The sequence below is a fragment of the Paraburkholderia sp. RL18-101-BIB-B genome, from assembly GCF_046026985.1.
Taxonomy (GTDB): domain Bacteria; phylum Pseudomonadota; class Gammaproteobacteria; order Burkholderiales; family Burkholderiaceae; genus Paraburkholderia.
This window is the reverse complement of record NZ_JARESV010000001.1, coordinates 400,653-631,338: the sequence shown is the minus strand read 5'-3', so window position 1 is coordinate 631,338 and position 230,686 is coordinate 400,653. Positions and strand designations below refer to the sequence as shown.

The window sequence follows — 230,686 nt, the reverse complement described above, 5'->3', positions numbered from 1 at the left end:
ATCGAAGAGCCGGACAGCGAGGCGTTCGAGCACACCATTCCGTTCGCGACGGAATACGAAGCGATGCTGGCGGCGAGTGCCACGAGCTACGACTTTCCAGACTTCGACGAAAACACCCGCGCCACCACGTTCTATACGACTGGCACGACCGGCCTGCCCAAGGGCGTGTATTTCTCGCATCGTCAACTGGTGCTGCACACCATCACGCTGATGGCAGCGCTCGCAAGCCCGGTGTCGGGGCAGCGCTTTCATCGCGGCGACGTCTATATGCCGCTGACGCCGATGTTCCATGTGCACGCATGGGGCATGCCGTACATCGCGACGGTGTTGGGCGTGAAGCAGGTCTATCCGGGCCGTTATGTGCCCGAGCGACTGGTAAAGCTGTTGCGCGACGAGGGCGTCACGTTCTCGCATTGCGTGAGCACGATCCTCCACATGGTGCTGAACTGCCCGGAGTCGAAGTCCGCGGATTTCAGCAAATGGAAGATCGTGATCGGCGGAAGCGCGCTGCCGCACGGCATCGCCCATGCCGCATTGGAGCGTGGCATTGACGTGTTCACCGGCTATGGCATGTCCGAGACTGGTCCCGTCCTGAGTCTCGCGCAGCTTCCGCCGGGGTATGAGCAACTCGACACCGAAGAGCAGGTGCGCCTGCGCTGCAAAACTGGCCTGGCAGTTCCGCTCGTCGATCTGCGGATCGTCGACGAATCGATGCAGGACGTCGTTCACGACGGCAAGGCCTATGGCGAGATCGTCGTGCGCGCCCCGTGGCTGACCCAGGGATACTTCGGCAACGCGGAAGCGTCGGAACAGCTCTGGGCAGGCGGCTACCTGCACACGCAGGACATCGCGAACATCGACACGACCGGCAATCTGCAGATCACCGACCGCATCAAGGACGTGATCAAGTCCGGCGGCGAGTGGGTCTCGTCGCTCGAAATCGAAAGCCTGATCTCGCTGCATCCGGCTGTCTCGGAAGTCGCCGTAATCGGCATCAAGGACGAGAAGTGGGGCGAAAGGCCCGTGGCGCTGGTGGTGCTCAAGGCGGGCGCCACGCTCACCGAGGACGACATCAAGCAGCACGTTCTCAAGTTCACCCACACCGGGAAGATCTCGAAGTACGCGGTGCCGCAGGTCGTCAAATTCATCGACTCGCTGGAGAAGACGAGCGTCGGCAAGATGAACAAGAAGTGGCTGCGCGCGCAGTTCGCCTAACCGGTCACGAGGAGCAGGCACGATGAGCATCAACGAATATCGCATCGCGACGATCGACGAATTCGTCGGCCGCGAGCTGGGCGTGTCGGACTGGGTCACGGTCGATCAGGCACGCATCGACGCGTTCGCGCAATGCACGGGCGACCAGCAGTGGATCCACGTGGACGTGGAGCGCGCGAAACGCGAAAGCCCGTTCGGCGGCACGATCGCACACGGCTATCTGACGCTCTCGCTGCTTGCCGCACTGGCCATCGAGATCGGGCTCATTCCCGAGGACGCGTCGGCCGGCCTCAACTACGGGCTGGACAAGGTGCGCTTCATGACGCCGGTGAAGGCCGGCGCGCGGGTGCGCAACCGCGTGACCCTCGTGTTCGTGGAGATGAAGGGCGGCGGCCGGATCATCGTGAAGACGATGAACGAGCTGCAGATCGAGGGCGAGGACAAGCCGGCGCTGATCGCCGAGTCACTGGCGATGCTGGTGGCATGACCTCTACTACTGTTGACAAAGTAAAGCGTCGTTCGAGGAGCATCAAGATGGCGGAGACAACTGACAACGCGTCGCGAAACGATCAGACGGACGATCTCGCGGCATCGGCCGCCGAAGGCATGCTCGGTCCCAACCCGTTCGTCGGGCTGCGCCCGAGCGACATTCTGGCGACCGCGCAGCAGATCGGCGCGCAGGCGCTGCGGCAGCCCGCGCTGGTTCTCGAGCAGGAAGCGGCGCTCGTGCGTGAACTGATCGCCGTGCTGTACGGTGGCGTCCGCAACGGAGCGGACGCGTCGCCGCAGCGCGACAAGCGTTTTGCCGACCCCGCCTGGCGCGACAACTCGCTCTATCGCGTCACGCTGGAGAGCTACCTGGCATGGCGCAACGCGCTCTCCGGATTTATCGAGCGCTCCGCGCTGGACCCGAAATCGAAGGAGCGCGCGCAGTTCGTGATGTCGCTGTTCACCGAGGCGCTGTCGCCGACGAACACGCTGTTCGGCAATCCTGAGGCGTTGAAAAAGATCGTCGATTCGGGCGGCGCGAGCCTCATTGGCGGCGTGAAGAACCTCATGACCGACTTGCTGCAGAACCAGGGCATGCCCGCGCAGGTCGACAAGACCGCGTTCGAGGTGGGCAAGAATCTCGGCACGACGCCGGGAGCGGTGGTGTTTCGCAACGAGGTGCTCGAACTGATCCAGTATGCGCCGGCGACCGCGCAGGTCTACAGCCGCCCGCAATTGATCGTGCCGCCGCAGATCAACAAGTTTTATGTGTTCGATCTGTCCGAGGGCAAGAGCATCGTGGACTACCTCGTCAAGAGCGAGTTTCAGGTGTTCATGGTGAGCTGGCGCAATCCGACCGCGGCGCAGAGCCACTGGGATCTCGACACGTACGTCGGCGCGCTACTCGAAGCGATCGCGGCGGTGCGCGACATCACCGGCAGCGATGACGTCAATCTGCACGGCGCGTGTTCCGGTGCCATGACGATCTCCGCGCTGCTCGGTCACCTCGCGGCCCGCGGCGAAACGGCCGTCAACGCCGCGACGCTGATGGTGGCCGTGCTGGACAACAAGGCGGACTCGCAGCTCGGCCTCTTCGCCACGCCCGAAGCCATTGCGGCGGCGAAACAGAACAGTCTGTCGAAGGGTGTGCTCGCCGGCGAAGAGATGGGGCGCGTGTTCGCATGGATGCGGCCCAACGATCTGGTGTGGAACTACTGGGTGAACAACTATCTGCTGGGCAAGACGCCGCCCGCGTTCGACATTCTCTACTGGAACAACGACGCGACCCGGTTGCCGGCGCGCATGCATGGCCAGTTGCTCGACATCTTCGTGGGCAACCTGTTCAGCAAGCCGCGCGCGCTGTCGGTGCTGGGCACGCCGATCGACCTGTCCGGCGTCACCTGCGACAAGTACGTGGTGGCGGGCATGACGGATCACATCACGCCGTGGAAAGGCGTGTACAACACGGCGCGCACGTTCGGCGGCGACACGCGGTTCGTGCTGAGTTCGAGCGGGCACATCCAGAGCCTGATCAACCCGCCCGGCAATCCGAAGGCGAAGTTCTTCGTCAATTCCGGCTTGCCGGCGAATGCCGACGCATGGCTGGCCGGCGCGCAGGCGCAGAAAGATTCGTGGTGGGGCAATTGGACGGACTGGCTGCGCGAGCGGTCCGGCGAACGGCGCGCGGCGCCGGCCGCGCCCGGCAACGAGCGGCACCCGGGAGGCGTCAAGGCGCCGGGCACCTATGTGATGGAAGCATGACGCACACCCTTTTGGCCGGGTGATGGCCAGCCTTTTCCCGATGCAAATTTTTTTGGAGAGACGATCATGGATTCAACCAACGCCAACAGCATTTTCACCGAGTACACGAAGCTCATCAGTCAGTTCAAGCTGCCGGGTATCGACGCCGGCGCGATCCTCGAATCGCGCCGCAAGGACATCGAGGCGCTCGCCGAGGCCAACACCACCGCACTCGCGGGCGTCCAGTCGCTGGCCAGCAAGCAGGCGGACATTCTGCGAACGACGCTCACCGAACTGCAGTCGTTGGTCGGTCGCCTTAGCGCGTTGGGCGGCCAGCCCGCGAACGCCGGCGAAGTGGTTCAGCAGGCATTGCACAAGGCGCTGACCGAAATGCAGGAACTAGCCGACACGGCGTATCGCGCGCAGTCGGACAGCGTTGCGGTGGTCACGAAGCGCGTCGCGGAACACGTCGAGGAATTGAAGACGCTGCTGCAGCCGAAGAAGTAAGGCGAGCTCGCGATGCGGCGCGCCCAATCCCCGATGTCACGCTCCACCAGAGGGTCCTCCGGATGATAGATATGGAACCCACCCCCGCGTCTGTCGGCGGCATGCAAATCCAGATGGTCGATCTCAACGGCCAGTTGTTGCGTGTCGCGACGCGACAGGGCAGCGACGCGTCGCCGCCGCTGCTCATTTTCAACGGCATCGGCGCCAACCTCGAACTGGTGGAACCGTTCGTTGCCGCGCTCGAGGACGTGAGCGTGATCATCTTCGACGTCCCCGGCGTGGGCGGCTCGCCCGCGCCCGTCGTGCCGTATCGTTTCTCGACACTGTCCGTGCTGAGCGAGCGGCTGCTATCGCGGCTCGGCTACGACGGACCCGTCGACGTGCTTGGCGTGTCGTGGGGCGGCGCGCTCGCGCAACAGTTCGCGCGTCTCTATCCGGCGCGTTGCCGCCGGCTGATTCTCGCGGCGACCTCGCCGGGCGTCATCATGGTGCCGGCGAAACTGTCTGTGCTGTCGAAGCTGATCGGACCGCGCCGCTATACCGACCCGGCCTATCTTCAGGAGGTGGGCGCGGAAATCTATGGTGGTGCGTACCGGCGGAATCCGTCGTTGCTGCGCGATCACGCGCGGCACATTCAGGCGCCCCGCGGGCGCGGTTACCTCTACCAGCTGCTGGCCGCTTCGGGCTGGAGCAGCCTGCCCTGGCTCGGCGCGTTGCGTCAGACGACGCTCGTGATGCACGGCAACGACGATCCCATCGTCCCGCTCACCAACGCGAAGATTCTCGCCGCCCGCATCCCCCACGCGACGCTCTATGTATTCGACGACGGCCACCTGTTCCTCATCACACGCGCCAGGGAGGTCGCTCCCGTAGTGCGCCGGTTTCTGCGGCAGGAGGCGGGTTGAGTGCCGTCGCGAATGGCGACGAAGGTGCGCGGCGTGCCGCGGCCGACGCGCCGGAGTACCTGAAAACGCAGCGCCTGAAGCGGATGCGGCTAACCGCGACGTGGTTGCTCGCGGTGCTGATCGCGCTGCTGCTCATGTCCCTGGTTTGGCAGAGTGAGTATCCGTGGCTGGCATGGTTGCGAGCGTTTGCGGAAGCGGGCACGGTCGGCGCGATCGCGGACTGGTATGCGGTCGTCGCGCTGTTCCGGCGGCCGTTCGGTCTGCCGGTCCCGCATACGGCGATCATTCCGCAGAACCAGCAGCGGATCGCCGAGAGTCTCGGCAACTTCGTCGAAGAGAATTTCCTGACGCCCGAGCTCATCATCGGCAAACTGAGCGGCCATAACGCCGCGCAGGCGCTGGCGCAGTGGCTTGCCGTCCCGGCCAACAGCCGGGCAATCGCCGAAGTCGTCGCGGATTCGCTGCCGGGATTGCTGAACGGGATAGACGAAGCGGACGTCGAACGCTTCTTCGGGCGTATGGTGATACCGCAATTGCGTGCGCTCGATGTCTCACGTGCGGCCGGCAGCGTGCTGAAAGTGCTGATGGACGGGGGCCGCCATCAGCCGCTGCTGGACCACGGGCTGCTGGCGCTGGAGAAGTGGCTGACGGCCAACGTGGACATGATCAAGGCCAGATTCAGCGCGGCCTCGAGATACACGCCCGTGCCGCTCGATACGTACATCGTCAGGAAATTCGTCGAAGGCATCATCGCGCTGCTTCATGACGTGGCGGCGAATCCCGATCATGAGCTTCGCCATCAGTTCGACGACGCGGTGCAGGACCTGATTGTCCAGTTGCAGACCTCGGCGGTGCATCGCCGCGTCGGCAAATCATTGATGCGCGACTGCATTCGCTACTTCAGAAACGAGGACTCGTATCGCGTGCTGCTCGACTACGTGTGCACACGCGTGAGCGCCGATCTCGCGCACGAACATTCGGCGCTGCGCGGCGCGCTGGCGGGCATGCTGGTGTCGCTCGCGAGAGGTGTGGGCAGCGAGCCCGCGATTCAGCACAAGTTGAACACGTGGTGGCTCGCGCTGGCCCACGAACTGGTCGTGCGCTATCGGCGCGAGCTGTCGGCGCTGATCACCGACGTCGTAAAAAGCTGGAACGCGGACGAAGTGAGCGGGAAGATCGAAGCGGAAATTGGCCGCGATCTGCAATACATCCGGATCAACGGCACGTTCGTGGGCGGCACGGTCGGTGTGCTGCTCCATGCGGCCGCACTCGTGATCACGCGGTGACACGCATGAGCGAGTGGCTCGTCGAAAATGCGTGAACCGCCTGTTAGGCTTGCTTCACGAGTCCCAGCGCCTGCGCGCGCGCAACGGCTTGCGCGCGCTTGTCGACCGAGAGCTTCACGAAGATGCTCTTCACATGGGACTTGACGGTTTCCGGCGCGATGCCGAGGGTGCGCGCGATTTCCTTGTTCGACTGCCCGTCGGCGATCAGGTCGACGATGTTGCGTTCACGTGCGCTGAGCGCTTCCCGTTCGGTGTCCCGCGCGGATTTGCTGCCGGGCTGGTACAGCGCCCGCCAGCCGTCGAGCAGGCGATCCACATAGCACAGCAGTGCCTTCGTCTGCGCGGTCGCGCGCGTGTCGTCGCGAACGGCCTGCAGCAGCGCGCCGACTTCCGGAAACAAGTCGATGATCGACTGGTAGATGCCCGCGGCCGCAGCCTCCTTCAGGAGATCGCGAAAGATCTCGACGGCGCGGTCGCGTTCGTCGGCACCCAGGCAGATCAGGGCGAGCACGCTTCGCAGGCGCAGCGCGAGATAGGTCTCGTGCCGTGCGTCGACGACCTCCAACGCGGCCCTGACGATTTCAATGCCGTCTTGTGTCCGCTTCTGCGCCATCGCGAGATAGGCCGCCGCGAGCGAGCGGTAGGTTCCGATCTCCGGCGAGACGGCAGGCGAACCAGCGGGGCCGGGAGCGGCGAGATGCTCCAGTTGCGCGACACATCCCGCGGCTTCCGCAATGCGTCCTTCCAGCAGATAGAGCCGCGTGCGCTCGACGAGGCCGCCCGCGATCAGCCGGTTCCAGTGGCGCGCGTGACCGAGCGCCTCGCCCTGATTGAGCAGCGCATAGGCCTGCACGGTATTGGAACGCGCGGCCGCGATCCGGATGAGCAACCGGAAGGCGATCAACGTGCTGTCGAGCAGGACCGCCAGTTCGATCACCGGCATGAGATCGACGAGCAACGCTTCGGCCTCGTCGAGCCGGCCCTGCTCATAGCGGATCTGCGCGATCATCGGTGCGCATAGCGCGGCGGAGACGGATTGCGGACCGGAATGACGCTCGGCCAACTGCATCGCCTCGGTGAAATACCGCTCGGCCAGATCGAAGTGCATCTGCTGCATCTCCGCATGACCGAGCAGGCACAGCCGGTAGGTCGAAGCGAAGACATTGCGCTGGTCCTCTTCGATCGAATAGGGGATCCACGGCGTTGCGTAGAGCGCTTCGAGATTGCCCGCCTTCCAGTGCGCGAAACGCACGACGTTGGAGGCGACATTGGTGCTCCAGATATCGGTCGACGGCCGGTCGAGGCACGGCTGCGCAATCGCGAGCGCCGCTTGCGGATTGTCCTGCAGCGCCACCACGACCGAACGGATCACCCGGCATTCCCAGCGGATGCTGTCGGGGTCGGCGCTCGCGTGCGCATCGCGCTCGATTGCATCCAGCATTGCAAGCGCATCGTTCGGACGTATCGCGAGCGCCATGCCCCAGGCGATCGCCAGCGTGACCTCGACCTGCCCGCGCATCAGGTGCGCGGGAAAATGCCGTTGCCAGCCGAGCAGTGTCAGCAAGTCGCCTTTCTTGACGAGCGCCATCGCGCAGTTGCCGATCAGGGCGATCGCATCGTCCGTGTCGCCTGCGGCTATTGCGTGCCTGACAGCGTCTGTCCAGTTTTCCTGCGACGCGTACCACCGGCACGCGCGGCGATGCAGATCCGCCAGTTCGTCGCCTGACTGCGTGCCGAGGCGCTGGCGCAGATACTCGCGCAGCAGAGGGTGATAGCGGAACCAGTGCCCTTCGAGATCCATCGGCTCCAGCAGCAACTGGCGCGCGGCGATAGCTTCCAGCATGCTCTGGCTGGCCTTGACACCGGTTACCGCCTGGCAGAGCGGGGCCGTCAACCGTTCGAGTATCGCCGTGCGCAGCATGAAGGAAACCATCTCGTCGGGCAAGCGCGTGAGCATGTCTTCGAGGTAGGCGGCGAACGGTCGTGAAGCGCCGGACGGCGCACTCGACTCCCAACCCGGCCTGGGTTCTTCCCGGGACAGCACCGACGCTGAAATGCGCAACGCCGCCGCCCAGCCCTCCGTGGTCGCGTGCAGCGATTTCACGCCGGACGTGCCCAGCCTGCCAGGGCATTCGCGTTCGACAAAGTAGCGCGTCTCGTCGAAATTGAAACGCAGTGTCGAGGCGTCGATTTCCAGCAGTTCGTTTTGCGCTCGGAGTCTCGCGAGCGGCAGGGCGGAGTCGGCACGGGTGCAAACGATCACATGCACGTGCGACGGTGCGTTCGCAATGAAGAACGACATGGCGTCGTGAATCGCCGGGAGACTGATCAGATGGTAATCGTCGAGGAACAGGCATACCTCGTCCTCGACTTCCACGAGGTCGTTGATCAGCGTCGAGACGATGGCGTGCGCGGGAACCAGCGAACTGCCGGCCGCGAGGCCGATCGCCGACGCGCCGACGTTGTTGCAGGCATGCCGCAACGAGCGGGCGAGATGGTGGAGGAAGCGCGCGGGTTCGTCGTCTTCGTCATCGAGCGATAGCCACGCTACGCGCGCGCCGCTGGCGCGCAGCCGGTTGAGCCAGGTGATCGCGAGCGAGGTCTTGCCGAAGCCGGCGGGCGCCTTGATCACGGTGAGCCGTCTGTTCTCTGCCTGAGCCGCCAGATCGAACAGGCGCGGACGATCGATCAACCCCGGCGACAGGCGCGGCGGCAGAACCTTCGTAGCGAGCAGGAGGGGCAGCGTCTCGGAGTGCATGGGTTCCTTGGTCATACGTACGAACTGCTCCGGGTATTTGGGTTCTCCCTGGTGAGCTCCCCTGTCCATGCGATCGCGCTCCCCTGTACGGGGGATATTGCGCAGCGCTTCGCGAGTGCACCATGGTTTCCATGGAGGACATCGAAGTGCAACCGGGATCATCCTGCGGCGCGCCGATCGGCTATCGCGTGACAGGGTCGCCGAGCACGCCCGGGACCGGTGCGTCGCCGAGGAAATGATACGCCCAACCACCTCCAGGGAGGAGACATGTCAACCGCATCGAACCACGTTGCAACGCACAAACGTGGTCCGTCTCCGTCCCATGCGCATGAACGCAATCTGGGCAGCTTACCGAATACCACGCACGCGTAGTCGAGATCGAATCGACGGACCGTGCCTCCATGCACCTGAATCGACCGGCTCCTGGCCGGCCGGGCGGAGCGTTTTTGTCAAACGGAGTAGCCAATGAAAGTACTTGTTCCCGTCAAGCGCGTCGTCGACGCCAATGTGAGGGTTCGTGTGAAGGCCGACGGTAGTGCCGTCGACATCGCCAACGTGAAGCTGTCGATGAACCCGTTCGACGAGATTGCCGTGGAGGAGGCCGTGCGGCTCAAAGAAGCCGGTGCAGCCACGGAGGTGGTCGTGGTCTCTTGCGGCGTGCAGGCGTGCCAGGAAACGTTGCGCACTGCGATGGCGATCGGCGCCGACCGCGCCATCCTGGTCGAGACCGAGGCGGAACTGCAGCCGCTCGCCGTAGCCAAGCTGCTGAAGGCGCTGGTCGACAAGGAGCAGCCGCAACTGGTGATGCTCGGCAAACAGGCCATCGACGACGACGCCAACCAGGTCGGCCAGATGCTCGCTGCGCTGCTCGGCTTGCCGCAGGCCACGTTCGCATCGAAGGTGGTCGTGGAAGCCGGGAAGGCGACGGTGACGCGCGAGATCGACGGCGGGCTGGAAACGATCGAGGTCGATCTGCCTGCTGTGATCACCGCCGATCTCCGGCTCAACACGCCGCGTTACGCAACGCTGCCCAACATCATGAAGGCGAAGAAAAAGCCTCTCGATGTCGTGACGCCCGATGCCCTCGGTGTCGACGTCACGCCGAGGCTGACGACGCTCAAGCTGGCCGAGCCCGCGAAACGCGAGGCGGGCATCCGCGTCACCGACGCCGCCGAATTGGTGGAAAAGCTGAAGAACGTTGCGCGTGTGATCTAGAGAAAAGAGGAGACAAACATGTCCGTACTCGTTGTTGCAGAACACGACAATCAAACGCTCAAGGCAGCGACCCTGAGCGCCATCACCGCTGCCGCCCGCCTCGGCGACGAAATTCATGTGCTCGTGGCGGGATTTCAATGCGGGAGAGTCGCGGAGCAGGCGGCCAGCATCGCAGGCGTGGCCCGCGTGCGCGTGGCCGACGCCGCGCAATATGAGCACGCGTTGGCTGAGAACCTGGCCGCGCTCATTGTCGGACTGGCTCCGGGCTACAGCCACCTGTTCGCGCCCGCCACCACTTCGGCGAAGAACGTGATGCCGCGCGTCGCAGCGCTGCTCGACGTCGCGCAGGTCTCGGAGATCGTGGCGGTGGAGTCGGCGGATACGTTCGTGCGTCCCATCTACGCGGGGAACGTGCTGGCTACGGTGCGAAGCGCGGATCGCATCAAGGTCCTGACGGTTCGGACCACGGCCTTCGCCGCGGCGCCGGCCGAAGGGGGCGCCGCGGTGATCGATTCGGTCGCGCCGGCTGCGGAGGTTTCGGCTTCCCGCTTCGTAAGCCAGCAACTGACCCGCTCCGAACGTCCTGAACTCACCGCCGCGCAGCGCGTCATCTCGGGCGGCAGAGGCATGGGTTCCAGCGAGAGCTTCGCGCTCCTCGACGAGATCGCCGACCGGCTCGGCGCGGCGGTCGGCGCATCCCGTGCCGCGGTGGATGCCGGTTTCGTGCCCAATGACTATCAGGTGGGACAGACCGGCAAGGTCATCGCTCCGCAGCTTTATATCGCGGTGGGCATATCGGGCGCGATCCAGCATCTGGCCGGCATGAAGGACTCGAAGGTGATCGTGGCGATCAACAAGGACGAAGAAGCACCCATCTTCCAGATTGCGGACTACGGCCTCGTCGGCGACCTCTTCAAGGTGCTGCCAGAGTTGTCGCGTGAACTGGACAAGCAGCAAAAGAACTGATTCCAGGAGTAAATGATGACCACCTATATTGCGCCGTTGCGCGACATGCATTTCGTAATGAACGAGTTGGCCGGCCTCGACGCTTTATCGTCGCTACCGGCCCTTGAGGACGCGACGCCGGAACTCGCCGGCGCAGTGCTCGAGGAGGCCGCAAAGTTCGCCACCGAAGTGCTTGCCCCGCTCAACAAGACCGGTGACGAGCAGGGTGCGCGCCTGACGCGCGATGGCGTCGTCGCGGCAGACGGATTCGGGGCGGCCTACCACCAATTCGTCGAGGGAGGCTGGAACGGGCTCAGTGGCGATCCTGATTACGGCGGTCAAGGTCTGCCCGAACTGCTGCATGCGGCGACCGTGGAGATGTGGAACTCCGCCAACATGTCCTTCGCCCTGTGCCCGCTGTTGACGGCGGGTGCCACGGAGGCATTGCGACTGCACGGCTCACAGGAACTCAAGGCCCGCTACTTGCCAAACCTGATTGGCGGCGAGTGGACCGGCACGATGAATCTGACCGAGTCGCAAGCCGGTTCGGACCTTGCGGCCGTTCGTACGAAAGCGGTGCCTGAGGGAGATCACTATCGCCTGCACGGCCAGAAGATTTTCATCACGTGGGGCGATCATGACATGACCGGCAATGTCATCCATCTCGTGCTGGCGCGCACGCCCGATGCGCCCGAAGGCGTGCGCGGCATTTCGCTTTTCCTGGTGCCCAAGTTTCTCGTGAACGCCGACGGCTCGCTGGGACAACGCAACGATGTGCACTGCGTGTCCCTCGAACATAAGCTCGGCATTCACGCGAGTCCGACCTGCGTGATGAGTTTCGGCGATCAGAATGGCGCGATCGGCTATCTGGTCGGGCAGGAAAACAAGGGCCTCGCGCATATGTTCACGATGATGAACGAGGCCCGCCAGAAGGTCGGCATTCAAGGGCTCGCGATGGCCGAGCGCGCGTATCAACAGGCGCGGGAATACGCGAAAGAGCGCATTCAGGGCAAGCCGGCCGCGAGCAAGTCGAGCACTGCGGTGGCGATCATTCAACATCCGGACGTGCGGCGCATGTTGCTGACGATGAAAGCTCAGGTGGAAGCGATGCGAGGCTTCGCCTATGTGATGGCGGCCAATGCGGATTACGCGCACCGGCACCCGGACGCCGGCGAACGCAACCGCTATCAGACCCGGGTCGATCTGCTGATCCCGGTCCTGAAGGGTTGGTGCACTGAACTGGGTCAGGAGATCGCGTCGCTTGGCGTACAGGTGCACGGCGGGATGGGGTACATCGAAGAGACCGGCGCATGCCAGCACCTGCGCGACGCCCGCATTTCAACCATCTACGAGGGTACGACGGGCATCCAGGCAGCCGACCTTGCAGGCCGCAAGCTCGCCGCGGACCAAGGGGCGGCAATGGCTGAGCTGATTGCGGAGATGCGCGAGCTCGCGCTTGAACTGGAGCGCAGCACGGATACGCGGCTTTTCCCGGTCGGCGCCGCGGTGGCCACCGGCGTGCAGGCGTTGGAGGACGCGACCGGGTGGATGCTTCGAGCCCTGGCGAAAGCCGTTGACGAAGCGTTGGCCAGTTCATTCGACTATCTGATGCTCACCGGCTATGTGTGCGGTGGATGGCAGATGGCGCGCGCCGCGCTGGCCGCGTCGAGAAAATGCGCTGCGGGCGAAGATCCGGCGTTCCACGAAGCGAAGATCGCGACGGTACGGTTTTACGCGGACAAGATACTGCCCAAAGCGAATTCGCATCTGGAGATGATCCGCTCAGGCGCATCCAGCGCGTCGGATATCGCCATCGAACAATTCTGATCCCGATTTTCAAACGAGTTTAAGAAGTCATAAGACGATATTAATTCGTCATGCAAAATATAAAATCGAGGAAAAGGTGAAGAAAGTCAGGTATCTGCCCTTATTGACAGGGGTAATGTGCGCCGGCGCACTGGCCCAAAGTGCGGGTAGTTTCATCGCGACTGGCGGCGGCACATGGATTGACTATGGCATGTCGTCGGCAACGCCATTGCAAAGCACTTCGGCGGCAGGCACCTTCACCTCATCGGGGACGACTGGCCAGATACACAATACCTGGACGGTCGAGACGGCGTTCACGTATTTCATCACGGACAACATCGCGATCGATCTGGCGACCGGCGTGCCGCCGAAGCTCAAACTCTACGCGCAGGGTACGGTGACGCCGTTCGGTCCCGGTGGTCCCTCCCTCGGACTGGGCAATCTGCAACCGCTCGCGACAACCAGAGCGTGGCCGCCGGTTCTTTTCCTCAAGTACTACTTTGGCGCGGCGCAGGCGAAGGTGCGTCCTTTCCTCGGTGTGGGTGTCAACTACACTTGGTACACGGCGGTCCAGCTCAATCCGACATTCAATGGTGCGTTGCACACGGTCGCCGGGCCTGGGGGGACGTTAAGGCATCGCTCAGTCCGTCATGGAATCCGGCATTCAATGCGGGTGTCTCCTATAACTTAAGCAAGAACTGGTACGCCACCGCATCGGTGACGTATATGCCGCTCAAGACGAATGCGACGATCACTGCTGTCGCGGCCAACGGGCAAACCGTGCTGACCAACAGGACGCGCATTACGGCGAATCCGTGGATCGGTTTCGTGGGGATCGGCTACCGGTTCTAGCCGAATTGTTCAGTGATGCCCTTCGGTACGAGGGCGTATAACCAGGAGGGAAGCATGCTAGTCACTCGATACCTGTCGAACGACCTGTTCGCAGGCAAAACCGTTTTCGTCACCGGTGGCAGCAGCGGCATCAATCTCGGCGTGGCGAAGAACTTCGCCGCCTTGGGCGCCCAGGTGGCCATCTGCGGCCGCACTCAGGAAAAGCTGGATACGGCTGCGACGGAACTGCGCGCACTCGGCGCCACGGTTTGCCCTATCGTTGCCGACGTGCGTGATTTCGCCGCGCTGGAAGCGGCCTTCGCGAGGAGCAGGGCGGAATTGGGTCTCATGGACGTGCTGGTCTGCGGCGCGGCCGGCAATTTCCTGGCCCCGGCGGAGAAGCTCTCCGCCAACGGCTTCAAGACTGTCATCGATATTGATCTGCTTGGAGCCTTCAACGCCTCACGGGCGGCCTTCGAGCAGTTGAAGGAGACACAGGGCGCCATCATCTACATTTCCGCAGGCATGGCGTACATGCCGCACGCCTTCCAGGTGCATGTGGGTGCCGCCAAGGCGGGCATCGATATGTTGATGAGAAACCTGGCGCTGGAGTGGGGGCGCTATGGTATTCGCACGAACAGCATCGTCCCCGGACCCATCGAGGGGACCGAAGGCATGAAGCGGCTGTTGAGCGCGGAGCGATACGAAGAGTTCGTGAACGCCATTCCGCTGCGGCGCATGGGCACGGTGGATGACATCGGCCAGAGCGCGGTTTTTCTCGCTTCGCCGCTCGCTTCCTATATTTCGGGCTGCGTGATGGTTTGCGATGGCGGCCAGAACCTGGCCGGTTCGGCGCTGTTCAACATAGGCGCGGAACAGATGCTGCGCACGCAAGCGAGATGAAATGAGGCTGGACTTCGAAAACCCCGGCGGATGATGACGCCTTTCTGGAGGTCGATCTTCCCGGACCTGCCTGGACGCGTGCCTGCCGACCTGGTAGCATGAGGTGCCGTTCGCCGTCACTGGCATGCATTGCGATCAGCCGACGTGATTTTCATCTTGATGTGTTAAAACCGGCATTGCCAAGGGGAGAGGCATCCGACGGATCTGCTGGCGTAAACACGAAGCAACAGATGTCGCTGGATCTTGAAGATGTGTGGTGACGTTAGCGTGCAGCGTCTGCCGAATCAGGGAGTGGTCTTATGCGGAAGCGGAAGTTCGCAGGAAAGATGACTGGGGAATCGAGTCTGCCGGAATTGCTGAACCGGCTTGAACTGGCATTGGCCGGAATGCCCGATCGCACGTCTGTCTGCAAAGCCCTGTCGGATCTCAACAAACGACTCGGCTCGGTCGGCGAGCAAGCTCCCGCGCGAAGCAGTCGATCCACGGCTGCGCGACGTCGGCGGCAAACGGCAGTTGAATCTTTACCGCTGTTTTCTTGAAGCCGGCACTGTTAGGCAAGTAACGACAACGCATCAGCGAGCGAGAGCACCGTCGTGCGCGAATCGAACGCCGTTGAAAAAAGATGATTGTGCACGACCTGATCCGGGTCGTAGCAGCAATCCTTGACCGTGAATAAGCGGAAGTCCGCATCGCTCGCGTACGCAACCGACGACAGCACGACACCGGTCGACGCTATGCCCACCATGAGCAGCGTATCGATCCCCTGCGCGGAAAGCCGCGCCTGCAGGTCGGTACCAAAGAACACGCTTGCGCGATGCGCGATGATGAGCGGTTCAGTGGCTTGCTGGCCGAGTTCCGGCGCGATCTCGTCGTCGATGAAAAGACCCAGTTGCTTGATTCCCTGTCCGTTTTTGTTCAACGGACTGACTTCCGGATAGCCTGGACTAAAGTGGATGTTGGCGAAATAGACGCTGACACTTTTGGCCCGCGCGGCGTCACACAGTTTGCGTGTATTGGCGAGCAGCGTGGGTGCGACCGATGGAAATAGCCCCAGGATGTCGGTCTGGTAATGCATGACCACTAGAGCGGTTTGCGCTGGAACGATCGCTGGAATCTGCATGTTCAAGCTTTGCGCCGCGGCGGCGCTTCCCATGTCCCGTTGATGAACTCCCGGATCGTCGGGTCCAGATTGAATGCGTGGCGACATAAGGGCTACGCGATAAAGAAAGATGCTCGACTCTACCACGAGCACCTTGAAGCGAAGTTTCGAGAAACGAAGCGTGGTGGCGTTGGCCGATTCAGCCAATGGCGAATCGTTCGAGCGTCTGGTTGCGCCTTATCCATCCTGGCTTGGCTGAGAAAGTTTTCCGACCAGCTGTCCAGTGTCGAGGAGCGGTTGGCTCCTTGCAGTGGTGTATACGGCGTTGTCTGGAAAACGCAGCGTGCAAAAATGTTCAACCGTCATGCCGTATATAACGTGATCAGAAAGATCGCGAATCGATAGCCAAGAACGATCAGGCCGGCCGCCAGCGTCATCGTCGCCGCCTTGACGAGGCGCGTTATACCGTGAGAACCGAAGACGGGTTTCAACGCGAAAAACAAATAGCCGCCGCAGAGTCCAAGATTGATGATCGAAAGAATGTTGTCGACATTGGGTGAATCGAGCCCGAGACCACCCAGACGTACCTCAATGGCCGCGATGGCTAGCGCGAGCGAGAACAGCAACAACAAGAACGTGTAGAGATGGAGTGAGAAATAAACGAACGCAACAAACGGCTTGCGTGCCCGCAGAGAGGTCATCCACAACAACAAAGTGAACGGAACGACCATGAGAATGATCAGTGACTTGGCATTGAGCACTGCCGCACGGTCGAAAGTGGTCGTGTACTGGCGCAGGCTCGTTCCCAGTTTTGCGACGCGTTCCGCCACCAACGACTGCGCGAGCGAACTCCAGTCCTGGTGATGGAGGTGCGACTCCAGAGTCGAGCCGAAGATCTGGGTATCGGTAAGCGACTGCATCGCAAAGAAGAAGGCGTTCGCGATGAGAAACAGCTGGAACGGGGGCACATAAGGCATCCGCTTTCCATTCAGATGCGCGACGGTCAACTCGCCTGGGTGGCGTAGCAGGACCCACATCGTGCTAATCAGGCGCCCATCGATGCTTGTCGCCGCGTGCAGGACCTTTGCGCCGATCGCGCGCAGCGTGAGGTCGGGCGGCCGAAGTGGACTCTCGCCGCACTGCGGACAGAAAGGCGTGGTGACGTGATTGGCACACGTCGGACATGTCCAGGGTTCGATCGAAGACATGACTTTCTCCCTTGGACCGCCCCCACATACTGATACAGCCGGTTGCGAGCGCGGCGGCCTATCATCTGCGCAAAGCTGCGCACCTCACCAGAGTTTGCGCCTTTCGAGACCCGGATCACACTCATGCGCGTCAGTGCCCGGCCCAGAAGCGGGCATCAAGGCGCTAACGCCCGAATAAAGCCGACCCGTGAAACGGGTTCGGCTTGAATGATTTGTCAGGCTGCAATTCGTGCCGCGGGAGAGTGTGCAAGATTGCATGTTCTTGCTGCAGTGAGTGTCAATTGACTTCTTCGAACCTTCCTGTGCGCACCTCGCCGTCGCGCACGTAGCGGGTAATCAGCACGCCGCCAGGCGTGCTGGCCGAGTGCGCCAGAGTGAAGGCAGACGCTAGTGCGTTGTCGCCGAACAAGCGCTTGCCGCGCCCAAGTATGATGGGATAAATCACAAGCCAAAGCTCGTCCACCAAGCCGGCTACGAGCAGTTGGCGCACCATGTCGCTGCTGCCAAACGTCAATAGATTGGCACCGTCCTGAAGTTTAAGCGCGCGTATCGCGTCGGCAAGGTCGCCCTCCAGCGCATGACTGTTCTGCCAGTCAAGGGTGCCGGATCGATGTGTGGCTACGTGCTTAGGTACGCGGTTGAACGGATCAGCGATGGTGCGGCTGCTTGAATCGGCCGGTACACGCGGCCAATACGCCGCGAATATGTCGTAGGTGCAACGCCCCAACAGCAACTCGAACGGCTGCGAGAGCAGGTCTTGCAAGTTTTGGCCGATGGCTTCGTCAGCATAAGGAACGATCCAGCCACCAAGGCGGAAATCGCCGCTGGGGTCTTCTCCAGGCCCGCCAGGGGCTTGAATTACACCATCCAGACTGATGAAAGCGGAAACAGTGAGCTTGCGCATAATGTCCTCGAAGTCGACGGACCCGGTCGGTCCGTAGATACGACGAACGAATCGCATGTGGATCGACAACCAGCCCAGCAGTCAACACGCGCTGGCCGCGCCAAGCCTAACGCTGAATTGAGCCGTGCCGCGAAGCGGCGTCGGCTTGAATCAATGTTAACCCTCACCTGAGCGGACCTCCTATGCAACCTCCGCTTGGTTCGTCCAGAGTCAACCGTCGAGATCGTCGCTTGAGTGCACGGACTTTGTGTTGGGTGACCGCACACAGACGCTCGAAAAACGTTGTCTATAGCCAGACGTCGTCGCTGCTAGATCCAGCTGCAAACGCCCGAGTGGTCGAGGTCAACATTGTTTGTTTTCAGGCAGTTAGGGACGCTCGGAAGATGAGCGAATCAGGCTTGGCACAACCCATGCATTTATAGCGGTGGGCACAACGACGGACAGTTTGGTGCTACCGCCACGGCATCAGCATGGATAGCGCAGATTCCGAGAACCTGTTGTTCGTTTGAGCCACTTTGTTAGCGCGCGGCAAAGTCCGACACGTCGACCCATCCACGTTGACCATAGCGCGCCGCTATGGACCTGATCCGGGTGCGTTCGACGGTTCAACAAGCTCATTGGAGTCGTCATGAAAGCGAGACCTATCGCCGCTCTGTTAGTCGCAAGCTCCGCATTGCTGGTTGCACCCGCCTTCGCGGGCGGTGACGATCAGACTTCCTCCTATCGAAGCGATGTCGGTGCGTCAGTATCGCACCGCAGTCAAACCGCTCACACGAAGGCGACGGCAGAAGGCCACGGCAGCGTGGTTGACGGGAGCCACGGTGGCGTCGGCGGTGCCGAATCGGGCAAGTCGCAATCCGGTCGGCGTGCCCCGGGGGATAGCATCAACCCGATGTATCGCGGTGGTTGATCAGCTTGTTCGCGGAGCGCCAGTTCGCTGGTACTCCGCGACTGAACCGTTGCTTCGACGCCGATCGGCGCTTCGTCCTGACCATTGTTGCCCGCCCAATTGAATGGCCGGCCAGGGAGGTCTCCAGGCCGGCCACAATCTACCGACGACACGATACAGGACCGCTGTACGTTCCAAAGATTCGCATCGCCCAAGTGCCGTGATCCACTAGCGGCACAGCACAGCCGTTCGCCTAAAAGCGCTCGCGATCGAACTCCGGCAGCGCACGCGTTCCTTCAATAGCGACCGAGTGCAGCAGGTCAGGCGCCAGATCGAGCAAACGCAGGATCGTCGGCGCAACCTGCGTGGTCAGCACACGCTCGTCGTTCGTCCGTCCAGCGTGATGGCCGTGAGGCACGTAGATCACGAGACCGAGATGGCTGTCGTCGGGAGCGTTGCCGCCGTGCTCTTCGTCCTTGGCCGTACTCGATGTATAGATGACCCCCGGGTTCGGCTGGACGACGATGTCAGGTGTGCGTCCGCGTGCCGGATCGCCGAACCGGCCTGCCAGTTGCGGGCCATACAGAATGTACGCCTGCGGGCCGTCCGCACAAATGCCGGGTGCGTTGCAGCTCAGGTTGTCTTTCAAGGTCTTCACGACAGCAGGCAGTTGGCTTTGATCGCGCAACCAGATCAGACCGACGTCATCGGTCTGCACGAAACCCGTACCCACGAGCCCTGTTCCGTCATTGAGGTTGCCGCTCTTCGTACTGTTCTGCCCGAAGTTGCCGTTCGGGTCCAGATAGTTGTTTGCTTCAAGCAGTTTCGAGAGCGTATCGCCGTTCTTCACGAGCTTCGAATGGTCGCTCGGGGACTGCCCGTGCTTCGCCGTGACGATGATTACCGTCGACGAATAGAGGTTGCGCTGCTTCAGTTCGGATACGATGCGACCCAATGCGTTGTCCAGATAAGCAATCGCGTTGGTGACCTGCGGACCCGGCGTGAAACTCGCATCCAGATAGCCGCCGCCAGTCGCGACCGTTGCCTTCTGGGCGACGCTCAAAGTCTGGAAGTTGGTTCCAAACACCGTGGGTACGTCGGCGCTGGATTGGCCTGTCGAATCCTTGCCGTCAATTTCATTGATCAGCGACTGCACGTGGAAATTGTCGAACTGTTCCGTGTGCGTGTAGACGTCGGTGTAGTTCGTGTTGGTGGCCGGATCAATCGAATTGATCTCGGTGCGCGAAAGATCGTCGACGCCTTTGCCAGACGGTCCATTGAGCCAGTCGTAGCCCCAAGCATGTTTGTCTGCCCAGGCAGTGCGAGCGCCCTTCACGTTGTGTTTGACCACTTCGAAGATCGTGTTGGTCTTCACATAATTGTGCGGATAGACGGGCGTACAGACACCATTGAGCAAAGCATGCGGGATGGCCTGCGGATTGAACGCGCCACCGCCGTCGAGGTGCGTCAGTGCGCCGCCGTTCTCGCCGTCGATGCCAGTAGTCTCGTCGAATACGACATTCCAGCCTTGCTTGCCTGTACAACTGGTATCGGACGGCGCATAGAGCGTGCGGTCATAGGATACGTCGTAGAACAGGCCCGCGGATTTGGGCGAGCCACCGGTGATGAGCGCCGCGAGGCCCGGGAACGAATCCGAAAGGCCAGGCGTGTGCGCGTTGGTGTAGGTCGTCCCCGACTTGGCCAGCAACGCAAGATTCGGACATGCATTCGATCCGACGCAGCGTGCGACGTCCTGCTCATGCAAACCATCGAAGCTAATCAGCAGCACATGCTTCACCGATTCATGCTCACGATCGTGTTCATCGGCCGCCGTTGCGCCTGCCGAGTACAGTCCGGCAAGCAAGACAACTCCCACGCCAACGGCGATTTGCGTACGCTTTCCAATCCTGATCGTCTTCATTTCCCGTCCTTTTAGGTTGCCACGAAATATTTGGTAATGCGGGAAAGAATGTGCAGTGGAATTGAGTCGTCCGGATGAATCGACGCTTTCGATTTCATAACTCATGAGCGACTTGTGCGATGGGAAAAAGAAACCGCGCCATAAGCGTCTTCCTTAAGGTTTCCTTAAGGAATGGATGATCTAGTGAAATGTTGAGCTGCGATGAAAGACGGCCACCACCGGCGCACCAGACCCGTAACCCACCGGATCGTGGAGCGTTGGTGGGAGCGCCTATTCACTCGTGTTGAAACCGAGCCTGCGGCAATCGTCATCCAATCCGGCCCGCTAGACAATGATCCACATCGTAGAACTAGCGGGTCGAGAACACCGAGATACCGCCGTTAGGAAATCCTGCCGCGCCGGGCTGGAATGGCACATACACTTGCCCGCGCATGCTGTCGACGGCGACAGAATGCGCCCCCGTGCCCACCGGAATCTTGAAGAGCAACTGCCGTGACGCGCCATCGATCACGCCCATCTGCGGGCTAAAACCTGACGCTGCAGCGGTACCGTTCGTGACGTAGTGCCGGGCCGGCAGGAAATAGCGGTTGGAAGCCGGATCGTAATTGACCTGGTCCACCCCGCCAAATGGCAAGCTGGCTTGAATTGCGCCACTCGCACGATCGAGGATCAGCGTGATGAGCGGGTCGCCAGCCGGCGGATCGCAGCCAATGAGCACGTCGTTATTCGGGCCAAGCACGATTCCCGCCGGTGCGCATTTCCCTAGTGGGAACGACTTGCTGACAGAGGGGCTGCCCGTCACTGCGGAAATGGCGGTGATGACATCGAGCTCGCCGTCGGGATTGGCAGAAGTCCCGTCATTGTTGATCAAAAAGCTCTTCGAGACGGGATCATAGGTGCACGCTTCGAGCCCCGACGAACCGTTGAAAGGAAGCTTTACCACCGCCTTTTGTGTCAGCGTGGAAATGAATGTGACGAACGGCGGCGAGTCTCCGGGGCTCGCGTACATCACGAGATGATCGTCAGGATCGTAGCAACCCTCATCGACGCGCGATCCGGAATTGCTGATGGCGATTGTGTTGACGGTCTTTTGCGCAGCCGTATCGATCACCTTGACTGAGTCGACGTCGCCGACATAGATCGTGTTCGTGCCGGTGATCCCGACAATTCCGTCGGGACCGGACTCATTGGTTGTGGCGCCGGCACCGATGAATGGCCCAGGGATCTGTGCGATCAACGTGTTCGATTGGGTGTCCACGACATCGACTGCTTTGTTATTGCGGTCGGTAAGAAAGTACTTGCCGGCCTCGACGTAGCCGATATCGAAACTGAATGGTGGGCTCGAAGCATTGGGCACGGCGATGTTCGTCAGTAGCTTTGGCGGTGTCGGTGCGCTGACATTGTCTCCACCTCCGCAGCCGGCCACTGCAGCCGCAGCGAGCAACATCAAGGCTATCAGGCGATTTTGCATCAATTCGTCTCCTTTCCGTTTATTGGCTTGACCGTCAGTCCAGGGATCGGCCCGAGTACTAAAATTTCTCCCGCTCCCGAGTGACGACGAGCAACGAACCATTTCTTAAGGAATCTTAAGAAATGGCTATCTGAAGAAATAGCCGCGACTGGCTGTCCGGCTCACACAATGGCGGCGCGACGGAAAATCGGAAAGTAAAACTTATTTATGGTCTACATTACGTGGACGCTATACCTGTAATGAATCTGAAGCTTCCATAGAGGTGGTGGTGACATGCCGGCCGCCGACTTGTGCCGAATGCATGAGACGGTGAGCGGCCAGTCCCTGCCGTTCGATCGCCGCACTGCCGGACCGCACGTCACTTATTGACGCAAGACGACAGCGCTCGCATCCGATCCGCTTGACCCACGACTCCGCAGTAAAATAACTTCGTCTGGAGCGCGTGGAGTACAAAGCGTTATGAAAAACCGTACACGGTTCGTCACCGCAATATCGGCCGTGCTCGTCACCATCGCGTTGCTCCTTATCCCATTGCCGCAGCGGATCGGGCTCGACACGCACATCGTGACGGTTGCGTCGATTCAACGCCCTCCCACAGTCGTATTCGACTATGTCACGACCCCGGCTCACTGGCCCGCCTGGCATCCGTCATCGCTCGCGGTCAGTGGTTCGGTTGATCATCCACTCGATCTGGGCGAGCAGGTGACGGAGGAATTCCGCGTAGCCGGCAGGCGCGGCCGCGTTGTGTGGACAGTCGCTGCACGGGAGCCTCCGGGCAGGTGGACGATAGAAGGAACGATTGATGGCAGACCGGCTGGTACAGTCACTTACTCGCTGACGTCGACTACGAGCGGAACACGCTTCGAACGTGAATTCACTTATCGCGCGCCGTCGATATGGTTCGCGATATTCAACTGGTCTGTGCTGCGCGCGCGGATTCAATCGGAATCCGATACGGCGGTTTCGCGACTGAAGAGCCTTCTGGAAGCAGCACCGCAGCAATAGCCACCTCGCTCATTCCAGCGCAATCGGCCGAGTAATCCTCAAGTTCCGCTTCCGCCATCGCCGGCTTGCTCGGCCTTAGTCGCAGCACTTGATCTGCGCAGCGTCTCCACGACCAGTTCGCGAAGCCAGCGGTTGCCCTCGTCGTTGTCGAAAGTGGCATGCCAATGCACGGAGGACTCGATGACTGGAAATTCCACCGGCAGCGGATAGATCGAGAACTGACCCGTTTCATTGAAAACGCGTGCGACGCCGCGCGGCAACGTAACCATCCAGTCAGTGCGCTGAAGGATCTGCGGAATGACTGTGAAATGCGGCACGCGCAGCGCAATGTGCCGATGCAGGCCACGCGCCCGCAACGCTTCGTCGATCTCCAGGTGGCTACTGTCACTCGACGCGACGGCCACGTGTGCCAACTCCAGAAACTTCTGCCGCGACAATTGACGCGCAGGCAACCCGGGCCGCTTGCGAGTCATGCACGCATACTGCTCGTGAAACAGAAGAGCCGACTTCGTCACCGGTTTGAGCGCAGATAGATTGCCAATCGCAAAGTCCAGTTGCCCCAGGCGCAGCTTCTCTTCGATATCCGCAAACGACACTTGCTCAGCCGCTATCCGCACCAGCGGCGCCACGCGTTGCAACTTCTCGCAGATGGGTGGCAGAAATACCTGTTCCCCGATATCGGACATCGACAGACGAAATTCCCGCGTGCTTGTGGCGGGATCGAAACGTTCGCCGTGACGCAACGTCTCGCGTATCGATGCAATCGCGCGGCTGAGCGGCGCGGCCAATTGTTCGGCCCTCGGCGTCGGCAGCATGCCCTCCGGTGTTCGTGCGAACAGGGGATCGTCGAACAATGCACGCAAGCGCCCAAGGGCATAACTGACCGCCGGCTGGGACAGCCCGAGTTGCTGCCCGGCACGCGTGAGGCTGCGTTCCTCGAGGATCACCTGGAACACGCGCAGCAGGTTCAGGTCGACCTTATTGAAATCAGTCATATTTATGGGCCACCCATAATTGATTAATTTGACGGATATACTACCCGAACCTAGACTCGGCCTCATACATAGGAGAGGCACGAGCACATGGGACTTATCGAAACCATCGTCGAACCGCGTACCAGTCCGGACCAGGGGCGTGCTGCACATCGCACATTGCCGGCGCTGCTGGCGGCTCGCGCTGCTCGCAACGGCACTGCGCCGCTGTTCTCGGACCGTGCGACCACGTGGACGGCTTCCGACGCTCTTGCAATCGCTGCACGCCGCGCAGGCGCACTCGCCGCGCAAGGAGTCGCACGCGGCGACCGCGTCGCGCTGCTGTGCGGGAACCGCGTCGAATTCATGGAGATCGTGCTCGGCTGTGGCTGGCTCGGCGCGGTGGTCGTGCCGATCAATACCGCATCGCGCGGGCTGCAACTGGAACATATTCTGCGCAACTGCGGCGCGCGGCTGCTCGTGGCGGAAGCGCATCTGGTCGATGTCGTTCACGCACTCGACGCCCAGGATCTGCCGCTGGAAACGATCTGGCTCATTGGTGAGCCCGCAGCGGATGCGCTGAAGCCTGCGTACATTACGACTGCGATGCCGCCGGCAGACGAGCCGGTCACACCAGCCGCACTCACCGATGGCGATCCGTTCGCGGTGCTTTACACATCCGGGACTTCGGGCTTGTCGAAAGGAGTGATCTGCCCACACGCGCAGTTCTATTGGTGGGGCCACTACACCGCGCGTGACCTTGGCGTCGCGGCGGGCGACGTGCTCTACACATGCCTGCCGCTGTTTCATACGAATGCGCTCAACAGCTTTTTCCAGGCGTTGATTCACGATGCCGAACTCGTCGCCGACCGGCGTTTTTCGGCGAGCGGGTTTTTCGACGCGTTGGTCGAAACGCGCGCCACCGTGACCTACGTGCTCGGCGCGATGGTGCCGATCCTGCTCAGCCGGCCGGTCACGGCGAGCGAGCGCGAGCATCGGGTGCGCGTGGCGCTGGCGCCGGGCGTACCGGGCCATTTCCAGCAGGAATTCACGGCGCGCTGCGGCATTGCGCTGGTCGACGGCTACGGCTCGACGGAGACCAACTGTGTGATCAGCGGCGCGATCGACGCGCAACGTCCCGGCCACATGGGCAAGCTCGTGGCAGGTTTCGATGCCCGTGTCGTCGACGAACACGACCAGCCGGTTCCGGATGGCGAAGCGGGCGAACTGATCCTGCGTGCCGACACGCCGTTCGCATTCGCGAGCGGCTATCTGGGGATGCCGGAGAAGACGGTAGAGGCCTGGCGCAACCTCTGGTTTCATACGGGCGATCGCGTGGTGCGCGACGCCGATGGTTATTACCGCTTCGTCGACCGCCTGAAGGACACGATCCGCCGTCGCGGCGAGAACATTTCCTCTTTTGAAGTCGAACAAGTGCTGCTGAGTCACCGGTCAGTCGAGACGGCGGCCGTCTTCGCCGTGAAGTCCGCACTCGCTGAAGATGAAGTGATGGCCACCCTCGTGCTGCGCGACGGCGAGACGCTCGAACCGCTCGACCTGATTCGCTACTGCGAACCGCGCCTGCCGTATTTCGCCGTGCCACGTTATCTCGACTTCGCGCGAGACCTGCCGAAGACGGAGAACGGCAAGATCCAGAAGTTCAAATTGCGCGAGACCGGTGTCACCGCGACGACCTGGGATCTCGACGCCTCGGGATACCGGCTCAAGCGCTGACGATATCAAATCACCCCGTCGGTCTATGGACGCGCGCGGCGCGAGCATGGCACGGCACGGCAGAAACATCCGCAACATTGAGTGCGTCGACAGATGCACAGTTGGAGGCATAGATGGCAAGCACGCGAACGTTTTCTGCCGCAAGCACCCACGACGATGACGCGGCCGCCGCGCAAGCCGGTTCAGTCGACAAAAAGTCGCTGCGGCGCATTGTCTTCGCATCGGTCGTGGGCAATGCGCTCGAGTGGTATGACTTTTTTCTCTACAGCACGGCGGCGGCACTCGTGTTCGGCGCACTGTTTTTCCCGAAGGGCACGGATCCGCTCGTCGGCACTCTTGCCGCGTTCGCGGGCTTCGCCGTCGGCTTCGCGGCGCGGCCGTTCGGCGGCGTGCTGTTCGGCCATATCGGCGATCGCTACGGCCGCAAGGGCGCACTGGTGTGGACGCTGTCGATCATGGGTGCGGCGACTTTCCTGATCGGCTTCCTGCCGACCTACGCGCAAGTCGGCCTGTGGGCGCCGGCGTTGCTGCTGGTTCTACGCCTGCTGCAAGGCATCGCCGCCGGCGGCGAATGGGGCGGAGGCGTGCTGATGATCAGCGAGTCGGCGCCGCCCGAGAAGCGTGGCTATTACGCGGCATGGAGTCAGATCGGCGTGGGCGGCGGCTTCGTGCTGTCGGCGGCGGTGTTCTTTCTCGTGCAGATGCTGCCAAAGGACGCATTCATGATCTGGGGATGGCGCATTCCGTTCCTGTTGTCGATCGTCATTTTCGGTGTCGGCGTCTACGTTCGCTCGAAGCTGCCGGAGAGCGCCGAGTTTGCGAAGGCCGAAGCGGCCGGCAAGAAAGCGCGCATGCCGGTGCTCGAAGTGATCCGCAAACACCCGAAGGAGATCCTGATGGCGATGGGCCTGCGCGTCGCGGAGAACGGCGGCTCGTACATCGTGCTCGCCTTTTCGCTGGTGTACGGCAAGTTCATCGGTGTGCCGAATCAGATCATGCTGGCCGGTGTGATCGTGTCGATGACCCTGGAACTCGGCACGATGCTGCTGTGGGGGCAGTTGTCCGATCGCATCGGCCGCAAGCCCGTGTACATGATCGGCGCGGCGGGTTTCGTCGTGATCGCTTTTCCGTTCTTCTGGCTGATCGGAACCAAGGTGCCGGCGCTGATCTGGCTCGCGTTTCTGCTGGGTAACGCGGTTTGCCACGGCGCGATGATCGGCACGCAGCCGAGCCTGATGGGCGAACTGTTCAGTACCGAAGTGCGTTATTCGGGCATGGCCTTGGGGCATGAAATCGCGTCGGTGTTCGCGGGCGGTCTGTCGCCGCTGATTGCGACCGCGCTGCTCGCGCATTATCACGCAGCCTGGCCGGTGGCGTTGTTGCTGATCGCAATGGGCATGATCACGGTGATCTCGCTGCTGTTCACGCACGAGACCGTGGCCCGGCGCGTGCGTTGACGCTCGATCTGAGGATTCCTGATATGCAAGCCCACTCATTCGATAACGTCGTGCTGACGGCCGGCGTGGAAGTGCCGTACCAGCGACAGGCGAGCGCTGCGTCAACGGGAGATCTGCTCGCGCAGGCATTCGGCGCGGCCCTCGTTCAGTCGGGTTTCTCGCCGAAGGACATAGACGGGCTCGGTGTAGCGTCGTTCACGCTCGCACCCGATCACGCGATCGACCTTGCGTGGCGACTCGGCCTGAGCCCGCGCTGGTGCATGGACGATTGTCACGGCGGCGCGAGCGCCATCAACCTGCTGCAGCATGCAATACGCGCGATTCAGCACGGCGACGCGAATGTCATTGCCCTCGTATCCGGAGACCGCTTCGAGCCGGCTGACTTCAAACAACTGGTCGAGCATTACAACCTGACGACACGCACCTGGCTGCGTCCGCTGGAGAACGGTGGCCCGAACAGCCTGTTCGCCATGCTCACGCAGCGTCACGCGAAGCGATACGGTCTGACGCGCCGCGATTATGGTGCGCTCTGTGTCGCGCAACGCGCATGGGCCGCGTTGAACCCGCATGCCGTCTACCGCACGCCGTTGACGATCGACGACTATCTCGAAGCGCCGATCGTCGCTGAACCGCTGGGACGCTTCGACTGCGTGCCCGTGGTGTGCGGCGCGAACGCGGTGATCGTCGCTCGCGCCGACCTCGTGCGCAACGCGATGAACGTGCGCGTGCGCGCGCTGCAATGCTGCTACAACCTGGACCACCAGGCGGGCGATGGTTTGCAGACTTCGTTGGCGGCGATCGCCAGTGATTTGTGGCGGCAGGCCGGCGCGACGCCGGAGGATATGGACATGGTGTCCGTCTACGACGACTACCCCGTTATGACGCTGGTGCAGCTCGCCGACCTTGGCTTCGCCCGTGACGGCGACCTGCGCGAGTTGATCTCTCGTATCGGCTCGCGCGCGCTCGCCGTCAACACATCGGGTGGGCAACTATCCGCGGGACAGGCCGGCGCCGCCGGCGGCATGCATGGCCTCGTCGAGGCGATCACGCAATTGCGCGGCGCGGCGGGCGAGCGGCAGGTGGCCGACGCGCACCTGGCGGTCGTGAGCGGGTACGGCATGGTCGAATATCGCTACGGGATGTGCGCGAATGCTGTCGTACTCGAAAGCGACCGGCGAGGTGCGCAATGACACTCAAGGTATTTCAATGCACCCAGTGCGGGATGACGCTATTCCCGGCTCGGTATTTTTGCCCCGCATGTGGCGGCGGCCAGTGGCGTGAATGTGCGGTGGAACACGGCAGCGTTGCCGAATCGACGGTCGTGCGGCATCGCGTCGGCGCGCAGGGCGGTGGCAATGTGCATCTCGCAAGCGTGACAACGAGCGCCGGGCCCATTGTCATCGCGCGGCTCGAGGCTGGCATGCAGCCCGGCGATTCGGTGAGTCTCGACGTGGACGATACCGGTCGTATTGTCGGCCGCGCGGTTTGAGGCCGCGCGGCGTCGAGTGCGGATGCACGTGAAAAGCAAAGTAAAACGTTCGGAGGTCGTGATGCAGGTTGAAGGCTGTGTAGCGTTTGTGAGCGGAGCTAATCGCGGGGTCGGTGCGTGTTTCGTGAAGATGCTGTTGGAGCAGGGTGCTCGAAAGGTGTACGCGGGCGCACGCGACATTAGCGTGCTGGACGACGGTGACCTGCGTGTCGTGCCGGTCGCACTCGACATTACGAATGCGCAGCAGGTGGCGCACGCTGCCGCCCTGGCGAGCGATGTCAACCTCCTCGTGAACAATGCCGGCATCAACCGTCTGGAGGCTGCGCTTGTCGCAACCGATCTGAACGCGGCGCGCGCCGAGATGGAGGTCAACTACTTCGGCACGCTGAACATGATTCGCGCGTTCGCGCCGTCGCTGCGACTGAGTGGCGGAGCGATCGTCAATATGTCGTCGATTCTCGCGCGCGTCGCGTTGCCGGCCATGGCGTCGCTCTGCGCGTCGAAGGCGGCTGCGCTTCGGATGACCGAAGCCGTGCGCGCCGAGCTTGCCCCGCATGGGGTGCGCGTGCTGTCGATTCTCCCGGGCGCGGTCGACACCGACATGAGCCGCGATTTTCCCCCGCCGAAGATTCCAGTTGCCGAGGTCGTCGATGCGGCTTTTGCGGCGCTGAGGGACGGCAACGACGAGGTCTATGTCGGCGCCATGGCCCAACAGATCGCCGCCGGCCTGGCGACGGACCGGCTGGCGGTGCAGTTGAGCCTCGCACGCGGCGCATGAAAGAACGGTAGGTGATGCACCAACACTTTCAGAAGGAAAGGAACGGATCATGAGCGGTGAGTTCATCCAGATCAATGCAGGCAATGGACAGACGTTTTCTGCATACATGGCAAAACCCAGGCAAGGCTCGGGGCCCGGCCTGATTCTGTTGCAGGAGATTTTCGGCATCAACGGATACATGAAGGCAATGGCCGATCGCTTCGCGGAGGAAGGCTACGTGGTGCTGGTGCCGGATCTGTTCTGGCGCATGCAACCGCGCGTCGAGCTTGGGTACGGCGAAGCGGACTTTGCTGCCGCGCTCGACTACAACGCGCGACTCGACCTTGGACTCGCGGTCGAAGACATCGCCTCGACCCTCACGGCGCTGCGCGCGTTGCCGCAACAGGCAGGCAAGGTTGGTGCGCTTGGATACTGCCTCGGCGGGAAATTGGCGATGCTTGCCGCTGCGCGGACGGAGATCGATTGCGCGGTGAGTTATTACGGTGTGGGCCTCGACGCGTTTCTGGATGAGGTGCCCTCGATCCGATGCCCGATGGTGTTCCATTTTGCCGGCCGGGATGCGCTGTGCCCGCCCGCGATGCGCGAGAAGATCCAGGCGGCATTCAGCGAGAATCCGCAGATTGAGCAGTACGTGTACCAGGATTGCGATCACGCATTCGCGACCCCGGAGCGCGAGCACTTCGACAAACCGGCCGCCATGATGGCGTATTCGCGCTCGCTTGCGATGCTGCGCAAAGTGTTGGGGCCGATCTACGACCTGAATGCGCTGTGGGATTTGCACTGCCACTATGAATTCGCCACACGCGACGTCAACGCGATCATGCCCACCATGGTCGCCGAGCCGTACGTCAACCACGTGCCGACCCTGACAGGTGGAGTCGGGCATGACGAGCTCAAGCGTTTTTATAAATACCACTTTGTTGACGCGAATCCCGACGACACGCGGCTCATTCCGCTGTCCCGCACCATCGGGTCGGACCGGATCGTCGACGAGTTCGTGTTCTGCGCAACCCACGATCGTGAGATCGACTGGCTGCTGCCGGGGCTGGCGCCTACCGGAAGGTACATCGAGATTCCGATGCTGGCTGTCGTGTGCTTTCGGGGCGACAAGCTGTACAACGAGCATATCTATTGGGATCAGGCCTCGGTGCTCGTGCAGATCGGTGTGCTTGATCCGACGGGGTTGCCCATTGCCGGGATTGAAACCGCCAGGAAGATGGTTGATGAAAACTTGCCAGGCAACACGCTGATGCGCAATTGGGCGTCCAGCGAGGGCAAGCCGATCTGACTCACGATCATGTGCTGCCTGCTCCGGGTGAAAGCAGGCAGCAATAGTTGGAAGGCTGAGCAATTCATCTTTCTACGCGCTTTCTATTTACTTCGGTATGCAAACAAAAACGCAAGATAACTAACCAAGGAAAAATCGTGAAGAAGCTGCTCGTTGCTTTTCCCGCAATGCTATTCATCAGTCTCGGGGCATATGCCCAGAGCAGCGTGACGATCTACGGCATCATAGACGACGGGCTGACCTGGTCGAGCAATCAGGGCGGCAAGAGCGCCTGGCAGATGCAGGGCAGCATCTCGCAAGGCAATCGGTGGGGGCTCAGAGGCGTGGAAGACCTGGGAGGGGGCACGACGGCAATCTTCAGGCTCGAGAGCGGCTTTAACGTCAACACCGGCGCGTTGAGTCAAGGCGGCCGGCTGTTCGGCCGGCTGGCCTATGTGGGTCTGTCCGACAACCGCTACGGCACGCTGACGCTCGGGCGGCAGGGCGAAGAAGTGGGCGACTATATCGGCCCGCTGTCCGCCAACGGCATCTTGCCAGGCGGCATTCTGTTTCCGCATCCTGGCGATCTAGACAACAACGGTGTCGATTTTCACCTGCAAAACGCCGTCAAGTACGTGTCGCCGACCATTGCCGGTTTCACGGGCGTGGCCACCTATAGCTTCGGCGGTGTCGCGGGCGATTTTGCACGTTTCGGCGCAAAATCTTTCGCGCTTCAGTACGCAAATGGAAATCTGCAGTTGGTGGGCGCCTACACATCGATCGACCATCCGGCCACCGCCGTATCGGAAGGGGTGTGGACGGCCACCAACACGGTCGACGGCAACTATGGTCTTGCTGCCGGCAGCTACAAAGTGTTTGGCCTCGGCGCCGCCTACGCGTTCGGTGCGGCAAAGATCAGCGCCGACTGGACTCACACACAGTTCGGCGACCTCGACCCTAGCCTGGGCGCGAAAATCAACGGACATGTGACCTTCAATATCGGCGAGGTCGTGGCCAGTTACATGATCACGCCGGCGCTGCAGCTTGGCGTGGCGTACAGCTATACCGAAGGCAACGTCTCCGCAACCGGGCAGGAACCGCACTATCACGAGGTGGATGCGAGTGCGGACTATTTCCTGTCGAAGAGCACCGACGTGTACGGATCGGCAACGTATATGCGCGCCGGAGGCGGCGCGGTCGCCGATCTTGCGCCCGTTTTGCAAGCGTCGAGTTCGGCGAATCAGATCGCGCTGCGGGTGGGGATTCGCAAGAAGTTCTAGTTATCGCGGGGGCTTTGGATCGTTTTCCACGGACCGCGCGAGCGCGAATAACCACCACAAAATGATGCAAGCGTAAATTTGCACTCGTATACTGGCGCCTATATCAGTCAAGGAAACAGTATGCGGCGAGTGATCGTACGGCGGTCGTCGGTCCACGGGAAGGGTGTGTTCGCGATGCGGCCGCTCGCGGCGGGTGAGTGCGTGCTTGAATACCGGGGCGAATTGACGAGCTGGCGGGAAGCCGTGCGCCGGCACCGGCGCGAAGGTGTCGCCGGGCACACGTTTCTGTTTGGCCTGTCGGACGGGCGCGTGATCGACGGAAGCCGTGGTGGCAATAGTGCGCGATGGCTGAACCATGCATGTGCGCCGAACTGCGAGACCATCGAAGATGCTGGCCGCATCTTCATTCACACGATCCGGCCGATTGAAGCGGGTGAAGAACTGTTTATCGAGTACCTGCTGACGACCGACGATCCCTCGGACGAGGACGTTCGAGCCCAATACACTTGCCGGTGTGCCGCAGTGGGGTGTCGTCAGTCGATGCTGGCGGCTGTCGCGTGATTCAGCCGGTCCGCCTCGACTCATAACCGGAGAACGTCGTCGAATTCGGCAACGCGTACATCGTCCATACTGCGACGCCCGATTGAAGGACCTAAACGGGCCGCCTTCCAATCCGCAAGACTGGCACAATCGGGAGGATATTCGATCCGCTTGGGAATCCTCATGCCAGACGCTATGACGTCGTCGCCGCCTTCACCCCGCATCGGCCCGCTCTTTGCCCTATTTCCCTTCCTGCGCCCCTATGCCGGCCGCTGGGCGCTCGCGTTCCTCGCGCTGGTGACCTCGGCAGGCGCCACACTGGTGTTGCCGGTGGCGTTCAAATACCTGATCGATCGTGGCTTCGCCGCGGGCGACCGGGGGCACATCGATCGCTATTTCCTCGCGCTATTGATCGTTTCGCTGGTACTGGCCGGTGCCACGGCGCTGCGCTTCTACCTCGTGTCATGGCTGGGCGAGCGGGTCACGGCCGACTTGCGGCGTGCGGTCTACGATCACGTGCTGCAGATGAGCCCGCAGTTCTTCGAGACCACGCAAACCGGCGAGGTGCTGTCACGGCTCACCGCCGACACCACCTTGATCCAGACGGTGGTGGGCACCAGCCTGTCGCTGGGATTGCGCAACTTCTTCCTGTTGACCGGCGGCGTGGCCATGCTCGCGGTGACGAGCCCGGTGCTGTCCGGCTACATCATCGCGACGCTGGTCGTGGTGGTCGCGCCTATCGTGATCTTCGGCCGGCGCGTGCGGCGGCTCTCGCGCGCGAGCCAGGACAAGATCGCGAACACTAGCGCGCTGGCGGGCGAGGTGCTCAATGCCATGCCGACCGTGCAGTCGTACACGCAGGAACCCTTTGAAACACGCCGGTTTGCCGGCGCGGTGGAGGCGGCCTTCGAGACCGCGCTCACGCGCATTCGCGCGCGCGCCTGGTTGACCGCCGTGGTGATCGTGCTGGTGTTCACCGCCATCGTATTCGTGCTGTGGCTCGGAGCGCAGGCAGTGCTGGCCGGGCGGATGACAGCGGGCCAATTGTCCCAGTTCATCCTCTACGCGGTGTTCACGGCGGGCGCCGTGGGCGCGGTCGCCGAGGTGTGGGGCGATCTGCAGCGCGCTGCCGGCGCCACCGAACGTTTGCTGCAATTGCTGGCGGCGCGCTCGCCGGTGGTGGAGGCCGAGACGACGGTCACGCTGCCTGCGCGAGGCGAGGGCATCCGCTTCGACGAGGTCAGCTTCTCGTATCCGTCGCGCCCGGGCATCGCGGCGCTTTCCGCGGTCTCGCTCGATGTCCGTCCGGGCGAACATGTCGCACTGGTCGGCCCGTCCGGCGCGGGCAAGACCACGTTGTTCCAGTTGCTGCTGCGCTTTTACGATCCACAAGCCGGCCGCATTCTGATCAACGGCGTCCCGAACCGTGACGTGCCGCTCGTTGAACTGCGCAAGGAAATCGGCGTGGTGCTGCAGGAATCGGTGATCTTTTCCGGGAGCGTACTCGACAATATCCGCTATGGCGCGCCGGAAGCCACGCTCGCGCAGGTCCAGCGGGCTGCCGATATGGCCGCTGCGGCCGGCTTTATCGAAGAACTACCGCAGGGCTACGACACCTTTCTCGGCGAGCGCGGCGTGCGCCTGTCCGGCGGACAGCGCCAGCGCATTGCGATTGCTCGCGCGATCCTGAAGAATCCGCCCATCCTGCTGCTGGACGAAGCGACCAGTGCACTCGATGCCGCCAGCGAACGGCTGGTGCAAAAGGCGCTGGACAATGCCGCGCAGAATCGCACCACACTCGTCATTGCGCACCGCCTCGCGACCGTCCAGCAGGCCGATCGCATTGTCGTGCTTGAACAGGGGCGTATCGTCGCGCAGGGTCGTCACGCGGAGCTCCTGCTGAGCTCGCCGCTCTATGCTCAGCTTGCTGCGTTGCAGTTCGGCGAGCAGTTGGGGCAAACGGCGCAGCGCGGCGCCGTGAGCGATCCTATTGGTTCGACGTAAGGTCGACGCAAGCTCGGCAAAGGGCACAAAACCGACCGCACGGGCGGCCAGGATCAACGACTACGGCTAATGATCGAACGCGCGCCGTCCGTGACAGCGTCCGTGCAATGACAGCACGCGACTCACAGCTTGCGGCCCGCTTTCTTTTTCTGGTCGTACAGCAAAGCGCCGGTTTCAACCGGAATGAACGGGGCCTGAAAATGATCGATCAGAAAATCGATGAATGCCCGGGCGCGTGCCGTCTGGTTTCGCTGGCTGGGATAGTAGACAAACAGATCGGCCGACGGCAGTACCGTATTGGGTAAAACCAGTTTTAGCCGGCCGCTTTGAACGTACTTCGCCAGATCCCATTCGGAACGAATCAATATCCCATGTCCGTCGAGCGCCCACCGCAGCACGATATCGCCATCGTTGCTCGAAAGCGCGCCTTTGACCTTCAACGCTTCGGTGTGGTCCCCCTGCATATACCGCCACACGCCATAAGCATCATCGTTCTGGCGATGAATGATGCAACGGTGCCGAACCAGATCCTCTATGCGCTCCGGTGTCCCAAATCGTTCGAGGTATTTCGGGGAGGCGCAAAGAAACCGGCGATTGCTCATGATGCGCCGGGCGCTAAGCCGGCTGTCAGGAAGCGTTCCAAAACGGATCGCCATGTCGAACGCTTCCTCGACCAGATCGATGGGCCGGTCCGTCACTTCAAACTGGATCTCCACGTTGGGAAAGCGCTTCGCGAATTCGGACACGAGCGGCGCGATGGCCGTGCGCCCGAAACCGAGCGTCGCATTGACGCGTAACAGTCCATGGGGATCGGATCGCGCCCCCGATATCTCGTCCTCCATCTGCCGGACTTGCCCGACGATCTGTGTTGCGTAGCGCAGGTAGGTCTCGCCCTCCGGCGTCAGGCTGACACTGCGCGTTGTCCTGTTGACCAACCGCGCGCCCAGTTTTTGTTCCATCAGCCCAAGGCGTTTGGTCGCGGCCGGCGGCGTGAGATCGAGCGCGCGCGCCGCCCCCGACAAGCTTTTGAGTTTGGCGAGGAGGATGAAAAACTCGAAGTCGGATGCCGAGTCAGTTGTCACTTTGGCTGTTCACCTAAAGTAAAAAATGAAATGAATCTAAGCGAATTCTAACGCCTCATTTCGCGGATAACCTAGTTTCCATTGCAGCCAGACGCATGCGATACGTGCCCAAAACTCAGGAGACACCGTCATGAGAATCGTTGAAATCCGCGAAAAGACCGTTCCGATCAGTTCCCCGATCCGCAATGCCTACATTGACTTCAGCAAGATGACGCTGAGTCTCGTCGCCGTGGTGACGGACGTCATCCGCGACGGCAAGCCGGTGGTGGGTTACGGCTTCAATTCGAACGGCCGCTACGGCCAGGGCAAGCTGATGCGCGAGCGCTTCATTCCGCGCGTTCTCGAAGCCGACCCCGCCACGCTCGTCAACGACGCCGGCGACAACCTCGATCCGCACAAGATCTGGGCGACCATGTTCATGAACGAAAAGCCGGGCGGCCACGGCGAGCGGTCGGTCGCGATCGGCACCATCGACATGGCGATCTGGGATGCGGTGGCGAAGATCGAAGGCAAGCCGCTGTTCCAGTTGCTGGCCGACCGCTACGGTAATGGTCAGCCCGATCGCAAGATTTTCGTGTACGCGGCCGGTGGCTACTACTACCCAGGCCAGGACCACGGGAAGCTGAAAGACGAAATGCGCAGCTATATCGACCGCGGCTATACGGTCGTGAAGAAGAAGATCGGCGGCGCTTCGCTCGACGAAGATCTGCGCCGCATCGACTCGATTCTGAGCGTACTGGGCGACGGACAAAAACTCGCTGTCGACGCCAACGGCCGCTTCGACCTCGACACGGCGATCCAGTACGCGAAGGCACTCTCGCAATACGACCTGTTCTGGTACGAAGAGCCGGGCGACCCGCTCGATTACGAATTGCAGGCCACGCTACGCAACTACTACGACAAGCCGATGGCGACCGGCGAAGACCTGTTCTCGATGCAGGATGCCCGCAACCTGATCCGTTACGGCGGCATGCGCCCGGATCGCGACTGGTTGCAATTCGACTGCGCGCTGAGCTACGGCCTCGTCGAGTATCTGCGCACGCTGGACATGCTGCGCCAGCACGGCTGGTCACCGAGCCGCTGCATTCCGCACGGCGGCCATCAGATGTCGTTGAACATCGCGGCCGGACTTGGCCTCGGCGGCAACGAATCCTATCCGGACCTGTTCCAGCCTTACGGCGGCTTCCCCGACGGCGTGAAGGTGGAAAAAGGCTTCATCACGATGCCTGATCTGCCGGGCATCGGCTTCGAAGGAAAAGCCGATCTCTTCGTCGAGATGCAAAAGCTGTCCGCATAAGCCGTAGTCCGACAAAACGCGCCGACAACAAGCGTCGGCGTAGCGTTGATAAAAATAGACAAAGAACGCTGGCGAAATCGGTTCGTACTCTCCCCAACGGTAAATCCCGCTGCCGGGAGTACGAATCTGACTTTCATTAGAAGATGCCACGCATAGGAGACAGTCATGCGGGTTTCAAAGATCGGAAAATCTCTTTCCAAGCTCTACGTACAGGTTCTGATTGGCATTATTGCCGGTGTCCTCGTCGGGCATTTCTACCCTGACCTCGGTTCTCAACTCAAACCGCTCGGAGACCTGTTCATCAAACTGATCCGGATGCTGCTCGCTCCGATCATTTTTGCATCCGTTGTGGTCGGCATTGCCCGCATGACAGACCTTCATGAGGCCGGCCGCGTCGGCGTCAAGGCGGTCGTCTACTTCGAAATTGCATCGACGATCGCGCTCGCTGTCGGACTTGTTATCGTGAACGTCATCAAGCCGGGCAGCGGTATGAACATCGACCCCGCGCATATCGACAGTTCAGCGATCTCCACCTATACGCACGCAGCGCAACAGCACGGGATGCTCGACTTCTTCATGAGCATCGTTCCGAACAGCATTGTCGGAGCGTTCGCGAATGGGGATATCCTGCCGATCATCTTCTTCTCGCTTCTGTTTGCCATCGCGCTCGCCAGGCTGGGGCCTCGCACCGCGCCGTTCGTCGATATGCTCGACATGTTCCTCCAGGGCATGTTCGGCGTCGTGCGAATCGTCATGTATGTCGCGCCCATCGGTGCCTTTGGCGGCATGGCATTCACCATCGCGAAGTACGGAATCGGCACGCTGGCGTCGTTCGGCCAACTGATGCTGTGCCTCTACCTGACCTCGATTTTCTTCGTCGTCGTGGTGCTGGGTCTGGTGATGCGGATGAGCGGGCTGTCGCTGTGGAAGTATCTCCGCTACATCAAGGACGAAATCTTCATTACCCTCGGCACCGCTTCGACTGAAGCAGTACTCCCGCAGATGCTCATCAAGATGGAGAAGCTGGGGTGCTCACGGCCCGTGGTCGGGATGGTGTTGCCCACCGGCTATACCTTCAATGCCGATGGGACGGCGATCTACCTGACCATGGCCTCGATGTTCGTCGCGCAAGCGATGAATATCCACCTGACGATCTGGGACCAGTTGCTGCTGCTCGGCGTGCTGTTGCTGACATCCAAGGGGTCTGCGGGTGTGGCCGGAGCCGGATTCGTCGCGCTGGCTGCCACGCTGGCCTCGATGCACAAAATCCCCGTGTCTGGACTGGTGCTGCTGCTAGGTGTCGATCGCTTCCTCAACGAGGCTCGTGCGGTCACGAATCTGATCGGCAACGGGGTGGCGACCATTGTGGTAGCTCGATGGGAAGGGGCGCTGGATATGAACAAGGCCCGCGCGATGCTCGACCGTACCGACACGAGCATCGATGTGTTGGAGTCCGCCGACAGCGTGGCGCCGCCAGATCGGACGCCTTCGAAAGACGCCATGATCCGGTCTCACATCCACTGAGCCATTCAGTCAACGCGCCGACAGGTTCAAGCGGGCTCGTGCAGGATCGACGGATCGAATGGCGCCATCCTGCGCAGCGCGAGACGAAAGTCGCGCGCGATCGACGAGAGCGCGGCATCGCGCCTTCGAATCAGACCGATGGTTCGCGCGACCGTCGGATCAACCAGAGGCCGGATCGCGATGCGCGCGTGCGCGTCGCGCGGCGCCGCGCAACGCGGAATGATGGAGATGCCGAGTCCCGCTTCGACGAGCCCCAATGAAGTGGTCAGATGCTCGATCTCGATCAGCCGGTCGGGGCGCCAGTCGATATCCCTGAGCGCGGCGTCGAGCATGCGCCGGTTGCCGCTCGATGTGCCGGAAACGATCAGCGGCCACGGCCGCAACTCAGGCCACGTCACGTGCTCGCTCGCGGCGAGCGGATGATCCGCGGGACAGGCCAGCACGTACGGATCCACAAGCAGTTCGTCGATTTCAAGCTCCGGCGATTCGTTCACCAGAAACGCAATGCCGAATTCCGCCTCGCCGTTCGCGACACGCTGCACGACCGTCGCGAGGTTGGCCTCGATGAGCCTGAGCCGTACTTCAGGACGCCGCTTGTGATAAGTGCTGACGATTTTCGGCAGCATGAATTTGGCTACGGTCGGAATGCACGCGATGGTCAACTGACCGGTACGGATACGCGTCGCTTCGCTCACGAGTTCGAGTGATGCATCAAGCTCACGCAACACGCCCTGCGCGCGCGGCAACAGCAATTCGCCGGAACTGGTGAGCGCGACGGTACGTGTAGTGCGTTCGAACAGCATGGCGTCGAGCGCTTCCTCGAGCCGTTTGATGCGCCGCGTCAAAGCGGACGCGGACAGGTTCAGTTCGATCGCCGCGTCGTTGAACGACGCGTGCGACGCGACCGCGACGAAAGCCCGCAATGCGTCGAGATCGACTCCCGGAAAACGGTTCATCTGCACCCCGCTGACTCTTGCATGTGACGCAATAATAATCACGTCGCGTGCAATTCACAAACGCGTCCGGGCTGCGGATACTGAAGGCACGACATTTTCGTGCAACCCAATCCGCGCGATTGCCACCCAGAACGGAAACGATGAATCAACACAACGACGTAGGCGCAAACCCTTATACCGGCGGCGTGGCCGCATTCGTCGCGGGCTTGCGCTATGAGGCGATACCGGACGAGGTGCGCGCGCGCATCAAACTGCTGATTCTCGATTCGCTCGGCTGCGCCCTTTTCGGCGCCGGGTTGCCGTGGAGCCGCATTCTTGCGGATACCTTGCAGCGCGTCGATAGCACGCCGGGTTGCCGCGTGTGGGGCATGCCGTTGCGTTTGTCCGCGCCGCACGCGGCGCTCGTCAACGGCACCTTGATCCAGAGTTTCGAACTCGACGACGTGCATCGCGTCGGCGTGCTCCATGTCGGGGCGGTGACCTTGCCGACCGTGCTCGCCGTCGCCGAACTGCTGTCCGTCGGCGCGCCGATGTCAGGCCGCGATTTCCTGCGTGCCTGCGTGGCGGGCTATGAGGTCGGCCCACGCGTGGGCATGTGCATGGGACCGGAGCACATCGCGCAAGGCTGGCATTCGGGCGCGACGGTCGGCGTATTCTCGGCCGCGGCGGGTGCGGCAGCCGCGTTGCGGCTCGATGTGGAACAGACGGTGCACGCGCTCGGCATCGGCGGCACGCAGGCGGCGGGGCTGATGGCCGCGCAGTTCGGCGCGATGGTCAAGCGCATGCATGCAGGCCGGGCCGCGCAAAGCGGCCTGTACGGCGCGATGCTCGCGCAAAACGGTTTCACGGGTATCGTCGACGTGTTTGAAAACCCGTACGGCGGCTTTTGCAGCACGTTCTCGCGTTCGTCGGACCGCTTCGATCTCACGCAGCTCGTGGATGGCCTCGGCGAGCGCTTCGAGACCATGCGCATCGCACTGAAGTTCTACTCCTGCGTGGGCAGCAATCACACCACCCTCGACGCGATCCGCGCGATGCAGGCGCGTCATCCATTCGGTCCGGACGATATCGAGCAGATCGTCGTGCACGGTTCGCGTGTGACGGTCGATCACGTGGGCTGGAAATACGTGCCGCAGGGGCTGACCTCCGCGCAGCTCAACCTGCCGTATTGCGTCGCGACACTGCTGCTCGAAGGCGACGTCTTCGTCGACCAGTTCAGCGAGGACAAGGTCGCGGACCCGCAGCGCATGGCACTGGCCGATCGCGTGCAGGTGGTCGAGGATCCGTCGATTACCGCGCGCGGTTCCATGCTGCGGCATATGGTGCGCGTCGAGGTGCTGTTGCGCGACGGCACGCGGCTCGAAGAAACGGTCGAGGCGCAGCGCGGCAGCGAACACGCGTTTGCGAGCGAAGCGGATATCGTCGGCAAGATGAGAAAGCTCGCCGCGCATCGGATCGACGCACGGCAGATCGCGCGCATCGTCGACTGGGTGATGCACGCCGAAGATCAGCCGGACGCCAGAGAACTCGCGCGGCTTCTCGCGAGCGCCCCCTGAGGAGCCATCGTGGCCGCGACTGCGCACACACTCCCGTTGTCCGCCACGCCCGCCGCGCGGCGCGAACGGTTGCGCTCGATTATCGGCGGCAGTGCCGGCAACGTTATCGAATGGTACGACTTTCTGGCGTACTCGATTTTCTCGATCTATTTCAGCAAGGCTTTTTTCCCGGGCGGCAATCAGACCGCGCAACTCCTGAATGCGGCGGCTGTCGCGGCGATCGGTTATGTCGTGCGGCCGCTCGGCAGCTGGGCCATCGGCGCGCTCGCCGACCGACGCGGGCGGCGCGTGGCGTTGAGCGTATCGGTGGCGATGATGAGCGTCGGCTCGCTGATTATCGCGTTGACGCCGACGTATGCGTCGATCGGCGTGGCCGCGCCCGCCGTGCTGGTCTGCGCCCGTCTGCTGCAAGGCTTCAGCATGGGCGGGGAAGCGGGCACGAGCGCGACGTATCTGAGCGAAATGGCGCCGACGGGCCGGCGCGGCTTCTTTGTCGGCTTCGTCCAGGTGACGGTGGTGATGGGGCAACTGGTGGCGCTCGCGCTGATGCTCGTGCTGCAACGGTTCGTGTTGACGCCCACGCAACTCGAACAGTGGGGATGGCGGATTCCGTTTGCGATCGGCGGCGCGCTGGCCGTCTTCGCTCTGTATCTGCGGCGCGGCATTGCGGAGACCGACGCATTCGAGCGTGAAGGCGGTGCCGGCCTGCGGAAGCAGACGGAGCGGGGCAGTCTGCTGGTGCTGCTGATCCAGCATCGGCGTCAGACGCTGTGGACGATCGGCATCAGCATCGGCGGCACCGTTGCGTTCTACACGTTCACGATCTATCTGCAGAAGTTCATGGTCAACACGACGGGCTTCAGCCGCGACACGGCGACGCTGATCGCAACCGTGGCGCTCGTCATTTACATGGGTTTTCAGCCGCTTTTCGGCCTGTTGTCCGATCTGATCGGACGGCGTCCGGTCATGATGATCTTCGGTGTCGGCGGCACGTTCCTGACGGTGCCTCTGATGCATGCTTTGGGCGCGACTCATAGCGCGCTCACCGCTTTTGCATTGAACCTTGCTGCGCTCGGCATTCTCAGCGGCTTCTCGTCGATTCATTGGCTCGTCAAGTCGGAGCTTTTTCCCGCGAGGGTTCGCGCGCTCGGCGTTGGCCTGCCGTTCGCGATCGTGTCGTCGGTGATGGGCGGCACCACCGAATATCTCGCGTTGCGCTTCAAGCACGCGGGCCACGAATCATGGTTCTTCTATTACGTCAGCGCGTGCGCGGCGGTGTCGCTGCTCACGTACGTGCTGATGCCCGAGACGCGCCACCGGTCGGTGATCGACGAAGAAGCGCGCCAGTAATGTGGTCACTGAGGTGGTCACCTCAGTGGCCACCAAGCTGATCACCAAGATCAATGGAGACGCTTTCATGCAGCCGGCTTCATCCGCTGGACGCACCGCTGCGCAGTTGTTGTCGGAGTACGCGCTCAGCGTGCGCTTCGAGCACTTGCCCGCCGACATCGTGCGGCTTGCCAAAGACTGCCTGATCGACGCGATCGGCGCGGCGTTGTACGGACAGGAGGTGGAAGCCGGCAAGGCCGCGCTGCGCTATGTCAGCCATGCGGCCGCGGGTCCGTGTGCGATTCCTGGCACGAGCCGGCGCGTCGCGCCGGAGGCGGCGGCGTTTGCGGGCGGCGTGCTGGTCCACGCGGCGGAACTCGATAGCTTGCGGCAGCCTGGCGCCGGCGTTCATCCCGGCGCGACGCTGGTGCCGGTTGCGCTTGCCGCCGCGCAGGTTTATGGCGCATCGGGACGCGAAGTGCTGGCGGCGCTCGTCGCCGGTATCGAGGTGCTATTCCGGATCGGCACGGCGACGAAACACTCGGCCGAAGCACGCGGCTTTCATGCGCCGGGTTTGACGGGACCGTTCGGCGCCGCGATCGTAGCGGGCAAGCTGGCCGGCGTCGATGCGGATACATTGAGTCGCGCGTTGGGCATTGCGGGGTCGTTGAGCGGCGGATTGCTCGAATTCGCTAAGTCCGGCGATGGTGGTCTCGTCAAACGCATCCACCTGGGGCGCGCGGCGCAATCGGGCATCGTCGCCGTGCAACTGGCTCAAGCGGGGTTCGACGGGCCGTCGACGGTGCTCGAAGGGCGCTACGGTTTTCTGGAGGCGTATTGCGAGGCCTCGGACGCGGCGCGTCTGACCGCTGGTTTAGGCGCGCACTATGAAACGCCGACGCTGTGCCTGAAGCGCTACGCGTGTCACATCGTGGCGCACACACCGGTCTACGCCGCGCAGCAACTGCGCGCCGCGTACGATATCGACGCGCGCCGCATCATCGCGATCCGGATCGAGGGCGCGCCGCGTCTTGCCGCGAATCACGATATCAAGCTGCCCGCCAATCAGGTGCTCGCTCAATACAGCGTGCCGGTGTGCGTGGCGGCGGCGCTGCTGCACGATGCCGACGATCCGTCGACCTTCGGCGACCACCTGTTGCAAGACGAAGCCATCCGCGAACTCGCGCAGCGCGTGACGCTCGTCGCGACCGACGCCACCGGCCTCGCCACCGTCACACGCATCACGCTCGATAACGGCACGACCTACGAATTGGCGCAGACGGACTTCCCGGGCTGTCCGTCGACGCCGTTCACACCGGCCCAATTGCGCGCCAAGTTCATGCGGATGACGAAGCGGCTGGGCGCAGCGGCGCACGCGTTGTTCGAGCAGTTGGACCGGGTGGAAGACGAAGCGGATCTGCACTGGCTCGACGCGATGTCTGCTTCATCGACCGATCCATTGCACAGATCGCCGCCAGATCTTTCGCTTGTACAAGGAGACCGCTGATGAGCATCGCGAAGACGCTGGGCGAACGCATCGCCGCGTTCACTTCCGCCGACGTGCCCGACGAAGCGTTGCGCTGGGCGCGCATCGGCATCATCGATACGATCGGCGTGACGCTGGCGGGTTCGGCGGAACCCTGCGCGCGGATTGCGCGGACCGTGGCGGCGCCTTCCAACGGAGCCGCGCTCGTGGTCGGCACGCGCGAGCGGATGAAGCCCAGCGACGCAGCGCTCGTCAACGGCACGGCCGCGCATGCGCTCGACTTCGACGATTGCAGCAATACACTCGGCGGTCATCCATCCGCGCCGATCCTGCCGGCGCTCTTCGCGCTCGCCGAAGAGGGGCACGCGAGCGGGCGACGCCTCGTCACCGCTTACGTGGCGGGTTTTGAAGCGCAGGCGCGCATTGCGCATGCCGTCAATTTTCATCACTACGACAAAGGCTGGCATCCAACGGCGACGCTCGGCGTATTCGGCGCGTGTGCTGCGTCGGCGCATCTGCTCGAACTGGATGCGGCGCACACGGCGACCGCGTTGTCGATTGCCGCGTCGTTCGCTTCCGGCATCAAGGCCAATTTCGGCACCATGACGAAGCCGTTGCACGTCGGTCATGCGTCGCGCAATGGATTGATCGCGACGCTTCTGGCGCGCGAGGGTTTCAGCGCTGGCGACGAAACCTTCGAACATCAACAGGGCTTTTTCAACGTCTACAACGGTGTGGGCCATTACGACGCCGAAGCGGCGCTGACGCATTGGGCCGATCCACTCGACATCGTCGAACCCGGCATTGCGATCAAGCAGTACCCATGCTGCGGCAGCACGCACCCGGCGATCGACGCGATGTTGATGCTCGTCGGCGAATACGGACTGAAGCCGGACGATGTCGAATCGGTTGTGTCGTGGACACATCCGCGCCGCCTTCAGCATACGAACCGCCCGCAACCGGCCAGTGCGCTCGACGCAAAATTCAGCGTGCAGTACTGTGTGGCGCGCGCGCTGGCGCAGGGGCGCGTGGTGTTGTCCGATTTCGAAGGCGACGCGTACGCCGACCCCGCGATTCGCGCGCTCATGTCGAAGATCGTCGCTGAGCCGGATCCTTTGGCGGACCAGCAAGCGGATCATTTCGGGGCAGAAGTTGTCGTTCAGTTAAGCGATGGGCGGCGTGTGTCGAAACGCGTCGCGCGCGCGGCGGGCCGCACGTCGGCCAATCCGTTGCCGGATGCACGGATCGAAGCCAAGTTTCTCGACTGCGCGAATCACGTATTGACGCCCGATGCGAGCCGCGACGCGTTGGGCATGTTGTGGCGCATCGACGGTATTGAAGACATCAGCACGGTGACTGGTTTATTCGAAGCAGGTTTGCGGCACTGACGCAGTTGTCGGGCCGCGTTGGATAGTTCATACGAACGAGCAGGATAATCGCGCGGCTACGACCGCCGGACAACTTTGCATGGGACCGGAGTAAGTGCTAAAGCACTAACTCCGGTCGACAAAGGAGACAGGCATGAACGACTCACTCGTCGCCGCGCGCGTCGACCGTTTGCCGAACTCGCGGATGCATCGCGAATGGATGTTCCTGTTCGCGATTCCGCTCTTTTTCGATAGCTGCGATATCAACACGTTCGCGTCGGCGGCGCCCGCGCTGATCCGGCATTGGCATATCGCGATCAATGAAATCGCACTGATCACGTCCGCGAGTTTCATCGGCATGTTCTTCGGCGCGACGCTCGGCGGTTTGCTGTCCGACCGGCTCGGGCGCAAACGCTCGCTGATGCTGTTCGTGCTGATTTCGTCGCTCGGTTCGCTGGCAACGGCGGTCGTACCGAGCGTCCCGTATCTGTTCGCCGCGCGGGTCGTCACCGGGTTCGGCATTTCCGCGGGCATGGTGACGGTGATGACCTATATCGCCGAACTCTTTCCGGCGCGCTCGCGCGGCACCTGGCAATCGTGGGCCATGGTCATCAACCTGTGCGCGATTCCGCTGACCAACTTCGTCGCGCGGTTGCTCGTGCCGTTCGGTCCAGACGGCTGGCGCTGGGTCTTCGTGTGGGGCGCGCTTGGCATTGCGTTTCCGCTGATCGCAAAGCGGCTTCCCGAGTCGCCACGCTGGAGCGCGCGAGCCGGACGCTTCGACGAGGCCGAAGCCGCGCTCTCGGCGATGGAGGCAAGGAGCATCGCCGAAGGTAACGTGCTGAGCTCGCCCGAGGTCGTCGTGCGGCCGCCCGAAGCGCGCGAGCCATGGATGACGATGTTTAACAGCGTCTACCGGCGGCGCACGCTCACGCTCTGCGCGATCTGGCTGCTGCAGACGATCGGCTTCTACGGCTTTGAAGCATGGGTGCCGACCTTGCTGGTGCATCACGGCATCACGATTGCACGCAGCCTCACGTATTTCACGCTGATCAACGTGGGCGCGCCGCTTGGCGCATTGCTCGCGGTCTATCCCGCCGACCGTTTCGAACGCAAGCATCTGATCGCGCTCGTTGCGCTCCTGATCGCGGGATTCGGCCTGCTATACGGGCTGAGCTTCACGCCGGTACTGATCGTGACGTTCGGATTCGCGGTCGGCATGCTGACGCAGACCTTCGCGACGCTACTCTATTCGTACACGCCCGAGCAGTTTCCGACCGGCGTGCGCAATAGCGCAACGGGTCTCACGTATGGCGCGGGCCGGATCGCGAATGTCGCGAATGCCTTCGTGATCGCGGCGATCTACACGAACTACGGCTATGTGACCGTGTTCATGTATATCGCGGGCGCATGGTTCCTGACTGCGTTGATCACGCTTGTCTTCGGCCCGCGGACCACCGGCCGCAGCCTCGAAACACTGAACCCGGTCGTGGACGAAGTGGACGCGGCGTCGCTGACGCCGCTCGCTGAATACCCACGGCGCTAGATCACACTGGAACTGGAGAGCCAACTGATGACCCTCGACGAACTCAACGATATCGATGTGCTAGTAATCGGCGCGGGAAACGCCGCGGCCAATGCGGCGCTCGCCGCGCGCGAAGGCGGCGCGAAGCGCATCGCGCTGCTCGAAAGCGCACCGGAGGAAGCGCGCGGCGGCAACTCAGCATTCACTGGCGGCGCGTTCCGCTTCGTCTACGATTCCGTCGACGACCTGTTGAAGCTCGCGCCGGATATCGCGGAACTGGACCTGCCGAATATCGATTTCGGCACCTACACGCGCGAGCAGTACTTCGACGATATCGGCCGGCTAACCGAGTTCCGCGCCGACCCGGATCTGACCGACGTACTGATCGGCAACAGCTACGACGCCGCGCTGTGGCTCAAGCGGCATGGCGTGCGATTCCAGCCGGCGCTGGGGCGGCAGGCATTTCGTGTCGAAGGCAAATTCCGTTTCTGGGGCGGTCTCGCCTGCCACATTCTGGGGGGCGGCACGCATCTGGTCGAAACGCTGCATCATGCGCTGAAGGACGCGGGAATCGGCGTGCTCTATCGCACTCAGGCAATGGGCCTGCTGCATGGCGACGGGCGCATCGAAGGCGTGCGCGCCATGCATGAGGGGCGGCAGGTCGACATCCGCGCGAAAGCGGTGGTGCTCGCATGCGGCGGTTTCGAGTCGAGCGCGGAGATGCGTGCGCGCTATCTCGGGCCGAACTGGGACCTGGCAAAAGTGCGTGGCACACGCTACAACACCGGCTGGGGCCACAAGATGGCGATGGAAATCGGCGCGGCGGTAACGGGGCATTGGTCCGGCGCGCATGCGGTGCAATGGGACATGAATGCACCCGAGTACGGCGATCTGACGATTGGCGATCGCTTCCAGAAACACAACTACCCGTTCGGGATTCTGGTGAACGCGAAGGGCGAGCGTTTTCTCGACGAGGGGCTCGACTTTCACAGTTTCACCTACGCGAAATATGGGCATGAAGTCTTGCGCCAGCCGGGCCTTTTCGCGTGGCAGATCTTCGATCAGAAAGTCGTCAAGCTGCTGCGCGACGAGTACAGGATTGCGCGCATCACGAAAGAGACGGCGAACACGCTCGAAGAACTGGCGCCGAAACTCACGGGCGTCGATCCAGAAGGTTTTCTGCGTACCGTGCGCGCGTATAACGAGGCGCCGCGGCCCGATGTGTCGTTCAATCCGAACATCCACGACGGCCTGCGCACGAGTGGACTCGGCATCGACAAAACCAACTGGGCCAATCGGCTCGACACGCCGCCTTTTGAAGCCTATGGCGTGACCACGGGCGTGACTTTTACGTTCGGTGGACTGAAGGTGTCGACGGAGGCCGAGGTGCTCGACACGTCGGGTACGCCGATTCGAGGGTTGTTCGCGGCGGGCGAGATTGTCGGCGGTCTTTACTATCACAACTACGGCAGCGGCACGGGGCTCGTCGCCGGCGTGGTGTTCGGGCGGCGCGCCGGGGCAGGCGCGGCGCGGCTGGTTGCACGCTGATTCGGACGCTAACGGGAACGCTCGGGGACTCATTACGATGCTGCTTATCGATAACGACTGTGTCGCGCGCGTGCTGACGATGCGCGATTGCATCGACGTGCAGGAACGCGCGTTTGCCGGATTGCCGGGTGGCGCGTCGATTGGGCGTCCACGTATCGACACCTATGTGCCGACGCAGCGCGACGACAGCTATTACCGTTTCGGCTCGGTGGATGGCGCGACCGACGGCATTCTGGCGGTGCGTCTGAAATCGGACGTGATGGTGTGGCCGCGTGACGCCGACGGCCGCGCGGGCAGCGAGCAGAAGTACTGCGTCGAGCCGGGCACGTATTGCGGGCTGGTGATGCTGTTCAGTACCGAGAACGGCAAGCCGCTCGCGATGCTCAACGACGGCCACCTGCAACACATGCGCGTGGGCGGCGCGGCAGGACTCGGCACGCGGCTGCTTGCGCGTGAGGACGCGCATACCATCGGCATGATCGGCTCGGGCGGCATGGCCGAAACGTTTCTCGAGGCGCTGGTGGCGGTACGCGAGATTCGGCGCGTGCGCGTTTTCAGCCGTCGCGAGGCGAACCGTTTGCGATTTGCGCGGGACATGGCGGCGAAACTCGGGATCGAAGTAGAAGTTGTCGGCTCGGCCGAAGAGGCGGTGCGCGGCGCCGACATCGTCGCCACCTGCACCGACAGCATGACGCCCGTCATCGACGCCAACTGGTTGGAACCGGGCATGCACGTGGTGGCGCTCACACCGCGTGAATTCGACACCAGGGTCGCAAACCGCTTCGACGTGTGCATCGCGCAAGGCCGTGAACGCTTGCCGATGGAGGAGAGTGAACGCTTCAGCCAGCGCGTGTCGGGCAGCCCGAATGCGTTTATCGGCGGAAGCGGCGAGGAGCGGGCGCGTTTGCCCGTGTCACGCGGGGAAAGAGTGGATACGACCGGCTGGCCGGTTTACACCGACGTGATAACCGGCCGCGCGCCGGGCCGCACGGATGCCCGGCAGATCACCTTCTATTACACGGTGGGCAACTGGGGCGTGCAGTTTGCGGCGGTGGGCGGGCACGTGTATCGGGAAGCGGCGCGGCTCGGCCTTGGCATTGCGTTGCCGGAGCACTATTTCCTGCAGTCTATTAGAAATTGAATACAGGGTGCGTGGGCCTGCACGTGGACCGCGCGCAACCTGCAGGAATCAAAGCGTAAGACATGATGCGGCGCCCATGTCAGAGATCGTGACTTCTTCCTTCCGGCGGGATTGTGTGACGACGCCGCTCCAGTGCTTCAACTGATCGAGTGCAAGCTCCCCGAGTGCATCGATGAACGACCTTGACGCGTTCACGCAATCGATCCGATGGAACTCCCTGCCGCCCCATTTGAGGAACGTGTCCCGCCCTTCAACGCCGATTTCATCGACGGTTTCGATACAGTCGGCAGTAAAGCCCGGGCAAAAGACGTCTACGCGATGCGTGCCGGACGCGCCGAGTTCAGCCAGTGTTTCCGCGGTATGTGGTCCGATCCACTCCTGTCTTCCGAACTCCGACTGGAACGTCACTCTGCAGTGGTGTGCGTCAAGGCTCAGCGCCTCGGCAAGCAGTGCGCCCGTCTCGAGGCACTGCGCGTGGTAAGGGTCGCCACGCTCGATAGCGCGTTGCGGTAAGCCGTGAAAGCTCAGAAGCATTTGATCGCCGCGGCTGAAGTCGGGGCGTCCGTGCACATACCAGTGCCGCCGTACGGTGTCGGCGAGCGCGGAAATATAGCGTGAATCTGCAAAGTACTGTTTGATGAAACGCACCTCCGGTTGATTGCGGATCTGTGCGAACGCGGAGGCCACCTTGTCGAAGGCAGTGGCGGTGGTCGATGCCGCGTACTGCGGATACATTGGCAAGATCACAATGCGATCGCAGCCCTGCCGGATCAGCCGATCGAGTTCTCCCGCGATGCTCGGCGTGCCGTAACGCATCGCGTAAGCGACGCGCACCTGCTGTCCACGTTCGGCCAGCCATCTTCGAAGTGCGGTGGCCTGCTGTTCGGTATGCACGCGGAGCGGCGATCCGTCGGGCATCCAGATGGATTCATATCGGCGCGCCGCCGCGTGACTCCTGAATGGAAGCACGAGGCCGCGAAGAATGGGCTGCCAAAGCCATTGCGGCATTTCGATCACGCGCGGGTCGGAGAGGAACTCCGCAAGATAACGATGTACTTCACGCGCAGTGGGTGCGTCTGGTGTACCGAGATTGATCAGCAAAACTGCCGCGCGAGGCATTGAAACGGCCGGGGACGTTTTCCGAATAGAGATGTCAGCATACATTTCGCGTCACCTAAAGGTTGGCCCTCGGATCTATTTGAGGGTTGGGCGATGTCATCGATTTGCGATTCACCCTGTGGACCAATCATCGCCAATTCCACGCTTCGGGTCCAAGTCGTATTTTCTAGCGCTTCCATAAGTCGCGACTATCGGCTACGTGAGATGGTCCACAGGCGTGCTGGCAGTTTTCCCACGTAGATTGTCCTTATTCGACGTATGAGCTGGCATCGGGGACTTAGTATTCTGTTATCCAATCAGTAAATAATTCCAAACATGGCAGATGCACAGCGCTGCTATTCTTGAATCGTCAAACGATGGTTGCGATTCGCAACTGTTTGCATCGGTTTTCATCACCCCAATGCGAGGATAGGAACATGAATATGAAGAGGAAGTTGACTACGGTATTTGGCGCACCTGTTGCCGACAATCAGAACATCCAGACCGCGGGTCCGAACGGCCCGGCGCTGTTGCAAGACGTGTGGCTCCTCGAAAAACTGGCGCACTTCGATCGCGAAGTCATTCCGGAGCGGCGGATGCACGCGAAGGGTTCAGGCGCATTCGGCACGTTCACCGTGACGCACGACATCACGAAATATACGCGCGCAAAGATTTTCTCGAAGATCGGCAAGAGCACGGAAATGTTCGCGCGCTTCTCGACGGTTGCTGGCGAACGCGGTGCGGCCGACGCCGAACGCGACATTCGCGGCTTTGCATTGAAGTTCTATACCGAAGAAGGCAACTGGGACATCGTCGGCAATAACACGCCGGTGTTCTTCTTTCGCGACCCGTTGAAGTTCCCGGACCTGAACCATGCGATCAAGCGCGATCCTCGTACGGGCATGCGTAGCGCTCAGAACCAATGGGATTTCTGGACCCAGCTTCCCGAAGCGTTGCATCAGATCACGATCATCATGAGCGATCGCGGCCTGCCGAGTTCTTTCCGTCATATGCACGGCTTTGGGAGCCACACGTATAGCTTTATCAACGCGGCAAATGAACGCTTCTGGGTCAAGTTTCATTTTCGCACGCAGCAAGGTATCAAGAATCTGACGGACGCTGAGGCCGAGACGTTGGTTGGCCGGGATCGCGAATCACATCAGCGCGATCTGTATGAGAGCATCGAGCGCAAAGATTTCCCGCGCTGGACGCTGTTCGTGCAGATCATGCCCGAGAAGGAAGCGGGTTCGTACCGCATCAATCCGTTCGACCTCACGAAGGTATGGCCGAAGTCTGATTATCCGTTGATCGAAGTTGGCGAGATGGAACTCAATCGAAACGCCGACAACCATTTTGCGGATGTCGAGCAGGCTGCATTCGCGCCGTCGAACATCGTACCGGGAATCGGCTTCTCGCCAGACCGGATGCTGCAAGGGCGACTCTTCTCTTACGGGGATACGCAGCGTTATCGTCTGGGCGTCAACTATGCGCAGATTCCGGTGAATGCGCCGAGGGGAGCGAGCTACGTCAACAGCTATCACCGTGATGGTCAAGGACGTACTGACGGTAACCAGGGTGGCACGATCTCCTACGAACCGAATACGCGTGGCGAGTGGGTCGAGCAACCGGACTACCGCGAACCGCCGCTGAGTCTGGAAGGCGCTGCGGATCACTGGAATCATCGGGTCGACGACGACTACTACTCGCAAACGGGCGTTCTGTTCCGCAACATGTCACCCGGGCAACAGCAGGTGTTGTTCGAGAACACCGCGCGCGCACTGCAGGGTGTGTCGGACCCGGTCGTTCAGCTGCATATCGAACATTGCCGTCTTGCGGATCCGGCCTATGGTGCAGGTGTCTCTGCGGCGGTCAGGAAGCTTGCGAACGCAAAATCGAGCGGCGGCAACATAAGCTAGTCGAGTGGAATCAAATGTTTCACGACGCTATCGCGGGACGGCAAACGCTTTCATGGATTGCCGGCCCTGCGATGTACAGCTTCGATCAGATAAACAACTGTAGTTCCTGCTTCTCGATCTCCTTGATTGCTTGCTCGACGCGCTTGCGCGCATGTTCACGAGCGTGTGCGCGGCCATTGAGTACGTGGTCGACTGTTGCCACCCCGCCCCCGGCCTGTAGAGCATGTCCGTGATAAGAAAGTGGTGAACCACGGCGGATCCCTCGGATTTGAGGTGTTTTTGATGGATTAATGATACCCCGTTGGCAGTCCATGGCGCTATGCTGTGACGTACAGAGGGAGAGAGACATGGGCCACAGCGAGGATCGCATCGAAGAGCGAGGGCAGAGTTGGTACCGCGAACGCGACTGCGCTTTGAATGAATTCGTCGCTCTGCTGGAAGGCGATGACAACGGCTCGACGCGCTATGCGGCGGAAATCACACAGCGCATTCCCGTTTACGACTGTCAGCAACTCGATGGCATGACACACGATGCGTCCGAGAGAGCCCAGTTGCAGGCGGAATGGGCTCGCGTCCTTCACGAGGGCGCAGGGGTGCTGGTGCTTCGGCGGGCATATGCCGATACCGGACCTGTCGACGACGCGACGGCCGTCTTCGAATCGATTATTCGCAGTGAGCGCGAGCAAGGCCCGCGTGTGGCAGACCATTTCGCAAAGGCGGGCGCGAATGACCGGATCTGGAACGCTCAGGAGAAGCTCTGCCTGCGAGCACCCGAAGTATTCGCGCAATATTTCTCAAATCCGATGTTGATGATCGCGTCGGAAGCGTGGCTTGGACCGTCCTACCAGATGACGTCACAAGTCAATGTAGTGCGCCCCGGCGGCGCTGCTCAACAAGCGCATCGCGATTACCACCTCGGCTTCCAGACGGTTGAAAAGGCCGAACGCTATCCTGCGCACGTGCATCGGATGTCCGCCTTCCTCACCCTGCAGGGCGCGGTGGCGCATAGCGACATGCCGGTTGAGAGCGGTCCGACGAAGCTCCTGCCGTATTCGCAGCGATACGACGAGGGATATCTGGCGTGGCGCCGAGCCGATTTTCGGGAATATTTCGAAGCTCATTTCGTCCAGTTGCCGCTCTCCAAGGGCGATGCCGTGTTTTTCAATCCCGCGTTGTTCCATGCGGCCGGCGAAAATCGCACCACTGACATTCAACGCATGGCGAATCTCTTGCAGGTCTCGTCGGCTTATGGCCGGGCGATGGAAGTGCTCGACCGCAGGAGAATGTGCGAGGTGGTTTATCCGGTACTGCGCGAGCGCCGCGCATCGGGGCGGATAAGTGACACGGAAGCCGCCGCGGCAATCGCATCCTGCGCCGAGGGATACCCGTTCCCTACCAACCTCGACCGCGACCCGCCGGTCGGCGGGTTGGCGCCGGAGAGCCAACAGGAACTCATGCACCGCGCACTTGACGAGGACTGGGATCCCGCCAGATTCACGCTCGCCTTAAATGAGCACGCTGCGCGGCAACGCTCCGCTGATCCGCAATCTGGCCCGTGTTAACAATTTCTTTAGACTGGGTCGATGGTGCAAAGAACGCTCTGATCGCAGGATTGACACAGCGATAGCAACCCGACGCCGCATCCTCGCGCACCGTCCGGGATCGCCTTAAGGCCGGTCATGCACTGACCGTTTCCGCACTTGTGGATAGGAGAAACTGACATGAAAACGCTTCGAATCGTTGCCCTCTGCGCGATCGGCATGTTCCTGGGACAAGCGTGGGCGCAAGACAAACCAGTACCATCGGGAACCGCACCGGCCGTTCAGGATGTCGGTGGCGTCACCGACGCGTCGAGGGGAGAAACAGGAATGGCAATGAGTCCGGCGCGGCAGACCTATCCGGACCTGAACGCCCTGCAATCCGGGGACCAAAGCCGTTTCGGGACCAATACATTCCGCCACCACTGAGCGCCGCACAACAGCTTCGCGCGACTGCCGTCCCGCACGATGAGTGCCCGCGAATACACTCATCGCGCGTAACGGGACAGGCTACGGCCCCGACCGGGGCCCGTCCGTCGAATGATGGGGCTATGCTCCGGGCTCAGTAGCCGATACGCTTCTCGACGTTCCGGAATCGCCCCGTCGACCGGTAGCGATTGAACCATGCATTGGTACGAAGTTCGCACAGGCGCGGCGAATGTTCGACAAGCGCAACATCGAGCCAGTGAAACATCTCGTCCGGCTGGTCGAGCCTCGCATAAATTTCCGCGAACAGAAGCGGCGACGTGTAGCGCCTTTGACGTCTCGTCATCAGGTCCTGCAAATACCATTGAAGGACTTTTTTATAACCCCCGGTGTCCCAGACCGTGCGAATAGTCTCCGCGCGGGCGAATTCGCCGCACCGCGTTAGTGCATCAACGGTCGCTTCGACGGCCTCCTCGTATTGACCCTGCCCTTCATATGCGGTCGCCAGTAGCTGATAGACGAGTGGGGAGCGATTGCCATGCCCCGCATTCAGGCACTCCCGAATCACTTCGTCGTATTTGCCCGCCTGCACGAGTCCGAATACGCGTGATCCTTCGAATCCGAGCGGGTCGACTTTCTCGGCACGCTCGAACTGTGCTCTGCCTTCCGCTTCTCGCCCAAGCACCAGCAGGAGCCGCGCATACAGGCGGCTCGTTTCGGCGTGGCTCGGGTTCAGCCGTAATGCCTCGAGGAACTCCTCCTCTGCCCGGCGCCAGTCCCAGTCATAGAAGTAGTGCACGCCGGCCAGCGCCTGGTGAGCCTCAGGAAGATTGGCATCCAGTTCCAGTGCTTGCAGCGCCGCCTGCCGCGCTCGCGGGTGGCCCTCCGACGGTGCGCACACTCCGTGCGTCGCAGCGGCGCCTAAAACGTTCGACATCCCCACATATCCGAGCGCGTAAGTCGGGTCCCGTTCGATCGCGAGCTCGAAGTAGCCGCGCGCGCGAACGAAGTCCTCGTCACTTAGCGCGTGATGCGCGGCGAACCCCGCATCGAAGTGCACGCGGCGGGTCCAGTAGTAACGGCCGCGCAGATACGCGTCGTGCGCCGCCGGATCGACCGGCAAACGTCGCGCCAGCCTGTGCCGTTGCTGTTCCGCGAGCGCGGGCGATACTTCCTGAGCGAGCGCCGTTGCAACCTCTTTCTGGATTTCCAGCGCTCCGCTCGTCATCGGCTCATACGCGCGACTCCAGATCTGCACCTGGTCGAAGCAACGGATCAGTTGCGCCAGAATGCGAATCCTCGTGCCGTCCCGCTTGAGCGCGCCTTCCAGCACGTAATCGATCGACAACTCGCGCGCGATCTCCGCGATACTCTTGCTGACCCGTCTGCAGTGGGCGGCGGTCGTCCTCGAAATGACAAGGATGTGCTCCGGATCGAGCATGCCGATACTGGCGGAGGTTTCGTCGGCCAGCGCGTCGCAGAAGCTGTTCTGGCCGGAATCGCCAGTCTGGTTTTCGAACGGCAGTACCAGAATCCGCACGGCTTCCTGCGGGGCGGGCGCCGATTCATCCGGCGCGGGCCGTACGTTGTTCAGACGATAGCCTTTGCCCTTCACGGTGATGATGTGCTGCGGGTTGACCGGATCGTCGTGCAGCGCGACGCGGATTTTCCGGATCGCCGTATTGATGCAGTTGTCCGTTTCCCGATACGCGTTCGCGCCCCACAGTGCTCTCACGATATCCGCGCGCGTGACGAGTTCCCCGTTGCGCGATGCCATCAGGATCAGCAACTCCATCGGCAGACGCTCGAGGCTGACTTTCTCGCCTGCGCGGCGCAATTCGTAGCGCTGGATGTTCAGTTCGACATCCGCAATCCGGACGGATTCTGGCGTGTTCATCTGCGCTCCTGCCACCGCGAGTTCCGGTTCACAGCGACGACGTCGACGCGCCGCCGCTCGCGCTTCATGCCGAATGAAGCCGCGAATGCGAGCGCCGAGCACAACACAATGACGAGCGCGGGCGCAGGCATCCAGTGCAGGCCCGAAACGAGGAAATTCGCTGCGAGCGGTGTCAGTCCCAGCGACGCGGACAGTCCGAGATTCATGGACGTGGCAACACCGCTGAAGCGGACGTCGACGGGGAACATTTCCGCAATCGCGCACGCGAAGGTTCCGTTCGCAAACGAGCTGACGACGCCGGCCATCAGGAACAGCGCAGGCAGGCTCGCGTAGTGATGGGCGGCCGCAATGAAGAAGAAGGGCGCGAAAAGCGCGGACAAGACGGTTCCCGACCTGAACACATAACGGCGCGGCAACAGGTCGCCAACGTGCGATGTCACGAGAATGCAGGCAGCCACGACGACCAGATACCACATCTGGGCACTCGCGATCTGGTGTGTGTCGTATTGAAGCCTTTGCAGATAACTTGGTGCGAAGCCGATAAAGATGCCACCCGACGCACCCGCCAACAGAGACGCGCCGGTTCCTGTCGTCAGGGGAGCGAAATGGTTGCGAAACAGGACGGCAAGAGGCTCGCGATGCCGGGCGCCGATCGCTTGCGCGTACTCGTTGGTCTCCGCAAGCGTCCGGCGCAGGACAAAGCTCAACAGCCCGACCATTCCACCAAGCAGGAAGCAAATCCGCCATCCGAATGCATTGACCTGCGCGGGTGTGAGCGCCCATTGCAGAGCAAAGTTAATGCTCGTCGCCAGAAGCAACGCCAGGTTGACCGCGACGAACACGATGCCGCACAGAAGACCAGGCCTGCCGCGCGCGGTTTCGACCGCGTAGACGATTGCGCCTGGCAACTCGCCGCCCAGGCAGAGACCCTGGATGAGCCGCAGCATGAGAAGAAGCGCTGGGGCAAGCGCGCCCCATGCCGCGTATGAAGGAAGTATTCCGATGAGAAGCGTCGAAACGGAGGCGATCATCGCCGACGAGACGAAGACAAGGCGCCGGCCGTGCGTGTCGCCGAACCGCCCAAGGAGAATGCCGCCCACCGGCCTGGAAAGGTAGCCAATGGCCAGCACCGTGAACGACAACGTCTCCGCCGGCACGCCAGTTCCTGTCGGAAAGAACTCGCTGCCGATGCTTCTTGCAAAGAATCCGAAGATAACGAAATCGAATACCTCGAGCGCTCCACCCGTACTGGCGACCAGAATGGTCCAGCGTTGGTGTGCTGTCATCGACTCTTTTCGGATTAGGGGCGAATCGTCGAGCATGGTAATCCCTGATGTCGCCAGGCATAACTACCGTTTTAAGCGGACGCCGCTGCGGAGGGACGTGTTCGGCCACCACCGTGTCAAGCCGACTTCGATGACGGTGCATGATCGTTCTGGCTTAAATATGATGGACGACAATTCGCTTACACGAAAGGTCTTTAGATTCGCCTTGTGATTCCTGATCGACGGATTGACGCGCGCCGCACTCGGACTCGGCGCTCGGCGCGAGGTCCGCGAAAGCGAGGGATACGGCGACCTGAACGCGATTACGTTCTCCGGTCTCGCCGCTGGAGGTTCAGGTTATGAACCTCGCGTTCTGCTGCTTACTTCATTCGTTGCCACACGACTTTCGATGCGCCATATCCGAAGCTCCCAGGCGTGACGTAGGTCAGCCGGTCGCCATCGAGGGTGAATGGGCGTCGTTGAACATCCCCGTCCCAGTTCGGAAAGGTACTTTTCTGAATGTGGAAAACGATCACCTGTCCGGCCGGATCGACGGTATAGGTGCCAAAGTGCGCGAAGTTGCCTTGGACGATGAGTAGGTTCTCTTCGGCGGTGCCCAATAAGCGGTTACCCGATGCGAACTTCGGCAAGTTTGCGCGAACTCCGAGCAGAACATAGCGGCCGTCGGTGCCGAAGATGAGTTGACCGTCCGGGTGCGGACCGAGCACTTCGACTTCGCTACCACTTCTCGAGGCGGTCAACGAAACCAAAGACCACGAACCCACCACGCCAGGCGCCGCCTGGGCAAAGGTCTTTGGGACGGCGAGACACAATGCAAGGGCCACCAGCGCGGCGGCCCGCAGGGTTTGGAGCATGGGCTTCATGGCGTTCTCCGGCACACGTGAGGGCGGAACCATTCCCTTCGATTCCCGGCGTGCGATGCCTGGTTCGTCTTCGATCATCTGAAGACAAGCTAGTAGCATAGCTTTCCTGGCTACGACTTCCAATGAACATTGGAAGCGGAAGTTGATCCTTCTAGGAAATGGCTGCAACGGCTCTGTGCCTCCTTCGCCGTTTGCCTGGTTCTTGCCGCCGCGCCGAAACTTCTTTTAATTGCCGTAAGCGTATCCCACGCGTTTCCAACGCGAAGAACTTTACGTCGAAGCATGCCACTCGTTGCAACGACATCTGCCCTCAAGCCATTTCCGCAGCCAGCAGATCTTCGATCATGATCGGCAACTTCCGCACGCGCACGCCGGTTGCATGATAAGTAGCATCGGTAATCGCCGCCGCGACGCCCGCGAGGCCGATTTCCGCAATCCCGCGAGCACCGAGTTCGTTGAACACGGTATCCGGATGATCGAGAAAGGTCACGTCAAGTTCGGGAGTATCCGCATTCGACGCGATGATGTAATCGGCTAGGTTGCTGTTGATCGGTGCGCCCGTCTGCCTGTCGTACGTCGTATGCTCGAACAGCGCCATGCCGACGCCCATCACGACTGCGCCTTCTATCTGGTTGCGGGCGGCGCGCGGGTTGATGATACGTCCGCCATCGATCACCGTGATGACGCGGCTCACGCGCAACCGCGCGATCTCCGGCTGCCACGTGACTTCGGCGAAGTGCGCGCCGTAGGAATAGATGGAGAAGCGTTTCTTGAGCGGATCGTCGAAGCCGCCCTGGGCGCTGCCGCTGCCTGATGCTGCGCTCATCTTCGCTGCTTCGAGAATCTGGCCGAACGGCACGCCGCGCTCCGGCGCGTCGCCCTTGCGATGCACGTGTCCCGCGCTGAACGCGAGCGCATCTTCGGCGGCGCCTTTGAACGGTGAACCATCGACGGCCGCCGCACGCGACAGCAACAGCTTGATGGCCGAACGCACCGCGTCGAGCACTGCCGGAATCACCGATGCAGTCGCCGCGCTGCCCCCCGAAACCGGTCCAAGCGGTAACACCGAATCGCCGAGACCGACCTCGATGCGCGTGAGGGGAATGCCGGTCTCTTCGGCGACCAGTTGCGCGAGCACCGTGTAGGTGCCGGTGCCGATGTCCTGCGTGCCGCATACCACGCGGGCGCTGCCGTCCGCTCGAAGATCGACGTTCGCAGCCGCGGAAAAGCGCAAGCCTGGCCAGACACAAGCGCCGACGCCCCAGCCCAAAGTCAGGCCGTCGCGCTGCATCGATCCGACGCCCGGCGTCCGCTGCGACCATCCGAAGCGCTCAGCGCCCGTGCGCAAACATTCGACGAGATGCCGTGACGAGAACGGCAAACCCGTGCTTTCGTCGACGCGCGGTTCGTTGCGCAGCCTCAATTCGACCGGATCGAGGTTCAGCACATGCGCCAGTTCGTTCATCGCCGATTCGACTGCGTACAGGCCGGGCACGGCGCCTGGGCCGCGCATCGACGTCGGCGAGCCGACGTTCCGGCGCGCGAGGCCGGAGGTCACGCGCAGGTTCGGCGTGCTATAGATGAGCGGCGTGACTTCGCCGCAACTTTCCTGGTATTCGTCGGCGATCGAGGTGTGGTTGACGTAGTCGTGCTGCACGGAGGTGAGTTTGCCGTCGCGTTCAGCCGACAGCCGCATGCGCTGCTGAGTCACGGGGCGGTGGCCGACGTTCTGGAACATCATCTTGCGGCTCACGACCAGCTTCACGGGACGGCCGGTCTGACGCGTCGCCGCTGCCGCGAGCAGCGTGTGCGGCCACATCCACAGCTTGCTCCCAAAGCCTGATCCAAGATAGCGGGAGATCACGCGGATCTTTTCCTTCGGCACGCCGAGCATCTGCGAGAGCGTGCCCAGGTGGACCGAAATGGCCTGCGTGGTCTCGTAAAATGTGTAGTTCTCACCGTCCCAGTCCGCGATCGACGCGTGCAGTTCGATCGGATTGTGCGTCTCCGTCGGCGTGACGTAGGTTGCGTCGAGCGTCGCCGGCGCGGCGTCGAACGCACGATCCGGGTCGCCGCGCTCGCTCTCGACCTTCGGCTTGTCGTCGGCCTCCAGTTCGTCGCGCACGTCGTGCGGCGTGATTTCGTAGCGAGCCCCGATCGCGGCCGACGCCGCGCTCGCCGCCTCGAAGGTATCCGCGATCACGACAGCGATGTACTGGCCGTAGTAGCGGATGATGTCGTCCTCGAAGGGCGGCCGTGCTTCGTCCACGAAGCCGGTCTCCATCGAGTTGCCGGAAAGCCGGTAGAAGCGGCCGATATTGTCTCGATGCAGCACCGCGTGTACGCCGGGCATCGCCTCGGCGTCCGCGATGTCGAGCGACACGATCCGGCCGCTTGCGATCGTGCTGCACACCGGCACGGCAACCAGCAGATCGGGTAAATCGATATCGGAGGTATAGGCTGCGCTGCCGCTGACCTTCAGCGGTCCGTCGATACGCGCTTGAGGCCGGCCGATCACGGACAGCACGGAGTCGGATAAGGTAGACATGGGGCGTTCCTCTCGATCGGCGGTTCAGGGCGTGGCCGTAGCCTGGGTCAGCGCATTGACGATGCAGCGGCGCGCCAACTCGACTTTGAAGCCGTTCTGACTTTGCGGCTTCGCGTTCGCTAGCGCGGCGTCCGCGGCCTTGCGGAAGGTCGCGGCATCGGGCGTTGCGCCGCGCAGCACGGCTTCCGCTTCGAGCGCGTGCCAAGGCCGCGTGCCGACGCCGCCGAGCGCGACGCGCACATGCCCGATGCGTCCACCGTCGAGCGTCATGACCACGGCGGCCGACGCCAGCGCGAACTCGTACGACGCGCGATCGCGCAGCTTCAGGTAAACCGAGCGCGCGCCCGCTGGTAGAGGCGGCAGCGTCACGTGCGTGATAAGGTCGCCTGCGTCGAGCACGTTCTCGCGCTGCGGCGTCGCGCCTGGCAACACGAAGAAGTCGTCGATCGCGATGCTGCGCGCGCCGTCCGTTCCTTCGACGTGAATGGTCGCGTCGAGCGCGGTCAGGGCGACGTTCATATCCGACGGGTTGGTCGCGATGCAGGCGTCGCTGGCACCGAGAATCGCGAGCGTGCGATTGAATCCCTGGATCGCCGGACAGCCCGAGCCCGGCTCGCGCTTGTTGCATGGCATCGCGGTGTCGCGAAAGTACACACAGCGCGTGCGTTGCAGCAGGTTGCCGCCGGTCGTCGCCATGTTTCGCAATTGCGCCGAGGCTCCCGCGAGCAGCGCCTGCGACAGCACCGCATACGGTGTGCGGATCAGCGGATGCAGTGCCAGGTCCGCATTCCGTGCCGTCGAACCGATCTTCACGCCGCCGTCGGGCAGCGCTTCGATACGGTCTAGCGGCAGCCGGCTGATGTCGATGACCCGCGTCGGCCGCTCGACGTTGAGCTTCATGAGGTCGAGCAATGTCGTGCCGCCCGCGAGAAAGCGCACTTGTGCGCCCTGCTGGGCCGTTGCCGAAGCCGCGCCCGCCGCGATCGCCTCACGCACGCCGTTGGCGCGCGACAACTGGAAGATTTCCATGATGGCGCTCCTCAGGACTGGCCGCGCACGCGCTGGATTGCCGCGACGATGTTCTGGTAGGCGCCGCAGCGGCACAGATTGCCGCTCATCGCTTCGCGCACTTCGGCGTCGCCCGGCCCGACCGCTTCATCGAGCAGCGCGACGGCGGACATGATCTGGCCCGACGTGCAGTAGCCGCACTGATAGCCGTCGCATTCTACAAACGCGGCCTGCATCGGATGCAGCGCTTCGGGCTGACCGATGCCTTCGATGGTGGTGATTTCGTCGCCGGCGTGCGTGCCGGCCAGCGACAGGCACGCATTCACGCGCCGTCCGTTCACGTGCACCGTGCACGCGCCGCATTGGCCGTGGTCGCAACCCTTTTTCGTGCCGGTGAGGTGCAGATGCTCGCGCAGCGCGTCCAGCAGCGTGGTGCGCGGATCGAGCGACAGCGTGTAGAGATTGCCGTTGACGGTCAACTCGACTGGCATCGTCGCGTTCGCGGAAGGCTGGCGGCTGGTTCGGGCTGCGTCGGGGTCGGCGCTCTGTTGCGTGGTGTTGGAGGCGGTCTGTTGCATCATGCGTTCTCCTCATGGCGAGAGCGGCCACAATCCGGCGACAATCGGCGCGGCCGGGCGGCAGGCTGAAGCAGGATTTGGAACCATTGGCGATCGATTCGCCGGGGTGTCGGACATTCAGGTTAGCGAGCGTCTGAAGACACGTTACGCACGCCCAGATGAGTCAGCAGCAAATCTGATGCCCAGACGTGTCATGCCTGAAAATCATTTGCGACCGACCGGCTCGACTGATCGCGAGTGTCGGGATCAATCTACCCCAAATGTAGAAGAAAAAAGCCGGACGCGTGAGCGCCCGGCCATTTTGAAGTTGCTGATGCGGCTTCAAATATTCAATGCCTCAAAACGGCAGGCCCGGCAAATCCGGCAGCTTCAACGCATGCACGCCGATCGCCGACGCGTCGAGCCGTTCCGCACCGCCACTCGGTGTATCGACGATAAACGGCACGCCGATCTGATCGGCGCGCACGAGTTCGGTCGAGCCGCCGCCGTCGAGATTGATCGCGTCGTCCGCGCCGATCGCCTTCATCAGTTGCGCCGATTGCGCGTTGGTCGTGCCCGTCGAATAACCCGCGACGCGTCCGTCGATCACGACGAGATAGAGAAAGCGCCCCTGTTGCGACAGGCCGACCAGTGTGCGCGGATTCGGATTAAGCGGATCGCCTTCGTTCGGGCTTTGCGCGCTGACGTCCTGGCCGTTTTTCAGCAGAATCGCCGAGCCGGCGACCGCCGTATCGATCAGCTTCAGATCCTGCGCTGAAATCTGCGGCGCTTCGGCGATATACGCGCGACCCTGCCGCGTGATCGCAAGTACCGCTTCACTTTGCGTCGGGTCGCTGGTCAGCGGGCTCACAATCTGGCCGTGCGACACCAGCAAGCCGATGATCGACTTCGGCTCCGGCGTCGTCGCGCAGCACGGCGCGAAAAAGTTCGCGTTGACTGCGAGCCGCACACCGGTGCGCGCGGCGAATTGCGAAATCGTCTCCGACGTCGTCATTAGCGGACCGCTATGCCCGGTCGTTTCGACGCTCACGCCGGGCGCGCGCAAATCAATGCGCATCACGTATGCGCGGCTCACGGTCGGCTTGCCGCCCGTAGTCGCGGGATTCGACGGCACGGTCGCCATTTCGGCATCGACGCCGACATACACGGGCGAGTAGCCGCTTTGCGTGATCTGCGTGGTGGGATCGGGCATGTCGGCTTGCACGCTGGCCGAAGCGAGGCCGATGATCGCCGCGGCGGCGAGCGCTTTCAGAGTTGCTGTGACGGGGAACAGGGCACGCGTCATCTCTTTAGTCTCCATGGACGGCGGCGACAAAGTTGTCACTCTTACCGTGCCGCAGACGTTAGAGACGCGATATGACCACCACGTGATTTCTTTTTTTCATTCGGCTTTCGACGATGGGCGGATGTGCGCCGAAAAAAAACATTTATCGAAAAAGAAATTCATCCGAGCGAGCGACGCTGATGCCGCCGCCGCGATAGATTTCTCAGCTACCACGTGCGGGTTTTTTCCAAAGCAGCGAGAGAGCGTCTCGCGCGCCGGCTTAGTGCGCGCGCTGGCCGACGTAGTATCCGAGCCGATCTTCGACATCGCCCGGCTTGTGGAACCCGCGTGCGAGCAGCGCCTTGATGCTCTCCTGCGCGGCGGGGCGTCCGAGCGACGCCATGCAGGCGTCCCACCCGGCGCCGAGCTCCACGTCCGGCGGCAGAGAAGTGTTGACGAGGCGCTTGGTGTTGGCGATTGCCCAGTTGTCAAACCCGGCGATCCGGGTTGCCAGCGCATCCACGAATGCGTCGAGGTCGGCATCGGGCAGTGCCCGGTTCACATAGCCATAGGCTTCGGCCTGGTCGGCACGGAGGTCTTCAGAACTCAGGAGCACCTCCAGTGCGCGGTTACGGCCAATGAGCTGGGGCAGCCGGGCCATAGGGCCGCCGCCGGCGACCATCCCCACACCCACCTCCCATTGCGAGAGCAGCGTCTTTTCCCGACTGGCGAAACTCATGTCGCAGGCGAGCGTGATCTCGCTGCCGTTGCCCGTCGCCCGGCCGCGGATCAGGGCGATGGAGACGACGGGCGCGCGCGTCAGGCGCACGAGGAAGTCCGGCCACTGCGGTAAGCCTGTGGGACCGGGCGGCATGGCGGTCAGATCCTCGAGCCTGGCCTGGAAATCGGAGTGGTTCAGGAAGTAGCCGTCCACCGCGCTATCGAAGACCACGACCTTCACATGCTCGTCGGTTTCGAGCGCGTTGATGACTTCCTGAAACTGCTGGACCATTGGCGGCCCCATGACGTTGATCGGCGGGTTGTCGATCGTGACACGCCAATAGGCCGCGGATCGCCGGGCCACGCTAATCTGAACGGGGTTCGTGGTTGCGTTCATTGGGAACTCCTGTCGCCGACATATGCGCGGGCTTCGCGGCCCGCGCCGATTGGGACTAGGCCTGCAGAACCTTCAGCAGCTCCTTGGCAGTCGGGCCAGATGAGGCCGGGTTCCGGCCGGTGATCAGCCGTCCGTCGACAATGGTGAGCACGGCCCAGTTGGCCACCTTTTCAAAGTGGCCGCCCAGGCGCTTGAGTTCATCCTCGACGAGGAAGGGCATGACCTTGGTGAGGCCGACGGCTTCTTCCTCATCATTGGTAAAGCAGGTGACGCGCTTTCCCTTGACGAGAGGCTGTCCCTCATAGGTTGCCTTGAGCAGAACACACGGGCCATGACAGACGGCGGCGACCGGCTTGCCGGCGTTGTAGAAATCCTCGATCAAGGCGATCGAGTTTTTGTCATTGGTCAGATCCCACATCGGGCCATGACCACCGGCGTAGAAAATCGTATCGTAGTCGGCCGCTTTGACATCGGCGAGCTTGACGCTGTTGGCCAACACCTTCTGGGTCGCAGGATCTTTCTTGAAGCGGAGCATCGAATCGGTCTGATTGTCGGGGTCGTCGCTTCTGGGATCGATCGGTGGATGGCCACCCTAGGGTGAGGTCACGGTGACCTCTGCATCGGCATCCGTGAACGCATAGTAGGGCGCCGTGAATTCTTCGAGCCAGAAGCCGGTCGGCTTGCCGGTATCTCCAAGCACGTTGTGCGAAGTCAAAACCAACAGGATTTTCATTGCAGTCTCCGTTCATTGAGGCCAGTGTCTAAACGCGGCTTCGCCGCAGGGCATGCTTGAGATGAAAGTCGTTGCTCGGAGCAGATGTACGTGGTCCCCGCCTTGCGGGGAAATTGGCCCGCGCGGGCCTGGAAGATGGGGCCACCGGGCGCGATGAAGAGGACGCTGTCATAGCGGCCTCCCATTGCCGCCGCATGCGAGGAACGCTTGTATTCTGGTCCGGCGTCCGCGCCGCGCCATCACACGAAGGTATTGCCTGGACCATGCAATGGTATGCGCAGCGCTTCGCTGTTCGACCGGGCGGCGCCGTGGCGCAATGCCCGCGACGCTGCTGTTTTCACGCTGGCATCAATGCAAAAGATTGTGTCGTCACGTGCCGTGTTTTCACGTTGCGTTTTCACATATTGTGTTTCCACATACCCGAAGCCGTGAACGGGGAACCGGTACTCAACGCCTCTCAGGAGCCAGACATGAGCAACATTCCAATGCGGAGCGAACGCGCAGTGGGGACCCTGGACGCCGGCGCGTTCGACATGAAGCTCGAGATCGTCGTGATCCCTGTCTCGGACGTCGATCGCGCCAAGCGCTTCTATGGCGAGTTGGGTTGGCGGCTCGATCTCGACTTCAAGGCAGGGGACGACTACCGCGTGATCCAGTACACGCCGCCCGGCTCCGCATGCTCAGTCATGTTCGGCACGAACGTTACCGCCGCCGCGCCGGGCTCAGTCCAGGCGCTTCACCTCGTCGTCTTCGACATCGTGGCCGCGCGCAATGAACTGCTCCGTCGTGGCATCGAGATCAGCGAGCCATTCCATGACCCGGGCGGCGTGTTCCACCATGCTGACGGGAAAGGCGTGGTTAGCGGCCTGAATCCGCAACGGCAAAGTTATGCCTCGTACGCTTCGTTCAGCGATCCGGACGGCAACGGTTGGCTCTTGCAGGAGATTACCGTGCGCTTGTCCGCAGACATCGAAGTGGGCGACACCCGCTTCACCGATGAGGTCGTCAAGGCGATTCATGCTACGACAGTGGGATAGCGATCGCGGCGTTAGAATGGAGGATGCAAGAACGGTTCGACTATGCGCCGACGCTGCGTATCGAGGTCCAATACGCTTGCAAGGGATCATCGTGCGCATCTTCACATCACCTCAGGAGCGTACCTTATGGCGACTTATATCGTCTTCACGAAAGAAAGCACGCAGGATCAGAGTGAGCTCGACATCTATCAAAGCAAGGTGGGCGAGACCTTCAAGGGTCATCCCGTCAAGCTGCTCGCCGCATACGGACCTCAGCAGGTTCTTGAGGGCGACGCGCCAGAGGGCGTCGTAATCGCTGAATTTCCGTCGACTGCGGCCGCGCGTGCGTGGTACGACAGCCCGGCCTATCAGGAGGTCGTGCAGCACCGGTTCAAGGGCGCGCGTTATCGCGCCGTTCTCGTCGAAGGCGTGTGACGAAAGGCGGCAACGATCGGGCGCGCGGAGTGTTTCCTTATTTTTTGCCTTGATTGGATTCAATTTGCTGGCGCAGGCGCTCTTCGTTTTCCTGAAGCTCGGGCGTGAACGCCTCGCCAAAGTCCGCGGCCTCGAAGAACGGGCGAATTTCGATTTCCGACTCGCTTGGCATCGGGTTCGGGCAGCGGCGTACCCATTCGATCGCTTCGTCCATTGATTGCACCTGCCAGATCCAGTAGCCCGCGATCAGCTCCTTGGTTTCGGCAAACGGGCCGTCGACGACGGTCCGGTCCTTGCCGGAAAATCTCACGCGCACGCCCTTCGAGCTCGGTTTGAGTCCGTCGCCGCCGAGCATGATCCCGGCCTTGACCAGTTCTTCGTTATATCGGCCCATCGCCGCGATGAGTTCCGTGCTGGGCATTTGACCTGCTTCGGATTCGGCGGTCGCTTTGACCATGACCATGACGCGCATTTCGTTTCTCCTGTCCAAACGATGAGTCCCGGTTTATGTCGGAAGGCATTCGGTGCCTTCAACACTACGACGAACGCGTGCGCGCAAAATCGACAGATGGCGTCGAAAGTTTTCCGTTTCAGCGGAGATCGGGCTGTATGCCTCCTCAGCGCTCCACCACCTTGAACACCCGATTCTTGTCGAGCGTGGCTGGATCGAGCGTCTTCTCGCCGCCTTCCGCGGGCAGAGCGGGGCTGGCGTCTTCCAGTGCGCGCCCGGTATAGCGGCCGCGTGGCCGTATGACTTTGCCCACCCGGAGCTGCTCGATGCAATGCGCGAGCAAACCCACGCTTCGTGCCGTTGCGAACAGCGCGAACGACGCATCGCGTGGCAATTTCAGCTGCGCCGCCAAGGCGGCCAGCGCAATGTCGATATTCGGCTTGAAGCCGGTCAGCTCGACCACCTTGTTGATGAACGACGTGAGTTCTTGCGGCGGATTCAGCACCTCGAGCAACGCGGCGGCCCGCGCATCGCCGTCCGGATAGAGATGATGCCCGAACCCCGGAATGGGAGTGGCCGACTGCAAATGATGGACGACGACGTGCTCCGCACCCAGTCTTCCTACGTCGTCGAACACGGCCCTCACGCGTCCTGACGCATCGCCATGCAGCGGACCGGAGAGAGTCGCGAGCCCCGTGAGCAGGCATCCCGGCAGGGATGCGCCGGTGGAGGCGGTAATTCTGGCGGCAAACGCCGAACTCGTCGTCTCGTGGTCGGCCACGAGGACCATGGCGCGACGGATGAGTTCGGCGCCGTCGCGGTCCTGGCCCCAACCGAGGGCGAGCCGTTCATGCGTCGTTGGTGCATTCGCATCACAGCGCGCACCGAACGCTTGCGCGATGAGCGCCACGAGCCGGCCGGCCTCGACATGCAATGCGCTGTCGGTGCGTCCGAGAGTCGAGTGCCCGCAGGCCGCGAGTGCCGCCAGCGAAGTGAACGCGCATTGCCGGCCGCGCTCGCCGCCCTGCAGCGGCAGGCCGCCGGTTTCGAAGGAGACGGGCGCGCGCGCATTCCAGAGAATGGCCGCCACGTCTTCGAGCGTCGCCGTGTCCGAAAGCCGGATGCTATCCCGCCCCCGGTAATACGCTCGACCTTTTGAGAAGGTGGTGATGCCGCTGTAAATGCAAGGCTCGGCGCCGAATATGGTCCCGGCGGCGAGCGCCTCGCGTTTGCGTCCAACCTGTTTTTTGCGGCACAGGCCGGCCACGTCTTCCGCACGATAGAGGCTCTTGCGCGGGTCATGCGGGTCCGGCATGACCGCGATGTTGCCTCGACTGACGTACGCATAGATAGTCTGCGCTTGCACTCCGAGTTGTCGAGCCGCTTCAGTCAGAGTGATCCAGTTTCGCATGGGATGGCAGGCAAGGTGAGGCGGTGGAACGGGCAGCAGAGCCCTTGCGATGCGGATCGCGCCGTGCAGGCGAGCGCAACCGGTCGAGCGTCAATATTGACGTTTTTTCAGGTAAAAGTCATCTCGGCGGGGCGTCGCTCCAGGATCTCGACGAGAATGTCTCCCGGCGATCGCACGAAGCAGGCTCTGACGCCGGGGCGGACCTGCTTGATCGGCTCGACGATTTCCGCGTCGCAGCGCAACAGATGCTCGAACGCGGCATCGAGATCGTCCACGATCACGCCGAAATGATCGATGCCCTGTTTCCGCTCGCTGTGAGGGCGAGCGATCTGGGCGCTAGCCAGTGATGTGATGAAGAGGTTGATGCTGCCGATGCGCAAATCCACTCGCCCCGGGCGGCGCACGATTTCAGCGTTCAGGCAGCGCGCAAACCACGCGGCGGTGGCTTCGGCGTCGGCCGAGCACAGTTGCAGATGATCCCACTTGAATTCAATCATACGATTTCACCGGATAGTCAAAAGCGTCACAGTTCGATGCGGGAAAGCTTCCCCAGCAACACCGAGTAGGAGAGCGTGCCGAGCAGGCATATCGCGCCCATCAGGTTGAGGGCCCAATAGAAGTGGCCGGTGTGCTGGGTGATGTAGCCGATCATGAGCGGCGTGGTGACGGCCGCGATGTTGGCCGCCAGGCTGGTGATGCTGCTGGTCAGTCCCACGTACTGGCGAGGCGCGATTTCGGAAACGGCAGCCCACGACATCGAGCCGACACCCTGCGCGAAGAACGCGATAGTCAGGATGGCGATCACCAATTCGTTCGACTCGACGAAATTGACGAACACAATCGACGCGCCCAGCAAGGTGCCGATGATGAGCGGCGCCTTGCGCGCAGTGGACAGCGACACTCCGCGGCGGATGAAGAAGTCCGAGAGGAAGCCGGCCACGAGAATGCCGAGCGTCGCGCCGATAAAAGGAAGCGCCTGGAAGATCCCGACCTTGATCATCGACATGTGACGCGCTTCGATCAGATAGGTCATGAACCACGTGGTGAAGAAGACCAGCAGGGTGTTATTGCAGAACTTCCCGAGGCAAATGGCGAGAACTTGCCGATAGCTGAGCAGTTTGAGCGCCATGCGCCAATCGAACTTCTCGCGGGGCTTGCGCGCCGCCGTGGCGCCTTCATTGATGTATTTCAGTTCGGCCGCATTCACGCGCGAGTGTTGAAGCGGGTCGCGATAAACCCGGTACCAGAGAAGACTGAACAGAATGCCGAAGCCGCCCGTGACGTAAAAGACCGTACGCCAGCCGTACGCGGCGGAGATCCACAGCAACAAGCCGGTAAACAAGGGCGTCCCAATGTATTGCCCCATGACATAGACGCTGGTTGCGAAGCCACGCTCCCCGGCGGGAAACCACAACGTCACGGCGCGCGCGTTCGAAGGGAAAGCCGGCGCCTCCAGCGCGCCGATTGCGAGCCGCGATCCGAGCAGCATGTGATAGCCGGTCGCGAGGCCTTGCGTCAGCGTGGCGAATGACCAGCCGACGAGAGACAGGGCATAGGCAACGCGCGAGCCGAGAATGTCGGTCAGCACGCCGCCGGGCACGAGCGCAATGGAATAGGCCAGGCCGAATGCCGCAAACAGCTCTCCCATCTGCATCTTGTTGAGCGCCAGGCCCTTCGAGAGGCCCGGTGCAACGATGCCCAGGGCCGACCGGTCCACGTAATTGAGGATGGTCGCCACGAGCAACATCGAGAGCACGACGTACCGGACCCTGGAGCGTTTGGCGGTATCCGCATAAGCCGCATTTCGCGCCGGCAATGTTTGTTCCTCTACGACTTTCATCGGTGTCTCCCTAGCATTGGCCGGTTGTTCTTTTTATGTTTGGCGTAAGGCCGATCTATCCGCGGCCGACGAACGGCATGGCGGTCGCCATGATGGTCATGTTGAGAACATTGGCTTCGAGCGGAAGACTGGCCATATGCACGACCGCATTCGCGACGTGCGTCACATCCATTCTTGCTTCGGGCGCCATGCGTCCGTCCGCTTGCAGTACGCCGCGGTTCATGCGTTCCGTGAGCGGTGTGGCTGCGTTGCCAATATCGATCTGGCCGCAGGCGATGTTGAATGCACGTCCGTCCAGCGCGATCGATTTGGTGATGCCGGTCACGGCATGTTTTGTTGCCGTATAGGCGATGGTATTCGGCCTCGGCGAGTGAGCGGAGATCGATCCGTTGTTGATGATTCGTCTGCCTTGAGGAGACTGCGCTTTCATCAAGCGATAAGCGGCACGAGCGCACAGAAAGACGCCGGTCAGATTGGTGGCCACGACATCGTTCCAGAAATCGGTCTCGTAGTCTTCCAACGGGACGGCACCCGCGTTGCGGCCTGCGTTGTTGAAGAGCACGTCGAGCCGGCCGAATGCCTCGGCAAGGTGCGAAAACGCCTGCTCGACCGATGCTGCGTCGGCAACGTCGGCTTGGAATACCTGCGCTTCTCCGCCGGCAATGCCAATTGTCTCCTTCGTTTCCAGCAGCGGCTCGGCTCTGCGCCCGATCAGCGCGACGGCGAATCCCGCGTTGGCAAGCGCCACGGCGGCGGCGCGGCCGATGCCGGAGCCGGCGCCGGTCACGGCGGCAAATTTCTTCGATGCAGGCATTTCACTTCCTCTCGACAGTTCAGTTGAACACGGGAAGGAGATTTGCATTCGCGCCATGCGTCGAGCAATCTTGATTCACTGAATCAACATCTGGGCGCCTTGCCGATGGGGCGCGCACCAGGGTTTTCCTGATGCGCGCGTTGCCGACAGCGCGAGGGAACAGGCATGGAAGAAGCGAATCGCAACGCGCGAAATGCGCCGGGACGAATAAAGGGGGCAATCGTTTCCGAAGAGTTTTCCGATGAGTTGATTCATCCAATCAACATTGACGGTCCGGTCCGCGGTTTCGTAGTCTCTCGACGTCTGTCTACCCCAAGGAAAAACCATGCCGGAAAATAACCGCACCAGGCTGTTGATTGCGCGAAAGGTTCCCACAGCCGTGGCGAATCGTGCGGAGGCCGAATTCCATGCCTTCGTGACCGATTCCGATATGGACGCGTGGTCTGTCGTCGACTTTTGCAGGAAACACGAAACGCCGGCTGTGCTGATCGGAAAGAAGTCCGGTTTGCAAGCAGAGCACATTGCCGCGCTGCCTTCGACAGTCAAGATCATTGCGAACGCCAGCGCGGGCTTCGATCACATGGACGTGGCTGCCGCGCGCGAGAGGGGCATCATCGTCACGAACGCACCCGACGCGTTGACCGAATGCACGGCCGATTTTTCCATGCTGCTCGTGCTGGCGGCCTGCCGCCGCGCGTCGGAATACGAACGAATCATGCGCAACGGATGGGGCAAATCATTCGGGATGACCGAGATGCTGGGTGCGCGTGTGAATGGCAAGACGCTCGGCATCGTCGGCTTCGGGCGTATCGGACGCGCGGTCGCGAAGCGTGCGCAGGGTTTCGGCATGCGCGTGATCTATACGGACATCAATCGTGCGGCTGCGTCGCTGGAAAACGGCGCGACGTTTTACACCAGCCTCGAGGAAATGTTGCCGCACTGCCAGGTGCTGACGCTGCACGTGCCGGGTGGCGGCGTCCCGTTGATGACGAAAAAAGAGTTTGGGCTTCTGCCCACCGGCGCGGTTTTTGTCAACGCGGCCCGTGGCGGACTGGTGGACGAAGACGCGCTCTACGAAGCGCTGACTTCGGGGCATCTGTTCGGTGCAGGGTTGGACGTGTACCGGAACGAGCCCAATATCGACAGGCGGTTCGCGGGACTCGACAACGTGTTCCTGACGCCCCATATGGCCAGCGCCACGATCGAGACCCGTGACCAGATGGGTTTCACGGCACTCGACAATGTCGCCGCTGTGCTGGATGAGCGGCCTGCGTTGAATCCGGTCTGACGTCGATGCTTATTCGATGCGCTTACGCGCACCGCAGTGAGACGCGGTGGCGTAAGCGCCAGCTAGAGCGACAGATTAGCCGTCTGCCTGGCACGGCTTACCCGTTGGTGTTGTTCAGTGCTCGCTCGGTCTGATGGCAGGATCGTTTTCCACCACTTCATGGGTCGCGGCCCAGTACGGCTGGCGATTGTAGTAGCTGTACGTCGACTCTCCCCACTTCGCGTCTGCCATCGACGGCCAGTGGTCCTTGTCGAAACCCGGCTCGTCCTTCAGGCGCTGTGCGGAGATGTCGACGACGAAGCACTTCTCGTCCGTATCGAGAGTCAATGCACTCCACGGGATGGCATGTAGGTTAGAGCCCATTCCGAGGAAGCCGCCCTCGGAAAGTACTGCGTAGGCAATGCGTCCGTTCCTGACGTCGAGCATGATGTCTGAAATTTTTCCAACGTGTTCGCCATCAGAGGACATGACCTTGTTCCCGTCGAGCGTCGCTGCGGCCATGATGTCCGGCCCCGGACCCTCGCCCATACCACTGCCGACGATGTCGGCGCCGCGCCGGGTGTCACCTTGCGGGTTGATTGAGCCCATGATTCACCTCCTTCAAAAAAAGGTACTCCAGATGCGCGCAAGCGGTGTTCCCGAGCCGTCGGCCGCAGAATGACCCCAACCTGTCCCTCAAGGCGCGAGCGCAATGGTCGCGCGGCTCGGTTATCAATATTGGCGACGAGCTTCAGGACCGGAGTTTTGGATGCGAAGAGGAGGACGATGCCATCGCGGGCATCCGAAGTGCTACGTGGGGCAGCCGAGCTTCGTAGCCAGGTCGTTCATATCCGCTGCTACGAAGTCCCAGGTCTGTTCGGCATGCAGGTCGCTCCGTTGGCCGGGACCGTGTTCGACTGGCCGCACGACGAAGGCCGTCTTCAAGCCACACTGACGTGCCGCCGCCAGGTCGCCGTTATGAGCTGCAACCATGCAAACTTCCGCAGGCTTCAAACCAAGGATTTCGACGGTGTCGACGTAGACCTGTGGCGACGGCTTGTACGCCCGAACGACTTCAGCTCCGAGAATGGCGTCCCACGGAAGCGCGGCCCGTTTCGCCATATCCATCATCAGCCTGATGTTTCCGTTCGAGAGCGGGGCGATCATGAAGCGGCGCTTGAGTCTCAGCAACCCTTCGACGGAATCAGGCCACGGGTCGAGGCGATGCCAGGCGTGATTCAGTTCATCGAGTTCTTCGGTGGAAATTGAACGGACGTCGACGCCATAGTCGGTCATGACTTTGACCAGGTTTTCCCTGTGCAATACGTCAAGCCGGACGAACTGCCGCCGCCCGCTCCGTATCTCCTCCATTGCGGGCGCGTATTGGCGTCGCCACGCGTCCGCAAACTCAAATGCGTCAATCGGCACGGCATGGCGGCTGAGAAACTGACCGGCATCGCGAGCGACACCACTTCTCCAATCGACAACCGTCCCGAAGACGTCGAATAGGAGAGCCTTGATTTCCGAGCTATTCGGCATGTCGTGGACCTTTCGAGCGTTGAGGTGAAACAAGTCTAACCGGATAGACGCGCTCATGAATCGAGGAGCGAGCATCGTTCGCCCAGCGTGGCTCCCGTCCGCCGCGACTACTGGTGAATCGCCGACCCTTCGCGACGGGGCCCACCGCCCCGGATCCGATGCGTGGTCTCCTTGAACCCTGAGGCGCAGAGGCATCCCGTATTCTGGAGTAAGCTGACTGTATTAAAGGCGTGACGCAGCGTGCTGCGTCGCGTCAGACCTTGGAGCACGTCATGAAAACGCTGGATGCAACGTCGCGCGCGGGCGGCGCCGTTGCGTTGGCGGTCCTGTCCGCAGCCTTGTCCGGTTGCTACTATTACGTGCCCTATGGCTACGTTCCGTACGGCACTGTGCCGGCGCCGGCCGACCAGCAGCAATATCCGTTCTCGGTGGCCGACGCAGCGGCAACTGGCGCGGTTACGTCGGATGCGATTGCATCGACGAATACCTATGCCGCACCAGCCGTGCCCGTCTTCGTCGCGCCTGCGTATTACCCGGTCGCGTACCCGTACCCGTACCCGTATCCGTATCCGTATCCGTATCCGTACTACGGCTCGCCCGCGTGGTGGGGACCATCGGTGTCACTGAGCTTCGGCTATTGGGGCGGTTGCTGTTATGGAGGCGGCCGATATGGCTACTGGGGCCACCACGGCTACTGGGGGCACGGATATCGAGGCGGTTGGGGCGGTCATGGCAGCTGGGGTGGCCACGGATACCACGGGCAAGGTATGGGCGGCGGCCGCTACTGGGGCGGTGGCGGAGGCCACGGACATTCGCATTGAACGCCAGGAGCGACGCATCCGTGTTCGACAGGTCTGCGACAGCTTGAACCAGTGGCTGAACTGGACGCACGTCGCCGGCGCCCGACGGCGGCCGACTAAAGGCAGAACTGTCCAACTGAACGATCGTCTGCTTTGACGAAGCGGCATGAGCTAATACGCATGGTAAGCTGACTCGGCCGCGACAGCCCTTTGACTACGAGGTCACGTGATCGAACAGCGCGCGTGGTACAGCAACTAGATATCAGCTTACGACGGCCGAACTGTGGCCAGCCTCGTGCCGGCGAACGGGTCCCGACTCCAGTCGATGGCAGGACGTAAACGGCTAGCCGAAGTCGACGTTTTTTCAACGGCAAAGTGCGCCAATGACTGCCCAGCACTCGTGGCTTGCTTCAACCACTGCGGCATCTCGCCTTTGCCATCCCAGGTGTCGCCGAAAGCGCTACGGTATCGTGCCGACTTTTGCCGCGCCCTGTCTTCGGCAATTGCCGCCGCGAGGTCACCCACCTTGATACCAACCTTCGTCATCTTGCGACGCAGGTATGCAATCATGCTTTGGCGTTTTTGCTCATCCATGTCGGTTTCCCCTTCGATGTTCCAGCCTCGCATCGGTCTCGTGTCGTCTTGCCTCGCCGACGCGCCCCGCTACCAGACAATTCGGATGTGGCAAGTATCCCGTCGAGGAAATCTGGCGTCGATGTGCGATTTCTGAAAACACTGTTGCAGGCAGAGTGGCAAAACTTTCGCGACCCTTGATGACGGGCATCGGTCTTATTCTGCGCAACCGCAGTGCTGACATGTCGCGTGCGTCTGGCATCCTAACGACTGCAAGCAGGGATTGCCGCTGAAGCGCTTGCCGCTCTCCAACGAAGCGGTCTCCTTTCTTAATCCGCCACGAAAAGCCGTTTCCGCGTTGTGCGCGGGCATCGGTTTAAACATTCGCTTTCGTTTCGACTTTCTGCGCCCTATAACTTATTTGCAGGGGCGACTATTAGGTGTCGATGGGTCCATGAAATCCATTGACGTTGCCTGTTCGCACGCCTTCTTGCGCCCACAGACCTTCGCTCGGCGCACTGCGCTTCGTATCCTTTTCCCGATTACCCGAAACTTTTGCATCGGGCGATTGGCCCGCGGATTCGAAGATAGCTTCGCATCCGCACATCCTGTATGGATTTAAACCGCGGGACACGCGAATAACGAATCAATGGATGGAAAACTTAAACTGGATTAAGGAGCCAACATGAAATTACGATTGATGGTTGCTTCTGCTTTCGGGTTGCTTGCCATGGTCGGTTTTGCGCATGCGCAAAACACACCCGATGCGGCACAACCTGCACCACAGCAGAACGTCGCGACTCAGACTGATTCTTCGCCCGGTGCGGGGATGGAGGCCTATGGCGGCACGCCTGATACCAGAGTCCAAAGCGGTGCGAAACATGCCAGGCCGTGCAGGGTGGACCCCCAATGCAACGTCTTTTTCGGGGGCAGCTAAAAACTAACTGACGGCGCGCGAGTCACCACCTGACGGTACTGTTTGCTCGCGTCGGGAAAGGGACCGGCGGCCTTGGTCGGGCTGGCCGGGTCCCCTTCATCCTTCAAGGAACGGGCGTGTCCTGGTAGGCGAGATCTTTCTTTGGATGGACGAAGCGTCGGCAGGCTTCAGGAGCGAGCCGAATGGACTTTGCAACCCGAGTTTGTATGCTCGGGAATCTTGATCTGAAAGTATTGGCCACGAACTGGCCGCGTCACGACGTCGATCTCGGTTCGGGCCAGGGCCAACCTCTCTTCTCGTTGGGCACCTCTGCTTCCGCGGCCGGCACGGCCATAACCGGAGCCTCGACCGAACCCACCGCATTGGCGGCATCGTGCGACGGTTCAGCCAGAGCATCTTTATTACTATTCGAAAGTCCGGTGCCGAACCACTTTACTTTCTTCTGGACGTAGCCGATATACGCGTTCCAGCCGTCGGGGTTGCCGTCAAAAAGGTTCTGCTGAACGGTTGACGCCAATGCGTCACGGTTCAGTTCTGCCTCGAGCAATTCCGTTGGCCACGGGAAAAACGAGCGGGCGGCGCGTGTGCTGAATTCGGCCACCGTCATTTTCGGCGCCAAGGCCGTAAGGAACGCGAAGTCCCGCAATGAAGCATGTTTCTGCACAAGATGCGCCACCGACGCGTCCGGTTCATTCGTGCCGGACAAACAGTTCAAAGCGGCGAGAATGTCGCCCAGGTGAAGCAGCAGTTCTCGTCGATCAAATCGGTCGTCCATTGCAGTGTGTCGGTTCATTTCGTCCTTGCTTGAAGTGCTTTGTCTCGGCGCGACGTCTTGGTTCGACGCTTCTCAATACATCCGGTTCCAGAAGAAGAAATGCGAACCGAAGTTCGCATTTGTAGACGCAAAAAGTCTCAGAGAGACGAGCAGTCTTACTGAACGGCAGACACCGTCGACACGAACTGCTTGGCTGCCTTGTTGGCCGATTCATAGGTCGCGTTCGCTGCCGAGAGAACCGAGTTCCACGCGGCAACGGCGGATTCGCTTCCTGCCGGCGCGTTCTTCTGGAGGCTCTCGACGAAACCTTGTGCGTCTCGTTGGACCTGTTGGCCATGCGCTGTCGCGGCGGCGGAGATTTCGCTCTGAACGCCGGACACGATTTCATGAACCTGGCGGCCGTATGCGACCACCTTTTCCGCCACCGGCTGCGAGAGGCTTGCTTGCAGTGCGAACAGCGCACCCGGATTGCCGGCCGAGAGGGCTTTGGCGACGATTTCCTGATTTTCGGCGAGCGTCGCTTTGCCAACTTGCAAATTCAACGCGACCAGCTTTTCGAAGCCTTCAAATGCCTTGTTCGTCAGGCCAAAAAGGGTTTCCAGGCTGGACTGCTGGGCGGCAACCAATTGTTGGGGAATAAGAGTGCTCATCACTGCTCCGTAAGGGTAAGGCGGCAAGAGTGCGAGGGGCTCTGAGTGAAAACAAAACCGCGCGCCGAAAGTGTCAAGGCAAATTGCTGCGCTGCAACAAAACCCATTGTACGGGGGAATGCCGGGAAGTCAATCAGTTTCGTCGCGCGATTCTGCGACGTGACTCTTTTGCGTATCCACCCTGCCGCACGCCGGTTCTGCTATCGGGCAGAAAACGTTTCGACAGATGAATGCGGATTGTCGCGGGGCGCCTCTTGCCGGGGTTCGCCGCGACCGCGTAGCGTGCGTGAAAGGCGGTTGTGGATTGCTTGTAGCTGTCTGGCCGCGCTCCCGTGTCAACGTTGCAGAGACAGGAAGCGCTATCGCCCGGAATCCTGTTCACTCAGCGCTCTCACGTTCGTGACCAGAGTCATTCTGAAAATCTCGACGAGCGGGCGCAAATTTATCCTGTGCCATGCCGCCCATAACGGAGTGCGATAGGTGAACCAGGGCACTTCTCGTAACACGACGCCCGCGGGGGCCTGATGACGAAGGCTCCGTTGAATCATCGCGGCCCCGAGACCGGCCGCCACCAGCCCTAATGCCGTCAAAGGCTCCGTTGCCTCCATCGAGATAGCCGGCGTAAATCCGGCGCGCGCGCAGGCCGCGACAAAGGTGTCGTGGTTGAGCACGTTCTCCTTATGCAGCACGGCAATCCAGTCGAGCTTCCCAAGTGCGGCAGGAGTGAGCTTCGGCGTTGTGGCCAGCGGATGCGAATCGGGTACCGCAAGCAGCATCGGGTCGCTCAGGAGTTGCGCGCAGTCGAGTTCCGGGTCGTCCTTGAGCGGCGGCTCGCAGACCAGCGCGACATCGAGACTGCGTTGGCGCAGCCCCTCCAACTGCTCGGATGACGGCAGGTTGTAGAGCGCGATATGCACTGCAGGCCGGTCTTTTCGCAAGGTGCGAAGGGCGTCGGACAACACACCCGAATGCATCGCGTTTTCCAGATAGCCGATGCACAGCCCTCCCTCATCACCGCGGCCCAATCGACGCGCAAGCGACTCCAGGCGGTTCGCATGCGTCAGCAGCGCACGTGTCTCCTGAAGAAACGTGCGGCCGTCGGATGTGAGCCGAATGCGCTGCTGGCTACGCTCGAAGAGCGTCAGGCCAAGGCGTTCCTCCAACTGAGCGATTTGACGGCTAAGCGGCGACTGCGAGATGTGCAGCCGCTCGGCCGCTCGGCCGACGTGTTCCTCCTCGGCGACCGCGACGAAATATTGAAGTTGACGGATATCCAGCACTTAAGACCTCATAGGACGCAAGATTGTCCAATTATGTCTTGGACGGACTCGCCGCCGCAACCTAAACTGGCTTCACTTTCATGAACAAGAGGTCCGAGATGAGCATCAGAGAGAAGCTGCAAGGCGTGCTGGGCTTCGGCACAGCTCCGTTAGGCAACATGTATCGCAACATCCCCGAGGCGCAAGCACAGGCGACCGTCGACGCGGCATGGGAACAGGGCGTGCGCTACTTCGACACGGCGCCGTTTTATGGCGCGGGGCTCGCCGAAATCCGTCTGGGCGCAGCTCTGCAGAAGCACAATCGTGACGACTATGTGCTGAGCACGAAGGTGGGGCGGCTTGTTCTCGATGAAATCGAAGAGCCCGCTGCGCGCGACCTCGGCGAGAAAGGAGGGCTTTTCGAGTTCGGCCGTCCGAACAAACTCGTCAACGACTATACGGCGGACGCTACGCTCCGTTCGATAGAAGATAGCCTCAAGCGCCTGAACACCGACCGTCTCGACATTGTCTGGATACACGATATTGCCCAGGATTTTTACGGCGACGAATGGCTCGCGCAGTTTGAAACCGCACGCAAGGGTGCGTTCCGCGTACTGAGCCGTCTGCGCGAAGAAGGTGTCATCAAGGCGTGGGGGCTGGGTGTGAACCGCGTGGAGCCGTGTGAACTGACGCTCGACCTCACTGAAGCGCAGCCCGACGGCTTCCTGCTCGCCGGCCGGTACACGCTGCTTGACCATGAACGCGCGCTGCAGCGCCTGATGCCGGCAGCCGCTCAAAAGAATGTGGATATTGTCGTCGGCGGCCCGTACAGCTCTGGGGTGCTCGCCGGCGGCACGCACTTCGAATACCAGAAGGCATCGCCGGAAATTCTCGCGAAGGTCGAGCGCATCAGGACCCTCGCGCAACGCCATCAAGTGAGCATCAAGGCTGCGGCACTGCAGTTTTCGCTGGCCAATCCTGCCGTCGCCGCGGTCATTCCTGGCGCCAGCAAGCCTGAGCGCATCGCCGAGGACTTTGCTGCCTTGTCGGAGAAAATCCCTGCCGCTTTCTGGCAGGAGATGCGCGAGCAGCAGCTCGTCGCCGCCGACGCTCCGTTGCCATCCACACGTACAGGAGCTTGACATGGCACATACGTCGGCATCGCTCGAAGTACCGGCAACCGCCGCCCGCGTTTGGCAACTGATTGGCGGCTTCAACTCCCTGCCTGACTGGCTGCCGTTCATCCCTGGCAGCGAGTTGAGTGAAGGCGGGCGGGTTCGGCACCTGAAGACCGCTGACGGGCAGGTGATCATTGAACGCCTCGAAGCGTTCGACGAGAAGGCGCGCTCGTACAGCTATTCGATTGTGGAAGCACCGTTTCCGGCAAGCGACTACCTGGCCACTATCAGCGTGAAGGAAGTCGCGGGTAGCGCTTCATCACTGGTGACATGGTCCGGAAGTTTTTCGCCGGTTGGCGTCAGTGATGAAGAGGTCGCCCAGCTTTTTCACGGCATCTACGAGGACGGGTTGATGGCGTTGAAGGAATCGCTTGAGTCAGGCGACAAAGAACGCCTACGGTAACCACGACAGCTTTTAGATGGCCTCTGCTCGCACGCCGTTTGAGTCGCATTGATGGTTGTGTGGGCTTGCGCGCAAGCCCACACAGATTCCCCACTGGCCAAAAGGCGCGGTCAGATCAATTCTTGTCCGAAGAGTCACCAGCGTCGTTCAACACATCCAGGGCTGCGCGACAAGCGCCGTCAAGCTGTTCGCGCATCAGGTCCTGCACGTTCGGCAGTTGATTCACGATCGCGTCGCGAATTCTGACTGTCTGACTGAAAGACGCCTGCATACGGCCGCCGCGCGCCATGGCGATGCGCCGCAATCGGCGCACCGGACCAATCAGTCCAGCGTGGCTTTCCTGCAAGGTGCGGTTGTCGGCGATCGTCATGACAATCGCGTAGAAGCGGTCTAGCGCATCGACATAACCGGCGGGATCGTCGGCATCGACGCTCATTCGCATCGCTTCGATCACGTCGTCAAGTTGCGCGGTGCCAAGCGCGGTGATGCGCTCCGACGCGAGTTGCACCGCGAGACATTCGAGCGCTGCGCGCACGGTGTAAATCTCCTCGACATCGCGCAGCGTGACCGCGCGCACATACGCGCCAACGCGCGGCAGCACCGTCACCAATCCCTCACGTTCGAGCTGCGCGAATGCCTCACGCATTGGCGTGCGGCTCACGTTCAACTGTTTCGCGACCTGCACTTCGGAGAGGCGGCTGCCCGGTGCCAGCACGCCCTCGACAATCGCCTCGCGCAACGCCGGCACGACTACGCCTTCGCTCAACGAATCGCTCGACGCATCGACCGTGCGCATCCGCGAGTGGTATTTGCTCGCAATTTTGTCGAGCGAATGCGCGCTTTTTGCATGCTTTGAAACGGCGGCCGCAGCGGTCGTCTTGACCGCGGTTTTGTTGGAAGGCATTGACACCTCGTCATTCAGTGAATACGCTGTATACAGATTATACAACAGGAGATGCCATGGATCGCGGTCCACTATTGCAGCCCGTTTTGATCGAGCGCGCCGGCGACGTATTGAGCTTCACGCTGAATCGTCCGGACGCGGGTAACGAGATATCCGGTCCGATGTTCGACGCGATGACGGCCGCGTTGCGCAGCGAAGCCGCCACTCCGAGCGCCCGCGTGCTGCGCATAAGCGCGAATGGTGACTGCTTCTGCACGGGGCGCGAGCGCGCAGGCCGCGACGCCGTATCGATCCGCGCGGAAGTCTCGCGGCTGATCGAGTTGAAGCGCCTCGTGCGTGCCACGTCGATGATCTCGATTGCGCAGGTACAGGGCGACGCGCTCGGCTTCGGCTTCGGTCTTGCGATCCTGTGCGATTTCACGCTGGTTTCGTCGCGCGCTTCGCTGGCGTTTCCCGAGATGCGCAAAGGGCTGCCGCCGGCCGCGATCATGGCCTATGTGGGCCGCTACGCATTGCCGAAAGCGCTGTTTCCGATGGTGCTGTTCGGCGATCCGTTGACGCCCGCCATCGCTTTGGAGGCCGGCTTGATCACGCGTGTCTGCGAACCCGATGCATTGCGCGCCGACGCCGACGCGTTGGCCGAACGCATTCTTGCACTCGACGACGCCGGCGCGCGTCAATGCAAGATGTTCTTTCAGGCAGCCGAGGAAAGTCCGATCGAACAGAACTTCCGCGGCGCGACCGACATGCTGACCGTCACCAGCCTGCGTCTGATGCAGGACCGCTGAGGGCAGCCTAGTAGTCACACGTCGGCGCGCGCGAAGTCATCGCGGTACGGCTCGCGATCCAGGGCTCGCCGGCAGCAAGCATCTTGCATGAAACCCGAGTAAGGCATGGAAACCGGAGTAAGCGCGAAAGCGCAACGCCGGTCGACACGCCAACTCGGGTCGACAGGAGGCAGACATGAATGTCAACGCAGGGCCGAGGCTGGATCGTTTGCCGATGTCAGCATTCCATCGGCGCATCATGTGGCTGATCGGCATCGGCATGTTCTTCGATGGCTTCGACATCTACGTCGCGTCGACCGTGCTCGGTGCGACGCTGAAGACCGGCTTCTCGACACTCGGGCAGAACGCGCTATTCGTGTCGATGACCTTTCTCGGCATGATGCTGGGTTCGCTCGGCACCGGTTTTCTCGGCGACCGCTTCGGCCGCCGCTTCACCTATCAGGCCAATCTCGCGGTGTTCGGGCTCGCCTCGCTCGGTGCGGCGCTTGCGCCGAGCATGAGTGTGCTGATCGCGTGCCGCTTCGTGATGGGTCTCGGGCTCGGCGCGGAAAACGTGGTCGGCTACTCGACGCTGGCCGAATTCGTGCCGCCGCAAAAGCGCGGCAAGCTGCAAGGGCTGATGGCCGTCTTCGTCGTGTCAGGGCTGCCTGTCGCGGGCTTGATTGGCTTGCTGCTGATTCCGGCGTTCGGATGGCGGGCGATGTTTGTGCTAGGTGGCTTCGGCGCGCTGGGTGTGTGGTACATGCGCAAGTCGCTGCCGGAATCGCCGCGCTGGCTCGATTCGGTTGGCCGGCACGAGGAAGCTGACGCGATCCTGAAACGCATCGAAGCCGAAGTTGTCGCGACGCGTGCAGGCGAGCCATTGCCGCCCGCCGTCATCGCCAAGCCATCGGCAGCGCCGGCCGTGGCGCTTTCATTCGGCTCACTGTTCAGCGGCACCATGCTGCAACGGATGATCGTCGGCTGCGTGACGCTCGTTGTCGTCAACACGCTGCTGTACGGCTTCGTGACATGGCTGCCGACGTTCTTCGTGCGTCAGGGCTTCAGCATCGCGAGGTCGTTCAGCTTTGCGCTCGTGATGTCGCTTGGCGCGCCGATCGGCTCGGCCATCGGTGCGCTCACAGCGGACGCGTGGGGCCGCAAGCCGACCATCATCGGTGCGTCGCTCGTCGCAATCGTGTTCGGCGTGATCTATCCGTTCGTCAGTCATCCGCTGCTGTTGCCCGTCGTCGGCCTCCTGCTGACGATTCCAATCTACGTGCTGGTCGCGCTGCTGTTCGCCATCTATGTGCCGGAGCTCTTTCCGACGGAAGTGCGTCTGCGCGCGTCAGGTATCTGTAACACGCTCGGGCGCGGTGCGACGATCGTTACACCGTTTATCGTCGTCGCATTGTTCGCGCAGCACGGCATTGTTGGTGTGCTGGCGCTGATGGTCGGGCTGCTCGCGATCCAGATCGTGGTAGTCGCGTGGCTTGGCGTCGAGCCAACCGGCCGGCGTCTCGAAGACCTTCAACCAACCGACACCCCTGGTAGCGAAGCGATGCGTACCGACCCCCACGCTTCGCCGCTCAAGTAATCACGGAGAATCCCTCTATGGATACAGTCAACTCACAATATCTGGACGCACAGCTTTTCATCGACGGTGAATGGACGGACGCCGAGCACGGCCACACGCTCGACATCGTCGACCCGGCGACGGGCGAAGTGATCGGCGCGCTGGCGGCGGCATCCGAACAGGATGTGGACCGCGCGGTGCGCGCGGGTCATCGCGCGTTCGAAGGCGGGGCATGGCGTGACCTGTCGATCCAGCAGCGCGCTCGAGTGCTGAACCGCTTCGCCGATCTTTTCGAAGCGGACCTCGAAGAGTTCTACAAGCTCGAAACGCTGAACAACGGTCGACCGATCTCGGAAACGCGAGCACAGATTTCACGTTTGCCGCAGTTTTACCGCTATTTCGCAGCGCTCGCGCTGACCCGGCGCAGCGACGTGATTCCAGTAGAGGGTCCTTACCTGTGCTACACGCAGCGCGTGCCGCTCGGTGTCGTCGCGCTGATGACGTCATTCAATCATCCGTTGATGATCCTGTCGAAAAGTCTCGCGCCGGCGCTCGCTACGGGCAACAGCGTCGTGATCAAGGCATCGGAACAGACGCCGCTCACCACGGTGCGGCTCGTGCGTCTGCTGAATGAAGCAGGCGTGCCGAAGGGCGTCATCAATGTCGTCAACGGCGAAGGACGTGAGGCGGGCGCTGCGTTGGCGAAACATCCGCTGGTCCGCAAGATCGTGTTCACGGGCGGCACAGATGTAGGGCGTTCCATCGGCGAAGCCGCTGCCCGCAACTTCGCGTTGACGACACTCGAACTCGGCGGCAAGGGCGCGGTGATGCTGTTCGACGACTTCGACATGGAACGCGCGGTGAATGGCGCGGCATTTGCCGCGTTCATCGGTGCAGGGCAGACCTGCGTATGCGGCGCGCGCATTCTCGTGCAGAAGTCGATTTATGCGCAGTTTCTCGAACGTTTCAATACGAAGGTGGCGGGGATTCGCGTCGGCGATCCGGCCGATGTGAAGACGCAGCTAGGTCCAGTCATCTCCGCTCGCTCGCGCCAGCGTATTCTCGCGATGCTCGAACGCGCGAAGGCCGCGGGCGCCAAAGTGCTGACCGGCGGTGGTGTGCCAGCCGGCTTGGAGGAGGGCTTCTTCATCGAGCCGACCGTACTGTACGACGTCGATCCGAAATCGGAAATCGGTCAGGACGAAGTGTTCGGCCCTGTGACCGTAGTCATGCCGTTCGACGACGAAGCGGACGCGATCCGCATCGCGAACGACACACAGTTCGGACTCGCCGCATCAGTTTGGACACAGGATGTCGCGCGTGCGCACCGCGTCGCGAGCAAGCTCGAATTCGGCATGGTGTGGGTCAACGATCACCACCGGCTCGACCCGGCTTCACCGTGGGGCGGTTTCAAGAACAGCGGCGTCGGGCGCGAGACGGGTATCGAATCGTTCGACCAGTTCACCGAGCCACGCGCGGTAACGGTCAATACGAGCGGCAGGACTGTCGACTGGTATGCGGACGACGGTGAGTTGAAGCGCCTGAACTGAGCATGTGTCCCTGCGGATCATAGCGTCGGTATTCCGCCGCACGTAGGGCACGTAGACGCAACTACCGGAAATCGTCGCTGGGGTTACGCGGGGCGAATGTGCCGCGCGTCCATCCGCACGGGACGATTTCTCCAAAATCGATTCTCTCGAGCAATCAGCGCCGCGAACGCAGCGACGCAATTCAGAAACCACCGTCATATTTTGTAGCGCCGAGCGTCCTCATAGCCTGGCGCGCCACTGCCTCGATGCATTCGCCGCAATGACGCTTGCACGAGAAGATGGAATAAGTTGCAGTGTCTGGCCGTTAAATCCAAATATCCCCATCAGGTGCGGGCGTCCACGAGCACGCGAGCGAGGCGCCTCTGGCGGCGCCGCAGCGCGCTGCCGCCGGCGCAGTTCCCAGTTCCGGTAGAAATCGCGGTGCCAGGGCGGCAGCCGCCCTTTTCCGTTCTCCCTGCAACTTGCTGAACGAGACCTGACCATAAGCAGACAGGTACGTCCCACGCAAATAAGTATCACGTGACGGGAAGAGGGTTCAAACCCCGCATTTCGAGCGCTCATCGCGAAGTGAGGTCTCAGATGGAAACAGCTTTCGAAGTTTACTGGTCTGGAAGAAATAGTTAGTAATCCGTATGTAACGTCATACGAGTGAAATCGTACTACGCTCGACATCTGTCTCAAAGGAGTGCCTCCATGTCATCACCGCTCGCGTTCGCGATCAATTCGGTCCGTGATTTCGAACTGACGGAAGACGGTCAATATCTGACGCTGAAATGTAACGGGTCTGATCGCATCGACTTGCACTGTTCAGTCATGCACGAGCTGCTTGCGGCGCTTTCAAATGCCATCGGCTCGTCGGAGCGTATCCGCCACAAGAAGAAAAACGTGAAGTTCGCGATGCCTTGCGAAGCATGGGCACTAGGCAAGGATGCGGGCGGTGCACCTTATCTGATCTTTACGTTCCGCTTGCCTGGAGGAGCGGAATTGTCCTTTCAGTTGCATCGCTCCCAGGCAGCGCACTTGACGGAAGTCCTTGCGCTAGCCACCGGGTTCGCGAGGCCAGACGTCTCCGGCTTCAGGCTGCAGTAAGGCACGAGTCCTCTCTCATCCGCACATAGCGGGTTATCTATTCGTCAAAAGGAGGTTGCGGTGCGAGCCGACTTTTTACTCTCGTGTCCTGTATGAATGCAAAGATTCTATTGTCCCGCTGTACCAAGGTATTGGCCCTCGTTGGCCTGGGTGTGACGGCCATATCCGCGAACGCAGCAGACTCGTTTGTGGTTCGCGATATCCGGCTCGAAGGACTGCAACGCATCGAACCCGGTACTGTATTCTCGTATCTGCCGATCAAGCAAGGCGACACCTTTAGCGACGACAAGGCTTCGGAAGCAATCCGCGCGCTGTACGCGACGGGCTTCTTCAACGACGTAAAGATCACCACCGAAGGTGATGCCGTGATCGTGCAGTTGGTCGAGCGTCCCGCGATCGGCACGATCGATTTTGCGGGTATTCACGAGTTCGATAAGGACAATCTGATCAAGGCGCTGAATTCCGTCGGGCTGTCATTGGGTAGCTATTACGACAAGGCACTCGTCGACAAATCCGAACAGGAACTGAAGCGCCAGTACCTGACCCGTGGCTATTACGCGGCTGAAGTCACGACGACGGTCACGCCGATCGACCGCAACCGTGTGGGAATACTGTTCTCGGTTGTCGAAGGTCCGAGCGCGAAGATCCGCGAGATCAACTTCATTGGCAACAAGGTGTTCAGCGAAAGCACGCTGCACGACGAAATGCAGCTGTCCACGCCGAACTGGTTCTCGTGGTATACGAAGAACGATCTGTACTCGAAAGACAAGCTCACCGGCGACCTCGAAAACGTTCGCTCGTATTACCTGAATCGCGGCTATCTGGAGTTCAACATTGAGTCGACCCAGGTGTCGCTCACGCCCGATAAAAAGAACATGTATTTGACGGTCACGCTGCACGAAGGCGAACCGTACACGATCAAAAGCATCAAGCTTGCGGGAAATCTGCTCGACCGCGAGGCGGAACTGAGCAAGCTTGTCAAGATCAAACCGGGCGAGCGCTTCTCGGCTGAAAAGCTGCAAGCCGCCACCAAGGCGGTCGTCAACAAGCTCGGCGAATACGGTTATGCATTCGCCAGCGTCAACGCGCAGCCGCAGATCGATCAGGAACACCATACGGTCGACCTGACGCTGCAAGTAGACCCGAGCCGCCGTGTGTACGTGCGTCGCATCAACGTGGTCGGCAACACGCGTACCCGTGACGAAGTAGTGCGCCGCGAAATGCGGCAGCTCGAAAGCTCGTGGTTCGATTCGAACCGTCTCGCCTTGTCGAAAGACCGGATCAACCGTCTCGGCTACTTCACGGATGTCGACGTAACCACGGTGCCGGTGGAGGGAACGCCGGACCAGGTCGACGTGGACGTCAAGGTGACCGAGAAGCCGACCGGCGCGATCACGTTGGGCCTGGGTTATGGCTCGGGCGAAGGGCCGATCATTTCAGCGGGTGTTTCGCAGGACAACGTGTTCGGCTCAGGGACGAGCCTTGCGCTCAACGTCAACACGTCGTCGACGTTCCGTACGCTGACCGTCAGCCAGGTTGACCCGTACTTCACGGTCGACGGCATCAAGCGCATCACTGACGTCTATTACCGCACCAGCGAGCCGCTCACATTCTCGAGCACGACCGATTCGAGTTTTCGGATTATCACGCTAGGTGCCGATCTGAAGTTCGGTGTTCCATTCTCGGAAGCCGACATGGTGTATTTCGGTTTGGGTGTCGAACAAAACCGGCTCGACGTCGACTCCACCACGCCGCAGAGCTATATCGACTACGTGAAAGACTTCGGCCGTGTGTCGAACAACGTGCCCGTCACGATCGGCTGGTCGCGAGACGCCCGTGACAGCGCGCTCGTGCCGAGCCGCGGCTATTACGCGCAGGCGAATGCCGAGTACGGCACACCGATCGGCGGCACGCAGTACTACAAGACGGACGTGCAGGCGCAGTACTACTACTCGTTCTCACGCGGCTTTGTCCTCGGACTGAACTTCCAGGGTGGCTACGGCAATGGCATCGGCAACCCGTATCCGATCTTCAAGAACTATTACGCGGGCGGTATCGGTTCGGTGCGGGGTTATGAAACGAGTTCATTGGGTCCGCGCGACGCGACGACGGGCGACCCTATCGGCGGTTCGAAGATGATCGTCGGCAACGTCGAAGTGACGTTCCCGTTGCCGGGCACTGGATACGACCGGACGCTGCGCGTGTTCACGTTCCTTGACGGCGGCAACGTATGGGGTTCCGAAGGCAACAGCATCGGCGCCAACGGCTTGCGCTACGGCTACGGCGTTGGCCTTGCATGGATCTCGCCGATCGGACCGCTGAAGCTCAGCCTCGGCTTCCCAGTCGTCAAACACACCGGCGATCAATACCAGAAGTTCCAGTTCCAGATCGGGACGTCGTTCTAGCAGCGTCACCTTTTTTGCCGATGTCGCGAACGGATCAGTGCCTGATGCCGGCTAGCCGTCGAGTTTTTGCAGACAGTACGCGTCACCATGAATACGCTGTCTGACGGTCTTTCCGTCGTGACGGCTGACGCGTCAGGCTCGCGCAGCGGCACGGGAGTCGATGTTGCATGATCCGGCAGGAAACACGACGTAACACACCCATGCCGCAACTGGGGCCAGCAAGCGGAATAGCGTCAGCCGGCGACGCGTTCTACATGCAGCAGGTCCGCATCGTCGTGTACATCTTCACATGCGAATCCACATGCTCCGGCAATGCGCTCTGCGAGGCGAACCGATGGGGTCTTCACGGTGTCGACGCGGCGGTCCGCGTCGTGGCGCCGGACCGTCGAGCAGGACGGATTTATGCGCAAATTCATTGGAGTCGGAATGGTGCTTTGCAGCTGTGTCGCGTGTACGACGCCGGTGGCGTCGCAACTTGCCCCGGCTGCTCCGCTGGACGAGACGACGACTACATCGTCCGTGTCGCCCACGTGCCGCATGGTCAACGGCACAGCGGATATCGATGGCGCCACGCAGAACATATCAGGCCTTGCATGCAAGCAGCCCGACGGCACCTGGCAGATCCAGCAGCAGGGCACGGACGCTGAGATGGGCGACGTTTATCCGCCGCCCCTGTATGCATACTATCCCTATTACGATCCGTGGTTTTATGGGCCGCCGGTGGCGTTCGGCTTCGGCGCGTCGTTCCTCTTCATTAATCGTTTTCATCACTTCCATCATGGCCACTTCGGACCGCATGGCGGCTTCCACGGTGGCTTCCACGGCGGCTTTCACGGTGGCTTTCATGGAGGGGGCGACTTCCATGGAGGCGGCGGTTTTCACGGAGGTGGCGGGGGACGCCGTTAACGTATGGCCTGATCGATAAGGATGGAGTCGAATCACGCGCAGCCGCACTAGTCGACGATCGTACGCATGTTGCAACACGCGATCGTCGCTGACACACGAGATTGAGCGGCCGAGCGACTCGTGTATCGATTCCATTCGATCCTCGTTTATAGAATCTTTGCAAGAAGGAGCGAACTCTTTCGGTGAATCGCAATGGCAATCCCCATAGAATCGTCAAGCTGCGGGTGCGCGGTTGGAAAGTGGATCACATTCACCGGACAGCCTACCTAATGGTGCCGGGGGCTTTCGTTAAACCCCTGTTGCGTGAACGGCGCGTTATCCGTTTTTTTATTGAGCCGGGATCATGCACACATCATGATTCCTTCTTGGGCATTGCCTGGAGTGTAAGACAAGTGAAGAAGAAGATTATCGGCGCAGCAGCATTGTCCGTCTTTGCGGCGGCGGCTCATGCGCAAAGCAGCGTCACCCTTTATGGATTGATCGACACGGGTATCGTCTATACGAATAACCAGGGTGGCGGCAGCGCTTGGCAGGAACAAAGCAGCATGCTGTCGAACGAAGTATGGGGTCTGCGGGGAAGTGAAGATCTCGGTGGCGGTCTGCACGCGATCTTCCGTCTCGAGAACGGCTTTAATATACAAAACGGCAAGACCACGTACTCGGGTACGATGTTCGGCCGTCAGGCTTTCGTCGGTCTGCAAAGCGACCAATATGGAACGCTGACATTCGGCCGGCAGTACGATTCCGTAGTCGATGATCTGGGCCCCATCGCATTGGCGAACAACGGCGACGGAAACAACCTGGCCGCACATCCGTTCGACAACGACAACGTAGACGACTCGTTCTACATTAACAACTCGGTCAAGTATGCGAGCCCGACGTATCGGGGGCTGCAGGCAGAGGCGCTGTACGGCTTCAGTAATGCGGCCGGCGGCTTTTCGGACAATCGCGCCTATAGCTTCGGTGTGACGTACAACAATGGCCCGATTAATCTTGCGGCGGCTTACCTTCAGCTGAATAACGGTTCGCTTTCGGGTACCGGGGCAGTGTCGAACAACGACTTCGTCAATTTCCCCGCCGCGCGCCAGCGAGTGATGGGGGTTGGCGGCAACTACACGATCGGTCCGGCGACTATCGGCTTACTGTGGACACATACCCTGCTCGACAATACTCAGCCGGGTGCGAACTCCGTGATCGGGCAGTCGTTCGACACGCTGCATTTCGACAACTACGAAGCCAACGTGCACTATACGCTGACACCTTCGATTTCGTTCGCAGGTGCCTACACGTTTACTCAAGGCGCCTTTGCCGGAACCACCGGTTCGGCGGACCCGAAGTGGCATCAAGTCACGCTGATGGCAGACTACTCGTTCAGCAAACGCACTGACGTTTATGTCGAGGGTGTCTACCAACACGCATACGGTGCTGCTGGCTCTGCGTTCGAGGGTGCGTTTATCAATGGCCTCGCGCAGGCGTCTACAGGCAATCAGGTGGCGGCGACGGTAGGCTTGCGTACGCGCTTCTAACGGACGCAACGTCTGTTCAGCTTGGACACGCGCTGGAACGTCGGCACATCGCCCTAGGCCGGGATCGATGTGCCGACGTGTTGATTCAGCGTCAGCCAGCTTCCGCAGCGCGAAGAAATGCGCGTTGCCCTTTCTCAACAGCGTCGGGTGACCACCGCATCTCAGCCATTGCTTTGACCACGGGCAATCCGGTTCCGAAATCAGGCGGGGAACTTGCGGCCCACCAGGTAGGTTGCGCCGGTGGGACCGTATTGCTCCGAATGCTCATCGCCGGCTTCGATTTCGAAGATATCGCCGACGCGGTATTCGCGCGAAACCGTGCCACCCCACGAAATGGTCATTTCTCCGGCGGTGATCACCGCGCGCGCCCTGAACGGATGCTTGTGCGTTTCAATGAACTGGTTCGGTGCGTAGGTTTTTTCCAGCACTTCCTGGTAGCCGGTATTGGTCAAGTCAGCCTTGAAACTTTCGATATCCATGCTCTCACTTCCTTTTAAAGTCGCGCGGAACTTGAGCTCGCCGGTGGCTAGAAGCTCGCCGGATCGAGGCTGTTCAGCACGTGTCAAAAGTCGAAAAGATTGCGCCGCACGTTCACCAGGTGCGTGACCATGAAATCGCGTGCACTAGCCGCATCGCGTTCTTTGAGCGCTGCCAGCAATTGCCGGTGCTCGCGCTGATAAGCGAGTCGTCGCTCAGGCGTAAGGCTGCGCTTTTTCAACAAGCCCCATTCGCCATGTTCGCGGACTTTGAGAATCAGATTGAACACGCTGACCATGAAATTGTTGTGTGCGGCTTCCGCGATCTTGTGATGAAACTCGGCGTCCCAACGTTCAAATTCCTCGAGCGTCTTCGACTGCTCCGCGCTTACGCAACATGCTTCCATCGCTGCAAAATCGGCCGGCGTGCCATTGCGCACCACCAGGTCGATCAGGCCCGGCTCGAAAATCAGCCGCGCGTCCATCAGCTCGGCGGGACTCACTACAGCTTGGGGTTCCGCTGCCTTGGGTATTTTTTGCTCAACATCCTGGGCCACGTAAGTGCCGCTGCCCACGGTCTGGGTGATGAGGCCCATTTCTTTCATCTGCGCCAGTGCGCGTCGCACCGTCGAGCGGCCGACCGCGTAGGTCTCGCTCATCTGCCGCTCGGTGGGCAAGCGTTCGCCCGGATGCCAACGGCCATCGCGGAGGTTGGACAGCAGGGCTTCCTTGAGTGTGTAAACCGGGTCTGAAACGGGATGGTCGGGCATTGGGTAAAAAAGCTGTGACGGGTTCCACGAATCATAAGGCAATGGCCGCGAGGTTGGTACAAATTGGTTTCACTCGCGCGCGCCGTCACGTAGTCCGGTGTTCTCCGCCTCAGCAGCGCCGTTCCCAATGGAATGCAACCCAGATAGACGGAGACTTGTCAGCAAACAGCGCCAGTGTGATCATGGCAGCAGGTCATGGGCATTGCCTGGATTGACGAGAAAACAATCGATTGCTAGCATGGCTCCACTTGGGTTGATTGTAAACCAAATTGAACCAATAGGAAATCTCGTGCGCGTTGCTTCCCTGCTCATCGACCACCGTCACGTCTTTGTTTTTGTCGCCGCCCCCAGCGTCGTCGAGTTTCGCCGCCTGCTGCCTCACCTCAGGTCCCGTCATCCCTCGATGTATCCGATGTCATGCCCGACACCGGATGCCTGAGTCCCCCGTCAATACCCTCGCTTTAACCCGTTACATGGGCAAGCGGACAAACCACCTCGCGGCAACCCTAAAAAAATGAGGGTGAATCGCTACGCCGAAAAAGACAGCGTTTTATCAGTACCCACACTTCGGCAAGAACCGGCGCGAGGGCAAATTACAGGAGACAAGTCACGTGAGTACCAAGACGGCGCATGCATTCGGCTTTCTGCATCGCTATAACAAAGATCTCTATGCGGGCGCCCTGATGCTCGTTCTCGGTCTCGGCTCGATCTATGCCGGACTTGGCTATAACGTGGGCAGCCTGAGTCACATGGGCTCGGGATTCTTCCCTGTAGCAGTGGGGACCGTTCTCGTCTTGTGCGGCCTCGCGATCGCATTTTCTGCCAAAGCCCCGGACCCCCATGCCACTGCGCAACCAGCGCTTCGGCCCGAATGGCGCGCCTGGTGCTGCATCGTGATGGGCATCGCCGCCTTCGTCGTGCTGGGCCGATACGGCGGCCTGTTACCCGCCACCTTCGCGATCGTGTTCATCTCGGCACTCGGCGACCGGGACAACACCTGGGTGAGCGCGCTAATTCTCGCCGCCGCGATGTGTGCGATCTGCACCGTCGTGTTCTGGTGGGCTTTGAAACTGCAGTTTCCATTGCTGTCCTGGGGTTGAATCATGATGGGGCAATCTCTGTTGGACTTGATGCAGGGTTTCGGCGTGGCGCTTCAGCCCCACAATCTGATGTGGTCGTTCGTCGGCGTGTTGATCGGCAACCTGATCGGTGTGCTGCCGGGCATGGGCGCGTTGTCGGCCATTTCCATGTTGCTGCCGCTGACCTATACGATGCATCCGATCCCCGCAATCCTGATGCTGGCGGGCATCTTCTACGGTTCTCAATACGGCGGCGCGATCGGTGCAATCCTGCTCAATCTGCCATGTCATCCGCCGCACGCCGTGACCTGCCTGGACGGTTATCCCATGACCAGACAGAACAAAGGCGGCACGGCACTGGGCATCGCCATGCTGGCTTCGTTTTTCGCGGCGTCGTTCGGCATCGTTGTGATGGTTTTCGCCTCGCCGCTACTGGTCAGCGTGGCTTTCAAGTTCGGGCCGGCCGAACTGTTTTCGATCATGCTGCTGGGCTTGCTGGCCGGCGGCACCATGTCCCGGGGCTCGGCGCTCAAGGGAGTGGCGATGACGGCGGTGGGACTGTTGATCGGCATTGCCGGTACCGACGTGAACAGCGGCGTGATGCGCCTGACCTTCGGTCTGCCACAGCTTTCCGACAAGGTCGAGCTGGTGGCGCTGGCGCTCGGCCTGTTCGGGGTGGCGGAATTCTTGCGCAACGTCAATCGCATGGAGTCGGTGGGTAGCGGCACGAAGGTACGTTTGCGCGACATGCGACCCAGCATGGCCGAACTCAGGCAAGCGTTCTTGCCGATGGTGCGCGGCACGTTCATCGGTACGTTGTTCGGCGCGATGCCGGGCACCGGCCCTACCATCACCACGTTCCTCGCTTACGCGGCCGAGAAAAAGCTCTCCAGGTCACCTGAACGGTTCGGCCGCGGCGCTCTCGAGGGCGTCGCTGCGCCGGAGGCCGCATCGCATTCCAAGACCCAGGTGGACTTCATTCCAACCATGAGTCTGGGCATTCCGGGCGACGCCGTGATGGCGCTGATCCTCGGCGCGCTGTTGATCCAGGGTATCCAGCCAGGTCCGCAACTGATCACCGAGCACGCCGACCTGTTCTGGGGGCTCATCGCCAGCTTCTGGATCGGCAATGTCCTGCTGGTGATTCTGAACGTACCGCTGATCGGCGTCTGGGTGAAGCTGCTGCGGGTGCCTTATCGCTATCTGTATCCGTCGGCACTGTTTTTCATTGCGGTGGGCGTGTACAGCACCAACAACAGTCTGTTCGAGGTTGGCGAAGTACTGGTGTTCGGAGTAGTCGGCGCCATCTTCGCCGCGCTTGATTTTCAGGTCGCGCCGATCCTGCTCGGTTATGTGCTCGGACCTATGGTCGAAGAGTATTTCCGGCGCGCGATGCTGTTGTCGCGCGGAGACTTGGCTGTCTTCATCGACCGCCCGATCAGCGCTTTTTTTATCGCGTGCAGTGCTCTGCTCATACTGGTGCAACTGTATTTTTGGGTGCGCGGCATGAAAAAACGCGCGGCCCAACGCCGCTCATTGCACGCGACGAAACCAGCCACCGTCACCGACAGCAATCTGGTGTGAGGCTCGATATATTGGTTGCAATTGGTTCATAGAATTATTGATTTATGCCGTTTTTTTCCCTAAAAATGCAGAGTGAGTCAGCTAAACGAGGCCGGTAGCGCTTGTAACGTGGTTTCTTTTGGGATATATTAAAACCAAATGTAACCAATAGGAGATTTGATGCGCTTTGCTTCCCTGGTTATCGACCGGCGTCCCGCCCCGGTCGTCATCGCCGACGACCTGCAACGCTTCGTCGAGGTTCGTCACCTTCTGCCCGGCTTTGACGGCGACATGATCGATCTCATTGCCCAGGTTCCGCTGCCGGACCAGCAGTTCGCCGCCGCCGTGCAACGCACTGATCGCTGGCAAGCCGTCGGTACCCACGAACTGCTCGCCCCGCTCGAGGTGCGCCGTAACATCTTCTGCGTCGGCAAGAACTATCACGAACATGCAAGGGAGTTCAGCCAATCCGGGTTTGACACATCCGCCCAGCAAGGCGAGCTCGCTCCGCCCGCGCCCGTCGTGTTCACCAAGCCCGCTTCTACCGTGGTCGCGCATCGCGCCACCGTCAAAGCCTTCGAGCACCTCACGTCCCAACTCGACTACGAGGTCGAACTCGCTGTCGTCATCGGCAAGCCCGGCAGAGGCATTTCCAAGGCCGATGCCCTTCAGCACGTGTGGGGCTACACCATCGTCAACGACTTCACAGCGCGCGACCTCCAGCAAAAGCATCGTCAGTGGTTCATCGGCAAGTCATTGGACACGTTCTGTCCGATGGGCCCGTACCTGGTTTCCGCCCACGGTATCGATAGCGCCAACCTGAACGTGCGTTGCTGGATCAACGACGAACTGCGCCAGAACGCCAACACCAAAGACCTCATCTTCGATATCCCAACTATCATCGAAACCCTTTCGGCCGGCATGACTTTGCTGCCCGGCGACGTCATCGCCACCGGCACCCCCGCCGGCGTCGGCATCGGGTTCAAGCCCCCCAGGTTCCTCAAGAAGGGCGATGTCATGAAGCTTGAGATCGATCACCTCGGCTCCCTCGTCAATACCATTGGATAAATAGCACCCGGCATCTTTTTCAATGACCAAGGCGCTCGCGTGGACCACGTGGGGCGAGCGCCCCTGTACTGCGGCATGCAGTGCGGATGCGGACTATAAATACCAGGAGGCACGTAATGAACAATCGTTGGAGCACTCGCTCCTTTCGCCGGCGTATGGGCCATGCCCTGACGCTTGGCGTACTGGCGTCGACATCGATCGCGAGCTTTGCCGCCGACGACTATCCGAGCCGGCCGGTCACCATCATCGTGCCATTCGCGGCGGGCGGTTCCGCCGACGTATACGCACGCATCGTCGCGCAACAACTCAGCGCTCAATTGAAGCAGTCGTTCATCGTCGACGACCGGCCCGGCGCGGGAGCCATCATCGGCACCGAGTATGTGGCGCAGTCCAAGCCCGATGGTTATACGCTGCTGTTGATCTCCAACACGCACACCGTCAACGAAACGCTCTACACGAGGAAGCCGTTCAAGCTGATGAGCGATTTCGTGCCGGTGGCGCCGATCAATTCTTCCGACCTGGTGCTGGTGACACGGCCGGGGTTGGGGGTCAATAACGTCGCCGACCTGATCAAGCTGGCGAGGAGCGAACCAGGCAAACTGTCATATGCCTCGTCTGGTTACGGCACGCCTTATCACATGGCCGGCGAGCTGTTCAAACAAATGGCCGGCGTCTCGATCCTGCATGTGCCCTATAAGGGCAGCTCGAATGCGCGTACCGACGTAATCGGCGGCCAGGTCGACATGATGTTCGATGCCACCACCACCATGGCGGGCTTTATCAGCAGCGGCAAGGCCAAGGCGCTGGCCACCACCGGCACGGTGCGTTCGGACCTGCTGCCCAATCTGCCAACCGTCGATCAATCCGGGGTGCCGAAGTACAACGCCGTGATCTGGCTCGGCCTGATGGCGCCCAAAGGCACGCCGCCCGCAGTGGTCGACAAGCTCAACGCCACGCTGACCCGGATCGTCGCCACTCCGCAGATCAAGGCGTCGTGGCAGAAACAGGGCGCCGACACGATGTCGATGAATCCGGCCCAGTTCACGCAGTTCATGAACGACGACATAAAAAAATGGGCGCAGGTAGTCAAGGTTTCGGGTGCGAAGGTCGACCAGTGAACATGGCCACGACTACGCGCATTCCGATTACGGTCAATGGGACCGGGCACGGGTTCGAGCTGGACGGCGACACACGCCTGCTCGATGTGCTTCGCGATGAGCTGAAGCTCAAAGGCACGCGTTTCGGCTGCGGGGAAAACCAGTGTGGCGCGTGTCTTGTCCTAGTCGACGGTTTTGCTGTGGCGTCATGCGACACGCCGCTGTGGGCGCTGGCGGGCAAGCAGGTGACCACGGTCGAAGGTTTGGGCAGCCGGGCGGCACCGCATCGCTTGCAGCGGGCGTTCATCGCCGAGCAAGCCGGGCAATGCGGCTACTGCAGCTCGGGCATGCTGATCGCAGCGGCGGCCCTGCTCGAACGCTGTCCGCACCCGACCGATGCCCAGATTCGAGAGGCACTTGACCGCAATCTGTGCCGGTGCGGCAGCCACAATCGCATCGTGCGCGCAGTGCTGCGTGCCGCGTCGTCATCGTGAACCCTCTCACCGTCGTGTCCACCGAAGCGACAGGCGTACCGGTCAGCGAGCGGCCGCAGAGTCTGCGCGCCAATCCTTGCCTTGGCGCGTGGCTGCGATTCTCCAGTGAAGGATACGTCGAAGTGCTATCAGGCAAGGTCGAGATCGGCCAGGGTATCGTCACGGCGCTCGCGCAGATCGTTGCCGAAGAACTGGACGTCGGCATCGACCAGATTCGCATGCGCCCGGCCAACACAGCGGCGAGCCCTGACGAGGCTGTCACCTCCGGGAGTCTTTCGATACAACACTCCGGCACCGCGTTGCGACACGCCTGCGCGCACGCGCGCGCCGTGCTGCTCGAACGTGCTGCGCGCGTGCTGCAAGTGTCGACGGACCTGGTGCATCAATTAGCGGTGAAGCGCGGTGAAATCAAGGCGCCTCACGGCGGTCTCGCGAGTTATTGGGCCATCGCCGGCGAGGTTCAATTCGACGTTGATATCGATTGCACGATTGCCGTGAAAGCGGCCGCCGCCTATACCATCGTGGGCGCGCCGGTGCCGCGCGACGATCTCGCGGATAAATTCCTGGCGGTTCCGCGCTTCATCCAGGATATCGAACTGCCGGGCATGCTGCATGGACGCATGCTGCGTCCGGGCTCGCGCGCGACGACCCTGCTCTCGCTCGACGATGGCGCAGCACGCGCGGTGTCCGGCGTGGTGCAAGTGATACGCGACGGCTCGCTGGTGGGCGTGCTGGCCACATCGCAGCGCGCCGCTGTCGAAGCCATTGACAAGCTGCGCCGGCACGCCCGCTGGCAGCGTAGCGAGCCCCTTCCGGAACAACAGAAGCTGAGCGCCTGGTTGAAGCAGCAACCAGTGGAAACCACTGTAGTGGCCGACCGCCAAAGTGCCGCCGCCGATGTGGCACGCACTTTGAAGATGAGCTGCGAAAAGCCGTTCCTGGCGCATGCTTCGATCGGCCCCTCGTGCGCATTGGCTCGATTCGACGGCGAACGCCTGGAAGTGTGGAGTCATAGTCAGGGCATCTTCAATCTGCGCGCCGACCTGGCGTTGAGCTTCGGCATGGCGGTATCGGCCGTGGTGGTGCAGCACGCGGAAGGCGCCGGCTGTTATGGGCACAACGCGGCCGACGACGTCGCATACGATGCCGCGTGGCTGGCGCGCGCCGCACGCGGCCAGCCTGTCCGAGTCCAGTGGAGCAGGGCCGACGAGCTGGCATGGGCGCCGTACGGCCCGGCCATGGTGATCGAACTCGAAGCTGATCTCGATGCGAGCGACCGCGTGGTCGGTTGGCGTCATAGCGTCTGGAGCAACGGCCATGGCACGCGGCCGGGTCGCGGCAACACCCCCGCGCTGCTGGGCGCCTGGCATCTCGAGACGCCGTTCGAAGCGCCCGCGGCAGTCAATCCCCCGCTGCACGCGGGTGGGGGTGCCGAGCGTAATGCGGTGCAGCTCTACGACTTTCCCGCGTGGAACATCGTGAATCACCGGGTGCTGAGCATGCCGCTGCGAACCTCGTCGTTGCGTTCGTTAGGGGCATTTGCCAACGTGTTCGCGCTTGAGTCGTTTGTCGACGACCTGGCCGAAGCCACCGCCAGCGAACCGCTCGAATGGCGCCTGCGGCATTTGTCCGACCCCCGCGCCCGGGCCGTGCTGCAGCGCGCGGCGCTGCGAGCCGGCTGGCACGAACGGGATAAGCAGGAAGGCATCGGCTATGGCATTGCCGTGGCACGGTACAAAAATTCCGGTGCGTACTGCGCGGTGGTGGCACGCATCGAGGCAGGCGCGCAGATCGTGGTCACCAGACTGAACATCGCCGTGGACGTGGGCACCGTCATCAACCCCGACGGCGTCGCCAACCAGATCGAGGGCGGTGCACTACAGGCTGTGAGCTGGACCTTGAAAGAAGAAGTGCGATTCGACCGGCAACGCGTCACCAGCGATAGTTGGGAAACCTATCCGATCTTGCGGTTCACGGAAGTGCCCGCTGTCGAGGTCGATATCGTGCCGTCGAACGCACCTGCTTGTGGGGCGGGCGAGGCATCGTTGGGTCCGACCGCGGCGGCCATCGGTAATGCGGTACGCGATGCCCTTGGCGTAAGAGTAACCAGCCTGCCTTTGAGCGCCGAGCGAATCATCGCGGCATTCGACCAGTAATCCAATCAGACGGGAGTCACTATCACCATGGAATTGAAAATTTTGAGCGCCGGCGCGGCCAAAGGTATTGTCCAGGCCCTGGCGGAAGAATTCCGCTCGAGCACGGGTGCCAGTCTCAACGGCACCTTCGGCGCGGTCCACGCGATCCGGGAAAAACTGGACGCCGACGAGCCTTGCGACGTCATCATCCTGACCGGGAAAATGATCGCGGACCTGGACCAGACGGGACGCGTGGAATCCGCTTCGCGCGCCGAGTTAGGACGAGTCGAAACCGGCATTGCAGTGCGCACCGGCGAACCGCTTCCGGCCATCGCCGACGGTGAGCAATTGAGCGCCAGTTTGAAATGCTCGAAAGGGGTCTACTTTCCCGACCCGCTACGTGCCACCGCCGGCATTCATTTCGTTACTGTGTTGCGGAAGATGGGTATTTACGAGAATGTCGAGCCGTTCTTCCGGTCTTTTCCGAGCGGCGCGGTGGCCATGGCGAACCTTGCGCAAAGCGGCGAACCGGGACTGATCGGCTGTACGCAGGTGACCGAGATCATGTATACCCAGGGCGTTTCGCTGGTCGGGCTGTTGCCCAAGGAATTCGAACTGTCGACGGTCTATTCGGCAGCCGTCAGCAGCAAGGCCGCGAACCCGGAATTGGCACGCGCCTTCGTCCAGTTCCTCACCGGCAGCAAGACCCGGACGCTGCGCGCATCTAGCGGATTCAATGTTTAGTTTGCTGCGCATGAGCGTTCCAGGCACCCGGTAACGACGTGCCGCTCACCATGGCGTGCCGCTTCGACTGAGATTGATTCAAGCGGCAGTCGATACCGAGGAAAAATTCAGAAAAGAACTATATGTAATTCAACATATTAATTAGTAGTGCATATGCAGTAAATAAATTGACAACCACATACCAAAGAGAATGGAGGTGATAGTGAAAAAATCACTACTAGCATTGCCGATACTGGCTGTTTGTGCGACGCACGCGAACGCGCAGAGCAGTGTCACGCTGTACGGGCTTCTTGATGAAGGCTTGATGATCAACACCAACGCCAAGAACGTAGTCAACGGAAAGAATGTCGGCGGCCGTCAGTTTCAGTTAGATTCCAACTCGGGTCTGCAAGGCAGCCGGTGGGGTTTGAAAGGTTCCGAGGATCTGGGCGGCGGGCTGAAGGCGATCTTCACGCTGGAATCCGGTATCAACGTCAGCAACGGCGCGTTTGGCCAGGGCAACACGGCTTTCGGCCGCCAGGCGTTTGTGGGCATTTCCAGCGCGAGCTACGGCACGGTCACGTTGGGCCGGCAGTACGACAGCGTCAACGATTACATCGGCAGCTATGGCTTCGCGCTCTCGTATGGCGGGTCGAGCACCGAACATCCGGGCGACATCGACAACGTCAATCACTCCTCCCGCGCGAACAACACGATCAAATACGCGAGCCCGAACTTCCGCGGCTTGCAGTTCGGCGGCACGGTCTCGTTGGGCGGCATCGCCGGTGAAATATCGCAGTCGAGCGGCTATACATTGGGTGCGAACTATAACCACGGAGGCATGGGCTTAGGCGTGGCGTACGAGTACTTCAAGAACCCGTCCGCAGCGGGCGCCATTTTGAACGGCAACGTGAACGCGACGACTTTCAACTCGTTGAATTCCGGCTATCTCGGGGCGAGACCCGCGAATTCGTTGCAGATCATCGCCGCGGCCGGCAGCTATCAAATCGGACCGGCGCTGATCGGCGCGGTGTATTCGAACACGAAATACCAGAATATCGGTGCGTTCGGCGGCGCGACGGCGACCTTCAACGACTTCGAATTGAACGCGTCCTATCGGTTCACGCCGGCGCTGCTTCTGGCGGGTGAGTACAACTACACGAAGGGCAATGCAGTGCGCGGAGACATTGGCGACCAGAAGTACAATCAGTTCTCGCTGTTGCTGGACTACCTGCTGTCTAAGCGCACGGACGTCTACATGGAAGGCACGTTCCAGACGGCAAGCGGCACGAGTTCGACGGGCACGGCGGCGGTGGCGGACATCGGCTCCCTCGGCGATTCGTCGAACAACCATCAGCTCGTCGCCCGGGTCGGGATGCGCCACAGGTTCTGACGTCGTAGCGTGGCGGCGCGCAAGCCTCGGCAGCGACACCCGTGGGGCATCGCAGGGTGTGCGTCAAAGGCGCATGGCCGCCGCGATTGTGGCGGTCATTGTCATGAGTGTCGTTGCCACACGGACGCACAGCAGAATCGGGCTCTCCGATGCCGGGGCGACTCGCCGCATAAAATTAGTTATCCCGATACACTGTGTGCGTTCGAGCGTATGCCGTTCGACAACCTGACAATGCCGTACTCAGCGATGCTCACCGGAGCACTTTCTTATGAAGACGAAAGCAGGACTTCTGCTTGCGATTGTGTTGGTCACGATGCAGTCCGCTCACGCGGCGGATCTGGTGATTTTCTCCGCGGCTGCGATGAAAGGCGCACTGGAGAACCTGCCCGAAAACTATCTGGCTGCAACAGGCGATCGCGTGCGCCTCATCTACGGCACCGCGGGACAGGTGCGTGACCGGGCAATATCGGGGCAGGCGTTCGACCTCGTCATCGTCCCACCCGAGCCTCTCGCCAAACTGACCGAGCAAGATCTTGTCAGGAAGGGTTCGCAGGTCGATGTCGCGCGCGTGCGGCTCGGAGTCGCGGTCAAAGCCGGTGCCGCGTTGCCCGCGATCAACGACGACCCGGCGTTCACGAGGGCCTTGCTCGATGCCCCTTCGATCGGCATGGCCGACCCCGCCACCGGCGCTACCTCGGGCATCTATCTGGCCCGGTTGATTGACCGCCTCGGGATTGGCGGCACAGTGGCTCCCAAGGTCAAATATTATCCGGAAGGGCAAACCGCGATGGAAGCGATGGCACGAGGCGAGGTGTCCCTCGGATTGGGCCAGACCAGCGAAATCAAGCCCGTGCATGGAGTCACCCTCGTCGGGCCGATCCCGGAAGATTTGCAACTCGTGACGACCTACGCAGCGGGCATAGGTACAAAGAGCGAGCATCCGGATGCAGCGCAAAAGCTGCTTTCCTATCTCACCGGACCGGCAGTGCAAACGTCTTTGAAGGCGAACGGATTCGACCTCGTCTCACCTACTAATTGACTCATTCCTTACCACGGCACACGCCCAAGGAGTCGAGACAAACGGGAGTGTTGCCCAGGCTCGACGGTACGAGCACAAGGACTAGTAACGTCTCAATTCTCATAATCGGGAAAAAACAATGAGCAACACGAAAGACACGCAGCAGAGGGTCCAGCGACGCCGTTTGCTGCAAGGCGCGGCGCTAACATTGATGGCCACGGCAGTGCCGCTCTCTGCTAACGCGGCGGCGCCGCGGATCATTGCCGAAGATCACTGGGCGCAGAAAGGTGCGGTGAAACTGTATCTGTATCGCAAGCGACTCGCGGACGACCGCAACGCAAGTTCCGGCCCGAAGCCTGTGTTATTCCTCGTGCACGGGTCGTCGTTTTCGGGCCGCGGGGGCTTCGATCTGCAAGTGCCGGGCACGGAGAACTACTCGTTCATGGACGAGTTTGCTCGCTACGGCTTCGACGTCTGGACCATGGACCATGAAAACTACGGCCGCTCGTCGCAGACGGATTCGAACTCCGATGTCCGCTCCGGTGTCGAGGACCTGAAAGCGGCGATGCCGGTGATCGAAAAGGTGACTGGCCAAAAGACATTCATGTTCTATGGCCAGTCGTCCGGCGCCCTCCGGCTGGGCGTCTTTGCGATGGAAGAGCCGGACCGCGTGGAGCGCATGGTCCTGGATGCAATCACCTATACGGGCGAGGGCGCGCCGGAAATCATGAGGCGGCGCGCGAACATCGCGGCACTCGAGGCCAGCAATTCCCGTCCAACCTCGCAAGCGAGCTTCGATGCCATCTTCGCCCGCGACGACCCGTCGACGGTCGATCCCAAAGTACCGAAGGCATTGGGCGACTATGAACTCAAGCTCACCAACCGGACACCGAACGGCACCTACATCGATATGGCGATTCATATGCCGATGGTCGATCCGAAACGGCTGCAGTGTCCCGTCTGCATGACGAGAGCCGAGCACGACGGCAATGCGACCGATGCGGAACTGCTCGAATTCTTTTCGCAGTTGCCGAACAAGGACAAGCAGTTCTGCGAGATCAAGGGAGTGGCTCACATCGCGGTGCTGGGCATCAATCGGCATCGTATCTGGCATGCGATGCATGCCTTCTACACGATGCCTCCGCAGCGTTCAGCCTGACGTAAACGAGAGCGTGCAAAAGTTGGGGAGGACCGCTCGACGATCTGGATGCCGCACCACTTCGTGTGCGGTACGCAGATCAGTCGGGCCACGTTCTCGTGTGCGCCGACTGTCGTCGCGGGCGGTGGCTGCCCGTCAGAACTTGTGCCGCATGCCCACACGAAGCACGACCTGATGATTGTCGCTCGATGGCGTCACGCCGTTGATCGCTGCAACCGCCGCACTTCCCGTCGAGTCCGTACCGGAAGCCTTTTGGTAGATTCCGACGAAATAGACATCCGTGCGCCTCGAAAGGAAATAGTCAGCGCCGAGTTGGGCCTGATGATAGGTCGCGCCATCCCGGCCGTTTACCGAGCTGCCCTTCGTGTAATCGTAGGCGGCACCCACGAGGAATGCAGGCGTGATCTGATATTTGAAGTTCGCTTCGACGTTGTTGAAGATCGCCGTGCCGCGATTGCCGAATGGATTCGGTCCCGAGCCGCCGCCATCGAGATTGTCGAAACGCGTATTCGAATAGGTGCCGCCGAACGTGGCCGCGCCAAACGTGTACGCACCGCCCGCCGCATAGACTTCCTGCGTGCGCGCATCGGCAAAGCCGGAGAACACGGGCGATGCAATGTTGTTCAACGTCGCGAGCGGCGCCGAGCCGGTCGTGTTCGCGAGCACGCTGGTGCCGTAGAACGAGGTGTTCGGATTGCGGATGTTCAGATAACCGACGCCAAGCCCGAGCGGCCCGTTGTAATAAGAGCCGCCGAGCGACCAGATCTGATTCTGACTGAAATTACCCGCTACGCCGCCAGGACTGTAGACGCCGCCGAACGTGAAGCCGCCGTAGTTGTTGCTCGTATATTTGATCGCGTTGTTGACCCGGTTCGAGTTGTTGATGTTATCCAGGTCGCCTGGGTGCGCGGTGTAAAAGCCGCCCCATTGATCGCCCACTTCGAACAGGCCAACGTAGTCCACCACGGAATCGTATTGACGCCCGAGCGTCACCGTCCCATAACGCGTGGCCAGTCCGACGTATAACTGACGGCCGAATTCAAGCCCGCCCTGGCCGAGTTTGCCGCTGCTCAGATCCATGCCGCCTTCAAGCAGGAAAACCGCTTTCATGCCGCCGCCCAGATCTTCGCTACCGCGCAATCCCCAGCGGCTCGCCTGAATCTCGCCGCTCACCATGCTGTACTGGCGCGCGCCGTGTGAGTTGTTATTGAAGGTCAGCCCTTCGTCGACGATCCCGTAAAGCGTAACGCTGCTCTGCGCCTGTGCGATAGCCGCGTGCGTTCCAAGCGCACCAATTACTCCCGCAATGCAAAGTGACTTTTTCATCCTGTTTCCAGACTGTATCGTTGACGTCGAGTCCCTCGGTGCGAAACCAGGGGTGGATTTCACGGTCATGATTTGCCGGCCGCGAGGCATGCTACAAAGCAGGCATCCTAAAGAAACGAAATCGAGCGCATAGCGACATGAATCCGCTTCGCTCTCTTTACACCGGCCTTCGATAGCGCCTTCGCGTCCAGATCGATTTCCGGTTGCGACGAAAATTAAGCAGCCTATTTTGTCTTGTCAATGGAACATTTGACGCGGGAAATGTCCTATTGGCGCGTAAAGCGTTGAAGCTTCTGCGAAGTTCGTCAGTTGAGTGTTTTCCCCATGGAACAAGCCACCGCACAACTTGTTCTATCGTTCATCCAGTCTCGTCCAGCAAACTGTCCGCTCTGATGGAGGGAGCGGATCATCGAGCTTGCACGTTCCTTACTGCAAGCCAGTTGCTTCCGTCGGTGTTTACGAGGTAGAACAATCTTTATTTTCCAATTTGTTCTATTGACCCGACATTACGACACTTCTAGAGTGAGCCTCATGGAAACCACCTTACCCCTGCCGAAATATCACCAGATCTACTTGGTGTTGCGCGAGCAACTCCAGGAAGGACGCTTCGACGAAGAAGGCGTGCCCGGCGAACATCTGCTCGCTGAACAGTTCGCGGTCGCGCGCATTACGATTCGCAAGGCAATGGAGATGCTGGTGGCGGACGGGCTGGTCACGCGCCGGCCGGGCGTGGGGACGTGGCCGCAGCGTATCGATACGGGGAAAAAGCAGGGCAATGCGAAAGCCGCACCGGTTTCGCGCGAGAAAGCGCACCTCACCGGCCTGCTCGAGAACATCGTGAATATGGGGTTGCGCACCACGGTCGAAGTGATAGACAGCACGGAAGTGCTCGCTTCGGACGCCATCGCGGAGGCGCTGCATCTGTCTGTCGGCGATGCCGTCTACAAGAGTATCCGGGTTCGCAGCACGTCGGCGGGACCGGTGTCGTTCATCACGACACACGTGCCCAAAGCTGTCGCCGAAATCAACCGCCGCGACCTCAAGCGCAAGCCCTTGCTGATGCTGCTGGAGGAAGCGGGCGTGCAGCTCGGCGGCGCGACGCAAACCATTTCGGCGCGCCTCGCCGACGCCGTGGTTGCGCGCCATCTCGACGTCGCGGTCGGCTCGGCGTTGCTCGCCGTGACGCGTCTCGTGCGCGACACCGACGAACGGCCGGTGCAATTGCTCCAGGGTCTGTACCGGCCCGATCGCTATCAGTATCAGTTGCAGCTCTCTCGGATTGGCGATATCGACGCCAAGGTCTGGGTCAGCGAGGAACTGTCCGCTACCTTCAACTAACGCAATCCTACGGAGATCGCATGAGTTCGCGTCGCACTTTCCTGCGTCGGTCCACCGCCGCCGCGGCACTGGTTGCAGCACCTTGGGTCGCTCGTGCCGCGAGCGCGAAGAGCATCAAGATCGGCGTGCTGCATCCCGTCACCGGAGCGTTGGCCTATTCGGGGCAGCAATGCCGGCTGGGCGCTTTGCTGGCCATCGAGGACATCAACAACGCCGGCGGCATCAAGTCGCAAGGCGGCGCGCTCATCGAGGCGGTGCTGGGCGACGCGCAATCGCGGCCCGAGGCGGGCGCCGCCGAGGTCGAGAGAATGAACGAGGCGGGCGTGACGGCGATCGTCGGCGCCTATGCATCGGCGATCTGTCTCACCACGACCCAGACGGCCGCGAAGTACGGCTTGCCGCATGTGGTCGATGTCGGCGTCGCCGATCAGATCGTCGAGCGCGGACTCACGAATACGTTTCGCTTCGGCCCCGGCTATCGGATGTGCAGCCAGCGCGCGGTCGACAACCTCAATACGTTGAATACCGACGCGGGCAAACCGGCCAGAACGGTGATGATCGTGCACGAAGAATCGCTGTTCGGCGCCGGCACGGCTGCGCTGCTCAGCAGCGAGTTGCCCAAGTACGGTTTCGAAATCAAGGAAGTCATCAAGCATCCGAATCCGACGCGCGACTTCAACAACATCGTGCTACGCATGCGCGCGGTCAATCCGGACATCGTGATTCCCGCCAACTATTACAACGAATACGCGCTGTTGCTGCGCGCGATGAAACAGCAGAACGTGCGCCCCAAAGCGATCTATTCGGTGTTGGGCGGGGCCGCATCGAGCTATAAGTTTCTGAAGGAGTTTCCGGATATCGCGGACGGCATCATCGATTGCAATCACTGGTTCAATCCGAAGGATGCGCGTGTTGCGCCGTTGCGCAAACGGGTCGAAGCGAAGGGCGCGTACTTCTCATATGAAGTGTTCATGACCTACACCGCGACGATGCTGCTCGCCGACGCACTGGAGCGCGCGAAATCCGCCGACCGCGCCGCCGTCAATGCGGCGCTTGCCTCGAGCGCTTTCAAGGATCACATGATGCCGTATGGTCCGACGCATTTCGTCAACGGTCAGAACACCGGCGCGCAACCGCTTCTCACTCAGGTAGTCGGCAACGATATCAAGGTCGTGCTGCCGCCGGCCTATCGCGAAGTGGCGCCGCAGTTTCCGCTCAAGAGCTGAGGCAGCGCATGTTCGATCCGGTGATTCTCTTCTCCGCACTGCTTAACGGACTGACAACGGGTGCGGTCTATGCGCTCATCGCGCTCGGTCTCACACTGATTTACGGCGTGCTGCACATCATCAACTTCGCGCACGGCGCGGCGTTGATGGTCGCGCTGTATGCGGTCTATCTGCTGAAGGAACGGCTCGGCATCGATCCGTATCTGGCGCTGCCGGTGGTGACACTCGGCATGTTCGCGTTCGGCTACGCACTGCAGCGCTGCGTGATCAATCGCGCGAGTCACGGCAAGGACGAAAACATTCTGCTGGTCACGCTCGGTCTGTCGATCGTGTTGGAGAATCTGGCGCTCGTGTGGTTCCACTCCGATACGCGCAACATCGAGACGTCCTATACGCTCGCAACGGTCGCTATCGGTCCCGCAATGATCGCGTTGCCAAAGGTCATCGGTTTTTTCGGCGCGCTGGTGGTGGCGGCCGCGCTCTTTCTCGTGATCCGCATGACCGATCTGGGCCGCGCGATTCGCGCCGTGTCGCGCGAGAAGCATGGTGCGAAGCTGATGGGTATCGACGTCGACAAGGTTTATGCGCTGTCGTTCGGTATCGGCATGGCATGTGTCGGCGCGGCGGCCTGTTTTCTGTTGCCAAGCTATTACGTCAATCCGCAGGTCGGCGGCGGCTTCGTGCTGGTCGCGTTCACGATCGTCGTGCTGGGCGGGATGGGCAGCTTCGCGGGCGCATTGATCGGCGGTCTGCTCATCGGCGTGGTCGAGTCGCTTGGCGGCCTGTGGTTCGGTGATTCGCTGGGTCAGATGGGCATCTTCGCGATTTTCATTGTCGTGCTGCTGATGCGTCCGCAAGGGCTGTTCGGAGTGAGGACCTAAGTGATGCGCGACGTTCGTTCGATCCTTGTTTTCGGTGTCCTGGTGGCCGGGCTTGCGAGCTTGCTGCAGTCGGGCGTGTGGCTCACCTTCCTGATGATGTCGCTGTACGCCGTGTTGCTGGCGCAATCATGGAACATCCTCGGCGGCTACGGCGGTCAATTGTCATTCGGACATGCGTTGTTCTTCGGCGTCGGCGCATACACGCAGGCGATCGCGCAATTGAGTTGGGGCTGGAATCCGTGGCTCGCGTTGCCGCTCGCCATCGCCTTCGGCGTGATCGCCGGGCTGGTGGTCGGCGCGCTCGCGTTTCGCGGCGGCCTCAAGGGTTCGTACTTCGCGCTCGTGACGCTGGCCTTCGCCGAGGTCGCGCGCATTGTCGCGGTGTCGGTGCCGTTCACGGGCGGCGGCGTCGGACTGATGGTGCCGCTGCATGCGAGCGCCGCGAACCTGCAGTTCGGCACGCGGCGCGGCTATGTGTTCCTGCTGCTGGCATTCGTCATGATGGCGCTGGCCGTCACCGCATGGTTGCGGCATTCGCGCTTCGGCGCCTATCTGCAGGCGGTGCGCGACAACGAGAGCGCCGCGCGGGCAATCGGGGTCAATCCCGTGCGCGTGAAGCTGGGCGCCATTGCGCTGTCCGCGGCATTCATGAGCGCAGCGGGCGTGTGCTACGTGCAGATGTTCCAGTATATCGACGCCGATATCGCGTTCGGCCCGGCGAGATCGATCGAAGCGCTGGTCGGCGTGATCGTCGGCGGCGTGGGCACATTGTGGGGACCGGTGCTCGGCGCGGCGCTGCTCTATGTGTTGGGCGAGTTGACCCGCAACCTGTTCGGCGAGTTGCCCGGCATCAGCATGGTGATCTATGGCGTGGTGCTGGTCGTGATCGTGATGTTCCTCCCGCGCGGAATCACGGGCGCGGGCGCGTCGGTGCGGCGCATGACCGGCCTGCCCGCGACGTCGAAGCGCAGCGGCAAGCGCAAGGAGGAAGCCCATGTCTGAAGCGCTGTTACAAGCCCGTGGTCTGTCGATCACGTTTGGCGGTCTGAAGGCCGTGCAGGACGTCAGCCTCGATGTCCTGCCGAATACGCTCACGGCGCTCGTCGGACCGAACGGCGCGGGCAAGACCACGCTGTTCGCGTTGCTGTCGGGCTTTCTGCGACCCGGCGCGGGCCGCGTGCAGTACCTGGGCCGCGACATTACCGGCATGGCACCGCACGAGTCCGCGCGGCTCGGTTTGACGCGCACGTTCCAGATCGTGCAGCCGTTCGGCGCGCAGACGGTCCGCGAGAATATCGCGGTCGGCGCGCATCTGCATCTGCCTGGGCGGCGCGAGGCCCTGGCGGCGGCAGAGGAAGTCGCCGCGCGCGTGAACCTGCACGACCGGCTCGACCAGCCCGCGGCGGACCTGACCGTCGGTGGCCGCAAGCGCCTCGAACTGGCGCGCGCGCTCGCCACCAAACCGCGTTTGCTGTTGCTGGACGAAGTGCTCGCGGGCCTGAATCCAAGCGAAATCGACGAAATGATTCCGGTGATTCGCGGTCTCGTCGATAGCGGCGTGACGGTGCTGATGATCGAACACGTCATGCGCGCCGTCATGAGCCTTGCCGAACATGTGTGGGTGCTCGCGCAAGGCCGCCTGATCGCTGGAGGCACGCCGCGCGAGGTGACATCCGATAGCGCCGTGATCGAGGCGTATCTCGGTCACGGCACAGCCGAACGGCTGGCGCGCGAAGGAGGGCATTCATGAGCGCATTGCTCGAAGTGGATGGGCTTCATACTGGATACGGCCGAACCGAAGTGTTGCGCGGCATCGATCTTCGTGTCGGCGAAGGCGAGATCGTCGTGCTGCTCGGCAGCAATGGCGTCGGCAAGACGACGCTGAACAATACGGTGTGCGGAATCAATGCCGTCTGGCAAGGCGCCGTGCGCTTCGACGGGCACGAGCTGACGGGACGGCACTATCGCGCCGTCGTGAAAGCCGGCCTGATTCAGGTGCCCGAAGGCCGGCGGATTTTCCCGAATCTGAGCGTGCGCGAAAACCTGGAGCTTGGCGCGTTTTTACGCGGCAAGCTGAATCGCGCCCGCAACCTCGCGCGCATGCTGGAGACCTTTCCGCGTCTCGGCGAACGCATCGATCAGCCGGCGGGCACGATGTCGGGCGGCGAGCAGCAGATGCTGGCGATCGGGCGCGGCCTGATGGCCGAGCCGCGCCTGCTGATTCTGGACGAACCGTCGCTCGGTCTGTCGCCGTTGATGGTCGAAGAGATGTTTGCGCTGATCGCGCGCTTGCAGGGCGAAGGGCTCGCGATCCTGCTGGTCGAGCAGAACGTCGTGCAGTCGCTCGAAACCGGGCAGCGCGGGTATGTGCTGGAGAACGGGCTCGTCCGTTACTCGGGCACGTGTGCGGAATTGATGGCCAGCGACGAGTTGCGTCGCGCGTATCTGGGGATGTAGTCAATGCCAGTAGCACAAACGCTTGCACAAAAACTGATTGCGGCGGCCTGCGGGCGGCCGGAAGTGGAAGTCGGGGAAATCGTCACCTGCAACGTGGATCTCGCCATGTTTCATGATTCGAGCGGTCCGCGGCGCCTGAAGCCTATGCTCGAACAACTCGGCGCGTCGTTGTGGGACAAGTCGAAGGTCGTGCTCGTGATCGACCACTATGTACCCGAGACCGACGACGAATCGCGCCGCATCGTGCACATTGCGCGCGACTGGGCGGTGGCGCAGCAGTTGCCGAACGTGTATGACGGTGTCGGCATCTGCCACGTCGTCTTGCCGGAACGCGGCCATCTGCGGCCGGGCATGTTCTGCGTCGGCGGCGACTCGCATTCGCCGACGGGCGGCGCATTCGGCGCGTACATGTTCGGCATCGGCAGCACCGAGATGCTCGGCGTCGCGGTGTCGGGGCAAATCTGGGTCAAGGTGCCGCGCACGTTGCGGATGAACTGGCGGCAGCGCCTCGCGCAGGGCGTCACGGCGAAAGACATGATGCTGCATATGATCGGCCGCTTCGGCATGAATGGCGGCCGCTACCAGGCCGTCGAATTTTGCGGCGAGGCCGTGACGGCGCTGTCGATGCAGGAGCGCATGACATTGTCGAACATGAGCGCGGAACTCGGTGCGCAAGTCGGCTTGATCGCGCCGGATTCGGTGACGGCCGACTATTTGCGCGCTGCCGGCGTGCAGGACGACATCGAGCTCTGCCGCTGGCAAGGCGATCCGCAAGCGGAGGCCGAGACGCACGATTTCGACGCCGCACGGCTCGCGCCTCAGGTGGCCGCGCCGCACAGCCCGGCGAATACGCGTGACGTTGGCGCATACGGCGATGTGGCCGTCGACGTCGCCTATATCGGCGCTTGCACGGGCGCGAAGCTGGAGGACTTGCGGGCGGCGGCGAGCGTGCTGCGCGGTCATCGCATCGCGAGCGGCGTGCAACTCGTCGTCGCTCCCGCGAGCGTGCGCGATCGGGAACAGGCCGCGCGCGAAGGCGTGATGGCCGTTCTGGAACAGGCGGGCGCCCAACTGCTGGCGACCACGTGCGGCGCGTGCGCCGGTTACGGCGGCTCGATCCCCGAAAACAGCACGGTGATTTCGAGTACCGCGCGCAACTTCAAGGGACGCATGGGCGCGGCGTCGGCGCGGGTTTATCTGGGCTCGCCTTATACCGTCGCGGCGTCTGCGTTGCGCGGGCGCATTACCGATCCGCGCGAGGTGCTGGCATGAGCGAACGTCCGACCAACCCGCCGCAAGCCGTGCATGGAGGGACCTCCGCTGCGCATCGCGTCTGGCGCGTCGGCGCGGATATCGATACCGATGCGCTCGCGCCCGGCGCGTACATGAAATTCGGCATCGACGAAATCGCGCGACACTGTCTGGAGATTGCGCGCCCCGACTTCGCGGCGGGCGTGCAGCCGGGCGACGTGCTCGTGGCCGGGCCGAACTTCGGCATCGGCTCGTCGCGCGAACAGGCGGCGGCCGCGCTGGCGCGCCTCGGCGTGCGGGCCGTGATCGCGCCGGCATTCAACGGCCTCTATTTCCGCAACGCGTTCAACGTCGGCCTGTTGCTGCTCACATGTGCTGACGCCGGATCCATCGACGAAGGCGAGCACATCGCAATCGACCCGCGCGCGGGCCGCATCCGCCGTGCCGATGGCGTCGAACTGACGTGCGAGCCGGTGCCCGCGTTTCTGCTCGACATGGTGGAGGCGGGCGGTCTGCTCAACCTGCTCAAGCAGCGTTACCCCACATCCAACGGAGTCACCTCATGCTAGATCCCGTCACGCTGGCGGTCCTCAAAGGGCGACTGGAACAGATCGCCGACGAAATGGACGCGACGCTCTACCGCAGCGCGTTCAATCCGATCATCGCGGAAGCGCACGACGCCTGTCACGGCATCTACGACGCGCTGTCGGGCGCGACGCTGGTGCAGGGCAAGTCCGGCCTGCCCGTGTTCGTCGGCGCGATGGCGTTCGCGGTGCGGGCGGCGATCCGCGTCGCGGGCGAGCGCGGCGGCATGGTCGATGGCGACGTCTGGCTGTTCAACGACCCGTATGAAGGCGGCACGCACGCCAACGACTTCAAGCTCGTGCGGCCCGTGTTTCGCGACGGCAAGCTGTTTTGCTTCCTGGCGTCGGCCGCGCACTGGCACGATGTCGGCGGCGCGGTGCCCGGCAATTACAATCCCGCCGCCACCGAATGCTGGCAGGAAGCCGTGCAGATTCCGCCCGTGCGTATCGTGCGGCGCGGCGAACTCGATGCCGACGTGCTCGCCATCCTGCAGGCCAACACGCGCCTGCCCGATAGTCTGTGGGGCGACCTCAACGGCCAGCTCGCGGCGCTCGAACTGGGCGCGCGTCGCCTGGGCAGCTTGCTCGACGACTACAGCGACGCTACCGTGCTCGAAGCGCTCGCACTGCTGCGCGAGCGTGCCGTCAAGCTGATGCGCTCGCACGTGGCGGCGCTGCCGGACGGCGACTACGCGTTCGACGACATGCTCGACAACGACGGCGTGCGCGACGAGCCGCTGAAGATCGCGTTGCGCATGCGCGTGGCGGGCGACACGTTGACGCTCGACTTCACCGGCACGTCGCCTGCCTGCGCCGGGCCGGTGAACATTTCGCGCGCCACGGCGATTGCCGCATGCTATGTCGCGCTCAAGCATCTCTTTCCCGACGTGCCCGCCAATGCCGGCGTACTGGACGCCGTGTCGTTCGTGCTGCCGGACGGACTGCTGATCTCGGCGGACCGGCCGCGCCCCGTCGGCGGCTACACCGAAACGATCCTGCGCATGATCGACGTGATCTTCTGCGCGATGGCGCAGGCCGCGCCGGAACTGGCGATGGCCCAGGCGTACGGCACCATCAACGCGCTGTCGATCGCCGGGCATCGCAGCGAGGGCGCGCGCAAGGGCCAGCGGTGGGTGATGTTCAGTTTCTTCGGCGGCGGGCATGGCGGCCATTCGCAAGGTGACGGTCTGAGTCACGGCAATGCGCCGATCTCGACGGCGACCATTCCGCCGCTCGAGATTCTCGAAGCCGCGTATCCGGTGCGTTTCACGCAGTGGGCGTTGCGTCCTGACTCGGGCGGCGACGGCACCTATCGCGGCGGTCTCGGCGCGATCTATGAAATCGAACTGCTCGAACATGAGGCCGAAGCGTTCATTTTCGGCGAACGCGGACGCTCGGCTCCGCAAGGTATCGCGGGCGGCGAGGCGTCCGTGCCCAACGTGTTCCGCTATCAGCAGGACGGTGCATGGCACACGCCGCCGATGGCGTCGAAGATGCTCGGCATTCGCCTGAAGCGCGGCGAACGGGTGCGGCTCGAAACGCCAGGCGGCGGCGGTTACGGCGCGCCGTCCGGGCGTGACGATGCCGCCCGCAAGCGCGATTCGGCAATGGGTTATGTGACGACAGCTCGGAAGGAGCAACAGGTATGAAGGCGGCTGCACACGGTTCAATCGTCGTCGGTGTCGACGTGGGGGGCACGTTTACCGATCTGTTCGTGCTCGACGAAAAAGCGGGCACGGCGCGCGTCGTCAAGGTGCCGTCCACGCGGGGCGAGGAAGCGCGCGGCTTCATGAACGGCATCGAACGTATCGGTGCGCCCGGCGACGACTCAGGCGAGCGCGGCGCCGGCGCGATCGCGACGATCGTGCACGGCACCACGGTCGGCACGAACGCCTTGCTCGAACGCAAGGTGGCACGCACGGGCATCATTACGACGGCAGGCTTTCGCGACGTGCTCGAAATGCGCCGCCGCGACCGCCCGCGCACCTGGGGCTTGCGCGGCAGTTTCGAGCCGGTGGTGCCACGCGATCTTCGCCTCGAAGTGAACGAACGCGTGCTGGCCGACGGCACCTTGCACACGCCCGTGGACCTCGCGCAGGTGCGGGCGGCGGCGCGCGATCTGCTCGAACGCGGCTGCGAAGCGGTGTGCGTCTTCTTTATCAATGCCTACGCGAATCCGCTCAACGAAGCGCAAGCCGTCGAGGCGGTGCGCGCGATCTGGCCGAACGCGAACGTGACGGCGGCAACCGAGGTGCTGCCCGAAATCCGCGAATTCGAACGATGCTCGACAGCCACGTTGAACGCCGCGTTGCAGCCGGTGGTGGGCGGCTATCTGACGCGCCTCGAAGGCGATCTGAAGGCGCATGGTTTTCGCGGCGAACTGCTGGTCGTGCAGAGCAACGGCGGCATCATGTCGCGCCAGACCGCGTGCGACGTGCCGGTGCGCACGGCGCTGTCGGGTCCGGCTGCGGGTGTGATCGCGTGCGCCGCAATCGGGCGTGCGGCGGGATATCCGAACCTCGTGACGGGCGACATGGGCGGCACGTCGTTCGATGTGTCGCTGGTGGCGAACGGCGAAGCATCGTTGTCCGCGCAGACGTCGATCGACTTCGGCATGGTGGTGCGCGCGCCGATGATCCAGATCGAGACGATCGGCGCGGGAGGCGGCTCGATCGCGTCGGTCGATGCGGGCGGCCTGCTGCAGGTCGGTCCCGAATCGGCGGGTAGCGTGCCGGGGCCGGCGTGCTACGGACGCGGCAATCTGCGCCCAACGGTGACCGATGCCAACGTGCTGCTCGGACGCATCGCGGCGGATCGTCCTTTGGGCGGCGGCCTGCTGGCACAGATGGACGTCGGCAAGGCGCACGAGGCGATCAGCGAGCACGTCGGCGCGCCGCTCGGGCTGAATGCCCACGCGGCGGCCGAGGCGATCCTGACGGTCGCCAACGCGAAGATGGCGGGCGCGATCCGGCTGGTGTCGATCGAGCGTGGCCACGATCCACGCGAGTTCGCGTACATGCCGTTCGGCGGCGGTGGCGCGTTGCACGTCTGCGCGATGATGCGCGAAGTCGGCACCACGACGGGCATCGTGCCGCGCTTCCCCGGCGTGACGTCGGCCATCGGCTGCGTGATCGCCGACATGCGGCACGACGCGGTGCAGACGCTCAATCGCGCGCTCGCCGATCTCGATGTCGAAGACTTGCGTGCGCGCGTCGCGGGCATGGCCGACGCGTGCCAGGCGCGGCTCGACTCCGCCGGTGTCGCGTTCGAAGCGGTGCGCGAAAGCATTGAACTCGACATGCTCTACGTCGGGCAAAGCCATACGGTGCGCGTGGAAGTGCCGCGCGATGCGCTGGAACGCGCCGACATCGGCGCGGCTTTCGAAGCGGCCTATCGCGCGGCCTATGGGCGCGCGCTGGGCGGCATCGCGGTGCGCATCCTGAACCTGCGTTATGCGCGTATCGGTGTGCGGCCCAAGTTCGATCTGGCGGTGCTCGCGCCGAAAGCCACGGCGATGCCGCCATCGCTCGGTACGCAAGCCGTTTTCCACGCCGGGAAATGGTGGGACGCAACGCGCTTTGCACGCCTCGATCTGCCGGTGGATGCAACGGTCGACGGTCCCGCGATTCTCGAGCAGGGGGATACGACGATCTGGCTCGAACCCGGATTCAGCGGGCGCGTCGATGCGCTCGGCAATCTGTTGATCACACGCAAGTCGGACTAAGGAGCCGCATATGTCGACCGACACGACCCTGGACGCGCGTCGTACCGCGCTCATCATCGTCGATCTGCAGAACGACTTTCTGAGCGAAGGTGGTGCCTACGATCGCGGCGGCGCGGCTTCGGATGCTGCGCGCGCGTTACCGCCGCGCATTGCGCCCGTGGCGCGCACGTTGAAGCAGCGAGGCGGTTTTATCGCGGCCAGCCAGTTTACGCTGTGGCCGGATGCCGACGGCGAGCCGATGATTTCGCCGCATCTGAAGCAACTGCGTCCATTTTTGCGTCGTGGGGATTTTGTCGCCGGCTCGCGCGGTCATGCGACGGTCTCCGCACTTGAGCCTTTCATCGACGTGTCGGTCTGGAAGGTCGCCTATTCGGCCTTCTTCAACACGCAGCTCGACTGGGTGCTGCGCCGCGCGCGTATCGACACCGTGGCGATTTGCGGCATCGTCACTAATGGCGGCGTGGCGAGCACCGCGCGCGACGCGCACATGCGCGACTATCGCGTGCTGGTGCTGGGCGATGGCTGCGCGGCATCGACGCAGGCCGCGCACGACACGGCGCTCGCCGATCTGCGCACGATCGGCGAATTGACGACCTGCGACGCCTTCGCGGATCGCCTCGCAACGTAAGCGCGCCACGTTGCGCGTGCGTGGTCGCGCGCAATCGGCCTTTTTGCCTTTTTGAACTGCAGGAATAAAAATCATGGCGACCGAAATCAAACCACTGAAGACACTTCTCGCCCAAGGCGCTTTGCTCGCGCCTGGCGTCTTCGATGCGTTGAGCGCGCTGGTCGCGCAACAGGCTGGTTTCGAAGGGTTGTATCTGTCTGGGGCGTCGATTGCGTACACGCGGTTAGGGCGTTCCGATGTCGGCTTGACGACGTTTCCCGAAGTCGAAGATACGCTCGCGCGCATCACCGAGCGTGTCGCGTTGCCGGTGATCGTCGATGCCGATACTGGCTTCGGCAACGCGCTGAACGTCAAGCGTACGGTGCGCGGCTTCGAGCGCGCCGGCGCTGCGATGATCCAGCTCGAAGATCAGACATTCCCGAAGCGCTGCGGGCATCTCGATGGCAAATCGGTGATTCCCGCAGGCGAAATGTGCGGCAAACTGCGGGCGGCCGTGGATGCAAGAGTGAGCGCCAATACGCTGATTCTCGCGCGCACCGACGCGGCGGCTGTCGAAGGGCTGGACGCTGCGCTCGAGCGTGCCGAGCGTTATCTGGAAGCGGGCGCGGACGCATTGTTCATTGAAGCGTTGCGCTCGCTCGAGCAGATGGAGACCGTGTGCGAGCGCTTCGCTGGCCGCGTGCCGCTGCTTGCGAATATGGTCGAGGGCGGCAAGACGCCGATACAGAACGCACAGACGCTCACGCAACTGGGCTTTCGTATCGTGATCTTTCCTGGCGGCACGGCGCGCGCGGTGACGCATACGTTACAGGGCTATTATGGTTGCCTGCATGCCCACGGGACGACCGCGCCGTGGCGAGACCGGATGCTCGATTTCGATGGCATCAATGAGGTTATTGGTACGCCGGCCCTGATGGCGGAGTCGGAGTTGTACAAGTAGCCGCTTTTGCGCAACGCCGAAAACCATTGCGATTGTTTTAACGAGCCCGGCAAGTTTGGCGTCGGCGGCCGGGGCGCGGCGAGCCGCATCAGACCGCGCTTTCGCGCTCCATGCGCTGGTCGTCAGCGCCGCGGTGCAGCGTCTGCTGTGCTTTCAGGTAGCGTGCGACCTCGGGGTTGGTCACGAAGCTCGCGGCGGAGGAGGCTGCGAGAATGTCCCGGGCCTCTTGCGGCTTCGCGATCGCGAAGCCCTGCACATAGTCGACGCCCAATTCCTTCAGCGCGCGCAAGGTCTCGAGGTCTTCGACCCATTCGGCGATGCTGCGCATGCCGAGATTGCGTGCGAGGGTAATGATCGCCTCGACGATCGCGATGTCGGCCGGATGGTTGCACATCGTGCGCACAAACTCGCCGTCGATCTTCAGTGCATCGGCCGACAGCTTCTTCAGGTAACGCAACGACGTCTGACCCGCGCCGAAATCGTCGATCGCGATCTTTGCGCCCATGTCGTGCACGCGCGCGATAAAGCGATCCGTATGTTCGAGATCGTGCAGCGCGACGCTTTCGGTGATTTCGATGCACAGGTAATGAACGACGTCCTCGTGACGCGAGAACAGCGTGAACAGTTCGTCGAGGAAGTGTTCGTCGTTGAGCGAACCGCCGCTCAGGTTCACGCACACGAAGCAAGTGTTGGGGAGCGACGCGCGGTTCTCTCTGAGCCATGCGAGCGTCGTCGAGAGCACCCAGCGGTCGATCGCGATGATGGTGCCGGAGTCCTCGGCGGCGGCGATCAGCTTCGCGGCGGTCGCCACCGAGCCGTCCGGCATGCGCAGACGCAGCAGCACTTCGAAGTCGAGTGCTTCTGTGGGCGCGCGCATCGACATGATCGGTTGCATCACGAGGAACAAGCCCTCGGGCAGCCGGCTCTGTCCGAGCGCCTCGATCAGGCTGATTTCGGCGGCGCGCTCCTCGAACGCCGGCGCGCCCTTGCGTAGTGCGACGAGCCGCGCAGTGCCGCCGCGTTTCGCGGCGCGACACGCGCGGTCGGCATAGGCGAGGGCGTCCAGCACCCGTTCACCTTGCGAGCACTCGACTACGCCGATCGATCCCCTGACCTGGAACGCTCGCGTGTCGACGTGAAATGGTGCGGAGTTCAACGCCAGAACGAGTTCGCGGCAGCGCGCGATTGCATCGTCGATAGCCGTGTTCGCGAGCACGCACACGAATTCGTCGCCACCGATGCGCCCGATCGGCACGTGGGAGCCGAGACGTTCGACGAGGCGCGCGGCGACGTGCCGTAATATTTCGTCGCCGGTTCCGTGGCCGAACAGGTCGTTGAACAGCTTGAACCGGTCGAGATCGAGATACGCGAGTGCCCACGGGCCGGTTTCGCCGCGTTGCCGGCCGATTGCATGCTCGATGCCGCGACGGTTCAGGAGACCGGTGAGGGGGTCGTGCTCGGCTAGAAAGTGCAGCCGCTCCACGGCTTTCGAGCGGTCCGTCACGTCCTCTAGCGAGCCTTCGATGAAGCCTTTCGCGCGAATCGCCCGCAGCGAGTAACGCCGCGCGTCTGTCTTCGTGCCGGCTGCGCCTTCGATTTCGATCGACGCGGAGTCGTCGCGCGCGAGAAGCTCAGCAAGAACGCGCTCGGCGCCCGGGGCGAAATAGTCGGCCCAGCGATGCGTGCCGTCGTGCTGTTGAGGTAGGCCCAGCATCGAGTGCAGCGCAGGATTGGCGCGCACGAAGGCGCTTTCCCCATTCAGCGTGAAGAGGCCGATCGGCGTGACGTCATAGGTGTTGCGCAGCTCGACCTGCATTTGCCGGCGGCGCTCGCGCTCTTCGCGCATACGTTCCGCAATCGCGAACGCACACAGCATGCTCGACGACAACGCCGTCACCACGGGGCTAAGCGCGCCCGCCAGCGCTTTCACACCGAGCGCGGCGGCGAGCACTTGCGACAGCGTCGCGAACAGCACGATCGCCATTGACGCGACGTACCAGAGCACGGTGCGCGAACGTGCCTTGATGACCAACTGTACGAGGAAGTAGGTCAGCACCAGTATGCAGAAGCTGGCACATGCCCACAGCACCGGAATGAAGTGCGCGTAATTCAGCGTGAAGGCAGCGATCATCAGCAGGCAGCCGCCGTATCGCACGGCGTGCAGGCTCCAACGCAGGCCGATGGCTTTCAGCTCGCGGCGAAACAGCTCCACGAAGAGTGTCGTGGTCAGCACGTAGTAGGCCGCGAACGTGAATTGCCGCAAGAGCGCGATATGGTCGGGCGGGATGAGCCGGCCCATCCATTCGGTATCGAAGCCCATTGCGTTGGCGCTCAACCGGAGGTTGCCGACGAGCCAGGCGGCAAAGATCACGTAAGTCCATTCGCGATTGATGATTGCCGTAACAAACACGAAGATCGCGAGCGTCACCAGGCCGCCCGTGATCAGCGATGCGGCCTGTTGGAAGTCGAGGGTCGATATCTCGAGCTTCTCGGGGCTCGATGCGGAAGCGGTGATATACGCGGGTCCGGAGAAGGTGCCTCGGCACAGGATTTGCGCATTGGCGGCGTGCTCGCCGAGCCCGAGCGCGAAGCCGGCTTTATTGAAGTTCATCTCGCCGCTCGTGCCGTGGCGGTCGCCCGCGCCGAGCAGCGTCAGGACGGGGGCCGTGCGCCAGCAGGATAGCGTCTGCGCGTGCCGCGACGGCAGGTCGATGAACGTGGTGGCGCCACTGGCGAGCTCAGGTGCCGTGAGCATGAACCAGAATGGCGTTTCCGCGAGATGAGTGCTGAAACGTGCGGTGGGCGCGGTATCGCGCAGGCGGGCGATGGCGTTGTCGGGTGACAGTGACGCCGACGGATCCGCAACCACGGGAAAGCTGAGCGTGACCGTTCCTGTCGTATCGAATTGGCGCGGCGCCCAGAGCATGACTGCGACGCTGCCCAGCACGATCACAAATGGCGCTACGTATACGGAGAACCGCTGGAAAGCCCAGCCGGTCAGTCGGTCCCGAAACGTCCACTTAACGCTTGTCATTTGCTGCCCTTTCCCAATGACTTCATTCTCGATTTCATTGCGATGCTGCGATGGTCAGCGGCGAAAGCACGACTGTGCTAGCGCCACCGATCTCTCGTCCGCCCGGATTTCGCCAGGCGGACACCTTGCTTTACGCTTCGCTCAGCGACCGCAGACGGTCTGAGCCTTCGCTCGGCGGGCCGCCGCACTCAGTCCCTTGGCCGTCTTCCCCCTGCTTTGATGCGACGCTGACGTCGATATCGAAGTGATCCGTTTCAAAAAAGAATCCGAAGAACGGATGGTTGACCTTCGCCCAGCGCTGACGGACCAACGCAACCGGTTTCGCCATCACCCGATGCGGCAACCCGCCAACGTGCGCCATCGGCAGGAATTCGTTCTGGCCGTATACATCGCCGAACAGCATCGCTTCGTATTCCCGATCGAGCGGTGAACGTGCCGTAATTAACATCCAGTCGACCCCGTTTTGCGCGCAATACATGAAATATGCCTTGCACAGCGCCACCTTCACCATCCGACCGATCGCACCGCGCGCGACGCCGAGCCGGGTCGCCTCGGCGAGACGCGCCTCGCCCAACCAGTCCGGCAGGCGGACCGATTGTTCGACGGCGAGCGGACCGAATGCGTTCGTCTGGACCCGCATGGTGCCGAGCGGGCCGCCATCCAGCCGCGACTGCGCGAGCAGCACGACCGTGCCGGGCGCTCCATCCAACGCCTCGACGCCCATGGTCTCGGCGAATTCCGGCAAATGGCGCCGATAGGCGGTGCGGCGCATCTCGACGGCCTTGTCGAGGTCCGCCAGGTTACTTACCACCTTTATCGTAAACGGCAACCTTTCCGTTTTCTTTACGGTGCTCTGATTAAAGCGTTCTCCGAGCGACGTATAACCCGTATTTTGCGACAAAACGACTGAATCGATGCGGTCCATTTCAAACCCCGTAGTTAAATGAGAAAAAAGTCTGTCGCTGTTGAAGCGGCAGAGTCGCCGCTGAGCGACAAACTAGATTCTCATGAACGCAAACGCGGTGATATGCATAGCCGGGAAAATCCGGAGAGCGGGGTTTGAAAAGAGAGGTTTGGGAATCCGAAAAAATTTCGTGCCAGAAATCCGGAATCGACTTTCCGATTCTGGCTGCGAGTGTAAATCTGCGTTTGAGGGAGGTTTTGGATCGTTATTCCGCGGACACCCGGCGGAAATGCGAGAGTTGTGGCTTTCCGCGCGCCGACAACTGCGGCTGGTGCCGAACTTCTGGGTTCGACCGAATCACCCGTCAACTGAGACGGGCACAGGAATGACGTTGAGCTTTGGAAGCGGCCCTTGGGGTGAATCCGGGCCGAACCGCAGAAGTGGGGCGACTCCGGCCCGTGGTTTTAGTGCGAGCGTCCAGTTAGCTGCTGTAGCGACTGACCGCAAAATCGTCGGATTTGATGGCCGGCGTTGTGCCCGACATCAAATCCGCCAGCAGTTGTCCCGAACCGCAGGACATGGTCCAGCCCAGCGTGCCGTGGCCGGTATTGAGCCATAAGCCCTTGATCGCGGTCGGGCCGATAATCGGCGTGCCGTCTGGCGTCATCGGCCGCAGGCCAGTCCAGAAACTGGCTTGCGTCACGTCGCCTGCATGCGGGAACAGGTCGGTGACAACATATTCCAGCGTCTCGCGCCGGGTGCCGTGCAGTTCCTTATCGAAGCCCACCAGATTAGCCATGCCCCCCACGCGAATTCGATCCTCGAAGCGGGTGATCGCGACTTTGTAGGTTTCGTCGAGAATGGTCGAGACCGGTGCCTGGGCAGCGTTGGTAATTGGCACAGTGATCGAATAGCCCTTGACGGGATAGACCGGAATGCTAACCAGGTCTCGCAGCAGTGCAGTGGAATAGCTGCCGAGTGCCACGACACAAGCGTCCGCAGTCAATGTTTCGCCGTTGGAATGTACGCCCTTTAGCGTGCCGCCCTCGACGACCAGGCCATCGATGCTGCGCTGGAACAGGAACTGCACGTTGCGCGCTTGCGCCATCTCGGCCAGTTTGGTGGTGAACACGTGACAGTCGCCGGTTTCATCGCCTGGCAAACGCAGGCCTCCGACGAGTCTATTCTTTGAGCCCTCCAGCGCCGGTTCGGCGCGAGCCAGTTCGTCGCGCGACAGCAACTCATAAGACACCCCCATTTCCTTCAGAACGTCGATGTCCTTGGCGGTACCGTCCATTTGTTTTTGCGTGCGAAAGACTTGCAGCGTGCCCTGCTGGCGACCTTCGTACGTGATATGGGTATCGTTGCGCAGCGCCATGAAGCAGTCGCGACTATATTCGGCAAGCCGCACCATGCGCGCCTTGTTGACGGCATAGCGCTTTTTTGTACAGTTAGCCAGCATCTGTGTCAGCCATTGCATCTGAAACAGGGTGCCGTCCGGTTGGAGCGACAGAGGTGGATGCTTCTGCAGCAGCCATTTGACGGCCTTGGCGGGTACGCCCGGCCCGGCCCACGGCGACGCGTAGCCCGGTGAAATCTGGCCGGCGTTGCCGAAGCTTGTTTCGAGCGCAACAGCGGGTTGGCGATCGACGACCACCACCTCATGACCGGCACGCGCCAGATACCAGGCGCTCGTGACACCGACCACGCCTGCTCCGAGAATCAAGATTCGCATCGACGCCTCCTTGACGAAAGACTGTTCATTTCTGATTCTGGTGCAGGTGCAGGTGCAGGTGCAGGTGCAGGTGCAGGTGCAGGTGCAGAGTATGAATGATGCGCCGTTGTTGCAATTGTCGGCGTTCTCCTGTTTTGCGGGCGCTGAATGAACGGGCGGAGATCGGACAGTGGCGCGGCACTCAGAGCGTGATCATTTGAATAGTATGCGATTTCTGTTTGGGTTCGGACCGTCTGGAACCCGCATGGCTAGCGGGACGCTTTCGCAGGTAACTTGATGTTGACGGACTCCATATCTCTGACTAAAGTCAGAGATATGGACACATCCGACGTTCTCCAGATCCGCAGCTTTAACCGCATAGTCGCCGAAAGCATTGGCGCTATCGATGACCATTTCCTTGGACGGGGCCGCCCGATGGGTGAATCACGCCTGCTATGGGAGATCGGTGTCGAAGGTGCGGACATTCGTGCTCTTCGCGCGCGGCTCAATCTTGATTCAGGCTATGTCAGCCGTACGTTGGCCTCTCTCGAACGGCAAAAACTTGTCACTGTTCTCGCTCATCCAGGCGACCGCCGGGTGCGCCGGGCTTGCCTGACTCAGGAGGGCCTCACGGAGAGGGCTGAACTCGAACGCCTCTCTGACGCGGTCGCTTTACGCGCGCTCGAACCGCTCGGCGATGAGCAACGTCGCAGACTGGTCGCGGCCATGTCTGAGGTCGAGCGTTTGCTACAAGCATCTCTCGTGAATTTTGCGCTTGAGGAGCCCGATAGCGATGACGCACGGTGGTGCTTCGAACAATATTTCAGCGAACTCGATGAGCGCTTTGACGCAGGATTCGACCCGTCCATGAGCCTGTCGGCGGATGCCCGTGAACTGACGGCGCCGAAAGGCGCGTTGATCGTCGCGAGACTCCATGGAAGCCCGATCGGCTGCGTCGCGTTGAAGTTTCATAAGAAGTCCCCGGCCGAGCTCAAAAGAATGTGGGTGAGCCCTTCCGCTCGCGGCATGGGTGTAGGCCGCCGGTTGATCGTCGAGGCGGAGAAACGGGCTCGGCAGGCCAAAGTGCGCATTATTCGCCTGGAGACAAATCGAACGCTGCGCGAGGCGATCTCGCTATACCGGCAATCCGGATACGTCGAGGTCGATGCGTTCAGCGCAGAACCGTATGCCCATCACTGGTTTGAAAAGCGACTGGTCTAAAAAATTTTGCATACCGTTCTCGGAGCGAGGCTTAGCGTGCCGCCGTGCGCGACTGACGCAAGGCCGCATGAGGGAGATAGGGCGAATTGAAGGTTTCGCGGAAGTAGTCGAGAAAGACACGCATGCCGGGCGTGATCGTCCTGTCGCGTGTATGGGCGATACCACCCGCCATTGAAGGTACCGAGTTCCCCAGTGTGATTGTCTCGATGCGTTTGCCTTCGAGCGACCATGGCCGGTACACCATGTCCGACAGGATAGCGACACCGCTGCCATTGGCAACCATGCTGCGCACTGCCTCGACCGAAGAAGTCTGCAAGATCACGTGTGGCTGATAGCCGGTCTTGCTCCAGTAGCGCATCGCCGTGTCGGCGGCTTCGTCGACCGTCAGCATGATGAAAGGCTCTTTGGCGACATCAGCAAACGACACAGAGCGCTTTTCAAGCAATGGGTGGTGTGACGCGACCCAAAGACGTCGTGTAGACGCGAAGATGCGCTCGACCGCGAGGCTCGAACTTGCGACATTGTCGGCAAGCAGGACGGCCACGTCATATCGGTTGGCGATGAGTCCTTCTTCCATTTCATCGCGACTGACTTCGTGCAGCTGGATCGAAAGTTGTGGGTATAGCGTTGCGATCCGTTGCAGGTGGTAAGGCAGAAAATAACCAAGGAGCGTGTAACTCGCCGCTACCCGCACATTGCTTTCAGTCGTGCTCTCATCGCTCGATTCCCTGAGTGCCTCGTCGACGCTGGCGAGAATGGTGTAGCTGTGTTCGAGAAAGCGGCGGCCAGCATCGGTCAGATCGACCCCCTGTGGACCGCGCAGCAGTAGCTGCCGGCCGACCGTCTGCTCGAGGTCGCGAATTGCAATTGTCACGGCCGATTGACTGATATTCAGTTCCATCGCGGCGCGCGATAGTTGGCCGAGTTCTGCAGCGGCAACGAAGTACCGCAACTGACGAAGTGTGATGGACATGGTTACGAAGCCTGGAATCGCGCCAGTCCCGCTCGAAGGCCTGGATGGCGCTGACGATGACGGAGACTACACGCCGTTTGCCCACGCGGATATGAAAAAAATATATACGGAGACATATAAAGAAACAACTTTTTCGAATCCTGTGCGGAGGCTATCGTTGTTCCTGTGGGGTGCGGTGAAGCCCCGATGACATGGGAGACGAAAAGTGCATCGCGATTCTGTGGATCTGAATTCGGACATCGGCGAGGGGTTTGGCGTCTGGTCGATCGGCGACGGCGTGGATGAAGCGATCATGCCGCAGATCAGTTCGGCGAACATTGCCGCCGGTTTTCATGCCGGCGATCCCTGCACGATCGCGCGTACCGTAGCGATGGCGCGAGAGTTCGGCGTTGCGATCGGCGTTCATCCTGGCTATCGCGATCTCGTTGGATTTGGCCGTCGTGCGATCCATTCTTCATCGGAAGAACTGGTCAATGACGTCATCTATCAGTGCGGTGCGTTGCGCGAATTTGCGAGATTGCACGGGCTGGACCTCAGTCACGTCAAGCTTCATGGAGCGCTTTATATGCACGCGGCCGTCGATGAGGCATTCGCTACGGGGCTTGTGCGCGCCGTTCGTCTGCTCGACGCCGGATTGCCGATCTACTGCATGGCGGATAGCGTCATCGAGCGGGTGGCCAGAACTGCTGGACACCCCGTAGTACGCGAGTTCTATGCGGACCGTGACTACGACAATTCAGGATCGATAGTGTTTTCGCGGCGAGTTCGCCCGCTTGAGCCACGCGAGATAGCGCAAAAGGTCTTGCGAGCGTGTATCGAAGGGCGTGTTGTGACGACCGACGGGCGTGACATCGCCATCGAATTCGAGTCGGTGTGCGTGCACAGCGATACGCCTCACGCCGTCCTGATACTGACGGCTGTACGCGAGATATTGGCGCAGCATGGCATAGCGATTCAACGCGCTGTGCCTCGCATGAACTGACCTTGCACAAACAACGGCACTCATCGTTCAAACAGTGCGGAATCCGACAGCGGTATCCCGCTGTTCTACTCAAAAGTGATCAACATGTCCGAATTCATTCTCGAAGAAGCGACCATCGATTCTGTCCATCGCGCGCTAAAGTCAGGCGCTCTCACGGTGGAGCAACTCGTCGAAATGTATCTCTCTCGCATCGAGAAGATCGATCGTAATGGGCCACGGCTCAATTCAATCGTCTCGATCAATCCGCGGGTGCGCGACGAAGCACATGCACTGGATCGCGAATTCGCACGGACGGGCCGGTTCGTTGGACCCTTGCACGGCGTTCCACTCCTTGTGAAGGATCAGATCGAAACGGCCGGCATCCAGACGACCTTCGGGTCGATCGCGCAAAAAGGCTACGTACCCGCGAGAGACGCTACGGCAATTGCGCAGTTAAAGCGTGCCGGTGCGCTCGTGCTCGCCAAGACGACCATGCCGGATTTCGCCACGTCGTGGTTCGGCTTTTCGTCTATGAGTGGCGAGACCCTGAATCCCTACGACCTGGCGCACGATTCGGGAGGATCGAGCAGCGGCACGGCAGCCGGAATCGCTGCCAATCTGGGGCTGGTCGGCATCGGGGAAGATACGGGTGGCTCGATCAGACTGCCTGCAAGCTTCAATAATCTGGTGGGTGTGCGCGTGACACCTGGACTGATCAGCAGGGACGGGATGTCGCCGCTGGTCGTGTTTCAGGACACGGCGGGACCGATGGCACGCACGGTCACCGACGCGGCGATGCTTCTGGATAGCATGGTGGGTTACGATCCACGCGACGAATACACCGTCGTAGACCGGATTGCCGGTCATACCGGTAGCTATGCCGATCATCTGGATGCGGGAGGTTTGAATGGTGTGCGTGTCGGCGTGTTGCGTCAAGCGTTCGGTTCCGATAGCGACCCGGCCTGTTCGATGGTGAATGCTGCAGTTCGCCGTAGCCTCGAGCAGCTACAGGCAGCGGGTGCAATTCTGGTCGAGGTGGAAATTCCGGCGCTTATGGAACAAATCCTGGAGACGTCTCTTTACCTGACGCATTCGCGCGCCGACCTGAACGCGTTTCTCGCCGAGCGACCCGCGCTGCCGTACCGTTCGCTCGAAGCGATTCGAGAAGCCAAGCAGTTTCATCCGGTGCTGGATCTTCTGCAAAGCGTATTCGACGGTCCGAAGCATCCAGAGGACGACCCCGACTACTTCCGCAAACTGGCCGCGCGTGACCGCTTTCAGCGGGCGGTTGTGAAGATCATGGCTGATGCTGACGTGCAGGCGCTGTGCTACCCCGCTGTTCAGGTTCCACCACCGAAGAAAGATGACGTGCGAGCAGGGCGGACCAATACGTTGACGTTCCCCACCAACACGCTCATAGCATCGCAGACGTGGATGCCATCGATCTGTCTGCCTGCGGGCTTCACAAAAGCAGGCTTACCGGTAGGCATGGAACTGGTTGTCTATCCGTATCACGAACGTGATCTCTTCCGTTTCGGGTACGCGTTCGAACAGGCTTCGCAGCATCGCAAGGCCCCGAATGTTTGAGGTGGCCTCGCCACTGCTTATAGTTTGACCTGGACCCATTGATCACGTGCGTGCACCTGCTTCACAATTTTTATACGACACCACTGGCAGTGGACGGAGTAGAGCGTAATCAGGATGTGGCAGGTGTCGTGTTGAAAGATGCGGGTCGTTTGGACAGCAATAGATCGGGAAAGTGACGAGATCATCCCGAGAAAGCGCAGGCTTTAAAGGATGAAAAACCTGCGCCCAAGCTCGGGCTTGGCGCCCCTCATGAAAGCGCCATAGCGAGCCAGCGTGAACCCATCATCCGGAAAGGGATCAGCGGAAGCCGTAGACCACGACCTTTTTCCCCTCGAAACTCTCCTGCACAGCTTGCTCGCAATACTTTGGACACGTCACCGTGCCGTCGCCGCTCACGCCCGCCACGGTGACCGCCCTGTAGACAACGGATTCGACGAGCGTCCCGTCGGCGGCGACGACGATGTTCAGATCGGTCTCGACGCCGGCCGGCACGGCTCCGCCAGCGGTATAGACGATTTTCATGGTGCCGGTGCAATCAGGGTTCACCGTATAGGTTCCATTCTGGTTCGGATTGAATGCAGTCGACCCCCCTTTCGGCAGCCCGCCGATAACCCCGAAGTCGGTGCGCGTAAAACCGCCTGTGCCGTCGAACGTCACCAAGGCGACGTCATCGAGGATCGACGTAGCGGCGTACGGATGAACCGCATTATCCGGTCCTATCAATCCAAGAATTTGTCCGTGACCGGTGAACCCATACGGTCCCCTGAGGGTTGCGTTCGAGCAAAGGCTGCGGGGGCCGCCGTGGCCGCCGTGGTCATCGGCCTGCGCGGCGCCACTGAGCAAGAGAAGTGCAACGGCGGTTGCAGACAGAATGCTTAAATGCTTGATCTTCATGGTCATCTCCTTGTCACCCAGTCAGGCGCGTAACATCACAGCGCGCCGCGGCCTGTTGCCTGGCGGAATGAGGCGCCCAATTCAAACAAATGAAATTAAAAATCGCCGCAGTGATTCCCGGCTGCCGCCGTTTGCGGAAACGAGCGATAAATGAAAGAGGGGCCCTCGATGCGGTCGGCTATTCCCGCGTGAGATGCGAAAAAGCCTCGGCGTTGGCCAAAGTAATTAAATGGGGAAACGCTTCACCGAGCGGTTATTTTTTTAGCTCGGTGTCGGCAGGCACGTGCAGAAGAGGTGCACGAAAGTCCGCGCAATTGTGACTTCGTGAGTCAGCCACGCTTTAAGTCGCGTAGCAAAAATAGCGTAATCCAGGATATTCGCAGACGCAGATGAATATCGGACAAAAGGCAGGCGCATTCAGATCGCGCGGTGCGAATGATGGACGATCGCGCGATAGCGGGCGACACGCAATCGCCGCTGCCGGGTCGTGCGTGACTATTTTCTGTGGGTTGTGTGCTCTTCGAACGCGGAGACGATGCCGTCGATCATTGCTGCAATGCGCGCGGTATGCCGAAGGTCTTGATGCGTGACGAGCCAGATTTCGTAGACCGCTCCACGTGGGGGTTCCGGCCATATCTGCACGAGGCCGTCGTGCTCAGCCAGATGTATCGGAAGCTCACCGATGCCGATGCCCGCCTTTACCGCGGTACGCAACATGAGGCTGGAATTGAAGGTCGATACGATGCGCCCCGCGTGTATCGGTTCGCCAGCAAGAGTCGGTGATCGAGTGCCGGTCCAGTTTCCCTGATAGACGACGAGATCGTGGCCCGCAAATGCGGAGCCCGTGGCGGGCTTGCCGTGCTGTTCGAGATAAGCATTCGATGCAAAGAGCGCCATGGGCCAGCGAGCCAGGCGCCGCGCGACAAGATCGGGATTTTCCGGCTTGACCGACCGGACCGCGATATCCGCTTCACGCTTTGCCAGATTCAGCATGCGCGTCGACGTGTCCAGCAGGACGCGCACTTCGGGATGCGCAGCGTGCAGGCGTTCGATGGCGGGAAGCAGGAAGTCGAGCGCGATCGAGTCGGTGCTGGTGACTCTTACGTCCCCCGCAAGCCGTGTATCCGTGCCTTGAGTTCGTCTGACGAGTTCGTGTGCGGACTGTTCCATTTTCTCCGCTGATCTCAGCGCGGCCTCGCCTGCGGCGGTCAACGCGTAACCCTCGGAGGTGCGCAGGAAGAGCGTTGCGCGTAGGGCGTGCTCCAGTGCCGCAATCCGTCTGCCGACCGTCGCCTGATCGAGATTGAGCGTCCTAGCCGCTCCACGGAGCGTTTTTTCGCGCTCCACCGCGAGAAACACACGCGCGTCATCCCAGTTCATCGTGCTGCCCTCCTGATGCAAATTTGCATCTCACAGTGTGAATAATGCTGCGCATATTCATCAATGTCGAGCCCTATACTGAACGCAAGAGTTCCTCGTTCAACGATCCGCCCGGATCAGTCGAGCCTCACCTATAGAAGGAGTGGTATCCATGTCTGCTTCAACTTATCGCGTGCCGTCGTCCATGACGGCCATTGAGATCAAACAGCCTGGCGGTCCTGAGGTCCTGGTGCCGGCTACGCGCCCGGTGCCGATGCCGGCCGCCGATCAGGTTCTGATCCGCATCCACGCGGCTGCCGTGAACGGCCCAGACGTTTTCCAGCGCAAGGGGCTGTATGATCCGCCCCCCGGCGCTTCGGACATTCCAGGGCTGGAAGTGGCAGGTCAAGTGGTTGCCGTGGGCGCCAACGTGTCCCAATTCCGGGTCGGCGAACTGGTGTGTGCATTGATTCCCGGCGGCGGCTACGCGGAATATGCCGTCGCGCACGCCTGCAACACAATGCCTATCCCCAAAGGCTTGACGTTGGTGGAAGCGGGGGCGATGCCCGAAACGTTGATGACGGTATGGCTGAACCTGTTCCAGCGCGGCAAGCTGGTTGCCGGCGAATCGGTGTTGATCCACGGCGGCGCGTCAGGTATCGGTACCACGGCGACCATGCTGGCGAAGGCATTCGGCGCTGCGAAAATCATCACGACAGTTGGCTCGCAGGCGCATCGGGAGGCCAGCCTGGCGCTAGGCGCGGATCTCGCGATAAATTACCGCGACGACGATTTTGTCGCCGAAACGAAGCGATTTACCGATGGAAAAGGCGTCGACGTGATCCTCGACATCATTGCCGGCGACTACGTGGCCAGAAATTATGACGCCGCGGCCATGGACGGACGGATCCTCCAGGTGGGCGTGATCAAGGGGCCGGCGAAGGATCTCAACGTCGTGCCGATGATGACGAAACGTCTCACGCATATGGGTTCGACATTGCGGTCGCGCACATCCGCGGACAAGGCGACGATCATCAACGAATTGGAGCGGCAGGTTTGGCCGCACATCGAGAGCGGCAAGATCAAGCCGGTTGTCTACAAGACCTTTGCGCTTGCCGACGCTCGCAGCGCTCACGAGCTGATCGATTCCGGCACACACTTTGGAAAGATCGTCCTGACGACAGGTGCCGATCTTATTGGCTGAAGCCTGGCCTGCCGCCACCTCGGCGGCAGGTGCCCGGCAGATCATTCTTTCCTCGTCTTCGGTTGTTCGGGTTGCGGGTCACGCCCGCGTTGCGTCGGCGCTCTCGTACACGCATCCGGCGGCGTTACATAGGTCACGTCGTCGCAGCAGCACGCGTAGACCGGAAACCCGTACGCATTCGTGCGGATGATTTTCGTTGGCCCGTGCAGCGGGCACACTGCGTTCATGTCGTCTCCTTGAACTCAAGGTCGACCGGCTCGACCTCGTAGACGCGGCTCGCCAGTTCCTGACGGCCAAGCACCGGTTCGAATCGTCGATCACGTCGGGCGAGGTCACCCTTTTCGGTCCGGCGTCGAGGAGGGCGCCGGAAAACGACCCACTGCAATATTCTACGACTCTCTCGACGTCGTTGAGGCACGATGGATGTATGGCGGGTCTTCAATGGAGCGCCGGCTCCGCTAGCTGATCGACTCCCCGTCGCGTCCGTACGGACGTCGCCCTTCTTCAAATCCGTAGGGCGAATATGTGCCCAGGCTCAGGCATTCATTCCGCCATCCACCGTAAGATTCGCCCCGGTAATGTATGAGGCCTCCGGGCCGGCGACGAACGCTACCATTGCGGCGATCTCCTCGGCGCGTCCGTAGCGGCCGAGTGCCGTGGCGGCCTTCTGCGGCACCGCCCAATCGCCTGAGGCGGGATTCAGGTCTGTATCGATCGGCCCCGGCTGGACATTGTTGACCGTGATGCCACGGCCTCCCACCTCTCTGGAAAGCGCCTGTGTGAACATCCTGACCGCTGCTTTCGTGGCTGCGTAGGGCACCAGTCCGGGCGCAATGGCACGCTCGCCCACCGCCGAACCGATCATGATGATCCGGCCTCCATCACTCAGGTGCTTGAGCGCAGCTTTGGTCGTAGCGAATACGCCGCGCACGTTGATGTCGATCACTCTATCCATCTCCTCCAGCGTCGTGTCTTCGAACGGTTTCGGAATGGCCGTGCCGGCATTGTTCACCAGCACATCCAGCCGGCCGAAGGTCGCAAAAGCTTTCTCGACAGCAGCCTCGACAGCTTCGACGTCAGTAGCGTCTGCCTGGATCGCAATCGCCTTTCCGCCCTTGAGTTCAATCTCTTTGACCACGGCCGAGGCCGCGCTGGCGTCCCTCGCGTAGGTAAAGGCCACGCTCGCTCCATCCGCCGCCAGACGTTTCGCGATTGCCGCACCGATGCCGCGTGAACCACCGGTAACGAGTGCCACTTTTTGAGCTAACTTAGACATGTTTTTTCCTAAGGTTTTGTGCGCGATTCACCGCGTCGCTAATCCAGTTGATGATTGACTCTTGTCTTTGCCCGGACCATTTTTAGAAGCGGAGCCTGCCCTGCTCCAAACCGACGAACTTCTTCGTAGCGCCACTTTTGATCCATGGTGGTGCAACGACTATATGTTTCCGTGGAAGGTGCGGCAAAGACCTTGTATGCAGAGGGGCATGCCTCTCGGGCATAGCGGAGGGCCAAACGACGAAATGAACGGCCGCTAGGGAGTCGGTGGAATGCACTCAGTGAAAAGCTTCGCTCCAACGTGGCGACGCTGCTGGCCCGGTAGCGTCCTTGCAATGCAAGCGGATGATGCTCGCCCATGACGAGCACGTAGTCCTGATCGAACGCCGGGTGCGGCATCGGCGCAGCGCCAGGGACCCCGGTGTGCAATGGTTCTGGACGCAGGTGACGCACGTGACGCAGTTGATTTCAGAAGTCTATCGGGACCGGGTTTAAGCGCGTGAACCGGAGGCGAACTCGATAGTGGCGGCTGACGGAAATTCGACCGGACTCGCGGCGTTCCTATGTCGCGGCATTCCCGTCCGCATCAGCGACGGTTGTCTGCTTGCGCATCACTCCCGCGTTTCGTACTTGCGCCGGAACGCCATCGGCGTCATGCCCTTCGTCGCGCGGAACTGCCGCGTGAAGTAGCTGGCCTGTCCGTAGCCGAGTTCGGCCGCAATCTGTCCGATCGGCCGATCGGGCTGCATCAGCAGCGCGCATGCGCGCCCGATTCGCAACTGGTTCAGGTAGTCGCTGATCGTCATCCGCGTGCAGCGCTTGAAGAAGCGTTGCAGCTGGCTTTCGCTCATCGCCGCGAGTTCGGCGAGCGTCGCGAGCCGAATCGGCTCCGCATAGTGTGCGTTCAGAAACGACATCACGCGCTCGAGCCGCGCGCGGTCGCGCGGATTGTCGACGGGCAGGAAACCCTGCAGCGCGAGCGAGCGGCGCTGCGTATCCGAGGCGAGCTGCAGCAGCACCTCGACGAGTCCGAGCCAGCGCGCGGCCGGCGGCGCGTCGCAGAGCGCGAGAAGGCGCTGCGCGGCCAGCGCGCGGACGTCGGCTGAAAACGCGAGCCCGCGCACGGATTCGGCGAGCAACGCGCGCAGCGGCGCGAACTCGACATAGTGGGTGTGCAGCGTGTCGACCCATGCCTGCGTGAACCACGCGACGAGCGCGCGATGCGGCGCGTCGTCGCGCAGGCGCTCGCGCGACTGCCACGCGTGCGGCAGGTTCGGGCCGACGAGCACGAGATCGCCGTCGCCGTAATGCTCGATGTGATCGCCGACAAAGCGCTCGCCGACGCTGTTGAGCGTCAGCGTCAGTTCGAACTCGGGGTGGTAGTGCCAGTTGAACGGAAACGCGGGCAACCGGCGGTCAAATAGCGTCCATGACTGATCGAGCGGAATGTTGACCTGTTCGAATAAGGGACGCATGGCCGAAGACCTCGGAACGTGGCGATGATGCCAATCGTGCGGCCTGACGCGGTCGCGATGCGGCAATTGTGCCAAAACTAGCGGTCTCTGCAATACCGCCGCGCGCGTTACGTCGCTAATCTCTGTCCAGCATGCGATGCGGGCCCACGGTGGGCCGCACGGACCGGGAGACACGATGGGACACGAACTGCGGTGGGGACTGATCGGCGCGAGCACGATTGCGCACGAATGGATGATCGACGCGATCCGCGCGCAGCCAGGCAATGCGGTGGCGGCGGTGCTGAGCGGCGATCGCGCACGCGGCGAAGCCTATGCGGCGAAGCACGGGATCGCGAAGAGTTGCACGTCGCTCGACGCGCTGCTCGCCGATCCCGGCATCGACGCCGTGTATATCAGCACGACCAACGAGCTTCATGCGACGCAGGCAATCGCGGCGGCCAACGCGGGCAAGCACGTGCTCTGCGAGAAGCCGCTCGCGATGACGCTCGACGACGCGCACGCAATCGTCGACGCCTGCCGGCGCGCTGGCGTCGTGCTCGGCACGAACCATCATCTGCGCAACGCCGCGACGCATCTCGCGCTTCGGCAACTCGTGCGCGACGGCGCGATCGGCCGGCCGCTCTACGCGCGCGTGTTCCATGCGGTGCATCTGCCCGAGCATCTGCAGGGCTGGCGGATCGCGCAGCCGTCCGCGGGCGCGGGCGTGATTCTCGACATCACCGTGCACGACGTCGATACGCTGCGGTTCATCCTCGACGCGGAGCCGGTCGAGGCGGTCGCGATGACGCCGCCGCCATCGCTTGCGTCCGAAGGCGTCGACGACGGCGTGATGGCCGTGCTGCGCTTCGACAACGACGTGCTCGTTCAACTGCACGACGCGTTCACGGTCGCATACGCGGGCACCGGCATCGAGATCCACGGCACCGCCGGCTCACTGATCGGCCGCGACGTGATGACGCAACGCCCGGTCGGCGAAGTGATCGTGCGCGACGCGACTGGTGAGCGCACCGTGCCCGTCGTTCATCACAATCTCTACGAACGCTCGCTCGCGCGGTTCAATGCGGCGGTGAGGAGCCGCGGCGTGGAGCAGCCGGCTGCGACCGGCGAGGATGGTGTGCGCTCGCTCGCCGCCGCGCTCGCGGTGCGGCAAGCGGTGCGAAGCGGCGAGCGCACGCGCGTGCAGGCCGGGCTCTGAAGGGGGCGTCGATGACCGGAGCGGATTCGAACACCGGGTGTGAGGGCGACACGCGATGAGGGACTACGACGTGGTGATCGTCGGCTCGGGTGTCGGCGGCGGGGCGGCCGCGCTGAGCCTCGCGGGCACGGGCGCGCGCGTGCTGATCGTCGAGCGCGGCGAACGGCTGCCGCGCGAGCCGCAGAATACGGATCCGGAGGCCGTGTTCGTCGAGCGCCGTTATCGCGCGCGCGAAACGTGGGTCGACGGGGCGGGCCGGCCGTTCAGCCCGGGCCAGTACTACTTCGTCGGCGGGCACACGAAGTTCTACGGCACGGCGATGTTCCGCTTCCGCGAACGCGATTTCGAGGCGGCCGAGCACGAGGACGGTATGTCGCCCGCGTGGCCGATCCGCTATGCCGATCTCGAGCCGTATTACGCCGAGGCCGAGCGCCTCTTCGGCGTGCACGGCCGCCACGGCGACGATCCGACCGAGCCGGCGCGCTCGTCCGCGTATCCGTTTCCGCCGATCCCGCACGAGCCACTGATCGGCCAGCTCGCCGAGCGACTGACGCAGGCCGGGCTGCGGCCGTTCCACATGCCCTCTGCAATCGACCTGCGGCCAGGCGGTGCGTGCGTGCGCTGCGGCACCTGCGACGCGTTTCCGTGCCGCGTCGATGCGAAGGGCGATGCGGAGCGTTGCCTGATCGATCCAGCGTTGCGCGATCCGAACGTCACACTGCTGACCGGCGCACGTGCGACGCGTCTGGTCACGGACGACGCGGGCAAGCGGATCGTCGGCATCGAGCTCGACGTCGGCGGCGAGCCGCGCGTCGTGCGCGCACCGCTCTTCATACTCAGCGCTGGCGCGATCAATTCGGCTTTGCTGCTGCTGCGCTCGGCGAACGCGTGGCATCCGAACGGCCTTGCGAATTCGTCGGGCATGGTGGGGCGCAATTACATGAACCACAACACAACCGCATTGATGGGCCTCTTGCCGTGGACCGTCAACGACACGCGCTTCACGAAGACGCTCTCGCTCAACGACTTCTACTTCGGTTGCGACGACGATCGTGCGCCGCTCGGCAATCTGCAGATGCTCGGCAACATCAGCGAACCGATGATCCGCGCCGCGCGGCCGTCGCTGCCGCGCTGGGGCGCGGCGTGGCTCGCGCGTCACAGCGTCGACTGGCTCGCGATGTCGGAGGATCTGCCGCATCCCGACAGCTTCGTGCGGCCACTGGCCGACGGGCGCGTCGAGTTGCACTGGAAACGCACCAACATGGCCCCGCACGCGCGCTTTGTCGAGCGCAGCAAGCGGCTGCTGCGGCAGATCGGTATGCGCGCGGTGCTGAGCCGGCCGTTCGGGATCGATACGCCGTCGCATCAGTGCGGGACCGTGCGCTTCGGCGACGATCCCGCCCTCGCGCCGCTCGATCCCTGGTGCCGCGCATTCGATCACCCGAATCTGTTCGTCGTCGACGCTTCGTTCTTTCCGTCGTCGGCGGCGCTCAATCCGGCGCTAACGATCGCCGCGCAGGCGCTGCGGACCGGTCAGTATCTGCGCGAGCGGCTGGGAACGTTCTAGGCGTGCACAAACAAATTGATGGCGATGCAGACACAAACGCCCAGTCAGGCCGCATTCCCGTAGAGAGGCAAAATTTTCGATTCGAGCATGGCGATCGACTGGACGGCAAGTTGTGACAGCGTGTGCTTGCTGCTGGTCGCGATCGCAAGCCGACTGAAGAGCGTCGGCTCGGTAATACGGATCACCTGGAAGCGCCGCTTGAGAACATCGCTCGTGGTCGCATTGAGCGACAGCACCGCATACCCGATGCCCTCGCTGACCAGATCGAGAATCGAAGTCACCGCATCCACTTCCAGTTCGATCCGCAATCTGACGCCCTGTTCCGCGGCGGCCGCCTCGACCATCCGTCTGATCGCGTGCATGCGGCCGGGGATGACCAGCGGATAGCGCACGATTTCGCGCAGCGTAATCGTTGTCGTGGGCTCGCGTGCTGCCTCCGTGAGTGCATCACTGGTGTCCGGGCCGATCAGAAACAGCTCTTCAGTAAAGATGGTTCGCTTGTCGATCAACGGCGTATCGAAGGTGTCGTACAGGACCGCGACGTCGATGCGGCCCATCATCAGCCATTCGATCAGATAGGTGGACAAGCCTTGAGCCACCGAGATCGTCGCGCCGGGAAACGACGAACGAAAGTCACGCACGAGTTCAGGCGTGGCGACCCTGGCGAAGCTGGGGGTAATGCCGATGCCGAAATGACCGCCGACTGCGCCGTGCAACTCGTCCAGATCCTGTGAGGCGCGCTGCACCTGCTGCAGGATACCTTTCGCATGCGCGAGCATGCGCTGGCCGGCCGGCGTCAAGGTCACGCCGCGGCCGGTGCGCTCGAGCAGCGTATGGCGCAATTCCACTTCCAGATGCCGCACGAGCCGGCTCAAGGCGGGCTGGTTCGTGTCCAGCGTAATCGCGGCACGCGTAAAGCTGCCGAGTTCAGCGACGTGAACGAATGCCTCGAGCTGCTTCAGGTCCATTGTCGGCCAGTCATGTGAAATTCACATATCAGCTAGTTCAATATGGCGATTGTACCCATCCATCATCGCCGCCACAATGCATCCAACCCGTACAAAGCCGCGCCACGCGGCATGACATCGAGACGACGCTCCATGAAATCCTGCTTGCCTCCCGATCCCCATCCCGTTCGACCCGCTCAGCACTTTCCGGCCGGCGCCTGCGACGCGCACTGCCACGTGTTCGGCCCCGCCGATCGATTTCCCTATGCGCCGGACCGCAGCTATACGCCGCCCGACGCCCCGTTCGAGCGCCTCGTCGCGCTGCATGATTTTCTCGGCGCGAGCCGCGGCGTGATCGTGCAGGCGAGCTGCCACGGCACCGACAATACGGCCATGCTGGACGCCATTGCGCGCGGCAATGGACGCTATCGCGGCGTCGCGATCGTCGACGGCGACGTGACTGACCAACAATTGGCCGATCTCGACGCGCGCGGCGTGCGCGGCGTGCGCTTCAATTTCGTCGCGCATCTGGGCGGCGCGCCCGATCTCGACGTATTCGACCGGGTGCTCGAGCGTATCGAGGGCCTTGGCTGGCACGTCGTGCTGCATCTGGACGCGCAGGACATCCTGCAATACGCCGAGCGGATCGCGCGCATCAAGGTGCCGTTCGTGATCGATCACATGGGCCGCGTACGCGCCGAAGCCGGCGTCGATCAGCAACCGTTCCGCCAGCTTCTGGAACTGATGCGCAATCCGCTCGCATGGGTCAAAGTGTGCGGCGCCGAGCGCGTGTCCGCGGGCCGCCGTCCGTTCGACGATGCGATTCCGTTCGCGCACGCGCTGATCGAAGCCGCCCCCGACCGCGTGCTGTGGGGTACCGACTGGCCGCATCCGAACATCAGCAAGGACATGCCGAACGACGGCGAACTGGTCGATCTGCTGTTCCGCTTCTGTCCGGACGCGGCGCTGCGCGAACAATTGCTTGTCACGAACCCGGCACGGCTTTACGGATTCTGAGCGATCGGTTCGCTTGGCCCGCTGCCCTCACGTTTGAACTGCCACATCCAGAATGGCAGCCAGGCGGAAGTCCGAAAACGACCGGCTTTCCGCCCACCATTCCAATCAGGAGACAACCATGATCGATATGCATTGCCATCCGGCCCTTGCGGCTCATTTGCGAGCGGCGTCATGAACGATAGCGCCGTCATGACATCGCCCGCGCGCAGCGCGAAGAAACCCTTCTATCGCGCGCTGTGTTTTCACGTGCTACTCGCAATCTTTCTCGGCGTGCTGCTCGGTCATTTCGCACCGTCGCTCGCCGTGCAGATGAAGCCGCTCGGCGACGCGTTCATCAAGCTGGTCAAGATGGTGATCGGCCCGATCATCTTCTGCACGGTCGTCACCGGCATTGCGGGCATGGGCGACATCAAGAAAGTCGGACGCGTGGGCGGCAAGGCGCTGCTGTACTTCGAAGTCGTATCGACGCTGTCGCTCGTGATCGGCCTCGTGGCCGGACATCTGTTTCGTCCCGGCAGCGGCTTCAATCTGAATCCCGCGACGATCGATACCAAGGCGCTCGCCGGATACACGACTGCCGCGCACGAACAGAATACGGTCGACTTTCTGATGCACATCATTCCCGACACCGTGTCCAGCGCATTCTCGAGCGGCAATGTGCTGCAGATTCTGCTGGTCTCCGTGCTGTTCGGCGCCGCGCTCGCGGCTACGGGCGAATACGGCCGGCCGCTGGTTCGCATGATCGACCGGTTTGCGCAGACGTTCTTCGGCATCGTTCATATCATCATGAAGGTCGCGGCGATCGGCGCGTTCGGATCGATCGCGTTCACGATCGGCACCTATGGCATTGGCGCGGTCGTGCCTTTGCTCAAGCTGATCGGCGCGTTCTACGTGACGCTCGCCTTCTTCGTGCTGGTGGTGCTCGGCGTGATTTCGCGCTTGCTGGGTTTCAGCATCTTGCGCTTCCTGAGCTATATCCGCGAGGAAATCCTGATCGTGCTCGGCACGAGTTCATCCGAGGCCGCGCTGCCGCAGATGCTCGAAAAACTCGAACGGCTCGGCTGTTCGAAGTCGGTGGTGGGTCTCGTGATTCCAGCCGGCTATTCGTTCAATCTCGACGGCACCAACATCTATCTGACGATGGCCGTGCTGTTCATCGCGCAGGCATTCAACATCGAGCTCAGCCTGACGCAGGAACTCACGCTCGTGGGCGTGGCGATGCTGACGTCGAAAGGCGCGAGCGGCGTGGCCGGCGCGGCCTTCGTGATGCTGACCTCGACGCTGCTGGTCTTCCCGATCATCCCGGTGTCGGGAATGGTTCTGATCCTCGGCATTCACCGCTTCATGGGAACGGGGCTCGCAATCGCCAACACCATCGGCAACGGTGTCGCCACGCTGGTGGTGTCGGCATGGGAGCACGAACTCGACCGCTCGAAACTGAGCGCCGAAATGTCGCGGCGCTACACAGAATGACCGGTTAGCCGCAAACAAAATCCCTCGTGTGTTTCGCTGTCTGCGTGCGCTACCCGCGCACGCAGCGGGAGGCGTTCGCGCGAAAAAAACAAACTGGTTTGGAGGCGAAAGCAAGATGTCAGTGAATAAAAAAGGATTGCTCGGGCGAGCGGATTTCAACGCTGCGTGCGTGGCAACGGCATTGTTGGCGGCAGGCGGTGTTGGTGTCGCGCACGCAGACGATTCATCGGCGACAGCCGGCGCAGCGGCGACTCCACCGTCGTCCGTTCAGCTATATGGACTCATCGGCATGTATATCGACAGTTCGAAACTGAGCACGACGCGTGCGAGCACGGTGCAGCTAGGCGGCGGCGGAATGACGACATCGTTCTGGGGCATGCGCGGTCGCGAAGACCTGGGTGGCGGCAATGCGGTGATCTTCGTTCTCGAGAGTTTTTTCAGACCGAACACCGGGCAGATGGGACGCAACACCACGGATGGTTTGTTTTCGCGCAATGCCTATGTCGGCCTGACTGGCGCCTATGGCTCGTTCAAAGTGGGGGAGCAGACCAATCCGACTTATTACAACCAGCAACTCGTCAACCCGTTCGGTTCGTCCGTGGTGTTTTCGCCGTTGATCGTGCAGTCGTACACCGCGAGCTACAACAATACGCAGATCGGCGACACGGTCTGGCAAAACGCCGTCGAGTACGTTTCGCCCAACTACGGCGGTCTCACGGGCACCGTGATCTACGGCGTGAGCAGCACCACGGGTCAACAGGGGAAGGACAACATCGGTTTGCATCTGACATACGCAAACGGGCCGCTCACGGCGGTGTTCTCGGCGCAGCGCGTACGAACGGCGGCAGTTGCGCCGTCGAGCGGTCAATATCTCTATCTCGCAGGCGCTGCGTACGATGCAAAGCTCGTCAAGTTATACGGGGCCGCGCAGATGACAAGCAACAACGACGTCGAGACCGGCTCACATACGTATGAGCTGGGGGTTTCCGTACCGTTGACTCCGTCGAACCTGATCCTCGCCGAATGGGCGCGCACGAAACACAGCGCGCCGTCGAACCATAGCAACGTCCGCAATACCGGCTCCATTGCCTATGACTATATTTTGTCCAAGCGCACGTATGTGTATGCGGTGTATTCCTACGACAAGCTGACCGCCAATCCGTCCGGAAGTACATACGGTGTCGGCATGCAGCATACGTTTTGAAGCGAGGCGACTGCGCGGCCGAATAAGGCTCGCTAGCGAAGTCAGCGGCGCATGGCACACGAACTGAGCCATTGCGCCGGTAATTCACTCAGTTGTTTGGAGCTACGATGATCATCGATATTCACGGGCATTACACCACTGCGCCCAAGGCATTGGAGACGTGGCGGAATCGTCAGGTTGCAGGCATCAACAATCCTTCCGAAATGCCCAGGGTCTCCGAGTTGCAGATCAGCGACGACGAGTTGCGCGAATCGATCGAGAGCAACCAGTTGCGGTTGATGCGCGAGCGCGGGCTCGACCTCACCATCTTCAGTCCGCGCGCGAGTTTCATGGCGCATCACATCGGCGATTTTCAGGTTTCCAGTACGTGGGCGGCGATCTGCAACGAGTTGTGCTTCCGTGTGAGCCAGCTGTTCCCCGATCACTTCATTCCGGCCGCGATGCTTCCGCAGAGTCCGGGCGTCGATGCCGCCACCTGCATTCCCGAACTCGTCAAATGCGTCGAGCAGTACGGCAACGTGGCGATCAATCTCAACCCGGATCCATCGGGCGGTCACTGGACCAGCCCGCCAATGTCCGATCGCTACTGGTACCCGATCTACGAGAAGATGGTCGAGTACGACATCCCCGCGATGATCCACGTGAGCACGAGTTGCAACGCGTGCTTCCACACGACCGGCGCGCACTACCTGAACGCCGACACGACCGCGTTCATGCAGTGCCTCACGTCGGACCTGTTCCGCGATTTCCCCACGCTGCGCTTCGTGATTCCGCACGGCGGCGGCGCGGTGCCCTATCACTGGGGACGCTTTCGCGGACTCGCGCAGGAACTGAAGAAGCCCTTGCTGAAAGACCATCTGCTCAACAACGTGTTCTTCGACACCTGCGTCTATCACCAGCCGGGCATCGATCTGCTCACGCGCGTGATTCCTGTAGACAACATCCTGTTTGCAAGCGAGATGATCGGCGCCGTGCGCGGCATCGATCCGGAGACGGGTAATTATTTCGACGACACGAAACGCTACATCGAGGCCGCGCATATCGATGCGGACGAGCGCTACAGGATCTACGAAGGTAACGCACGCCGTGTCTATCCGCGCCTCGATGCGGCATTGAAGACGAAGGGACATTGATCATGTATGAACTAGGTGTGGTGTATCGCAACATCCAGCGGGCAGATGGCGATGTCGCCGCAAAGCTCGGGGCGCTTGGAACCGCCACCGTGCACGAGGCAATGGGCCGTGTCGGTCTGCTGAAGCCTTATATGCGCCCGATCTATGCCGGCGCGCGCGCCCACGGCACGGCCGTCACGGTGCTGCTGCAGCCGGGCGACAACTGGATGCTGCACGTCGCGGCGGAACAGATCCAGCCGGGCGATATCGTCATCGCCGGAGTCACGGCGGACTGCACGGACGGTTATTTCGGCGACCTGCTGGCGACGAGCTTCAAGGCGCGCGGCGCGCAGGGTCTCATCATCGACGCCGGTGTACGCGACGTGAGCGTCCTGGCGGAGATGAAATTCCCGGTGTGGAGCAAGGCGATCTCGGCCAAAGGGACGGTCAAGGCGACGCTCGGTTCGGTGAACATTCCGGTGGTGTGCGCCGGGGCGCTGGTGAATCCGGGCGATGTCGTCGTCGCGGATGAAGACGGCGTGGTGGTGGTCCCCGCTGCGTCGGCGCGGAAGGTGCTCGACAAGGCGGCGGCGCGTGAAGCCAACGAAGGCGGGAAGCGTGCGAAGCTGGCTTCGGGTGCGCTCGGCCTCGATATGTACAGCATGCGCGAGCCGCTAAAACAGGCTGGGCTGCGCTACATCGATTGAGAGGCAGAGAAACCATGAGTGAGCAGATCACCTGCATCTCGTCGATGGCCACGCGCCAGGTGCTCGCCGAGTTGGTCGAAGGATGTGAACGGGTATCGGGGCGGCGGGTGGCCGTCGAGTCGGTCGGCGGCGTGGCCGCGGCCCAGCGCGTCCAGCAAGGCGAGTCGTTCGATATCGTCGTGCTCGCGGCCGACGCGATCGAGCGGCTTGCAGCAGCCGGCCGGATCGAGCCGGCCAGTCGGGTCGATCTGGCTCGTTCGGGCGTGGCGATCGCGGTGGCAGCCGGCGCACCGCGGCCTGATGTCGGCACTGAAGCCGCGCTGCGAGAAACGATTCTGGCGGCGCGCAGTATCGGCTATTCAACGGGCCCGAGCGGTTCGCACCTGAGCCGTTTGTTCGAGCGCTGGGGCATTGCGGAAACGATCGCGCCACGCGTCGTGCAGGCACCGCCCGGCGTGCCGGTGGGTACGCTCGTCGCACGCGGGGAAGTCGAGCTGGGTTTCCAGCAGTTGAGCGAGTTGATGCACCTGCCGGGAATCGATGTCATCGGCTCGTTGCCTAATGAAGTCCAGATCGTCACGGTCTTTGCGGCTGCCATATGCACCGCATCCAGACAGAGAGATGCCGCTAAGGCAGTGCTCTCGTTTCTGGCATCCTCTGAGGCACGCTTCGCGAAGCTTCGTCACGGCATGGAGCCGGCATGACAGGGGTGACCAACTCTATCCGACGGCCGTCGGATGTCAGGCCGCGCGAGGAGTCGCCAATGCCGCCGCGACACGCTCGCGCAACGTCGGCAAAACGCTCGCGTCGAACCACGGATTGCGTTTGAACCAGGCAATGTTGCGCGGCGACGGATGCGGCAGCGGCATGACCTGTGGGCCGAATTCGCGCCACCGGACGAGCGTGTCCGTCAAGGTCGGCCCGAATGCCTTGCCCAGTCCGAATCGCTGCGCGTATTGTCCGACCAGCAGCGTGAGCTGGACCGACGACATGTGCCCGAGCAACTCCTTGTGCCAGCGCTCGGCACACTCGGGCCGTGGCGGCAAATCTCCGCTCGGGCCCCGGCCTGGAAAACAGAAGCCGATGGGCACGACGGCGAATTTCGAACCGTCGTAGAACGTGGTGTCGTCGACGCCGAGCCACGTGCGCAACCGCGTACCGCTCGCGTCGCTCCATGGAACGCCGGACGCATGCACCCGCGCGCCCGGCGCCTGGCCGATGATCAGAATGCGCGCCTGCTCGGATGCCGCCAGCACCGGCCGCGGGGCGTGCGGCAGCACGGACGAGCAGAGTGTGCAGGCGCGAATCTCGCGCAGCAGGATATCGAGCGATGTGGGTTTCGTAGAGACAGTCATGCAGTCGGGCAGTACGGCTGACGGGCAGTCGAGTCGTGTGCCGGCTCAGGTCGTGGTTTGAGCCGGATAGATCAACGTGCCGTCGGGTTGAGGTTGCGCGCCCGGTGTCATCGTCGCAATGGTTGTGTGACGCGCGTCCATGATGTGCAGCACGGTTTCGTCGTGCAGCAGCAGGTAGTCCGTAATGATACGCCTGTGGCAGCGCCACCAGACCGCCTCCGCGCACATGATCGCGCAGCGGCGCCGATGGCCGAGCGCGAGAAGCTGCGTCAGACCCTCGCGGAAAGCGTCGCTCATCGCATAGTCCGCATAATTGCGGAACGCTGGATGGGTCCAGTACGCATTGAGCGACGGCGCTTCGTCTTTGCGCCTGCTGCGGCGTCCACCCAGTTCGGCAAGATGCACGTAATCGATGTGCTCCGGCGCGAGTGCATCCGGTAGCGTGTCTCGATTGAACTGTGGATTGGTTCGCGAGCGCGGAATGCTGCGCACGTCGATCAGCGTCGCGATCTCCGCCTCTCTCAGCAGACTCACGAATTCGGGCAGTGGACGGTTGGAATGACCAATCGTGAAAAAAGGGCGGCTCATCGATGCCTCTCTGAAACCGTGGCGTCCATTTTGTGATGTGTACAGCCTGGGTTTCTAAAGGTCAACCATCCGCCGCGCTCGGAGGTTTTGCAATCCGCGGCGGCAAAGCCTGCCCGATAGGCATGAAGACGAGATGAACGATAATATGGCATTCCAGTCCGCGTGCCTCGGCGTATCGAGTACGCGGCACAGCCATCGTCCATTTCTCTTTTGCCGCCCATGTCAGACCTCAGAATCGACCGCAATGCCAAGACCCTGCGCGAACTCACGCTGGACAAGCTACGCGGCGCGATAGTGCAAGGGTATTTCCGGCCAGGCGCGCGGCTCGTCGAACGCACGCTGTGCGACGAACTCGGGGTGAGCCGCACCGTCGTGCGCGAAGTGCTGCGGCATCTGGAGACGGAAGGGCTGGTCGAGATCGTCGCGCGGCAAGGGCCGATCGTTGCGCGGCTCGACCCTGAACAGGTGGGCGAAATCTACGAGCTGCGCGGGCTGCTCGAAGCCAATGCCGCGCGCGCGTGCGCCGAGCAATCGACGCCCGAACTCGTGCGGCAGTTGCGCGAGATTCGCGCGGTGATCGAAGACGCGTTCGCGAAGCAGGACCTGCCACGCGTGCTCGACTACACGGAGCGTTTCTACGAAGCGATGTTCGAGGGCGCGCAAAAGCGCGTATCGCTGGCCGTCGTCAAAACGCTGAACGCGCGCATCAACCGCTTGCGCGCGCTGACCATTGCCACGCCGGGGCGCGGCGGCGAGTCCAATCGCGAGATGAACAAGCTGCTTGACGCGATCGAGCGGCGTGACGGCGACGCGGCGTCGGCCGCGTCGGCCGCGCACATCAAGCGGACCGCCGAACTGGCGCTGAGCGCGCTCGCACAGCCAGGCGAGCCCGCCGGCGACGCCTGAGCCACATTCCACCCCGTTCACACCAAGGCCCGCCAATCGGCGGGCCTTTTGCTTTGCAGATGCCGCCGGCAAAACGTTCTCCCCTGACAAATCCCGCGTAGGCATGTTGCGCCGCACAAGCGAACGCGCTTGTCCCTCCATTGCCGAAAACATGCCTGAAGCTCAATGCGCGGATCAACCGTTTGCGCGCGATGACAATCGCCTCCGACGACCGCGGCCGCCAGGCCGTGGAGGAGATGAACCGCATTCTTGATGCGATCCGCGCCCGCGACGCGCAGCGAGCGCGCGATGCGGCCACCGCTCATGTGGCCCGGGTCGCGGATATTGCGGCGGAATTACTGCAGCAGGCGGTTGGCGGGACGTCGGTTTGATGGATGAGCTCAGTGCCCGTGCCGCTCTTCGACCGCGACCGCCGTCTGTTTCGATTGCCGGCTCAGCATCAGCGTGACGACGGCGGACACGGCCAGCGTGGCGCCCACTACGTACAGGCCCGCTGAGTATCCACCCGTCACGTTCTTGAGCCAGCCGATCACGAACGGACCCACAAAGCCGCCCAGATTGCCGACCGAGTTAATCATCGCGATGCCCGCGGCCGCGCCGGCGCCTGACAGGAACATGCTGGGCATCGCCCACAACGGCGCCTTGGCCGCACTGATGCCGATGTTCACGATCACGAGCGCCAGAATGATCATCAGCGCCGTCGTCGCACCACCGGCGAAGACGAAGCCGAGGCATGCCACGACGCACGGAATGACGACGTGCCACGTGCGCTCTTCGGTACGGTCCGAGTGTTTCGCCCACAGGATCATGGCCACCACCGCGAGGACGCTCGGCACGCCGGCCAGCAGGCCGGTTTCGAACGACCCGAAGCCATACTGGCGAATGATCAATGGCGCCCACAAGCCGAGTGTGTACAGCCCTGCCGAGGTGCCGAAGTAGATCAGTGCGAGCGCAAGCACACGCGGATCGCGCAGGGCGCTCAGCGCGCCGGCCGTGTGGCCCGCATGGGACTGCTTCGCCTCCGCTTCCATCTTCATCTTCGCGATCAGCCATTCGCGTTCTTCCGGTTGAAGCCATTGCGCTTTCGCCGGTGTGTCCGTCAGATACTTCAACACGAAGAAGCCGAGAATGATCGCGGGCACCGCTTCGAGGATGTAGAGCATCTGCCAGTCGGCAAGTCCGGCGATCGGAGGCAGCTTCATGATCGCGCCGGACAGCGGCGAGCCGATTGCGGTGGAGATCGGCGCGGCCGCCATGAACCATGCCGCCGCGACCGCGCGTTGCCGCGACGGGAACCACAGGCTCAGATACAGGATGATGCCGGGGAAGAAGCCCGCTTCGGCGATACCCAGAATAAAGCGTAACGCGTAGAAGCTGTTCGGCCCGACCACGAACGCCGACGCGAACGAGACGATCCCCCACGACACCATCACGCGGGCAATCCAGCGGCGCGCGCCGACCTTGTGAAGAATCAGGTTCGACGGCACTTCGAACAGGAAGTAGCCGATGAAGAACAAGCCGCCGCCGAGACCGAACGCGGTCGGCGAAAGGCCGATGGCCTTGTTCATCGAGAGCGCGGCGAAACCCACGTTGACGCGGTCGAGAAAGCTCACGAAATACAGCAGCATCACAAACGGGATGATCCGCAGCATGAGCTTGCGGGAAACCCGGCTTTCGAGTTCGGAAATCATTGTCTCCTCCTGGGAGGTATCGAGCAGTGCTCTATTCAGAAACGGAGTGGGGGTGCGGTGCGCGCCGCGGCCGTCGAGTGCGGCTCTTGTCATGTCCCGCGCGTCTACACCTTCAAAACGTGGTGGGCTAAAGTCACATGCGATGCCTCAGGGAATCTGCGCGATGCGCAGCAGGTTGGTGGTGCCAGGCGTGCCGAACGGCATGCCGGCCGAGATGACGACCGTTTGTCCCGGTTCGCCGAACCCTTCGGTGCGCACGGTCTCGCAGGCAAGGTCGCTCACTTCGAGTGCGTCGACGACCTCCTTGCACAGCACGGGATGGACGCCCCACACCAGCGCGAGGCGGCGCGCCGTGCCCTGTTGCGGCGTCATGCCGACGATCGGCGCGCAGGGCCGTTCGCGCGCCATGCGCAGCGCGGAATAGCCGGAGCTCGTGTAGGCAACGGTTGCGACCGCGTCGAGCAATCCGGTGACGTGCCGCATCGCATAGCCGATCGCGTCCGACGTATTCGCGCGGGGTGCCGCGTGCGATGCCGCGATGACTTCGCGGTAGTACGGATCGCGTTCGGTCTGCGAGATGATCGAGTCCATCATTCGCACGGCTTCCACGGGGTATTTGCCGCTTGCCGATTCCGCTGACAGCATCACGGCGTCGGCGCCGTCGTAGATGGCGGTGGCGACGTCCGACGCTTCGGCGCGCGTCGGCACCGGCGCAGCTACCATCGATTCGAGCATCTGCGTCGCCACGATGACGGGCTTGCCCGCCTTGCGGCATGCGCGGACGATGCGCTTCTGGATCGCCGGCACCTGTTCGGCCGGCATCTCGACGCCGAGATCGCCACGCGCGACCATCACGGCATCCGCTTCCTCGACGATCGCGTCGAGGCTCTGGATCGCCGCCGGCTTTTCGAGCTTCGCCACAATGCCGACGCGCTCGCCGACGATTTTGCGAACCTCGATGATGTCTTCGACGCGTTGCACGAAAGAGAGCGCGAGCCAGTCGATGCCCAGCGTCATGCCGAACTCGAGATCGCGCTGGTCCTTTTCCGTCATTGCGGACAGCGGCAAAACGACGTCCGGAACGTTGACACCCTTGCGCTCGGACAGTGGACCGCCCACGACGACCGTCGTTTCGGCGAAATCGGGACCGCAGCGTTCGACCCGCAACTGGACCCGGCCATCGTCGACCAGCAGATTCGTGTGTGGCTTGAGCGCCGCGAAGATTTCCGGATGCGGCAGCGAGACACGGGTGTTGCCGCCGGGCGTTTGCGCGTCGAGATCGAGTCGAAACGCGGCGCCTTTCTCCAGCGCGATCGGGCCGTTCGCGAATGTGCCGATCCGCAGCTTCGGCCCTTGCAGGTCGAGCAGTACGCCGACCGGGCGGCCCGCGTTTTTTTCTATCGAGCGGATGATGTTCAGACGTCGTTGGTGATCGTCATGTGTGCCGTGGCTGAAGTTCAGCCGAAACACATCGGCCCCCGCGTTGAACAGCGCTTCGATGGTGTCGCGGCTGGTGCTCGCCGGCCCCAGCGTCGCGACGATTTTGGCATTACGGTTGCGGCGCATCTTTATCGACTCCCTGAAAGATCGCCGTGCTGAGCGGCAATGAAAATGGCACGAAAATCGTTGACGTTGGTCAGCGTCGGCCCGGTGATGACCGAGTCGCCCAGTGCCTGGAAAAAGCCGTGCGCGTCGTTGTTCTCGAGTCGCTCGGCGGGACGGATGCCGCGCTCGCGCGCCCGCTTCAACGTGTCCGGCCGCAGCAGTGCGCCGGCGATTTCTTCCTGGCCGTCCACGCCGTCGGTGTCGCCCGCGATGGCGAACACGCCGGGCTCGCCATTCAGCGCGACGCCGAGCGACAGCAGGAATTCGACATTGCGGCCGCCGCGGCCGTCGCCGCGAATCGTGACGGTCGTTTCGCCGCCGGAGAGGAGAATGCAGGGCGCCTGGAAGGGCTGGCCGCGGCGGCTCACCTGTCTGGCAATGCCGGCCATGACCGCGCCGACGTCGCGGGCTTCGCCTTCGATGGCGTCGCTGAGAATGTGGACGTCGACGCCGGCTGCGCGCGACTGGCCCGCCGCGGCTTCGAGCGCGAGTTGGGGCGTCGCGATCAGATGCGTCTCGATGCAGGGCAAATGTGGATCGTCAGGCTTCAGCGTTTCCGCGCTGCCGTTTTCGAGCAGTGCGATTGCCGCGGGCGACGCGCAGATCTCATAGCGCCGTAAGACCACGAGCGCATCCGCGCACGTCGTCGTGTCGGGTACGGTCGGGCCTGAGGCGATGTCGCTGGCAGCGTCGGCGGGCACGTCCGAGATGATCAGGTTGACCACGCGCGCCGGATGGCAGGCCGCCGCGAGCCGGCCGCCCTTGATTGCCGAGAGATGCCGGCGCACGCAATTCATTTCGGAAATCGTCGCACCGCTCGCGAGCAATGCCTGGCTGATTTCCTGTTTGTCCTGCAGCGTCAGGCCTTCGGCGGGAAGCGGGAGCAGGGCTGAGCCGCCGCCTGAGATCAGGCAGATGACGAGGTCGTCGGCAGTCAGGCCCGTGACGAGTTCCAGCATGCGTGTGGCCGCCGCGAGGCCGTTCTCGTCCGGCACGGGATGCGCGGCCTCGACGATTTCGATGTGTTCGCACGGCACCGCGTATCCGTAGCGTGTGACGACGAGACCTTCGAGGCGGCCGGTCCAGTGATCTTCGACCGCTCTTGCCATCGCCGCCGACGCCTTGCCCGCACCGACGACGATCGTGCGGCCGCGCGGCGCCTCGGGAAGGAAATCGGGAACACGCAGCGCAGGTTGTGCCGTTGCTATCGCGGCGTCGAACATGTCCTGCAGCAGGCGGTCGACGTCGAGTTCGCTGGTGGCATCGCGGCTGGCCGGCTGCTTGAGTTGGGCGGCGGTTTTCATTTGCGTGCTCGCACAGAAAGGGACCGCCCTTGCTTATAGGAAGTGGACATGGTGTCGGATACCTTGTATTTGCCGTGCGCGGGACGAGCCGGGCCACGGCCGCCGCGTGGCGGGCCGTGCGGATCAGGCTCCAGCGGAGCCGCTGATGAGGCTTAGGCCGCGTTCGCTGCGGGCGCTGCGGCTTTCTCGATGAACGCGCAAACAGCAGCCGTTACTTGCGCCGTGGTTGCCGTGCCGCCGAGGTCGCGGGTGTGAAGGGAGGTGTCCGCAGTTACCGCTTCGACGGCTTGCATCACGCGCTTTGCCGCGTCGGCTTCGCCCAGGTGTTCGAGCAGCATGACGACCGACCAGAAGGTGCCGACCGGATTGGCGAGTCCCTTGCCCATGATGTCGAATGCGGAACCGTGGATCGGCTCGAACATCGACGGAAAGCGGTGTTCCGGATCGATGTTGCCCGTCGGCGCGATGCCCAGGCTGCCGGCGAGAGCGGCGGCGAGGTCGCTGAGAATGTCGGCGTGCAGATTGGTGGCGACGATCGTGTCGAGACTCGCGGGGCGATTGATCATGCGCGCGGTCGATGCATCCACCAATTCCTTGTCCCATGTGACGTCCGGGAACTCCTTCGAGACTTCGAGTGCGATCTCGTCCCACATCACCATCGCATGACGCTGGGCGTTGCTCTTCGTGATCACGGTCAGCAGTTTGCGCGGACGGGATTGCGCGAGACGGAACGCGAATCGCATGATCCGCTCGACACCGGCGCGCGTCAGGATCGACACGTCGGTCGCGGCTTCGATCGGATGGCCCTGATGGACACGGCCGCCCACGCCGGAATATTCGCCTTCCGAGTTTTCGCGGACGATGACCCAGTTCAGGTCTTCCGGCTTGCAACGCTTCAGCGGCCCGTCGATGCCCGGCAGGATGCGGGTCGGACGGACGTTCGCGTACTGGTCGAAGCCCTGGCAGATCTTCAGACGCAGACCCCACAGCGTGATGTGATCGGCAATGTCCGGATCGCCGGCCGAGCCGAACAGGATCGCGTCCTTGTCGCGGATGGCGTCGAGCCCGTCGGCCGGCATCATGACGCCGTGCTCGCGATAGTAGTCGCCGCCCCAGTCGAAGTTTTCGAATTCGAATGCGAACGACCGGGTCGTCTTTGCGAGTGCTTCGAGAACTTGCGCGCCGGCCGGTACGACTTCCTTGCCGATGCCGTCGCCGGGGATGGTTGCGATGCGATAGGTCTTCATGTCTCCGTCCTTCATGTGTTGGGGTGTGAGCGAACTTTACCTATCTCCGGACGCAAAAACCGGTGCTAAACTCAAGGCATCTTTAACTTTGATTCACAAGTGAAAGCCATGCGCGACACCGTCGAACCGTCTGATCTGAGTTTCTTTTCGACGCTCGCCGCATCCGGCAGCCTGAGCGCCGCCGCGCGGGAGCTGGGTTTGACGGCAGCGGCCGTCAGCAAGCATTTGACGCAGATGGAGAGCCGCGCCGGCGTTGCGCTCGTCAACCGGACCACGCGGCGGATGATGCTTACGCCGGAGGGCGAGCTATACCTCGAACACGCGCGCCGGATTCTCGACGAGATCGATGAACTGGCCGAGTTGCTGGGGGCCGCGAAGCAAAGCCCGAAGGGATTGCTGCGCGTGAACGCGACGCTCGGCTTTGGGCGCAGCCATGTCGCGCCTGCGATCTCGCGCTTTGTCGCGAGGTATCCGCAGGTATCGGTTCAGCTTCAGTTGTCGGTCACGCCTCCGCCGCTGACCGACGATACGTTCGACGTCTGCATCCGCTTCGGCGAGCCGCCCGATACGCGGGTGGTCGCGCGCCGGCTGGCGACGAACCGGCGCTTGCTGTGCGCCGCGCCTTCGTACCTCGCGTCACATGGGATGCCGGTGACCGCGCACGACCTCACGCGGCACAACTGCATCGGCATCCGCCAGGGTGACGAAGCCTACGGCGTGTGGCGTCTGACTTCGGGCAGAGGCGCGTCGCGTAAAACGGAGGCCGTGCGTATCAACGGGTCGCTGACCACGAACGATGGCGAGATCGCGGTGAAGTGGGCGCTCGAAGGGCACGGCATCTTGATGCGGGCCGAGTGGGACATCAAGCAGTACCTCGCCGATGGTTCGCTGGTTCAGGTATTGCCCGAGCATGACACGCCGAACGCCGATATTTTTGCCGTCTATTCGCAGCGGCACCAGATGTCCAATCGGATTCGCGCGTTCGTCGATTTTGTCGCGCAAGATCTTAGGAGCGAGGCGGGCGCGTTGTAGTCTTGTTGGGGAGGGTTCGGGATTCGATCGCCTTTCGCATTGAGATGCAACTTACTCGGAGGCAATCGTCAACCCTGTCGCGCGCGTTTTGCGGATGCCGCTATTGCCGCTTCCTCCAGTTCCGATGATCGGCTGAAAGGCGACCGGGGCATGGGCACGCCATCTACAAAAGCGCGTGCACAGCGCACGGCGAACTCATATGCGCACTTCAGGCTTGCGAACTGACCGAGGTCACCCGATGAGACAGATTCACCGTCTTCTTTCAGAATGCAGGCCCGAGCTAAGAATGGCCTTCCATGCTGATTCGAGGACTTAAGCGTGCTATGCCAAAAGCACGTCCTTTACCGTGGCGTCGCGTCGAGCCGAACGATCCAGCCTTCGGTCTCCCTGTTCTCCGCCGGATAACGCGTCAATACCGCCGGGTCGTGGCCAGGCACGACGTGCTGCGCGGAATCCGCCAGTTCGTGCACGCGGCGGTAGCCTTCGATCATGTCGCCGACGTTGTACACAGCCGGGAATGGGCGGCTCTGTTCCATGTTCGCGTAAAGATGCGAGGCGTCGGACGCGAGCACGACCCAGCCGCGCTCCGTGTGCACACGCACGACCTGCAGACCGTCGGTATGACCGCCGACCCGATGCACGCTTAGGCCCGGCGCAAGGTTCGATGCGCCGTCGTGAAACGCCACGCGACCGTCGAAAACGCGGCCAACCATCGACTTCACATCTTCGGGATTGAACGGATGATTCAGTGCGCCGTGGCACATGCAGCGACCCGTGCAGTACGCCATTTCGCGATCCTGCACGTGATAGCGCGCTTTCGGAAATAGCGAGCGGTTGCCCGCGTGATCGTAGTGCATGTGCGTGACGATCACGTCTTCGACCGTCTGCGGCCGGATGCCGATTGCGCCGAGGCCCTCTTCGACGGAATGTGTGATGATGCGCCCGCGCTGCGCACCCACTTCGGCGTCGAATCCGGTGTCGACCAGGAAGGTGCGGCTTTCGCCGACCACCGCCCACACGAAATAGTCGAGCGGCATGTTGACATCGTGCGGGTCGCCGCCGATGAAATTGTCGCGCGCGGGCCGGTCGTGATGCGCGTACTTGATCGCGAAGATCTTGTAGTTTTCGGGCGTGGCTGTCATGGCTGCAGTCTCCTGTCCAACGTATGAGAGCGCTATCATAACAAGCTGATGGCGACTCGTGTTGTGTTGTTGCGGGCACGAGTTGGGCGATATCCGGTATCGCCGGACACCGCCAAAGCGTGCGGAACGCCGCCTGGCATACGCTACAATTCGCCATCGAACTGAAGAGCTGGATGGGCGAGTGAAAAAGCGTGTGGCGGCCGTCGACGACGGCAAGATAGGGACGGCCGGCAGGCCGGCAGCCGGAGGGAGGGCAGCGTCGAAAACCGGCGCAAGCATGGGCAAGACTCGTCCGGGCGGCCACGCCGTTCGCATGATCGACGTCGCGAGAGCAGCCAATGTGTCCTTGATGACCGTGTCGCGCGCGCTCAAGGAACCCGCACTGTTGTCGGAGGAAACCCGCAAGCTGGTGCTCGATACGGTGCGCCGGGTCGGCTACGTTCCGAATCACATCGCGTCGAACCTCGCATCGGCTCGTTCGAATGTGGTCGGCCAGATTGTGCCGAGCATCCAGAACTCTCTGTATTCCCATAGCATCAAAGGTTGCGCGGACGTCCTTCGCACAGCAGGCGTGCAACTTCTGCTGGCCGACAGCGGCTATTCGCTCGAAGATGAAGAGGCACTGATCGACGCGTTTCTTGCGCAGCGCGTGTGCGGCCTCGTGTTGCACAACACCGTTCATACGCCGCGTGCCGCCCAGATGATCCGCGCCGCCGGCATACCCATCGTTGAAACGGGCGACCTGGCGCGTACGCCGATCGACATGGCGGTCAGCTATTCGAACTTCAACGCGGCGAAGGAGATGACCCTGTACCTGGCCGGACGTGGGTATAAGTCGATCGGCTTTGTCTGCCTGACTACCAAAAACAACATGCGCGCCCGCGAGCGTCTGAAGGGCTATCACGCCGCGCTCACCGCCCTTGGCCGCGAGCGCAACCCGGGCCTCGTGCGTGAAGTGGAGGGCGGTTTGACCTCTGGCGCGCATGCGATGGTCGACATGATGCAGCGTGCGCCCGAAGTAGACGCGATCTTCTTCGCCGGCGACGTACTTGCTGTCGGCGCGCTTTTCGAGGCTCAGCGGCGCAACTGGAAGGTGCCCGAGCGCATCGCCATCGCCGGATTCGACGATCTCGACATTCTGCGGCACACGGTGCCGCGGCTGACGTGTCTGAATCTGCCGCGTCTCGAGATCGGCCGACGTAGCGCCGAGGCGCTGCTGCAAAGAATGCGCAGCAACGAACCCGCCGTGCCGACGAAGCTCGATCTTGGATTCGAAATCATCCAGCGTGAAAGCACCTGAGGCAGCGGCTTTAAGACCGGGAAACAAGACGGGGCGCGTACTGCGCCCTTTTTTGCGTCCGCCAATCTGATTTCCCTGCGCGATTTCCCTGTGAGCTGGACGCACAGTCATGCCCAGCGTCCCGTATTGCGCCCCTCGGTCTTTTCAGTTAAGTTAGCGCTATCATTTATTTGGCCGCGAGCGCTTCGCACTTCGCCGCGGCCTTGCAACGGACGTGCTTGCTGACAAGGACAATACAAATGAAAGGGAGAATCGCACTCGTAACGGGCTCGTCGCATGGGCTGGGTCTTGCGATGGCCAACGCGCTCGCGGCCGCTGGCTGTCGGGTCGTGCTGCATGGGATCGAAACGCTCGAACAGGTCGAGCCGATGCGTGCGGAATTCGAGCGGACGCAGGGTTACCGTGCCGACTATCTGCAGGCGGACCTTGGCGATGCACGAGCCGTCGAACGGATGATGTTCGAAACGATCGAGCGCGCCGGCCCAATCGATGTGCTGATTAACAATGCCGTGGTGCGCCACTTCGCGCCAATCGAAGCGTTCCCAGTCGAAAAATGGGAGCAGGCGCTTTCGGTCAATCTGAGCGCGGCCTTCCATGCAATCCGCCTCGCGCTGCCGGGCATGCGCGAGCGCGGCTGGGGCCGAATCTTCAATATGACGTCGGTGTATGGCATGCGCGGCACGGTGAATCGCGTGGACTACGTGACGACCAAATCCGCGCTGCTTGGCTTGACGCGCGCGGTCGCCGCGGAAACGATGGGGCAGGGCATTACCTGCAATGCTATCTGCCCGGGGGCGGTGCACACGCCGACGAGCGAAAATCGCATTCAGGCGCTGATGGAGAACGAGGGTCTGGATCGCGAAGCTGCAATCGAACGCTTTCTGACGGGCAAGCAGCCGACCGGCCACTTCGTCCAGGCGTCGCATGTCGCCGATCTGGTGGTGTTTCTATGCGGCGACGCAGCAGCGCAAATGACCGGTGCGATGCTGCCGGTCGAAGGCGGCTGGCTGGCGGTTTGACGTTCGTCAGGCGGTCACTGACGAGAGTGCCGCGAGGCCGACGCCACCCCCGGTATTCATGCGCTGCATCATGAAGTCGACACTCCGAAGCTGCAATTCATCCTTGACTGATTGTATGACAGGAATATAATTGCTCTTGCTGTTAGCGCTCACATAGACCGGCGGCGACAAGCGCCACCAACCAGTAAAACTACAACAACGAAGTCGACGGAGATAGCATCCATGCACAACCAAGCGAGTATCGGATACAGACTGGACAGCCTGCCGCTGTCCGGCTATCACTGGCGGTTGCTCGGGCTGATTGCCGCGGGCATGTACTTCGATTCGTTCGATATCTACATCGCGGGCACCGTGCTCGCCGCCATGATCCACAGCGGCGAATCCACGCTGAAACTCAATGCGATGTTCGTGTCCGTCACGTTTATCGGCATGATGTCGGGCGCGTGGCTGTCGGGTCTTCTCGGCGATCGTTTCGGGCGGCGCTTCTGCTATCAGTTCAATCTCGGGATTTACGGCTTCGCGTCGATCGCTGCGGCGTTCGCGCCGTCCATGTACTGGCTGATTTTCTTCCGGCTGGTGATGGGCGTCGGCATGGGCGCCGAAATTGTGGTCGGCTACGGCACGCTGAGCGAGTTCATTCCGGCGGCGTGGCGCGGGCGGTTCGGCACCATCCTCAATCTGATCATCAACACGTCGCTATTCCTGTCGACGTTCCTCGGTTGGCTGATCGTGCCGCAATACGGCTGGCGCTGGATGTTCGCCATCGCCGGTTGCGGTGCGCTGTTCGTGTGGTTTCTGCGTAAGTCGATGCCGGAGTCGCCTCGCTGGCTGGCCTCGCGCAATCGCTTGCCTGAAGCAAACGCGATCGTGTCGAACATCGAAACGGCGTGCGGCATCGATCCAGAAACGGCTATCTCGGCTGCTGCGCAGCAGCCGTATCGCGCCGATGCGCCGGATAGCGGCCGTCTCGGCGACCTCTTCACGCGCCGTCTGCTGGCGCGCACGGTGACGGGCATCACCGTGCTGGTTGGACTCTTCATCGTCAACTACGCGTTCGTCAGCTGGATTCCGACTTTCCTGGTGAAGCAGGGGCACAGCGTGTCGAACTCGCTCGGACTGACGGCGATCATGTTTGCCGGCGGTCCGATCGGCTCGCTGATTGCTTTCGTGCTGGCCGAACGCGTTGGCCGCAAGTGGGGCATCGTACTGTTCTCCCTGATCTGCGCCGCGTTCGGCACGGCCTATCCGTTTGCACAAACGGAAGTGGCGATCGCCGCGCTTGGCTTTGCGATCACCTGCTGTATCTACGTACTGTCGTCGTTTAGCGTGGCAACCTATGTGCCGGAGTTGTTCCCGACTGAACTGCGTCTGCGCGGATCGGGCGTGTCGAATACCGTGGGGCGAGCGGTCAGCATCGCTGTGCCGTACGCCGTCGCGTGGGCATTCACGGGCTTCGGCATTGCGGGTGTGTTGACGTTGATCGTCGGCACGTTGCTGGTCCAGGCGTTGATCGTCGGCGTGCTCGGCACCGAGACCCGCAAACGTTCGCTCGAGTCGATCGCTGCGGAAGTGAGCGATACGGTGGACGCGTCAGATAACGCGGTGAATGCACGCACGGCTTCGGTGACGAGGCCGTAATCGCGGCCGCATCCACTGGATCGAAAGCGTAATCCGGTAAAGGGAAATCCAGCACATGGCAGCGCAGGCAGACAGAAGCTTCAGCCAGACGGACACGCACAGCGAAGCGGGACACGCGACGCGGCGGCTCGCGCAATGGATCGGCGACACGACGTGGCGCGACGTGCCGGCCGCCGTGCGTCACGAGGCGAAGCGCGCGCTCGTCAACTACGTAGCCGTCGCGCTCGCCGCCTGCACCGACCCAACGCTCGACAAGGCCGTGCGCAACTATCGGCGTTTCAGCGCAGGGCAGAGTTCGAGCGTGATTGGTCGTAGCGAGCGCGTCGACCTGCTGAACGCGGCGGCGCTCAATGCGATGAGCGCGAACGTGTTCGACTTCGACGACACGCATATCCCGACGATCATTCATCCCACCGCGCCCGTTGCCGCCGCGCTATTCGCGTTTGCCGAGTCGCTCGCGGACAGCGACCCGCATGCAAGTGCAATGACGGGTGAGGCCTTGCTGCTTGCGTTCGTAATCGGCGTCGAAGTGGAATGCCGGATCGGCAACGCGGTTTCGCCTGAGCACTACCAGCGCGGCTGGCATATCACGTCGACCTGCGGCGTATTCGGCGCGGCGGCGGCGATGGCGAAGGTGCTGGGTTTGAGCGCACAGCAGATCGTATGGGCGTTGGGCAACGCGTCGGCGCAGGCCGGCGGTCTGGTGGAAACGCTCGGCACGATGTCGAAGAGCATCAGCGTCGGCAATGCCGCGCGCAACGGTTTGCTGTCCGCGCTGCTCGCCGCCGACGATTTCTCCGGTCCCGATTCGCCGCTCGAAGGCGAGCGCGGTTTCCTGCGCGTCACCGCGTCGAAGCCGGATGTCGATGCGCTGACGCGCGAGCTCGGCCACGAATGGGCGCTGCTGTCGAACACCTATAAGCCCTATCCGTGCGGCGTGGTGCTGAACCCCGTGATCGACGCATGTCTCGATCTGCGCCGCGACGCGCGGTGGACGCTGAATGACGTCGAGCGCGTCGAATTGACCGGACACCCTTTGCTGCGCGAACGTACCGATCGGCCCAACGTGCGCACCGGTCGTGAGTCGCAGGTCAGCGCGCAACATGCGGTGGCGGTCACGCTGGCGACGGGCAAAGCGAGCCTGGCGGAATTCAGCGATAGCGCCGTGACGAACCCAGCGCTGCGCGCATTCGACACGCGTTTGCGTTTCATCGACGACGCGTCGTGGCCGGTCGAGTCCGCGCAGGTCGTTGTCGTGTTGCGCTCGGGCGAGACGTTGTCGCGACGCATTCACGCGGCGCGCGGCAGTCTTGCGGCGCCGCTTGCCGATGTCGAACTCGCGACAAAGTTGCGCGAACTGGCGGACTATGGTGGCTCGGGCGTCGCACCGCAACCGCTCATCGACGCGCTGTGGCGCTTCGACAGCGCAACGGACGCCGCCGCGCTCATGCGGGTCGCGCGCGCGACTTGAACCGCATACGAAATGGTGCATCGAACAGCGCATCGAAACAGATTCCTAACGAATGAGGACAGTCATGTCGAGCAGTGGTCAAGGAAACAGCACTATCGGTTTTGTCGGCGTGGGCGTGATGGGACGACCTATGGCGCGTCGTCTCATCGAGGCGGGCCATTCGCTCGTCGTGTTCGATCGCGACGAGCAGGCGGTCGCGGAACTTGCGGCAATCGGTGCGCGCGCGGCGAAATCGGTGCGGGACGTGGCCGACAGCGCACGCATCGTGTTCACGAGTCTGCCCACGCCGGCGGTTTTCAGGCAGGTCGCGCTGGGAGACGGAGGGTTGATCGAGGGTAGCGTTATCAAGATTCTCGTCGACCTGTCGACGGTCGGTTCGCGAATGGAAAAAGAAGTGGCGGACGGTCTGCTCGCGAAGGGCATCGACACCGTGGATGCGCCCGTGAGCGGCGGCGCCGCCGGCGCGCAAAAGGGCACCCTCGCCATCATGATGGCCGGCAAGCCGGCTGCGCTGGATCAGGTGCGCAGCCTGTTCGAAGTGCTCGGCAAGGTTTTTGTGGTCGGCGATCAGCCGGGCCAGGGGCAATTGCTCAAACTGCTGAACAACATGCTCTCGTCGACCGCCTTTGCCATCACGTCGGAAGCATTTGTCGCCGGCATGCGCGGCGGACTGGACCCGGAAGTGATGATGGCGGTGATCAATTCGGGTAGCGGCAAGAACGGCGCGACGATGGACAAATTCCCGAAGCACGTGCTGCCGGGAACTTTCGATTTCGGCTTTCCGGTCGGCAGTGTCTGCAAGGACATCGGACTCGCGGTCGACGAATGCCAGGCGCTCGGCGTGCCGACGTGGGTTGGCAGTGTCGCGCGTCAGGTCTGGAATTACGCCGCGATGCAGGACGGCTCGAAGCGCGACATGACCGAACTCGTCAAATACGTCGAACGCTGGTCGTCGGGCGAAGGTCTCGCGGACTGAATCCGCTACCAGGCGTATCCAGAAACACTCATTGGCTGCGGCCATCTCACATCGGTAACGGAGACCTGAATGATCGTTGAAATGCGTATCTACCACTGTGCGCCGACGCGTCTGCCGGCGCTGCTCGACCGCTTCACGTCGACCACGCTCGGTTTTTTCGAAAAGTACGGCATCCAGCAGATCGGCTTCTGGACGACGCTGATCGGTCCAAGCAATCACGCGCTGACATATATGGTGAAGTGGGAAAGTCTGGCCGAGCGCGAGCAGAAGTGGAACGCGTTCCAGGCCGATCCCGAATGGATCGCGAAACGCGCGGCGACGGAAGCCGACAAGCCGATCGTCGAGCGCATCGAAAATCATTTCCTCACGCCAACGGCATTTTCGGCGCTGCGCTAGGAGCGATATTTCATGACACAACCCAAACGGATCGGATTCATCGGTCTCGGCATGATGGGCGCACCGATGGTGCAGTGCCTGCGCAACGCCGGTTTCGAGCTGTTCATCGACGACGCCGACGCGGCCCGTGCCGATGCGCTCGCCGATCAAACGGGCGCGCAGCGGCTGAACGCGGATCATGCCGCGTCGCTCGACGCTTTGATCACGATGCTGCCGAATTCGGCGATCGTCGAGAAGGTGCTGCTCGGTGATGGCAACCAGGGCAACGATCGGGGCTGGGCCGCGCGGCTCACGAAGGGCGCGGTGGTGATCGACATGAGTTCGTCGGAACCGGAGCGCTCGCGTGAGCTCGGCAAGACGCTGGAAGCACAGGGTCTCGCGTATCTGGACGCACCGGTGTCGGGCGGCGTCAAGCGCGCGAAGGACGGCACGCTCGCGATTCTCGTCGGCGGCAAGGCCGAGGTGTTGACGCGCTGCAAGCCGGCGCTCGACGCGATGGGCAAGAGCGTGCTGCATATCGGCGCGGCGGGCGCGGGTCACGCGGCCAAGGCGCTCAACAACTACGTGTCGGCGGCAGGCCTCGCGGCCACGGTCGAGGCGTTGCAGATCGCGAGCCGCTTCGGCATCGAACCGGCGGTGATGACGGACGTGCTGAACGCGTCGACGGGCCGCAGCAATACGTCCGAAAACAAGGTCAAGCAGTTCATGCTGAGCGGCACTTTCGCTTCCGGCTTCGCGCTGCAGTTGATGAACAAGGACCTCAAGATCGCCCGCGCGCTCGCGCAGGCGGTCGGTCATCCCATGACGTTCGGCGCGACGTGTACGCAGGTATGGGACGAGGCGGCGCAACACGCCACGCCCGCCACCGACCACACCGAGATGTACCGCCTCCTGCCCGGCGCGGCATCCTGAGCGTGCCTCTGATTCATTGATTCCGGAGCCTGTCATGTCACATGCAGCCCAGTTTTATATCGACGGACGTTGGGTCGAACCTACGTCCGCGGTCTGGTTTGGCGTCGTCGATCCGTCGACGGAAATGGCGTTCGACAAACTCGCGATGGGCAACGCCGAAGATGTCGATCGCGCAGTTGCAGCCGCGCGCCGCGCGTTTCCCGCCTGGTCGGCGACGAGTGTCCCCGAACGTGTCGCGCTGCTCAAGCGCATCGTCGCGATCTACGAACGCCGCTACGACGAATTCGCCGAGGCCATGCGTCGCGAAATGGGCGCGCCCATCACGTTCGCCCGCAACGGCCAGGCGGTGCGCGGTCCCGCGCATCTGAATGCGCTGATCGAGGTGCTCGAACGTTTCGAATTTGAAGAGCAGCGGGGCAGCACGCGCGTGGTGCTCGAACCGATCGGCGTGTGCGGCCTGATCACGCCGTGGAACTGGCCGATCAATCAGATCGTCGTCAAGATCGCGCCCGCGCTGGCGGCGGGCTGCACGATGGTGCTCAAGCCGAGCGAATATTCGCCGCTCAGTGCGCTGCTGTTTGCGGACGTCCTGCATGAAGCCGGCGTGCCGGCGGGCGTGTTCAATCTCGTCAACGGCGATGGTCCGGGTGTCGGCTCGGCCATCGCGAGTCATGCGGATATCGACATGGTGTCGTTCACCGGCTCGACTCGCGCCGGCGTGCTGGTCGCGCAGTCGGCGGCGGAAACCGTCAAACGGGTCGCGCAGGAACTCGGCGGCAAGTCGGCCAACATTCTGCTCGACGACGTCGAACTGGATCAGGCGGTCGCGCGCGGCGTCGCCGCCTGCTTCACGAACTCCGGGCAATCGTGCTCGATTCCGACACGCATGCTGGTGCCGCGTCATCTCATGAACGACGCCGCGCAGATCGCGAAGCGCGCGGCGCAGGCGTATCGGCTCGGACCGACCGACGACCCGTCGACGCAACTCGGGCCGCTCGTCAACGCCAACCAGTTCAAGCGCGTGCAGTCGCTGATCCAGACCGGCATCGACGAAGGCGCGCGCCTCGTCGCAGGCGGCACGGGCCGGCCGGAAGGCATCGACAAGGGCTATTACGCGCGCCCGACCGTCTTCGCCGACGTTGCCCCCGACATGACCATCGCTCGCGAGGAAATTTTCGGACCGGTGCTGTCGATGATTCCGTACGACACCGAAGAGCAGGCAATCGAGATTGCGAACGGCACCGACTACGGTCTCGCCGCATACGTGCAATCGGCGGATGTCGCGCGGGCGCGTAGGGTCGGCCGCGCACTGCGCGCGGGTGGCGTGCACCTGAACTATCCGCCCGCCGATTTCGGCGCACCGTTCGGCGGCTATAAACGCTCGGGCAACGGTCGCGAATGGGGCGAAGCCGGGCTGCGTGAGTATCTGGAGACAAAGGCGCTGGTGGGTTACGGCGCGGATTGAACGATGGCGGCGTGGCGCATGACGATTGGCTAGCCACGCCAAAAAAATTTGGCCGTATGCATTGTCCGACAATCATTCAGGCAGGCAATGCCGTTCCCGAGGTCGGACGCACGAGCCAACCCTGTCCGCAATCAGTTTGAACCACAGAGGAAGCACGATGGACACCAATGACCGCTTCAACAAGGGCTTCGAAAATCGCAAGGAGGTGCTGGGCGCCGGGCACGTCGAAAAATCGTGGGCGAATGCCGACGACTTCAACCGGCCGATGCAGAAGTTCGTCACCGAATGCTGTTGGGGCGACATCTGGGGCGACCCGACGTTGTCCTTCAAGACGCGCAGCATGCTCAATCTCGGCATGTTGACGGCGATGAGCCAGCACCACGAATTGTCGGTGCACGTGAAGGGCGCGCTGCGCAATGGCGTGAGCAAGGAAGAAATCCGCGCGGTGCTGATGCAGGCCGCCGTCTACTGCGGTGCACCCCTCGCGCTCGCGGCATTCCGTGTCGCGAGCGAGGCGATCAAGGCTTACGAAGCGGAAACGGCCGCCGCCTGACGCGGCACGCAGCGCGGACGGCCAACGGCAAACGGGGCAGCGCAAGGAGAACTCGCATCGCAAAGCGGTGCGAATAACGAACGGAGACAGGTATGAAAGCGTTGACTGCGAATGACGTCGTAACGGCGGAGAACGATCAGTCGATCGAAACGAGGAGGCGCAACGCCATCAAGGGCGCGTTCTTCTCCGAGTTCATCGACATGTTCGATATCTATCTGCCGGTGGTGGTGTTGTCGCCGGTGCTGGGATTTTTCCAGCCGCCGCATCTTTCGGCCGGCATGGAGACCATTCTCGCGTCGCTGGTCTTTATCACGACGCTGCTCGGCCGGCCGGTCGGCGCGTTGCTGTTCGGCATGATCGCGGACCGCGTCGGCCGTCGCAAGGCGTCGATCTGGTCCGTGTCCGGCTTCGGCGTGGTGACGCTGCTCATCGCGTTGCTGCCCGGCTATGAAACGCTCGGCATCGTGTCGTACTGGCTGCTGGTGCTGCTGCGTTTCGTCGACGGGATTTTCCTGGGTGGCGGCTACACGGGCGCCATGCCTCTCGCGATCGAGTATTCGAAGAAAGAGCAGCGCGGTTTCGTAGGCGGCTTCATCATCTCCGGATTTCCGGCCGCATACGTGACCATCAACCTCGTCGCGATGCTGATGTTCGTGCTGTTTCCGCTCAACGGCATGCACTCGCCGTACGCGCAATGGGGCTGGCGCATTCCGTTCGTACTCGGCGCGGCATTGGCAGGTTTGCTGACGATGTACTACGTGCGCAAGGTTTCCGAATCGGAAATCTGGAAGAGCGAAGCCGCCGACAAGGCCGCCGTCACCGAAAAGCTGCCGCTCTCCGATCTGCTGCGCGGCAAGAGCGGTCGCAATCTGTTGCAGGTGCTGGTGATGATGACGGGCTTTTGGCTCACGCAGAACATCATCACGATTTTCCTGCCGACGGGCCTGCTGGTGAAGACGCTGCATCTGAGCGGCTTCCAGATGACCGCGACGCTCATGCTCACTTATTTCGTGCTGTTTTTCAGCTATATCGGTTCGGGGATGATCGCGCAGCGCATCGGGCGGCGCCGTTTCTTCGTGATCGTCGGTCCGCTGATCGCGACGGTCGGCGCGGCGCTGCTGTACGTGCTGGCGAATGTCGACGGGCTCTCGCTGTCGACCATCATGCTGCTGGTGTGCGTGCTCGCGGTGCTCGTCACGTCGCCGTGGGGCGTGATCGTCACGTACATCAACGAGCGTTTCGTGACCGATGTGCGTGCAACGGGTTTCGGCGTCGGCTTCAGTCTGTCGGTGATCATCCCCTCGTTCTACGCGTTCTATATGAACTGGCTCGGCGCCTTCATGCCGCTGCGGCTGACCTCGGTCGTGCTGCTGTGCGTGGGCGGCTTGATCGGCATGGTCGGCGCGCTGATGGGCCCGGAAACGAAAGACGTGGATTTCTAATTTCGAAGCAAAGGAACACAACTCATGAACAAGAATCGGATCGGCTTCATCGGTCTCGGCAACATGGGTGGACGCATGACACGGCGTCTCGTCGACGCGGGCATCGCCGTGTTGGGCTACGACACCGTGCGTGAACGCATCGACACCGCCGGCGCGAAAGCAGCCGGCACCGTGGGTGAAGTGATCGCATATGCGGACGTCGTGATGATGTCGCTGCCGGACAGCAAGGTCGTCGAGGCGGTCGTGGAAGGCGAGGACGGCGTGCTCGCGCATTGTCGCGCGGGGCAGATCGTCGTCGATCTGAGTACGGCCGCCGCCAGCTCGACGATTCGCCTCGCCAAACGCTTTGCCGAGCGCGGCGTGCATTACGTCGACGCCGGCATTTCGGGTGGCGCGGCGGCGGCGGAGAAGGGCTCGCTCACGTTGATGGTGGGCGGCGATGCCGACGCCGTCGCCGCGCTGCAATGGGCCTTCGCGCCGATCAGTTCGAAGGTCGCGCACATGGGCGAGAGCGGCGCGGGCCACACCACCAAGCTGCTGAACAATTTTCTGAACGCGGTGAGCCTCGCCGCCAGTGCCGAAGTGATGGTGGCGGGCAAGAAGGCGGGGCTCGACCTGCATCTGCTGCTCGATGTGCTGAACAGCAGCAGCGGTGTCAATTTCGCCACGCTCAACCGTTTCCCGAAGATCGTCGATGGTGACTATCTGGAAGGCGGCCTGACCGGCAAGCTGATGACCAAGGACGTGGTGCTGTACGTGGACCGCGCGCGCGAACTCGGCGTGATGTCGCTGAATTCGGCCGGCCCGCTCGCGAGCTTCGGCTTGGGCACTGCGCTGGGTTACGGCGACGTGATCAGCAACCGTGTCGTCGATGCGATCGGCGACGTGTCGGGCGGCGTGCGGCTGTTCGACGGAGCACACAAGGAGAAAAACGCATGAAGGTCTTTCACGGCAGAGCGGCCGGCGCAATATCCGAGCGCCGCAGCGACACGTTCACCGGCACCGTCTGGGCCGACCCGGTCATGCCGGCAACCAATGGCGTCACCATCAATACCGTGCTGTTCGAACCGGGCGGCCGCACTTACTGGCACACGCACGAGTTCGGTCAGGTCTTGCAGGTGACGGCCGGTCAGGGCTGGATCTGTCTGGACGGCGAAGAACCGCAGCCGATCCGCCAGGGCGACATCGTGTTCATCGGACCGAACGAGCGGCACTGGCACGGCGCGAGCGAAAACAGCTACATGGTCCATATCGCGACGTCGATCGGCAAGGGCACGTGGCAGGAAGAGGTGGCAGCGCAAGATTATCCGGCTGCCGCGGCCCGCTAGCGCGATCAGGAGCGCACTGGATGCGCGTGCGGTGCGCAGGTTGGCCCCGCACGCGCAAAGAACATCCACCGTATTTCCATCGATGGAATCACGTCATGACCCAGACTATGCCGCAGCCGGATCTGTCGCGCCTTCGCGACGAACTCGTCGACCTGCACGGCAAGGCGAGTCCCGAATGGGACAGCCTCGTGCGCCTCGACCCGCGTTTCGTCGACGCCTACCTGAAGTTCGCGGGCGTGCCGCGGCGCAGGAATCATCTCGACGACAAGACGCGCGCGTTCATCGCGCTGGCCGCCGACGCATGCGCGACGCAACTGTATGCGCCGGGCGTCGCGCGCCATATCGAACGGGCGTTGTCGTTCGGTGCGACCCGCGACGAGTTGATCGAAGTGCTGGAGTTGATCAGCACGATCGGTATTCACACCAGTAATGTCGGCGTGCCGATACTGCTCGAAGTACTCGAAGAAGAAGGTTTGCGTCACGGCGCGCCTCAACCCGATGAGCGCCGGCAAAAACTGAAAGCCGAGTTCGAGACGAACCGCGGCTACTGGCATCCGACATGGGAAGGTCTCCTCGAACTCGATCCGGATCTTTTCGAAGCGTATGTCGAGTTTTCGTCGGTGCCGTGGCGCACCGGTGTGCTGAGCCCGAAACTCAAGGAGTTCATGTACTGCGCATTCGACGCGTCCGCTACGCATCTCTACGTGCCGGGCCTGAAGCTGCACATGCGCAACGCGCTGCGCTACGGCGCGAGCGCCGAGGAACTGATGGAGTTGTTGGAAATCGTCAGCGTGACGGGGATTCACGGCGCGGAATTGGGCGCGCCGCTGCTGGAAGCCGCTCTCGCGCGCAACGCGGCGGTGGGGAACGCGCATGCATAATCCAGCGAGACGCGCGTCCGTGTTTTCTGTCTATCCGGTGGCGCGCGAGCGGGCTGCGTCAAAGGCCTGGTCTGTGCAGCGCAACGCGAGGGCCGGTGCGCCACATTCGGCATGGCGCGCGATGCAGTCGGCGCCGCTTTCGGTACTCGCGTCGAACGAAAGCGAGCATGCGCACGTGCTCGCCGTCGCGATTCTTGGCTACAACTAGCGTGTCCGTCGATATGACCTCTCAATCGGCCACGCTCGTCGTGCTGCGTCACGGTCAGTCGGTCTGGAATCGTGCCAATCGCTTCACCGGCTGGAGCGATGTCGGTCTGTCGGATCAAGGGGAGGCCGATGCCCGGCGCGTCGGCGAGCGTTTGCGTGAAGCGGGTTTCGGTTTCGATCTGGCGGTGACGTCGGCGTTGTCGCGCGCCACCGATACCCTCGCTCACGTGCTGCGCACCCTCGACCAGTCACAGCCTGAAACCGTGCGCTCGTGGCGGCTGAACGATCGCCACTACGGCGCGTTGACGGGCATGGAAAAAGACGTGGCCGCGCTCGCCTACGGTGCGGACCGTGTGCGGCAATGGCGGCGCGGCTTCGACCTTGCGCCGCCGGCGCTCGATGCGGACCTGCACGCGGCATTGGTGCGCGCGTTACATGACGATGCCATGCCCAGCGTCGATGCGCTGCCGCGCACCGAAAGCTTGCGCGACACATTGCGGCGTGTGCTGCCGCTGTGGGATGACTGCGTTGCTCCGGCATTGACGCGCGGACAGTCGGTACTGATGGTGGGGCATGGCAACTCGTTGCGCGCGCTCTTCAAGCAGCTCGACGGCATCAGCGACGACGCAATCGCCTCGGTTGAAGTCGCGCATGCGGAACCGTTGGTCATGAGTTTCGACGCAACGCTTCGCGTCACTTCCCGCGTGCCGCTGGCAGCTCTGCCGGCCCGCCGCTGAAGCGCGCGCTGGCTCGCCATTTTTACGCGCGGTGCGAGTCAAAAGCTGCCTGCAACGATGCCCGCTCACGTATCATGGAGGCTGGATCTTGTCGGACGGGAATACAATAATGTCAACAGACATGGACGTGATCAGACCTGAGACGCTGCGGCATCAGGTGGAAAACGTATTGCGCCAGGCTATCGTAAGCGGGCGTTTCGCGCCGGGTGCGCGCCTGATCGAGCGCGAGTTGTGCGAGACGCTCGGTGTAAGCCGGACGTCAGTGCGCGAAGCGCTGCGCAAACTCGAGGCCGAAAAGCTGGTACGCAGCGTCCCGCACAAAGGCCCCGTCGTCGCGGTGATATCAAAAGAAGAGGCCGTCGAGTTGTATGCGTTGCGAGGGCTACTCGAAGGTTTTGCCGCCCATGAGTTCGCCCGCCTTGCCAGCGACGACGCCGTTGCTCGCTTTGGCGAGGTCGCGAAGGAACTCCGCGCCGAGGCAACGGCGCAAAACCAGGAAGGCGTGCTACGCGCGAAAACCGCGCTCTATGATTTGCTGCTGGAGAACTGCGGCAACGCGCTAATCCAGGAAATCCTCAATAGTCTCTATTCGCGCATCAATCTGTTGCGCTCCACTTCGCTGATGCATCCGGAGCGGCTGCCGAACAGCTTGCGCGAAATCGACCGTCTTTATAAGGCCTTGAAGGCAAGAGACGGCGAGGCCGCGCAGAACCTTGCACGGTTGCATGTCGCCAATGCCGAGAAGGCGGCGCTACGGATGCTGGATAAGGCGGAGTAGTCGGTGGGCGACCATGCCTTCTCCGGCAAGGTCGCCTCTCTCATTGAAAGCAGGGGCGAATACGCAAGCCATCTCGCCTCTGGAGTCTTCAATGTAGCAGGACCGTCTCCGCGGACGTCACGTCGCGCAAAGGCGTGCGCCGGATCAGATACGTAACGACGATCGCCGCCGCAAACAGAAAATATCCGAGAATATAGAAGCTGCTGGACAGATTGCCGCCGCGTGCATAGAAGCCGACGACAAGCGGCCCGACCACGCCACCGAAACTCGCGAACATGTTGATCAGGGCGATCGAAGGCGCGGCCTGATTACGCGGCACTTTGCTGATCACCCAGGCCCACCATGTGCCGCTCGGCGAGAACAGCCCCGCGCCGGCGATGCAGAACATGATCATCGTGAACACCAGGCCGCCATCGATATAGTGCTGCGCCAGTAGCGCCGCGCCCGCGACCACCAGCGGTACGGCGACGAACCAACCTCGCGAGAGAGATGACGGCCGGTCGGATAACCACGAGTTGATGAACATCGAAAACGCGCCGAATAGCGACGGCAGCGCGGTGAGCCAGCCAACTGCGGCATAGCCGTGGGCGAAGTACTGCTTGATGAGACTGGGCATCCACAGGCCGAAACTGAAGATCACCATGATCCAGGAGAGCGCGACGACTGCCAGCAACCAGACGGTGGATTGCTTCAGCACACTGCCAAAACTGTCGTCGGCGCCGGTGCCGGCAAGACGCTGCTGCGTGATGAAATCGCGCTCGGACGTGGACAGCCAGCGGTCTGTGGCAGGGTCGTCCGAGACGAATAGCCACACGAGCACCGCCATCCCGATGGCCGGCAAACCTTGCAGGATGAACATCGTCTTCCAGTGAAACACGTCGATCATCCAGCCCGCGAGCGGCGCCATGACCACCGACGATAGCGGCAGCGCATATTGCGCGAATGCGATGCCGCGCGCCCGTTCGCGCGCCGGGAACCAGCGCACGAAGATGACCGAAAACGACGGCCATATCACCCCCTCGGCGAGCCCCATGATGACGCGAACAGTGATCAACGCGGGCAGCGTGTGCACCATCCCGGTCAGGCACGCCATCACGCCCGTGATGAGCATCGATACGGCGATCACGCGGCGTGGCCCAATGCGCGTCGAGAGCCAACCGCCGGGAATCTGCGTGACGAGGTAACCCCAGAAAAACGCCCCCAGCAGCGCGCCGGTAATCGTGGTGCCGAGTTGCAGGTCGCGCGCCATCTGCGGCGCGGCCACGCCGATGTTGGTGCGATCCGCGAACGCAACCAGGTAACTGATGAATACGATCAGGCCCACACGCAGCCAGCGTGACCTGCCGATTCGTGCCGTGTCGAGTGCGGTGTCCATCGTGTGTCTCCTCCGTCTGTGACGTCGTAGTAGTTGGCGATCCGGCTGTGTGATGTCCGGTCAGGAAACTGCCGGTCAGGAAACGGCCGCCTGCTTCTCCAGCGCCGCGATTTCTTCCAGCACGATGGGTAGCGCCAGTTCGAAGCTCGCCATGCCCATCGTGCTCGCCAGTTGCATGACTTCGAGAATCTCGGCTGGCGTCGCGCCATACTTCAGCGCGTTCTCGATGTGCACATGCGTGCCGGGCACGTATTGGTGCGTCACCGACACGTCGACGGCGATGTACATGAACTCCTTCACCTTTGGCGCAAGCTTGCCGTGTACCCAGGGAACCGACGAGAACGTCGTGAACGCTTCGAAGAAATCCGGATCGAGCGCGAGCGTGCCGTCCCAGATCGCGCTCCAGTAGCCACGTTTCTCCGTGAACTCGCGCTTGATCGCCTGGCGCCGCGGATCGGCGTGACGCGTATCGATTGCGTTGCGCGGATCGCCGGCGACTTTTTCTTCCAGCACCGGCATGCCGATCACGCATGCATGAACGCCGATTACGCTGATGAGTTCCAGCGTCTCCAGCAGTTCGTCGCGAGTCGCGCCGAGGCGTAGCGCTTCGCGGCAGAAGCGCCGCACGCCGCTGGCGTTCAGATGCGTGACCGATGCTTCGAGAGCGAAACTTACCAGCGCCTTCACTTTGGGCTCGAGCGGACCATTGCGATAGGCGCAGCCCGCAAACGCGAGATACGCGTCGACGAAGGCGGGACTGATTTCGATCAGCGGATCGAGCGACGCGGGCCATGTGCCGCCATCGGCGACGAACGATGCGATCTGTTTCCTGAGTGACGACGAAGTCATTGGGTATCCGAAATAATGTGTGAACGGCTCCGCGCGAGATCTTTGGCCATGACGGCAATCAAGCAGAAACGCGCAGGAGGTGCTGCTTATCTTATGAGCGGCCCGGCGGAACCGCAAACCGATGCATGCCCTGGAATGAGTTGTTGCTTTGCAGCGCAGCCGCCATGGCCAAAGCCTCCCAACGCCTTTACCACGAGCCGACTCCCCGGTTCTCGCGGTTATGACGCGACGCATTATTAAGCGCTGCTTATACATCCCTTTTGCACATTTCAATGGACGCTGACGGTCGCCGCGCCGAGCATTCACTCACGACAACTGCAATGGGAATCCGCATGAAAGCGCTGGAAGGCTTGCGAGTGCTCGATCTGGGAACCTTCGTGGCCGGGCCGTTCTGTGCGACGATCCTTGCCGAGTTCGGCGCGGAAGTGATCAAGGTTGAGCCGCCTGAAACCGGCGATTCGCTGCGCCGGTTCGGCACCGGGACGGATTGCGGCGACACGCTGATGTGGCTCACCGAGAGCCGCAACAAGAAGTGCGTGACGCTCAATCTTGCCGACCAGCGCGGCCAGCAGATGCTTCGCGATCTGGCGGCGAGTTGCGACATCGTCGTGGAGAATTTCCGGCCGGGCGTGATCGAGAAGTGGAGCCTCGACTTCGAATCGCTGCACAAGCGCAATCCGCGCACGATTCTCGTGCGGATCTCCGCCTACGGACAGGATGGGCCGAGCCGTGGCAAACCAGGGTTCGCACGGGTCGCGCATGCGTTTTCGGGACTCGCCTATCTGGCCGGCGAGCCGGGCCGGATTCCGGTCACGCCCGGCTCGACGTCGCTCGCCGACTACGGCTCGGGCATGTACGCGGCGGTGGGCGCGCTGATCGCGTTGCAGGCACGCGAGCGCACCGGTCGCGGTCAATGTGTCGATCTTGCGCTCTACGAGCCGATGTTCCGTGTTCTCGACGAGATGGTCCCTGCGTACCAGATGTTCGGCAAGGTGCGCGAGCGGATGGGGGCGAACGCGGTGAACGTCGCGCCGCATGCGCATTACCGCACACGCAACGAGCGCTGGGTCGCCATTGCATGCACCAACGACAAGATTTTCCGCCGCTTCGCGCACGTGCTTCAGCAACCTGAACTCGCGGACGACGACCGCTGGGGCCGCGCGTCGGCGCGCATCGCCGCGATCGATGAAGTCAATGCAACTGTGCAGGAATGGGTCGGCGCGCGCGACCACGACGAAGTGCTGCGTTTGTGCGACGAGGGCTCGGTGCCGGCGAGCCTCCTATATAGCGTCGCCGACATTTTCGACGATCCGCAGTATCAGGCGCGCGGCAATATCCGGACGATGCCGTCGCGGGCAGGCGACGTGGCGGTGCCGAATGTGATTCCGCGTTTATCGGAAACGCCCGGCGACATCGAATGGCTCGGAACGGCGCTCGGCAGCCATAACGAGGACGTATTCGGCGAGTTGCTCGGTTGCACCGGCTCGGACCTTGCCGCGTTGCGCGCGGCCGGCGTGATCTAGCGATCGAACTCACCATTACCGACGGCTCTCATGTCCCGCTTCCTTCGCACCTATCTGTTCGCACCCGCGACGCGTTCCGAGCGCTTCGACAAAGCCGCGCGCGCGGGCGCCGGCGCCGTGATCGTCGATCTCGAAGACGCGGTCGAGCCCGCGCGCAAGGACGACGCGCGGACCTCGCTCGCGAACACGTTGCCGGCGTTGGCGGACACCGCGCGTGCGTTGAAGGTGCAGTTGCTGGTCCGCATCAATAGCCACGGTACGCCGTGGTACGACGCCGATCTGGCCGCGTGCGCCGGGCTTGACCTCGACGGCATCGTGATTCCGAAAGCGGAGCACGCGGACGAGATCGCCCGCATCGCATCGATGGAGCCGCGCTGGGCGCTGCATCTGCTGATGGAAACCGCGGCGGGCTTCGACCGTCTCGCCGAACTGGCGCGTGCGCCCAACGTCGCCCGCCTCATGCTCGGCACCGTCGATCTGGCGCTCGACCTTGGCGCGAATGAAATTGGTGAGCCGTTGCATTACTATCGCTCGCAGATCCTGCTGTTTACGCGCCTGGCAGGATTGCTGCCGGCCGTGGACGGCGTCTGCACGAATCTCGGCGATGCCACCGCGCTCGACGCTGAAGTGCAACGCGCTCGCGCCTTCGGTTTCGGGGCCAAGCTGTGCGTGCATCCGAAGCAGATCGCGCCGGTCACCGCTGGGCTCGGTCCGGCGCCGCGCGAGGTGCAATGGGCGACGCGGGTCTGCGAAGTCGCTCAGAGCGGCGCAGCGGTGGCGGTCGACGGCAAGCTCGTCGATGCGCCGGTGCTCGCGCAAGCGCGCCGCATTCTGGAGGCGGCCGGCCATGCGTGAGCAGGCACTGAACTCAGGCGCGCTGACCGTGCCGCATTTGCGGCCTATTGTTGGCCTGCCGATGAACCTCTCGAAGCTTTTTCCCGGTAAGCCGTCGAGCCGGAGCATCAACGATCTGCAGCATATCCGCGCGTTCGTCACGGTGGCGCACGAAGGCAGTCTGACCAAGGCGGCGAAGCTGCTCAATCTGACGCAGCCTGCCGTCAGCCTGCAACTGAAGAGCCTGCAGGACCAGTTGAAGCTGCGTCTGCTGGTGCGCTCGCCGCGCGGCCTGGCGCTCACCCCTGACGGCCTCAAGCTGCTGCCGTACGCCGAGCAGATTCTCGAATCGATCGGCAGCTTCGAAGTGGCCGCGGACAACCTCGTCAGCATCCTGTCGGGCACCGTGTCGATCGGCACGATTCTCAATCCACAGACGATTCGTCTGGGCGCGATCCTGCAATACATGGCGAATCGCTATCCGGAAGTGCGCACCCGTCTACGTCATTCGATGACGGGGCACGTGATCGAACGGCTCGCCAACGGCGCGCTCGACGTCGGCTTCTACCTCGGCACGCCGGCTGAAAGCGACGGCGTCGAACTGCACGCAGTGGCGCTGATGCCTATCACTTATTGCGTCATTGCGCCGAAAGGCTGGCAGGAGCGCATCAACGGACTCGGCTGGGCCGGACTTGCCGAACTGCCGTGGATCTGGACGCCGTCGTCGTCGATGCATAACCGGCTGCTCACGAGCGCATTCGACTCGGTCGGCGCGAAGCCGCAAGTGGTGGCGGAGGTCGATCTCGAAGCGTCGATGATCGAACTGGTGCGCGCGGGCGTCGGGCTCTCGCTCGCGCGCGAATCCGTCGCCATCGACGAAGCGCAGAAGTACGGAGCGGCGATCTCGCGCGAAGTGCCGATCGAGATTCCGCTGTCGTTCATCAGCCTCGCGCGGCGGCGCGAGGAGCCGTTGATCGAAGCAATGTTCTACGCCGCGCAGATGGCGTTCGCCTGAACGCGGGAGAGTGCGGGAAAGGCAGTTTCGAAGGCGCTCGCAGCGACCGACAACATAGGAGACAGACCATGCCGGCTTATGGAGCAAACGTGGCACAACGGCTCGACGCGCTCGAGACCGGACCGTTTCACTGGCGTCTGCTGGGCCTGATCGGCGGCGGCATGTTCTTCGATGCATTCGACAATTTCCTCGCGGGCAGCGTGCTCGGCGCGCTGGTGCAACAGGGCCTGTCGGACATGCATATGAACGCGCTGTTCATTTCGATGAGCTTTGCGGGACTCACACTCGGCGCGTGGGGCGCGGGCGTGATCGGCGATCGCTTCGGGCGGCGCTTCTCCTACCAGTTCAATCTGCTCATCTTCGGCGTGACGTCGATTGCCGCGGCGCTCGCGCCTTCGATGACGTGGCTGATCGTGCTGCGTTTCATCATGGGTATCGGGCTGGGCGCGGAAATCGTCGTCGGCTACAGCACGCTGAACGAATTCACACCGGCGCATGCGCGGGGCCGCTTCTCGTCGTTGCTGAATCTGATTACGAACTCGTCGGTGCTGGTCTCGTCCGCATGCGCGTTCCTGATCATTCCGCACTTCGGCTGGCGCTGGATGTTCGCGATTCCAGGCATCGGCGCGCTCGTGATCTGGTATCTGCGCAAGTCGATGCCGGAATCGCCGCGTTGGCTCGCGGCGGTCGGGCGGCATCAGGAGGCTCGCGAAGTGGTCGAGCGGATCGAGGCGCAAAGCGTGCGTCGCGATGCGCCGATTCCGAATGCGCCGCAGGAAGAAGAACCGGGACGGCTGCGCGATCTGTTCGCGGCGCGACAGATGTCGCGCACGCTGGTCGGCATCGCGGTGGTCTGCATTTCGTTCACGGCGATGTACGCGTTCGTCGCGTGGGTGCCGACCTTCCTCGTCAAGCAGGGCTTCGATATTTCGCACTCACTGCTGATCACGTCGGCAATGTTCGCGGGCGGTCCCGCGGGTTCGTTGATCAGCATGGCGATCGCGGACAGGATCGGCCGCAAGTGGGGACTCGTGATCTTTTCGGCATTGGGCGCCGCGATCGGCATGGCGTACCCGTATGTCACTCACGCGGCGACGATCGCGCTGGTCGGCTTCGGTGTGACGACATGCATCTACGTGACGTCCGCGCTGGGTGTTGCGTGCTACGTGACCGAGCTTTTCCCGACACGGCTGAGACTGCGCGGCGTGGGGCTCGCGAATGCGGCGGGACGTGCGGTGAACGTCGGCGTGCCGTACGTGGTGGCGAGCGTCTATGCGCTGGCCGGACTGCTCGGCGTCGTGACCTTCATTGCCGCGCTGTTCGCGCTGCTGGTGGTAATTCTCTCTATATTCGGCATCGAAACAAGGAAGCGCACGCTCGAGGAGGTGCAGGCGAGTACCGCGCCGGAGACCGTCATCGGCGTGGAAAAACCCATCAACATCGGAGGCATGTAAATGAGCAACGCATCGGATACGTACGAACTATTCGCGATCAAGTACGCCCGGCGGGACGGCTGGCGCTGCGACAACTTCATTGGCGGCGACGACGATCACCAGAGCGCGATGCCGCTCGACTACTACGTGTGGGTCGCGAGAAACAGTGAGCGCGCCGTGCTGATCGACACCGGCTTCAACGCCGAGGTTGCCGCGAAGCGCGGGCGTGGCGTGCTGCGCTGTCCGATCGATTCGCTCAGACTCGTCGGCATTGATCCCGATGCCGTCAGCGACGTGGTCATCACGCATTTGCACTACGACCATGTCGGCAATTTCACGCTGCTGCCGGCTGCGCGTTTCCATCTTCAGGAAACGGAGATGCATTTCGCCACGGGGCGTCACATGAAATACCGGCATTTTGCGCACCACTACGAGCCCGACGATGTCGCCGCGATGGTGAAGATGAATTTCGCGCAACGCGTGGTGATGCACGACGGTCCAGTCGATCTCGCGCCGGGTATCCAACTGCAGCCGGTCGGCGGCCATACGCCGGGTTTGCAGGTCGTGCGCGTGAAGACCGCTCGCGGTTGGGTCGTGGTCGCGTCCGATGCTTCGCACTTCTACGACAACATCGAAAATCGCCGGCCATTTTCGAACGCTTGCGATGTTTGCACGATGCTCGAAGCGTACGACACCGTCTATCGACTCGCCGATTCGAAGCAGCACGTGATTCCTGGCCACGACCCGCAGGTGCTTGAACGCTATCCAGCGCCGACGCGCGAACTGGAAGGGATTGTCGCGCGACTCGACGTGGCGCCGAACGAGATCGCCCGGTAACGACCGATAACGCCTGATAGCGCCCGATAAAGCCGCCTGAACACGCGAACGCTCATCAAGAGAACGACTATGGAAGACGAACTGCGCATCATGGCCGTGGCCGGCAATCTCGGCTACGGCTTTCCCGAAGCATCGCTGCGTAACGGCATCGCGCGCAAGCCGCACGTGATCGGCGCCGACAACGGCTCGTCCGATCCGGGACCGTACTATCTCGGGAGCGGCAAGTCGCTCATCAAGCGCGAGCAGTTGCGCCGCGATCTGGGGTTGTCGCTGAAAGCGGCGCGCGACGCTGGCGTGCCCTACGTGATCGGCACGGCGGGTACGGCGGGCGGCGAGCCGCATATGGAAGAGTTTCTCGATGTACTCGACGAAGTCACGCGACGCGACGGCTTGCGCTACAAGCTGGCGACGATTCCGGCGGAGATCGACAAGAACGTCATCAAGCAGGCGATTCGCGAAGGCCGCGTGAAATCGATGGGCGTGCTGCCCGAACTGACCGAACAGGCCGTGGACGACGCCACACGCATCGTCGCGCAGATGGGCACCGATCCGTTCGTCAACGCGTTCGAGGCGGGCGCCGACGTGGTCATCGCCGGTCGAGCGTGCGATACCGCGATTTACGCGAGTCTTGCCGCCTGGCGCGGTTTCGACATGGGCCTCGCGTTTCATATGGCGAAGCTGCTCGAATGCGGCGCGCAATGCGCCGTGCCGCTCGCCGCGAACGACTGCCTGCTCGGCACGCTGCGCCGCGATCACTTCGAACTGGAGCCGATGAACCCGGAGCGGGGCGTGACGCCTGTTTCCGTTGCCGCGCACATGATGTACGAACAGCCCGATCCGCACCATTTTTACGAGCCGGAAGGTTTGGTCGATCTCGAACATACGCACATCGAAAAGCTCGACGACCGCCGTGTGCGGGTGACCGGCAGCAAGCTGGTCGAGATGCCACCGAGCATCAAGCTCGAAGGCGTGAAGCTGCGCGGCTACCGGACGATCACCATCGCGGGCATGACCGATCCACGCCTGCTCGCGGCGGTCGATCAGGTCGAAGCGCGGGTGCGCGACGACGTTGCGCGTCTGACCGCGCTCGACATGAAGCCGGGCGAGTACGAGCTCAACTTCATCTACTACGGCCGCAATGGCGTACGCGTCGATCAGCGCGAGCCGCGTCTCGCTCATGAAATCGGCATGGTGATCGAGGCGATTGCACCCACGCAGGAACTCGCGAACATGGCGCTTTCGCTCGCGCGTAGTTCGTTCCTGCATGGCTATTTCAAGGGGCGCAAGGCGACCGCCGGCAACCTCGCATTTCCGTTTTCACCATCGGATCTGGTTGGCGGACCCGTGTACGAATTTACGATTTATCACGTGATGCAGGTTGCCGACCCGGCCGCGCTCTTTCCCGTAACCACGACCCAGATCGGGTGATGCGATGAATCTGACCCACGTATTCGATCCTTCCCGCGGCGACACCGTTTACGACCTCGCCGAAGTGATGCGCAGCAAGAACGCTGGCCCGCTATATCTGACCTTCGACATGATCTTTCCAGATGCCGCCGTATATCGCCGCGTGCGCGACAGCGACGTGCTGACGCCTGAGTTGGTGAGCGCGCTCTATCAGGTGGATGCGGGCGATGTCAGCATCGTTTCGTTCGATGCCGCCAACGCGATCAAGATCACCATTCCCCGCACCGGACCCACATCCGGCGCGCCCGGCGATCGCGACGTGTATGGCGCTCAACAGCATGAACCGCTGATCGGGGTGCGCATTCCACCGGCAGCGCAGGCGGACTGACACGCTTCGCGCACGGGGCGCGCGCGTTGGGAAGATCGCCTCCGTGTCACTCAGCGAGATGAATCACAAGCGCGTCGACTTGTGCTTTATTCGTCACCACCTCACACACCGAAACCCCGCATACACATACTGATAATGCGGCTGAAACCAATTGCGAAAAGCCGGCCGCAGCATGCACTGCGCGGTGCGTGCCGAGCCGCCTTTGATCACGTAGTGCTGGCCATCAAAAAAGTTGGCTGAATAGCCGAGATAAAACGGAAAGGCTTCGAAGCCGGGCAGCGCGTCGAATACCGTCGAAGTCCACTCCCAGCCATTGCCGAATTGTCCTTCCACGCCGAACGCGCTGACGTTATCCGGATGCACGTCGACCGGTTGCGGATCCCAGCTGCGAAAATCGAAATTACCCGACGCGGCGTGTGGCGCGCCGTGTGCCGCACGTTGCCACTGCGCCTCGGTGGGTAACGCTTTGCCTGCCCAGCGCGCGTAGGCGCTGGCTTCGGCGTGGCTCACGTACACGGGCCAGTCGAGCGGCAACGGGACCTCGTCGAACATGGTGCGCAGCGTCCATGCGCCATCTTCGCCGCCTGCATCGTGCCGCGACCAGCACGCGGGATGCTCGATATGCTCGGCTTCCTTCCACGCCCAATCCTTCTCCGACCACCACTTCGCTTCGCGATAGCCGCCTGCCTCGATGAACTCGCGGAATGCACCGTTCGTCACCATATGGCGATCGATTTCGAAGGCCGGCACATCGACATGCAGTTCGCCGAACTCGTTGTCCCAGCCGAAGCGCCCGCCGTCGCGCGGCATGCCGAGCACGGCCGTGCCGGCCGGTACGCTGACCATCGACGACAACGCGTCGCGCGGTTCCGCACGCGTCACGACAGGCTCGCGCAATTCGGTGACCTTCTGCGCAAGCGGCAACTGGTGAAGCATGTACGCCAGTGTTTCGGCATGCATCAACCGATGCTCGATCGCGACGTTCAGCAACTGCTCGGAGGCATCGGCTTGTGCACCGTTGCGGCCGAGTTGCGCGGTGTGCGTCAGCGCATCGAGCTCGCGGTCGATCTGCTCGCGGGCACGCGAGCCATAGTCGCGAACGACGTCGAGCGACGGCCAGTCACTGGGTTGATCGGTCGGAAAACCGCCGTCGACGGGATCGATGCCGAAGGCAAAAAGCTGGTCGAGGTGCGGATCGAACGCCGGCAGATCGCACAGGCGTTGATCGAAAAGATTACGATCGAAAGCTTCCAGATGGCCGATGTAAAACACGATCCGGTGGCGTTCACGGATCGGCCGTTCATACAGGAACTCGGGCTTGACGATGGAAAACAGTGCGTCAGTCACTTGACGCGCTTCGATCAGCCGCTGGACGAGCGGGTGATGCGGGGCGGGGTCGCGATTCATTTCGCCGGGTCTCCTTGCGGGGGAGGGACTAAAGACTGTACCTGCTCGCAGGAGCCATGCCAAGACGAAAGCGCGTAAAAAAGGAAGTGGGCGGGGGCGCGGCGGCGTGGGCCGGGCTCCCGTCAGTGGCCTAGACTTGCCGCAGGCCGTCCAGATCGACGATCCGGATGTGCTTGCCGTGTGTGTCGATCAGGCCGCGCTTTTGAAATCTTGACAGGGTGCGGCTCACGGTTTCGAGCGTCATGCCGAGGTAGCTGCCCATGTCCTCGCGCGTCATGCGCAGATTGAATTCCGCCGACGAATAACCTCGCCGCGCGTTGCGCTCCGAGACGTCGAGCAGGAATGCCGCGACCCGTTCGTCCGCCGAGAGCGACCCAAGCACCATCATCTGCGCGGCTTCACGGACGATCTGCTCGCCCAGCAGTTTGTGCATGCGCTCCTGCATCGAACTGATTTCGCGGCACAGTGACTTGAGGGCGGTGTAGGGGACGATGCAAACCGTGCTGTCTTCGAGGGCGAGCGCGCTGCAGGCATGCACGTCGTCGCTGATGCCGTCAAGACCGAGCGCCTCGCCGGCGAGCCGCAAACCGGTGACCTGTTCGCGGCCGTCACGATGCGCCATGACGGTTTTCATCGAACCGGAGCGCACGGCGTAAATACTGTCGAAGCGGTCGCCGCTGCGATACAGGGCTTCACCGCGCTGAACGGAGCGCGCGGAACAGATGAGCGTTTCGAGTTTCATCAGTTCGTCGGGCGACAAACCTTGGGGCATGCAGAGCTGCCGCATTGCGCAGCTCGAACAGCGCGCGGCGGAGCGCGCGTTTGCCCGTGGCGGTGCCGCACGACGGCTGCCGCGCGCCGGCGATGAACTTGCGGCAGAGGCCACGGAATCGGCAGTGCCGGCGGAGTGCGTAACAGCGATAGGAGTGAGCATGTTCAGCAGCCGGTGGTCAGGGTAATGACAGATTGTCCCATCGACCACGTTGCCCGCTTCGCGGCAAAATGACGCGTTCAGGCAGTCAGGCACGTTGAGCAGTGTCACACCGGCGTCGGTGAATTTGTTTATGGACTGCTATGGAGTGCGAGCAGGCAGACCCTGCTCACACTTTGGCGAAAAGGAGATCGGCAACCTGGAACACCTGCCGCCGATGTAAAGCGCGCGTTGCTCACTCGCGCCGCGTTCATCAATCCACGTCGCCGGACTTGCCCGCGGCGGATGGGATCAACAGCACGGGCAAAGTCGCTTGCCGCACGCAGCGCTCGGCGACACTGCCAAGAATCAGCCGCTGAAAACCGCGCCGTCCGTGTGTGCCCATGACCAGCAGATCGGCGTTGAAGTCAGCCGCGGCCTTGAGCACGACCACCGAAACATCGTCGATCGTGGATGCCTCGCCCACCACGAGCTCGCCCTTCACGCCTTGCTCGGTCATGGCCTTGGCGAACTCGGCGCCGAGTTCCTTGCCCTCTTCGACGAGCCGGTTGCGCAAGACGGATGGGTCGTAACCGGGCGCTTCGAAATACATCGGCGTGTTTTCGACGACATAGAACGGCTGCAAGACCGCGCCGCTGGATTTGGCGAGCGCGAGCGCTGCTTCGAATGCACGGCGGGAGGTGTTGCTGCCGTCGACCGCTACAAGAATGCGTGTGTACATATCGACTCCGCGTCTGAAGGATCCGGATGCCGCAGCTGTTTCCAACCGGCTGGGCGCAATGAAGATTCATTGCTGATGCGAGCTTAAATGATCGCTGAAAAACATGCATTCGACCTGGATGTAAATCAAACTCTTGTCAAATTTTGCGACGAGGCTGTCCTGTTCGGCAAGCGCCGGTCAGCAAGCGTCGGCGGGACTTCGCTCCAATTTGCAATGCATATCGGCGGCCAGGATAAGGCCGGGTTTGCCTTACAATTACAGCCTACTCAGACAAGCTGCTTCAGTCCGCTGATGAACGAGCGCAAAACGACGGGCTTGCCCGACAAGATCTACGGCGACATTCTCAACCGCATTGTCGAGGGCGAGTACAAGGAAGGTGAGCGCTTGCCGACCGAGCATGCGCTGGCGGAGCGATTCGCGACGTCCAGGCCGACGGTGCGCGAAGCGCTGGCGCGCTTGCGGGCGGACGGCATCATCATGACGCGGCACGGATCGGGCACGACGGTCGCGCGGCGGCCGGATCCGGACGTGCGCCGCTTCGCGCCGCTCGAAACGCTGTCCGACATCCGCCGCTGCTATGAATTTCGCATCGTGACAGAAGCGGGCGCGGCGGAGCAGGCGGCGCTCAAAGCCGACGCCGACGACATCGCCGCCATCCAGCACGCCTGGGACCAGTTGGAGCGGATCATCGAGACGCAGGGTATCGGCGCGAAAGACGACTTCATGTTTCACCTGGCGGTGGCGCGCGCGTCGAAGAACCCGTTTTTCATCACGGTCATGTCGTTTATCGAGGAGCAAATCCTGTTCAGCATGAACCTGTCGCGCAATCTTTCGCTGGTGAAGACGGTGGCGCGGCAGCGGCTCGTGCAGGCGGAGCATATGGCCGTGCTCGAGGCGATCCGGCGCAAGGACGCGCCGGGCGCTGCAAGCGCCATGCGAGCGCATCTCGAGAACGCGCTCGAGCGGATGTTCGGCTCCTGAGTGTCCGCGCGCTGTCGCCGCGCGGCGGGGCCGCAGCGCCATCGGGCCACCGTGCCGCGGTAATTCCCGCACGGTGCGACAGGGCGTAGAACCTGCCGCTCTCGCGGCAGCGAACCTCCGGCGAAGTAAAACAGCTAAGCAGCGGCGGCCATCGGTCCGAACAGCGCGGTACGAGTCTTGGGACTCACAGCGATATCCAGCGCCACCGCCCGCTCCACGCCGATCTGCAACGGCGACCCGAGCCGGCTGATCTCGATCCCGGTCTTGCGCAGCAGCCGCTCGATCGGCGTGGTGGTCACCGTGACATACCGCGTGATGCCCATCTGGTCGGCGAACGTCACGAGTTCGTGGATCGCCTGCATGGTCAGGTCCGCAAAGCCAAACGATTGCTCCTCGCCGCCGGTTTCGATCGCGAACCGGCTCAATTCCCAGATGTGCCGCCCAACCGGCGCCGCCGCGCCGTGCAGCAATTGCGGGAAGGTGTCCTTCAGCATGTTGGGGCCCTCGGTCGGCATCAGGCGCCAACAGCCGCGCACTTGCCCGTCGTCCGCCTGGATCAGCATGTAATGCGGCCCGAGCGCGTCGTAGCCGTCGATCTCCATGCCCGCGATGGTAGGGATATCCCACCCGAGCCGGCCGTGAAACACCCGCGCCCGCAGGCGGTACATCTCGTTAATGTCCGCGTTGTCGAATTCCTGACGCATTCCAATCCGGATTGCTGTTTGCATGACGTTCTCCTGAACGTGTTGGGGTACCCAATACGCAAGAAAACTTATGCATTTTGAATGTTTCTGCCACCTACCTACCTGGATAGGTGCGCATGCTTATCGGGTAACGCAAAATTCGAGACAAGCACTGCACTCAACCGACAGGACCGAAAAAATGGAACTCCTCGACAATCATTGGCAACCGCAAGCCGGTCTTCAAACCCGCCCGGCGGAGCCTTCCACGGCGGTGGACCGCGTTCTGATCATTGCTTACCGCAAGAAGAAAAAAGAGAGCCAACGCCGTTTCTGGGCCCGCTTCGGCGTCACGCAGTCGCGCGGCAGCCGGTTCGAGTCGGGTGCTGAAATCCCGGCGCCGGTGTCGATCCTGCTCGGTCTGTACTTCACCAAAACCGTGTCCGACGCCGATCTGGGCCGCGCCGAGCGCGTGCTCTACAGCCGCGACGCCGCGGCCTTTCTCAACCCGGGTCAATAAGCCCGAGCTGGGCTGCAATCACGGCCGCCGCACGCCGCGAATTCACACCGAATTTCGTCCTGATGTTCTTCATGTGGAAGTTCACCACGGCTTCCGAACAGTTCAGGATGTGGGAGATTTCCCAGGTGGATTTGCCGCGTGCGGTCCATTTCAGGCATTCGCGTTCACGCGGCGTGAGCTTGGGCAATAAGGTCTGAGCGTGCGTATTCAAATGCCGCTGGCTGGTATCGATTACAAGATCGCGCAATAACACCAGATTCGGCAATGCCACGTTGATATGGCGCCAGAATTCGTCGTTGGGATTGTTGTCATTGACGAAGCACATCATGCCGGCTTCCTGGTTCGGTCCATGAATCGGCAATGTCACGCCGGCGCGCAACCCATGCGCGCGGGCTTCCTCGTACATGGAAAGCTGCGGTGCGGTCGTGAAAATATCCGGCGACCAGATCAGCGGCGTGGCGCGCGTCGCGCAATGCGCGACGGTCGGATCGATGTGAACCAGTCCCTGCTCGTCATAAGTACGGCGCCAGGTGGGGGAGTACGTGCTACGCACATAAGCGTCTTCGAGGCGAATGGTCGGGCGCGGCAGCATGGCGATCAAAAGCCTGTCGAAGCCCCACGTCTCGGCGAGGCCCGCGATTGCACCGAACCATTCCGCTTCGTCGGCGGCGTCCAGTAGCGGTGCCATCTGCTCGATAAAATGTAGCGACAATTTTTACTCTCTCAGGCTCGCAAACATCCCGTTGCGGTAAATTGCGGTACGGCATTCCGTCCGTTGGTTTTTATCTTCACAATCTATCACCAAAATTTATTTCGCAAAGCCAGAAGTGATTTCTAACAAAATGGCGACGGTGACGGTTTAGCGAGAATGCGAATGAATCGCTCTTTGTATCCGATTTTTTGACCGAGTTAACATTCACCGAAGGTTAATGTGGGTAATTTTCGCGTAGTAGCCGTTTTGATGCCATTCGTTGGCAACATTATTGTGAAAGCATTCTAATTAGCGGCCGCTGCCAAAATTTCAGTCAAAATCGCACTGATTGCCGATATTGAATGTTTGCGGGCTGCACGATTGCCGCGACATAAACGTCACCGTCCAAGCTCTATTGTCATACAAAAGCAACACCGCGTAGTTTGCGACCTTCGCGATCCGCGCGAAGAATTCGCGAAGCCGGGCTTGCCGCCAAGTTGTTTGACAACATTCGGAGCCCGGTGCTACCTTGAGCGCTCCATTCTGTCCCGCTCCCGGTGTGAGGCCACGTGAACGAATCCCCGATTCGCGACGCCGCCCGAGCATCATGCGAAGATCGAGCACGCCGCGCGGGCGCTGCTCGCGTTGGAGCACGAATTCGCGCAAGCCAACCCATGCCACTGAACCTTGAGCCCGAAGCCACCAGTATGACCGACAACAACCGACGCTATCCCGATCCCTCCATCCGCGTGTTCGATCCGCGCTTCAAAGCACTGATCCTGGCTTCCGCGTCCGTCGAGTGTCTGTATCAGGGCGCGCGCTGGTCCGAGGGCCCGGTCTGGTTCGGCGACGGCCGCTATCTGCTGTGGAGCGACATTCCGAACGACCGCATCCTGCGCTGGGACGAACCGAGCGGCACGGTGTCGACGTTTCGCCAGTCGTCGAACAATGCGAACGGCCATACGCGCGACCGTCAGGGCCGTCTCGTCAGTTGCGAGCATCTGACGAGGCGCGTCACGCGCACCGAATACGACGGATCGATCACCGTGCTCGCCGACCGCTATCGCGGCAAGCGCTTCAATTCGCCGAACGACGTGGTCGTGAAATCGGACGGCTCGATCTGGTTCAGCGATCCGACCTTCGGCATCGACGGGTTTTATGAGGGCGAGCGGCAGGAGTCGGAACTGACGGCGTGTGTGTACCGCGTCGACGGCCAATCCGGCGAAGTCACCGTCGTCGCCGATGACGTGCTAGGCCCCAACGGTCTGGCGTTTTCTCCGGACGAGTCGGTGCTGTACATCGTCGAATCGCGCGGTGAGCCGCGCAAGATCCGTGCGTTCGATGTCGACGGCGACGGCGGCGCGCTGTCGAACAACCGCGTGCTGATCGACGCCGGCCCGGGCACGCCGGACGGCTTTCGCGTCGATGTCCACGGCAATCTGTGGTGCGGCTGGGGCATGGGCACCGACGAACTCGACGGCGTGCGCGTCTTCACGTCGCAAGGCGAGCCGCTTGGCCACATAGCATTGCCGGAGCGCTGTGCGAACGTATGCTTCGGCGGACGGCATCGCAACCGGCTCTTCATGGCGGCAAGCCACGGCCTCTATTCGCTCTACGTGAATACGCAAGGCGTGCAAGGCGGCTAGTTGCCAGACAAGTCGTCATCAGAGGTCATGAGCGGCTCCGGGTTTGCCCTTGGATGCAGCGCGCAAGCCGTTGAGCGGCAAGGATTCACCGCGAAAATGGCGGCTTTCATGAGCCCGGAGCCGTCACGAGTATTTGCTTGACATCAGCTGTTCCGCTTCGCTATGTTCCATTGGTAGAAAGACACCGCCCGCAGCGCATTCGACCGGCGGATTTCCATACCAAGAAGCGAGGAGACGCAATGACTGTTTCACACAGGTTGGCGCTCAGGCTGGTGTCCGTATGTCTCGCGGCGAGCGCCGCTTTCGCATCCGCCGCGCATGCGGCCGATCCGGTCACACTCAATATCGTCGACGTGGCCGGCGACCTTCAACTCACGCAAAAGGGCTTCGAGGCCTTCAAGGCGAAATACCCGAACCTCGTCGCCAATCTCACCTTCACGAACGCACCGGCGCCGCAGTTGCCCGGCAAGATCAAGGCGATGCAGGCCGCGGGCCGCTCCGATATCGATCTCGTGCTGACCGGCACCGACGCGCTTGCCGCCGGCATCGAACAGAGTCTCTGGATGAAGCTGCTGCCCGAGAACGCGGCGGCGTTCCCTGGCGTGCTCGATAAGTACGCGCCGGGTCCGCGCAAGATGCAGGATCTAGCCCAAGGCTACGGGCTCGAAGTCGCGTATATGCCGGCCGGCCCGCTGCTCGAATACAACCCCGCCAAAGTCAGCGACCCGCCGAAGACGCCCGAGCAATTGCTGCAATGGTGCAAGGCGCATCCGGACAAGCTGATCTACGCACGCCCGGCGAATTCCGGTCCGGGCCGCACGTTCCTGATGGGCTTGCCCTACATACTCGGCGACAAGGATCCGCAGGATCCGATTCACGGCTGGGACAAGACGTGGGCCTTTCTCAAGCAACTGAACGATTGCATTCCTTACTATCCGGGCGGCACGTCGGCGGTGATGAAGGAGCTTGGCGAAGGCACCCGCGATATGACGGTGACCGTGACGGGCTGGGACATCAATCCGCGCGCGCTCGGTATCGTGCCGGCGGAATTCCGCGTGCAGGCGTTCGACAACATGACGTGGGTGAACGACGCGCACTACATGGTGATTCCGAAAGGCGTGCCGAAGGAAAAGCTCGACGTGCTCTACAAGCTGATGAACTTCATGCTCGAACCGGCGCAGCAGGCCATGACCTATGACGACGGTTACTTCTACCCCGGTCCGGCGATCAAGGGCGTGAGCGTCGAGCAGGCGCCCGCGCACAGCCAGGACGTGCTGAAGAAATACGGCCGGCCGGAGTACGCGAAGCTGTTGGCCGAGCGTCCGCACGTCTTGCCGCTGAACGCCGCGGCGATGGTCGCGGCTTTCAAGAAATGGGACACCGAGGTCGGCGCGCAGAAGACCAAATAGTCTCCTCGTCTGGCCGTGCATGCATGATGTTGCGATCCACGCGTGATACGTGACACGGCGCACCACGCGTATCGGGAAACCGCCATGAAGCATCACTTTGAGCAGTTGCGGCTCGACTCGGTGAGCCGCAGTTTTACGAATGCGGAAGGCCAGGCGATCGCGGCGCTGCGCGGCCTCGATCTGACCATCCAACGTGGCGAGTTCATCGCTCTGCTGGGGCCTTCCGGTTGCGGCAAATCGACGGCGCTCAATTGCATCGCCGGATTGCAGCCGTTGAGCGCCGGCGGCATCTGGCTCGACGACAAACGCATCGACGTGCTGCCGCCGGAGAAGCGCGGCTTCGGCATGGTGTTTCAGAACTACGCGCTGTTTCCGCATATGAGCGTGCTCGACAACGTCGGCTTCGGTTTGAAGATGCGCGGCGTCGGCAGGAGCGAAGCCGTGCGCCGCGTGCGTGAAGCGTTGCAGCTCGTGCAACTCGTCGGGCATGAACGCAAGCTGCCCGGACAACTGTCCGGCGGCCAGCAGCAGCGCGTGGCGATTGCGCGCGCGATCGTGATCGAGCCGCCGCTGATTCTGATGGACGAACCGTTGTCGAATCTCGATACCAAACTGCGGATCGAAATGCGCGCGGAGATTCGCCGCATCCACAGCCAGCTCGAGCGTGCGACGCTCTACGTGACGCACGATCAGGACGAAGCGCTTTCCATGGCCGACCGCATCGTCGTGATGAGGGAGGGTGTCGTGCAACAGGTTGCCACGCCGAAAGAGGTCTACACGCGGCCGCAGAATCTGCACGTCGCGCGCTTCATGGGTTATCGCAACGTGGCCGAATTCGAACTCGAAGGCACGCAAGGCGAAGGCGTGCTGGTGACCGCAAACGGTGTGCGTCTCCTCGGCACGCCGATGGCCGGCTTCAACAGCAAACGCGTGAGCGTCGCGTTGCGTCCCGAGGATATGGAGCGCGCCGTGCCCGGTGCGGAGAATGCCTTCGACGCGTTGGTGACGACCGTCGAATACGGCGGCCGCGATTCGTTGCTGCGCGTGAAGACAGCGTTCGGCGATATCTGGGCACGCGTCGGCGGAGAATTCGAAGAGGGCGAGCGAATCAGCTTGCGCGTGCCGCCGTCGCGCACGCTCGTCTACGATGCCGAGGCGGCATGAGCATGCCCACGCTGTCGCCGCCGCTCGTTCCGCGTGACGCCAAGGCGTGGCTCGTCGCGCCGGCTTTGCTCTTCATCGTCGCGTTGTTCATCTATCCGTTTGCGTACGGTCTGGTGCTGTCGTTCCGGCCGATGAACGGCGGCGGCCTCTGGGCCAACTATCTGACGTTCTTCACCGACACGTCGATGTGGCCGACGATTCTCGTCACGCTCAAGCTCGCGGTGCCCGCCACGCTGATCAACGTGGGCGTCTCGGTGCCGGTGGCGTTTGCATTGCGCCGGTACTCGCGCTATCAGAAGTTCGTCACGACGCTGCTGGTGATTCCCGTGACGCTCGGCACCGTGTTGATCGCCGACGGCATGCTCACGTACTTCGGCCCGAACGGCTGGTTTCCGCAAGCGCTGCACGGTCTGCATCTCTATGCGCGCGAAGTGCGTCTTACGCATAACTTCTGGGGCGTGCTGATCTCGCTGATCGTGTCGGGTTTTCCGTTTGCGTTTCTGTTGACGCTGTCGTATGTGACCGGCATCGACCCGACGCTCGCGGCCGCGGCGGCGACGCTCGGCGCGAGTCCGTGGCAGCAGTTTCGCCGCATCTATCTGCCGCTGCTGGTGCCGGGCTTGACGATGGCGGCGTGTCTGTCGTTCGTGCAGGCGTTTTCGGTGTTTCCGTCGGCAGTGTTGCTCGGCGCGCCCGCCGGGCCGACACGTGTGATGTCGATTGCCGCCGCCGAAGCCGCATTCGAGAGCTACGACTACTCGCTGGCGTCCGCAATCGCGATGGTGATGGGCTTCGTGCAGTTGCTAGTGGTCGCCGCGCTGCTCGGCGCGCGCCGCTTCTTCTACAGCGGTCCGGCAACCGGAGGCAAAGGCTGATGACGACCGATCATCGCGCGGCGCAGCCTTCGTGGTCGGCGTCGACATCAAAGGATCACGATGACGGCGCGCGCGAGCCGGATAAGCGCGCGGGCCAAACCCGGCAACGCACCAGCGTGCCGGGCCGCATCTGGCGCGTGCTGGTGTGGGGCGCCATGGTGTTCTTCCTCGTCAACGTGGTGCTGCTGATCGCGACCGTCGCAGTCAATTCGGTGGCGACGCGCTGGTTCGGCACCTTGTTGCCGCAAGGCTTCACGCTGCATTGGTATGCGCAGGCATGGAGCGACTTCCAGTTGGCGAGCGTGTTGTGGGTGACCGTCGAAGTGGTCGGCGCAGTCGTGCTGCTGTCGGTCCTGCTCGGCGTGCCGGCGGCGTATGCGCTCGCCCGAGTGCAATTTCCAGGCAAGCGCGTCGCCATGCTGATCTTCCTGTTGCCGCTGATGGTGCCGCCCGTCACCTACGGCATTCCCATGGCGACGGTCATGTACAAGGTCGGCCTCGCCGGCACGCTGAGCGGCGTGATCCTGGCCAATCTCGTGCCGGCACTGCCATTCGTGATTCTCGTGATGACGCCGTTCATCGAACAGATCGATCCGAATCTCGAAGCGGCGGCGCGCATTTTCGGCGCCAACACGTTCCGCTATTTCCGCTACGTGCTGCTGCCGCTGCTCGTGCCCGGCATGCTGGCGGCGGGCTTGCTGGTGCTCGTGCGCACCATCGGCATGTTCGAGCTGACTTTTTTTACCGCGGGCCCGGCGACGCAAACGCTCGTGGTCGCCCTGTACTACGCTGTATTTTCAACCGGCGTGCGCGCGCCGCAATCGATCGATGCGATGGCGATGATCTATATGGCGATCACGCTGATCTGGGTGTTGATTGCACTGCAATTCGTGAGCCCGACGCAGATCGTGTCGCGAGTGAAGGAGCAGAAGCGCTGAAGGAAGCCCTTGCGGGGTACGGCGAAAGACATCGTGGAGCAGACGTTGACGAAGAGAAAGAAACCCGAGGAATTGCGTAGCCACCGCTGGTACGGCGTGAACGATCTGCGTTCGTTCGGCCATCGCTCGCGCACCGCGCAAATGGGCTATGACCGCGAGGAATACGCCGGCAAGCCGGTCATCGCGATTCTCAACACATGGAGTGAGATCAACGCGTGTCACACGCACTTCAAGCAGCGCGTCGAGGAAGTGAAGCGCGGCATCTGGCAGGCCGGCGGCTTTCCGGTCGAACTGCCGGTGCAGACGCTCTCCGAGCCGTTCCAGAAGCCCACCACGATGCTTTACCGCAACTTCCTCGCCATGGAAGCCGAAGAAACGCTGCGCTCCTATCCGGCCGACGGTGTCGTGCTGATGGGCGGTTGCGATAAGACCACGCCGGCTTTGCTGATGGGCGCGATCTCGATGGATTTGCCGGCGATCTTTCTGCCCGCCGGCCCGATGCTGCGTGGAAACTGGAACGGCGTGACGCTCGGTTCCGGTTCCGACGCCTGGAAGTACTGGGCGGAGCTGCGCGCGGGCACGATCACGCAAGACGACTGGCAAGGCATCGAAGGCGGCATTGCGCGCTCGCCGGGGCACTGCATGACCATGGGCACCGCGTCGACCATGACGAGCGCGGCCGAAGCGCTCGGCTTCACGCTGCCCGGTTTCGCGTCGATTCCCGCAGCGGATTCGCGTCATGCGCAGATGGCGGCGAAAACCGGCATGCGTATCGTCGAGATGGTGTGGGAGGATCTCAAGCCCTCCGATCTGCTCACCGCCGGTTCCGTCGACAACGCCGTGACCACCTGCCTCGCGCTGTCCGGTTCGACCAACGCGATCGTGCACATGATCGCGCTCGCGCGCCGCGCCGGCATCGAACTGACGCTCGATCGCTACGACGACATCTCGCGCCACACGCCGGTGCTGGCGAACGTTCGCCCGACCGGCGCGTATCTGATGGAGGACTTTTTCTATGCGGGCGGTTTGCGCGCCTTGCTCGCTGAACTCGGCGAGTTGATCGACCGTTCGCAGAAAACCGTCAACGGCCGCACGCTTGGTGAGAATCTCGAAGGCGCGGAGATTTTCAATGACGACGTGATCCGCCGGCGTGACAGGCCGCTGTTGCCCAATAGCGGCCTCGCGGTGCTACGCGGCAATATCGCGCCGGACGGTGCCGTGATCAAACCCGGCGCCGCTGAGCCGCACCTGCTCGTGCATACGGGTCGCGCAGTGGTGTTCAAGGATTACAACGACATGGCCGCGCGCATCGACGACGAAGCGCTCGACATCGACGAAAATTGTGTGATCGTGCTTCAGCATGCCGGGCCGGTCGGCGCTCCGGGTATGCCTGAATGGGGCCAATTACCCATACCGCGGAAGTTGCTGCAAAAAGGGGTGCGCGACATGGTGCGCATATCGGATGCGCGGATGAGCGGGACGAGTTACGGCGCGTGCGTGTTGCATGTCGCGCCCGAGTCGTTCATCGGCGGACCGTTTGCGCTGGTCGAGAGCGGCGACATGATCGAGCTCGACGTGCCGCGACGCAAACTCAACCTGCTGGTGAGCGACGAGGAACTCGCGCGCCGCAAGGCAGCGTGGGTCAAGCCGGCGCCGCTTTTCACGCGCGGCTACGGCGCGATGCATCAGGTGCACGTGATGCAAGCGAATCAAGGTTGCGATTTCGATTTCCTGCAACGCGGCGGCGCGCATGCGGCCCCGGATGCGGACGCCACGGGCGAGCCGGAGATTCACTGAGTCAACGAGGGACGTCGAGAGCGTGACGCAGCCGCCGCAGAGTGGCGAAACACTGGGAGAGGGCGCGATGCGGCTCGACCGCATCGCGTGAATCCTTCACTTCAATATCCTACGCGATACACGCGGCCGGTCTGCGCGCCTTCCACGCTGCGCAGATAGGCCATCGCCGCGCGCTGCCCCGTCACCGGCTCGAAGCCGCGGAAGTAGGGCGCATAAGCGTCCATTGCTTCGGTGAGCACGGTCGGGCTCACCACGTTGATGCGAATGCCGCGCGGCAACTCGATCGCCGCGCCGCGCACGAAACCTTCGAGTGCCAGATTGACGGTGGTCGCGCTCGCGCCTTGCAGGATCGGCTCGTCGCCGATGATGCCGCTCGTCAGCGTGAACGAGCCGCCGTCGTTCACGTATTGCTGAGCCGCGAGCACCACGTTGATCTGGCCCATCAGCTTGTCGCGCAGGCCGACCCAGAACTGCTCGATGCTCATGTCGGGCAGCGGACCGAAATGCACCTTGCCGGTCGTGGTGACGACGCCGTCCACTTTGCCGATCTCGCGAAAGAGCCGCTCGACGCTCGCCGGGTCGGTGCTGTCGACGTGGTACTGCCCACGCGTCGCGCCCACTTCGATCACTTCATGGCGCGCCTTCAGTTCCGCGCTCACCGCCTGGCCCAGCGTGCCGGTGGCGCCGATCACGACGATCTTTTTCATCTACTGCTCCGCTGAGGGTTGATGTGCAGTCGATTCTGCCCGTGTTCGTCAGAAGGAAACAGTCTGCGCGACGCGTAGGTCCTGCAACCCTGAGTTTCTAATCGAAGAAAAAGCGCGCACCGCGAATCAAACGGTGCGCGCTTCGCAATACACTGATTAATCGGGGCCTGCGTCTGAATTCAAACACGGACCAAATCAGGACGCAGCGCAAATGTTTATTTCACCCGATGTAATTCGATCAGCCGGGTCGGGCGTAAATGATTAAGGGCGTAATGGATACGGCCGCGCTCCTGACGGCTGCCAACCGGTCGCGGATCGTCGTATAGATGATCCGCCGAATATGCGCCCTGCGGCGCGACCATGCCTTTGTCGATCACCGTGCAGCCCGGCTCGAGCGCCAGCAGCAGATGATTGCCGCCAACCCGGCTGTCGAAGCCGGCCATGCCGTCGTGCGCCTCGGGCACGCTGTTCGTGAGGGTCGCATTGCTCGTGGTGATCTCGTCTGGCGAGATCGGGCTGTGGCCCGCTATGCGCGCGGCTTCGAGATTCTTGCCGTCGGTGTCGACGGTGCTGTCGTGGGTGCGGTCGTTGTGCAGTTCCGTCGAACTCGGGCCGTGAGTGGCCGCCGGCTGGTTCGCGTCTGCTGGCTTGTTGATAGCGCTGTTCATCATGCGTTCTCCTTGAAGAGGACATGGTGTGACATGCAGCAAAACCCGTTCCGCCTCGCACAAACCCTGATTCACCTGTTTTCACTGCGCTTTGTCCGCAGTTGCATGCGTAGTTGTATGCGCAGTTGCAAGTGAGGTATTCGGCTGGCGATTGCGTCCGGGATTCTTTTCGTTTTTTTTAATGGACGCGTATTTTCTACAGAGTATGATCTTACTCCGACGAGCGAAGCGCGGTTAAATTGAAGACATTCGGTCCGGCTATTTCTTCATGGCCGGCAGCACCGTCTGCGCGCCACTCAAAACATTTTACGGGGCCGTCAGGGCGGGTGACACATGCACTTCGATGCTGCATTCACACATCGCGGCTATTTGTTAAATTGCGCGCCGGCACGCGCGGTCGATGGCACTTGGCAACCTTACGTAGTCATCTCCCGCTCGAGCGACGGCGAACTGGTCGCCAACCGTTTTTTCCCCACCGACTTGCGCTTTCGTGACGAAGCGGCCGCCATTGCTCATGCGCGCGATTGGGCCGTGCGCTGGATCGATGCGAGCAGCGTGACCATCTGAGCGCCTCCGGCGTGCCATGCCGCGTATGGCACGCCGTCGCGCGGTGCTGCGCGAGCCTCGGCAAAACGCGGTAATCTCTCGGCATAATCACTTCGAAGCCTGCTCATCGCACGGCGCTGTCCTTTTATGCCTAACGTGCCTTCCCATAACTGGGGCCTCGAACAGATCGTCGCCGACTTGCGCGCGTCGCGTGAAGAATTGCATCGCACGCGGCATCCGCTCGGCATTCGCGAACTGCCGTCGCGCGAAGCGGTGATCAACATCGTCGCCGGCCTGCGCGCGGCGCTGTTTCCCACGCACTACGGCGCGCCCGATCTGACTGACGAAACCGTCGACTATTACGTCGGCCATACGCTTGAAAGTACGTTGCGGCTGCTGGCGGAACAGATTCGCCGCGCCCTGCGTTTTTTGCCGGAGTTCGGTGAAACACCCGATGCGGATTTGCAAGCGCGCGCGTTCGACGTCGCGCGTGAATTCGGCACGCAATTGCCGGGCATTCGCGCGCTGCTGGTCAGCGACATTCAGGCGGCTTTCACCGGTGATCCGGCTGCGCAGCACATCACCGAAATTCTGCTTTGCTATCCGGGCGTATGGGCGATGACGCATCATCGGCTCGCGCACGCGCTGCATCGCCTGGGCGTGCCGTTGCTGGCGCGTTTCATCAACGAAATCGCGCACTCGGCAACCGGCATCGACATTCACCCCGGCGCGACGATTGGACCGAGCTTCTTTATCGACCACGGCACGGGTGTCGTGATCGGCGAGACCGCGATCATCGGCGAGCGCGTGCGCGTGTATCAGGCCGTGACGCTCGGCGCGAAGAGTTTCGCCGCGGATCTCGACGGTACGCTCGTCAAAGGCAACGCACGCCATCCGATCGTCGAGGACGACGTCGTGATCTATGCCGGCGCGACGATTCTCGGGCGCGTGACGATCGGGCGCGGCTCGGTGATCGGCGGCAACGTGTGGCTCACGCACAGCGTGCCGCCGGGCAGCAGCGTGTCGCAAGGCAAGATCCGCGAAGGCGAGCGGTCCGACGAGGGGCGGCAGTGATACGCGGCTTCGTTCGCGCGTGCTCGCGTGTTTCGATGCGCAAACCTCCTATCAGCTGCTGAGCGATGACCATGCCGCGCGGCCGCGTTCACATGCCTCGCTGCGCGATTGCCGGCGTTGAAGCGACGGTGGCCGAAACGGCGCATGCATTTCCGCGCCATTCGCACGACCGCTTCGGCGTCGGTGTGATCGTCAGCGGCGGGCATCGGTCGGCGAGCGGACGCGGACTCGTCGAAGCGCGCGCCAACGACGCGATCATGGTCAATCCCGGCGAAGTCCACGACGGCAGTCCGCTCGATGAGCGCGGGCGCACGTGGCGCATGTTGTATTTCGAACCGTCGATGTTCGTCACCGCCGCGAGTGAACTGACCGGCGCGGCGGCGCGCGAGCTCGAACTCACGCAGCCGGTGGCGCACGATCCTTTGCTGAAGCGTTTGTTCGAGCGGCTCTTCAGCGTCGCGGTGGAAGTGCCTTTCGTGCCCGACGATCTGGCGCGCGAGGAGGCGTTGCTCGAACTGCTCGGGCATCTTGTGCGCGTGCATGCGACGCGGCCGATACGCTCATCGTCGACTGATGCGTTGGGTCCGATTGCGCGAGCGAAAGCACGCATCGACGACGATCCTTCCTCTGCGCTCACACTGGCCGATCTCGCCGCCGATGCCGGCATGAGCCGTTTTCAGTTGCTGCGTGGCTTCGCGCATGAAATGGGTCTGCCGCCGCACGCGTACAGAATGCAGCGTCGCGTGGTGCTCGCGAGGCAATGGATCGCGCGGGGCGCGACGCTTGCCGATGCGGCCGCCGCAGCGGGCTTCGCCGATCAGAGTCACATGACGCGCGCGTTCGTGCGCTTACTCGGTGTGACGCCCGCGAACTACGCGGCCGCGCTGCGGTGATGTTTATCCGATTCGCAAATGCTGCAGCAAAGCTGCGCCATGCACGCCGTGCAACCAGACGTGTTGCCCGATAAACCACGCCGCCGCCCACGAAGCCGCCACGACGATCAGATCGCAGTGCCCGCTATTCCAGAGATTCAACGAATGCCGGCCGGCAATCCACGGTACGCCTAATGGATTCGGCCAGTCAGCGAACAGATGCATCAGACCGCCGCAGGCAAATCCGAACGCCGGCGCGGCATACACGGAATGCCCGAGCCAGTGGTACGACACCGCGAGCAACGCGAGCCATCCCACGCCCCAATGCGTCAGCGTGCGATGCGTGATCCACAGACGCCGCGCGCGCGACCACCACGCGACTTCGAGCCAGTCCGGCGCCGTGCTGCCAATCACACCGGTGATGAAACTCAACACCGCGCCGAGATGAAACGAACCGCCGCCGCCGATGCGCGCGACGATCGCCGCCGCGATGACGCCGGCTGCAAAACCGGTAGCGTGATGTGCTTTGCTGGATGCCATCGAAACTCGCGGCAGAGCGCCGCATCAAGAACAAAGGGCGGCTATGTTCGCAGATGAGCGGATAAAAAAATAGCCGACACGCGAGTTAAAAAAATCGCGCGTCGGCGTGGCCTTCAAAACGCAAGCGTGCGACCGAAGCTCAGGTCGCGCAGCGTGCAATATCGAAGCGCATTTCCGGTTCCGGCGGATCGTCCGGCGCGTTCGCGGGATGCATCACCTTGATGACCGAGCCGGTGTTCGACGGCGTCAGCGTCACGAAATACGAGTTGTTCGAATCCGAGCCGACGGCGATCTCCGTCGCGCCGCCGACGCGCGACATACGCACGCGTGACAAACGGCTTTCGAGGCAATCGGCGATATAGGCAGGCGCGCGTTGCGACGACACGTACATCATCGGCAGGGACGCGTCGCGCGCTGGGCCGCTGGAAGAACCGCAACCGGCAAGCGCAGCGAGCGCGGCAGCAGCGGGGGCAAGCAGGAGAAGTCTTTTCATGGTCTGGTCGTCGGCGTCCCCGGTCGTACGCGGGAACTTGGGGCGCGGGCGAAGCGCAACGCGATAGAGCGCAACGTCATGCTTCGCGACGAAGCCGCCGTTCAACCGCAACGGCATCGCGACATTGCGGCAAGGAAGGCAACTGCGGTCAGTATACCCATCGGGTGTGCGCGTCGTCACTATCCACGGCCGTCGGCATTGTGTCCAAACGTAAGGGCCATAAAAAACCCGCGACGTGATCGTGTCACGCGCGGGTTGTCCGCGAAGCGAATCGATACATTCGCTGCGCACGTACCACCTGAAAATACTTAGAAGCGATGGCGCAGGCCGACTGCCGCTGCCAGCTGATTGCCGTTCGACGACGGTGCGAGGGTGTTGATCGCCGCGACGTTCGAGCCGAAGTTGCCGAGCTCGCCCGATGCATGCTGATACACGCCTTCCACGTACACGTCGGTACGCTTGCTCAGCGAGTAGTCGCCTTGCAGCGACACCGTGTGCCACTTCGGATCGCCTGAACCGTTCGAGCCGGACATCTTGCCGTCCGTGAACGTGTACGACGCCGCGAGGCTCAGTGCCGGCGTCAGTGCATAGCGGCCGTTCACTTCATAGTTGTCCAGGTGCAGGTTGGTGCCGGCGACGCCGGGCAGCGTCGTGCCGCCGATGTCCACGCCGGTAATGCCGTCGAGTTGTGTGTGCGTATAGACGAAGCCGACCGTTGCCGGGCCATACGTGTAGTTGATGCCCGCGCCATACGTGCGCTGCAGATCGGCTGCGACCGCCGCGGTGCCGTCGCCTTGCGACACGGCGCCGCTCAGGTTCGAGCTGCCCGACTTGTTCAGTTGCAGGTAAGCCGCGGCAACGCTCAACGGACCGTTGTCATACGAAGCACCGACGCTCCATGCACGGTTGTTGGAGAAATCACCGGCCGAATTGCTGAAGCCATACAGGCCGCCGAACTTCAGGCCCGCGTAGTTCGCGCTCGTGTACTTGACGGCGTTCTTGATCGAGAACGAGTTATCGAGGTTGTCGTTGTCGAACGGGTGAGCCGCGAGGTTGTTGCCGTAGCCCGCGCCGGCTTCGGACAGCGGCGCCAGGTAGTCGACCACGGAATCGTATTGACGGCCGAGCGTCAGCGCACCGTACTGATCGCTCTTCAGACCGACGAAAGCCTGACGGTTGAACATCGTGTTGCTTTCCGTGTCCTGACCGTTGTTCAGGTTGAAGCCGTTCTCCAACGTGAAGATCGCATGCAGGCCGCCGCCGAGGTCTTCGCTGCCGCGCAGGCCGAAGTAGGTGTTCGACACCGAGCCGCTGCCTTGTTGCCAGTTGCTATGGCCGCCCTGGTTGTTCGAGTAGACGAGACCGGCGTCCAGCGTGCCGTACAAGGTCACGCTGCTCTGTGCATGGGCGCTGATGGCAACCGCGCCCAGGAGGCCTGCTGCGATGAGGGTTTTTTTCATGGTTAGATAACTCCGAAACAGTGCATGGGGAATCGCATTCCAGTGCTCACCGCCGATTGCGCCGGCGGGCTGACGATCCGCTGCGAAGTGTATTCCTGCTATTCCTATCTTTAATCGCATATGGCACAACAATGAATTCTCGAATCCGTAATGGTGAATATGAAATTGTGTAAGTGCGGGTAAATAAAGAAAAAATCTGTTCGGCTATGAATTCATGGATGCCGTGTCAATGGCGTGTTGTTGCCTGATCGCGACGAATCGCCGCAAGCCATGAGCAGTAAGGAATGGCGTCTATTTCGAGATATTTCGTCGATTTATTCTATTTCCTGCAATGCACTCTTCCAATTCGCAGGATCTATTACGATGAATTACGGTTCTACAATTCGTCTTGCCCCTTGACCAAGGGTGTCTTTTTCATCTTTATACGCGGCCTTCGGGCCGCTTTTTTTTAGGATTTTTTATAATCGGTTTATAAGTTCCCGAGAATAATGAAATAGATTATTTCGATTGGCGGTGCGCTCTCCGTGGCTTGTCCGTTCGTCAGAGGGCCGCATCCGCGGAGTGCGAGGCGGGTAGAATTGCGCGCTTGAGATGTGTTTCCGCCCCCGCGAACGTGAGTGAACCTGTAATGACCGATACACCCCTTCCATCGTCCGACACCGCTGAAGATCTCACGACGGAAGGCTCGTCCGAACTGGGCGAGACCGTGCACGAAGCACGCCTGTGGCGCGACGACGGCTGGACCGCGCGCGTCATCAAGAATGAAGACGACGAAGGCTGGGCCGTCGAAATGATCAAGGACGGCGAAGCGGAACCCGCGCTCGTCGGTCCGTGGACGATGGGCCGCAACAAGAAGGATCCGAAGCCGCTGGACACCTCGGCGTTCAACACGCTGGTGAAGACCGCGTCTGAAGTGCTGCGGCGCCACGAGCAGCAACTGCGCGCGCAACTCCATAAGGAAGTGCGGGTGGCGAGCGCGGACGGCAACGACGAACTCGACATTACGCTCGACATCGTTCCCGACGAAGACGAACCGTATGCGTTGTTGACCGCGCTCGACACGTTCGGCGAGCAGCTCGCGCAAGTGCAGGTCGCGCCCAACTTCAAGCTCAGCAAGGCGAGCGCCGCGGCGTGGGTCGAGAACGAGTTTCGCCGTCCAGGTTAAAGATCGGCTCCGCTCCGGCCTGCGACAGGCTCCGGGGCTGGCCGGGTTGTCTCCCAACGGCCTGAACAAAATATTACTAAAACCTGTCAATATACTTTCATATTCACTTCATAGAATCCTCGCGTCATAGCGGCGCGAGCGTGAACCATGTGGTTTGGGGTTTGAGTGCGTGCCGGCTGTGCATTCACCCACGCTACCCAAACACTGGATCACGACAACATGGCAGAGCCGCTCGACCTTTCCCGCCGCAAGGCCCTGAAACTCCTCGTGGGCGCGCCGATGCTGCCGCTCGGCGGGCTCGCCACGGCTTCGATGCTGACCGCTTGCGGGGGCAGCGACGAACTGGCGACGCCGGTCAAACCGGTCGCGAACTTCGTCTCCGCGGCGTTCGCGAGCATGGCCGCGCCGACGCTGGCCGACCCCGCCGCCATGGCGAAGACCACGGTCGCCTCGACTTTGACGGTGCAACTGAGCGACGGCAGCAGCCGCGCGTTCAAGCTGGCGTATCAGCCGTTCTTCGTCACCGGCGACAGCGTGCCGAACGTGAAGGGCGGCACGATCCTCGCGGGCGGCTATTTCGACATCAACAATCAGCCGATCGCCGATAAATCGGTGGCGGGCAAAGAGCGCCAGTTCTACTCGGATTGCCCGGACGGCAGCTCGCTGATCCGCCTCGACAATCCCACGGTGAAAGGCCTCAAGGGCAACGCGGTGTTCGCCGTCGTGCAGTTTGAATACGCGACCCGCGATCAGAGTCTGGTGTCGATGTACGGCCAACTGCCGTCGCCGATCGCCGTGCTCACGCTCGATCAGGATCCGGCCACCGGCAAGCTCACGCTGGCGGGGTATTCGAACGTCGATACATCGAAGGCGCATGGTTTGTGGATCACCTGCGGCGCGAGCCTGTCGCCGTGGAACACGCATCTGTCGAGCGAGGAGTACGAGCCGGACGCCACCACGATTGCCGGCAACAGCCAGTTCAAGGGCTTCAGTCGTAGCCTGTATGGCGATGAAACCACCGCGAACCCGTATCACTACGGGCATCTGCCGGAAGTCACCGTCAATCCGGATGGCACAGGCACGATCAAAAAGCACTACTGCCTCGGCCGCATTTCGCACGAGCTGATTCAGGTGATGCCGGACAAGCGCACCGTGCTGATGGGCGACGACGCGACCAACGGCGGCCTGTTCATGTTCATCGCGGATCGCGAAGCCGATCTGTCGGCGGGCACGCTGTACGTCGCGAAGTGGACGCAAGTGTCCGCGAGCGGCGCGGGCGCGGCGACGCTGTCGTGGATCAACCTGGGCCACGCGACCAGCGACGAAATCGAGGCGCTCGCCAACCAGTTGCGCGCGAGCGACATCATGGACGTCGCGACCAAAGACCCGCTCGATCCGGCCTACACGAAGATCAACTACAACGGCACCTTCAACTGGGTGCGCATCAAGCCCGGCATGATCCAGGCGGCCACGTTCCTCGAGACGCATCGCTACGCGGCGCTGGCCGGCGGCAGCATGGGCTTCACGAAACTCGAAGGCACGACGGTCAATATCAAGGACAAGGTGCTGTATTCGGCGATGTCGCGCATCGAGAAGTCGATGGTGCGGGGCAATGCGGCATCCACCGACGTAGCCGTCGACAAGACCATCAACGCCGGCGCGGTCTACGCGCTGAACATGAAGGGCGGCCAGCGCGACCGCAGCGGCGCCGCGATCAACAGCGAATGGGTGCCGGTCGACATGGCCGCGCTGGCGGCGCTGGTCGGCGAGGATCTGTCAGCGGCCGATGCGCTCGGCAACACCGCTAACCCCGAGCGGATTGCGAACCCGGACAACCTGAAGTTCTCGGAGAAGCTGCGCACGCTCTTTATCGGCGAAGACAGCGGCATGCACGTGAACAACTTCCTGTGGGCGTACAACGTCGACACGAAGACGCTCGCGCGCGTGCTCTCGTGTCCGGCGGGCGCCGAGTCGACGGGCCTGCACGCCGTCGACGAAATCAATGGCTGGACTTACGTGATGAGCAACTTTCAGCACGTCGGCGATTGGGAAAGTCCGTTGCACGACAAGATCAAATCGACGCTCGATCCGCTCGTGCGGGCCAACTACAAGGACCGGTTCGGGGCGACGGTGGGATATCTGACGGCGGATCCGGCGGGGATCAAGTTGTAAAAAGGGTGTGAGTGGGATCGGCCTGCCGCGCGCGTGATGGCGTGTCGGTCAGGCCGCGCACAGGAACGCCGAAACCCGGCGTCCCTCTCTTCGGCCGGCCCATTCCCGCAAGCATGGTGACCGCGCGCCGCCTCAACTCCGCTTACAAAAAATCGCCGTAATGAGCGGCGCTACGCGGTGCACGATCGCCGTGCTGCCGGTGCCGGCAATCGCGTTCCGAACCTTGGCTTCGCTGCCGAACACCACGACGCCGTAGGCCGAACGCGCGACCGGCTCGCCGTCGCCGACGCGGAACATGGGATCGTCTTTTTCGTAGCCGACCACCGCGAACACGCGAAAGCCGTATGCGGTCAGATCCGCGCCGGAGGTCGGCGAGAAGGCATTGATCGAATTGCTCTCCACGCGCGTGGGCTTCGGGTCGATCATCTGTTGCTCCGCAAGGTCGGCAATGAACTGATGGCCGCTTTCATTGCAGGCGAGCGGCGCGTCGAGCGCGGTGGCGTAACTGGCGAGCGGCAGCGCGGCGGCCACCAGAGCAAGGAGTACAGACGAAAGAAAGCGTTTCATAAGCGTGGACGGCCACCCGATTCGATGTAGTGTGTTCGCAACGGGCGGTGGCGTGATCTCGAGACCCGAAAAGACGTTGCGCATCGACGTGATCCCCTTGAGGGCAGGCGCAACTGGTTTGCACTTTATCGCGATTCGGCAAATCTTGCTTTACAGCCAGCACAGATCGGCAACTCGCGGAGGGTAAAGAAACGTACGGTAAGAAAGCAATCTTTTGCGATCCCGTATATATTTCCGGGTTATGAATTCGCGACCCCAACCTCCTATTAACGTTCCGCCGCCCAGAACATGGGACGCGCGGCTCGCCCGCCGGCTCGTGACTCCGCTCGTGAACACGTGGGTCACGCCGAACCATCTGACCACGCTGCGCCTGCTGATCGGCCTGGCAGGCGCGCTCTGCGTGGCTCACGGCGAATTCGCGTGGGTCAACACCGGCGCCTTCCTGATCGTGCTGTCGAATTTTGTCGACCATACGGACGGCGAACTCGCGCGAATCGGCGGGAAGTCGAGCCGGATCGGTCATTTTTACGACCTCGCTTGCGATGCCCTTGTCACCGTCATGTTGTTCGTCGGCATGGGCGTGGGAGCGGGCGCCACGCACATCGCCGGATTGAGGGTCGCGCCGGGTGTGCTCGGCGGCGTGGCCGGCGTGGCGATCGCGCTGATTTTCTTCCTGCGCATGCGCATCGAGGAAATGGCCGGCAAGGCGGGCACGAAGCAGGCATCCGTCGGCGGTTTCGAAACTGAGGACGTCTTGTATCTGCTGCCGATCGTCACGTTGACGAGCGTCGTGCTGCCCTTCGTCGTGGTGGCGTCGATCGGCGCGCCGCTTTTCGCTGTTTGGGTGGTGATTGACTACTGGCGCGTTGCGCGCCGTGCCGCTACCCCGGCGGCCGCTGCCGCCGGCAAGACCGAAACTAGTCAAATGTGGGCCAGCGAATGAGTACGCAGGCCGAAAACGACGTGATCGCGTCCGCTCCGGTCGGACGTACGCCGGCTGCCTCGCCCGCACCGAATGCCGACCGCGCGGTCGCGAGCCGCACGCGCGCGTTCGACAACCCGCGTCTGCGCAAGGATTTCGCGGAGCAGGGCGCGTTTCTTTATCTGGAAGACTTTCTCGCGCCCGAAGTCACGGCGCAGCTCGTCCACAGCGCGCGTTCGCTGCTCGACGAGGTGAACCGCAACTATCTGCCGGGTCACAAGCAGGGCGGCAGCGTCAGCCGTCATACGATCGACCGCCTCGCGCCGTTCGTCGCCGAGCTGTACCGCTCGAAGGAATTGATCGGCTGGCTGGAGCAACTGAGCGGCGACAAGCTGCAGCTCTCGCCCGCCGACGATCCGCATGCGTACGCGCTGTATTACTACACGCGGCCGGGCGACCATATCGGCTGGCACTACGATACTTCGTACTATGACGGCCGCCGTTACACGCTGCTGCTCGGCGTGATCGACGAATCGTCTTGCCGGCTCGACTACGAGCTCCACACGCGCAATCCGGATATCGCGGATCAGCCGGGCTCGGTGCAGATTCCGCCGGGCGGCCTCGTGTTTTTCGACGGCGACAAGCTGCGCCATCGCATCACGCCCGCTGGCGCGAACGAAATGCGCGTCTCGCTCACTTTCGAGTACGTGACGGATCCGAACATGCGGCCGTGGCGTCGTTTCATCTCGAACATGAAGGACGCGATTGCATACTTCGGCTTCCGCCAGGTGTTTCGTCAGATGACCCAACGCGGGAAGGACCGCGCATGAGCCGCGCGGCCCTGATTCTGCTGTCGATCGGGACGGCGCTGTTTGTCGGCCTGCTCGCGTGGCAGGGTTTCGGCACGGTCGCCTCGACGCTGCTCGCGGCCGGCTGGGGACTTGCGCTCGTCGCGGCGTTCCACCTCGTGCCGCTGATTCTCGATGCCGGCGCGATCTCGGTGCTGTTTCATCCTCGTCGTGACGGCGTGCATCATGATCTGACCTTGCGCGACGCGCTGTTCGCGCGTTGGATCGGCGAGTCGGTGAATAGCTTGTTGCCGGCCGGCCAGATCGGCGGCCCGGTCGTGATGGTGCGGCAACTGTCCCAGCGTGGCATGCGCATGCGCGATGCGGCCGCTGCGATCACGGTCAGCACGACCGCGCAGGCGCTCGCGCAAATCCTCTTCGCATTGGGCGGGCTGTTGCTGTTCGGCGCTTATGCCGCGCACGGCGCGCTGCACGATTTGCAGACCGCGACGTTGATCGCCACCGGCGTGCTGGGCGCGATGATCGTCGGGTTCTACTATGCACAGCGGCGCGGTCTGTTCGGCCGCTTGCTCGGTGTGGTCTCGAAGCTTTTCGGCAAGCGCGACTGGTCTTCGTTGATGACGCGTGCCGAAGCCGTCGATGCCGCCGTGCAGGCCATGTACCGCGAGCGCGGCCGCGTGGCGGCGAGCTTCCTGATGAGCCTGCTGGGCTGGATCGTCGGCACGGTGGAGGTGTGGCTCGCGCTGCGCTTTCTCGGTCATCCGGTCGATTGGGTCGACGCCCTGCTGCTCGAAAGCCTGGGGCAAGCGATTCGCGGCGCGGCGTTCATGATTCCCGGTTCGCTCGGCGTGCAGGAAGGCGGCTATCTGCTGCTCGCGCCGCTGGTGGGCTTGCCGCCGGACGCGGCCTTGGCGTTGTCGCTCGCCAAGCGCGCCCGCGAAATCCTGCTAGGCTTGCCGGGTCTGCTGGTTTTGCACTTCAGCGAACGAAGCTGGCAACGGCGCCGCGCGACAGGGCGCGTGCCGGTTGTCGATTAAACTCCGTATTTTTTCAAAGGACCGCGCATGCGTGCCATCATCCTCGCAGCGGGCCTCGGCCTGCGTCTCCAGCAACCGCCGGAAGCTCAGTTCCCGAAGTGTCTGTTGCAATTCGACGGCATGAGCCTGCTCGAACGGCATCTGCAAATGCTCGAAACCGCCGGCGTGACGGAAGTCGTGCTGGCGCTCGGCTTTCAGCCGGAATCGGTGCAGGCGGAACTGGAGCGCATCAACTGGCCGCACAAGGTGGAAACGGTGCTGAACACGCGTTACGACCTGGGCAGCGTGCTGACGGTGCACACGGTGGCCGAGGCGCTGACGCGCGGCGGCGACGTGCTGTTGATGGACGCCGACGTGCTCTACGACGAGCGCATTCTGGCTGCTCTGGTGGCGGGTGAGACGGTCAACCGCCTGTTGATCGACCGTGATTTCGAAGCCGGCGACGAACCCGTCAAGCTGTGTCTGAAAGACGGCGTGCCGGTCGAGTTGCGCAAGCAGCTCGCCGTCAATCTCGAGTACGACACCATCGGCGAATCGGTCGGGTTCTTCCGCTTCCGTCAGGAAACCGCGCAGCGCTTTGCGCAGATCGTGGCCGGCTACGTGGACAGCGACCGGGCCAACATGCCGCACGAAGAAGCGGTACGCGATCTGCTGCTTGAGCGCAGCCAGGTGTTCGATACCGCCGACGTGACCGGCGCACCCTGGATCGAAATCGACTTCCCGAACGACGTGGCTCGCGCGAGCACCGAGATCCTGCCGCAGTTGCAGCCGCTGGTCAGCGCATCGCGCTAAGCAGTTCGTCTGCCTCTTCGCTGACGTATCGAAGGTTGAGCCGGCTGAATGCCGGCTCAACCTTTTTGTGCTTATCCCTCGAACATTTGCATCGCCCGGTGCTTCGTTGCACGCTCAACCATCGCGCGTGCGAAAAGACCTCGCGCAACAACATCTATTGCCGATGCGATGCCATAATCGACGCTTTACACCGACGGCCTTGCAACCCGTCGCCTTGCCAATGCCTCTCGCTTTAGGCACTTTCATTGTTCCGCTGATCGTCGCGTGTGCGATGTTCATGGAAAACGTGGACGGCACGGTCATCGTGACGTCGCTGCCGGTTCTGGCGCGCGATCTCGGTCAGGATCCCATCACCCTCAAGCTCGCCGTGACGGCGTATGTCATCGGCCTCGGCGTCTTCATTCCTATCTGCGGTTGGGTCGCTGACCGCTTCGGCTCGCGCACGGTATTTCGCACGGCCATCGGCGTCTTCATGGCCGGCTCGCTGATGTGCGCGGCTTCCACGTCGCTCGGCACGTTCGTGGTTGCGCGCTTCGTGCAAGGCCTCGGCGGCGCGATGATGGTGCCGGTGGGCCGCATCATCATTTTCCGTTCGGTGCCGAAGTCCGACTTCATTCGCGCGGTCAACTATCTGACGGTGCCGGCTTTGCTTGGACCGGTGGTCGGGCCGCCGCTGGGCGGCTTCATCACGACCTATCTGCATTGGCGTCTGATCTTTTTCATCAACATTCCAATTGGCCTGCTCGGCATCTGGCTCGCGAACAAACACATTGCCAACGTGCGCGAAGCGCATCCGGGCCGGCTCGACTGGACTGGTTTCTTTTTGTCCGCGAGCGGAGCGTCGCTGTTCATGCTGGGGCTTTCGCTGGTGGGCGGCGAGTTGGTGTCGAACACGGTGTCGGTCGGCATGTGCGTGATCGGCGTGGTGTTGCTGACGTTGTACATGCTGTACGCGAGTCGCGTCGAACTGCCTGTGCTCGATCTGCGACTGCTGCGCATCCCGAGTTTTCACGCGAGCGTGGTGGGCGGCTCGCTGTTTCGTGTCGGTCTCGGCGCCGTGCCGTTTTTGTTGCCGCTCGCATTGCAGGAAGGGCTCGGCATGACGGCGTTCAAGTCGGGGTCGATCACGTGCGCGTCCGCGTTCGGCTCGATCTTCATGAAGGCGGCCGCGTCGCGCATTCTCGAGCGCTTCGGTTTCCGCACCGTGCTGATGTTCAACGCGGGCTGTGCGGGCCTCGCCATCGCGGTCTACGGTCTGTTCTTTCCCGGCACGCCGCATTGGCTGATCTGGTGTGTCGTGCTGTTCGGCGGCTTCTTTCCGTCGCTGCAGTTCACCTCGTTGAATACCTTGGCATATGCGGATATTCCGAGCCGCGACGTGGGCCGCGCGACGAGCGTCGCGAGCGTGATCCAGCAGATTTCGTTGGGGCTCGGTGTGACGATCGCGGGTATCGTGCTGCAGATTTCGCACAACGTGCAGGGTCATTCGACCATTGTGTTCTCCGATTTCTGGCCGGCTTTTCTCGTGGTCGGTCTGTTCTCGTTCATGTCGATTCCGATCACCGCGCGACTGCCGCACGGCGCCGGCGATGAGATTGCGCGCGGCAGTCGCGGGCGGGCGTAAGCGCAATACGCGGTGCGCCATGTTCTGCGGCATGTGGCTTGCTGAATGCCTCTGTCCCGGGCGTTTTGACCAGCGTTTTTGCATGCCGTCGAACCGGTGTTTTTGTGTGCCGCAACATAGACCCTACGACATCTAGCGGCTTCGCAAGCGAGCAGTTCACATGTTATAAACCTCCAAGACATCTGTATTCATCGGATAAAAGTCGTCTTGGGGGATAGGCAATGAAGTTGTTCCGCAACGTTAAATCGTCGGCGAGCGGATTCGCGCTGGTCGCACTCGTCTCTGTCTCAACCGGGTTTCTCGAGGCCACGCCCGCACTCGCGAAACCGCCCGCGAAAGCTCAACCGGCCGTACTCACCGCCTCAGCGATAGCGGTCGCGGACAAGTTCAGCGCCGACGCCGCCGAGCAGATCTTCAAGGAAGGCGGCAACGCCGTCGACGCGGCCGTAGCGATCGCCTTCACGCTTGCCGTGACGTATCCGGAAGCGGGCAACATCGGCGGCGGCGGTTTCATGACGCTCTATGTCGACGGCAAGCCGTATTTTCTCGACTACCGCGAGCGCGCTCCGCTGGCCGCGACCAAGAACATGTATCTCGACGACAAGGGCGAGGTCATCAAAGGCATGAGCCTGTTCGGCTACCGTGCAGTGGGCGTGCCGGGCACCGTCGACGGCATGTGGCAGGCGCAGCGCCGCTTCGGCAAGCTCAAGTGGAAGCAGGTGCTCGCACCGGCCATCCACTATGCGCGCGATGGTTTCGAGGTCAGCCAGCAATTGCAGGAACGCCGCGACGATGCCGCGAAAGACTTCGCCGGCAAGACCAACTTCGATACCTACTTCGGCAATCTGAAGCAGGGCGTCAACTTCAAGCAGCCGGATCTGGCTGCTGTGTTGCAGCGCATTTCGGATCAAGGCGCCAAAGATTTCTATCAGGGCAAGACGGCTGACCTGATCGCGGCGTCCATGCGCGGTCACGGCCTGATCACCAAGGCCGATCTGCAACAGTACAAAGCAGTGTGGCGTCAGCCGATCCAGGCCGACTGGAACGGCTATCGCGTCTACACCGCGCCGCCTCCGAGCTCGGGCGGTATCGGTCTCGTGCAACTGCTGAAAATGAAGGCCGACATTGCGCCCGACTTCAAGGACGTCACGCTCAATTCCGCGCAATACGTGCATCTGATCGCGGAAATCGAAAAGCGCGTGTTCGCCGACCGCGCGCAGTACCTCGGCGATCCTGACTTCTACAAGGTGCCGGTCGCTCAATTGACCGACGACGCGTATATCGCCAAGCGCGCCGCCGAAGTGAATCCGAACACGCCGTCCGACACGAAGAGCGTGCAGCCTGGCCTCGGCACGTCGATGCCGGAGAAGGCGGAAACCACGCACTTCTCGGTGATCGACAAGTGGGGTAACGCCGTGTCGAACACGTACACCATCAACGGCTATTTCGGTTCGGGCGTGGTGGCGGATCGCACGGGCATCGTGCTGAACGACGAGATGGACGACTTCTCCGCGAAGCCGGGCGTCGCGAACATGTTCGGCGTGGTGGGCAGCGACGCGAACTCGATCGAACCGAAGAAGCGGCCGCTCTCCTCGATGAGCCCGACGATCCTCACGAAGGACGGCAAGGTGTCGCTCGTGATCGGCACGCCGGGCGGCTCGCGCATCTTCACGTCGATCTTCCAGGTGATCAACAACGTCTACGACTACAACATGCCGCTGCAGCAGGCTGTCGCCGAGATGCGCTTCCATCATCAGCTGTTGCCGCCGAACACGATCTTCTGGGAGCCGTACAAGCCGATCGAGGGTGAACTCGCCAAGCAGATCGAAGCCAAGGGCTACACGCTGAAGGGGCAGGATTTCAGCGGCGATATCCAGGCGATCAAGGTCAACGGCGATACGCCGGAAGCCGCGGCCGATCCGCGCGGCCGTGGTGTGACGCGCGTGATCCAGTAAGCGTTTTTGCAGGGAATTGGGCGGCGCGTCTTGAGATGAGATGCGCCGCTGGTTAGTAAAAAGCCTCGCGTTCAGTCGAACGCGAGGCTTTTTATTTGTGGGCGAGGGCGTGCTGGCTAACGTTGCTTCAGCCAGCCTGCTCGACCGGCGTCAACGTCAATTCGAGCCGCTGCGCGCCGCGCAACACCGTCACGTTGACGGGTCTGTCGATCCGCGATGCGTCGAGCGTGCGCTGCAAACTGTCCACGTCCTGCACGGCCTGCGTATCGATCGCGATGATCGTATCGTCGGTGCGCAGACCGCCGAGCGCGGCCGGGCTGCCTTTGACGATCTCCATGACATGCACGCCGCTTTCCGAGTTCAAGCCGAAGTAGCGTTGCACACGGCGCGACAGCGGCCTGGTGGTGCCCGCCACGCCGATATAGGCGCGCCGCACGCGGCCATGCGCGAAGATCTGCATGATGACCCACTTGGCGGTGTCGATGGCCGTGGCAAAGCAGATGGCCTGCGCGCCGGGAATGATCGCGGTATTCACGCCGATCACCTGGCCCGCCGAATTGATCAGCGGACCACCCGAATTGCCGGGATTGAGGGCGGCGTCGGTCTGGATCACGTCGTAGATCATGCGGCCCGAGTTCGAGCGCAGCGAGCGGCCGAGCGCCGACACCACGCCCGTCGTGACGGTTTGCGCGAGGCCGAGCGGATTGCCGACCGCGATCGCAATCTGCCCGACGCGCAGCTTCGACGACTCGCCGAGTTCGACATGCGGCAAGGGCTCCGGCGAGCCGATCCGCAAAACGGCCAGATCGCTGCCGGGATCGTCGCCGACCAGATCGGCGTCGAATTTCGCGCCGTCGGCGAGCGTCACGGTGATATGGGTGGCGCCGTGCACGACATGGCTATTGGTGAGCAGATAACCGTCGGGCGTGAACAGAAAGCCCGAGCCGGTGCCGCCGCGCGAGCCGCGTGCGCGGCCGGACGGCTCGCCGGGCAGGCGGCGTTCGACGGCAATGAAAGCGACGGCTTGCTGAACGCGTTCCAGCGCGCCGATCACGGTGCGGGAGTAGGCGTCGAGCAGGGCGTCGTCGGATAAAGGATTGAGTGTCTCGGGCCCGGGGGCGTCGGATGCGGCGCGCGACAGGTCATCGACGAAGCGTGGGCGGCTTCCCATGGCGATGCTCCGGATAAACGGAATGGCAGATGCGGGGCGTCGCGTAGGTTTTCAAGTGCCTGCGAGGCGCGCCGCGGCGGCGCGGCCTGTGAGACACTTTCCGGATGAAGCCAGCGCATGCGAGCACCGCGGCCAACGGCACGGCATGCACCGTGCTGGGCACGTGAGACTCGCGCCATGCCAAGGAGACAGCCGCCATGAACTCACCCGCCACGTCAGCCTCGCCGATCGGGGCCGCCGAAGGGCAAATCGAATCGATCAGCGCCATCACACTGGCCACCCGCGATATGCCGCGCGCCGTGCTGTTTTATGAAGCTCTCGGCTTTCCGATGAAATTCGGCGGTCCGCAGGAGGCATTTACATCGTTTGCGTTCGGCGGCTCGTATCTGAACCTGATCGTCGATACGCGCGCGCCGGTCGCCTGGTGGGGCCGCGTGATCATCTATGTGTCCGACGTCGACGCGATCTACCGCAAAGCGCTGGCGGCGGGGCTGAAGCCGTCGCTCGAGCCGTCCGATGCACCGTGGGGCGAGCGCTATTTCCACATCACCGATCCTGACGGCCACGAAATCAGCTTCGCGAAACCGCTGAACTCGTGACGTCAGCGCCGGGCGGCCCGGCAAAACTCGCTATCATGGACATCGACCGGGCGCGCGCGCCGCACTGGTAACACGACTGACACCTGCCGCTTCGATAATCGAACGCGTCCGCGTCGCGTTTGCCGCCGCGCGCCTAACCATTTCCGTTGCCAGGAGAGCCGCAATGAAAGAGCTGGATCCGAGACCCGAGGCCGAATTGATGGCCGAGCGGCAGCGCCGTTTCGAAGAGGACCTGATCGACGCGTACGACGAGGAACTCGAGATGGAGGTCGACGACCGCATCATCGACGGCGCGGACGGCTTCACGCCCGAGCATCGCGAGGCGCGCAAGATGTACTTCCGCGAGCTGTTCCGGTTGCAGGGCGAACTCGTCAAATTGCAGGACTGGATCGTGCAGACCGGCCATCGCCTCGTGGTGATTTTCGAAGGGCGCGATGCGGCCGGCAAGGGTGGCGCGATCAAACGCATCACGCAGCGGCTCAATCCGCGCGTGTGCCGCGTGGCGGCGCTGCCGGCGCCGAATAACCGCGAACGCACGCAATGGTATTTCCAGCGCTACGTGTCGCATCTGCCGGCCGGCGGCGAAATGGTGCTGTTCGATCGCAGCTGGTACAACCGCGCGGGCGTCGAGCGCGTGATGAATTTTTGCAGCGACGAAGAATACGAAGAGTTCTTCCGTTCGGTGCCGGAATTCGAAAAGATGCTGGCGCGCAGCGGCGTGCAGATTCTCAAGTACTGGTTTTCGATTACCGACGAAGAACAGGAAATCCGCTTTCAGAACCGCATTCACGACCCGCTGAAGCAGTGGAAGCTGAGTCCCATGGACCTCGAAAGCCGCCGCCGCTGGGAAGCCTATACGCAGGCCAAGGAAGTGATGCTGCAGCGCTCGCACATTCCTGAAGCGCCGTGGTGGGTCGTGCAGGCGGTCGACAAGAAGCGCGCGCGCCTGAACTGCATTCACCATTTGCTGAGCCAGGTGCCGTATCACGAGATCGAGCATTCGACTATCGAATTGCCCGCGCGTGTCTATCACGACGAATACAGCCGCCAGCCGGTGCCGGCGTCGATGATCGTGCCTGAGCTGTATTGATCGATCAGCGTACCGGTCGATGAAATAAAAAAAGCGCGGCCGCGAGCCGCGCTTTTTTATGCCGTTCCCGGAGGCGGCGACCGGTTGAGGAACTGGCCGCCGCGGAGGCTTAAAACACCGCCCGGAACACCCAGTACAAGCCAGCCGCCAGCGCGATGGAAACCGGTAGCGTCAGCACCCAGGCGAGAATCAGGCTGCGCACCGTGCCCCATTGCAGGCCGGAACCGTTAGCCGCCATCGTGCCCGCCACGCCCGAAGAGAGCACGTGCGTCGTGGAAACCGGCAGGCCGTACATGTCGGCGGCGCCGATCGTCAGCATCGCCACCAGTTCAGCCGACGCACCTTGTCCGTACGTCAAATGCTGTTTGCCGATCTTCTCGCCGACCGTCACGACGATGCGCTTCCATCCCACCATCGTGCCGAGACCGAGGGCGATCGCCACCGCGACCTTGACCCACGTCGGAATGAACTTGGTGGCGTGATCGGTTTGCGCCTTGAAGTTGCCGATCGCCTTGGCGTCCTCCGGCGAGAAGGCCGGCTGCTTGTTTTTGGCCATCAGGCGGATCGCTTCCGAGACCACGTACATGTTGTTGCGCACGTTGTCGACGATATTTTGCGGCACCGCAGCCATCGAGCCCGACGAGTTGACCTGGCCGGCAATGATGTCGGTCAGTTGTTGCAGCGCCGGCAACGTGGCGGGCGTCAATTGATGCGTGCGCACGTAGGCTTCGACATCGGCGCGCGGATTGGCCGAAGGCGTGGCGCCCTGGGTGTATTTGGCGAGCGTCGCCGAGGTTTCATGCGCGACGGCGAGGAAGGTTTGCGTTTCTGCCGGCGTCACCGCCTTGTTCAGTGCGTACGCCGTCGGCACCGTGCCGATCAGGATCAGCATGATGAGGCCCATGCCTTTCTGGCCGTCGTTCGAGCCGTGCGCGAACGAGACGCCCGTGCAGGTCAGGATCAGCAGGCTGCGGATCCAGAACGGCGGCGGCTCCTTGCCCTTCGGTTCGGCATACAGCGCGGGAATGCGCACCACGGCTTTCAGGATCAGCAGCAGCAAACCTGCCGCGAGAAAGCCGACCAGCGGCGAGAACAGCAAGGACTTGCCGACGCCGAGCGCCTGATTCCAGTCCACGCCGCTCGTGCCGTCGGTGCCGTGCATCAGTTGGTTCATCAGGCCGACGCCGATGATCGAGCCGATCAGCGTATGCGAGCTCGACGACGGCAGTCCGAACCACCACGTGCCGAGATTCCAGATGATCGCGGCGATCAGCAAGGCGAAGACCATCGCGAAACCGGCGCTGCTGCCGACCTGCAAGATCAGTTCGACGGGCAGCAGTTGCAGAATGCCGAAGGCGACCGCGCCGCTCGACGTCAGCACGCCGAGAAAATTCCAGCCGCCTGACCACACCACGGCCAGGTTCGGCGCGAGCGAATGCGTGTAGATCACGGTTGCGACCGCGTTCGCCGTGTCGTGAAAGCCGTTGACGAACTCAAAACCCAGCGCGATCAGAAGCGCAATGCCGAGCAGCAGGTAAGGCAATACCGAGCTTTCGCGAACGGGTTGCAGATCGTCCATTAAGTGCACGGCGCAATAAACCGCACCGACCAGTATCACGGCAAGGAAAATGACGAGGCTGATGTTGCGCCCCTTTCCGCTAGCAGTGCCTGGCTGTGGATACGAAAGTTCCGGCATGACGTGAGCCCCAAAAGTTTGTCGCGGAGTTTCCGATCCTGCGGGGCGTGTGTGTCGCAATGATGACAGTTGCGTGACGCACATGCGGGATGCGGCGGCGCGCGGCCACTGGCTGCGCGCCGCTTCGATGTACGGTTTCCTGGTGTCGGATCCTGACGCTCAGATGGCCGAAAAGAACTCGGGCGAGCGGTCCAGCTAAGAAGCGGAGAACACTTCGCCGCTTGCGCTGCCGCCCAGACTTCGCTTGTAGGCTTGCGCGACCACGGCGACCGGCACGCCTTGCGACGGATCGCGGCCCATCGACTGGAGCGTCTCGGCGACCCAGCCCGGGCTGACCACATTCACGCGGGCTTTGCCACGCAACTCGAGCGCCGCCGAGCGCACGAACGCTTCCACGCCGGCGTTCACGATGCTGACGGCCGCGCTGCCTTCCATCGGCTGCTGCGCGAGTACGCCGCTCGTCAGCGTGAAGCACGCGCCTTGCGACACATGCGCCGCGCCACACCGCACCAGGTTGACCTGGCCCATCAATTTGTTGGCAAGACTGAACGAGAAATCCTCGTCGGAGAGCGAGGCGAGTGGAGCGAACTTCGCTGCGCCGGCGGTGCAGATGACCGCGTCGAGTGTGCCGGCTTGCTGATACATCGACTCGATGCTGGGTTTGTTCGACAGGTCCACGTGCAGATCGGAACCCTTGCGACTCGCGGTGACGATGTCGTGCTCGGCGGCGAGCAGCTTGACCACTTCGCCGCCGATCAGACCCGTTGCACCGACAATCAGTATTCGCATAGAACCTCCTAAGAGTAGGCCACGCGTGTCGACTGCCTTCATGTGGACCGCGGCGCCAGTTCGCCGCTGAGCGCCATCGCGTCTGTTAAAGATAGTCGCTCCAGGGCGCCCTGCCGTCGAAGGGAGAAAAAGGAACAAGCCTGCCGCGAGGTGCATGACTCGCGCATCGGATCGTGCGTGCGCGCTATGGATCGCGACGAAATAAACACGCGAATATCCGCCAGGACCTTTTTTTGCTAGTCTGTGGATAAGGTGTTCCCAAGGGGCTTCAATGACGCGCGACAGCCTGAAAGTCGATAAACGGCCCGCTGACAGTGATCCAGCCGCCGGCGCGCACTCTGCGCAAGAGGCCTTCGCGTCGTATGCGGCGCCTCTCGTCGATCATGCGATCGAATACGCCAACGCGGTGCGCGAAGACGCGTCGCCGGAAGCGCTGCACAAATTGCGTGTCTCGCTGCGCCGTTTGCGCTCCTTATGGTGGGCCTTCGAGCCGTTGCTCGAAAAAGGCGAGAACACGCGGCAACGTGCGCTGTATAAGTTTCTGGCCACGGCTGCCGGCAAAACGCGCGACTGGGACATTCTGATTGAATTGCTGATACACGACGACAACGGTGCACGCACCGGCACGAGTGAAATCGCGCCCAAACTCCAGGACGCTCGCGGCGCCGCGTTGTCGACAAGCCGCGAAACGCTCTCGAACGCGGACGTCAAGCATCTGCTGCGCGAAGCCTTGTCCAGCGCGTCCAAAGAATTGAATACAGCGCATGAACGCATGCCGCTGCGGAAATTCGCGAGGCAACGTGTGGCCGCTTCAGAGCGTTCGTTAAACAAACGGATGAAACGCGCGCGTCGGGCGAAACGCTCCAACTACGTCGCCTTTCACAATGTGAGGAAGGCAGGAAAGAAGCTGCGCTATTTGCTGGAGTTTTTCGAACCCGTCCTGAGCAGTGGCCACAAACGTACCCTCAAGCGTTTGAAGCAGATCCAGAAACGTTTCGGTACGCTGAACGATGTGGTCGCGAGCGAGATGTTGCTGCGCGATAATGCTGCGTTGCTCGCGGGCTCCGGCGATACGGATGCGGCGCTCCACTGGCTTGGCAAGGAGCGCAAACGCCGGATGCGTTCGGCGGCCGGACTGCTGCGCAAACTATGATGCTGCGCGCATCGTTGCGCGCGGCCGCGAACGGAACGGCACGAATCGCATCCGAATAACAACATTGGCTGCGCGTCCGCATGGGTTGCGCCATGCGGATCGTCTGCGAAGGAGGTGATGCGCACGTGGCACGTCAAACGCTTTCGCTGCGTCGGCGCTGGCGCAAGAGGTTGCGCGCCTATGGCACGGGCGTATCGCGATACGTGGGTAATCACCCGTTTTTTGCGGGGATGGCCGGTACGTTGGTGGCCGTGTCCATGGCGGGCTTGACGCTGCTGACGCTCAGCACCGGCCGCGCCGATGCGCTCGATCACGCGCGCGACACGTCGCAAAACCTCGTCGCGATCATCTCCACCGACCTCGAACGCAACGTCGAAATCTACGATCTGTCATTGCAGGCGATGGTGGACGGGGCGCGCAACCAGGCCGCCTGGACGCTGCCCGCCGGCGTACAGCGCGCGGTGATGTTCGACCGGGCGACGACCGCGGCCTACCTGGGTGGCGCCTATGTGATCGGCCGGGACGGGCAGGTGATCGCCTCGCAGAGCGGCGAGGTCAATGCCGCGGTGCGCCTTGCCGACCGCGACTATTTTCTGGCCCATCAACGCAGCCCCGCCGTGGGCCTGTATTTCTCGCACCCGTTCCGCTCCCGGCTGCGCGACGGCAAACTCTCCATCGGTCTCACGCGGCGCATCGACCGGACCGATGGCACGTTCGCCGGCGTCGCGCTGCTGGCCATTCGCATCGAATATTTTCAACACCTGCTGGACCGGATCGATACCGGCCGGCTGGGCTCGGTGTTCGTCGTGATGGACGACGGCACCTTGCTCGCGCGCAAGCCGCTCTCGTCGCGCGATATCGGCTCGAGCATCGCGAAGTCGCCGACGTTCCAGGTGATGGCCGCGCATAACGCGGGCACGTATGCGGCGATTTCGGCCGTGGACGGCGTGCGGCGTATGTACACGTACGCGCGCGTGCCCGGCACGCCGCTGATCGCGGTGGTCGCGCCCGCCGTGGACGAAGTGCTGGCGCCGTGGTGGCGTCGCAGCCGGATCGTCGGTGGGCTGACGCTCACGTTCGGTGTGGTCTTCGTGATGGTCTCGTGGCTGCTGTCGTTCGCGTTGCGCGACAAGCTGCGCGCGCAGGCGGCGCTGGTTCGTCTTGCCGCAACCGATCCGCTCACCGGACTGAGCAACCGCCGCGTGCTCGATAACCGGCTCGACGAAGAATGGCGGCGCGCGCGGCGCACGGGCCAACCGCTCTCGGCGCTGTTCATCGACATCGATCACTTCAAGCAATTCAACGACACCTACGGCCATGCGAGCGGCGACGAGGCTTTGAGCGCGGTGGCCGAATGCATCGCGGCGACGGTGCGTCGCGCGGTCGACGTGGTGGCGCGGTACGGCGGCGAGGAGTTCGCCGTGATCTTGCCGGACACGCCGGCCGAGGGCGCGCTCAATGTGGCGGAGAAGATTCGTCGCAAGGTGCAGAGCCAGGATGTGATCCGCAGCGACGGGGCAATCGTCGCGGTTACGGTGAGCGTGGGTTGCGCGACCTGTGTGCCGGCCGAGGGCGCCAATGCACTCGATCTGCTGGCCGCCGCCGACCGGCAGCTTTACGCCGCCAAGGCGGCCGGCCGCAATCGCGTCAGTTCGGCCACGTGGGCTGAACGTCCAATGACCCAGCATTCCTCGATGTAAGCGGCGCCAAGGCTGAACCGCGACCGGCGCGGCTCAGGTGCCTTGCGTGCTGCGCGGGGCGAAGCCGCGCAACGTGATCGCCCCGCGCGCCTCGCCGCGCGCTTCGGGCGCTCGGTTGCCGGTGGTCAGCTCGCCGGCCGGTGCAAGTGGTTCGACCGGAAAGCCGCGCCGCTGCCAGGCATCGAGGCCGCCCCGCAGTGCGCGAATCCGCGTGTAGCCGTTGTGACGCATGCGTTGCGTGATCTCGAAGGCGGTCGCGCTGTCCGGGCAAATGCAGTAGATCACCATGTCGTACGTCCGCAGTGCGCCGTCGATCTGCTCCTGCGAATGCGGATCGAGCGTGAGCGCGCCGGGAATGCGGCACGGCGCTTCGAGCGCGGGCGCTTGCGGGCGGGCGTCGAGCACCTTGGGCGGCGCGATGCGGCGCCAGCCGCCGGCGGCTGCCCGTTCCGCCGTAGCCGAGGTGGCATCGGCGAAACGGCGGCGTGCGCGGCGTCGTTGCTGCAGCCGGAAGGCGAGAAACACGAGAGCCGTGGCCAGCAAAACGTCGATGACGGTGCCGCCGCGGGCTTTGACGAAGTCGAGCAGCATATGCAGCTGCCGTTCCGCGGCGGCGCCGCCGACCAGCCAGAAGGCGGCCCACGCGAGGGCGCCGGCGAAATCGTAGGCCGCATAGATGCGGGCGTCGACGGCGGTCGTGCCCATCAGCGGCGGGGTGATGAGCGCGAGTCCGGGGACGAACTTCGAGATCGAGACGAGCGGCACACCGAAGCGCTCGAACAGCGCGCGCGCCTGGTCCACCTTGGAATCGACGGCAGGCGAGATCCGGCCGAGCGCGGCAATCAGCTTGCGGCCATATAGGCGGCCCGCCGTGAACCATGCGCCGTCGCCCATCAGCGCGCCGAGCACGGCCGCGCCGAGGACCGGCCAGAAGGACAGGGTGCCGGCGGCGATCGCTGAGCCCGCGAAGAGCAGCACGGGCACCGCGGGGATCGGCACGCCGAGGCGCGTCAACAGGACGTTGAGGAACACGACCGCGCCACCCCAGGTTGACACCGCCGAAGACGGAAATTCTACCAATTGAGGCGCTCCTGTTTTTTGCGGTTGAGCCGACGTCCTTCGGGGGCTTTTTCACGCGGTTGCAAAGCGTGTACCCGGGCGGCCTACTGGTCGGCTTTCATTCGAGCGGGGTTCCGTTCGCTCAGGATACTCGATGGATTTGGCGCCGGGTGAGCATTGACGGCGTCATCGCGATCCGGCTGACCTGGTTCATTGACTCGCTTTGTCTCTGCAATTTCGTTCAAGACCGCCGCTTGGCATGCCTCTACTCTACGTGCTCGATCCAACGAACAGGACAGCATAATGAACTCGCGGTATGCCGGATATCTGTTTTGCGCGCTGGCGATGCTCGGCGTCGGCAGCACGGTGGTGGTCAGCAAAGCGATCGCGGCCGGACTGCCGCCGTTCAGCGCGACCGCGCTGCGCTTCGCGATTGCCTTTCCGTTGTTCGTGCTGGTGATGCGTTGGCGAGGCGTGCGCTGGCCGCGTCTGGACCGCCGCGATACCTTGCTCGTCATCGCCCAGGCTGGCGCGGGCAGTGTCGGCTATACGGTGTTACTGATCAGCGGGATGAAGCTCGCGTCGGCTGCCGATGCCGGCGTGATTGCCGGCACCTTGCCCGCCGTATCGGCCGGCGTCGCCATGCTCGCGCTCGGCGAGCGCCCCGCGCCCGCGTTGATCGGGCGCGATCCTGCTGGCGACGGCGGGCGTGCTGGTGTGCACCGTGCATCCCGGCGAGTTCACCGCGCCGCATGCGGCAAGTTCGCTGGCGGGCAACGCGCTCGTGTTCCTCGCGATCGTCTGCGAGGCGTTGTTCATTCTGCTCAATCGCAAGCTGCGCACCGCGGTGGCGCCGTTGCCGCTGTCGGCGTTGATGTGCGGCATCGGCTTCGCGGTGGCGATCGTGCCGGCCTGCTTCGAGAAACCATGGACCTTGCCGGTCGATGCGAGCGCACTCGGCGGCGTGCTGTATTACGCGCTGGTGCCGACCGTGGCGGGCTTCGTGCTCTGGTATGCCGGGGCCGCGCGAATCAGCGGCGCGGAGGCGGGATTGATGACCGCGCTCGTACCGGTGAGCGCGGTGGCGTTGGCCGCGCTGGTGTTGGGCGAACCCGTCAGCGCGGCGCAACTGGCCGGTGTCGCGTGCGTGCTGGGCGCGGTATTGCTGGCCACCTTTGGGCAGATGCGTACGAGGCGCAGCGCGGCATGAGGCGCTGATGTCGCGCTGCGACTGCGCCTAAGCTAAGTATTGGCGACCGCCACCACGCCCGGATTGCCGACGATCGACAGAAACTCGCGGCGTGTCGACGGGTCCGTGCGGAACGTGCCGAGCATGCGCGAGGTGACCATCGTCACGCCGGCCTTGTGCACGCCGCGTGTCGACATGCATTGATGCGCGGCTTCGAGAATCACGCCGACGCCCGCTGGTTGCAGCACGTCGTTCAAGGTGTCGGCGATCTGCACCGTCATCTTTTCCTGGATCTGCAGGCGTTTGGCGAACGCATCGACGAGACGCGCCAGCTTGGAGATGCCGACCACGCGATGCTGCGGCAGATACGCCACGTGCGCGCGGCCGATGATCGGCACCATGTGATGTTCGCAATAGCTTTCGAAGCGGATGTCCTTCAGCACGATCATTTCGTCATAGCCGTCCACTTCGGAGAAGGTGCGAGCAAGGATCTCACGCGGGTCGACCTGGTAGCCCGCGTAAAACTCCTCGTATGAGCGCACCACGCGCGCCGGCGTGTCGATCAGGCCTTCACGCGCCGGATCGTCGCCGGCCCAACGCAGCAGCACACGAACCGCTGCTTCAGCTTCCTCGCGGCTCGGGCGCTCAGTGGCGGCTATGGGTTTGGTTTTCTTCGCCTTGCTGCTGGTCATCCGTCGCTCCTCCGGGATCGCGCGTCGGCGCTGTACGGAGCGCGCGGGTTCAATGAGTGCGGCCATTGTTCCATGTTTTGTGCCGCGTCGTGCCGATGTCCCTTTTCGCTGTCAGGGCGCGCCGCTCGGCCGCCGCTCATTTCGGCCATTCGTCCATTGCGTCGTTGAACAGTTCGGCAACCACGCCGCGCAGCCAACTGCCACGCGGATCGTTATGAAACTTGCGATGCCAATGCTGCCGCAGATCGAAATGCGGCAACGGCAGCGGCGGCTCGACCAGCGTGATCGACGCATGCTCCGACACGTACGCGAAGCCGATCGCGTGCGGCACGGTCGCGAGCAGATCGGTGCGCGCAAGGATGAACGGCAGGCTCATGAAGTGGGGCGTTTCGAGCACGGCTCGGCGTTTGATGCGCTTCTTTTCCAGGTATTGCTCGAGGACTTCCTGGCTGCGTCCTTCGGCGCGCACGACCGCATGACCCGACGCCACAAACTGCGCCAGCGTGAGCGGCGCCTTCGCCAGTGGATGGCCCGTGCGCATCAGGCAGATGAAGCGATGCGTGAAGAGCCGTTGCTGGAAGAAGTTATTGCCCGCCAGATCGGGGAAATAGCCGATGGCCAGATCGACGTCGCCCGATTCGAGCCCGCGTTCGACCTGCGACGGCGAGACCGACACCGAGCGCAGATTCGCGAACGGCGCGCGTTCAGCGAAGAGTTGCAGAAGCCGCGGCAGAAACACGATCTCGCCGACGTCGGAGAGCGCGATCGAGAAAGTGTGAGTGCTGGTGGCCGGGTCGAATTCCTGCACATCGAGCATGCCTTTCTCGATGCGCAAGAGCGCGTCGCGCGCGGCGGGCAGGATGGCGAGCGCGCGCGGCGTGGGCTCCATGCCTTTGGACGTGCGCACGAAGAGCGGGTCGTCGAAGTACTCCCGCAATTTTCCCAGCGCGGTGCTCACGCGTGGCTGGCTCACGCCGAGCTGCTCGGCGGCGCGGCTGACATTGCGCGTGTCTTCCATCGCAACCAGGTAGGGGATGAGGTTCAGATCCAGGTTTGTTTCGGACATGCTCGGTAACCTGCGGCGCGGGCCGCGTATTTGATATGTAGATAAAGGTTAGCCCAACAATCTCCCGTTAGGATAGTGCGATTCTCCGCTTTGGCCGGCCAACCCGAACAACTAACCGGCATGGCAAGCAGCGAGAACCTATGATTAGGGGGAATTCCCTGCCTTGACAACGTGCACGAAGGACTACCATAATCGCCTCAGCGTTCGCTAAACGAATCCATGTTCATGTAACGAACAAATTTGAAGCGAGCAAACTAACGGCGCCAGCTTCGCATCGCACTTGGCGAGCCGCCGCCGGCATTGGCCCGGAGACCGTCCCGCTCGAACCCTGCCCGCAAGGCAGCCAGCCTGGCGGCACGCAGCGCCCCAAAAGGAAATTCGACATGATCAACAAGATTTTCGAGTCACTTCAATCGGCGGTCGCCGATGTCAACGACGGCGCGACCGTCATGATCGGCGGCTTCGGCACGGCCGGCATGCCGTCGGAGTTGATCGACGCGCTCATCGAACAGGGCGCGCGCGAGCTCACCATCGTCAACAACAATGCCGGTAACGGCGACATTGGCCTCGCTGCGCTGCTCAAAGCCAAGCGCGTGCGCAAGATCATCTGCTCATTCCCGCGCCAAACCGATTCGTATGTGTTCGACGCGTTGTATCGCGCCGGAGAGATCGAACTCGAACTGGTGCCGCAGGGCAATCTGGCGGAGCGCATTCGCGCGGCGGGCGCGGGTATCGGCGGCTTCTTCACGCCGACCGGCTACGGCACGAGGCTCGCCGAAGGCAAGGAAACCCGTTTGATCGACGGCCGGCACTACGTGCTGGAGGCGCCGCTGCATGCGGACTTCGCGCTGATCAAGGCGTACAAGGGCGATCGCTGGGGCAATCTCACCTATCGCAAGACGGCGCGCAATTTTGGACCGATCATGGCAAGTGCGGCGAAAACCGCGATCGTGCAGGTGTCGCAAGTCGTGCCGCTCGGCGCGCTCGATCCGGAAAACATCGTGACGCCCGGCATTTTCGTGCAACGCGTGATCGAAGTGCCGCAAGCGGCCCACGCCCCGATGCCCAATCCTCACGACGCTGCCGCCTGATTCGGAGACCGACATGAAAAAACTGACCCGCGATGAAATGGCCAAGCGCGTTGCGCAGGACATCCCCGAAGGCGCCTACGTGAACCTCGGCATCGGCGTGCCGACACTGGTGGCGAACCACCTCGCCGCTGACAAGGAAATCTTCCTGCACAGCGAAAACGGCCTGCTCGGCATGGGCCCCGCGCCCGCCAAAGGCGAAGAAGACGACGAGCTGATCAACGCCGGCAAGCAGCACGTCACGCTGCTCACGGGCGGCGCGTACTTCCACCACGCGGATTCGTTCGCGATGATGCGCGGCGGCCATCTGGACTTCTGCGTGCTCGGCGCCTTCCAGGTGTCGGCCAAGGGCGATCTGGCAAACTGGCACACCGGCGCGCCCGATGCGATTCCGGCAGTGGGCGGTGCGATGGATCTGGCGATCGGCGCGAAGCAGGTCTATGTGATGATGGAACATCTGACCAAGCAGGGCGAAAGCAAGATCGCCGCCGAATGCACGTACCCGGTGACGGGCGTGGGTTGCGTCGACCGCATCTACACGGATCTGGCGATGATCGATGTGACCGACCAGGGCCTCGTGGTGCGCGAGATTTTCTCGGACATCGATTTCGACGCATTGCACAAGCTGACCGGCGTGCCGCTGATCGACGGCACGCAAGCGGCGCGCGCGGCTTAACCAGGCTGAGCGAGCCCGCGAGACGCGGCGAAGGCGCCGGCTAGCGTGCCGGCGTCGCGCGGCGCACACTTCACTTCCGATATCCTCGATCATCGACGTCATCATGCTCGAATCCAGCGCCCGTCTGACCGGCCTTCTTTGCGGCACGCAGCCGATGAACGACATCTGGGCGCCGCGTGCCACGCTGCAACGGATGCTCGATGTGGAAGCGGCGCTCGCGCGCGCTTCGGCCGCACATAGCGTGATTCCGCAGACGGCGGTGGCCGCGATCGAAGCCGCCTGTCAGGCCGATCAACTCGACGCTGACGCGCTCGCACGCGACGCCGCGCTCGGCGGCAACCTGGCGATTCCGCTCGTCAAGCAACTCACCGCGCGCGTCAAGGCAGCCGACGCCGAAGCGTCGAAATACGTGCATTGGGGCGCCACGAGCCAGGACATCATCGACACGGCGACGGTGCTGCAACTGCGCGACACCTTCGATCTGCTCGACAGCGGCCTGCAATCCACCTGCGACGCCGTGGCGAAACTCGCGGCCACGCATCGCGCCACGCCGATGATCGGCCGCACCTGGTTGCAGCAGGCGCTGCCCATCACGCTCGGCTTGAAATTCGCGCAATGGCTCGACGCGCTGCTGCGTCATCGCGAGCGGCTCGATGCGTTGCGCGCTCGCGTGCTGGTGCTGCAATTCGGCGGCGCGGCGGGCACGCTGGCGAGTCTGCGCGATGCCGCGCCGCACGTCACCCAGTCGCTCGCAAAAGAACTCGGCCTCGCCGTGCCGACGCTGCCGTGGCATACGCAGCGCGATCGCATTGCCGAAACGGCGTCGCTGTTCGGCATGCTGATCGGCACGCTCGGCAAGATCGCGCGCGACATCTCGCTGCAGATGCAAACCGAAATCGACGAACTCGCCGAACCGGCAGCGGCCGGCAAGGGCGGTTCGTCGACGATGCCGCACAAGCGCAATCCGGTGGGCTGCGCGGCTGTGCTGACGGCCGCCGTGCGTGCACCGGGGCTGGTCGCCACGGTGTTCGCCGGCATGGTGCAGGAACACGAACGCGCGCTCGGCGGCTGGCAAGCCGAGTGGGATGCGCTGCCGGACCTCGCGCGCCTCGCGGGCGGCGCGCTTGCCAACATCGAACAGATCGCCGCCGGCTTGAACGTGAACGTGCCGCGCCTCGCCGCCAATCTCGACGTCACGCATGGCCTGATTCTCGGCGAAGCGGTGATGCTCGCGCTCGGCGACAGCATCGGCCGGCTCGACGCGCATCATCTGGTGGAGCGCGCATCGAAAGCCGCGATCCGCGACGGTCAAACGCTGTTCGACGTGCTCGCCGCGGACCCGGCCGTCACCGCACATCTTCCGCTCGAGCGCCTGAAGCAACTGCTCGATCCCGCTCAATACGTCGGCCAGGCGCACGCTTATGTAGACGCCGCGCTGGCACTTCACACCACGCGCTCGCAGCGCGACCATTCAAGGGAGTAACCGGTATGCCTTACGCCGCAGTCAACGGCACCGAGCTTCACTATCGAATCGACGGCGACCGTCACGGCAACGCGCCGTGGATCGTCTTGTCGAATTCGCTCGGCACCGATCTGTCCATGTGGGCGCCGCAAGTCGCGGCGCTGTCGAAACACTTTCGCGTGCTGCGCTACGACACACGCGGCCACGGCCATTCGGAAGCGCCGAAAGGCCCGTACACGATCGAACAACTGACCGGCGACGTGATCGGCCTGATGGATACGCTGAAGATCGCCCGCGCGCATTTCTGCGGACTGTCGATGGGCGGCCTGACCGGCGTCGGATTGGCGGCGCGCCACGGCAACCGTTTCGAACGCGTCGTGCTGTGCAATACGGCGGCGCGCATCGGTTCGCCGGAAGTATGGGTGCCGCGCGCCGCGAAAGCGCGCAGCGAAGGCATGCTCGCGCTGGCCAGTGCCGTCCTGCCGCGTTGGTTCACGGCTGACTATATCGAGCGTGAGCCGGTGGTGCTGGCCATGATTCGCGACGTGTTCGTGCATACCGACAAGGAAGGCTACGCCTCGAATTGCGATGCCATCGACGCCACCGATCTGCGTCCTGAAGCGCCCGGCATCAAGCTGCCGGCGCTGGTGATCAGCGGCACGCACGATCTGGCCGCGACACCGGCGCAAGGCCGCGAACTGGCGCAGTCGATTGCGGGCGCGCGTTACGTGGAACTGGACGCCTCGCACATTTCCAACATCGAGAAAGCCGACGCTTTCACGAAGACTGTGATCGATTTCCTGACGGAGCAGAAATGAACGACGAAGATCGCTATGAAGCCGGACTCGATGTGCGACGCGCGGTGCTGGGCAGTGCGCACGTCGACCGGTCGCTTGCGAACCGTACCGAGTTGACGGAAGAGTTTCAGAATTTCATCACCCGTTATGCGTGGGGCGAAATCTGGACGCGTGATGGCTTGCCGCGTCACACGCGCAGCCTGCTGACCATCGCGATGATGGTCGCGCTCAATCGCAGCGAAGAACTCGCACTGCATCTGCGCGCCGCGAAGAACAATGGCGTGACGCGCGAGCAGATCAAGGAAGTGCTGTTGCAAACCGCGATCTATTGCGGCGTGCCGGCGGCGAATTCGGCGTTTCACCTCGCGGATAAGCTGTTCCGCGAAGATGACGCGGCGGCAGCGCAGCCGTAAGCAATGCCATAGAGACGAGGTGCCAGGCAGCGTGCGAATGCGCGCTGCCTTTCAGCATTGACGATGTTTAGTTTCCATCCAGCCTGCAACGGGCTGTGATACGGATACCTGGTATCCGGCGGCGTTCGACCTGGACGCTGCGCACTGCGTGACTCACCCGCGAATTCCACTCTTCTCGTTTTTTGCAGAAAATTCCTACATTGAAGCTGAATTTTCTTGCGGACATTTCAGCCTTTCTTGTTTGTATATCAGCATTTTCCAGAATTTTGCCGACCAAATTCGATAATAATATGAATGTTGGCCAATTCGAGGTTATTAATCTTTTGCATATTTTAGATGTGGATTTAATCACTTTAAGATAGTGATACTCGTTCGCGCGGGTTTGGCTGGTCCGTAGGACTTATCAAGAGCAATGGGGCAGGCTCCGGCGGGCGACTGGCGGAATCCTGGTGGGTTTCATTTGACGCCGCATGTTTCGCCCCTTCGCTGACCGCTTCGTTGACCGCTTCGTTGACCGTTAATCCAGCCGGCGCTGTTCAAGGCGATCTGCCAATATGAGCTTTACCTATAAACATGATGGCCGCGAGGAATCCCATCCTCGTGCCCATTTTAGTTCTCTCTTTTTACTTCCCTGGCAGCAACGCCATCTGATTGTCGCGCTGACCAAACGGGACATACTGAGCCGATATCGCGGGTCGGTGATGGGACTGACGTGGTCCATTGCTCAGCCGTTAATCATGCTCGCAATGTATACGGTTGTTTTCGGCACACTTTTGAAATCGCGCTGGCCTGGAACCGACAACAGTTTTCAGTTCGCCGTGATCCTGTTCGCGGGGCTCATTCTTTTCAATTTCTTCGCTGAGTGCCTGAATAGAGCGCCGAACATTATCACGTCCCATGCCAACTACGTGACGAAGGTCGTCTTTCCGCTCGAGATCCTGCCGTGGATTGCGGTGGCCTCGGCGGCGTTTCACTTCCTGACGAGTTTTGCCGTCTGGATTGTCTTCGCACTGTGCGTCTACGGAAAGCTTCAGTGGACGATCGTGTTTTTACCGGCCCTCTTCATTCCACTCGCTTTAGTCGGCGTGGGGGTGGGTTGGCTGTTCGCCGCCACCGGCGTCTACGTGCGTGACCTGACGTATGTCACGGCGCTGCTTTCATCCATGTTGATGTTCCTGTCGCCGGTTTTTTACGCCCTCAATACTTTGACGCCGACTTTCAGGGCGCTCATTCTGGCCAACCCATTGACTTTCATCATCGAGCAGGCGCGGGCGGTCATGATCGCGGGCCAGTTGCCCGACTTCGCCGGGATAGCGGTCTATCTGCTATGCAGCATCGGTTTCGCGTGGATCTGTCTGGCCTGGTTCCAGAAGACACGCGAAGGATTCGCGGACGTTCTGTAAATGCCGGTGCTCATGGAATTAAATCAAGTTGGCAAGCCTGAAACCACGATTCAGGTGACACATGCCTCGAAGCGCTTCGACATATACGACACGCCGCTCGACCGTCTCAAGCATATCGTCTTCCCGAAACGCACCAGGTATTCCAGGGAATTCTGGGCGCTTCGGGATGTATCGCTTTCGGTGACTCGTGGCGAGACGGTCGGCATCATCGGGCGCAATGGCTCCGGCAAGTCCACACTTTTGCAGATCATTTGCGGAACACTGCGACCCACCGCAGGCGATATCGCGATCAACGGCCGCGTGGCCGCATTGCTCGAATTGGGAGCCGGTTTCAACCTGGAGTTTTCCGGTCGGGAGAACGTCTATCTGAACGCCGCCATGCTGGGAATGACGGCGGACCAGATCGAACGAAAATTCGCCAGCATCGAGCAGTTCGCGGAAATCGGCGATTTCATCGATCAGCCGGTCAAAACCTATTCGAGCGGCATGTATGTGCGGCTCGCGTTTGCCGTGGCCATTCACGTCGACCCCGCGGTCTTGATCATCGACGAAGCCCTTGCCGTGGGCGACGCGCGCTTCCAGGCCAAATGCTTCAACAAGATCGGGGAGCTCAAGGAATCGGGCGTCACGATTCTTTTCGTGTCGCATGACGTCGGCTCGGTGCGAACCTTGTGTGAACGCGCCGTCTGGCTCGACGGCGGACGGGTTCGGATGGAGGGCAACGCGTTCGCCGTTACCGCGCAATACACGCAGTTCATGTCCGAAGGACTCGGCGAAAGCGAGCCGATTGGAATTTCCAGTCAGTCGGCAGACAGCGCGGCCGGCCATGATGAAGAAGCGAAGCAAAGCGATCAGATCACGGAAAGCGCGAGGCCGCTCGCCTCAAGCGCCAATGAGGAACCCATCAATCACTGGGGGACGC

General features: G+C 62.2%; 210 protein-coding genes and 3 pseudogenes (2 of these 213 only partly in view). 140 read left to right on the top strand and 73 right to left on the bottom strand.

The features are described 5' to 3' along the window. The 6 genes from P0D73_RS02850 to P0D73_RS02825 all read left to right on the top strand — a co-directional run. Nucleotides 1-1,215 carry the 3' portion of a fatty acid--CoA ligase gene (locus tag P0D73_RS02850; RefSeq protein ID WP_408429564.1) on the top strand. It extends 429 nt beyond the left edge of the window, so only the last 1,215 of its 1,644 coding nucleotides appear in the window; its start codon lies off the left edge, out of view; the stop codon is at nt 1,213-1,215. Nucleotides 1,216-1,237: 22 nt separating this feature from the next. Continuing rightward, nucleotides 1,238-1,702, top strand: a complete 465-nt coding sequence (locus P0D73_RS02845) for a MaoC family dehydratase (RefSeq protein WP_408429562.1) — start codon at nt 1,238-1,240, stop codon at nt 1,700-1,702. A 47-nt stretch (nt 1,703-1,749) separates the two neighbouring features. Next, a complete protein-coding gene (locus P0D73_RS02840) occupies nt 1,750-3,465 on the top strand; it encodes an alpha/beta fold hydrolase (protein ID WP_408429558.1) in 1,716 nt (571 codons plus the stop codon). 66 nt (nt 3,466-3,531) lie between these two features. Beyond that, the gene (locus tag P0D73_RS02835; RefSeq protein ID WP_408429556.1) at nt 3,532-3,951 is read left to right on the top strand and encodes a phasin family protein; all 420 of its coding nucleotides are present in this window, start codon (nt 3,532-3,534) and stop codon (nt 3,949-3,951) included. 71 nt (nt 3,952-4,022) lie between these two features. After that, nucleotides 4,023-4,856, top strand: a complete 834-nt coding sequence (gene phaZ / locus P0D73_RS02830; RefSeq protein WP_408283562.1) for a poly(3-hydroxyalkanoate) depolymerase — start codon at nt 4,023-4,025, stop codon at nt 4,854-4,856. Then, the gene (locus tag P0D73_RS02825; protein WP_408429554.1) at nt 4,853-6,142 is read left to right on the top strand and encodes a DUF445 domain-containing protein; all 1,290 of its coding nucleotides are present in this window, start codon (nt 4,853-4,855) and stop codon (nt 6,140-6,142) included. The genes phaZ and P0D73_RS02825 overlap by 4 nt, the downstream gene beginning before the upstream one ends. Before the next feature lie 43 nt (nt 6,143-6,185). Here P0D73_RS02825 and P0D73_RS02820 read toward each other — a convergent pair whose 3' ends face one another. After that, on the bottom strand, nt 6,186-8,915 hold the full coding sequence (locus P0D73_RS02820; protein ID WP_408181003.1) for a winged helix-turn-helix domain-containing protein: 2,730 nt from the start codon (nt 8,913-8,915) through the stop codon (nt 6,186-6,188). A 450-nt stretch (nt 8,916-9,365) separates the two neighbouring features. Between P0D73_RS02820 and P0D73_RS02815 the strand changes: the two genes are divergently transcribed. The 6 genes from P0D73_RS02815 (at nt 9,366) to P0D73_RS02790 (ending at nt 14,600) form a co-directional block, all read left to right on the top strand. Further along, on the top strand, nt 9,366-10,115 hold the full coding sequence (locus P0D73_RS02815; protein ID WP_132378528.1) for an electron transfer flavoprotein subunit beta/FixA family protein: 750 nt from the start codon (nt 9,366-9,368) through the stop codon (nt 10,113-10,115). 18 nt (nt 10,116-10,133) lie between these two features. Next, on the top strand, nt 10,134-11,081 hold the full coding sequence (locus P0D73_RS02810; RefSeq protein ID WP_408429551.1) for an electron transfer flavoprotein subunit alpha/FixB family protein: 948 nt from the start codon (nt 10,134-10,136) through the stop codon (nt 11,079-11,081). A 15-nt stretch (nt 11,082-11,096) separates the two neighbouring features. Further along, the gene (locus tag P0D73_RS02805; RefSeq protein WP_408283554.1) at nt 11,097-12,887 is read left to right on the top strand and encodes an acyl-CoA dehydrogenase C-terminal domain-containing protein; all 1,791 of its coding nucleotides are present in this window, start codon (nt 11,097-11,099) and stop codon (nt 12,885-12,887) included. A gap of 76 nt (nt 12,888-12,963) precedes the next feature. Further along, on the top strand, nt 12,964-13,557 hold the full coding sequence (locus P0D73_RS02800; RefSeq protein ID WP_408429548.1) for an OmpW/AlkL family protein: 594 nt from the start codon (nt 12,964-12,966) through the stop codon (nt 13,555-13,557). Beyond that, nucleotides 13,452-13,718, top strand: coding sequence for an OmpW/AlkL family protein (locus P0D73_RS02795; protein ID WP_408283973.1), 267 nt, complete (start codon nt 13,452-13,454; stop codon nt 13,716-13,718). The genes P0D73_RS02800 and P0D73_RS02795 overlap by 106 nt, the downstream gene beginning before the upstream one ends. Before the next feature lie 15 nt (nt 13,719-13,733). Then, nucleotides 13,734-14,600 carry an SDR family oxidoreductase gene (locus P0D73_RS02790; RefSeq protein ID WP_459252574.1) on the top strand — a complete coding sequence of 289 codons (867 nt, stop codon included), beginning with the start codon at nt 13,734-13,736 and terminating at the stop codon, nt 14,598-14,600. Between the two features lie 550 nt (nt 14,601-15,150). Here the strand turns inward: P0D73_RS02790 and P0D73_RS02785 are convergent. From P0D73_RS02785 to P0D73_RS02765, 5 genes are all read right to left on the bottom strand, one after another. Continuing rightward, complete coding sequence (locus P0D73_RS02785; RefSeq protein WP_408429545.1) at nt 15,151-15,753, bottom strand: cysteine hydrolase family protein; 603 nt, start codon at nt 15,751-15,753, stop codon at nt 15,151-15,153. Between the two features lie 308 nt (nt 15,754-16,061). Further along, on the bottom strand, nt 16,062-16,907 hold the full coding sequence (locus P0D73_RS02780) for a DUF3667 domain-containing protein (RefSeq protein ID WP_132378520.1): 846 nt from the start codon (nt 16,905-16,907) through the stop codon (nt 16,062-16,064). A gap of 277 nt (nt 16,908-17,184) precedes the next feature. Further along, nucleotides 17,185-17,811 carry a dihydrofolate reductase family protein gene (locus P0D73_RS02775; protein WP_408429542.1) on the bottom strand — a complete coding sequence of 209 codons (627 nt, stop codon included), beginning with the start codon at nt 17,809-17,811 and terminating at the stop codon, nt 17,185-17,187. Nucleotides 17,812-18,953: 1,142 nt separating this feature from the next. Then, nucleotides 18,954-20,621, bottom strand: a complete 1,668-nt coding sequence (locus P0D73_RS02770; RefSeq protein ID WP_408429539.1) for an alkaline phosphatase family protein — start codon at nt 20,619-20,621, stop codon at nt 18,954-18,956. Nucleotides 20,622-20,970: 349 nt separating this feature from the next. Then, the gene (locus P0D73_RS02765; protein WP_408429536.1) at nt 20,971-22,092 is read right to left on the bottom strand and encodes a YncE family protein; all 1,122 of its coding nucleotides are present in this window, start codon (nt 22,090-22,092) and stop codon (nt 20,971-20,973) included. Nucleotides 22,093-22,551: 459 nt separating this feature from the next. Between P0D73_RS02765 and P0D73_RS02760 the strand changes: the two genes are divergently transcribed. After that, nucleotides 22,552-23,097, top strand: a complete 546-nt coding sequence (locus tag P0D73_RS02760) for an SRPBCC family protein (protein WP_408283538.1) — start codon at nt 22,552-22,554, stop codon at nt 23,095-23,097. A 38-nt stretch (nt 23,098-23,135) separates the two neighbouring features. On the opposite strand, the gene P0D73_RS02755 is transcribed toward P0D73_RS02760, so the two are convergent. After that, the gene (locus P0D73_RS02755) at nt 23,136-24,092 is read right to left on the bottom strand and encodes a LysR family transcriptional regulator (RefSeq protein ID WP_408283536.1); all 957 of its coding nucleotides are present in this window, start codon (nt 24,090-24,092) and stop codon (nt 23,136-23,138) included. Nucleotides 24,093-24,179: 87 nt separating this feature from the next. On the opposite strand from P0D73_RS02755, the gene P0D73_RS02750 reads away from it, so the two are divergent. The 9 genes from P0D73_RS02750 (at nt 24,180) to P0D73_RS02710 (ending at nt 34,617) form a co-directional block, all read left to right on the top strand. Continuing rightward, on the top strand, nt 24,180-25,802 hold the full coding sequence (locus P0D73_RS02750; protein WP_408429534.1) for an ATP-dependent acyl-CoA ligase: 1,623 nt from the start codon (nt 24,180-24,182) through the stop codon (nt 25,800-25,802). Nucleotides 25,803-25,915: 113 nt separating this feature from the next. Further along, nucleotides 25,916-27,259: an MFS transporter gene (locus tag P0D73_RS02745; RefSeq protein WP_408429531.1), complete on the top strand. Its 1,344-nt coding sequence runs from the start codon at nt 25,916-25,918 to the stop codon at nt 27,257-27,259. A 23-nt stretch (nt 27,260-27,282) separates the two neighbouring features. Continuing rightward, entirely contained in the window at nt 27,283-28,449 is a 1,167-nt protein-coding gene (locus tag P0D73_RS02740) for a thiolase family protein (RefSeq protein ID WP_408181015.1), read from the top strand. Continuing rightward, entirely contained in the window at nt 28,446-28,748 is a 303-nt protein-coding gene (locus tag P0D73_RS02735; protein ID WP_408181016.1) for a zinc ribbon domain-containing protein, read from the top strand. Before P0D73_RS02740 ends, P0D73_RS02735 begins: the two co-directional genes overlap by 4 nt. Nucleotides 28,749-28,770: 22 nt before the next feature. Continuing rightward, nucleotides 28,771-29,526, top strand: coding sequence for an SDR family NAD(P)-dependent oxidoreductase (locus tag P0D73_RS02730; protein ID WP_408429528.1), 756 nt, complete (start codon nt 28,771-28,773; stop codon nt 29,524-29,526). 49 nt (nt 29,527-29,575) lie between these two features. Beyond that, complete coding sequence (locus P0D73_RS02725) at nt 29,576-30,814, top strand: dienelactone hydrolase family protein (protein WP_408181018.1); 1,239 nt, start codon at nt 29,576-29,578, stop codon at nt 30,812-30,814. 137 nt (nt 30,815-30,951) lie between these two features. After that, the gene (locus P0D73_RS02720) at nt 30,952-32,073 is read left to right on the top strand and encodes a porin (RefSeq protein ID WP_408181019.1); all 1,122 of its coding nucleotides are present in this window, start codon (nt 30,952-30,954) and stop codon (nt 32,071-32,073) included. A 120-nt stretch (nt 32,074-32,193) separates the two neighbouring features. Further along, nucleotides 32,194-32,634, top strand: coding sequence for an SET domain-containing protein (locus P0D73_RS02715; protein WP_132378496.1), 441 nt, complete (start codon nt 32,194-32,196; stop codon nt 32,632-32,634). Nucleotides 32,635-32,796: 162 nt separating this feature from the next. Beyond that, on the top strand, nt 32,797-34,617 hold the full coding sequence (locus P0D73_RS02710) for an ABC transporter transmembrane domain-containing protein (RefSeq protein WP_408429525.1): 1,821 nt from the start codon (nt 32,797-32,799) through the stop codon (nt 34,615-34,617). Between the two features lie 122 nt (nt 34,618-34,739). Here the strand turns inward: P0D73_RS02710 and P0D73_RS02705 are convergent, their stop codons facing one another. Then, nucleotides 34,740-35,699 (bottom strand): LysR family transcriptional regulator, encoded by a 960-nt coding sequence (locus tag P0D73_RS02705; protein WP_132378492.1) that lies wholly within the window; start codon nt 35,697-35,699, stop codon nt 34,740-34,742. A gap of 130 nt (nt 35,700-35,829) precedes the next feature. Between P0D73_RS02705 and P0D73_RS02700 the strand changes: the two genes are divergently transcribed. Both P0D73_RS02700 and dctA read left to right on the top strand, forming a co-directional pair. Beyond that, a complete protein-coding gene (locus P0D73_RS02700; RefSeq protein WP_408429522.1) occupies nt 35,830-36,996 on the top strand; it encodes a mandelate racemase/muconate lactonizing enzyme family protein in 1,167 nt (388 codons plus the stop codon). A gap of 165 nt (nt 36,997-37,161) precedes the next feature. Further along, nucleotides 37,162-38,520: a C4-dicarboxylate transporter DctA gene (dctA, locus tag P0D73_RS02695; RefSeq protein WP_408317214.1), complete on the top strand. Its 1,359-nt coding sequence runs from the start codon at nt 37,162-37,164 to the stop codon at nt 38,518-38,520. A gap of 26 nt (nt 38,521-38,546) precedes the next feature. Here the strand turns inward: dctA and P0D73_RS02690 are convergent, their stop codons facing one another. Continuing rightward, nucleotides 38,547-39,476 (bottom strand): LysR family transcriptional regulator, encoded by a 930-nt coding sequence (locus P0D73_RS02690; protein ID WP_408429520.1) that lies wholly within the window; start codon nt 39,474-39,476, stop codon nt 38,547-38,549. 140 nt (nt 39,477-39,616) lie between these two features. Between P0D73_RS02690 and P0D73_RS02685 the strand changes: the two genes are divergently transcribed. The 7 genes from P0D73_RS02685 to P0D73_RS02655 all read left to right on the top strand — a co-directional run bounded on the left by P0D73_RS02685 (nt 39,617) and on the right by P0D73_RS02655 (nt 49,428). Then, entirely contained in the window at nt 39,617-41,032 is a 1,416-nt protein-coding gene (locus tag P0D73_RS02685) for an MmgE/PrpD family protein (RefSeq protein ID WP_408181024.1), read from the top strand. 9 nt (nt 41,033-41,041) lie between these two features. Then, nucleotides 41,042-42,382, top strand: coding sequence for an MFS transporter (locus P0D73_RS02680; RefSeq protein WP_342960443.1), 1,341 nt, complete (start codon nt 41,042-41,044; stop codon nt 42,380-42,382). Between the two features lie 67 nt (nt 42,383-42,449). Continuing rightward, nucleotides 42,450-43,868, top strand: a complete 1,419-nt coding sequence (locus P0D73_RS02675) for an MmgE/PrpD family protein (protein WP_408429517.1) — start codon at nt 42,450-42,452, stop codon at nt 43,866-43,868. Then, on the top strand, nt 43,868-45,235 hold the full coding sequence (locus P0D73_RS02670) for an MmgE/PrpD family protein (protein ID WP_408429514.1): 1,368 nt from the start codon (nt 43,868-43,870) through the stop codon (nt 45,233-45,235). Before P0D73_RS02675 ends, P0D73_RS02670 begins: the two co-directional genes overlap by 1 nt. A 133-nt stretch (nt 45,236-45,368) precedes the next feature. Continuing rightward, nucleotides 45,369-46,760, top strand: coding sequence for an MFS transporter (locus P0D73_RS02665; RefSeq protein WP_408181028.1), 1,392 nt, complete (start codon nt 45,369-45,371; stop codon nt 46,758-46,760). A gap of 27 nt (nt 46,761-46,787) precedes the next feature. Next, a complete protein-coding gene (gene tcuA / locus P0D73_RS02660) occupies nt 46,788-48,287 on the top strand; it encodes an FAD-dependent tricarballylate dehydrogenase TcuA (protein WP_132378476.1) in 1,500 nt (499 codons plus the stop codon). 37 nt (nt 48,288-48,324) lie between these two features. Further along, nucleotides 48,325-49,428, top strand: coding sequence for an ornithine cyclodeaminase family protein (locus P0D73_RS02655; RefSeq protein WP_408429512.1), 1,104 nt, complete (start codon nt 48,325-48,327; stop codon nt 49,426-49,428). A 48-nt stretch (nt 49,429-49,476) separates the two neighbouring features. Here P0D73_RS02655 and hemH read toward each other — a convergent pair whose 3' ends face one another. Then, nucleotides 49,477-50,547 (bottom strand): ferrochelatase, encoded by a 1,071-nt coding sequence (gene hemH / locus P0D73_RS02650; protein WP_408429509.1) that lies wholly within the window; start codon nt 50,545-50,547, stop codon nt 49,477-49,479. 416 nt (nt 50,548-50,963) lie between these two features. Here hemH and P0D73_RS02645 point away from each other — a divergent pair, with 416 nt between their 5' ends. Further along, nucleotides 50,964-52,442: a catalase gene (locus P0D73_RS02645; protein ID WP_408181031.1), complete on the top strand. Its 1,479-nt coding sequence runs from the start codon at nt 50,964-50,966 to the stop codon at nt 52,440-52,442. A gap of 85 nt (nt 52,443-52,527) precedes the next feature. On the opposite strand, the gene P0D73_RS02640 is transcribed toward P0D73_RS02645, so the two are convergent. Then, a complete protein-coding gene (locus tag P0D73_RS02640) occupies nt 52,528-52,755 on the bottom strand; it encodes a LacI family DNA-binding transcriptional regulator (RefSeq protein ID WP_408181032.1) in 228 nt (75 codons plus the stop codon). A 34-nt stretch (nt 52,756-52,789) separates the two neighbouring features. On the opposite strand from P0D73_RS02640, the gene P0D73_RS02635 reads away from it, so the two are divergent. Both P0D73_RS02635 and P0D73_RS02630 read left to right on the top strand, forming a co-directional pair. Continuing rightward, a complete protein-coding gene (locus P0D73_RS02635; RefSeq protein WP_408181033.1) occupies nt 52,790-54,004 on the top strand; it encodes a phytanoyl-CoA dioxygenase family protein in 1,215 nt (404 codons plus the stop codon). A gap of 159 nt (nt 54,005-54,163) precedes the next feature. Then, on the top strand, nt 54,164-54,409 hold the full coding sequence (locus P0D73_RS02630; protein ID WP_408317200.1) for a hypothetical protein: 246 nt from the start codon (nt 54,164-54,166) through the stop codon (nt 54,407-54,409). 133 nt (nt 54,410-54,542) lie between these two features. Here the strand turns inward: P0D73_RS02630 and P0D73_RS02625 are convergent, their stop codons facing one another. The 10 genes and pseudogenes from P0D73_RS02625 to P0D73_RS02580 all read right to left on the bottom strand — a co-directional run bounded on the left by P0D73_RS02625 (nt 54,543) and on the right by P0D73_RS02580 (nt 66,101). Next, entirely contained in the window at nt 54,543-56,303 is a 1,761-nt protein-coding gene (locus P0D73_RS02625; RefSeq protein ID WP_408317198.1) for a winged helix-turn-helix domain-containing protein, read from the bottom strand. Then, entirely contained in the window at nt 56,300-57,589 is a 1,290-nt protein-coding gene (locus P0D73_RS02620) for an MFS transporter (RefSeq protein WP_408317196.1), read from the bottom strand. The genes P0D73_RS02625 and P0D73_RS02620 overlap by 4 nt, the downstream gene beginning before the upstream one ends. 359 nt (nt 57,590-57,948) lie before the next feature. Beyond that, nucleotides 57,949-58,452: a lipocalin-like domain-containing protein gene (locus P0D73_RS02615; protein ID WP_408181036.1), complete on the bottom strand. Its 504-nt coding sequence runs from the start codon at nt 58,450-58,452 to the stop codon at nt 57,949-57,951. Between the two features lie 310 nt (nt 58,453-58,762). Next, nucleotides 58,763-61,000 carry a xanthine dehydrogenase family protein molybdopterin-binding subunit gene (locus P0D73_RS02610; protein WP_408429505.1) on the bottom strand — a complete coding sequence of 746 codons (2,238 nt, stop codon included), beginning with the start codon at nt 60,998-61,000 and terminating at the stop codon, nt 58,763-58,765. Between the two features lie 24 nt (nt 61,001-61,024). Then, the gene (locus tag P0D73_RS02605) at nt 61,025-62,029 is read right to left on the bottom strand and encodes an FAD binding domain-containing protein (RefSeq protein WP_408181038.1); all 1,005 of its coding nucleotides are present in this window, start codon (nt 62,027-62,029) and stop codon (nt 61,025-61,027) included. An 11-nt stretch (nt 62,030-62,040) separates the two neighbouring features. Next, on the bottom strand, nt 62,041-62,589 hold the full coding sequence (locus P0D73_RS02600; RefSeq protein ID WP_408429502.1) for a (2Fe-2S)-binding protein: 549 nt from the start codon (nt 62,587-62,589) through the stop codon (nt 62,041-62,043). Between the two features lie 334 nt (nt 62,590-62,923). Beyond that, a complete protein-coding gene (locus P0D73_RS02595) occupies nt 62,924-63,871 on the bottom strand; it encodes a phosphodiester glycosidase family protein (RefSeq protein ID WP_408429499.1) in 948 nt (315 codons plus the stop codon). 259 nt (nt 63,872-64,130) lie between these two features. Further along, nucleotides 64,131-64,967 carry an enoyl-CoA hydratase/isomerase family protein gene (locus tag P0D73_RS02590; protein ID WP_408429496.1) on the bottom strand — a complete coding sequence of 279 codons (837 nt, stop codon included), beginning with the start codon at nt 64,965-64,967 and terminating at the stop codon, nt 64,131-64,133. Nucleotides 64,968-65,022: 55 nt separating this feature from the next. Further along, nucleotides 65,023-65,700, bottom strand: a pseudogene (locus P0D73_RS02585) (type 1 glutamine amidotransferase domain-containing protein). Between the two features lie 239 nt (nt 65,701-65,939). Then, nucleotides 65,940-66,101, bottom strand: coding sequence for a hypothetical protein (locus P0D73_RS02580; protein ID WP_408429493.1), 162 nt, complete (start codon nt 66,099-66,101; stop codon nt 65,940-65,942). A gap of 69 nt (nt 66,102-66,170) precedes the next feature. Between P0D73_RS02580 and P0D73_RS02575 the strand changes: the two genes are divergently transcribed. Both P0D73_RS02575 and P0D73_RS02570 read left to right on the top strand, forming a co-directional pair. Continuing rightward, the gene (locus P0D73_RS02575) at nt 66,171-66,737 is read left to right on the top strand and encodes a VOC family protein (RefSeq protein ID WP_408429490.1); all 567 of its coding nucleotides are present in this window, start codon (nt 66,171-66,173) and stop codon (nt 66,735-66,737) included. Nucleotides 66,738-66,863: 126 nt separating this feature from the next. After that, nucleotides 66,864-67,151 (top strand): DUF1330 domain-containing protein, encoded by a 288-nt coding sequence (locus P0D73_RS02570; protein ID WP_132378446.1) that lies wholly within the window; start codon nt 66,864-66,866, stop codon nt 67,149-67,151. Between the two features lie 37 nt (nt 67,152-67,188). Here the strand turns inward: P0D73_RS02570 and P0D73_RS02565 are convergent, their stop codons facing one another. The 5 genes from P0D73_RS02565 to P0D73_RS02545 all read right to left on the bottom strand — a co-directional run bounded on the left by P0D73_RS02565 (nt 67,189) and on the right by P0D73_RS02545 (nt 71,667). Then, nucleotides 67,189-67,623, bottom strand: a complete 435-nt coding sequence (locus P0D73_RS02565) for a YciI family protein (RefSeq protein WP_132378444.1) — start codon at nt 67,621-67,623, stop codon at nt 67,189-67,191. Nucleotides 67,624-67,768: 145 nt separating this feature from the next. Next, on the bottom strand, nt 67,769-69,013 hold the full coding sequence (locus tag P0D73_RS02560) for a citrate/2-methylcitrate synthase (protein WP_408429487.1): 1,245 nt from the start codon (nt 69,011-69,013) through the stop codon (nt 67,769-67,771). Nucleotides 69,014-69,120: 107 nt separating this feature from the next. After that, on the bottom strand, nt 69,121-69,510 hold the full coding sequence (locus P0D73_RS02555) for a VOC family protein (RefSeq protein ID WP_408175359.1): 390 nt from the start codon (nt 69,508-69,510) through the stop codon (nt 69,121-69,123). 26 nt (nt 69,511-69,536) lie between these two features. After that, entirely contained in the window at nt 69,537-70,853 is a 1,317-nt protein-coding gene (locus P0D73_RS02550; RefSeq protein ID WP_408311718.1) for an MFS transporter, read from the bottom strand. Between the two features lie 55 nt (nt 70,854-70,908). Beyond that, nucleotides 70,909-71,667: an SDR family oxidoreductase gene (locus P0D73_RS02545; protein ID WP_408429484.1), complete on the bottom strand. Its 759-nt coding sequence runs from the start codon at nt 71,665-71,667 to the stop codon at nt 70,909-70,911. Nucleotides 71,668-71,992: 325 nt separating this feature from the next. On the opposite strand from P0D73_RS02545, the gene P0D73_RS02540 reads away from it, so the two are divergent. Continuing rightward, entirely contained in the window at nt 71,993-72,955 is a 963-nt protein-coding gene (locus tag P0D73_RS02540; protein ID WP_408429481.1) for a 2-hydroxyacid dehydrogenase, read from the top strand. 114 nt (nt 72,956-73,069) lie between these two features. Here the strand turns inward: P0D73_RS02540 and P0D73_RS02535 are convergent, their stop codons facing one another. Both P0D73_RS02535 and P0D73_RS02530 read right to left on the bottom strand, forming a co-directional pair. Beyond that, nucleotides 73,070-73,543, bottom strand: a complete 474-nt coding sequence (locus P0D73_RS02535; RefSeq protein ID WP_132378442.1) for a PRC-barrel domain-containing protein — start codon at nt 73,541-73,543, stop codon at nt 73,070-73,072. A 201-nt stretch (nt 73,544-73,744) separates the two neighbouring features. After that, nucleotides 73,745-74,473: a haloacid dehalogenase type II gene (locus P0D73_RS02530; RefSeq protein ID WP_408290413.1), complete on the bottom strand. Its 729-nt coding sequence runs from the start codon at nt 74,471-74,473 to the stop codon at nt 73,745-73,747. 272 nt (nt 74,474-74,745) lie between these two features. Here P0D73_RS02530 and P0D73_RS02525 point away from each other — a divergent pair, with 272 nt between their 5' ends. Beyond that, the gene (locus tag P0D73_RS02525) at nt 74,746-75,294 is read left to right on the top strand and encodes a hypothetical protein (protein ID WP_408429478.1); all 549 of its coding nucleotides are present in this window, start codon (nt 74,746-74,748) and stop codon (nt 75,292-75,294) included. 246 nt (nt 75,295-75,540) lie between these two features. Here the strand turns inward: P0D73_RS02525 and P0D73_RS02520 are convergent, their stop codons facing one another. Next, nucleotides 75,541-75,867 carry an H-NS family nucleoid-associated regulatory protein gene (locus P0D73_RS02520; RefSeq protein WP_132378436.1) on the bottom strand — a complete coding sequence of 109 codons (327 nt, stop codon included), beginning with the start codon at nt 75,865-75,867 and terminating at the stop codon, nt 75,541-75,543. A 664-nt stretch (nt 75,868-76,531) separates the two neighbouring features. Between P0D73_RS02520 and P0D73_RS02515 the strand changes: the two genes are divergently transcribed. Beyond that, entirely contained in the window at nt 76,532-76,783 is a 252-nt protein-coding gene (locus tag P0D73_RS02515) for a hypothetical protein (RefSeq protein WP_132378434.1), read from the top strand. Nucleotides 76,784-77,036: 253 nt separating this feature from the next. Here the strand turns inward: P0D73_RS02515 and P0D73_RS02510 are convergent, their stop codons facing one another. From P0D73_RS02510 to P0D73_RS02500, 3 genes are all read right to left on the bottom strand, one after another. Continuing rightward, entirely contained in the window at nt 77,037-77,558 is a 522-nt protein-coding gene (locus P0D73_RS02510; protein WP_408290337.1) for a hypothetical protein, read from the bottom strand. A gap of 155 nt (nt 77,559-77,713) precedes the next feature. Then, nucleotides 77,714-78,208, bottom strand: coding sequence for a phasin family protein (locus tag P0D73_RS02505; RefSeq protein ID WP_132379438.1), 495 nt, complete (start codon nt 78,206-78,208; stop codon nt 77,714-77,716). 359 nt (nt 78,209-78,567) lie between these two features. Next, complete coding sequence (locus P0D73_RS02500) at nt 78,568-79,488, bottom strand: LysR family transcriptional regulator (protein ID WP_408290339.1); 921 nt, start codon at nt 79,486-79,488, stop codon at nt 78,568-78,570. Nucleotides 79,489-79,586: 98 nt separating this feature from the next. On the opposite strand from P0D73_RS02500, the gene P0D73_RS02495 reads away from it, so the two are divergent. Next, nucleotides 79,587-80,609: an aldo/keto reductase gene (locus tag P0D73_RS02495; RefSeq protein WP_408429475.1), complete on the top strand. Its 1,023-nt coding sequence runs from the start codon at nt 79,587-79,589 to the stop codon at nt 80,607-80,609. A gap of 1 nt (nt 80,610) precedes the next feature. Beyond that, complete coding sequence (locus tag P0D73_RS02490; RefSeq protein WP_408290343.1) at nt 80,611-81,048, top strand: SRPBCC family protein; 438 nt, start codon at nt 80,611-80,613, stop codon at nt 81,046-81,048. Nucleotides 81,049-81,163: 115 nt separating this feature from the next. On the opposite strand, the gene P0D73_RS02485 is transcribed toward P0D73_RS02490, so the two are convergent. After that, the gene (locus P0D73_RS02485) at nt 81,164-81,952 is read right to left on the bottom strand and encodes a GntR family transcriptional regulator (protein WP_408175348.1); all 789 of its coding nucleotides are present in this window, start codon (nt 81,950-81,952) and stop codon (nt 81,164-81,166) included. Between the two features lie 56 nt (nt 81,953-82,008). Between P0D73_RS02485 and P0D73_RS02480 the strand changes: the two genes are divergently transcribed. The 7 genes from P0D73_RS02480 to P0D73_RS02450 all read left to right on the top strand — a co-directional run bounded on the left by P0D73_RS02480 (nt 82,009) and on the right by P0D73_RS02450 (nt 91,771). Next, nucleotides 82,009-82,740 carry an enoyl-CoA hydratase/isomerase family protein gene (locus P0D73_RS02480; protein WP_408429471.1) on the top strand — a complete coding sequence of 244 codons (732 nt, stop codon included), beginning with the start codon at nt 82,009-82,011 and terminating at the stop codon, nt 82,738-82,740. A gap of 175 nt (nt 82,741-82,915) precedes the next feature. Beyond that, the gene (locus P0D73_RS02475; RefSeq protein WP_408429468.1) at nt 82,916-84,316 is read left to right on the top strand and encodes an MFS transporter; all 1,401 of its coding nucleotides are present in this window, start codon (nt 82,916-82,918) and stop codon (nt 84,314-84,316) included. Nucleotides 84,317-84,333: 17 nt separating this feature from the next. Next, nucleotides 84,334-85,845, top strand: a complete 1,512-nt coding sequence (locus P0D73_RS02470) for an aldehyde dehydrogenase (protein WP_408429465.1) — start codon at nt 84,334-84,336, stop codon at nt 85,843-85,845. A 693-nt stretch (nt 85,846-86,538) separates the two neighbouring features. Further along, nucleotides 86,539-86,934, top strand: a complete 396-nt coding sequence (locus P0D73_RS02465) for a hypothetical protein (RefSeq protein WP_132378416.1) — start codon at nt 86,539-86,541, stop codon at nt 86,932-86,934. Nucleotides 86,935-87,026: 92 nt separating this feature from the next. Then, a complete protein-coding gene (gene bamA / locus P0D73_RS02460; protein WP_408290352.1) occupies nt 87,027-89,339 on the top strand; it encodes an outer membrane protein assembly factor BamA in 2,313 nt (770 codons plus the stop codon). A 402-nt stretch (nt 89,340-89,741) separates the two neighbouring features. Then, nucleotides 89,742-90,245 carry a hypothetical protein gene (locus P0D73_RS02455; protein ID WP_408290354.1) on the top strand — a complete coding sequence of 168 codons (504 nt, stop codon included), beginning with the start codon at nt 89,742-89,744 and terminating at the stop codon, nt 90,243-90,245. A 392-nt stretch (nt 90,246-90,637) separates the two neighbouring features. Next, entirely contained in the window at nt 90,638-91,771 is a 1,134-nt protein-coding gene (locus tag P0D73_RS02450; RefSeq protein WP_408175385.1) for a porin, read from the top strand. Nucleotides 91,772-91,971: 200 nt separating this feature from the next. Here the strand turns inward: P0D73_RS02450 and P0D73_RS02445 are convergent, their stop codons facing one another. Further along, nucleotides 91,972-92,250, bottom strand: a complete 279-nt coding sequence (locus tag P0D73_RS02445) for a cupin domain-containing protein (RefSeq protein WP_408175340.1) — start codon at nt 92,248-92,250, stop codon at nt 91,972-91,974. 83 nt (nt 92,251-92,333) lie between these two features. Further along, nucleotides 92,334-93,059 carry a FadR/GntR family transcriptional regulator gene (locus tag P0D73_RS02440; RefSeq protein ID WP_243658321.1) on the bottom strand — a complete coding sequence of 242 codons (726 nt, stop codon included), beginning with the start codon at nt 93,057-93,059 and terminating at the stop codon, nt 92,334-92,336. A 641-nt stretch (nt 93,060-93,700) separates the two neighbouring features. Here P0D73_RS02440 and P0D73_RS02435 point away from each other — a divergent pair. From P0D73_RS02435 to P0D73_RS02390, 10 genes are all read left to right on the top strand, one after another. Next, complete coding sequence (locus P0D73_RS02435) at nt 93,701-94,117, top strand: tripartite tricarboxylate transporter TctB family protein (RefSeq protein WP_408175384.1); 417 nt, start codon at nt 93,701-93,703, stop codon at nt 94,115-94,117. Nucleotides 94,118-94,120: 3 nt separating this feature from the next. Beyond that, a complete protein-coding gene (locus P0D73_RS02430) occupies nt 94,121-95,680 on the top strand; it encodes a tripartite tricarboxylate transporter permease (RefSeq protein WP_132378408.1) in 1,560 nt (519 codons plus the stop codon). 159 nt (nt 95,681-95,839) lie between these two features. After that, nucleotides 95,840-96,727 (top strand): fumarylacetoacetate hydrolase family protein, encoded by an 888-nt coding sequence (locus P0D73_RS02425; RefSeq protein ID WP_408290357.1) that lies wholly within the window; start codon nt 95,840-95,842, stop codon nt 96,725-96,727. A 116-nt stretch (nt 96,728-96,843) separates the two neighbouring features. Continuing rightward, on the top strand, nt 96,844-97,845 hold the full coding sequence (locus P0D73_RS02420; protein WP_408175336.1) for a tripartite tricarboxylate transporter substrate binding protein: 1,002 nt from the start codon (nt 96,844-96,846) through the stop codon (nt 97,843-97,845). Nucleotides 97,846-97,847: 2 nt separating this feature from the next. Further along, on the top strand, nt 97,848-98,318 hold the full coding sequence (locus P0D73_RS02415) for a (2Fe-2S)-binding protein (protein ID WP_132378404.1): 471 nt from the start codon (nt 97,848-97,850) through the stop codon (nt 98,316-98,318). Then, entirely contained in the window at nt 98,315-100,474 is a 2,160-nt protein-coding gene (locus P0D73_RS02410; protein ID WP_408290360.1) for a xanthine dehydrogenase family protein molybdopterin-binding subunit, read from the top strand. The genes P0D73_RS02415 and P0D73_RS02410 overlap by 4 nt, the downstream gene beginning before the upstream one ends. A 27-nt stretch (nt 100,475-100,501) precedes the next feature. Continuing rightward, nucleotides 100,502-101,197, top strand: coding sequence for a molybdate ABC transporter substrate-binding protein (locus P0D73_RS02405; protein ID WP_408175332.1), 696 nt, complete (start codon nt 100,502-100,504; stop codon nt 101,195-101,197). Between the two features lie 202 nt (nt 101,198-101,399). Beyond that, complete coding sequence (locus P0D73_RS02400; protein WP_408290363.1) at nt 101,400-102,569, top strand: porin; 1,170 nt, start codon at nt 101,400-101,402, stop codon at nt 102,567-102,569. Between the two features lie 268 nt (nt 102,570-102,837). Next, complete coding sequence (locus P0D73_RS02395; RefSeq protein WP_408311744.1) at nt 102,838-103,608, top strand: molybdate ABC transporter substrate-binding protein; 771 nt, start codon at nt 102,838-102,840, stop codon at nt 103,606-103,608. A gap of 118 nt (nt 103,609-103,726) precedes the next feature. After that, nucleotides 103,727-104,746, top strand: a complete 1,020-nt coding sequence (locus P0D73_RS02390; RefSeq protein ID WP_408290367.1) for an alpha/beta hydrolase — start codon at nt 103,727-103,729, stop codon at nt 104,744-104,746. Between the two features lie 135 nt (nt 104,747-104,881). Here the strand turns inward: P0D73_RS02390 and P0D73_RS02385 are convergent, their stop codons facing one another. Beyond that, nucleotides 104,882-106,072, bottom strand: coding sequence for a porin (locus P0D73_RS02385; protein WP_132378394.1), 1,191 nt, complete (start codon nt 106,070-106,072; stop codon nt 104,882-104,884). Nucleotides 106,073-106,603: 531 nt separating this feature from the next. Here P0D73_RS02385 and P0D73_RS02380 point away from each other — a divergent pair. From P0D73_RS02380 to P0D73_RS02325, 12 genes are all read left to right on the top strand, one after another. Beyond that, a complete protein-coding gene (locus tag P0D73_RS02380) occupies nt 106,604-107,410 on the top strand; it encodes a GntR family transcriptional regulator (RefSeq protein ID WP_132378392.1) in 807 nt (268 codons plus the stop codon). A gap of 20 nt (nt 107,411-107,430) precedes the next feature. Next, a complete protein-coding gene (locus tag P0D73_RS02375) occupies nt 107,431-108,636 on the top strand; it encodes an ABC transporter substrate-binding protein (RefSeq protein ID WP_408311750.1) in 1,206 nt (401 codons plus the stop codon). Nucleotides 108,637-108,644: 8 nt separating this feature from the next. After that, nucleotides 108,645-109,517 (top strand): branched-chain amino acid ABC transporter permease, encoded by an 873-nt coding sequence (locus P0D73_RS02370; RefSeq protein ID WP_408290371.1) that lies wholly within the window; start codon nt 108,645-108,647, stop codon nt 109,515-109,517. Between the two features lie 3 nt (nt 109,518-109,520). After that, the gene (locus P0D73_RS02365; protein WP_408290373.1) at nt 109,521-110,519 is read left to right on the top strand and encodes a branched-chain amino acid ABC transporter permease; all 999 of its coding nucleotides are present in this window, start codon (nt 109,521-109,523) and stop codon (nt 110,517-110,519) included. Next, nucleotides 110,512-111,267 (top strand): ABC transporter ATP-binding protein, encoded by a 756-nt coding sequence (locus tag P0D73_RS02360; RefSeq protein ID WP_408175322.1) that lies wholly within the window; start codon nt 110,512-110,514, stop codon nt 111,265-111,267. The genes P0D73_RS02365 and P0D73_RS02360 overlap by 8 nt, the downstream gene beginning before the upstream one ends. Continuing rightward, nucleotides 111,264-111,974, top strand: a complete 711-nt coding sequence (locus P0D73_RS02355; RefSeq protein ID WP_408311753.1) for an ABC transporter ATP-binding protein — start codon at nt 111,264-111,266, stop codon at nt 111,972-111,974. Before P0D73_RS02360 ends, P0D73_RS02355 begins: the two co-directional genes overlap by 4 nt. A gap of 3 nt (nt 111,975-111,977) precedes the next feature. After that, nucleotides 111,978-113,246, top strand: coding sequence for a 3-isopropylmalate dehydratase large subunit (locus tag P0D73_RS02350; protein WP_408429461.1), 1,269 nt, complete (start codon nt 111,978-111,980; stop codon nt 113,244-113,246). After that, nucleotides 113,243-113,794 carry a LeuD/DmdB family oxidoreductase small subunit gene (locus tag P0D73_RS02345; RefSeq protein ID WP_408429458.1) on the top strand — a complete coding sequence of 184 codons (552 nt, stop codon included), beginning with the start codon at nt 113,243-113,245 and terminating at the stop codon, nt 113,792-113,794. The genes P0D73_RS02350 and P0D73_RS02345 overlap by 4 nt, the downstream gene beginning before the upstream one ends. Next, on the top strand, nt 113,788-115,458 hold the full coding sequence (locus P0D73_RS02340) for a hydantoinase B/oxoprolinase family protein (RefSeq protein ID WP_132378379.1): 1,671 nt from the start codon (nt 113,788-113,790) through the stop codon (nt 115,456-115,458). Before P0D73_RS02345 ends, P0D73_RS02340 begins: the two co-directional genes overlap by 7 nt. Further along, nucleotides 115,455-117,533 carry a hydantoinase/oxoprolinase family protein gene (locus tag P0D73_RS02335; protein WP_408429454.1) on the top strand — a complete coding sequence of 693 codons (2,079 nt, stop codon included), beginning with the start codon at nt 115,455-115,457 and terminating at the stop codon, nt 117,531-117,533. The genes P0D73_RS02340 and P0D73_RS02335 overlap by 4 nt, the downstream gene beginning before the upstream one ends. 10 nt (nt 117,534-117,543) lie before the next feature. Further along, nucleotides 117,544-118,161: a cysteine hydrolase family protein gene (locus tag P0D73_RS02330; RefSeq protein ID WP_408429451.1), complete on the top strand. Its 618-nt coding sequence runs from the start codon at nt 117,544-117,546 to the stop codon at nt 118,159-118,161. Between the two features lie 73 nt (nt 118,162-118,234). After that, nucleotides 118,235-119,101 (top strand): isocitrate lyase/PEP mutase family protein, encoded by an 867-nt coding sequence (locus P0D73_RS02325; RefSeq protein ID WP_408175313.1) that lies wholly within the window; start codon nt 118,235-118,237, stop codon nt 119,099-119,101. Between the two features lie 88 nt (nt 119,102-119,189). Here the strand turns inward: P0D73_RS02325 and P0D73_RS02320 are convergent, their stop codons facing one another. From P0D73_RS02320 to P0D73_RS02310, 3 genes are all read right to left on the bottom strand, one after another. After that, complete coding sequence (locus tag P0D73_RS02320) at nt 119,190-122,135, bottom strand: putative bifunctional diguanylate cyclase/phosphodiesterase (RefSeq protein ID WP_408429448.1); 2,946 nt, start codon at nt 122,133-122,135, stop codon at nt 119,190-119,192. A 130-nt stretch (nt 122,136-122,265) separates the two neighbouring features. Beyond that, nucleotides 122,266-122,946 (bottom strand): N-acyl amino acid synthase FeeM domain-containing protein, encoded by a 681-nt coding sequence (locus P0D73_RS02315; protein WP_408290385.1) that lies wholly within the window; start codon nt 122,944-122,946, stop codon nt 122,266-122,268. Between the two features lie 574 nt (nt 122,947-123,520). After that, nucleotides 123,521-124,774: a D-amino acid dehydrogenase gene (locus tag P0D73_RS02310; protein WP_408290387.1), complete on the bottom strand. Its 1,254-nt coding sequence runs from the start codon at nt 124,772-124,774 to the stop codon at nt 123,521-123,523. Between P0D73_RS02310 and P0D73_RS02305 the strand changes: the two genes are divergently transcribed. Together P0D73_RS02305 and P0D73_RS02300 are read left to right on the top strand one after the other, a co-directional pair. Further along, entirely contained in the window at nt 124,734-124,925 is a 192-nt protein-coding gene (locus P0D73_RS02305) for a hypothetical protein (RefSeq protein ID WP_408429621.1), read from the top strand. The two genes, P0D73_RS02310 and P0D73_RS02305, sit on opposite strands and share 41 nt — an antisense overlap. 164 nt (nt 124,926-125,089) lie before the next feature. Continuing rightward, nucleotides 125,090-125,974, top strand: a complete 885-nt coding sequence (locus P0D73_RS02300; protein ID WP_408429445.1) for a bifunctional helix-turn-helix transcriptional regulator/GNAT family N-acetyltransferase — start codon at nt 125,090-125,092, stop codon at nt 125,972-125,974. A 31-nt stretch (nt 125,975-126,005) separates the two neighbouring features. On the opposite strand, the gene P0D73_RS02295 is transcribed toward P0D73_RS02300, so the two are convergent. Beyond that, nucleotides 126,006-126,947, bottom strand: a complete 942-nt coding sequence (locus P0D73_RS02295) for a LysR family transcriptional regulator (RefSeq protein WP_408429442.1) — start codon at nt 126,945-126,947, stop codon at nt 126,006-126,008. Between the two features lie 205 nt (nt 126,948-127,152). Here P0D73_RS02295 and P0D73_RS02290 point away from each other — a divergent pair, with 205 nt between their 5' ends. Continuing rightward, nucleotides 127,153-127,929 carry a 5-oxoprolinase subunit PxpA gene (locus tag P0D73_RS02290; protein ID WP_408175305.1) on the top strand — a complete coding sequence of 259 codons (777 nt, stop codon included), beginning with the start codon at nt 127,153-127,155 and terminating at the stop codon, nt 127,927-127,929. An 84-nt stretch (nt 127,930-128,013) separates the two neighbouring features. Further along, nucleotides 128,014-129,495 carry an amidase gene (locus P0D73_RS02285; protein WP_408429439.1) on the top strand — a complete coding sequence of 494 codons (1,482 nt, stop codon included), beginning with the start codon at nt 128,014-128,016 and terminating at the stop codon, nt 129,493-129,495. A 297-nt stretch (nt 129,496-129,792) separates the two neighbouring features. On the opposite strand, the gene P0D73_RS02280 is transcribed toward P0D73_RS02285, so the two are convergent. Next, nucleotides 129,793-130,389: a carbohydrate-binding protein gene (locus P0D73_RS02280; RefSeq protein WP_408429436.1), complete on the bottom strand. Its 597-nt coding sequence runs from the start codon at nt 130,387-130,389 to the stop codon at nt 129,793-129,795. A gap of 495 nt (nt 130,390-130,884) precedes the next feature. Beyond that, on the bottom strand, nt 130,885-131,769 hold the full coding sequence (locus P0D73_RS02275) for a LysR family transcriptional regulator (protein ID WP_408429433.1): 885 nt from the start codon (nt 131,767-131,769) through the stop codon (nt 130,885-130,887). 184 nt (nt 131,770-131,953) lie between these two features. Here P0D73_RS02275 and P0D73_RS02270 point away from each other — a divergent pair, with 184 nt between their 5' ends. Next, nucleotides 131,954-132,952: an NAD(P)H-quinone oxidoreductase gene (locus tag P0D73_RS02270; protein ID WP_408429430.1), complete on the top strand. Its 999-nt coding sequence runs from the start codon at nt 131,954-131,956 to the stop codon at nt 132,950-132,952. Between the two features lie 41 nt (nt 132,953-132,993). On the opposite strand, the gene P0D73_RS02265 is transcribed toward P0D73_RS02270, so the two are convergent. From P0D73_RS02265 to P0D73_RS02255, 3 genes are all read right to left on the bottom strand, one after another. Next, nucleotides 132,994-133,179 (bottom strand): hypothetical protein, encoded by a 186-nt coding sequence (locus tag P0D73_RS02265; RefSeq protein ID WP_115101509.1) that lies wholly within the window; start codon nt 133,177-133,179, stop codon nt 132,994-132,996. A gap of 308 nt (nt 133,180-133,487) precedes the next feature. Next, complete coding sequence (locus tag P0D73_RS02260) at nt 133,488-134,228, bottom strand: SDR family NAD(P)-dependent oxidoreductase (RefSeq protein WP_408429427.1); 741 nt, start codon at nt 134,226-134,228, stop codon at nt 133,488-133,490. A gap of 610 nt (nt 134,229-134,838) precedes the next feature. Then, complete coding sequence (locus P0D73_RS02255) at nt 134,839-135,702, bottom strand: helix-turn-helix domain-containing protein (RefSeq protein WP_408175296.1); 864 nt, start codon at nt 135,700-135,702, stop codon at nt 134,839-134,841. A gap of 175 nt (nt 135,703-135,877) precedes the next feature. Between P0D73_RS02255 and P0D73_RS02250 the strand changes: the two genes are divergently transcribed. After that, on the top strand, nt 135,878-136,897 hold the full coding sequence (locus P0D73_RS02250; protein ID WP_408429423.1) for a Gfo/Idh/MocA family protein: 1,020 nt from the start codon (nt 135,878-135,880) through the stop codon (nt 136,895-136,897). A gap of 55 nt (nt 136,898-136,952) precedes the next feature. Beyond that, on the top strand, nt 136,953-138,464 hold the full coding sequence (locus P0D73_RS02245) for a GMC oxidoreductase (protein ID WP_408429420.1): 1,512 nt from the start codon (nt 136,953-136,955) through the stop codon (nt 138,462-138,464). 44 nt (nt 138,465-138,508) lie between these two features. On the opposite strand, the gene P0D73_RS02240 is transcribed toward P0D73_RS02245, so the two are convergent. Next, nucleotides 138,509-139,432: a LysR family transcriptional regulator gene (locus tag P0D73_RS02240; RefSeq protein ID WP_408429417.1), complete on the bottom strand. Its 924-nt coding sequence runs from the start codon at nt 139,430-139,432 to the stop codon at nt 138,509-138,511. Between the two features lie 132 nt (nt 139,433-139,564). Here P0D73_RS02240 and P0D73_RS02235 point away from each other — a divergent pair, with 132 nt between their 5' ends. The 6 genes from P0D73_RS02235 to P0D73_RS02210 all read left to right on the top strand — a co-directional run bounded on the left by P0D73_RS02235 (nt 139,565) and on the right by P0D73_RS02210 (nt 145,628). Then, nucleotides 139,565-140,428 (top strand): amidohydrolase family protein, encoded by an 864-nt coding sequence (locus tag P0D73_RS02235; protein WP_408175291.1) that lies wholly within the window; start codon nt 139,565-139,567, stop codon nt 140,426-140,428. Between the two features lie 171 nt (nt 140,429-140,599). Then, nucleotides 140,600-141,901, top strand: a complete 1,302-nt coding sequence (locus P0D73_RS02230) for a dicarboxylate/amino acid:cation symporter (RefSeq protein WP_408429414.1) — start codon at nt 140,600-140,602, stop codon at nt 141,899-141,901. 115 nt (nt 141,902-142,016) lie between these two features. Continuing rightward, entirely contained in the window at nt 142,017-143,105 is a 1,089-nt protein-coding gene (locus P0D73_RS02225; RefSeq protein ID WP_408429412.1) for a porin, read from the top strand. 107 nt (nt 143,106-143,212) lie between these two features. Then, complete coding sequence (locus P0D73_RS02220) at nt 143,213-144,238, top strand: amidohydrolase family protein (RefSeq protein ID WP_408429409.1); 1,026 nt, start codon at nt 143,213-143,215, stop codon at nt 144,236-144,238. Nucleotides 144,239-144,240: 2 nt separating this feature from the next. Then, nucleotides 144,241-144,924 carry a 4-carboxy-4-hydroxy-2-oxoadipate aldolase/oxaloacetate decarboxylase gene (gene ligK, locus P0D73_RS02215; protein ID WP_408429406.1) on the top strand — a complete coding sequence of 228 codons (684 nt, stop codon included), beginning with the start codon at nt 144,241-144,243 and terminating at the stop codon, nt 144,922-144,924. 14 nt (nt 144,925-144,938) lie between these two features. Beyond that, on the top strand, nt 144,939-145,628 hold the full coding sequence (locus P0D73_RS02210) for a substrate-binding domain-containing protein (RefSeq protein WP_408429403.1): 690 nt from the start codon (nt 144,939-144,941) through the stop codon (nt 145,626-145,628). A 36-nt stretch (nt 145,629-145,664) separates the two neighbouring features. Here the strand turns inward: P0D73_RS02210 and P0D73_RS02205 are convergent, their stop codons facing one another. Next, entirely contained in the window at nt 145,665-146,279 is a 615-nt protein-coding gene (locus P0D73_RS02205; RefSeq protein ID WP_408311806.1) for a uracil-DNA glycosylase family protein, read from the bottom strand. A gap of 45 nt (nt 146,280-146,324) precedes the next feature. After that, nucleotides 146,325-146,867 (bottom strand): DUF488 domain-containing protein, encoded by a 543-nt coding sequence (locus P0D73_RS02200; RefSeq protein WP_408311809.1) that lies wholly within the window; start codon nt 146,865-146,867, stop codon nt 146,325-146,327. 219 nt (nt 146,868-147,086) lie between these two features. On the opposite strand from P0D73_RS02200, the gene P0D73_RS02195 reads away from it, so the two are divergent. Both P0D73_RS02195 and P0D73_RS02190 read left to right on the top strand, forming a co-directional pair. Beyond that, nucleotides 147,087-147,773 (top strand): GntR family transcriptional regulator, encoded by a 687-nt coding sequence (locus P0D73_RS02195; RefSeq protein ID WP_408429400.1) that lies wholly within the window; start codon nt 147,087-147,089, stop codon nt 147,771-147,773. A 161-nt stretch (nt 147,774-147,934) separates the two neighbouring features. Further along, nucleotides 147,935-148,144, top strand: a pseudogene (locus P0D73_RS02190) (FCD domain-containing protein); the annotation flags it as partial. A gap of 9 nt (nt 148,145-148,153) precedes the next feature. On the opposite strand, the gene P0D73_RS02185 reads toward P0D73_RS02190, so the two are convergent. The 4 genes from P0D73_RS02185 to P0D73_RS02170 all read right to left on the bottom strand — a co-directional run bounded on the left by P0D73_RS02185 (nt 148,154) and on the right by P0D73_RS02170 (nt 153,620). Continuing rightward, nucleotides 148,154-149,464 (bottom strand): MFS transporter, encoded by a 1,311-nt coding sequence (locus tag P0D73_RS02185; RefSeq protein WP_408311815.1) that lies wholly within the window; start codon nt 149,462-149,464, stop codon nt 148,154-148,156. Between the two features lie 147 nt (nt 149,465-149,611). After that, nucleotides 149,612-151,030, bottom strand: coding sequence for a pyruvate kinase (pyk, locus tag P0D73_RS02180; RefSeq protein WP_408429397.1), 1,419 nt, complete (start codon nt 151,028-151,030; stop codon nt 149,612-149,614). A 2-nt stretch (nt 151,031-151,032) separates the two neighbouring features. Then, nucleotides 151,033-152,373: a glycerate kinase type-2 family protein gene (locus P0D73_RS02175; protein WP_408429394.1), complete on the bottom strand. Its 1,341-nt coding sequence runs from the start codon at nt 152,371-152,373 to the stop codon at nt 151,033-151,035. A 152-nt stretch (nt 152,374-152,525) separates the two neighbouring features. Beyond that, nucleotides 152,526-153,620: a tartrate dehydrogenase gene (locus tag P0D73_RS02170; RefSeq protein WP_132378330.1), complete on the bottom strand. Its 1,095-nt coding sequence runs from the start codon at nt 153,618-153,620 to the stop codon at nt 152,526-152,528. Nucleotides 153,621-153,728: 108 nt separating this feature from the next. On the opposite strand from P0D73_RS02170, the gene P0D73_RS02165 reads away from it, so the two are divergent. Then, nucleotides 153,729-154,652: a LysR family transcriptional regulator gene (locus P0D73_RS02165; RefSeq protein ID WP_408311825.1), complete on the top strand. Its 924-nt coding sequence runs from the start codon at nt 153,729-153,731 to the stop codon at nt 154,650-154,652. Nucleotides 154,653-154,993: 341 nt separating this feature from the next. On the opposite strand, the gene P0D73_RS02160 is transcribed toward P0D73_RS02165, so the two are convergent. Next, nucleotides 154,994-155,794: an N-acyl homoserine lactonase family protein gene (locus tag P0D73_RS02160; protein WP_408429391.1), complete on the bottom strand. Its 801-nt coding sequence runs from the start codon at nt 155,792-155,794 to the stop codon at nt 154,994-154,996. A 277-nt stretch (nt 155,795-156,071) separates the two neighbouring features. On the opposite strand from P0D73_RS02160, the gene P0D73_RS02155 reads away from it, so the two are divergent. From P0D73_RS02155 to P0D73_RS02080, 16 genes are all read left to right on the top strand, one after another. After that, on the top strand, nt 156,072-157,094 hold the full coding sequence (locus tag P0D73_RS02155; protein ID WP_243658319.1) for a LacI family DNA-binding transcriptional regulator: 1,023 nt from the start codon (nt 156,072-156,074) through the stop codon (nt 157,092-157,094). A gap of 239 nt (nt 157,095-157,333) precedes the next feature. Beyond that, on the top strand, nt 157,334-158,113 hold the full coding sequence (locus P0D73_RS02150; RefSeq protein ID WP_408429387.1) for an SDR family NAD(P)-dependent oxidoreductase: 780 nt from the start codon (nt 157,334-157,336) through the stop codon (nt 158,111-158,113). A 222-nt stretch (nt 158,114-158,335) separates the two neighbouring features. Further along, nucleotides 158,336-159,751 (top strand): MFS transporter, encoded by a 1,416-nt coding sequence (locus P0D73_RS02145; protein ID WP_408429384.1) that lies wholly within the window; start codon nt 158,336-158,338, stop codon nt 159,749-159,751. Nucleotides 159,752-159,806: 55 nt separating this feature from the next. After that, a complete protein-coding gene (locus P0D73_RS02140; RefSeq protein ID WP_408429381.1) occupies nt 159,807-161,222 on the top strand; it encodes an MmgE/PrpD family protein in 1,416 nt (471 codons plus the stop codon). Between the two features lie 64 nt (nt 161,223-161,286). Next, on the top strand, nt 161,287-162,198 hold the full coding sequence (locus P0D73_RS02135; protein ID WP_408429378.1) for an NAD(P)-dependent oxidoreductase: 912 nt from the start codon (nt 161,287-161,289) through the stop codon (nt 162,196-162,198). Between the two features lie 69 nt (nt 162,199-162,267). Beyond that, nucleotides 162,268-162,594 carry an NIPSNAP family protein gene (locus tag P0D73_RS02130; RefSeq protein ID WP_132378314.1) on the top strand — a complete coding sequence of 109 codons (327 nt, stop codon included), beginning with the start codon at nt 162,268-162,270 and terminating at the stop codon, nt 162,592-162,594. A 12-nt stretch (nt 162,595-162,606) separates the two neighbouring features. Then, on the top strand, nt 162,607-163,506 hold the full coding sequence (locus P0D73_RS02125; protein ID WP_408429375.1) for an NAD(P)-dependent oxidoreductase: 900 nt from the start codon (nt 162,607-162,609) through the stop codon (nt 163,504-163,506). 34 nt (nt 163,507-163,540) lie between these two features. Continuing rightward, nucleotides 163,541-164,971: an aldehyde dehydrogenase family protein gene (locus tag P0D73_RS02120; RefSeq protein WP_408429372.1), complete on the top strand. Its 1,431-nt coding sequence runs from the start codon at nt 163,541-163,543 to the stop codon at nt 164,969-164,971. Between the two features lie 157 nt (nt 164,972-165,128). Next, nucleotides 165,129-165,524, top strand: coding sequence for a carboxymuconolactone decarboxylase family protein (locus P0D73_RS02115; RefSeq protein ID WP_132378308.1), 396 nt, complete (start codon nt 165,129-165,131; stop codon nt 165,522-165,524). 92 nt (nt 165,525-165,616) lie between these two features. Next, nucleotides 165,617-166,966 carry an MFS transporter gene (locus P0D73_RS02110; RefSeq protein ID WP_132378306.1) on the top strand — a complete coding sequence of 450 codons (1,350 nt, stop codon included), beginning with the start codon at nt 165,617-165,619 and terminating at the stop codon, nt 166,964-166,966. A 24-nt stretch (nt 166,967-166,990) separates the two neighbouring features. After that, nucleotides 166,991-167,905 carry an NAD(P)-dependent oxidoreductase gene (locus tag P0D73_RS02105; protein ID WP_132378305.1) on the top strand — a complete coding sequence of 305 codons (915 nt, stop codon included), beginning with the start codon at nt 166,991-166,993 and terminating at the stop codon, nt 167,903-167,905. Further along, nucleotides 167,902-168,294, top strand: coding sequence for a cupin domain-containing protein (locus tag P0D73_RS02100; RefSeq protein WP_132378303.1), 393 nt, complete (start codon nt 167,902-167,904; stop codon nt 168,292-168,294). The genes P0D73_RS02105 and P0D73_RS02100 overlap by 4 nt, the downstream gene beginning before the upstream one ends. Nucleotides 168,295-168,389: 95 nt before the next feature. Next, nucleotides 168,390-169,175, top strand: a complete 786-nt coding sequence (locus tag P0D73_RS02095) for a carboxymuconolactone decarboxylase family protein (protein ID WP_408175245.1) — start codon at nt 168,390-168,392, stop codon at nt 169,173-169,175. Further along, the gene (locus P0D73_RS02090) at nt 169,168-169,383 is read left to right on the top strand and encodes a hypothetical protein (RefSeq protein ID WP_408429369.1); all 216 of its coding nucleotides are present in this window, start codon (nt 169,168-169,170) and stop codon (nt 169,381-169,383) included. The genes P0D73_RS02095 and P0D73_RS02090 overlap by 8 nt, the downstream gene beginning before the upstream one ends. A gap of 1 nt (nt 169,384) precedes the next feature. Further along, nucleotides 169,385-170,119, top strand: a complete 735-nt coding sequence (locus tag P0D73_RS02085) for a 2,3-bisphosphoglycerate-dependent phosphoglycerate mutase (protein ID WP_408429366.1) — start codon at nt 169,385-169,387, stop codon at nt 170,117-170,119. Nucleotides 170,120-170,228: 109 nt separating this feature from the next. After that, nucleotides 170,229-170,897 (top strand): GntR family transcriptional regulator, encoded by a 669-nt coding sequence (locus P0D73_RS02080; protein ID WP_408429363.1) that lies wholly within the window; start codon nt 170,229-170,231, stop codon nt 170,895-170,897. A gap of 88 nt (nt 170,898-170,985) precedes the next feature. On the opposite strand, the gene P0D73_RS02075 is transcribed toward P0D73_RS02080, so the two are convergent. Together P0D73_RS02075 and P0D73_RS02070 are read right to left on the bottom strand one after the other, a co-directional pair. Then, nucleotides 170,986-172,272, bottom strand: coding sequence for an MFS transporter (locus tag P0D73_RS02075; protein WP_408175242.1), 1,287 nt, complete (start codon nt 172,270-172,272; stop codon nt 170,986-170,988). Nucleotides 172,273-172,347: 75 nt separating this feature from the next. Then, on the bottom strand, nt 172,348-173,121 hold the full coding sequence (locus P0D73_RS02070) for a carboxymuconolactone decarboxylase family protein (RefSeq protein WP_408175240.1): 774 nt from the start codon (nt 173,119-173,121) through the stop codon (nt 172,348-172,350). Between the two features lie 332 nt (nt 173,122-173,453). Here P0D73_RS02070 and P0D73_RS02065 point away from each other — a divergent pair, with 332 nt between their 5' ends. The 7 genes from P0D73_RS02065 (at nt 173,454) to P0D73_RS02035 (ending at nt 180,558) form a co-directional block, all read left to right on the top strand. After that, nucleotides 173,454-174,644: a CaiB/BaiF CoA transferase family protein gene (locus P0D73_RS02065; RefSeq protein WP_408429359.1), complete on the top strand. Its 1,191-nt coding sequence runs from the start codon at nt 173,454-173,456 to the stop codon at nt 174,642-174,644. Nucleotides 174,645-174,674: 30 nt separating this feature from the next. Further along, nucleotides 174,675-175,499 (top strand): HpcH/HpaI aldolase/citrate lyase family protein, encoded by an 825-nt coding sequence (locus P0D73_RS02060; RefSeq protein ID WP_408429356.1) that lies wholly within the window; start codon nt 174,675-174,677, stop codon nt 175,497-175,499. Further along, entirely contained in the window at nt 175,492-176,493 is a 1,002-nt protein-coding gene (locus P0D73_RS02055; protein ID WP_342960625.1) for a LysR family transcriptional regulator, read from the top strand. Before P0D73_RS02060 ends, P0D73_RS02055 begins: the two co-directional genes overlap by 8 nt. 68 nt (nt 176,494-176,561) lie before the next feature. Continuing rightward, entirely contained in the window at nt 176,562-177,947 is a 1,386-nt protein-coding gene (locus P0D73_RS02050) for an MFS transporter (RefSeq protein ID WP_132378285.1), read from the top strand. Then, entirely contained in the window at nt 177,948-178,763 is an 816-nt protein-coding gene (locus P0D73_RS02045; protein WP_408429352.1) for an N-acyl homoserine lactonase family protein, read from the top strand. It begins immediately after the preceding gene. Nucleotides 178,764-178,832: 69 nt separating this feature from the next. After that, nucleotides 178,833-180,191 carry an acyclic terpene utilization AtuA family protein gene (locus P0D73_RS02040; RefSeq protein ID WP_408429349.1) on the top strand — a complete coding sequence of 453 codons (1,359 nt, stop codon included), beginning with the start codon at nt 178,833-178,835 and terminating at the stop codon, nt 180,189-180,191. Nucleotides 180,192-180,195: 4 nt separating this feature from the next. Next, on the top strand, nt 180,196-180,558 hold the full coding sequence (locus tag P0D73_RS02035) for a DUF4387 domain-containing protein (RefSeq protein ID WP_408291609.1): 363 nt from the start codon (nt 180,196-180,198) through the stop codon (nt 180,556-180,558). A gap of 93 nt (nt 180,559-180,651) precedes the next feature. On the opposite strand, the gene P0D73_RS02030 is transcribed toward P0D73_RS02035, so the two are convergent. The 3 genes from P0D73_RS02030 to P0D73_RS02020 all read right to left on the bottom strand — a co-directional run bounded on the left by P0D73_RS02030 (nt 180,652) and on the right by P0D73_RS02020 (nt 183,617). After that, nucleotides 180,652-181,965: an SUMF1/EgtB/PvdO family nonheme iron enzyme gene (locus tag P0D73_RS02030; protein WP_408429346.1), complete on the bottom strand. Its 1,314-nt coding sequence runs from the start codon at nt 181,963-181,965 to the stop codon at nt 180,652-180,654. 130 nt (nt 181,966-182,095) lie between these two features. Beyond that, nucleotides 182,096-182,899, bottom strand: coding sequence for a helix-turn-helix domain-containing protein (locus tag P0D73_RS02025; RefSeq protein ID WP_408175382.1), 804 nt, complete (start codon nt 182,897-182,899; stop codon nt 182,096-182,098). Nucleotides 182,900-183,149: 250 nt separating this feature from the next. Next, entirely contained in the window at nt 183,150-183,617 is a 468-nt protein-coding gene (locus P0D73_RS02020; RefSeq protein WP_408175231.1) for a universal stress protein, read from the bottom strand. Nucleotides 183,618-183,908: 291 nt separating this feature from the next. Here P0D73_RS02020 and P0D73_RS02015 point away from each other — a divergent pair, with 291 nt between their 5' ends. After that, on the top strand, nt 183,909-184,598 hold the full coding sequence (locus tag P0D73_RS02015) for a FadR/GntR family transcriptional regulator (RefSeq protein ID WP_408175229.1): 690 nt from the start codon (nt 183,909-183,911) through the stop codon (nt 184,596-184,598). A 134-nt stretch (nt 184,599-184,732) separates the two neighbouring features. On the opposite strand, the gene P0D73_RS02010 is transcribed toward P0D73_RS02015, so the two are convergent. Next, nucleotides 184,733-185,326: an acyl-homoserine-lactone synthase gene (locus P0D73_RS02010; protein WP_408175228.1), complete on the bottom strand. Its 594-nt coding sequence runs from the start codon at nt 185,324-185,326 to the stop codon at nt 184,733-184,735. Nucleotides 185,327-185,480: 154 nt separating this feature from the next. Between P0D73_RS02010 and P0D73_RS02005 the strand changes: the two genes are divergently transcribed. Then, on the top strand, nt 185,481-185,798 hold the full coding sequence (locus P0D73_RS02005) for a helix-turn-helix domain-containing protein (protein ID WP_408175227.1): 318 nt from the start codon (nt 185,481-185,483) through the stop codon (nt 185,796-185,798). On the opposite strand, the gene P0D73_RS02000 is transcribed toward P0D73_RS02005, so the two are convergent. Then, the gene (locus P0D73_RS02000; RefSeq protein WP_408175226.1) at nt 185,782-186,486 is read right to left on the bottom strand and encodes a helix-turn-helix transcriptional regulator; all 705 of its coding nucleotides are present in this window, start codon (nt 186,484-186,486) and stop codon (nt 185,782-185,784) included. The genes P0D73_RS02005 and P0D73_RS02000 overlap by 17 nt on opposite strands. A gap of 333 nt (nt 186,487-186,819) precedes the next feature. Next, the gene (locus P0D73_RS01995; protein ID WP_408311884.1) at nt 186,820-187,155 is read right to left on the bottom strand and encodes a hypothetical protein; all 336 of its coding nucleotides are present in this window, start codon (nt 187,153-187,155) and stop codon (nt 186,820-186,822) included. Nucleotides 187,156-187,196: 41 nt separating this feature from the next. Between P0D73_RS01995 and P0D73_RS01990 the strand changes: the two genes are divergently transcribed. The 6 genes from P0D73_RS01990 (at nt 187,197) to araD (ending at nt 194,318) form a co-directional block, all read left to right on the top strand. Further along, a complete protein-coding gene (locus P0D73_RS01990; protein WP_408291624.1) occupies nt 187,197-188,135 on the top strand; it encodes an SMP-30/gluconolactonase/LRE family protein in 939 nt (312 codons plus the stop codon). Nucleotides 188,136-188,374: 239 nt separating this feature from the next. Further along, nucleotides 188,375-189,544, top strand: coding sequence for an extracellular solute-binding protein (locus P0D73_RS01985; RefSeq protein ID WP_408175224.1), 1,170 nt, complete (start codon nt 188,375-188,377; stop codon nt 189,542-189,544). An 84-nt stretch (nt 189,545-189,628) separates the two neighbouring features. Next, nucleotides 189,629-190,708, top strand: coding sequence for an ABC transporter ATP-binding protein (locus P0D73_RS01980; RefSeq protein ID WP_408175223.1), 1,080 nt, complete (start codon nt 189,629-189,631; stop codon nt 190,706-190,708). A gap of 2 nt (nt 190,709-190,710) precedes the next feature. Then, the gene (locus P0D73_RS01975; protein WP_408175380.1) at nt 190,711-191,583 is read left to right on the top strand and encodes an ABC transporter permease; all 873 of its coding nucleotides are present in this window, start codon (nt 190,711-190,713) and stop codon (nt 191,581-191,583) included. After that, nucleotides 191,583-192,521, top strand: a complete 939-nt coding sequence (locus tag P0D73_RS01970) for an ABC transporter permease (RefSeq protein ID WP_408175222.1) — start codon at nt 191,583-191,585, stop codon at nt 192,519-192,521. Before P0D73_RS01975 ends, P0D73_RS01970 begins: the two co-directional genes overlap by 1 nt. A 45-nt stretch (nt 192,522-192,566) precedes the next feature. After that, nucleotides 192,567-194,318 (top strand): L-arabinonate dehydratase, encoded by a 1,752-nt coding sequence (gene araD, locus P0D73_RS01965; RefSeq protein WP_408429343.1) that lies wholly within the window; start codon nt 192,567-192,569, stop codon nt 194,316-194,318. A gap of 101 nt (nt 194,319-194,419) precedes the next feature. On the opposite strand, the gene P0D73_RS01960 is transcribed toward araD, so the two are convergent. Both P0D73_RS01960 and P0D73_RS01955 read right to left on the bottom strand, forming a co-directional pair. Beyond that, nucleotides 194,420-195,025, bottom strand: coding sequence for a short chain dehydrogenase (locus P0D73_RS01960; protein ID WP_132378251.1), 606 nt, complete (start codon nt 195,023-195,025; stop codon nt 194,420-194,422). A 215-nt stretch (nt 195,026-195,240) separates the two neighbouring features. Further along, entirely contained in the window at nt 195,241-195,693 is a 453-nt protein-coding gene (locus tag P0D73_RS01955) for a DUF3005 domain-containing protein (RefSeq protein ID WP_408429614.1), read from the bottom strand. A 333-nt stretch (nt 195,694-196,026) separates the two neighbouring features. Between P0D73_RS01955 and P0D73_RS01950 the strand changes: the two genes are divergently transcribed. From P0D73_RS01950 to P0D73_RS01940, 3 genes are all read left to right on the top strand, one after another. Then, entirely contained in the window at nt 196,027-196,260 is a 234-nt protein-coding gene (locus P0D73_RS01950; RefSeq protein WP_132378249.1) for a hypothetical protein, read from the top strand. Nucleotides 196,261-196,386: 126 nt separating this feature from the next. Then, nucleotides 196,387-197,313: a serine O-acetyltransferase EpsC gene (gene epsC, locus P0D73_RS01945; protein WP_132378247.1), complete on the top strand. Its 927-nt coding sequence runs from the start codon at nt 196,387-196,389 to the stop codon at nt 197,311-197,313. 71 nt (nt 197,314-197,384) lie between these two features. Further along, nucleotides 197,385-198,206 (top strand): AraC family transcriptional regulator, encoded by an 822-nt coding sequence (locus tag P0D73_RS01940; protein WP_408311896.1) that lies wholly within the window; start codon nt 197,385-197,387, stop codon nt 198,204-198,206. A gap of 3 nt (nt 198,207-198,209) precedes the next feature. On the opposite strand, the gene P0D73_RS01935 is transcribed toward P0D73_RS01940, so the two are convergent. From P0D73_RS01935 to P0D73_RS01925, 3 genes are all read right to left on the bottom strand, one after another. Next, complete coding sequence (locus P0D73_RS01935; protein WP_408429340.1) at nt 198,210-198,725, bottom strand: metal-dependent hydrolase; 516 nt, start codon at nt 198,723-198,725, stop codon at nt 198,210-198,212. Nucleotides 198,726-198,864: 139 nt separating this feature from the next. Beyond that, entirely contained in the window at nt 198,865-199,335 is a 471-nt protein-coding gene (locus P0D73_RS01930) for a hypothetical protein (protein ID WP_408175377.1), read from the bottom strand. A 191-nt stretch (nt 199,336-199,526) separates the two neighbouring features. Beyond that, nucleotides 199,527-200,678, bottom strand: coding sequence for a porin (locus P0D73_RS01925; protein ID WP_408429337.1), 1,152 nt, complete (start codon nt 200,676-200,678; stop codon nt 199,527-199,529). A gap of 628 nt (nt 200,679-201,306) precedes the next feature. Here P0D73_RS01925 and P0D73_RS01920 point away from each other — a divergent pair. Continuing rightward, on the top strand, nt 201,307-201,843 hold the full coding sequence (locus P0D73_RS01920; RefSeq protein WP_408280698.1) for a hypothetical protein: 537 nt from the start codon (nt 201,307-201,309) through the stop codon (nt 201,841-201,843). Nucleotides 201,844-202,062: 219 nt separating this feature from the next. Further along, nucleotides 202,063-204,015 carry a PhoX family protein gene (locus P0D73_RS01915; RefSeq protein WP_408429335.1) on the top strand — a complete coding sequence of 651 codons (1,953 nt, stop codon included), beginning with the start codon at nt 202,063-202,065 and terminating at the stop codon, nt 204,013-204,015. Nucleotides 204,016-204,147: 132 nt separating this feature from the next. On the opposite strand, the gene P0D73_RS01910 is transcribed toward P0D73_RS01915, so the two are convergent. After that, nucleotides 204,148-204,582 carry a hypothetical protein gene (locus tag P0D73_RS01910; protein ID WP_408175213.1) on the bottom strand — a complete coding sequence of 145 codons (435 nt, stop codon included), beginning with the start codon at nt 204,580-204,582 and terminating at the stop codon, nt 204,148-204,150. Nucleotides 204,583-204,823: 241 nt separating this feature from the next. Here P0D73_RS01910 and P0D73_RS01905 point away from each other — a divergent pair, with 241 nt between their 5' ends. The 6 genes from P0D73_RS01905 (at nt 204,824) to ggt (ending at nt 211,721) form a co-directional block, all read left to right on the top strand. Beyond that, nucleotides 204,824-205,525, top strand: coding sequence for a CDP-alcohol phosphatidyltransferase family protein (locus tag P0D73_RS01905; protein WP_408429332.1), 702 nt, complete (start codon nt 204,824-204,826; stop codon nt 205,523-205,525). Beyond that, nucleotides 205,522-206,334 carry a HalD/BesD family halogenase gene (locus P0D73_RS01900; protein WP_408429329.1) on the top strand — a complete coding sequence of 271 codons (813 nt, stop codon included), beginning with the start codon at nt 205,522-205,524 and terminating at the stop codon, nt 206,332-206,334. The genes P0D73_RS01905 and P0D73_RS01900 overlap by 4 nt, the downstream gene beginning before the upstream one ends. Continuing rightward, complete coding sequence (locus P0D73_RS01895) at nt 206,331-207,350, top strand: lysylphosphatidylglycerol synthase domain-containing protein (RefSeq protein WP_132378230.1); 1,020 nt, start codon at nt 206,331-206,333, stop codon at nt 207,348-207,350. Before P0D73_RS01900 ends, P0D73_RS01895 begins: the two co-directional genes overlap by 4 nt. A 27-nt stretch (nt 207,351-207,377) precedes the next feature. After that, entirely contained in the window at nt 207,378-208,142 is a 765-nt protein-coding gene (locus tag P0D73_RS01890; RefSeq protein ID WP_408175208.1) for a phosphocholine cytidylyltransferase family protein, read from the top strand. A 220-nt stretch (nt 208,143-208,362) separates the two neighbouring features. Then, nucleotides 208,363-209,766, top strand: coding sequence for an MFS transporter (locus P0D73_RS01885; protein WP_408280706.1), 1,404 nt, complete (start codon nt 208,363-208,365; stop codon nt 209,764-209,766). Between the two features lie 221 nt (nt 209,767-209,987). Then, nucleotides 209,988-211,721: a gamma-glutamyltransferase gene (gene ggt, locus P0D73_RS01880; RefSeq protein WP_408311913.1), complete on the top strand. Its 1,734-nt coding sequence runs from the start codon at nt 209,988-209,990 to the stop codon at nt 211,719-211,721. Between the two features lie 127 nt (nt 211,722-211,848). Here ggt and P0D73_RS01875 read toward each other — a convergent pair whose 3' ends face one another. After that, nucleotides 211,849-212,892: a S1C family serine protease gene (locus P0D73_RS01875; RefSeq protein ID WP_408429326.1), complete on the bottom strand. Its 1,044-nt coding sequence runs from the start codon at nt 212,890-212,892 to the stop codon at nt 211,849-211,851. Nucleotides 212,893-213,089: 197 nt separating this feature from the next. Between P0D73_RS01875 and P0D73_RS01870 the strand changes: the two genes are divergently transcribed. Both P0D73_RS01870 and ppk2 read left to right on the top strand, forming a co-directional pair. Beyond that, nucleotides 213,090-213,491 carry a VOC family protein gene (locus P0D73_RS01870; RefSeq protein ID WP_408175203.1) on the top strand — a complete coding sequence of 134 codons (402 nt, stop codon included), beginning with the start codon at nt 213,090-213,092 and terminating at the stop codon, nt 213,489-213,491. Between the two features lie 163 nt (nt 213,492-213,654). Then, a complete protein-coding gene (ppk2, locus tag P0D73_RS01865) occupies nt 213,655-214,581 on the top strand; it encodes a polyphosphate kinase 2 (RefSeq protein WP_408175202.1) in 927 nt (308 codons plus the stop codon). 109 nt (nt 214,582-214,690) lie between these two features. Here ppk2 and P0D73_RS01860 read toward each other — a convergent pair whose 3' ends face one another. Together P0D73_RS01860 and P0D73_RS01855 are read right to left on the bottom strand one after the other, a co-directional pair. Then, a complete protein-coding gene (locus P0D73_RS01860; RefSeq protein WP_408429322.1) occupies nt 214,691-216,277 on the bottom strand; it encodes an inorganic phosphate transporter in 1,587 nt (528 codons plus the stop codon). A 195-nt stretch (nt 216,278-216,472) separates the two neighbouring features. Further along, nucleotides 216,473-217,066 (bottom strand): short chain dehydrogenase, encoded by a 594-nt coding sequence (locus P0D73_RS01855; protein ID WP_408429319.1) that lies wholly within the window; start codon nt 217,064-217,066, stop codon nt 216,473-216,475. A 271-nt stretch (nt 217,067-217,337) separates the two neighbouring features. Here P0D73_RS01855 and P0D73_RS01850 point away from each other — a divergent pair, with 271 nt between their 5' ends. Both P0D73_RS01850 and P0D73_RS01845 read left to right on the top strand, forming a co-directional pair. Further along, nucleotides 217,338-218,219, top strand: coding sequence for a CHAD domain-containing protein (locus tag P0D73_RS01850; protein WP_408429317.1), 882 nt, complete (start codon nt 217,338-217,340; stop codon nt 218,217-218,219). Nucleotides 218,220-218,344: 125 nt separating this feature from the next. Further along, on the top strand, nt 218,345-219,919 hold the full coding sequence (locus P0D73_RS01845; RefSeq protein ID WP_408429314.1) for a sensor domain-containing diguanylate cyclase: 1,575 nt from the start codon (nt 218,345-218,347) through the stop codon (nt 219,917-219,919). A 33-nt stretch (nt 219,920-219,952) separates the two neighbouring features. Here P0D73_RS01845 and P0D73_RS01840 read toward each other — a convergent pair whose 3' ends face one another. Next, on the bottom strand, nt 219,953-220,999 hold the full coding sequence (locus P0D73_RS01840; protein ID WP_408429311.1) for a VTT domain-containing protein: 1,047 nt from the start codon (nt 220,997-220,999) through the stop codon (nt 219,953-219,955). 282 nt (nt 221,000-221,281) lie between these two features. On the opposite strand from P0D73_RS01840, the pseudogene P0D73_RS01835 reads away from it, so the two are divergent. Next, nucleotides 221,282-222,188: pseudogene (locus P0D73_RS01835) on the top strand (DMT family transporter). Between the two features lie 32 nt (nt 222,189-222,220). Here P0D73_RS01835 and folE read toward each other — a convergent pair. Then, entirely contained in the window at nt 222,221-222,859 is a 639-nt protein-coding gene (folE, locus tag P0D73_RS01830) for a GTP cyclohydrolase I FolE (RefSeq protein WP_408311930.1), read from the bottom strand. Nucleotides 222,860-222,995: 136 nt separating this feature from the next. After that, complete coding sequence (locus P0D73_RS01825; RefSeq protein WP_132378202.1) at nt 222,996-223,925, bottom strand: LysR family transcriptional regulator; 930 nt, start codon at nt 223,923-223,925, stop codon at nt 222,996-222,998. A gap of 383 nt (nt 223,926-224,308) precedes the next feature. Here P0D73_RS01825 and P0D73_RS01820 point away from each other — a divergent pair, with 383 nt between their 5' ends. The 7 genes from P0D73_RS01820 to P0D73_RS01790 form a co-directional block, all read left to right on the top strand. Continuing rightward, nucleotides 224,309-225,016 carry a 3-oxoacid CoA-transferase subunit A gene (locus P0D73_RS01820; protein ID WP_132378200.1) on the top strand — a complete coding sequence of 236 codons (708 nt, stop codon included), beginning with the start codon at nt 224,309-224,311 and terminating at the stop codon, nt 225,014-225,016. 13 nt (nt 225,017-225,029) lie between these two features. Beyond that, nucleotides 225,030-225,689, top strand: a complete 660-nt coding sequence (locus P0D73_RS01815; protein ID WP_132378198.1) for a 3-oxoacid CoA-transferase subunit B — start codon at nt 225,030-225,032, stop codon at nt 225,687-225,689. A 103-nt stretch (nt 225,690-225,792) separates the two neighbouring features. Next, nucleotides 225,793-227,172 carry a 3-carboxy-cis,cis-muconate cycloisomerase gene (locus P0D73_RS01810; protein WP_408175185.1) on the top strand — a complete coding sequence of 460 codons (1,380 nt, stop codon included), beginning with the start codon at nt 225,793-225,795 and terminating at the stop codon, nt 227,170-227,172. Between the two features lie 5 nt (nt 227,173-227,177). After that, a complete protein-coding gene (gene pcaD, locus P0D73_RS01805) occupies nt 227,178-227,969 on the top strand; it encodes a 3-oxoadipate enol-lactonase (protein WP_132378194.1) in 792 nt (263 codons plus the stop codon). Beyond that, on the top strand, nt 227,966-228,361 hold the full coding sequence (gene pcaC, locus P0D73_RS01800; protein ID WP_132378192.1) for a 4-carboxymuconolactone decarboxylase: 396 nt from the start codon (nt 227,966-227,968) through the stop codon (nt 228,359-228,361). The genes pcaD and pcaC overlap by 4 nt, the downstream gene beginning before the upstream one ends. 554 nt (nt 228,362-228,915) lie before the next feature. Continuing rightward, nucleotides 228,916-229,764: an ABC transporter permease gene (locus tag P0D73_RS01795; protein ID WP_408429307.1), complete on the top strand. Its 849-nt coding sequence runs from the start codon at nt 228,916-228,918 to the stop codon at nt 229,762-229,764. Beyond that, nucleotides 229,765-230,686, top strand: partial view of an ABC transporter ATP-binding protein gene (locus P0D73_RS01790; RefSeq protein ID WP_408429304.1) — the 5' portion only. It continues 449 nt past the right edge of the window; 922 of the gene's 1,371 nt are visible here — the first part of the coding sequence; its start codon is at nt 229,765-229,767; its stop codon lies beyond the right edge, outside the window.

Bases quoted from the DNA above. Each gene is read 5' to 3' on its own strand.
- P0D73_RS02710 (WP_408429525.1), top strand. From the start codon at position 32,797: ATGCCAGACGCTATGACGTCGTCGCCGCCTTCACCCCGCATCGGCCCG.
- P0D73_RS02185 (WP_408311815.1), bottom strand. From the start codon at position 149,464: ATGATTTCCGAACTCGAAAGCCGGGTTTCCCGCAAGCTCATGCTGCGG.
- P0D73_RS01895 (WP_132378230.1), top strand. From the start codon at position 206,331: ATGAGCCGCGCGGCCCTGATTCTGCTGTCGATCGGGACGGCGCTGTTT.
- ppk2 (WP_408175202.1), top strand. From the start codon at position 213,655: ATGAAAGAGCTGGATCCGAGACCCGAGGCCGAATTGATGGCCGAGCGG.
- P0D73_RS02520 (WP_132378436.1), bottom strand. From the start codon at position 75,867: ATGGATGAGCAAAAACGCCAAAGCATGATTGCATACCTGCGTCGCAAG.
- P0D73_RS01885 (WP_408280706.1), top strand. From the start codon at position 208,363: ATGCCTCTCGCTTTAGGCACTTTCATTGTTCCGCTGATCGTCGCGTGT.
- P0D73_RS02415 (WP_132378404.1), top strand. From the start codon at position 97,848: ATGGCCACGACTACGCGCATTCCGATTACGGTCAATGGGACCGGGCAC.
- P0D73_RS02730 (WP_408429528.1), top strand. From the start codon at position 28,771: ATGCACGTGAAAAGCAAAGTAAAACGTTCGGAGGTCGTGATGCAGGTT.
- P0D73_RS01890 (WP_408175208.1), top strand. From the start codon at position 207,378: ATGCGTGCCATCATCCTCGCAGCGGGCCTCGGCCTGCGTCTCCAGCAA.
- P0D73_RS02430 (WP_132378408.1), top strand. From the start codon at position 94,121: ATGATGGGGCAATCTCTGTTGGACTTGATGCAGGGTTTCGGCGTGGCG.
- P0D73_RS02295 (WP_408429442.1), bottom strand. From the start codon at position 126,947: ATGTCCATCACACTTCGTCAGTTGCGGTACTTCGTTGCCGCTGCAGAA.
- P0D73_RS02200 (WP_408311809.1), bottom strand. From the start codon at position 146,867: ATGAGCCGCCCTTTTTTCACGATTGGTCATTCCAACCGTCCACTGCCC.
- P0D73_RS02535 (WP_132378442.1), bottom strand. From the start codon at position 73,543: ATGGGCTCAATCAACCCGCAAGGTGACACCCGGCGCGGCGCCGACATC.
- P0D73_RS01820 (WP_132378200.1), top strand. From the start codon at position 224,309: ATGATCAACAAGATTTTCGAGTCACTTCAATCGGCGGTCGCCGATGTC.
- P0D73_RS02045 (WP_408429352.1), top strand. From the start codon at position 177,948: ATGAGCAACGCATCGGATACGTACGAACTATTCGCGATCAAGTACGCC.
- P0D73_RS02240 (WP_408429417.1), bottom strand. From the start codon at position 139,432: ATGGACCTGAAGCAGCTCGAGGCATTCGTTCACGTCGCTGAACTCGGC.
- folE (WP_408311930.1), bottom strand. From the start codon at position 222,859: ATGACCAGCAGCAAGGCGAAGAAAACCAAACCCATAGCCGCCACTGAG.
- P0D73_RS02490 (WP_408290343.1), top strand. From the start codon at position 80,611: ATGGCACATACGTCGGCATCGCTCGAAGTACCGGCAACCGCCGCCCGC.
- P0D73_RS02080 (WP_408429363.1), top strand. From the start codon at position 170,229: ATGTCAACAGACATGGACGTGATCAGACCTGAGACGCTGCGGCATCAG.
- P0D73_RS02610 (WP_408429505.1), bottom strand. From the start codon at position 61,000: ATGTCTACCTTATCCGACTCCGTGCTGTCCGTGATCGGCCGGCCTCAA.
- P0D73_RS02725 (WP_408181018.1), top strand. From the start codon at position 29,576: ATGAGCGGTGAGTTCATCCAGATCAATGCAGGCAATGGACAGACGTTT.
- P0D73_RS02510 (WP_408290337.1), bottom strand. From the start codon at position 77,558: ATGGACGACCGATTTGATCGACGAGAACTGCTGCTTCACCTGGGCGAC.
- P0D73_RS02655 (WP_408429512.1), top strand. From the start codon at position 48,325: ATGCTGCTTATCGATAACGACTGTGTCGCGCGCGTGCTGACGATGCGC.
- P0D73_RS01795 (WP_408429307.1), top strand. From the start codon at position 228,916: ATGAGCTTTACCTATAAACATGATGGCCGCGAGGAATCCCATCCTCGT.
- P0D73_RS02060 (WP_408429356.1), top strand. From the start codon at position 174,675: ATGTCCCGCTTCCTTCGCACCTATCTGTTCGCACCCGCGACGCGTTCC.
- P0D73_RS02030 (WP_408429346.1), bottom strand. From the start codon at position 181,965: ATGAATCGCGACCCCGCCCCGCATCACCCGCTCGTCCAGCGGCTGATC.
- P0D73_RS02675 (WP_408429517.1), top strand. From the start codon at position 42,450: ATGCAGCCGGCTTCATCCGCTGGACGCACCGCTGCGCAGTTGTTGTCG.
- P0D73_RS02390 (WP_408290367.1), top strand. From the start codon at position 103,727: ATGAGCAACACGAAAGACACGCAGCAGAGGGTCCAGCGACGCCGTTTG.
- P0D73_RS02780 (WP_132378520.1), bottom strand. From the start codon at position 16,907: ATGTCTTCGATCGAACCCTGGACATGTCCGACGTGTGCCAATCACGTC.
- P0D73_RS02665 (WP_408181028.1), top strand. From the start codon at position 45,369: ATGAACGACTCACTCGTCGCCGCGCGCGTCGACCGTTTGCCGAACTCG.
- P0D73_RS02285 (WP_408429439.1), top strand. From the start codon at position 128,014: ATGTCCGAATTCATTCTCGAAGAAGCGACCATCGATTCTGTCCATCGC.
- P0D73_RS02175 (WP_408429394.1), bottom strand. From the start codon at position 152,373: ATGAAAACCGCCGCCCAACTCAAGCAGCCGGCCAGCCGCGATGCCACC.
- P0D73_RS02595 (WP_408429499.1), bottom strand. From the start codon at position 63,871: ATGACGCGTGCCCTGTTCCCCGTCACAGCAACTCTGAAAGCGCTCGCC.
- P0D73_RS02405 (WP_408175332.1), top strand. From the start codon at position 100,502: ATGGAATTGAAAATTTTGAGCGCCGGCGCGGCCAAAGGTATTGTCCAG.
- P0D73_RS01870 (WP_408175203.1), top strand. From the start codon at position 213,090: ATGAACTCACCCGCCACGTCAGCCTCGCCGATCGGGGCCGCCGAAGGG.
- P0D73_RS02095 (WP_408175245.1), top strand. From the start codon at position 168,390: ATGACCCAGACTATGCCGCAGCCGGATCTGTCGCGCCTTCGCGACGAA.
- P0D73_RS02350 (WP_408429461.1), top strand. From the start codon at position 111,978: ATGCCAGTAGCACAAACGCTTGCACAAAAACTGATTGCGGCGGCCTGC.
- P0D73_RS01825 (WP_132378202.1), bottom strand. From the start codon at position 223,925: ATGTCCGAAACAAACCTGGATCTGAACCTCATCCCCTACCTGGTTGCG.
- P0D73_RS02495 (WP_408429475.1), top strand. From the start codon at position 79,587: ATGAGCATCAGAGAGAAGCTGCAAGGCGTGCTGGGCTTCGGCACAGCT.
- P0D73_RS02395 (WP_408311744.1), top strand. From the start codon at position 102,838: ATGAAGACGAAAGCAGGACTTCTGCTTGCGATTGTGTTGGTCACGATG.
- P0D73_RS02195 (WP_408429400.1), top strand. From the start codon at position 147,087: ATGTCAGACCTCAGAATCGACCGCAATGCCAAGACCCTGCGCGAACTC.
- P0D73_RS02360 (WP_408175322.1), top strand. From the start codon at position 110,512: ATGTCTGAAGCGCTGTTACAAGCCCGTGGTCTGTCGATCACGTTTGGC.
- P0D73_RS02640 (WP_408181032.1), bottom strand. From the start codon at position 52,755: ATGGACTGCCAACGGGGTATCATTAATCCATCAAAAACACCTCAAATC.
- P0D73_RS02120 (WP_408429372.1), top strand. From the start codon at position 163,541: ATGTCACATGCAGCCCAGTTTTATATCGACGGACGTTGGGTCGAACCT.
- P0D73_RS02145 (WP_408429384.1), top strand. From the start codon at position 158,336: ATGCACAACCAAGCGAGTATCGGATACAGACTGGACAGCCTGCCGCTG.
- P0D73_RS02160 (WP_408429391.1), bottom strand. From the start codon at position 155,794: ATGACAGCCACGCCCGAAAACTACAAGATCTTCGCGATCAAGTACGCG.
- P0D73_RS02355 (WP_408311753.1), top strand. From the start codon at position 111,264: ATGAGCGCATTGCTCGAAGTGGATGGGCTTCATACTGGATACGGCCGA.
- P0D73_RS02845 (WP_408429562.1), top strand. From the start codon at position 1,238: ATGAGCATCAACGAATATCGCATCGCGACGATCGACGAATTCGTCGGC.
- P0D73_RS02455 (WP_408290354.1), top strand. From the start codon at position 89,742: ATGCGCAAATTCATTGGAGTCGGAATGGTGCTTTGCAGCTGTGTCGCG.
- P0D73_RS02070 (WP_408175240.1), bottom strand. From the start codon at position 173,121: ATGACTTCGTCGTCACTCAGGAAACAGATCGCATCGTTCGTCGCCGAT.
- P0D73_RS02605 (WP_408181038.1), bottom strand. From the start codon at position 62,029: ATGGAAATCTTCCAGTTGTCGCGCGCCAACGGCGTGCGTGAGGCGATC.
- P0D73_RS02575 (WP_408429490.1), top strand. From the start codon at position 66,171: ATGAGCAACATTCCAATGCGGAGCGAACGCGCAGTGGGGACCCTGGAC.
- P0D73_RS02115 (WP_132378308.1), top strand. From the start codon at position 165,129: ATGGACACCAATGACCGCTTCAACAAGGGCTTCGAAAATCGCAAGGAG.
- P0D73_RS01875 (WP_408429326.1), bottom strand. From the start codon at position 212,892: ATGGGAAGCCGCCCACGCTTCGTCGATGACCTGTCGCGCGCCGCATCC.
- P0D73_RS02300 (WP_408429445.1), top strand. From the start codon at position 125,090: ATGGACACATCCGACGTTCTCCAGATCCGCAGCTTTAACCGCATAGTC.
- P0D73_RS02125 (WP_408429375.1), top strand. From the start codon at position 162,607: ATGACACAACCCAAACGGATCGGATTCATCGGTCTCGGCATGATGGGC.
- P0D73_RS02375 (WP_408311750.1), top strand. From the start codon at position 107,431: ATGAGTTCGCGTCGCACTTTCCTGCGTCGGTCCACCGCCGCCGCGGCA.
- P0D73_RS01960 (WP_132378251.1), bottom strand. From the start codon at position 195,025: ATGAAAAAGATCGTCGTGATCGGCGCCACCGGCACGCTGGGCCAGGCG.
- P0D73_RS01900 (WP_408429329.1), top strand. From the start codon at position 205,522: ATGAGTACGCAGGCCGAAAACGACGTGATCGCGTCCGCTCCGGTCGGA.
- P0D73_RS02810 (WP_408429551.1), top strand. From the start codon at position 10,134: ATGTCCGTACTCGTTGTTGCAGAACACGACAATCAAACGCTCAAGGCA.
- P0D73_RS02250 (WP_408429423.1), top strand. From the start codon at position 135,878: ATGGGACACGAACTGCGGTGGGGACTGATCGGCGCGAGCACGATTGCG.
- P0D73_RS02765 (WP_408429536.1), bottom strand. From the start codon at position 22,092: ATGCAAAATCGCCTGATAGCCTTGATGTTGCTCGCTGCGGCTGCAGTG.
- P0D73_RS02275 (WP_408429433.1), bottom strand. From the start codon at position 131,769: ATGAACTGGGATGACGCGCGTGTGTTTCTCGCGGTGGAGCGCGAAAAA.
- P0D73_RS02130 (WP_132378314.1), top strand. From the start codon at position 162,268: ATGATCGTTGAAATGCGTATCTACCACTGTGCGCCGACGCGTCTGCCG.
- P0D73_RS01985 (WP_408175224.1), top strand. From the start codon at position 188,375: ATGACTGTTTCACACAGGTTGGCGCTCAGGCTGGTGTCCGTATGTCTC.
- P0D73_RS02365 (WP_408290373.1), top strand. From the start codon at position 109,521: ATGCGCGACGTTCGTTCGATCCTTGTTTTCGGTGTCCTGGTGGCCGGG.
- P0D73_RS02600 (WP_408429502.1), bottom strand. From the start codon at position 62,589: ATGATGCAACAGACCGCCTCCAACACCACGCAACAGAGCGCCGACCCC.
- P0D73_RS02335 (WP_408429454.1), top strand. From the start codon at position 115,455: ATGAAGGCGGCTGCACACGGTTCAATCGTCGTCGGTGTCGACGTGGGG.
- P0D73_RS02015 (WP_408175229.1), top strand. From the start codon at position 183,909: ATGAACGAGCGCAAAACGACGGGCTTGCCCGACAAGATCTACGGCGAC.
- pcaC (WP_132378192.1), top strand. From the start codon at position 227,966: ATGAACGACGAAGATCGCTATGAAGCCGGACTCGATGTGCGACGCGCG.
- P0D73_RS02615 (WP_408181036.1), bottom strand. From the start codon at position 58,452: ATGAAGCCCATGCTCCAAACCCTGCGGGCCGCCGCGCTGGTGGCCCTT.
- P0D73_RS02550 (WP_408311718.1), bottom strand. From the start codon at position 70,853: ATGAAAGTCGTAGAGGAACAAACATTGCCGGCGCGAAATGCGGCTTAT.
- P0D73_RS02635 (WP_408181033.1), top strand. From the start codon at position 52,790: ATGGGCCACAGCGAGGATCGCATCGAAGAGCGAGGGCAGAGTTGGTAC.
- P0D73_RS02645 (WP_408181031.1), top strand. From the start codon at position 50,964: ATGAATATGAAGAGGAAGTTGACTACGGTATTTGGCGCACCTGTTGCC.
- P0D73_RS02515 (WP_132378434.1), top strand. From the start codon at position 76,532: ATGAAATTACGATTGATGGTTGCTTCTGCTTTCGGGTTGCTTGCCATG.
- P0D73_RS02630 (WP_408317200.1), top strand. From the start codon at position 54,164: ATGAAAACGCTTCGAATCGTTGCCCTCTGCGCGATCGGCATGTTCCTG.
- P0D73_RS02320 (WP_408429448.1), bottom strand. From the start codon at position 122,135: ATGACAAGCGTTAAGTGGACGTTTCGGGACCGACTGACCGGCTGGGCT.
- P0D73_RS02220 (WP_408429409.1), top strand. From the start codon at position 143,213: ATGATCATCGATATTCACGGGCATTACACCACTGCGCCCAAGGCATTG.
- P0D73_RS01810 (WP_408175185.1), top strand. From the start codon at position 225,793: ATGCTCGAATCCAGCGCCCGTCTGACCGGCCTTCTTTGCGGCACGCAG.
- P0D73_RS02135 (WP_408429378.1), top strand. From the start codon at position 161,287: ATGTCGAGCAGTGGTCAAGGAAACAGCACTATCGGTTTTGTCGGCGTG.
- P0D73_RS01940 (WP_408311896.1), top strand. From the start codon at position 197,385: ATGCCGCGCGGCCGCGTTCACATGCCTCGCTGCGCGATTGCCGGCGTT.
- P0D73_RS01920 (WP_408280698.1), top strand. From the start codon at position 201,307: ATGACCGATACACCCCTTCCATCGTCCGACACCGCTGAAGATCTCACG.
- P0D73_RS02670 (WP_408429514.1), top strand. From the start codon at position 43,868: ATGAGCATCGCGAAGACGCTGGGCGAACGCATCGCCGCGTTCACTTCC.
- P0D73_RS02345 (WP_408429458.1), top strand. From the start codon at position 113,243: ATGAGCGAACGTCCGACCAACCCGCCGCAAGCCGTGCATGGAGGGACC.
- pcaD (WP_132378194.1), top strand. From the start codon at position 227,178: ATGCCTTACGCCGCAGTCAACGGCACCGAGCTTCACTATCGAATCGAC.
- P0D73_RS01855 (WP_408429319.1), bottom strand. From the start codon at position 217,066: ATGCGAATACTGATTGTCGGTGCAACGGGTCTGATCGGCGGCGAAGTG.
- P0D73_RS01905 (WP_408429332.1), top strand. From the start codon at position 204,824: ATGAATTCGCGACCCCAACCTCCTATTAACGTTCCGCCGCCCAGAACA.
- P0D73_RS02435 (WP_408175384.1), top strand. From the start codon at position 93,701: ATGCTCGTTCTCGGTCTCGGCTCGATCTATGCCGGACTTGGCTATAAC.
- P0D73_RS02685 (WP_408181024.1), top strand. From the start codon at position 39,617: ATGAATCAACACAACGACGTAGGCGCAAACCCTTATACCGGCGGCGTG.
- P0D73_RS02715 (WP_132378496.1), top strand. From the start codon at position 32,194: ATGCGGCGAGTGATCGTACGGCGGTCGTCGGTCCACGGGAAGGGTGTG.
- P0D73_RS02090 (WP_408429369.1), top strand. From the start codon at position 169,168: ATGCATAATCCAGCGAGACGCGCGTCCGTGTTTTCTGTCTATCCGGTG.
- dctA (WP_408317214.1), top strand. From the start codon at position 37,162: ATGCGGGTTTCAAAGATCGGAAAATCTCTTTCCAAGCTCTACGTACAG.
- P0D73_RS02245 (WP_408429420.1), top strand. From the start codon at position 136,953: ATGAGGGACTACGACGTGGTGATCGTCGGCTCGGGTGTCGGCGGCGGG.
- tcuA (WP_132378476.1), top strand. From the start codon at position 46,788: ATGACCCTCGACGAACTCAACGATATCGATGTGCTAGTAATCGGCGCG.
- P0D73_RS02270 (WP_408429430.1), top strand. From the start codon at position 131,954: ATGACGGCCATTGAGATCAAACAGCCTGGCGGTCCTGAGGTCCTGGTG.
- P0D73_RS02785 (WP_408429545.1), bottom strand. From the start codon at position 15,753: ATGGGAAGCGCCGCCGCGGCGCAAAGCTTGAACATGCAGATTCCAGCG.
- P0D73_RS02020 (WP_408175231.1), bottom strand. From the start codon at position 183,617: ATGTACACACGCATTCTTGTAGCGGTCGACGGCAGCAACACCTCCCGC.
- P0D73_RS02755 (WP_408283536.1), bottom strand. From the start codon at position 24,092: ATGACTGATTTCAATAAGGTCGACCTGAACCTGCTGCGCGTGTTCCAG.
- P0D73_RS02565 (WP_132378444.1), bottom strand. From the start codon at position 67,623: ATGCGCGTCATGGTCATGGTCAAAGCGACCGCCGAATCCGAAGCAGGT.
- P0D73_RS02340 (WP_132378379.1), top strand. From the start codon at position 113,788: ATGCTAGATCCCGTCACGCTGGCGGTCCTCAAAGGGCGACTGGAACAG.
- ggt (WP_408311913.1), top strand. From the start codon at position 209,988: ATGAAGTTGTTCCGCAACGTTAAATCGTCGGCGAGCGGATTCGCGCTG.
- P0D73_RS02625 (WP_408317198.1), bottom strand. From the start codon at position 56,303: ATGAACACGCCAGAATCCGTCCGGATTGCGGATGTCGAACTGAACATC.
- P0D73_RS01910 (WP_408175213.1), bottom strand. From the start codon at position 204,582: ATGAAACGCTTTCTTTCGTCTGTACTCCTTGCTCTGGTGGCCGCCGCG.
- P0D73_RS02325 (WP_408175313.1), top strand. From the start codon at position 118,235: ATGGCGACCGAAATCAAACCACTGAAGACACTTCTCGCCCAAGGCGCT.
- P0D73_RS01990 (WP_408291624.1), top strand. From the start codon at position 187,197: ATGACCGACAACAACCGACGCTATCCCGATCCCTCCATCCGCGTGTTC.
- P0D73_RS02525 (WP_408429478.1), top strand. From the start codon at position 74,746: ATGAAAACGCTGGATGCAACGTCGCGCGCGGGCGGCGCCGTTGCGTTG.
- P0D73_RS02265 (WP_115101509.1), bottom strand. From the start codon at position 133,179: ATGAACGCAGTGTGCCCGCTGCACGGGCCAACGAAAATCATCCGCACG.
- P0D73_RS02620 (WP_408317196.1), bottom strand. From the start codon at position 57,589: ATGACAGCACACCAACGCTGGACCATTCTGGTCGCCAGTACGGGTGGA.
- P0D73_RS01975 (WP_408175380.1), top strand. From the start codon at position 190,711: ATGCCCACGCTGTCGCCGCCGCTCGTTCCGCGTGACGCCAAGGCGTGG.
- P0D73_RS02040 (WP_408429349.1), top strand. From the start codon at position 178,833: ATGGAAGACGAACTGCGCATCATGGCCGTGGCCGGCAATCTCGGCTAC.
- P0D73_RS02205 (WP_408311806.1), bottom strand. From the start codon at position 146,279: ATGACTGTCTCTACGAAACCCACATCGCTCGATATCCTGCTGCGCGAG.
- P0D73_RS02005 (WP_408175227.1), top strand. From the start codon at position 185,481: ATGGAACTCCTCGACAATCATTGGCAACCGCAAGCCGGTCTTCAAACC.
- P0D73_RS02380 (WP_132378392.1), top strand. From the start codon at position 106,604: ATGGAAACCACCTTACCCCTGCCGAAATATCACCAGATCTACTTGGTG.
- P0D73_RS02570 (WP_132378446.1), top strand. From the start codon at position 66,864: ATGGCGACTTATATCGTCTTCACGAAAGAAAGCACGCAGGATCAGAGT.
- P0D73_RS02225 (WP_408429412.1), top strand. From the start codon at position 142,017: ATGTCAGTGAATAAAAAAGGATTGCTCGGGCGAGCGGATTTCAACGCT.
- P0D73_RS02210 (WP_408429403.1), top strand. From the start codon at position 144,939: ATGAGTGAGCAGATCACCTGCATCTCGTCGATGGCCACGCGCCAGGTG.
- P0D73_RS01925 (WP_408429337.1), bottom strand. From the start codon at position 200,678: ATGAAAAAAACCCTCATCGCAGCAGGCCTCCTGGGCGCGGTTGCCATC.
- P0D73_RS02065 (WP_408429359.1), top strand. From the start codon at position 173,454: ATGAAAGCGCTGGAAGGCTTGCGAGTGCTCGATCTGGGAACCTTCGTG.
- P0D73_RS02480 (WP_408429471.1), top strand. From the start codon at position 82,009: ATGGATCGCGGTCCACTATTGCAGCCCGTTTTGATCGAGCGCGCCGGC.
- P0D73_RS02000 (WP_408175226.1), bottom strand. From the start codon at position 186,486: ATGGCACCGCTACTGGACGCCGCCGACGAAGCGGAATGGTTCGGTGCA.
- P0D73_RS01950 (WP_132378249.1), top strand. From the start codon at position 196,027: ATGCACTTCGATGCTGCATTCACACATCGCGGCTATTTGTTAAATTGC.
- P0D73_RS01930 (WP_408175377.1), bottom strand. From the start codon at position 199,335: ATGCCGTTGCGGTTGAACGGCGGCTTCGTCGCGAAGCATGACGTTGCG.
- P0D73_RS02745 (WP_408429531.1), top strand. From the start codon at position 25,916: ATGGCAAGCACGCGAACGTTTTCTGCCGCAAGCACCCACGACGATGAC.
- P0D73_RS02750 (WP_408429534.1), top strand. From the start codon at position 24,180: ATGGGACTTATCGAAACCATCGTCGAACCGCGTACCAGTCCGGACCAG.
- P0D73_RS02420 (WP_408175336.1), top strand. From the start codon at position 96,844: ATGAACAATCGTTGGAGCACTCGCTCCTTTCGCCGGCGTATGGGCCAT.
- P0D73_RS02505 (WP_132379438.1), bottom strand. From the start codon at position 78,208: ATGAGCACTCTTATTCCCCAACAATTGGTTGCCGCCCAGCAGTCCAGC.
- P0D73_RS02170 (WP_132378330.1), bottom strand. From the start codon at position 153,620: ATGAAGACCTATCGCATCGCAACCATCCCCGGCGACGGCATCGGCAAG.
- P0D73_RS01850 (WP_408429317.1), top strand. From the start codon at position 217,338: ATGACGCGCGACAGCCTGAAAGTCGATAAACGGCCCGCTGACAGTGAT.
- P0D73_RS01970 (WP_408175222.1), top strand. From the start codon at position 191,583: ATGACGACCGATCATCGCGCGGCGCAGCCTTCGTGGTCGGCGTCGACA.
- P0D73_RS01815 (WP_132378198.1), top strand. From the start codon at position 225,030: ATGAAAAAACTGACCCGCGATGAAATGGCCAAGCGCGTTGCGCAGGAC.
- P0D73_RS02815 (WP_132378528.1), top strand. From the start codon at position 9,366: ATGAAAGTACTTGTTCCCGTCAAGCGCGTCGTCGACGCCAATGTGAGG.
- P0D73_RS01860 (WP_408429322.1), bottom strand. From the start codon at position 216,277: ATGCCGGAACTTTCGTATCCACAGCCAGGCACTGCTAGCGGAAAGGGG.
- P0D73_RS02760 (WP_408283538.1), top strand. From the start codon at position 22,552: ATGAAAAACCGTACACGGTTCGTCACCGCAATATCGGCCGTGCTCGTC.
- P0D73_RS01915 (WP_408429335.1), top strand. From the start codon at position 202,063: ATGGCAGAGCCGCTCGACCTTTCCCGCCGCAAGGCCCTGAAACTCCTC.
- P0D73_RS02035 (WP_408291609.1), top strand. From the start codon at position 180,196: ATGAATCTGACCCACGTATTCGATCCTTCCCGCGGCGACACCGTTTAC.
- P0D73_RS02485 (WP_408175348.1), bottom strand. From the start codon at position 81,952: ATGCCTTCCAACAAAACCGCGGTCAAGACGACCGCTGCGGCCGCCGTT.
- P0D73_RS02475 (WP_408429468.1), top strand. From the start codon at position 82,916: ATGAATGTCAACGCAGGGCCGAGGCTGGATCGTTTGCCGATGTCAGCA.
- P0D73_RS02010 (WP_408175228.1), bottom strand. From the start codon at position 185,326: ATGCAAACAGCAATCCGGATTGGAATGCGTCAGGAATTCGACAACGCG.
- P0D73_RS02165 (WP_408311825.1), top strand. From the start codon at position 153,729: ATGCGCGACACCGTCGAACCGTCTGATCTGAGTTTCTTTTCGACGCTC.
- P0D73_RS02425 (WP_408290357.1), top strand. From the start codon at position 95,840: ATGCGCTTTGCTTCCCTGGTTATCGACCGGCGTCCCGCCCCGGTCGTC.
- P0D73_RS02100 (WP_132378303.1), top strand. From the start codon at position 167,902: ATGAAGGTCTTTCACGGCAGAGCGGCCGGCGCAATATCCGAGCGCCGC.
- P0D73_RS02540 (WP_408429481.1), top strand. From the start codon at position 71,993: ATGCCGGAAAATAACCGCACCAGGCTGTTGATTGCGCGAAAGGTTCCC.
- phaZ (WP_408283562.1), top strand. From the start codon at position 4,023: ATGGAACCCACCCCCGCGTCTGTCGGCGGCATGCAAATCCAGATGGTC.
- P0D73_RS02150 (WP_408429387.1), top strand. From the start codon at position 157,334: ATGAAAGGGAGAATCGCACTCGTAACGGGCTCGTCGCATGGGCTGGGT.
- P0D73_RS01980 (WP_408175223.1), top strand. From the start codon at position 189,629: ATGAAGCATCACTTTGAGCAGTTGCGGCTCGACTCGGTGAGCCGCAGT.
- hemH (WP_408429509.1), bottom strand. From the start codon at position 50,547: ATGCCTCGCGCGGCAGTTTTGCTGATCAATCTCGGTACACCAGACGCA.
- P0D73_RS02025 (WP_408175382.1), bottom strand. From the start codon at position 182,899: ATGCTCACTCCTATCGCTGTTACGCACTCCGCCGGCACTGCCGATTCC.
- pyk (WP_408429397.1), bottom strand. From the start codon at position 151,030: ATGCGCCGCAACCGTAATGCCAAAATCGTCGCGACGCTGGGGCCGGCG.
- P0D73_RS02835 (WP_408429556.1), top strand. From the start codon at position 3,532: ATGGATTCAACCAACGCCAACAGCATTTTCACCGAGTACACGAAGCTC.
- bamA (WP_408290352.1), top strand. From the start codon at position 87,027: ATGAATGCAAAGATTCTATTGTCCCGCTGTACCAAGGTATTGGCCCTC.
- P0D73_RS02690 (WP_408429520.1), bottom strand. From the start codon at position 39,476: ATGAACCGTTTTCCGGGAGTCGATCTCGACGCATTGCGGGCTTTCGTC.
- P0D73_RS02840 (WP_408429558.1), top strand. From the start codon at position 1,750: ATGGCGGAGACAACTGACAACGCGTCGCGAAACGATCAGACGGACGAT.
- P0D73_RS02260 (WP_408429427.1), bottom strand. From the start codon at position 134,228: ATGTCTAAGTTAGCTCAAAAAGTGGCACTCGTTACCGGTGGTTCACGC.
- P0D73_RS02560 (WP_408429487.1), bottom strand. From the start codon at position 69,013: ATGCGAAACTGGATCACTCTGACTGAAGCGGCTCGACAACTCGGAGTG.
- P0D73_RS02155 (WP_243658319.1), top strand. From the start codon at position 156,072: ATGGGCAAGACTCGTCCGGGCGGCCACGCCGTTCGCATGATCGACGTC.
- P0D73_RS02110 (WP_132378306.1), top strand. From the start codon at position 165,617: ATGAAAGCGTTGACTGCGAATGACGTCGTAACGGCGGAGAACGATCAG.
- P0D73_RS02530 (WP_408290413.1), bottom strand. From the start codon at position 74,473: ATGCCGAATAGCTCGGAAATCAAGGCTCTCCTATTCGACGTCTTCGGG.
- P0D73_RS02055 (WP_342960625.1), top strand. From the start codon at position 175,492: ATGCGTGAGCAGGCACTGAACTCAGGCGCGCTGACCGTGCCGCATTTG.
- P0D73_RS02740 (WP_408181015.1), top strand. From the start codon at position 27,283: ATGCAAGCCCACTCATTCGATAACGTCGTGCTGACGGCCGGCGTGGAA.
- P0D73_RS02105 (WP_132378305.1), top strand. From the start codon at position 166,991: ATGAACAAGAATCGGATCGGCTTCATCGGTCTCGGCAACATGGGTGGA.
- P0D73_RS02775 (WP_408429542.1), bottom strand. From the start codon at position 17,811: ATGCGCAAGCTCACTGTTTCCGCTTTCATCAGTCTGGATGGTGTAATT.
- epsC (WP_132378247.1), top strand. From the start codon at position 196,387: ATGCCTAACGTGCCTTCCCATAACTGGGGCCTCGAACAGATCGTCGCC.
- P0D73_RS02735 (WP_408181016.1), top strand. From the start codon at position 28,446: ATGACACTCAAGGTATTTCAATGCACCCAGTGCGGGATGACGCTATTC.
- P0D73_RS02445 (WP_408175340.1), bottom strand. From the start codon at position 92,250: ATGGATATCGAAAGTTTCAAGGCTGACTTGACCAATACCGGCTACCAG.
- P0D73_RS02820 (WP_408181003.1), bottom strand. From the start codon at position 8,915: ATGACCAAGGAACCCATGCACTCCGAGACGCTGCCCCTCCTGCTCGCT.
- P0D73_RS01955 (WP_408429614.1), bottom strand. From the start codon at position 195,693: ATGAACAGCGCTATCAACAAGCCAGCAGACGCGAACCAGCCGGCGGCC.
- ligK (WP_408429406.1), top strand. From the start codon at position 144,241: ATGTATGAACTAGGTGTGGTGTATCGCAACATCCAGCGGGCAGATGGC.
- P0D73_RS02590 (WP_408429496.1), bottom strand. From the start codon at position 64,967: ATGAACGCAACCACGAACCCCGTTCAGATTAGCGTGGCCCGGCGATCC.
- P0D73_RS02470 (WP_408429465.1), top strand. From the start codon at position 84,334: ATGGATACAGTCAACTCACAATATCTGGACGCACAGCTTTTCATCGAC.
- P0D73_RS02805 (WP_408283554.1), top strand. From the start codon at position 11,097: ATGACCACCTATATTGCGCCGTTGCGCGACATGCATTTCGTAATGAAC.
- P0D73_RS02280 (WP_408429436.1), bottom strand. From the start codon at position 130,389: ATGAAGATCAAGCATTTAAGCATTCTGTCTGCAACCGCCGTTGCACTT.
- P0D73_RS02230 (WP_408429414.1), top strand. From the start codon at position 140,600: ATGAACGATAGCGCCGTCATGACATCGCCCGCGCGCAGCGCGAAGAAA.
- P0D73_RS02790 (WP_459252574.1), top strand. From the start codon at position 13,734: ATGCCCTTCGGTACGAGGGCGTATAACCAGGAGGGAAGCATGCTAGTC.
- P0D73_RS02255 (WP_408175296.1), bottom strand. From the start codon at position 135,702: ATGCGTCCCTTATTCGAACAGGTCAACATTCCGCTCGATCAGTCATGG.
- P0D73_RS02050 (WP_132378285.1), top strand. From the start codon at position 176,562: ATGCCGGCTTATGGAGCAAACGTGGCACAACGGCTCGACGCGCTCGAG.
- P0D73_RS02330 (WP_408429451.1), top strand. From the start codon at position 117,544: ATGTCGACCGACACGACCCTGGACGCGCGTCGTACCGCGCTCATCATC.
- P0D73_RS02385 (WP_132378394.1), bottom strand. From the start codon at position 106,072: ATGAAAAAGTCACTTTGCATTGCGGGAGTAATTGGTGCGCTTGGAACG.
- P0D73_RS02700 (WP_408429522.1), top strand. From the start codon at position 35,830: ATGAGAATCGTTGAAATCCGCGAAAAGACCGTTCCGATCAGTTCCCCG.
- P0D73_RS01935 (WP_408429340.1), bottom strand. From the start codon at position 198,725: ATGGCATCCAGCAAAGCACATCACGCTACCGGTTTTGCAGCCGGCGTC.
- P0D73_RS02545 (WP_408429484.1), bottom strand. From the start codon at position 71,667: ATGCCTGCATCGAAGAAATTTGCCGCCGTGACCGGCGCCGGCTCCGGC.
- P0D73_RS02770 (WP_408429539.1), bottom strand. From the start codon at position 20,621: ATGAAGACGATCAGGATTGGAAAGCGTACGCAAATCGCCGTTGGCGTG.
- P0D73_RS02140 (WP_408429381.1), top strand. From the start codon at position 159,807: ATGGCAGCGCAGGCAGACAGAAGCTTCAGCCAGACGGACACGCACAGC.
- P0D73_RS02235 (WP_408175291.1), top strand. From the start codon at position 139,565: ATGAAATCCTGCTTGCCTCCCGATCCCCATCCCGTTCGACCCGCTCAG.
- P0D73_RS02465 (WP_132378416.1), top strand. From the start codon at position 86,539: ATGTCATCACCGCTCGCGTTCGCGATCAATTCGGTCCGTGATTTCGAA.
- P0D73_RS02370 (WP_408290371.1), top strand. From the start codon at position 108,645: ATGTTCGATCCGGTGATTCTCTTCTCCGCACTGCTTAACGGACTGACA.
- P0D73_RS02555 (WP_408175359.1), bottom strand. From the start codon at position 69,510: ATGATTGAATTCAAGTGGGATCATCTGCAACTGTGCTCGGCCGACGCC.
- P0D73_RS02310 (WP_408290387.1), bottom strand. From the start codon at position 124,774: ATGCGAATCTTGATTCTCGGAGCAGGCGTGGTCGGTGTCACGAGCGCC.
- P0D73_RS02075 (WP_408175242.1), bottom strand. From the start codon at position 172,272: ATGGACACCGCACTCGACACGGCACGAATCGGCAGGTCACGCTGGCTG.